Source organism: Pedobacter sp. P26 (assembly GCF_050632135.1).
Classification (GTDB): domain Bacteria; phylum Bacteroidota; class Bacteroidia; order Sphingobacteriales; family Sphingobacteriaceae; genus Pedobacter.
This window is the reverse complement of record NZ_CP192574.1, coordinates 4,902,081-5,132,766: the sequence shown is the minus strand read 5'-3', so window position 1 is coordinate 5,132,766 and position 230,686 is coordinate 4,902,081. Positions and strand designations below refer to the sequence as shown.

The 230,686-nt window shown below is 40.7% G+C and carries 182 protein-coding genes, 2 tRNA genes, 14 pseudogenes and 1 riboswitch (2 of these 199 only partly in view); of the genes and pseudogenes, 106 read left to right on the top strand and 92 right to left on the bottom strand.

What is annotated here, in order from left to right:
• The 3 genes in view from ACQ86H_RS23755 to ACQ86H_RS23745 are tightly spaced (at most 19 nt apart) and all read right to left on the bottom strand, a layout consistent with a single transcriptional unit that may run on beyond the window.
• A protein-coding gene (locus ACQ86H_RS23755) for a molybdate ABC transporter substrate-binding protein (protein WP_056870676.1) crosses the window boundary here: on the bottom strand, positions 1–479 show its 5' portion. The gene continues 442 nt to the left of window position 1, outside the view; 479 of the gene's 921 nt are visible here — the first part of the coding sequence; its start codon is at positions 477–479; its stop codon lies beyond the left edge, outside the window.
• Positions 480–498: 19 nt separating this feature from the next.
• The gene (locus ACQ86H_RS23750; RefSeq protein ID WP_008245470.1) at positions 499–954 is read right to left on the bottom strand and encodes a DsrE family protein; all 456 of its coding nucleotides are present in this window, start codon (positions 952–954) and stop codon (positions 499–501) included.
• Positions 955–973: 19 nt separating this feature from the next.
• Positions 974–2,059 carry a c-type cytochrome gene (locus ACQ86H_RS23745; RefSeq protein ID WP_082491480.1) on the bottom strand — a complete coding sequence of 362 codons (1,086 nt, stop codon included), beginning with the start codon at positions 2,057–2,059 and terminating at the stop codon, positions 974–976.
• 144 nt (positions 2,060–2,203) lie between these two features.
• Between ACQ86H_RS23745 and ACQ86H_RS23740 the strand changes: the two genes are divergently transcribed.
• The 4 genes from ACQ86H_RS23740 to ACQ86H_RS23725 are packed head-to-tail and all read left to right on the top strand — an operon-like array spanning position 2,204 to position 4,031.
• The gene (locus ACQ86H_RS23740) at positions 2,204–3,103 is read left to right on the top strand and encodes a LysR family transcriptional regulator (protein WP_056095397.1); all 900 of its coding nucleotides are present in this window, start codon (positions 2,204–2,206) and stop codon (positions 3,101–3,103) included.
• Entirely contained in the window at positions 3,096–3,380 is a 285-nt protein-coding gene (locus ACQ86H_RS23735; RefSeq protein WP_431292698.1) for a hypothetical protein, read from the top strand. The genes ACQ86H_RS23740 and ACQ86H_RS23735 overlap by 8 nt, the downstream gene beginning before the upstream one ends.
• Positions 3,381–3,433: 53 nt before the next feature.
• Entirely contained in the window at positions 3,434–3,601 is a 168-nt protein-coding gene (locus ACQ86H_RS23730; RefSeq protein WP_246101505.1) for a hypothetical protein, read from the top strand.
• A gap of 40 nt (positions 3,602–3,641) precedes the next feature.
• Complete coding sequence (locus ACQ86H_RS23725; RefSeq protein ID WP_008245456.1) at positions 3,642–4,031, top strand: YidH family protein; 390 nt, start codon at positions 3,642–3,644, stop codon at positions 4,029–4,031.
• 160 nt (positions 4,032–4,191) lie between these two features.
• On the opposite strand, the gene ACQ86H_RS23720 is transcribed toward ACQ86H_RS23725, so the two are convergent.
• From ACQ86H_RS23720 to ACQ86H_RS23705, 4 genes are read right to left on the bottom strand one after another with little or no spacing between them, the layout of a single operon-like run.
• Positions 4,192–5,484 carry a voltage-gated chloride channel family protein gene (locus tag ACQ86H_RS23720; protein WP_008245455.1) on the bottom strand — a complete coding sequence of 431 codons (1,293 nt, stop codon included), beginning with the start codon at positions 5,482–5,484 and terminating at the stop codon, positions 4,192–4,194.
• 18 nt (positions 5,485–5,502) lie between these two features.
• On the bottom strand, positions 5,503–6,783 hold the full coding sequence (gene eno / locus ACQ86H_RS23715) for a phosphopyruvate hydratase (RefSeq protein ID WP_431292697.1): 1,281 nt from the start codon (positions 6,781–6,783) through the stop codon (positions 5,503–5,505).
• A 58-nt stretch (positions 6,784–6,841) separates the two neighbouring features.
• Positions 6,842–7,255, bottom strand: coding sequence for an EamA family transporter (locus ACQ86H_RS23710; RefSeq protein ID WP_008245453.1), 414 nt, complete (start codon positions 7,253–7,255; stop codon positions 6,842–6,844).
• A gap of 4 nt (positions 7,256–7,259) precedes the next feature.
• Positions 7,260–7,814 carry a hypothetical protein gene (locus ACQ86H_RS23705; protein WP_124910972.1) on the bottom strand — a complete coding sequence of 185 codons (555 nt, stop codon included), beginning with the start codon at positions 7,812–7,814 and terminating at the stop codon, positions 7,260–7,262.
• Between the two features lie 42 nt (positions 7,815–7,856).
• Positions 7,857–7,925: riboswitch (Fluoride riboswitch) on the bottom strand.
• Between the two features lie 226 nt (positions 7,926–8,151).
• On the opposite strand from ACQ86H_RS23705, the gene ACQ86H_RS23700 reads away from it, so the two are divergent.
• The 8 genes from ACQ86H_RS23700 to ACQ86H_RS23665 all read left to right on the top strand — a co-directional run bounded on the left by ACQ86H_RS23700 (position 8,152) and on the right by ACQ86H_RS23665 (position 17,265).
• Positions 8,152–8,490: a four-helix bundle copper-binding protein gene (locus tag ACQ86H_RS23700; RefSeq protein ID WP_008245450.1), complete on the top strand. Its 339-nt coding sequence runs from the start codon at positions 8,152–8,154 to the stop codon at positions 8,488–8,490.
• 1,543 nt (positions 8,491–10,033) lie between these two features.
• Entirely contained in the window at positions 10,034–11,425 is a 1,392-nt protein-coding gene (locus ACQ86H_RS23695) for a TolC family protein (RefSeq protein WP_056095310.1), read from the top strand.
• A gap of 13 nt (positions 11,426–11,438) precedes the next feature.
• Positions 11,439–14,654: an efflux RND transporter permease subunit gene (locus ACQ86H_RS23690; protein ID WP_431292696.1), complete on the top strand. Its 3,216-nt coding sequence runs from the start codon at positions 11,439–11,441 to the stop codon at positions 14,652–14,654.
• Positions 14,655–14,666: 12 nt separating this feature from the next.
• Positions 14,667–15,746 (top strand): efflux RND transporter periplasmic adaptor subunit, encoded by a 1,080-nt coding sequence (locus tag ACQ86H_RS23685; protein WP_056095304.1) that lies wholly within the window; start codon positions 14,667–14,669, stop codon positions 15,744–15,746.
• Between the two features lie 68 nt (positions 15,747–15,814).
• A complete protein-coding gene (locus ACQ86H_RS23680; protein WP_056095301.1) occupies positions 15,815–16,045 on the top strand; it encodes a hypothetical protein in 231 nt (76 codons plus the stop codon).
• Complete coding sequence (locus ACQ86H_RS23675; RefSeq protein WP_431292695.1) at positions 16,042–16,623, top strand: hypothetical protein; 582 nt, start codon at positions 16,042–16,044, stop codon at positions 16,621–16,623. The genes ACQ86H_RS23680 and ACQ86H_RS23675 overlap by 4 nt, the downstream gene beginning before the upstream one ends.
• Before the next feature lie 15 nt (positions 16,624–16,638).
• A complete protein-coding gene (locus ACQ86H_RS23670; protein ID WP_056095295.1) occupies positions 16,639–16,821 on the top strand; it encodes a hypothetical protein in 183 nt (60 codons plus the stop codon).
• Positions 16,822–16,908: 87 nt separating this feature from the next.
• Entirely contained in the window at positions 16,909–17,265 is a 357-nt protein-coding gene (locus tag ACQ86H_RS23665; RefSeq protein ID WP_056095291.1) for a response regulator, read from the top strand.
• A gap of 73 nt (positions 17,266–17,338) precedes the next feature.
• Here ACQ86H_RS23665 and ACQ86H_RS23660 read toward each other — a convergent pair whose 3' ends face one another.
• The 13 genes and pseudogenes from ACQ86H_RS23660 to ACQ86H_RS23600 form a co-directional block, all read right to left on the bottom strand.
• A complete protein-coding gene (locus tag ACQ86H_RS23660; protein ID WP_056095288.1) occupies positions 17,339–17,728 on the bottom strand; it encodes a YidH family protein in 390 nt (129 codons plus the stop codon).
• Between the two features lie 340 nt (positions 17,729–18,068).
• Positions 18,069–18,524, bottom strand: coding sequence for a DsrE family protein (locus ACQ86H_RS23655; RefSeq protein ID WP_056095285.1), 456 nt, complete (start codon positions 18,522–18,524; stop codon positions 18,069–18,071).
• Between the two features lie 4 nt (positions 18,525–18,528).
• A complete protein-coding gene (locus ACQ86H_RS23650; RefSeq protein WP_199562757.1) occupies positions 18,529–19,608 on the bottom strand; it encodes a c-type cytochrome in 1,080 nt (359 codons plus the stop codon).
• Positions 19,609–19,620: 12 nt separating this feature from the next.
• The gene (locus ACQ86H_RS23645; protein WP_056095282.1) at positions 19,621–20,961 is read right to left on the bottom strand and encodes an MBL fold metallo-hydrolase; all 1,341 of its coding nucleotides are present in this window, start codon (positions 20,959–20,961) and stop codon (positions 19,621–19,623) included.
• 122 nt (positions 20,962–21,083) lie between these two features.
• Positions 21,084–21,365 (bottom strand): hypothetical protein, encoded by a 282-nt coding sequence (locus tag ACQ86H_RS23640; RefSeq protein ID WP_146202964.1) that lies wholly within the window; start codon positions 21,363–21,365, stop codon positions 21,084–21,086.
• 110 nt (positions 21,366–21,475) lie between these two features.
• Positions 21,476–21,889 carry a DUF6691 family protein gene (locus ACQ86H_RS23635; RefSeq protein WP_056095276.1) on the bottom strand — a complete coding sequence of 138 codons (414 nt, stop codon included), beginning with the start codon at positions 21,887–21,889 and terminating at the stop codon, positions 21,476–21,478.
• Positions 21,890–21,899: 10 nt separating this feature from the next.
• Complete coding sequence (locus tag ACQ86H_RS23630; RefSeq protein WP_431292694.1) at positions 21,900–22,337, bottom strand: YeeE/YedE family protein; 438 nt, start codon at positions 22,335–22,337, stop codon at positions 21,900–21,902.
• 282 nt (positions 22,338–22,619) lie between these two features.
• Positions 22,620–22,808 (bottom strand): annotated as a pseudogene (locus tag ACQ86H_RS23625) (rhodanese-like domain-containing protein); the annotation flags it as partial.
• 165 nt (positions 22,809–22,973) lie between these two features.
• Complete coding sequence (locus tag ACQ86H_RS23620; RefSeq protein ID WP_056095270.1) at positions 22,974–23,594, bottom strand: class I SAM-dependent methyltransferase; 621 nt, start codon at positions 23,592–23,594, stop codon at positions 22,974–22,976.
• 7 nt (positions 23,595–23,601) lie between these two features.
• The gene (locus tag ACQ86H_RS23615; protein WP_056095268.1) at positions 23,602–25,020 is read right to left on the bottom strand and encodes an MBL fold metallo-hydrolase; all 1,419 of its coding nucleotides are present in this window, start codon (positions 25,018–25,020) and stop codon (positions 23,602–23,604) included.
• Positions 25,021–25,105: 85 nt separating this feature from the next.
• Positions 25,106–25,438, bottom strand: a complete 333-nt coding sequence (locus tag ACQ86H_RS23610) for a TSUP family transporter (protein ID WP_431295462.1) — start codon at positions 25,436–25,438, stop codon at positions 25,106–25,108.
• Positions 25,369–25,902 (bottom strand): TSUP family transporter, encoded by a 534-nt coding sequence (locus tag ACQ86H_RS23605; protein WP_431292693.1) that lies wholly within the window; start codon positions 25,900–25,902, stop codon positions 25,369–25,371. The genes ACQ86H_RS23610 and ACQ86H_RS23605 overlap by 70 nt, the downstream gene beginning before the upstream one ends.
• Positions 25,903–26,026: 124 nt before the next feature.
• Positions 26,027–26,668 (bottom strand): Crp/Fnr family transcriptional regulator, encoded by a 642-nt coding sequence (locus tag ACQ86H_RS23600; protein WP_090985886.1) that lies wholly within the window; start codon positions 26,666–26,668, stop codon positions 26,027–26,029.
• 553 nt (positions 26,669–27,221) lie between these two features.
• Here ACQ86H_RS23600 and ACQ86H_RS23595 point away from each other — a divergent pair.
• The 25 genes and pseudogenes from ACQ86H_RS23595 (at position 27,222) to ACQ86H_RS23475 (ending at position 54,376) form a co-directional block, all read left to right on the top strand.
• Entirely contained in the window at positions 27,222–28,154 is a 933-nt protein-coding gene (locus tag ACQ86H_RS23595) for an efflux RND transporter periplasmic adaptor subunit (RefSeq protein ID WP_159435276.1), read from the top strand.
• The gene (locus tag ACQ86H_RS23590) at positions 28,147–29,361 is read left to right on the top strand and encodes an efflux RND transporter periplasmic adaptor subunit (RefSeq protein ID WP_431292692.1); all 1,215 of its coding nucleotides are present in this window, start codon (positions 28,147–28,149) and stop codon (positions 29,359–29,361) included. The genes ACQ86H_RS23595 and ACQ86H_RS23590 overlap by 8 nt, the downstream gene beginning before the upstream one ends.
• A gap of 285 nt (positions 29,362–29,646) precedes the next feature.
• The gene (locus tag ACQ86H_RS23585; RefSeq protein ID WP_056095255.1) at positions 29,647–30,084 is read left to right on the top strand and encodes a hypothetical protein; all 438 of its coding nucleotides are present in this window, start codon (positions 29,647–29,649) and stop codon (positions 30,082–30,084) included.
• A gap of 108 nt (positions 30,085–30,192) precedes the next feature.
• Complete coding sequence (locus tag ACQ86H_RS23580) at positions 30,193–30,681, top strand: DUF3347 domain-containing protein (protein WP_056095252.1); 489 nt, start codon at positions 30,193–30,195, stop codon at positions 30,679–30,681.
• A 117-nt stretch (positions 30,682–30,798) separates the two neighbouring features.
• A complete protein-coding gene (locus ACQ86H_RS23575) occupies positions 30,799–31,371 on the top strand; it encodes a DUF3347 domain-containing protein (protein ID WP_056095249.1) in 573 nt (190 codons plus the stop codon).
• A 51-nt stretch (positions 31,372–31,422) separates the two neighbouring features.
• Positions 31,423–31,854, top strand: coding sequence for a heme-binding domain-containing protein (locus tag ACQ86H_RS23570; protein WP_431292691.1), 432 nt, complete (start codon positions 31,423–31,425; stop codon positions 31,852–31,854).
• 12 nt (positions 31,855–31,866) lie between these two features.
• Positions 31,867–32,982, top strand: coding sequence for a multicopper oxidase domain-containing protein (locus tag ACQ86H_RS23565; protein ID WP_431292690.1), 1,116 nt, complete (start codon positions 31,867–31,869; stop codon positions 32,980–32,982).
• Positions 32,983–32,999: 17 nt separating this feature from the next.
• Positions 33,000–34,649, top strand: a complete 1,650-nt coding sequence (locus ACQ86H_RS23560; protein ID WP_431292689.1) for a multicopper oxidase family protein — start codon at positions 33,000–33,002, stop codon at positions 34,647–34,649.
• 12 nt (positions 34,650–34,661) lie between these two features.
• Positions 34,662–37,199 carry a heavy metal translocating P-type ATPase gene (locus tag ACQ86H_RS23555; protein WP_431292688.1) on the top strand — a complete coding sequence of 846 codons (2,538 nt, stop codon included), beginning with the start codon at positions 34,662–34,664 and terminating at the stop codon, positions 37,197–37,199.
• Positions 37,200–37,269: 70 nt separating this feature from the next.
• A complete protein-coding gene (locus ACQ86H_RS23550; RefSeq protein ID WP_139222307.1) occupies positions 37,270–37,506 on the top strand; it encodes a hypothetical protein in 237 nt (78 codons plus the stop codon).
• A gap of 336 nt (positions 37,507–37,842) precedes the next feature.
• Positions 37,843–38,163, top strand: coding sequence for a DUF6660 family protein (locus ACQ86H_RS23545; RefSeq protein WP_056095236.1), 321 nt, complete (start codon positions 37,843–37,845; stop codon positions 38,161–38,163).
• 59 nt (positions 38,164–38,222) lie between these two features.
• Positions 38,223–40,403, top strand: a complete 2,181-nt coding sequence (locus ACQ86H_RS23540) for a TonB-dependent receptor (RefSeq protein ID WP_056095233.1) — start codon at positions 38,223–38,225, stop codon at positions 40,401–40,403.
• Positions 40,404–40,821: 418 nt separating this feature from the next.
• Positions 40,822–41,142: a DUF6660 family protein gene (locus tag ACQ86H_RS23535; RefSeq protein WP_146202963.1), complete on the top strand. Its 321-nt coding sequence runs from the start codon at positions 40,822–40,824 to the stop codon at positions 41,140–41,142.
• A 104-nt stretch (positions 41,143–41,246) separates the two neighbouring features.
• Positions 41,247–45,627, top strand: a pseudogene (locus tag ACQ86H_RS23530) (CusA/CzcA family heavy metal efflux RND transporter).
• A gap of 10 nt (positions 45,628–45,637) precedes the next feature.
• Entirely contained in the window at positions 45,638–46,465 is an 828-nt protein-coding gene (locus tag ACQ86H_RS23525; RefSeq protein WP_431292687.1) for an efflux RND transporter periplasmic adaptor subunit, read from the top strand.
• The gene (locus tag ACQ86H_RS23520; RefSeq protein ID WP_431292686.1) at positions 46,408–46,734 is read left to right on the top strand and encodes a hypothetical protein; all 327 of its coding nucleotides are present in this window, start codon (positions 46,408–46,410) and stop codon (positions 46,732–46,734) included. Before ACQ86H_RS23525 ends, ACQ86H_RS23520 begins: the two co-directional genes overlap by 58 nt.
• Positions 46,728–46,868 carry a hypothetical protein gene (locus ACQ86H_RS23515; protein WP_431292685.1) on the top strand — a complete coding sequence of 47 codons (141 nt, stop codon included), beginning with the start codon at positions 46,728–46,730 and terminating at the stop codon, positions 46,866–46,868. Before ACQ86H_RS23520 ends, ACQ86H_RS23515 begins: the two co-directional genes overlap by 7 nt.
• Positions 46,869–47,147: 279 nt before the next feature.
• Positions 47,148–49,208, top strand: a pseudogene (locus tag ACQ86H_RS23510) (heavy metal translocating P-type ATPase).
• Positions 49,209–49,211: 3 nt separating this feature from the next.
• Positions 49,212–49,745 (top strand): divalent metal cation transporter, encoded by a 534-nt coding sequence (locus tag ACQ86H_RS23505; protein WP_197413309.1) that lies wholly within the window; start codon positions 49,212–49,214, stop codon positions 49,743–49,745.
• 147 nt (positions 49,746–49,892) lie between these two features.
• Entirely contained in the window at positions 49,893–50,345 is a 453-nt protein-coding gene (locus ACQ86H_RS23500) for a hypothetical protein (RefSeq protein WP_431292684.1), read from the top strand.
• Positions 50,346–50,483: 138 nt separating this feature from the next.
• Positions 50,484–51,170 (top strand): DUF1345 domain-containing protein, encoded by a 687-nt coding sequence (locus ACQ86H_RS23495; protein WP_056095215.1) that lies wholly within the window; start codon positions 50,484–50,486, stop codon positions 51,168–51,170.
• A gap of 22 nt (positions 51,171–51,192) precedes the next feature.
• Entirely contained in the window at positions 51,193–51,369 is a 177-nt protein-coding gene (locus ACQ86H_RS23490) for a hypothetical protein (protein WP_167398035.1), read from the top strand.
• A 349-nt stretch (positions 51,370–51,718) separates the two neighbouring features.
• Positions 51,719–53,341 carry an LTA synthase family protein gene (locus ACQ86H_RS23485; RefSeq protein ID WP_431292683.1) on the top strand — a complete coding sequence of 541 codons (1,623 nt, stop codon included), beginning with the start codon at positions 51,719–51,721 and terminating at the stop codon, positions 53,339–53,341.
• Between the two features lie 83 nt (positions 53,342–53,424).
• A complete protein-coding gene (locus ACQ86H_RS23480; protein ID WP_431292682.1) occupies positions 53,425–53,667 on the top strand; it encodes a hypothetical protein in 243 nt (80 codons plus the stop codon).
• Positions 53,668–53,674: 7 nt separating this feature from the next.
• Complete coding sequence (locus ACQ86H_RS23475; protein WP_146202961.1) at positions 53,675–54,376, top strand: HD domain-containing protein; 702 nt, start codon at positions 53,675–53,677, stop codon at positions 54,374–54,376.
• A 66-nt stretch (positions 54,377–54,442) separates the two neighbouring features.
• On the opposite strand, the gene ACQ86H_RS23470 is transcribed toward ACQ86H_RS23475, so the two are convergent.
• Genes ACQ86H_RS23470 through ACQ86H_RS23455 form a run of 4 tightly spaced genes read right to left on the bottom strand, consistent with a single transcriptional unit; the run spans position 54,443 to position 57,316 of the window.
• Positions 54,443–55,669, bottom strand: a complete 1,227-nt coding sequence (locus tag ACQ86H_RS23470; RefSeq protein WP_056095202.1) for a hypothetical protein — start codon at positions 55,667–55,669, stop codon at positions 54,443–54,445.
• The gene (locus ACQ86H_RS23465; RefSeq protein ID WP_056095200.1) at positions 55,666–56,112 is read right to left on the bottom strand and encodes a ubiquinol-cytochrome c reductase iron-sulfur subunit; all 447 of its coding nucleotides are present in this window, start codon (positions 56,110–56,112) and stop codon (positions 55,666–55,668) included. Before ACQ86H_RS23465 ends, ACQ86H_RS23470 begins: the two co-directional genes overlap by 4 nt.
• A gap of 2 nt (positions 56,113–56,114) precedes the next feature.
• A complete protein-coding gene (locus ACQ86H_RS23460) occupies positions 56,115–56,372 on the bottom strand; it encodes a di-heme oxidoredictase family protein (protein WP_431292681.1) in 258 nt (85 codons plus the stop codon).
• Positions 56,279–57,316, bottom strand: a complete 1,038-nt coding sequence (locus ACQ86H_RS23455) for a di-heme oxidoredictase family protein (protein WP_431292680.1) — start codon at positions 57,314–57,316, stop codon at positions 56,279–56,281. The genes ACQ86H_RS23460 and ACQ86H_RS23455 overlap by 94 nt, the downstream gene beginning before the upstream one ends.
• A gap of 1,035 nt (positions 57,317–58,351) precedes the next feature.
• On the opposite strand from ACQ86H_RS23455, the gene ACQ86H_RS23450 reads away from it, so the two are divergent.
• From ACQ86H_RS23450 to ACQ86H_RS23420, 7 genes and pseudogenes are all read left to right on the top strand, one after another.
• The gene (locus tag ACQ86H_RS23450) at positions 58,352–58,762 is read left to right on the top strand and encodes a response regulator (protein ID WP_056095195.1); all 411 of its coding nucleotides are present in this window, start codon (positions 58,352–58,354) and stop codon (positions 58,760–58,762) included.
• Positions 58,763–59,200: 438 nt separating this feature from the next.
• A pseudogene (locus ACQ86H_RS23445) lies at positions 59,201–61,674 on the top strand (type ISP restriction/modification enzyme).
• Positions 61,675–62,019: 345 nt separating this feature from the next.
• Positions 62,020–62,208, top strand: a pseudogene (locus ACQ86H_RS23440) (DNA adenine methylase); the annotation flags it as partial.
• An 81-nt stretch (positions 62,209–62,289) separates the two neighbouring features.
• Positions 62,290–62,439, top strand: coding sequence for a hypothetical protein (locus ACQ86H_RS23435; RefSeq protein WP_431292679.1), 150 nt, complete (start codon positions 62,290–62,292; stop codon positions 62,437–62,439).
• Positions 62,436–63,110 carry a hypothetical protein gene (locus tag ACQ86H_RS23430; protein ID WP_056095002.1) on the top strand — a complete coding sequence of 225 codons (675 nt, stop codon included), beginning with the start codon at positions 62,436–62,438 and terminating at the stop codon, positions 63,108–63,110. The genes ACQ86H_RS23435 and ACQ86H_RS23430 overlap by 4 nt, the downstream gene beginning before the upstream one ends.
• 184 nt (positions 63,111–63,294) lie before the next feature.
• Positions 63,295–63,477 (top strand): hypothetical protein, encoded by a 183-nt coding sequence (locus ACQ86H_RS23425; protein WP_147273612.1) that lies wholly within the window; start codon positions 63,295–63,297, stop codon positions 63,475–63,477.
• 52 nt (positions 63,478–63,529) lie between these two features.
• The gene (locus ACQ86H_RS23420; protein WP_431292678.1) at positions 63,530–65,104 is read left to right on the top strand and encodes a recombinase family protein; all 1,575 of its coding nucleotides are present in this window, start codon (positions 63,530–63,532) and stop codon (positions 65,102–65,104) included.
• On the opposite strand, the gene ACQ86H_RS23415 is transcribed toward ACQ86H_RS23420, so the two are convergent.
• A tRNA-Met gene (locus ACQ86H_RS23415) sits at positions 65,102–65,175 on the bottom strand. The genes ACQ86H_RS23420 and ACQ86H_RS23415 overlap by 3 nt on opposite strands.
• A gap of 1,080 nt (positions 65,176–66,255) precedes the next feature.
• Here ACQ86H_RS23415 and ACQ86H_RS23410 point away from each other — a divergent pair.
• From ACQ86H_RS23410 to ACQ86H_RS23400, 3 genes and pseudogenes are all read left to right on the top strand, one after another.
• Entirely contained in the window at positions 66,256–66,636 is a 381-nt protein-coding gene (locus tag ACQ86H_RS23410) for an START-like domain-containing protein (RefSeq protein WP_029278206.1), read from the top strand.
• Positions 66,637–66,731: 95 nt separating this feature from the next.
• Positions 66,732–68,088: pseudogene (locus tag ACQ86H_RS23405) on the top strand (LptF/LptG family permease).
• A 139-nt stretch (positions 68,089–68,227) separates the two neighbouring features.
• Positions 68,228–69,439, top strand: coding sequence for a bifunctional 3,4-dihydroxy-2-butanone-4-phosphate synthase/GTP cyclohydrolase II (locus ACQ86H_RS23400; RefSeq protein ID WP_431292677.1), 1,212 nt, complete (start codon positions 68,228–68,230; stop codon positions 69,437–69,439).
• Positions 69,440–70,165: 726 nt separating this feature from the next.
• On the opposite strand, the gene ACQ86H_RS23395 is transcribed toward ACQ86H_RS23400, so the two are convergent.
• The gene (locus ACQ86H_RS23395) at positions 70,166–74,596 is read right to left on the bottom strand and encodes a translocation/assembly module TamB domain-containing protein (protein WP_431292676.1); all 4,431 of its coding nucleotides are present in this window, start codon (positions 74,594–74,596) and stop codon (positions 70,166–70,168) included.
• A 74-nt stretch (positions 74,597–74,670) separates the two neighbouring features.
• Here ACQ86H_RS23395 and tsaD point away from each other — a divergent pair, with 74 nt between their 5' ends.
• From tsaD to ACQ86H_RS23380, 3 genes are all read left to right on the top strand, one after another.
• Positions 74,671–75,672, top strand: coding sequence for a tRNA (adenosine(37)-N6)-threonylcarbamoyltransferase complex transferase subunit TsaD (gene tsaD / locus ACQ86H_RS23390; RefSeq protein ID WP_138820259.1), 1,002 nt, complete (start codon positions 74,671–74,673; stop codon positions 75,670–75,672).
• A 330-nt stretch (positions 75,673–76,002) separates the two neighbouring features.
• Positions 76,003–76,200 (top strand): hypothetical protein, encoded by a 198-nt coding sequence (locus ACQ86H_RS23385; protein WP_138820261.1) that lies wholly within the window; start codon positions 76,003–76,005, stop codon positions 76,198–76,200.
• Positions 76,201–76,276: 76 nt separating this feature from the next.
• Positions 76,277–78,631: a TonB-dependent receptor gene (locus tag ACQ86H_RS23380; protein WP_431292675.1), complete on the top strand. Its 2,355-nt coding sequence runs from the start codon at positions 76,277–76,279 to the stop codon at positions 78,629–78,631.
• Positions 78,632–78,705: 74 nt separating this feature from the next.
• On the opposite strand, the gene recA is transcribed toward ACQ86H_RS23380, so the two are convergent.
• Positions 78,706–79,719: a recombinase RecA gene (recA, locus tag ACQ86H_RS23375; protein WP_057935221.1), complete on the bottom strand. Its 1,014-nt coding sequence runs from the start codon at positions 79,717–79,719 to the stop codon at positions 78,706–78,708.
• Between the two features lie 135 nt (positions 79,720–79,854).
• Positions 79,855–80,520 (bottom strand): endonuclease III, encoded by a 666-nt coding sequence (gene nth, locus ACQ86H_RS23370; protein ID WP_029280284.1) that lies wholly within the window; start codon positions 80,518–80,520, stop codon positions 79,855–79,857.
• 777 nt (positions 80,521–81,297) lie between these two features.
• Between nth and ACQ86H_RS23365 the strand changes: the two genes are divergently transcribed.
• The 3 genes from ACQ86H_RS23365 to ACQ86H_RS23355 all read left to right on the top strand — a co-directional run bounded on the left by ACQ86H_RS23365 (position 81,298) and on the right by ACQ86H_RS23355 (position 84,079).
• Positions 81,298–81,774, top strand: coding sequence for a DUF3347 domain-containing protein (locus ACQ86H_RS23365; RefSeq protein ID WP_431292674.1), 477 nt, complete (start codon positions 81,298–81,300; stop codon positions 81,772–81,774).
• 134 nt (positions 81,775–81,908) lie between these two features.
• Entirely contained in the window at positions 81,909–82,442 is a 534-nt protein-coding gene (locus ACQ86H_RS23360; protein WP_431292673.1) for a multicopper oxidase domain-containing protein, read from the top strand.
• Positions 82,394–84,079 carry a multicopper oxidase family protein gene (locus tag ACQ86H_RS23355; protein WP_431292672.1) on the top strand — a complete coding sequence of 562 codons (1,686 nt, stop codon included), beginning with the start codon at positions 82,394–82,396 and terminating at the stop codon, positions 84,077–84,079. The genes ACQ86H_RS23360 and ACQ86H_RS23355 overlap by 49 nt, the downstream gene beginning before the upstream one ends.
• A gap of 1 nt (position 84,080) precedes the next feature.
• On the opposite strand, the gene ACQ86H_RS23350 is transcribed toward ACQ86H_RS23355, so the two are convergent.
• The gene (locus ACQ86H_RS23350; protein ID WP_431292671.1) at positions 84,081–85,040 is read right to left on the bottom strand and encodes a hypothetical protein; all 960 of its coding nucleotides are present in this window, start codon (positions 85,038–85,040) and stop codon (positions 84,081–84,083) included.
• Positions 85,041–85,250: 210 nt separating this feature from the next.
• Between ACQ86H_RS23350 and ACQ86H_RS23345 the strand changes: the two genes are divergently transcribed.
• The gene (locus tag ACQ86H_RS23345) at positions 85,251–86,348 is read left to right on the top strand and encodes a fatty acid desaturase family protein (protein ID WP_431292670.1); all 1,098 of its coding nucleotides are present in this window, start codon (positions 85,251–85,253) and stop codon (positions 86,346–86,348) included.
• Positions 86,338–87,396, top strand: coding sequence for a fatty acid desaturase family protein (locus ACQ86H_RS23340; protein WP_431292669.1), 1,059 nt, complete (start codon positions 86,338–86,340; stop codon positions 87,394–87,396). Before ACQ86H_RS23345 ends, ACQ86H_RS23340 begins: the two co-directional genes overlap by 11 nt.
• A 629-nt stretch (positions 87,397–88,025) precedes the next feature.
• Here ACQ86H_RS23340 and ACQ86H_RS23335 read toward each other — a convergent pair.
• From ACQ86H_RS23335 to ACQ86H_RS23325, 3 genes are all read right to left on the bottom strand, one after another.
• Positions 88,026–89,210, bottom strand: coding sequence for an MFS transporter (locus tag ACQ86H_RS23335; RefSeq protein ID WP_138820274.1), 1,185 nt, complete (start codon positions 89,208–89,210; stop codon positions 88,026–88,028).
• Between the two features lie 349 nt (positions 89,211–89,559).
• Positions 89,560–89,754 (bottom strand): hypothetical protein, encoded by a 195-nt coding sequence (locus ACQ86H_RS23330; RefSeq protein ID WP_431292668.1) that lies wholly within the window; start codon positions 89,752–89,754, stop codon positions 89,560–89,562.
• An 87-nt stretch (positions 89,755–89,841) separates the two neighbouring features.
• Complete coding sequence (locus ACQ86H_RS23325; RefSeq protein ID WP_029279592.1) at positions 89,842–90,426, bottom strand: RNA polymerase sigma factor; 585 nt, start codon at positions 90,424–90,426, stop codon at positions 89,842–89,844.
• A 260-nt stretch (positions 90,427–90,686) separates the two neighbouring features.
• Between ACQ86H_RS23325 and uvrA the strand changes: the two genes are divergently transcribed.
• Positions 90,687–93,500: an excinuclease ABC subunit UvrA gene (gene uvrA, locus ACQ86H_RS23320; protein WP_431292667.1), complete on the top strand. Its 2,814-nt coding sequence runs from the start codon at positions 90,687–90,689 to the stop codon at positions 93,498–93,500.
• A gap of 8 nt (positions 93,501–93,508) precedes the next feature.
• Positions 93,509–94,162: a LysE family transporter gene (locus ACQ86H_RS23315; protein WP_193424072.1), complete on the top strand. Its 654-nt coding sequence runs from the start codon at positions 93,509–93,511 to the stop codon at positions 94,160–94,162.
• Between the two features lie 301 nt (positions 94,163–94,463).
• On the opposite strand, the gene ACQ86H_RS23310 is transcribed toward ACQ86H_RS23315, so the two are convergent.
• Complete coding sequence (locus ACQ86H_RS23310; RefSeq protein WP_431292666.1) at positions 94,464–95,969, bottom strand: peptidoglycan DD-metalloendopeptidase family protein; 1,506 nt, start codon at positions 95,967–95,969, stop codon at positions 94,464–94,466.
• Positions 95,966–96,289 (bottom strand): hypothetical protein, encoded by a 324-nt coding sequence (locus ACQ86H_RS23305; RefSeq protein ID WP_431292665.1) that lies wholly within the window; start codon positions 96,287–96,289, stop codon positions 95,966–95,968. Before ACQ86H_RS23305 ends, ACQ86H_RS23310 begins: the two co-directional genes overlap by 4 nt.
• Before the next feature lie 137 nt (positions 96,290–96,426).
• On the opposite strand from ACQ86H_RS23305, the gene ACQ86H_RS23300 reads away from it, so the two are divergent.
• Genes ACQ86H_RS23300 through ACQ86H_RS23290 form a run of 3 tightly spaced genes read left to right on the top strand, consistent with a single transcriptional unit; the run spans position 96,427 to position 100,582 of the window.
• On the top strand, positions 96,427–97,272 hold the full coding sequence (locus ACQ86H_RS23300; protein ID WP_431292664.1) for a metallophosphoesterase family protein: 846 nt from the start codon (positions 96,427–96,429) through the stop codon (positions 97,270–97,272).
• Between the two features lie 12 nt (positions 97,273–97,284).
• Positions 97,285–98,124, top strand: coding sequence for a hypothetical protein (locus tag ACQ86H_RS23295; protein ID WP_138820286.1), 840 nt, complete (start codon positions 97,285–97,287; stop codon positions 98,122–98,124).
• 16 nt (positions 98,125–98,140) lie between these two features.
• Entirely contained in the window at positions 98,141–100,582 is a 2,442-nt protein-coding gene (locus ACQ86H_RS23290) for a bifunctional YncE family protein/alkaline phosphatase family protein (protein ID WP_431292663.1), read from the top strand.
• Positions 100,583–100,696: 114 nt separating this feature from the next.
• On the opposite strand, the gene msrA is transcribed toward ACQ86H_RS23290, so the two are convergent.
• Positions 100,697–101,185 carry a peptide-methionine (S)-S-oxide reductase MsrA gene (gene msrA / locus ACQ86H_RS23285; RefSeq protein ID WP_431292662.1) on the bottom strand — a complete coding sequence of 163 codons (489 nt, stop codon included), beginning with the start codon at positions 101,183–101,185 and terminating at the stop codon, positions 100,697–100,699.
• Between the two features lie 1,806 nt (positions 101,186–102,991).
• On the bottom strand, positions 102,992–104,239 hold the full coding sequence (locus tag ACQ86H_RS23280) for a YdcF family protein (protein WP_431292661.1): 1,248 nt from the start codon (positions 104,237–104,239) through the stop codon (positions 102,992–102,994).
• 322 nt (positions 104,240–104,561) lie between these two features.
• Between ACQ86H_RS23280 and ACQ86H_RS23275 the strand changes: the two genes are divergently transcribed.
• Both ACQ86H_RS23275 and ACQ86H_RS23270 read left to right on the top strand, forming a co-directional pair.
• Positions 104,562–107,843: a SusC/RagA family TonB-linked outer membrane protein gene (locus ACQ86H_RS23275; protein ID WP_431292660.1), complete on the top strand. Its 3,282-nt coding sequence runs from the start codon at positions 104,562–104,564 to the stop codon at positions 107,841–107,843.
• Positions 107,844–107,853: 10 nt separating this feature from the next.
• Positions 107,854–109,383 (top strand): RagB/SusD family nutrient uptake outer membrane protein, encoded by a 1,530-nt coding sequence (locus ACQ86H_RS23270; protein ID WP_431292659.1) that lies wholly within the window; start codon positions 107,854–107,856, stop codon positions 109,381–109,383.
• Positions 109,384–110,223: 840 nt separating this feature from the next.
• Here the strand turns inward: ACQ86H_RS23270 and ACQ86H_RS23265 are convergent.
• Positions 110,224–110,871 (bottom strand): LexA family transcriptional regulator, encoded by a 648-nt coding sequence (locus tag ACQ86H_RS23265; RefSeq protein WP_431292658.1) that lies wholly within the window; start codon positions 110,869–110,871, stop codon positions 110,224–110,226.
• Between the two features lie 263 nt (positions 110,872–111,134).
• Here ACQ86H_RS23265 and ACQ86H_RS23260 point away from each other — a divergent pair, with 263 nt between their 5' ends.
• The 14 genes from ACQ86H_RS23260 (at position 111,135) to kduI (ending at position 122,565) form a co-directional block, all read left to right on the top strand.
• Positions 111,135–112,139 carry a hypothetical protein gene (locus tag ACQ86H_RS23260; RefSeq protein WP_431292657.1) on the top strand — a complete coding sequence of 335 codons (1,005 nt, stop codon included), beginning with the start codon at positions 111,135–111,137 and terminating at the stop codon, positions 112,137–112,139.
• Positions 112,105–112,956 (top strand): HEPN domain-containing protein, encoded by an 852-nt coding sequence (locus tag ACQ86H_RS23255; RefSeq protein ID WP_431292656.1) that lies wholly within the window; start codon positions 112,105–112,107, stop codon positions 112,954–112,956. Before ACQ86H_RS23260 ends, ACQ86H_RS23255 begins: the two co-directional genes overlap by 35 nt.
• 133 nt (positions 112,957–113,089) lie before the next feature.
• Positions 113,090–114,535: a hypothetical protein gene (locus ACQ86H_RS23250; RefSeq protein WP_431292655.1), complete on the top strand. Its 1,446-nt coding sequence runs from the start codon at positions 113,090–113,092 to the stop codon at positions 114,533–114,535.
• Positions 114,536–114,541: 6 nt separating this feature from the next.
• Positions 114,542–115,081, top strand: a complete 540-nt coding sequence (locus tag ACQ86H_RS23245) for a hypothetical protein (protein ID WP_431292654.1) — start codon at positions 114,542–114,544, stop codon at positions 115,079–115,081.
• 135 nt (positions 115,082–115,216) lie between these two features.
• Positions 115,217–115,504, top strand: coding sequence for a hypothetical protein (locus tag ACQ86H_RS23240; protein WP_431292653.1), 288 nt, complete (start codon positions 115,217–115,219; stop codon positions 115,502–115,504).
• A 3-nt stretch (positions 115,505–115,507) separates the two neighbouring features.
• The gene (locus ACQ86H_RS23235; protein ID WP_431292652.1) at positions 115,508–116,371 is read left to right on the top strand and encodes a hypothetical protein; all 864 of its coding nucleotides are present in this window, start codon (positions 115,508–115,510) and stop codon (positions 116,369–116,371) included.
• 119 nt (positions 116,372–116,490) lie between these two features.
• Complete coding sequence (locus tag ACQ86H_RS23230) at positions 116,491–117,096, top strand: hypothetical protein (RefSeq protein WP_431292651.1); 606 nt, start codon at positions 116,491–116,493, stop codon at positions 117,094–117,096.
• A 153-nt stretch (positions 117,097–117,249) separates the two neighbouring features.
• Entirely contained in the window at positions 117,250–117,804 is a 555-nt protein-coding gene (locus ACQ86H_RS23225) for a hypothetical protein (RefSeq protein WP_431292650.1), read from the top strand.
• Positions 117,805–117,806: 2 nt separating this feature from the next.
• Positions 117,807–118,712 carry a hypothetical protein gene (locus ACQ86H_RS23220; RefSeq protein WP_431292649.1) on the top strand — a complete coding sequence of 302 codons (906 nt, stop codon included), beginning with the start codon at positions 117,807–117,809 and terminating at the stop codon, positions 118,710–118,712.
• A gap of 10 nt (positions 118,713–118,722) precedes the next feature.
• Positions 118,723–119,118 (top strand): hypothetical protein, encoded by a 396-nt coding sequence (locus tag ACQ86H_RS23215; protein WP_431292648.1) that lies wholly within the window; start codon positions 118,723–118,725, stop codon positions 119,116–119,118.
• Between the two features lie 290 nt (positions 119,119–119,408).
• Positions 119,409–119,882, top strand: coding sequence for a hypothetical protein (locus ACQ86H_RS23210; RefSeq protein WP_138820308.1), 474 nt, complete (start codon positions 119,409–119,411; stop codon positions 119,880–119,882).
• A gap of 1 nt (position 119,883) precedes the next feature.
• Positions 119,884–120,516 (top strand): hypothetical protein, encoded by a 633-nt coding sequence (locus tag ACQ86H_RS23205; RefSeq protein ID WP_431292647.1) that lies wholly within the window; start codon positions 119,884–119,886, stop codon positions 120,514–120,516.
• Between the two features lie 91 nt (positions 120,517–120,607).
• Positions 120,608–121,012 (top strand): hypothetical protein, encoded by a 405-nt coding sequence (locus ACQ86H_RS23200; RefSeq protein ID WP_431292646.1) that lies wholly within the window; start codon positions 120,608–120,610, stop codon positions 121,010–121,012.
• Between the two features lie 713 nt (positions 121,013–121,725).
• Entirely contained in the window at positions 121,726–122,565 is an 840-nt protein-coding gene (gene kduI / locus ACQ86H_RS23195) for a 5-dehydro-4-deoxy-D-glucuronate isomerase (RefSeq protein WP_431292645.1), read from the top strand.
• 268 nt (positions 122,566–122,833) lie between these two features.
• On the opposite strand, the gene ACQ86H_RS23190 is transcribed toward kduI, so the two are convergent.
• On the bottom strand, positions 122,834–124,126 hold the full coding sequence (locus ACQ86H_RS23190) for an IS1380 family transposase (protein ID WP_431292644.1): 1,293 nt from the start codon (positions 124,124–124,126) through the stop codon (positions 122,834–122,836).
• Between the two features lie 162 nt (positions 124,127–124,288).
• On the opposite strand from ACQ86H_RS23190, the gene ACQ86H_RS23185 reads away from it, so the two are divergent.
• A complete protein-coding gene (locus ACQ86H_RS23185) occupies positions 124,289–125,053 on the top strand; it encodes an SDR family NAD(P)-dependent oxidoreductase (RefSeq protein WP_138820316.1) in 765 nt (254 codons plus the stop codon).
• Between the two features lie 157 nt (positions 125,054–125,210).
• Here ACQ86H_RS23185 and ACQ86H_RS23180 read toward each other — a convergent pair whose 3' ends face one another.
• Positions 125,211–125,837, bottom strand: coding sequence for a carbonic anhydrase (locus ACQ86H_RS23180; RefSeq protein ID WP_138820318.1), 627 nt, complete (start codon positions 125,835–125,837; stop codon positions 125,211–125,213).
• Between the two features lie 877 nt (positions 125,838–126,714).
• A complete protein-coding gene (locus ACQ86H_RS23175; RefSeq protein ID WP_138820320.1) occupies positions 126,715–127,356 on the bottom strand; it encodes a Crp/Fnr family transcriptional regulator in 642 nt (213 codons plus the stop codon).
• Between the two features lie 78 nt (positions 127,357–127,434).
• On the opposite strand from ACQ86H_RS23175, the gene ACQ86H_RS23170 reads away from it, so the two are divergent.
• The 7 genes and pseudogenes from ACQ86H_RS23170 to galB all read left to right on the top strand — a co-directional run bounded on the left by ACQ86H_RS23170 (position 127,435) and on the right by galB (position 134,493).
• On the top strand, positions 127,435–128,130 hold the full coding sequence (locus ACQ86H_RS23170; protein WP_138820321.1) for an HAD family hydrolase: 696 nt from the start codon (positions 127,435–127,437) through the stop codon (positions 128,128–128,130).
• Positions 128,127–128,770: pseudogene (locus tag ACQ86H_RS23165) on the top strand (CatA-like O-acetyltransferase). The gene ACQ86H_RS23170 and the pseudogene ACQ86H_RS23165 overlap by 4 nt, the downstream one beginning before the upstream one ends.
• A 71-nt stretch (positions 128,771–128,841) precedes the next feature.
• Positions 128,842–129,048 carry a hypothetical protein gene (locus ACQ86H_RS23160; protein WP_138820325.1) on the top strand — a complete coding sequence of 69 codons (207 nt, stop codon included), beginning with the start codon at positions 128,842–128,844 and terminating at the stop codon, positions 129,046–129,048.
• Positions 129,049–129,172: 124 nt separating this feature from the next.
• Positions 129,173–129,249 (top strand) — tRNA-Ala (locus ACQ86H_RS23155).
• Between the two features lie 333 nt (positions 129,250–129,582).
• Positions 129,583–130,362 carry a hypothetical protein gene (locus ACQ86H_RS23150; RefSeq protein WP_431292643.1) on the top strand — a complete coding sequence of 260 codons (780 nt, stop codon included), beginning with the start codon at positions 129,583–129,585 and terminating at the stop codon, positions 130,360–130,362.
• Between the two features lie 849 nt (positions 130,363–131,211).
• Entirely contained in the window at positions 131,212–131,802 is a 591-nt protein-coding gene (locus ACQ86H_RS23145) for a hypothetical protein (RefSeq protein ID WP_138820329.1), read from the top strand.
• Positions 131,803–132,027: 225 nt separating this feature from the next.
• Positions 132,028–134,493 (top strand): beta-galactosidase GalB, encoded by a 2,466-nt coding sequence (galB, locus tag ACQ86H_RS23140; RefSeq protein WP_138820331.1) that lies wholly within the window; start codon positions 132,028–132,030, stop codon positions 134,491–134,493.
• A gap of 302 nt (positions 134,494–134,795) precedes the next feature.
• On the opposite strand, the gene ACQ86H_RS23135 is transcribed toward galB, so the two are convergent.
• The 10 genes and pseudogenes from ACQ86H_RS23135 to ACQ86H_RS23090 all read right to left on the bottom strand — a co-directional run bounded on the left by ACQ86H_RS23135 (position 134,796) and on the right by ACQ86H_RS23090 (position 150,892).
• Positions 134,796–135,071 (bottom strand): hypothetical protein, encoded by a 276-nt coding sequence (locus tag ACQ86H_RS23135; RefSeq protein WP_431292642.1) that lies wholly within the window; start codon positions 135,069–135,071, stop codon positions 134,796–134,798.
• A 228-nt stretch (positions 135,072–135,299) separates the two neighbouring features.
• Complete coding sequence (locus ACQ86H_RS23130) at positions 135,300–135,902, bottom strand: Crp/Fnr family transcriptional regulator (protein WP_138820334.1); 603 nt, start codon at positions 135,900–135,902, stop codon at positions 135,300–135,302.
• Between the two features lie 982 nt (positions 135,903–136,884).
• On the bottom strand, positions 136,885–137,574 hold the full coding sequence (locus tag ACQ86H_RS23125; protein ID WP_138820336.1) for a DUF4998 domain-containing protein: 690 nt from the start codon (positions 137,572–137,574) through the stop codon (positions 136,885–136,887).
• A 70-nt stretch (positions 137,575–137,644) separates the two neighbouring features.
• On the bottom strand, positions 137,645–138,115 hold the full coding sequence (locus tag ACQ86H_RS23120) for a DUF5000 domain-containing lipoprotein (protein ID WP_431292641.1): 471 nt from the start codon (positions 138,113–138,115) through the stop codon (positions 137,645–137,647).
• Positions 138,046–138,845: pseudogene (locus ACQ86H_RS23115) on the bottom strand (DUF4959 domain-containing protein). The gene ACQ86H_RS23120 and the pseudogene ACQ86H_RS23115 overlap by 70 nt, the downstream one beginning before the upstream one ends.
• Before the next feature lie 30 nt (positions 138,846–138,875).
• Complete coding sequence (locus ACQ86H_RS23110; protein ID WP_431292640.1) at positions 138,876–140,840, bottom strand: RagB/SusD family nutrient uptake outer membrane protein; 1,965 nt, start codon at positions 140,838–140,840, stop codon at positions 138,876–138,878.
• Positions 140,841–140,870: 30 nt separating this feature from the next.
• Positions 140,871–143,285: a SusC/RagA family TonB-linked outer membrane protein gene (locus ACQ86H_RS23105; RefSeq protein WP_431292639.1), complete on the bottom strand. Its 2,415-nt coding sequence runs from the start codon at positions 143,283–143,285 to the stop codon at positions 140,871–140,873.
• A gap of 155 nt (positions 143,286–143,440) precedes the next feature.
• Positions 143,441–143,953 (bottom strand): annotated as a pseudogene (locus tag ACQ86H_RS23100) (carboxypeptidase-like regulatory domain-containing protein); the annotation flags it as partial.
• A gap of 985 nt (positions 143,954–144,938) precedes the next feature.
• A complete protein-coding gene (locus ACQ86H_RS23095; RefSeq protein WP_431292638.1) occupies positions 144,939–148,964 on the bottom strand; it encodes a hybrid sensor histidine kinase/response regulator transcription factor in 4,026 nt (1,341 codons plus the stop codon).
• An 845-nt stretch (positions 148,965–149,809) separates the two neighbouring features.
• Complete coding sequence (locus ACQ86H_RS23090) at positions 149,810–150,892, bottom strand: RICIN domain-containing protein (protein ID WP_138820344.1); 1,083 nt, start codon at positions 150,890–150,892, stop codon at positions 149,810–149,812.
• Positions 150,893–151,636: 744 nt separating this feature from the next.
• Here ACQ86H_RS23090 and ACQ86H_RS23085 point away from each other — a divergent pair.
• Together ACQ86H_RS23085 and ACQ86H_RS23080 are read left to right on the top strand one after the other, a co-directional pair.
• Positions 151,637–152,587, top strand: coding sequence for a glycoside hydrolase family 43 protein (locus ACQ86H_RS23085; RefSeq protein ID WP_431292637.1), 951 nt, complete (start codon positions 151,637–151,639; stop codon positions 152,585–152,587).
• Positions 152,584–153,492 carry a family 43 glycosylhydrolase gene (locus tag ACQ86H_RS23080; protein ID WP_431292636.1) on the top strand — a complete coding sequence of 303 codons (909 nt, stop codon included), beginning with the start codon at positions 152,584–152,586 and terminating at the stop codon, positions 153,490–153,492. The genes ACQ86H_RS23085 and ACQ86H_RS23080 overlap by 4 nt, the downstream gene beginning before the upstream one ends.
• Before the next feature lie 292 nt (positions 153,493–153,784).
• On the opposite strand, the gene ACQ86H_RS23075 is transcribed toward ACQ86H_RS23080, so the two are convergent.
• The 16 genes and pseudogenes from ACQ86H_RS23075 to ACQ86H_RS23000 all read right to left on the bottom strand — a co-directional run bounded on the left by ACQ86H_RS23075 (position 153,785) and on the right by ACQ86H_RS23000 (position 169,721).
• The gene (locus tag ACQ86H_RS23075) at positions 153,785–155,641 is read right to left on the bottom strand and encodes a DUF4859 domain-containing protein (RefSeq protein WP_138820348.1); all 1,857 of its coding nucleotides are present in this window, start codon (positions 155,639–155,641) and stop codon (positions 153,785–153,787) included.
• A 426-nt stretch (positions 155,642–156,067) separates the two neighbouring features.
• Positions 156,068–157,537 (bottom strand): carbamoyltransferase family protein, encoded by a 1,470-nt coding sequence (locus ACQ86H_RS23070; protein WP_431295461.1) that lies wholly within the window; start codon positions 157,535–157,537, stop codon positions 156,068–156,070.
• Between the two features lie 34 nt (positions 157,538–157,571).
• Positions 157,572–157,913 (bottom strand): carbamoyltransferase N-terminal domain-containing protein, encoded by a 342-nt coding sequence (locus ACQ86H_RS23065; RefSeq protein WP_431292635.1) that lies wholly within the window; start codon positions 157,911–157,913, stop codon positions 157,572–157,574.
• A gap of 13 nt (positions 157,914–157,926) precedes the next feature.
• Entirely contained in the window at positions 157,927–158,076 is a 150-nt protein-coding gene (locus ACQ86H_RS23060; protein WP_168202349.1) for a DUF5989 family protein, read from the bottom strand.
• An 11-nt stretch (positions 158,077–158,087) separates the two neighbouring features.
• Positions 158,088–158,471 (bottom strand): SxtJ family membrane protein, encoded by a 384-nt coding sequence (locus ACQ86H_RS23055; RefSeq protein ID WP_431292634.1) that lies wholly within the window; start codon positions 158,469–158,471, stop codon positions 158,088–158,090.
• Between the two features lies 1 nt (position 158,472).
• The gene (locus ACQ86H_RS23050) at positions 158,473–160,035 is read right to left on the bottom strand and encodes a GDSL-type esterase/lipase family protein (protein WP_431292633.1); all 1,563 of its coding nucleotides are present in this window, start codon (positions 160,033–160,035) and stop codon (positions 158,473–158,475) included.
• A 26-nt stretch (positions 160,036–160,061) separates the two neighbouring features.
• Positions 160,062–160,295: a hypothetical protein gene (locus ACQ86H_RS23045; protein ID WP_431292632.1), complete on the bottom strand. Its 234-nt coding sequence runs from the start codon at positions 160,293–160,295 to the stop codon at positions 160,062–160,064.
• A 53-nt stretch (positions 160,296–160,348) separates the two neighbouring features.
• Positions 160,349–160,663: a DUF5110 domain-containing protein gene (locus ACQ86H_RS23040; protein WP_431292631.1), complete on the bottom strand. Its 315-nt coding sequence runs from the start codon at positions 160,661–160,663 to the stop codon at positions 160,349–160,351.
• A complete protein-coding gene (locus ACQ86H_RS23035; protein ID WP_431292630.1) occupies positions 160,638–161,456 on the bottom strand; it encodes a glycoside hydrolase family 31 protein in 819 nt (272 codons plus the stop codon). The genes ACQ86H_RS23040 and ACQ86H_RS23035 overlap by 26 nt, the downstream gene beginning before the upstream one ends.
• On the bottom strand, positions 161,435–162,730 hold the full coding sequence (locus tag ACQ86H_RS23030) for a TIM-barrel domain-containing protein (RefSeq protein WP_431292629.1): 1,296 nt from the start codon (positions 162,728–162,730) through the stop codon (positions 161,435–161,437). The genes ACQ86H_RS23035 and ACQ86H_RS23030 overlap by 22 nt, the downstream gene beginning before the upstream one ends.
• A 100-nt stretch (positions 162,731–162,830) precedes the next feature.
• Positions 162,831–164,284: pseudogene (locus ACQ86H_RS23025) on the bottom strand (RagB/SusD family nutrient uptake outer membrane protein).
• 194 nt (positions 164,285–164,478) lie between these two features.
• Positions 164,479–167,712, bottom strand: coding sequence for a SusC/RagA family TonB-linked outer membrane protein (locus ACQ86H_RS23020; protein ID WP_210419438.1), 3,234 nt, complete (start codon positions 167,710–167,712; stop codon positions 164,479–164,481).
• Between the two features lie 194 nt (positions 167,713–167,906).
• Positions 167,907–168,206, bottom strand: coding sequence for a FecR domain-containing protein (locus ACQ86H_RS23015; RefSeq protein ID WP_431292628.1), 300 nt, complete (start codon positions 168,204–168,206; stop codon positions 167,907–167,909).
• A 2-nt stretch (positions 168,207–168,208) separates the two neighbouring features.
• Positions 168,209–168,973, bottom strand: coding sequence for a FecR family protein (locus ACQ86H_RS23010; RefSeq protein WP_431292627.1), 765 nt, complete (start codon positions 168,971–168,973; stop codon positions 168,209–168,211).
• Positions 168,974–169,134: 161 nt separating this feature from the next.
• Positions 169,135–169,269, bottom strand: coding sequence for a hypothetical protein (locus tag ACQ86H_RS23005; protein ID WP_431295460.1), 135 nt, complete (start codon positions 169,267–169,269; stop codon positions 169,135–169,137).
• A gap of 23 nt (positions 169,270–169,292) precedes the next feature.
• Positions 169,293–169,721, bottom strand: coding sequence for an RNA polymerase sigma factor (locus ACQ86H_RS23000; protein ID WP_431292626.1), 429 nt, complete (start codon positions 169,719–169,721; stop codon positions 169,293–169,295).
• Positions 169,722–170,474: 753 nt separating this feature from the next.
• Between ACQ86H_RS23000 and ACQ86H_RS22995 the strand changes: the two genes are divergently transcribed.
• Complete coding sequence (locus ACQ86H_RS22995) at positions 170,475–170,639, top strand: hypothetical protein (RefSeq protein WP_168202350.1); 165 nt, start codon at positions 170,475–170,477, stop codon at positions 170,637–170,639.
• A 105-nt stretch (positions 170,640–170,744) separates the two neighbouring features.
• On the opposite strand, the gene ACQ86H_RS22990 is transcribed toward ACQ86H_RS22995, so the two are convergent.
• Positions 170,745–173,810, bottom strand: coding sequence for a beta-L-arabinofuranosidase domain-containing protein (locus tag ACQ86H_RS22990; RefSeq protein WP_431292625.1), 3,066 nt, complete (start codon positions 173,808–173,810; stop codon positions 170,745–170,747).
• A 312-nt stretch (positions 173,811–174,122) separates the two neighbouring features.
• Between ACQ86H_RS22990 and ACQ86H_RS22985 the strand changes: the two genes are divergently transcribed.
• Complete coding sequence (locus ACQ86H_RS22985) at positions 174,123–177,656, top strand: family 43 glycosylhydrolase (protein WP_431292624.1); 3,534 nt, start codon at positions 174,123–174,125, stop codon at positions 177,654–177,656.
• Positions 177,657–177,968: 312 nt separating this feature from the next.
• Positions 177,969–178,178, top strand: a complete 210-nt coding sequence (locus tag ACQ86H_RS22980; RefSeq protein ID WP_138820367.1) for a hypothetical protein — start codon at positions 177,969–177,971, stop codon at positions 178,176–178,178.
• Between the two features lie 433 nt (positions 178,179–178,611).
• Here ACQ86H_RS22980 and ACQ86H_RS22975 read toward each other — a convergent pair whose 3' ends face one another.
• The 15 genes and pseudogenes from ACQ86H_RS22975 to ACQ86H_RS22905 all read right to left on the bottom strand — a co-directional run bounded on the left by ACQ86H_RS22975 (position 178,612) and on the right by ACQ86H_RS22905 (position 194,464).
• Positions 178,612–179,211: a hypothetical protein gene (locus ACQ86H_RS22975; RefSeq protein WP_431292623.1), complete on the bottom strand. Its 600-nt coding sequence runs from the start codon at positions 179,209–179,211 to the stop codon at positions 178,612–178,614.
• Entirely contained in the window at positions 179,208–179,564 is a 357-nt protein-coding gene (locus ACQ86H_RS22970) for a hypothetical protein (protein WP_431292622.1), read from the bottom strand. Before ACQ86H_RS22970 ends, ACQ86H_RS22975 begins: the two co-directional genes overlap by 4 nt.
• Positions 179,565–179,589: 25 nt before the next feature.
• Positions 179,590–180,258 (bottom strand): hypothetical protein, encoded by a 669-nt coding sequence (locus tag ACQ86H_RS22965; RefSeq protein ID WP_138820371.1) that lies wholly within the window; start codon positions 180,256–180,258, stop codon positions 179,590–179,592.
• 4 nt (positions 180,259–180,262) lie between these two features.
• Entirely contained in the window at positions 180,263–181,732 is a 1,470-nt protein-coding gene (locus ACQ86H_RS22960) for a RagB/SusD family nutrient uptake outer membrane protein (protein WP_431292621.1), read from the bottom strand.
• 11 nt (positions 181,733–181,743) lie between these two features.
• Positions 181,744–182,247 (bottom strand): hypothetical protein, encoded by a 504-nt coding sequence (locus tag ACQ86H_RS22955; protein WP_431292620.1) that lies wholly within the window; start codon positions 182,245–182,247, stop codon positions 181,744–181,746.
• Positions 182,244–184,502, bottom strand: a complete 2,259-nt coding sequence (locus ACQ86H_RS22950; protein WP_431295459.1) for a SusC/RagA family TonB-linked outer membrane protein — start codon at positions 184,500–184,502, stop codon at positions 182,244–182,246. The genes ACQ86H_RS22955 and ACQ86H_RS22950 overlap by 4 nt, the downstream gene beginning before the upstream one ends.
• The gene (locus ACQ86H_RS22945; RefSeq protein ID WP_431292619.1) at positions 184,490–184,930 is read right to left on the bottom strand and encodes a carboxypeptidase-like regulatory domain-containing protein; all 441 of its coding nucleotides are present in this window, start codon (positions 184,928–184,930) and stop codon (positions 184,490–184,492) included. The genes ACQ86H_RS22950 and ACQ86H_RS22945 overlap by 13 nt, the downstream gene beginning before the upstream one ends.
• Before the next feature lie 205 nt (positions 184,931–185,135).
• Positions 185,136–187,298: a glycoside hydrolase family 127 protein gene (locus tag ACQ86H_RS22940; protein ID WP_431292618.1), complete on the bottom strand. Its 2,163-nt coding sequence runs from the start codon at positions 187,296–187,298 to the stop codon at positions 185,136–185,138.
• On the bottom strand, positions 187,295–187,537 hold the full coding sequence (locus ACQ86H_RS22935) for a hypothetical protein (protein WP_431292617.1): 243 nt from the start codon (positions 187,535–187,537) through the stop codon (positions 187,295–187,297). Before ACQ86H_RS22935 ends, ACQ86H_RS22940 begins: the two co-directional genes overlap by 4 nt.
• A gap of 373 nt (positions 187,538–187,910) precedes the next feature.
• Positions 187,911–188,765 (bottom strand): glycoside hydrolase family 97 catalytic domain-containing protein, encoded by an 855-nt coding sequence (locus tag ACQ86H_RS22930; protein WP_431292616.1) that lies wholly within the window; start codon positions 188,763–188,765, stop codon positions 187,911–187,913.
• Positions 188,705–189,862: a glycoside hydrolase family 97 N-terminal domain-containing protein gene (locus ACQ86H_RS22925; RefSeq protein WP_431292615.1), complete on the bottom strand. Its 1,158-nt coding sequence runs from the start codon at positions 189,860–189,862 to the stop codon at positions 188,705–188,707. The genes ACQ86H_RS22930 and ACQ86H_RS22925 overlap by 61 nt, the downstream gene beginning before the upstream one ends.
• Positions 189,863–190,618: 756 nt before the next feature.
• A complete protein-coding gene (locus tag ACQ86H_RS22920) occupies positions 190,619–191,998 on the bottom strand; it encodes a glycoside hydrolase family 43 protein (protein WP_431292614.1) in 1,380 nt (459 codons plus the stop codon).
• A 142-nt stretch (positions 191,999–192,140) separates the two neighbouring features.
• Positions 192,141–192,839, bottom strand: a pseudogene (locus ACQ86H_RS22915) (carbohydrate-binding protein); the annotation flags it as partial.
• A complete protein-coding gene (locus tag ACQ86H_RS22910) occupies positions 192,833–193,402 on the bottom strand; it encodes a family 43 glycosylhydrolase (RefSeq protein ID WP_431295458.1) in 570 nt (189 codons plus the stop codon). The gene ACQ86H_RS22910 and the pseudogene ACQ86H_RS22915, both read right to left, overlap by 7 nt.
• 120 nt (positions 193,403–193,522) lie before the next feature.
• A complete protein-coding gene (locus ACQ86H_RS22905) occupies positions 193,523–194,464 on the bottom strand; it encodes a sialate O-acetylesterase (RefSeq protein WP_431292613.1) in 942 nt (313 codons plus the stop codon).
• Positions 194,465–194,954: 490 nt separating this feature from the next.
• On the opposite strand from ACQ86H_RS22905, the gene ACQ86H_RS22900 reads away from it, so the two are divergent.
• Positions 194,955–196,055, top strand: coding sequence for a glycoside hydrolase family 43 protein (locus ACQ86H_RS22900; RefSeq protein WP_431292612.1), 1,101 nt, complete (start codon positions 194,955–194,957; stop codon positions 196,053–196,055).
• An 857-nt stretch (positions 196,056–196,912) separates the two neighbouring features.
• Here the strand turns inward: ACQ86H_RS22900 and ACQ86H_RS22895 are convergent.
• The 3 genes from ACQ86H_RS22895 to uxuA all read right to left on the bottom strand — a co-directional run bounded on the left by ACQ86H_RS22895 (position 196,913) and on the right by uxuA (position 199,852).
• Positions 196,913–197,389, bottom strand: coding sequence for a hypothetical protein (locus tag ACQ86H_RS22895; protein ID WP_431292611.1), 477 nt, complete (start codon positions 197,387–197,389; stop codon positions 196,913–196,915).
• Positions 197,316–198,578 carry a family 43 glycosylhydrolase gene (locus tag ACQ86H_RS22890; protein WP_431292610.1) on the bottom strand — a complete coding sequence of 421 codons (1,263 nt, stop codon included), beginning with the start codon at positions 198,576–198,578 and terminating at the stop codon, positions 197,316–197,318. Before ACQ86H_RS22890 ends, ACQ86H_RS22895 begins: the two co-directional genes overlap by 74 nt.
• A gap of 89 nt (positions 198,579–198,667) precedes the next feature.
• A complete protein-coding gene (gene uxuA / locus ACQ86H_RS22885) occupies positions 198,668–199,852 on the bottom strand; it encodes a mannonate dehydratase (RefSeq protein WP_431292609.1) in 1,185 nt (394 codons plus the stop codon).
• Positions 199,853–200,329: 477 nt separating this feature from the next.
• Between uxuA and ACQ86H_RS22880 the strand changes: the two genes are divergently transcribed.
• The 4 genes from ACQ86H_RS22880 (at position 200,330) to ACQ86H_RS22865 (ending at position 208,101) form a co-directional block, all read left to right on the top strand.
• Positions 200,330–201,205, top strand: a complete 876-nt coding sequence (locus ACQ86H_RS22880) for an alpha/beta hydrolase (RefSeq protein WP_431292608.1) — start codon at positions 200,330–200,332, stop codon at positions 201,203–201,205.
• A gap of 22 nt (positions 201,206–201,227) precedes the next feature.
• The gene (locus tag ACQ86H_RS22875; RefSeq protein WP_431292607.1) at positions 201,228–203,588 is read left to right on the top strand and encodes a glycoside hydrolase family 95 protein; all 2,361 of its coding nucleotides are present in this window, start codon (positions 201,228–201,230) and stop codon (positions 203,586–203,588) included.
• Between the two features lie 121 nt (positions 203,589–203,709).
• Positions 203,710–206,133: a beta-L-arabinofuranosidase domain-containing protein gene (locus ACQ86H_RS22870; protein WP_431292606.1), complete on the top strand. Its 2,424-nt coding sequence runs from the start codon at positions 203,710–203,712 to the stop codon at positions 206,131–206,133.
• A gap of 36 nt (positions 206,134–206,169) precedes the next feature.
• Positions 206,170–208,101 (top strand): glycoside hydrolase family 97 catalytic domain-containing protein, encoded by a 1,932-nt coding sequence (locus tag ACQ86H_RS22865; RefSeq protein ID WP_431292605.1) that lies wholly within the window; start codon positions 206,170–206,172, stop codon positions 208,099–208,101.
• 724 nt (positions 208,102–208,825) lie between these two features.
• Here the strand turns inward: ACQ86H_RS22865 and ACQ86H_RS22860 are convergent.
• The 7 genes and pseudogenes from ACQ86H_RS22860 to ACQ86H_RS22830 all read right to left on the bottom strand — a co-directional run bounded on the left by ACQ86H_RS22860 (position 208,826) and on the right by ACQ86H_RS22830 (position 216,410).
• Entirely contained in the window at positions 208,826–209,425 is a 600-nt protein-coding gene (locus tag ACQ86H_RS22860; RefSeq protein WP_431292604.1) for a hypothetical protein, read from the bottom strand.
• Entirely contained in the window at positions 209,422–209,616 is a 195-nt protein-coding gene (locus ACQ86H_RS22855; protein WP_431295457.1) for a hypothetical protein, read from the bottom strand. Before ACQ86H_RS22855 ends, ACQ86H_RS22860 begins: the two co-directional genes overlap by 4 nt.
• 30 nt (positions 209,617–209,646) lie before the next feature.
• A pseudogene (locus tag ACQ86H_RS22850) lies at positions 209,647–210,679 on the bottom strand (alpha-glucuronidase); the annotation flags it as partial.
• A gap of 295 nt (positions 210,680–210,974) precedes the next feature.
• Entirely contained in the window at positions 210,975–212,354 is a 1,380-nt protein-coding gene (locus tag ACQ86H_RS22845; protein WP_431292603.1) for a glycoside hydrolase family 43 protein, read from the bottom strand.
• Positions 212,355–212,402: 48 nt separating this feature from the next.
• Positions 212,403–213,527 (bottom strand): glycoside hydrolase family 3 C-terminal domain-containing protein, encoded by a 1,125-nt coding sequence (locus tag ACQ86H_RS22840; RefSeq protein WP_431295456.1) that lies wholly within the window; start codon positions 213,525–213,527, stop codon positions 212,403–212,405.
• Between the two features lie 24 nt (positions 213,528–213,551).
• Positions 213,552–215,030, bottom strand: a complete 1,479-nt coding sequence (locus ACQ86H_RS22835) for a glycoside hydrolase family 3 N-terminal domain-containing protein (protein ID WP_431292602.1) — start codon at positions 215,028–215,030, stop codon at positions 213,552–213,554.
• Between the two features lie 292 nt (positions 215,031–215,322).
• Positions 215,323–216,410 (bottom strand): annotated as a pseudogene (locus ACQ86H_RS22830) (endo-1,4-beta-xylanase).
• A gap of 294 nt (positions 216,411–216,704) precedes the next feature.
• On the opposite strand from ACQ86H_RS22830, the gene ACQ86H_RS22825 reads away from it, so the two are divergent.
• The 12 genes and pseudogenes from ACQ86H_RS22825 to ACQ86H_RS22770 all read left to right on the top strand — a co-directional run.
• Positions 216,705–217,667 carry an endo-1,4-beta-xylanase gene (locus ACQ86H_RS22825; RefSeq protein ID WP_431292601.1) on the top strand — a complete coding sequence of 321 codons (963 nt, stop codon included), beginning with the start codon at positions 216,705–216,707 and terminating at the stop codon, positions 217,665–217,667.
• Positions 217,631–217,870, top strand: coding sequence for an endo-1,4-beta-xylanase (locus ACQ86H_RS22820; RefSeq protein WP_431295455.1), 240 nt, complete (start codon positions 217,631–217,633; stop codon positions 217,868–217,870). The genes ACQ86H_RS22825 and ACQ86H_RS22820 overlap by 37 nt, the downstream gene beginning before the upstream one ends.
• 138 nt (positions 217,871–218,008) lie before the next feature.
• Positions 218,009–218,671, top strand: a complete 663-nt coding sequence (locus ACQ86H_RS22815; RefSeq protein WP_431292600.1) for a ligand-binding sensor domain-containing protein — start codon at positions 218,009–218,011, stop codon at positions 218,669–218,671.
• Between the two features lie 20 nt (positions 218,672–218,691).
• A complete protein-coding gene (locus tag ACQ86H_RS22810; protein ID WP_431292599.1) occupies positions 218,692–221,070 on the top strand; it encodes a ligand-binding sensor domain-containing protein in 2,379 nt (792 codons plus the stop codon).
• A pseudogene (locus tag ACQ86H_RS22805) lies at positions 221,070–221,228 on the top strand (sensor histidine kinase); the annotation flags it as partial. The gene ACQ86H_RS22810 and the pseudogene ACQ86H_RS22805, both read left to right, overlap by 1 nt.
• A gap of 54 nt (positions 221,229–221,282) precedes the next feature.
• Positions 221,283–222,170: a response regulator transcription factor gene (locus ACQ86H_RS22800; protein WP_431292598.1), complete on the top strand. Its 888-nt coding sequence runs from the start codon at positions 221,283–221,285 to the stop codon at positions 222,168–222,170.
• Between the two features lie 193 nt (positions 222,171–222,363).
• A complete protein-coding gene (locus tag ACQ86H_RS22795; RefSeq protein ID WP_431292597.1) occupies positions 222,364–223,092 on the top strand; it encodes a sialate O-acetylesterase in 729 nt (242 codons plus the stop codon).
• Between the two features lie 2 nt (positions 223,093–223,094).
• Complete coding sequence (locus ACQ86H_RS22790; RefSeq protein WP_431292596.1) at positions 223,095–223,340, top strand: hypothetical protein; 246 nt, start codon at positions 223,095–223,097, stop codon at positions 223,338–223,340.
• A complete protein-coding gene (locus tag ACQ86H_RS22785; protein ID WP_431292595.1) occupies positions 223,303–224,334 on the top strand; it encodes a sialate O-acetylesterase in 1,032 nt (343 codons plus the stop codon). The genes ACQ86H_RS22790 and ACQ86H_RS22785 overlap by 38 nt, the downstream gene beginning before the upstream one ends.
• Positions 224,335–225,000: 666 nt before the next feature.
• Complete coding sequence (locus ACQ86H_RS22780; RefSeq protein WP_431292594.1) at positions 225,001–228,105, top strand: SusC/RagA family TonB-linked outer membrane protein; 3,105 nt, start codon at positions 225,001–225,003, stop codon at positions 228,103–228,105.
• A 9-nt stretch (positions 228,106–228,114) separates the two neighbouring features.
• Positions 228,115–230,109: a RagB/SusD family nutrient uptake outer membrane protein gene (locus ACQ86H_RS22775; RefSeq protein WP_431292593.1), complete on the top strand. Its 1,995-nt coding sequence runs from the start codon at positions 228,115–228,117 to the stop codon at positions 230,107–230,109.
• A 311-nt stretch (positions 230,110–230,420) separates the two neighbouring features.
• On the top strand, positions 230,421–230,686 hold the start of the coding sequence (locus ACQ86H_RS22770) for a glycosyl hydrolase 115 family protein (protein WP_431292592.1). It continues 2,548 nt past the right edge of the window; the window shows 266 of its 2,814 coding nt (coding positions 1–266); the start codon lies at positions 230,421–230,423; the stop codon falls past the right edge of the window.

Below are 230,686 nucleotides of genomic sequence, written 5' to 3'. Positions count from 1 at the left end.
GCCTTCGGATTTCCCTTTTGGACCATGATTGCCAACCTGTTTCTAGCATATAAAGTCGTTTTGCTAAACCATTCAGGGGTCATGTCTATCCGGTTCTTACCAGCTGTATAAACATCCGGCTTTAAGGTAATTCTCATGTTGCCCACCACAATGCTACCGGTTTTTATTTGTTGGGCTAAAATGCCTGGGGGAAGCGTTTCGGCAAATACCCGCTGATAATGTGGATATGACTTTTTAAAGGCTGCAATTAATTCGTCAATGCACATAAACTGGTTACCGGCAAAGAAAACCACCAGTTGGGGATCATTAATGTCTCCAAAAAGATCAGGCACATTGTCTACTCCAGGTACTGTGAACTGAACTTTACTTTCAGGTGGAGTATTCCAGGGCGGATCAAAGCGATGATCCTGGGCCTTAACATTTCCACAAAGCAATAAAAATGCAACTGTGGCTAAAAAGGTGTGATTTATATATTTCATGATTTTCTAATTATTTGGTTTAAGGATGTACAACTGCCCATCCCTGATATTGACGGATGATGATTTCACCATTGCCGCTGGGTACATAACTGATAAAATCAAATAAGGTATTTTTTTCGATTTTCCTTTCTCTGACGGTATTTTCACATTGTGCAAGAATTACTCCTCTGGATTGCAGTTCTAACAATGTTTTTTCAAAAGATCCGTTCTTCTGGTAAACAGCTACGCCATCTCCAAAGGCAATAAGTTCTGCATTGATTTTCCCTTTTAACCTGGGATCGTCGAGTGCATTTTTTAGGTTTCGAAGTGTTCCTGCAATCTTTTTCTCATCACCGTTATTGATTACATACAGTGCCTTATAATTTTTCAGGGTGGCTTTTGCCCCTGTAAAATTAGCAGGTGTAGCTTGGGCAAAAGTGGCCGAGGTTGCTGCGATCAGCAAAAATAATGTACAGATTAAGGTTATTTTTTTCATGATTTTAGATTTTGATGATTTATTTAGTTGTTAGTTTTACTTGTTTTTCGGAGGTTACAATTGGTGCAAATGGACCATACTTATGTTGATTTTCAGAAAATTTGTCGGCATATGGTCCGTATGGCGCATCAAAAGGTTTTTTTAACAAATCAGGGTAATCTTTTCCCTGATCTTTATGTGGTCTTGGCTGTGAGTTCACAAAAGCAGCGAGATCCCAGGCCTCCTCATCACTTAACTGCGCATCTCCATATCTGGCACCATATGGCATATTGTTCTTTACGAACCCCGCAAAGTTACTGAGTCTATACATCCCTGCGCCATCATTGTAGCTGTGTTTGCCCCATAATGGCGGATAAACATAAGTTAGTTTGTCTTCATCGAGTATTCCCTCACCATTTGCACCATGACAACTTTGACATTTACTGGTATATAAAATCGCTCCATGTTTGACATTCGCTGCCCTATCCAGGAATTTTAATTTTTCGGTTCCCGTTCCAAACACTTTCTCCCCTTTTTTTACACCTGTTCCAAGCCATTTCATATAAGCCAGCATTGCCTGTATCTCTTTACTAGATTCGTCTGGTACTTTGCCTGCAAGACTTCGATTGAAGCACTCTGCAATACGTGCCGATGCAGGTTCAACCTTTCCTGATCTGCCACTCATTTTAGGAAAACTGGAAATAAAACCAGCATAATTATTTCCGAACAGTTTGGTTCCACCCTCGAGGTGACAATTCTGACAATTCATACCATTTGTAATACGGGCTATGGATCCATTTGGCCCAAAATATTTGCTCGTATGTGCTATTAATTCTTTGCCATACCTGATCATCTGGCCGTACTTGGTGTCCGCCGGAATCGTATTTTCATCAGGCGCTTTCCAGGCATCAGCAGGTACAACCTGGCTTTTGACGTTAACAGCAGCTATACCGGTTTCCACATCCTGTTTGGTTTTTGCTGTCACTACATCTGGCTGCCCATTAAAAAATAAAGTGCAGATGAAAATGGTTCCACAAGCAACAAATAGAAACGCAATGATAGCCGTTGTCCTGGCTGTATATATAAGTGCTTGTCTGATTTCTTTTTCTGTTGATTCCTTATTCATAACCAATATTTTTCTGTTACAAATGTGCATTTATTCTACTCATCAGAAAAAGCATAAAAAGTTATTGATGATAACGTAAGGTTATGATGTCAGTACCCGTTGAAACAAATTGTTTGTATCTTAGGTTATCTACTAAAACCGTGTATGATAGATTTCCGTTTGCAAGTATTTTATGCTGTCGCTAAAAGGCTGAATTTTACAAAGGCCTCGGCAGAGTTATTTATCAGTCAGCCTGCTGTAACCAAACACATTAAAGAATTAGAGCAGGAGTTCAAAATGTCATTATTTGAACGCAGTGGAAACAAAAAAATCAGCCTCACCCCAGCCGGCGAATTATTGTTGCATTACGCAGAACAGATTTTTGGAACTTACCGGGAACTGGAATATGATATGAATCTACTTACTAAACAGCATAAAGGAATATTGAGGATTGGTGCCAGCAGTACTGTGGCACAATATATCATTCCACCTGTATTGGCACAGTTTCACAATAAGTTTAAGGATATACAAATTCAACTGGTTACCGGAAACACAGAAGATGTAGAGCAGCGTTTGATTGCTAAGGAAATAGATTTTGGAATCATTGAAGGCATCTCCCGGAACCCACAGATTAAATACGAACAATATCTAAAAGACGAGCTGGTGCTGGTGTGTTCTGGTCACAATTATGCCATGAAAAAGGAAATGATCAAACCGAATGAGTTGAAGGATTATGATTTATTACTTCGTGAACCTGGTTCTGGTACACTAGATGTTATTGCATATGCTTTAAAAGCACACCAGATAAAGGTGGGGGACTTAAATATAGAAATGCAGTTAGGTAGTACCGAAAGCATTAAATCCTATTTGATTCACAGCAAATGCCTGGCTTTTTTATCTATCCACTCCATATTGAAAGAGCTCAAGAATAATGAATGCCGCATCATAGATATCAAGGATATGGTTATCGAAAGGCCGTTTCATTTCATTCAGCTTCATGGTCAGCAGGACGCTCTGGCGGAACTATTTATGCGCTTCGCTAAAAGCTACAACTATAATGTATAGTGTTACCGAAATTTCGAGGCAATATCAGCCAGCTAAAGTGCTGCTGCTCTTTGTTTCTGAAGCTCCTGGAGGTGACGATAAACATTTTTACCTGGGAAATACTAATCTGTTTCGAACAATTTATCTTGCATTTAGTGAGGTATTTGGCGATTTTAAATCTGTAGAAGATTTTTTGCAGTTCTTTAAAGGCACGGGATGCTTTTTGGAACATCTAACTTGTACACCTATTGATAAATCGTCAGTTAAAATCAGAAAAAACCAGAGGCAGGGGGAATAGAGCAATTAGCTCATAAAATCAGAACATATCAACCCCGATTAATCATGATCCTAATGAAAAGCATTGAACAAGAGGTTAAAGAATCTATTGACCTATCAGGCTTATCGTTTATCGAAGAAATTGCAGTTACCTGCTATCCTGCCGGCACTGAATCAAACAGGCTTACTTGCATCCGGGATACCAGGGTTATCATCTCCAAACTGGCATCGATATTGACATAACATGCAAATATATTGCTGTAATATACCGATACAGAACAAGATGAAAATTCAAGATCAGGAAAACACCAAACAGCATGCAGGAGACCATTTGGCTAATGAAAGAACATTTTTGGCCTGGATCAGAACCAGTATTGGTATCATGGGATTTGGCTTCGTGGTGATGAAATTCTCGCTATTTATCAAGCAGATCAGTGCCGCACTGGGGAGTAAAGTGCCCCTGCACCAAACCGGAGATTCCCGCATTATCGGGATTTTTCTAGTTGCCCTGGGAGCAATTACTATCATTTGTTCTTACTTAAGATATAATTCAACGAAAGAACAACTGAATCAGGGGGTGTATTACCATTCAACACTTTTTGTTAAAGTTTTAACCGCTTTAGTTTTCATAGCCAGTATACTTTTACTGCTCTACCTTATTAAAACAACATAGGCAGTTAAATCATCTGTACTTGATGCTTTAGAAAAGAGAGGAAGGAAAGCGGTCGATATAGCGTTGTTTTTTGATATAAATTGCTGATTGCATTGGTCAAGGATCTTATAAAAATTTCACCTCTTTATGATAATCCACAGGAACAGGATAAGTCAATATTTTATGTTCCCGTAAATATTTTGGGTACCGCAATACGCTGTGAAGAATATATACCTGAATGGCCACTGAAAAAATAGGCTGTAAAACAGGCTACCGCAAAAAACATGGTGTATTCACTACCAAAAAGTTCTATACCCATAATCGTACAGGCAAGGGGTGTATTCGTTGCACCAGCAAAAACAGCAATAAATCCAAGGGCAGCAAACAAACTAACTGGAGCATTTAATAAGGTCGAAAGTGCATTGCCTAATGTTGCGCCAATATAAAACAAAGGCGTTACCTCACCACCTTTAAATCCAGTTCCTAATGTTAAAGTTGTGTAAATGGTCTTCCATAACCAGCTCCAAGTATCTGCTCCACCAGGCTGAAAAGCAGAGGGAATTGTAACGGCTCCTTGGTATTCGCTATCCACGCCCAAACTTAAGTAATCCGGTTTCCCGATGGCGTAAGTCAAGCCTATAATAATCAGACCACCGATAACAGGAATAAGCCACTGGATCTTACATACTTTAGAAAAAAAGGCCTTGATCTCATGCACCATTACAGCAAACAGGTAGCTGGCCAGACCAAACAATGTGGATGCTAGAATAACCTTACTAAGCAGGAGTAGGTTTACCGGCAGGTATTCAGATAGAAAGTAGGCACTTTTCTCTATGAGATCGATGTGATAAGCGGTATGATGGATGCCCCAGGCAGAGACAGTAAGATCACCAAGCACGCTGGCAATTAATGCGGGAAGTAAAGCCTTGTACTCTATTCTTCCAATGGCCAGAACTTCCATTGCAAATATGGCACCGGTGAGCGGTGTTCCGAACACCGCCCCAAACCCGGCTGCAATTCCCGCGGTAAGGAGCATCTTGGTGTCTACCTCATTTAGCTTAAACCAGCGGCTAAACATTCCTGCGATGCTTCCTCCGATTTGTACCGCGGTTCCCTCTCTTCCAGCCGATCCGCCAAACAAATGGGTAATCACTGTAGTTATTAAGATTACTGGCGCCATCTGCCTGGGCACTCCACCACCCGGCCTATGGATTTCATCCATGATCAGGTTATTTCCTTTTTCTGAGGACCTACCAACTGACTGATAAATCAGGTGGATCACAATACCTGCTAAAGGTAGCAGAAAAATGAGACAGGTATGCTGAAAGCGAAAGTGAATGGCCCAGCCTAGCAGCCAAAGGAACAAGGCAACCATACTTCCTATTGCAATGGCAACAGGAAGTATAAGCAGCGTCCATCGAACCGCATATTTAAAAACCGAAAGGTGTTCAAATAAAAATTTATTATGTTTCATTGTAGGTTAGCGGCTGATTTATAATTTTTTATAAAAAGTATTGATTCCTGCAAATGATGCCCTATCACCAAGTTCTTCTTCTATCCGAAGCAACTGGTTAAATTTAGATACCCTTTCAGAGCGGCAGCCACTTCCTGTTTTGATGTGCCCCGCACCGGTAGCGACAACCAGATCCGCAATTGTCGTGTCTTCAGTTTCACCACTGCGGTGAGAAATAAAGCAATTGTAACCGTTTTTTTGGGCTAGTTCTACGGCCTTTAGCGTTTCGGAAACTGTACCGATCTGGTTCAATTTAATCAGTACGCTGTTTGCAATGCCCTGGTCGATTCCCTGCTGGATAATACTCGGGTTGGTGCAGAATATATCATCTCCAACCAATTCCACTTTGTCTCCCAAAAGGCTGGTCAGCTTTTTCCATCCCTCCCAATCGTTTTCGCCCAACCCGTCTTCCAACAGGATAATTGGGTACTCTTTTAACCATCCTTCCCAAAAGCCAATCATTTCATCTGTTGTGATCCGTTCTTTAGAACTTTTATAAAATTCATATTTTCCATTATTCCACATTTCGCTGGTCGCTGGGTCAAGACAAAGGGAAATATCCTTGCCTGGAGCAAAACCGGCAATATGTATCGCTTTCATGATGATTTGGACGGCTTCCTCATTAGAACTCAGATTTGGCGCAAACCCACCTTCGTCACCAACTCCGGTATAATAGCCTTTCGCTTTTAGCAGACTTCTCAGGGAATGAAAAACAGCTTCGCCCATACGGATACTTTCCTTAAACGAGGGGGCGTTATGAGGGGCAATCATAAATTCCTGAAAATCGATGTTGTTATCAGAATGCCTTCCCCCATTAATGACATTCATGCACGGTACGGGCATTACGTAACCTTCCCTTTCCACTAGCTGCCTATACAAGGGAATCCCTTTTGCAACGGCCGAAGCCCGGGCGAAGGCGATTGAGGCCGCAAGCATCGCATTTGCGCCGAGCCTTGATTTATTCTCGGTTCCATCCAGACCAATTATATGATCATCGAAGGCCTGCTGACCCTCAAAGGATAAGCCGGTGACTGATTTGCCGACTTCGACGTTAATCCCTTTTACTGCTTTTTCCACGCCTTTACCTTTATAGCGCTCTGGATCACCATCTCTAAGCTCTACGGCTTCTTTTTCACCCGTACTTGCCCCGGATGGAGAAATACCCCTTGCTGTTGTTCCGTTAAGAGTGACTTCTACTTCTACTGTCGGATTGCCCCTGGAATCCAAAATTTCACGGGCATGAATTTTAGTTAATTTCATAGTTTTTTGTTTTATATTGATTTTTAGTATTTCGGTTGCTTACAAATAATTGAGTTTCTCAAAAGATCAAAACCAGTGTTCCCCCAATGATCAGCAGGGCACCAAAGAATACTTTCAGGGTAAGAGCTTCTTTCAGGAACACCATTGCAAGTATAATAGTTAGGGCAACACTCAACTTATCAACAGGGGCGACCTGGGACACTTTCCCGATCTGCAAAGCCTTGTAGTAGAATATCCAGGACAAGCCGGTGGCAAGGCCAGATAAAAAAAGAAATAGCAGGTTATGCTTTGACAGTTCCGTAATTCCTTTAAGTTCGCCTCTGGCCATTACGATCCCCCAGGCTACAATCAGTATTACCACCGTTCGTATGGCAGTAGCCAAATCAGAATTGACATTGGTTACGCCGACTTTTGCAAAGATGGCCGTAAGGGAAGCAAAGAAAGCTGATAATAGCGCGTAGATCCACCACATAGTTTTATGTTAATTTTCCGTTATTGAATAATTCCAAAGTAAATGAGTACAAGAACCGTTGCTCCGGCAATGATCCGGTAAATGCCGAACCAGCGGAAAGAATGCTTTTGAAGATAGGTGATGAAAGAGCGGATGGCCATCCATACATCCCACCCGCACCTGCTTTACTTAAATGAATGATCGTAGTTAGATTCGGTTCATGGGAAGGGCGTAGACGCTTAACGGTGTTTTTAATCAGTCCTGAAGCAATCTGATCTGCACTAGCAACTAGTAGCGCAATGGTAATAAGAACCTGCCAAATTTTTTTGCAGAAATTCTGGAAGAGGCAATAAATAATGAAGGCATAAAAAGGAAGCCAAAAACGCTTATCACTGGCCCAGTACATGATCGTATCCCAGAATGCATTATGGTGCTGATTTATCCACAAGAACCATTCAGTTTCAACCGGCAGGACCATTGCTAACACTGATCTCACTTTGGCAGACAGACAAAGTAAGACAAGCGCAATTAAGATAGCTGCCAGCAATAAGAGTTGAGAATTTATTTTTAATTTTTTCACCTACAATACTTTGACCGGCAGATTTTATTACCTGCTGGAATTTCTATTGTAGGCGCCATCAGCTTTTGAAAAAAGCGGTTGAATCGGAAGGACACCATTTCCGTATTGCAAATATAATACTAATAAAATGATGTGCAAAATCTTAAAGTAGGTGTTGAGAATTTAATTTATCACTATTCCTCCTTATTTGAATACGAGAACCAGTTTCTTATTCTTCTACCGTTTAAACAAGCATCATATCACGGGATTAAAGCTTTTCTTAAACAAAATGAAACCGCCTGGAAATAACCATGTTATCTATATAGGAATTTTTTTATAACCCTAAAAAATTAAAGTTATGGGATACCATGAATGGAAAAACTGTATTGATGCATGCTTAAAGTGTGCTTCAATTTGCAATCATTGTGCAAGTTCATGCACTCAGGAAGAAGACGTGAAAATGATGGCGCGGTGTATTGAGCTTGATATGCAATGTGCAGCCATCTGCTACTCTGCCGCTCAATTGATGAGTATGGGTAGCTCTTTTGCTCAAGACATTTGCCGTATTTGCGCAGATATTTGCCAGCAATGCGGAGATGAGTGTAGTAATCATCATACCCAGCATTGTCAGGAATGTGCAGATGCTTGTAAGGCTTGTGCGGAAGAATGCAGAAGAATGACAGGAGTAGCTGCTTAAGATGCCAATCACCGTGAGCATTAATTGATTAAGGGCAGCATTCTAGTTGCCCTTTCATTTTTATAAATAGGCAAATTTATTCCATTCATTTTATTTTCATTATTCCCTCATTATTTGATATTTACCAAGGTTTGAGGTTGTTCTTGGTATGTCCTTTCTCTAGCCTTAAAAAAATGGGTTTTTTAGGATATGATTCTCATAAACTCATTCCATTATTCAAATAAGAATTTCAGTTTTTGATGATGAGTACTTGATAATTCGAATTCTATGAAAATGAAGGCTAGATGCGAGTTGAGGAATGCATTAAATAATGCATGAACTTTCAATTCCCGCTTCATCAAATTATTTCAAAAAACAAAAAATACAAATTTCATTTCAATGGCGGTGTTAAATCAATCACGTTGTTAAACCGAGGGTATGTACCTTCTAAATTAAATGCAAGCTACATGGCATTTGCGCATAATTGTAAAAAAATTTAGACCAAACGGATTTCCCCCGTTTATCCTATAATTGAATAATATTCAAGCTGATCGATGTTCGCAATTGAAACTAATCCACATGCTTATTTGGCTAATTAGATAGCAGTTTATGGAGTTCAACACTGATGTCTAGACAATTGGTGTTTTATAAATAGTTGCGGTATATCTTAATTTTAGGGAAAATTCTAAAAAGTTCGAACCGAAAAATTCAATTTAATCTATTGTAAGTGACTTATTTTCAAGTTCTTAATGTTTAAAAAATAAGAGGCATACTTTTTAGATGCCTCATATTGCCACTTAGTAGGGTCAACCCGCGGAAGTTCGACCCTTTTTGAGCATTGTGAAGCTGTGGTTAATTTTGATAAAGTTTTGAACAACAAGATGGAGGGACAGTATAGGAAAAAGAAATTATTCGATGACAATCGAAAGTAGGGTGAGAAATATCGTAACCTAATATTTGTTGATATTTTGTAACGGTTTTGTTGCGGTTTATCCTCTCATCTTTTTAGATTAATGCAGATTTTAGCGCCTATATATTTAGGTTGTTAAATTTGAAGGGTTTGAAAGTTAAGCAGGTACCAAATTGCTCTATAATTGGAGTCGTCTTGCTGTACCTGATTATCTCTTTGGGCAATATCTTTTTTTTATCCAACCTCTCCCTTTTAGAGTCCGCCCGGGGAATAAAATCAGCTGCGCAGTACAAAGGTAGCTTTTCTCCGCTTGGAAAGGATTCAAAAATTACCAGACAATTTAAGTGTATCCTTGATGAACGCAAGAAAACCGTGCTTCCTGTTTTGGAAGCTTTTCTTATCGGCGTCATCTTATTTTTGGGGCTTTCGCTTTTAGCCTCTAACCTAAACAGGTATTTTCTTGAGATCAGATACAGGATTGCCGGATCAGTCCCAATTTATATTTCCAACCAGGTCTTTCGGATCTGAGATTTATCTCAATTTTCTTTTATTGACAGGTCCTTCAAATGATGAAGTGACGACGGCCGGTTAATCACCGTGTTTCCTGTCCAAGACGTCCGTCAAATCTTTTTCCTTAAATTTTAATTTAAAGACATGATCCGTATTAAACAGATTTTCTGTTTGTTCCCACTTTTATATATGGGGCTGGAAAGCCATGCCCAAACCTCCCCAAAGCCCATCGGGATCGTTGATCTGATCGATCACGTGACCGCTTTTTCACCTTCACTGGCCGCTGATTCAGCAACAGTTGATATACGTGCCGCCCAGTTAAGAGAGACCGCGGCGAATGCCCTTCCAAATCTGAAGCTTAATTATCAGGCAGATCTGGGCTCAAACAATAACGTGGCAGGACCTTATATGGCCTTTGGTATAGTTCCCTCCAATTCCAGAGGTGTTAGGACTGAAAGCACTACCAAGGCTACACTTACTAATCTTGGTATTGTCTCCCTTGATTGGGAGGTCTATAATTTTGGTGCCTATAAAGCTCAGAATGCAGTCGCCAAATCAGAACTTGTCGTTGAACGATCCAAGTTTGCCCAGCGCCGATACCAGACAAGGGCCATCGCTATTGATGATTACCTGAGTCTACTAAAGCTTCAGGACATGCTATCCATTCAAGCAAGCAATATCAGTCGCAATGAGCAGATCAACCGTTCGATTTTATCCCTTGCCAGAAGCGGTGTGCGTCCGGGTGTGGATACCAGTATCGCAGGGGCCGAACTCTCCAAATCAAGATTGAACTATATTGAAATGGACAATACCTACAGACAGGTTCAGCTCGACATTGCAGCAATCAGCGGGCTAAATCCGGAAAGTATTGTCGCTGACAGTACGATCCTGGATCGGCTAAAATCGCTTGAGGTAAACCTATCGGTAAAGTTGACCGACAGTTCAAGCCATCCGCTGCTTGATTTCTACAAAAGCAATTATCTAAGCAGCGTTGAGAAGGAAAACCTGGTCAAAAAAGCCTATAATCCAAAGGTAAGCCTGCAAGCTGCTGCCTGGTCAAGGGGATCAAGCATTGATGCCAATGATAATTTCAACAGTCTCTCGAATGGCTTGGAATGGCAACGGGAAAATTACCTCGTGGGCGTAGGGATCAGTTATAACTTATTTGATCTGCGCAGGCGTCAGTTGAAGCTTAGGACCCAAAAGGCCAGTAGCAATTTTTACTTAAAGGAACTACAGCAGGAAAGGTTAATGTTATCAAATGCCGCCCTTCAAGCAGGACTTGAGATCAGTACCGCGCATAAAAGACTCGATGAAATACCAAACCAGCTAAAGGCAGCGGCCGCAGGGTATCGCCAGAAGCTCTCGCTTTATAAGAACGGGCTGACCGACATCATTGAGCTCAATGCAGCCCTGACCATCCTTTACCGTGCAGAAACCGATTTTGTCAACGCAAAATATCTGTACATCCGGGCGCTTTTTCAAAAGGCTATCGCCACCAACCAAGTAGATTCACTGTTAAACACATTAAAATAATAAAGATATGTCAATGGTTACCTCGGCCCTGAAAAAGCCGATTACAACAGTGGTGATCACCGCGAGTTTACTGCTCTTTGCAGTTCTCAGTGCGCTGAAGATCCCAATAGATATTTTCCCCCAGCTTAATTCGCCGACAATATATGTTATTGAATCCTACGGAGGTATGTCTCCACAACAGATGGAGGGCTTCTTCTCCACTCGTCTACAGGATCAGTTTCTTTATGTTAATGGCGTTAAGAATATTACCGCCAAAAACATTCAGGGTTTGACGATGCTAAAGCTGAGTTTTTATGAAAGCACCAATATGGCAGAGGCTTCTGCCCAAGTTGCCTTGCAGGTTAACCGGGCCATGAAGTTCTTCCCTCCAGGCGCTTTGCCTCCGCAGGTGGTCCGCTTTGATGCCTCTTCACTGCCAGTAGGCCAGCTTGTACTCTCGGCCAAATCCCGCAGTCTGAAAGAAATCTATGATATGGCGGCAACGCGTATCAGGCCCATGTTTTCCTCTGTCGCAGGGCTTTCAGCGCCACCGCCATTCGGTGCCAATTCCCGCTCGATTACCATTAGTGTAGATCCGAGCAAATTAAGGAGTTATAATCTGACTCCGGACGAGGTGGTAGGGGCTTTATCCAAGTTCAATGTCATGTCTCCTTCGGGAAATCTAAGGTTGGACAATACCATGATGGTGACCTCTATGAACTCCCTGGTTAAAACGGTCGATGAATTCAACAACATTCCAATAGCTACAAAAAACGGCGTTTCAATATTGGTAAGGGATGTGGCAAGGGTTGCCGATGCAGCGGATGTTACCGTGGATTATGCATTGATCAACGGGAAACGGTCTGTGTATATTCCTGTGGTCAAAACAGCAGACGCCTCGACTTGGTCAGTGGTAAAGTCCTTAAAGGCCAAAATCCCCGAAATGCAGAGCCTCTTGCCGGACGATGTCCACATCTCTTATGAATTTGACCAGTCTGTTGCCGTTATCAACTCGGTAAAAAGCCTGATCACTGAAGGTGGTCTTGGTGCACTATTAACGGGCCTAATGGTGTTGCTATTCCTGCGTGATCTGCGAAGCAGTCTTATCGTGGTGATCACCATTCCGGTATCGATTTTAATTGGGGTGCTTTTACTAGGCATGTTCGGTCAGACCATAAATATCATGACCTTGAGCGGTCTGGCACTTGCAATAGGGATCCTGGTCGATCAGGCAACGGTGACGATCGAAAATATCCATCAGCACCTGGAAATGGGCAAGCCCAAACGCGAAGCCATTTACGATGCCTGTGAAGAAATCGCATTCCCGCTGCTGCTCATCCTGCTGTGTATTCTGGCCGTATTTGCACCATCTTTTATGATGAACGGTATACCAAAGGCGATGTTTTTGCCACTATCCCTTTCGATTGGCTTCACCATGGTTGTCTCTTTCATCGTGGGCCAGACCTTAGTTCCCATTCTATCCAACTGGATGATAAACGAAGAACGTTACCAGCACTATGACCATGGTAAGATCCATGCTCATGCAGGAGAGGCCCTGGACGAGAGGCAAGGAGAGCAGGTAGAAAAGCATCTGCAAAATGAAAAGGATGAACCGGAAAAAAATGATTTCTTTGAAAGGGTGAAGGTGCGGTTTATGGCAATCATCCAGCGGTGGATGCCGATGAAAAAAGGTATTGTCGGGATTTATTTAGTTCTGGTCATTTCTCTTGCAGGACTGGGATTTGTTTTTATTGGAAAGGATATGATGCCAAAGCTCAACAACGGACAGTTCCAGATACGCATCAAAGCGCCGGACGGTACCAGATTAGAGCGCACCGAGGAGAAATTTAAGCAGGTACTTTCCATTATCAATCAGACAGTAGATAACCATATCGCAGTTAGTTCGGGATACGTTGGGCTTATTCCGAGTAGTTACGGAACAAGTAACTTATATATCTTCAATACCGGTACCCATGAGGCTGTGCTTCAGGTGAACCTTGATGAAGATTATAAGGTAAATATGGATGAGCTGAAAGATGCGCTGAGAAAGAACATCGCTTATAAACTTCCTGACCTACGTATCACCTTTGAGCCGATTGACATGACCGAAAAGATTATGAGCCAAGGCGCTGCAACTCCTATTGAGATCAGAGTAGCAGGAAAAGATATGGACCAGATCGAGTCTTACGCTAATAAGGTGCTCTCTAAACTTAAAAAAATAGATTACCTCCGTGATATCCAGATTGCTCAACCCCTGCACATTCCCGTGGTTTCTATTACCCTTGATAGATTAAAGGCGGCGCAGTTTGGGCTGAACGTGGTTGATATCGCAAGGTCAGTTACTGCAAGTACCTCATCCAGCCGATTTACTGAGAAGAACCAATGGCTCGATGAAAAAACCGCCTATACCTACCAGGTACAGGTACAGGTTCCAGAGTATGTCATGAATACAATGGATGAGCTCAAAGAAATTCCTTTGGTTAAAGGGCAGAGCAGTCCGGTACTGGGCGACATCGCTACTTTCAATACCAGTTACCTTCCAGGAGAATATGACCGCTCCGGGCCAAGACGCTTTCTGACCGTGAGCGCAAACATTTATAAAAAGGATCTTGGAACGGCAACTGCTGATGTAGAAAAGGCACTAAAGTCCGTAGGCACGCCTCCTAAGGGACTAACTGCTGAAGTGAAAGGTATGTCGAGCCTGTTGACTGAAACACTATCTTCTCTTCAGGGCGGACTTGCTTTTGCGATATTGGTGATCTTCCTGCTGCTTGCGGCCAATTACCAGTCTTTCAAGCTTTCGCTGACGGTTCTTTCGACCGTTCCTGCTGTAATCCTTGGGTCGCTTACCGCATTATTGCTTACAGGTTCTACGCTTAACCTGCAGAGCTACATGGGGATGATCATGTCCACCGGGGTGTCAGTGGCCAATGCGATACTTATCGTGACCAACGCCGAAAAACTCAGGCTGGATTACAAGGATTCTACCCGGGCGGCAGTGGTGAGTGCCGGGATTCGTTTAAGGCCGATCCTGATGACCAGTTTTGCGATGATAGCCGGGATGATCCCGATGGCCTCTGGGTTGGGCGAATCCGGTGAACAGACCGCGCCGCTCGGCAGGGCTGTTATTGGTGGGCTATTCTTTTCAACCCTTGCCGCGCTCTTCATCCTTCCGCAGGTTTTCGCTTGGGTACAGAAAAAAAGCAGCTTAAAAGAACCAAACCTAATGCCTAGAAAAACAAGAATTTAAAAGATAAACAACATGAAAACCAGATTCATTCCCATCATAATAATTATAAGTACTCTGGCCGCGTGTGGCGGAAACCAGAAGCCCGTGAACATCAGTCCCGAAAAAAACGGCAAGGAAGCCAAATATGAAACCACAAAGGTCGAAGAAGAGGCCCTTTCCAGTTTTACCCGCATTCCCGGGGTGCTCAAGCCTTTCAACCAGGTGAACATTTTTCCCAAGGCCAATGGTTTTGTGAAAGCAATACTGGTCGATTTGGGTTCTAAGGTGACCAAAGGCCAGCTGCTGATGACCCTGGAAGCACCGGAACTCGAATCACAATTGCAATCGGCAAATTCCCGTTACCTGCAGGCACGGGAGACCGCATCGGCGAGCAGTGAGAAATACAGACGTCTGAAAGAAGCAGCAAAAGAGGAAGGTTCGGTATCTCCGCTAGAACTTGATAATGCGCTTTCCAGGATGAAAGGAGATAAGGCCATAGCTGAGGCTGAGCGGTCAAATGTATCCTCCGTACGTACCATGCAGGACTACTTGAAAGTATATGCGCCTTTTGACGGGGTGATCGTTGACAGGAATGTATCACCGGGAGCACTGGTGTCGGCGGGCAAATCTTCGGACCTACCCATGCTGGTATTGCAGGACCTGACCCACATGAGGCTTGAAGTTTCTATACCTGAGGATTATGTAGACAAAGTGGACCTAAGCCAGATGGTCAAGTTCCGCTTCAATGCGCTGCCGGGGGAACAGCGCCAGGCCAAGATCAGCCGGTCTGCAAATTCACTGGGCAACATGCGCCAGGAAATCGTCGAGGTTGACGTGGCCAATAAAGATAACAGGTTGAAGGCCGGCATGTATGCCGAGGTTGAAATCCCGCTTAAATCCGGTGCGACTTCGCTTCTTGTGCCTAATTCTGCTATCGTGCGTTCTACAGAACGGAAGTACGTAGTGGAAATTGCAAATGGTAAAGCCAAGCTCGTTGACATTAAGGAAGGGATGAAGGGAACAGAGATGACCGAGATTTTTGGTTCCATCAAAGCCGGGACAGAGATTATTTCGCCCGCGAACGATGAGATCAAAAGCGGTCAGACGCTATAAAACATTGCCGGGCGGATATTAGCCGCCCGGCAAATCTTTTTATTAGTCAGATAAGAAAAAAGGAAAATATGAAAGATTTAGAATTTAACCATGAGTTTGAAATCGGGGGAAAACACATTTGCATAGATGTCCCAAAGAAAAGATGCAACCAGGTCTACATCGAGGGAGAGCTGGTTGGGACGGTTTGGGAATGTAAAAAACAAGGGGTAATATCCTTTGTATCAAGAGATTTTAAGCTTGCCCCTTACCTGGAAAGCATTGCGGCCGAGTTAAACATTTTTTACAGGACCTCCCTATGAGTGCCTATGCCGGATGGACATTTCAACCTTTTCTGATCTGTTTCCTGTTATTAATGACTGTAAAGGTAAAGGCGCAAGATCAAACTGCCGTCCCCAAGATATCGGTAGGCTTTGTCATGGGCTTTCCGACCGGTAAGACGGCTAAAACTTATGTCAACGGATATGGGGCATCAACAAAGGTGGAATTCAAGGTTTCGGAGCACCTCAACCTAACCGGATCTGCGGGCTATATGACTTTCCGCTACAGGGATGAGGTAAAAAAACGTCTCGATTATTTAGGAGAGCCAACAAGCATGAATGGTGTTGTTCCAATTAAAGTCGGAGCAAAATATTACTTTGAAGGTATCTATTACGCTGCCCTTGAGCTTGGTGCAGCAAATACTCTTGGAGACCGGCTGAATACCTCTTTTGCCTACGGACCGACTTTGGGTGCCAGCATTCCAATTTCGAAGCATTATAGTGCAGATCTCGGCCTTCGTTATGAGGGTTGGAAAAGCAGCGGAGGGCAGGTTTCCTTTTTGGACTTCGTTTGGCTCTGGCAATTTCAGGAACTAAAAAATAATAGGCAAAATATTTAACCTAAAATTTAAATTATGACAGAGAAAAATATTTCACAACCATTTGAAACTTTTGACCATAATAAATCCTCAGCAAAGGGTGGAGATAACGCATATCACCCCGCAAACCAAGATAGAGAGGTTTTATTGCGTTACCTGCTGGAGCGGTTGAACCTGGAAACCGGCCATCTCAATGAGAAGCGAAAATTGAGGAAGTAGGGGCCTTTTTAGACCTTTAAAAAACATTCGTAGGAATGGCAAATCAGATTTATTATAACCAGGGGCAACCCACAATATGCATGACAAATGGAAAAGATGATATATCTTTTGGAAAATGATGAGGGTATAACCGAAGTATTACAGCTTCTTTTTAACAGTGAGGGGTACGGGGTTTCCGCGTTTTCTTCGGTAAGCTCGTTTATGGCAGGGCTAAGTGATCATGTTGCAGATCTTTTTCTGCTGGATGTTATGCTCCCCGATGGAAACGGCATTGAAGTCTGCAGTTACCTGAAGTCCTTAGAGAAAACCCGGAATGTTCCGATTATCATGATGAGTGCTCATGCGGACCGTTATGACATTAGAAGGGGCTGCGCTGCAGAGAATTTTATTAAAAAGCCTTTCGATATTCACGACCTGCTGCGTTTGGTAGCGAAACATATTTGACCGGTGATAAAGTACGGGTTCTCTCAAGTTTGGTATTCGTGCTCACAATCAGTGTTTCCATGTCAGAGATCCGCTAAGTCGTTCTTACAAGATATATCAACAAAAGCATGCTTGAAATGAAAATAACCACGGTAAGGACTTTGATGAGTGTAGAGGAATGGTAATAACTGCCTTGATTAATAAGTGTATGAGTTTTTTGATAGCGCATAAATGCCAGGATGATGGTCAGTGCGCCTACCCCGACAAGAAGTATTCCTATCCTCTGTGAGTTGCCGGTTTGGTGTACGACGGCTTTGGCCCCAAGAGCGAGAGTGATCTGCTTGATAAAAAGTGAAAACTTTACCACCACAAAACCAAAGCCCATAATTCCTATGCTAGTTCTTATCCAGGCAAGAAAAGTCCGTTCGTTGGCCAGATGGTCACCAGTGTTTGATTTAGGAATGGCTTGTTCTTCTTTTTCCATTATTGATAATATTGGTTGACGGATCACCGCATGCCTGATTAACAAAATTTTATCAATGCTGTTTGGGCGAGTACTGTTTTAATTATGTAGCTTTTCGATAAATTCCCTAGCATTTTTAAATGCGTTACTCCGCACAGCACATACGATGATAGACAATTTTGTCGAACCTTTTGAATTTTAGTGTTGCCGGCATAAGCCATTGATATTTAAACATGACAATAATTTTCGGCGTTTGCGGCCCCGGGTGAAATGGATCCGGCACAACTGATCCTAATCTTTGCATCGTATCGAAATACCAATTTGCACCTTTTAAAGATTCACTGCCGTTTTGGTTTTTACATTAGGGATGAACGATTACCCATCCTTCCGCCGAACGGATGATGATCTCTCCGTTGCCGCTTGGCACATAGCTGATGAAATCGAAGAGATCTGACTTATCGATTTTCCGCTCGCGAACGGTATTCTCGCACTGCGCAAGAATTACGCCCTTTGACTTTAGCAAATTAAGCTGCTCAAGGAACTTTCCATCCTTGCGATAAACCGCCACGCCATCCCCGAAGGCGATAAGCTCAACCTCCAGTTTTCCCTTCAATCTTGGATCCTCCAAAGCATTGTTGATGTTCCTGAGTGTTCCCGAAATATGTTTTTCCTCGGCACTGTTAAGTACATATAGCGCTTTATATGATTTCTTTTTTGCAACAGCACCCGTAAACGGTTTTTTTGTCTCCTGTGCAGATACATTGGTGGTGATGACCATCATGATGACAAGCTGGAGTAAGATCAGTAATTTTTTCATGTTTCTATTTTTTCTGTTTTATAGGTGCGTGCTGTTCAGCCATGTCAATAAAGGGACCATATTTATGCTGCTTTTCGCTAAAGTGATCTGCATATGGCCCGAAGGGATAATCTATTGGCTTTGTGTACAGGTTTTTATAGTCGTTTTTGGAATCCAGGTGCGGTCTGGGCTGCGCATTCACAAATGCAGCTACGTCCCAGGCTTCCGCATCCGTTAAGTTCGGATCTTTGTAGGTGGCGCCATAAGGCATGTTGTTTTTGACAAATCCTGCAAAATTTCCAAGCCTGAACATTCCTGCACCATCGTTATAGCTGTCCCTGCCCCAAAGGGGAGGGTACATATATCCTTTTCCATCAGGTGAGGCAACGCCTTTGCCCGTTTCTCCATGACAGCTGCTGCATTTGGAGGCATATACCATTTTCCCCTTCAGGGGATCTGCAGGCACATCCAGATATGGGATTTTTTTTACCGAATTATCCGCAATGGAATGTGCGGCATCCTGTTTTTTTCCAACCCATTTTAAATAGGCCAACATGGCGACCATTTCCCTGGAATTTCTTCCCGGAGCTTTGCCGTTCATGCTTCGCTCGAAGCACTCATTAATCCGTTCAAAGGCTTCTTCCTTTCTACCGCTTCTTGCGCTCATTTTTGGAAAACCTGCATAAAAGATGGAGAAATTATTCGCAAAGGGCCTGGTTCCTGCATCCAAGTGGCAGTTCTGACAATTCATACCATTAGTCAGCTTTCCTACGATACCCTGCGGCCCTAAATAGTATGCCGTACGGACAATCAAATCCCGGCCATACCTGATCAGATCCGCATCAGCTTTGCCCTGAAGCTGCATCGTATCAGGCGCCTTCCAATATTCGGGTTTAGCAACACGGCGCTCTAAAGGTTTTATTTGATTCTTTTGAATGGATGGATTAGGCTTATCCGCATAGAAACTTTTTGGAAGATGAAATCCGCTGAGTGCTAAAACAAGAGAAAACATGATCACAACGAATAGAAATGACGTCCATACGAGATATTTTCCAAACCGGGCAAATACCTGCAGTTTATCCTCGTTGTTTCTTTCTGTTTTCACACTTTTAAAATATTAATTCTGAAAATCCTTAATGGCCTCACCAATATCAAGCACCTTTTGCTTGCCATCAATAACGGATGCAATCAGTGAGCTTGCAGCCGCACTTCTGTATCCACCGGCGCAGTGTACTGCTACGGGTTGCTCCAGCGGAATTTCGTTTACCCTTTCCCTTAAATTTCCCAGTGGAATATTTATGCTGTTCTCAAAAATACTGTTTTCCATACGCTCTGTCTTGTTCCTCACATCCACAATGGTATATCCATTTTGGTTCTCTTTAAAATTTTGGATATCGATAATCTCATCCGGGACAGTTTCTACTGCGTTTATAAAACCGCCGGCAAGCTGCGTTTCATACCCGATGGATGCGGTCCTCGCGATAAGACTATGCAATGTAGCAAGATTTTCTGCCATAAGATAATAAGGCTCTTCAGGCTTCACAATGCTGCCCAGCCAGGTTTCAAATTTGTTTCCATCCATGATATTTACAGCGCCTTCTATATGTCCCTTCTTAAAAACATCTTCCCTTCGCGTATCGATAATTAGGGCATTTGGTTTTAAGTTTTCACCGGATTCCATGATCTGAACCGCACTTACCGAATCTTCAAACGGTGCTGCGCCTTTCTTGTTCAAGGCCACATCAAAAGGGAAGTAAAATGGAATGAATGGCTGGTTTTCATTTAATGCGCTCACAAAATCGGCCTCAGTCATTTCCTGCAGTGACCAGTTACTTCTTTTTTCAGCACCAATGGTACTGCTATTGGCCTCGCTCAACGCTTTTCCGCAGAGCGTACCTGCCCCGTGTGCCGGATACAGAATCACTTCATCTGAGAGTTTCATCAGTTTGTCCCTTAATGAATGGTACATTTGGGCGGCAAGGAAATTGCGTTCCGCCATTGAATCACCTCCGCTTTCCCTTAAATCCGGCCTTCCGCAGTCACCGATAAAAAGGGTATCTCCGGAAAATAGCGCTTTTTGTTTCCCATCGTGTTCGAGCAAAATACTGATACTATCCGGAGAGTGCCCCGGGGTGTTGATTGCCCTTAAGGTGATCTTTCCCAGGGTTATCGTCTGGTCTTCATCAAATGGGGAAAACAGGTAGGACGGCGTATTGAGTTTGCTGCAATATATTGTTGCGCCGGTCTTATGATGGATTTCAAGATGAGCACTCACAAAATCCGCATGCGGGTGCGTCTCGATAACACCAACTATTTTGGCCTGGTGTTTTTCGGCAAAATGGTAATATGCAGACGGATCCCTGGAGGGATCGATCAATATGATTTCATTCCGGCATTCGCTCAGTACCGCATAGCTGTAATGGGAGAGGTGCTTGTCTTCAAATTGTTCTATTTTCATGTGTTTTTATTTTTGATTAATGTGTTTAACGGTATGATTCCTGCCTTTGCCAGGTTTACATCAAATTTACCCTTTAGCGGTTCTTCGCACTGTAACTTTTGTCACAGCGCCCCAAAATCTTCTCAGCAGTTTCTGCCTGCACTTTCATCATATTTGATCGGAGAGAGGACATGGAGCAAAAGGGTTCTGGCATAGCGGTAGTTGAAGGTGAACAGTAGGATGACCGGCGAAATAGTGGTTGCGATGATTGCCCACTGCTCTTCTTCGCCAAAGATCATGAATGCCGGAATGCCCGCATTGACAAGTTCTGCGACAATGAAAACATAGCTCACATACATCGCTCCGATAAAGAAGCCCGGCTCTATCTCATAGTTCAGGTTGCAGCAGGCAAATTTTTTATTCATCTGATCATATTTCCAATGGAACATGGAATGGGTATATAATTTTCCCTTTCGGCACCTGGGACATCTATGGTCTATTATAGCCCTTAGTTTGCTCATCAGATTCTATTTTATTAATGAGGGAGCTTGCTTTTCATCGCTCCGTATAGATAGGTGCCCAGGAGCGCACCAAGGATGACCACCGCCATACCGGCATATCCGCTCCCAAGGTTGACGAACATGGGGCCGGGACAGGCGCCGGTGAGTGCCCAGCCCAGGCCGAAAATGGTGCCGCCTAGTAGGTATTTTATATAGGCCTTGTCCTTATCGTGGAAGACAATCGGATTTCCGGCCAGATCCTTGGCTTTGAATTTTTTGATCAGCCATACTGCAATTACGCCAAGTACAACGGCCGTACCAATAATTCCATACATATGGAAAGACTGGAAACGGAACATTTCCTGGATCCTGTACCAGGAAACAGCCTCAGACTTGGTCATGATGATTCCGAAAAGTGTTCCTGCAAGAATATATTTTATGAATTTCATTTTTTTAGATTTAAAAGATAAAAGGCATGATGAGGAAAGTCATGATCAGGCCACCAACAAAGAAACCGATTACGGCTACTAGTGATGGTACTTGCAGATTCGAAAGCCCGGATATGGCGTGACCAGAAGTACAACCGCCTGCATAACGAGATCCAAAACCGACTAATAAACCACCGATGAGTAAAATAGCCAGCGTTTTTAAATCTTTCATTGCTTCCAGTGAAAACAGGCCGGTTGGATTTAACCCACCATCGAACTTAATGCCCAATTGATTTAAATCGGAGATTGTGGCGGATGATAATTTTACGGGAGATGGACTGCTAAGGTAATTTGTAGCAACAAATCCACCTATTACCGAGCCGATAAGGAACATGAGGTTCCAGGTCTGGTCTTTCCATTTAAAATCAAAAAATTTTACTTTCCTGCCTGCTCCGGCTATGCTGCACATCGTTCGCAGGTTTGATGAAAAGCCAAAGGACTTTCCGAAAAAAGTAGGATGAGCATAATGAGTACGATCATGCTGCCCGAGAAATACCAAGGCCAGGGTTGTTTAATAAAATCAATCATGTTTTTTTAAATGAAATGTTAATATGGGTGTTTTTGTTGTTGTTAAAAGGTAATGCCTGTGGCGGTTTGAGCAAGTAAGTGCTGAATCATTTTAGCAAACTGCCATCCCGAAGAAATCCGGCCGGCAGCGTTGAATAGATCAATATTTCTTGAATATATTTCTTCATTTTGGCCAGGTACCGATACCTCCAACCAGGTTGAATGCTTCCACCCCAAGTTTTCTCATCTCCGATACCGCTGAGGAGGAACGCTTTCCACTTCTGCAATAGAGGAAATACCGCTTGGCCTTATCCAGCTTTGCAAGTTCTAAAGAAAAGGCAGAACCCAGGAAATCGATATATATGGCTGAAGGAAGCGCGCCTGGGGCATATTCAGGCTTTGTCCTTACATCTAAGAGGACTGCGTCACTGCTTTTTGTAAATTCGTTTTTGAAGTGGTAGCCATCGAGGTTGTACGCACCTTTTGAAAAAAACTGCTGATCATTTGAAGTAGTTTATTCATTGTATTTATTCGTTTCTTATTGCTCTGTATTTTTTTTAAAGCTGCAGAACAGAAAATCCTGCGTGCTTTGCATTGGGGTAGTGTGCTCTTGCGGCCTGCACTCTATTTCGGTAAACCCTTCTCTAAATATCTCGCGCAGCGTTCTTTCACTGTATCTTGAAACGGGCAGGCCACTGCATTTTTCTGGTCCGGTGAGCGAAAAAGTCGCCATGACCAAGTATTCTCCGGTAAACTGACCTGCCGTGTTTGCATAACTATGGATTTCCTCTGATGAATGAAGGAAATGAAAAGTGGCCCGGTCATGCCAGACTGCATAACTTCTTTGCGGCACAAAATCCCTGATGTCTGTCTCGATCCAGTGTATCCTGCCAGACAGTTCTCCAAGCCTTGCCTTTGCCTTTTCCAATGCCCGGGAAGATATATCCACTACGGTAATATCGCTGTAGCCTTCCTGAAGCAAAAAATCCACAAGCAGACTGTCTCCCCCGCCAATATCGATTATCGGAGCAGATTTATCCAGATTGAACCCCGTTATCATCTCCATTGAAACTGTGGGGTAGACCTGCGTCCAGCTGACCTGGTCAGGACTTTTTTCTAAATACACCTTTTCCCAGTGCGATTTTTTCTCATTTTTCATATCCCTTTTATATTAAGGTACTTGGACATACAAATGCTGTAGTCGGAATACATCCGTTTTCCTGTATGGCCTTAAAACCACCAGCCACATCGATGAGGTTGTGGTACCCGCGTGAGCGCATGATGGAATTGAAAATAACAGAACGGTAACCACCTGCACAGTGAACAAAGTAGGTCTTGGTTTTATCGACGGTGCCGAGGTTTTCGTTGATATAATCCAGTGGAAGGTTGACAGCACCCTCGACATGCTCGCTTAAGTATTCCTTTGTTTTTCTGACGTCCAGAATATTTACCTCCGCTTTTTTGCCGATTTCGGCCAGCCGGGCTACACAAACCGATTTTATCTCGTCGGTTTCCTGACCAGCTTTTTTCCAGGCAACGACGCCGCCATCTAGGTAACCTACTGCACCATCAAATCCTACTCTTGATAAACGGGTGAGCACTTCTTCAATTCTACCCTCATCTGTAATAAGTAAAATAGGATGTTTAATGTCCGGGATTAAAGTTCCTACCCAGGGGGCGAAATTTCCATCGATGCCAATATTTACCGAGTTTGGGAGAAAGCCTTTTATAAAATCCTCTGGAGCTCTTGTGTCGAGAATTACCGCTCCTGTTTCATTTGCAACCCGCTCAAAAGCATCGGGGTTAAGGGCTTGCATGCCTCGTTCTATCACTTTGTTAAAACTATCATATCCATGGATGTTCATCATGACGTTTTCAGGAAAATATGCAGGAGGCGGTAAAAGACCATCAGTAACCTCTTTAATGAATTCGTCTTTGGACATGCCTGCCCTTAGCGCATAATTGGTCTTCTTTTGATTTCCCAAAAGATCGGTGGTCTCTTTGCTCATATTTTTTCCGCATGCGCTACCCGCACCATGTGCAGGATAAACCATAATATCATCGCTTAAAGGCATGATCTTATTGCGTAAAGAATCAAAGAGATAACCTGCTAGCATCTCACTTGTAAGCTCACTGACCGGTTTCTGTGCCAGATCGGGTCTTCCCACATCGCCTATAAAAAGCGTATCGCCGGAGAACAGTGCTATTTCCTTTCCTTGCTCATCGCTAACCAGGAAACAGGTGCTTTCCATGGTATGTCCTGGGGTGTGCAACACTTTAATCTTTGCCCCACCAAGTCGCAACACTTCTCCGTCTTTCGCACCGTAAAAATCAAAGTCGGGTTTTGCATTCGGCCCGTAAACGATTTCTGCGCCGCTTTCTTTAGCCAGATCAATGTGTCCGGATACAAAATCGGCATGGAAATGTGTTTCGAGCACGTATTTTATTTTTGCGTTGTTCTTCCGTGCACGTTCCATATACGGACTAACCTCTCGAAGCGGATCGATAATGGCCGCCTCTCCGTTGCTTTCTATATAATAGGCACCTTGTGCCAGACATCCGGTGTAAATTTGTTCTATAATCATGATGATTAAATTAGTATGTCAAAATTAATCCTTAACGATATGGTCGTTGGTGACTTTTGTCACACAAGGAGTTTGTTTCTGAAGGTTACTTAAATATTACCTCTTTTAGAATGATGTAGCAACCCATAACCAGTACAAACCACCCGAAACCTTTCTTCAGTTTTCCTCCATCTATTTTTTTGTTTATCATTCCACCTACCACGATACCGGCAATGGCAACGGTAGTAATTTTGGCGAGAAAGATCCAGTCGATATGGAAATGTCCAAGATCGCCGGTGAAACCGATGAGCGAATTAAGCGCTATGATGAAAAGTGAAGTACCTACGGCCTCTTTCATGGGTAAGCCCACTAAAATAACAAGTGTAGGAATAAGTAGAAAGCCACCACCAGCACCCAAAAAACCAGTAGCGAGGCCGATGGCAATGCCGTATAAAAACAGTTTACCGATGTGAAGTGGGGTTTTTCTATTCGGGTGCTGCTTTCTGCTCTTGCACCTTTAATCATCGCTGTTGCAGCCGCTACCATCAAAACTGCAAAGAGTACCATCATGAGCATGTTTTCTGTTAACTCAAAATCGCCGATTTTTATTATTATCTTGGGTATAAGGGGGATAATGAATTTGCGGGTTAAGAATACAGTTGAGATGGATGCACTACCAAACAGCAAAGCTGTTTTAATATTCACCAGCCCACGCTTAAAATTCCCGACTGTACCTGCTAAACTTGTAGAGCCAACGATGAACAATGAATAAGAAGTAGCCAATAGCGGATTAACCCCAAATAGGTAAACCAGTACCGGCATGGTGAGGATAGAACCGCCACCGCCGATCAATCCAAGCGAAATTCCAATTAAGGCAGATGCAACGTATGCAATGATTTCCATTTCTGTTATTTTTTAACAAAAATCGAGTTATCATCTACCAATGTTGGTGACTTTTGTCACACTCATTATATTTTCAAGAAGTGATGCCTTTCGCAGTAAAAATAACTTTATTCTTTTTATGGGCTTAGGCTAAATATTCGATGTAATTACGGTACATCTTAATTTCTCCTGCCTGCTCCATTTTCTTAAGCAGCCTTGAAATTACTTCCCGGGAGGTGTTCAAATCAGATGCAATTTCACTGTGGGTAAGGTGCAGTTCTTTTGTGTTTAAATCTCCAGCTTGCTTTTTCAGGTAAAAGGCCAGCCGCTCATCCATTGCCTTAAAGGCGATATTATCGATGACAAAGAGGAGTTCTTCAAAGCGCATACGGTATGTTTCAATGACAAAGTAATACCATGTTCTGTAATCCCGCATCAGCTTATCCATCAGGGCAATCGGAATCATGAGTACCTTGGTCTGTTCAATGGCCTTTGCCATTACCTGACTGGTTTCCTGTTTGGTTGCGCATATCATGGAAAGTGCACACGCATTTCCTGGCTGGAGATAATACATAAAGAATTCCTGTCCATCTTCTCCCTCCCTGTAGAGCTTTACCATGCCTTCTACGATAAGCACCGTGGAGCGCATATTCTGCCCAGTTTGCATGAGCATATCACCTCCCTGAAAATCCCTAAGCGTCGCATTCTCGATAAGGATGGTCTTAAGGGCAGGTTCAAACTGGGGAAAAAGTCTTTCGATGTATTCCGCAATGGTCATATCTTTCATTTTAGCTGTTTTGGATTTTAAAGATAACTATACTGCAGGCCTGCGCCAAAATTCTTTAAAATATTGGAATACATTTTTTGGATATAGAATAAAGGGTATAATAAATTTACAAAGAAACTCTCTATGGTTCCCTAATTAAAACATGCAGCGCGTTTTTTCCAAAGTAAACCTAACACTTCGTCCAGGGATAAAGCTGACAAAAATCACATATTGTTTTTTATTTTTTATCCCTTGTTAATCTTTATGTTTTTTGATCGACCCGGAAAGAAATAGCCCGATCAGTGCGACTTTTTAAAGGTACCACCATAACTATGAATCGTAACAATGAGGTCATAATTAGCTTCTGAGGCGTGGCTTACTAGTCTTTGGGCATTTAATTTTATATATTGAATTAAAGTGGCTCAAACGCTTGCTGGCTTAAGACTTATTGTTATCCAAATAGGATCAGTGGGGATCTGCTTTTTAAAGGGTCCCCACTTTATGGACTACTTGGGGCAATTTCCTGATGGCGGCTAATATATTTTTTTACGTTGCGGTTTTTCAGTTTCTGCCTATGTTCCCAACCCTGACCCATCTTATTGAATACCTATTTGGAATATATATTCCGCTTCCCGTTCAGACTTTCGGTTTCTTTGTGGCCCTGGCATTTATTTCTGGTTACCTGCTGTTTTCTGCTGAGCTTAAAAGAAAGGAGGCTGCAGGACATATAGCACCTGTTGAGATTATTATACAGCCTAAGAAGGAGATTTTGTTATGGGAATGGATAACCAATGGATTTTTAGGTTTTCTTATCGGGTATAAACTGGTTTATGCTGCAGGGAACTATGCTGCTTTTGCTGCTGAACCCGGACAAATCATCCTCTCTCCAAGGGGAAGCTTACCGGGAGGGTTGCTGCTTTGCGCAATTCTTCTTTTTACCGTCTACCTTAAAAAACGCAGGCTTTCTCTGTCGGACCATAGGCCGGTTCATATTTTAAGGCACCCTTACCAGATTATGCCTGAGCTGATCACCTGGGCTGCCCTGTTCCAGGCCATTATCAAGATCGACAGAAATTCACTGGCCAGCTTAGAGTTAAATCAACCGGTTAAGATTACCCTGCCGGATCTGCCAGGTAAAACGTTATATGGGAAAGTAGATTTTATTGAACCTACCCTTCAGCAAGGTGACAAAACGGTTAGCGCAAGGGTTTATCTGGACAATATGGAACATCAGCTGAAGGTAAACAGTCTAATCAATGCCTCAATAGAGACGGGAAAATCCAAAGGGCTTTGGATACCGAGGTCTGCTCTGCAGGATCTTGGGCAGACAAAAATAATCTGGCTAAAAAAAGGCAGCTTATACTATGCACATAGTGTAAATATTGGGACTTTCAAAGGGAACGAAATACAGATAACAAGAGGCCTTTCCGCAACCGATACCCTGGCAGTAGATGCAGGGTATTTAACAGACAGTGAGAGTTTCATCAAAACAAAGGGTCATGAATAACATAAAAAGAATTAACCTGAAAAGGATCTGTGCCTTACTGATTATTGTGCTTTCAGTAAGTATATTTAACAGCTGCAAACAAAAAGCAGAGCCGGCGGCAAAAGCAAAAAGCAAATTTTACTATACCTGTTCCATGCATCCACAGATACATGAAGACCATCCCGGCAACTGTCCGATCTGTGGCATGAAACTGATCAAGGTCGAACTTACTGGATCAGGAAATTCTGCCACGGAAAAAATAACATTGACAGCAAGCCAGATTCAGTTGGCAGGCATAACAGTTGATACGGTAAGGGAAGAAAATACAGGGGGCGAAAAACTTCTGACCGGAACAGTTGCCACGGACGAAAGTAAGGCGGAAGAGATCAGTGCAAGAGTGGCCGGACGCATACAGCGTTTATTTGTTAGGTCCGTTGGAGAAAAAATAACAATAGGTCAGGCAGTGTATTCCATTTATAGCGAAGACCTGTTATCAGCCGAAAAAGAATACCTTTTGGCCAGGCAGCAGCAGAAGGTATTAAATAATCCTGCCGTCGATTATGAGGCCATGATCAAGACAGTAGAGCACAAGTTATTGTTATGGGGCCTGAACTCCGCCCAGATCATAAATCTTTCTTCTTTGTCCAAAACTTCGGCCACTGTTACCATATACAGCAAGGTTAACGGAACGGTAAGCGACATAGCCATCCACGAGGGTGATTACGTAACTGAAGGGATGGCTATATTAAAAACGCAAGGGTTAGCCAATCTATGGATAGAGGCGCAGTTATATGCCGGCGAAAGCGGAAACTATAAGGAAAATGACATGGTGAATGTCTCTTTTCCAGATCTGAACGGACAGGTTGTTAAAGGCAAGGTGGAATTTGTAAATCCTGAACTATCAGATGAATCTAAGGTTGTGCTCATCCGGATCGCAGTTCCAAATACGCAGGGGCTGATCAGGCCGGGGATGTTGGCATACATTTCCATTGGTAATGGAAAACAGAATGCTGTTGCTGTGCCCACATCTTCAATACTAGCAGGAGGTAAAGGCAATAAGGTATGGATCAAAAATCGTGATGGAAGTTTTTCTGGAAGAAAGGTCAATACCGGAGCAGGGAACGGGGGCTATGTGCAGGTATTGTCTGGCATTTCACTAGGTGAAATAGTGGTCACCAGTAGAGCCTACCTCTTGGAGAGTGAATCGATATTCAAAAATGGAGGGTAAGGTTATGATTTGGTGCGTCATATCTTATGGATAAATACCCATGGTAAGTAAAATTTGGCATAGTATGTAGCTTGATTGCGCTAATACTGTCTGGACCTTGGTGAAAAGCAAATCCAGCATTTGACAGGTCGGAGTCTGCGAAACGAAATTACTTTTCGAGGGGCCGAAAAATATTGAAACAAGTTCAATGTCAGAAATTTGAGGTGATTTTCTAATATAATTATATAAAAGATATGGGAAATTATATAAATTTAATTTTGCATCTTTATATAGATTTGTAGTCTGATGAAAACCAAAGCCATCTTTCTTTTAGTGATTTTTCTGCTCAACACTGTTGTTGGCCTTGCCTGTGCAGTTGGAATGGAAAGAGATAATCATGGAGAAAGTGATGTACATGTTTCCTCTAAAAAGAATAATCACAAACATGATCATCAGCATAAAGGTGCACATGTGCATAAACACAGTGCTTCAAATGGACCGAATCTTTCAAAAGAAGATCCCTGTTGCAAGACTCTGGTCAACGACCTTGTGGTTCAGGGGAAGCTTGTTCCCCAAAGCGTTAAAAACCAGGTTATCCTACCTGTTCTATTGCTTCCAGATTATAATTACAACTTTTTAATTCCTTCTGTCAAACTGGCTCTCAAAAAGAGCGTTTACGCCGGACAGCGGGAGCGGCCACCCAACAGGGACATCCGGATTTCCATCAATAGCTTTCAGATATAAGATTTCACCAAGAATTACCAATAGAGCCCGTGTTACATTGACATGGTGCCTGGCTTTCGCGCGGCCAAAACTCCTGCGGAAAGAGTGTAAACATTTAATCTTAAAATCATGAAAAAAATATTTTTTCTGGTTGCCCTATTGGCAATCGTTTTCACTGGCCGCGTCCTTGCGCAAAATAGCCAGACACAGTCACTTTTAACTTCTTATTACGATATCAAAAATGCATTGATAAATGCAGATGCGACAGTCGCCGCCTCAAAAGCCACTGAGTTTTCCAGAGCGCTGGGCAGCATGGACATGAAGTCAATGCCAGAAGCCGATATGAATATATTTATAGGTTTACAGGATAAGCTTGCCTTTGATGCCAAGCACATATCGGAGAGTAAGGATATTGCCCATCAGAGAGAATATTTCGCAACTTTTTCTGCCAATCTTTTTAAACTGGCAAAAGCCGTTAAACTCACCAAAGCGCCTGTTTATTATACCTATTGTCCATTGAAAAAGAGCTATTGGCTTTCTGATAACGCTGGTATCAAAAACCCTTATTTCGGTAAGCAGATGCTGACCTGTGGTGCAGTAAAGGAGACTATCAAATAATTCATATTGTTATTGAGCGGACATTTAGCATTGTGATGTTTTGGTCCGTTCAATATAGCTGTATGCATATATTCTACATACAGCTCGAAATAATTTATTCAAGATATATCAAAAACAATGAAAACATTAATATATAGCCTTCTGGGCCCACTATTTTTCCTTGCCGCCTGTACAAATGGCAAAAATGAAAAGCAAGATTCCGCTGTTGCGGATTCCACGACCAAAAATGTTTCTAGGGAAACCAATAATGTAAAAAAATCCCAAACGGCTGCGCTTTTATCCGGCTATCTGAAACTGAAAAATGCCCTGACCACGGACGATGATAAACAAGCTGCCGCCGCAGGCAGTGAAATGGTCGCAGCGTTCGCCAGTTTTGATGAAAAATCATTGACTTCGGAGCAGGCCAGGGCATATAGCGATATTCGGGATGATGCCAAAGAGCACGCAGAGCATATCGGTTCCAATGCAGGCAATATTGCCCATCAACGTGAGCATTTCGATATGCTGAGCAAAGACATGTACGATATGATCAAGCTCCTTGGCACTGACAAGCCCCTGTATGTGGACCGTTGTCCCATGTACAACAATAACAAGGGTGCAATCTGGGTGAGTGAGATAAAGGAGATCAAAAACCCTTACCTTGGAAAAACGATGCCCACCTGTGGCACTGTCAAAGAAGAACTGAAATAGCACAAAAATGACGGGCATAAAAAAACCTTTCTTGGGCTATTAGTTATCTTCATGCTTATGCAGATCTTACAGCCTGCACGCAATAAAAGCGCGCAGGCTATGCCTCAGGATATATCCACACTTGTTCCTATGCCTGATGATGTGCAGGGGATACTTAAAAAATCATGTTATGACTGTCACAGCAACAACACGGAATATCCATGGTATGCCTATGTTCAGCCGCTTCACTGGTACCTTAACAGTCACATACGATCGGGAAAAGAGGAGCTGAACTTTAATGAATTTGCCGGCTATACCTTGCGGAGGCGTCAGAACAAACTGCGGGCCATAGAAAATAGCTTAAAAGATGGTACAATGCCGCTTTCCTCTTATAGCCTGATCCACAGAAATGCAATATTAGATCCAAGGGAAAAGTCGATACTCATAAAGTGGGTACAGAATTCAAGGGATAGTTTGAACAGAAAGAATCTCACTGCTCTTTAAATTAACAAAGAAATGAAAAATATATTAACAGTCTTTTTATTGATAATTTATTCTGTGGTTTCCGCCCAGGATATGAAGGGAATGAAAACGGACAAGAACGGCAGTGCTGGTCAGTCCAGGGTAATCTATACCTGTGTGATGCACCCGGAAATACAATCGGAAAAACCCGGTAACTGTCCAAAGTGCGGAATGAAGCTTATCCTGCAGAAAGGTAAAGTGGATAAGGCAAAGACAGCTGATCCGGGCAAAAAGAAGCAAGGTACAAAAAAGGGAGCTATGGAAGGCATGAAAATGCTGGCAGAAAAATTGGAAAGTAAGCCAAAAGAGGAATCAGTAACCTATACCTGCCCAATGCACCCTGAGATCCATGACTCCAAACCTGGCAACTGTCCCAAATGCGGGATGAAGCTAATCAGGGAAAAGCCCAGGTCAGCGCCTGAACAGAATGGGGGAACAAAGGAAAGTTCCAAAAAGAGTGAGGATATGGGGGATATGGCGGGCATGGCAATGGATGATAACAGTTCTGACATGGAAAATATCAAAACTGCAAAGGCCAATTTGGGCCCGATTAAGACCGTTGCGAATAAATTTCCACCACGTACCGTGCGTTATGATCTTTACATAGCCGATACAACGGTAAATTATGGGAGAAAATCAAAGCGGGCAATTGCGGTAAACGGTCAGATCCCCATGCCCACACTGACCTTTACGCAGGGCGATACCGCCCTGATCTACGTGCACAATAATCTCGACGAGGAAACCGCGCTGCACTGGCACGGACTTTTTCTTCCGAACAAGATGGATGGTGTTCCTTTTCTGACCCAAATGCCGATCAAACCGCACACTACCTACATCTATAAGTTTCCCATCGTCCAACATGGAACGCACTGGTACCACAGCCACAGCGGCCTTCAGGAACAGATAGGTATGTATGGGGCATTTATCATGAACAAACGTACGGAGTGGGATATTCCAACCCTTCCAGTAGTCATTAGCGAATGGACAGATATGAAGCCCGAGGAGGTTCATAGAAGCCTGAAAAATGCCAACGACTGGTTTGCCATCAAAAAGGGACTACCCAGAGTTATGCAGAAGCGATCAGGACCGGACATTTTAAAACAAAGGTAGCCAATGAATGGAAGCGCATGAATGCCATGGATGTGAGCGATGTTTATTATGAAGCCTTTCTCATCAATGGGAAAAATCAGAACGAACAGCCGCAGTTCAAGGCTGGGGACAAGGTAAGGCTGCGTATTGCAAACGGTGGAGCCTCAGATTATTTCTGGCTTAAATATGCAGGGGGCAAGATTACCGTTGTCGCTACCGATGGAAATGATGTGGAGCCTGTAGAGGTCGACAGGCTGATTATAGCGGTTTCCGAAACCTATGATGTAGTGGTCACGATTCCGGAAAATAAGAGCTATGAATTTTTGGTCACTCCTGAAGACCGTACGGGATCAGCATCACTATGGCTGGGCAAGGGAGAAAAGGTCCATGCAGAGAAAATGCCCAAACTGAAGTATTTTGCCGGAATGAAAATGATGAACGATATGATGGATATGAGCGGCAATATGGTACAGATGGAAGGCATGAAGATGCAGAACCAGATCATGGATATGAATACGGTGATGTACCCGGAGGTAACCGGTGAAGAAAATTCAAAAACAGAGAAAAAAATGAAGGGGATGCCTGGTATGCAGATGTCTGGTGACAAGAGCATGGCAGGGATGAATATGGAGGCAGAAACCGCCGATATCGTTACTCTGAACTATAATATGCTTCGAGATCCAAAGAAAACAACCCTGCCAAAAGGCCCATGGAAGGAACTTAAGTTTGACCTTACAGGAAATATGAACCGTTACGTCTGGACGCTGGATAACAAAACCGTTTCTGAAAGCGATAAGATACTGATAAAAAAGGGCGAAAATGTTAGGATAATCCTTTACAACAACAGTATGATGCGCCATCCTATGCACCTTCATGGCCATGACTTCAGGGTAATTAACCGGCAGGGAGAATATGCCCCGATGAAGAACATTATCGACATCATGCCCATGGAGCGGGATACCCTTGAATTTGCAGCAACAGAGCCAGGAGGCGACTGGTTCTTCCACTGCCATATTCTCTATCACATGATGAGCGGTATGGGAAGGGTATTCAGTTATGAGAATTCTCCGCCTAATCCCGAAATCCCGGACCCCAAGCTGGCACAGCGAAAACTTTTCAGTGATGACAGGGCATTTCATCCAATGGCACGCATCGGAATCGAAACCAATGGCAGCGACGGAGAGATTATGCTCGCCAATACCCGTTACCGCTTTACCACTGAATGGCGGATTGGGTTTGACAAGGAAATGGGCTATGAAAGTGAAAGTCATTTTGGAAGATATATCGGGAGAAACCAATGGCTATTGCCCTATATCGGATGGGATTTTAGAAAAAGAACGGTTGATCCCTTGGACAAGAATGTTTTCGGGCAATCACTTTCGCCGGGAAACAACCTTTTCGGGCAGGGAAATACCAAAAATTTCAGGCAGGTATTTCATTTGGGAGTTCAATATACCCTACCACTGCTGATCGTTGCAGATGCTTCCCTCGATCACAAGGGGAATGTCAGGTTTCAGCTGATGAGGGAAGATATCCCCGTTTCCAAAAGACTGCGCTTCCAGTTTATGGTCAATACCGATAAGGAATATATGGCCGGATTCAGGTACATCGTTACTAAGTATTTTGGGCTTTCAACACATTATGACAGTGATATGGGCTATGGCGCCGGATTGACATTAAGCTATTAACAAATCAAAAACATGGAACACACCTATAAAATAACCGGAATGAGCTGTCAGGGCTGCCGGAGCAAAGTCGAAAATGTGCTGAATGCGATTGATGGCGTTTCTGCACAGGTGACCCTTGAACCTGCTGAAGCCGTCATAACTATGCAAGAACATATCCCGACGGAAAAGCTGCAGGAGGCTCTTTCTGCCGCCGGACATTACGGTATTGAAATGGCAGTTCAGGGAAAACATGTTCTAAAATCTTCAGAACATCCTAATCATGATCATTCAACCCATGAGCAAAGTCACAAGGTTGAAAATGATGATAAAAATGAAGCGGGAGGCCTGTTTTATTGTCCTATGCACTGTCAAGGTCAGAAGACTTATGATAAGCCAAGTCATTGCCCTGTATGCGGGATGGACCTGGTAAAACAGCCTGCCAAGAAACAGGCATCTCAATTTACCTGCCCCATGCATCCCGAGATTATCAGGGACAAACCAGGATCATGTCCGCTCTGCGGAATGGACCTGGTACCTACAGGGACAAACCTTGAAGAAGAAGATAAAACTTATGAAACCCTGCTCAAAAAGTTCAAGATTGCAGCAGGTTTTACCATACCCATTTTTGTTATTGCCATGACGGAAATGATTCCCAGCAATCCTTTGTTTGATCTAATGGAACTTAAATACTGGAACTGGGTTCAGTTTTTTCTTTCTATTCCGGTGGTCTTTTATGCAACCTGGATGTTCTTTCAGCGTGCATGGCAATCCATCATTACCTGGAAACTGAACATGTTTACACTGATTGGGATTGGTGCCGGGGTATCCTGGGGCTTCAGTATTGTCGCCCTTCTATTCCCCGGAGTTTTTCCTGATCAGTTTAAAACACATCACGGCACCGTTTTCGTTTATTTTGAGGCGGCAACCGTGATTCTTACGCTGGTACTGCTCGGTCAGCTTTTGGAAGCCCGGGCGCATGGCAAAACCAACAGCGCCATTAAGGAGCTGTTGAAGCTGGCACCTAATTCAGCAACAAAAGTGGTCGGGGATAAGGAAATATCAGTATCTATTGATGATATTCAGAAAGGAGATCTGCTGAGGGTAAAGCCTGGTGAAAAAATTCCGGTGGATGGTAGTATTAAGAACGGGGAAGCTGTAATTGATGAATCCATGATCACAGGAGAACCCCTTCCTGTTGAGAAAAAGATAGGGGATAAAATCAGTTCAGGAACCATCAATGGTAAAAAGACCTTTGTCATGCTTGCCGAAAAGGTAGGCTCAGAAACACTGCTTTCCCAGATCATCGAAATGGTCAATTCCGCCAGCCGCTCAAAAGCGCCCATCCAAAAGATGGCCGATAAAATTTCAGGTTATTTCGTGCCTGTTGTGGTATTGATTTCTATTGTAACGTTCGTGGTATGGGCAGTATACGGCCCCGATCCGGCCTATGTTTATGCTTTTGTAAATGCAATCGCGGTATTGATTATTGCATGCCCATGTGCGCTAGGCCTGGCTACCCCAATGTCGGTAATGGTGGGAGTAGGGAAGGGCGCTCAGTCTGGTATACTGATCAAAAATGCGGAATCTCTTGAGAAAATGAATGCTATTGATGTAGTGGTCATCGATAAAACTGGTACGGTTACAGAGGGGAAGCCCTCGGTTGAAAGTGTGGTTAGCGTAGATAAGGGCTTTACCGAAAAACAGATCCTGGAGAAAATTGTGGCTTTGAACAGCAGCAGCGAACATCCATTGGCACAGGCAACTTTGCGTTATGGGGAGGAAAACGAAATATCCGTTAAGGCTATATCCGACTTTGAGGCCGTTACCGGGAAGGGCGTAACAGGCAGTCTGAATGGGGAAAGACTGGCTTTGGGGAACCAAAAACTGATGGAGCATGTTAAAGCGGCGATTGATCCTAGTCTGTCCGAGCAGGTTAGTGCCGCTCAAAGGCAGGGCAAGACGGTTTCTTATTTGGCCGTTGGAAATAAAGCAGTGGGGTTTGTTGTGATTTCGGATAAGATCAAGCATTCCAGCACAGCTGCTATTCTAAAGCTCCAGCAGGAAGGCATCAAGGTAATCATGTTTACCGGAGACAATGAGGATACAGCGAGGGCAGTAAGCGCAACTTTAAATCTGGATGGGTTCAAAGCTCAGATGTTGCCTGAAGATAAGCTGAATGAAATAAAAAAACTACAGGCCGAAGGCAAAAAGGTAGCCATGGCAGGTGACGGCATCAATGATGCCCCTGCACTTTCCCAGGCTGATATCGGGATTGCCATGGGCACGGGAACAGACGTTGCTATCCAGAGTGCCTCGATTACATTGGTGAAGGGGGATTTAAACGGGATCGCAAAAGCAAGGTTGTTGAGCCATAAAGTAATGGGCAATATCAAAGGAAACCTGTTTTTTGCCCTGGGATACAATGTATTGGGGATTCCGATAGCGGCTGGTATTTTATATCCGTTTTTTGGAGTTTTACTTTCTCCCATGATAGCTGCACTCGCGATGAGTTTTAGCTCGGTTTCCGTTATTTTGAATTCCCTGAGATTGAGAAATGCCAAAATCGACTGATATTTTTTTAGTAGAGGAAAAAGGCAGATGCTGTTACCGATGGCCGTTGCGTGAGGATAACAGGGGATATTTGAAAACGCTTCCGGCGCATATCAGGTTAGAATATAAACTGAGCGGTGAAAAACTAAATCTTGTTTTCGCGCACGGCAGTACCAGTAGTATAGATGAATACATACTGATAGACACAGATGCAGACTATGTTTTGGAAATGCTTAAAGAAGCTGATGCAGATCTGCTTTTTGTGGTGCACTTCCACAAGCCGTATCACAGAATTTGGAAACCCCATATTGAAAGTTCAAACATGTGATCAACCTGGGATCCCTCGGAAAGCCTAACGACGGTGACCCAAGGGGTTGTTACCTTATGTTCACTTAAATGCAGGCTGTTCTACAACCGATGCAAATAGTATTGAAATTGAATTCAAGCGTGTCGAGCACGACGTGGAAGCATCCCCCACAGCTATCATAAACAGTCCCCCTGTCCGGTGAGTTTGCTGATGCCTTGAAGCTTGCGAAATAACCCCAATCAATTGGACAGTCAAATTTGAGGGTGCCAGGCTCTTATTCTTCATTTACAGATCTTGCAATCTATTATATCACATAACAACAACACAGAGTATTAGTAAATTTTATACTTTTACACCGTGAAATTCATTGCCCTGGTTTTATCTCTCATCGTATATACGCTAACCGCGGTACCATGCTGCGCTTTAGCGCGAGAAGATAGCCATGTACTGAAAACCGATAAAGCGGAAAAACATGCTTGCAGTGAACATAACGATAATTGTTGCAAAGGCTGTTCACCGTTTTATGTCTGTGGTACCTGTATCGGCTTTACCATCACTACACGGACAACGATCGTTTTTGCGGCCCAGCTTTTACCTGTACAGCATAATACGGCTTACATCCCACTTCAGCTACAGGCCATTTCAATTTCTATCTGGCAGCCGCCCAAACTTTCGTAGTTTATTTTTCCCTCGTCCTAACCGGACATATTTATCGAAATCATTATTTAAAGATCATTATGAAAAGAACGATTGTGGTTTTGGCTATACTGTTGTTTACAGTTACCGCCTTTGCCCAAAATAGATATAAAGCCGTCATCAAAGACGCAAAGACAAACCAAGTACTTCCAGGAGCTACGTTAAAAGTTCTTGGAACGACCATTGGCGCTAAATCAGATAGTGCAGGTAATGCAAGTATTAATGGTATACCCTCAGGTAAACAGATCATTCAGTTTAGTTATGTAGGCTATCAGACCAAAACTGATACGCTGACCTTTCCCCTTGCTGAAACTAACGTTTTGACTATTTTACTTACTGCAGCTGAAGAAGACCAGGAACTAGAGGATGTAGTGATCTCAGCTACAAGGAGCAGCCGTACCATTGATAATATTCCTACACGGGTTGAGGTCATCGCCGGGGAAGAACTGGACGAAAAAGGTAATATGAAACCTGGCGACATCCGCATGATGCTGGCAGAAAGCACAGGCATCCAGACCCAGCAGACTTCTGCGACCAGCGGAAATTCCAGTATCCGCATACAGGGACTGGACGGAAAATATACCCAGATCATTAGGGACGGTTTTCCATTATACTCTGGTTTCTCGGGTGGATTGGGCCTGCTTCAGATTGCCCCATTGGATTTGCAGCAGGTAGAGGTGATCAAAGGTTCATCGTCCACCCTTTACGGAGGTGGAGCAATTGCTGGACTGGTGAACCTGGTTTCTAAAAAACCGACTGAAGCGCGTCAGCTTAATTTCCTTTTAAACGGTACTTCTGCTTTGGGACTGGATGCCAGTGGTTTTTATGGACAGAAATTTGATAAAATAGGTATCACGGTTTATGGTGCATACAACAAAGGGACTGCCTATGATCCTTCTGATATTGGCTTAACCGCTATCCCCAAGTTTGACCGTTTCACCCTGAACCCCAAACTATATTTTTATTTCAATGATGCGACTACGCTTTTGGCCGGAATCAACGCCACAACTGAAAAACGGATTGGCGGCGACCTGGAATATGTGAAGGGAAATGGCAGTGCTGCCCATTCTTATTTTGAGGAGAATAAAACCGGGCGTTACAGCTCTCAGGTTGAGTTGGATCATAGACTGAGCGAAAAGGAAAAGCTTGTTATCCGCAATTCGGTGAGCTATTACGACCGGAGTATTGGGTTGCCAAATTACCTTTTTTCAGGCGTTCAAGTGTCAACCTACAGTGAGGCCAATTATAGCCGTAACGGAGAAAAAGCAGACTGGGTGTTGGGGGTGAACTTTTTGACCGACAATTTTAAGGAAGACCAGAACAGTGACAATGCACTCAGAAGTTACAATTATAATACCATTGGGGCATTTGCACAGAACACCTGGAACATATCTAAAAAAATTAGTCTTGAATCAGGAGTAAGGGGAGATTACCACAATGAATACGGATTTTTCTTCTTACCAAGAATTTCCGGATTGTGGAAGATCAATGAACATTTTTCTACCCGATTAGGCGGTGGTCTGGGTTATAAGGCACCAACTGTATTTACCGAAGATGCTGAGCGGATCCAGTTCAGAAATGTAGCGCCTTTAGATGTGGCCAATACAAAGGCGGAACGCTCTTATGGCGCCAACTATGATGTTAACTATCGCACCTCATTGTTTGACGGAGCGGTTGGATTCAGCATCAATCAGATGTTTTTTTATACCCGTATCAATAACCCGATATTGCTGACTGCTGCTAATGGAGCCAACCTGACCTATGTTCAGCCTAAAGGTAATTTAGATACCAGGGGAATGGAAACAAATGCCAAAGTAACCTACGGTGATTTTAAACTTTTCATCGGTTATACATTAGCGGATGTGAACCAGCATACAGGAGGCACCAGCACAAATTATCCGCTGGTTTCAAAGCACAGGGTAAATAATGTATTGATGTATGAGCTTGAAGATAAATGGAAGATCGGTGCCGAAGCATACTATTTCAGCAAACAGAAGTTAAACGATGGTGCCACTGGTAAAAGCTATTGGACAGCTGGTCTGATGGCAGAAAAGCTTTGGGAACGGTTTTCAATTTTTGTGAATTTTGAGAATTTAACGGACACCAGGCAGACCAGCTTTGATTCGATCTATACAGGTAGCATTACTAGCCCTGTTTTCAGGGACATCTATGCGCCTGTAGATGGGTTTGTAGTAAACGGAGGGATAAAATTCAAACTTTAAACCTGTAGTAATCGACTTTTCTGGGTAGTGGATTCACATTTTAGCCGGGCCAGGGATTTGATGGCCAAAAAATCCCTGGCTGGCTGAATAATTGAAGCTTTCGGTGCGGTTAAAAGACATTTCCCATCAGAAGAGTCTATGCTGGCCGATAAGGTCTGTTAGTGGAAGATTCAGGCTTACCTCTGGACTTATCTCATCAATAAATGAAAACTTCCTTCCCTTTTTACCCAGATTATATGAAGTTTTTTGATTTGGGCAAAGAAGGTTTCCGTTTGGTTGTTCAAGTGGTGGAACTTTTGAATGATGGGTGAAAACCTATAGGCTATGATTATTTTAATAAAAAAGTATTAAATTTTTTCAAACCAGGACTAAAAAAAATGTTCCTAAATAAATTTATATATTTGGTAAAATTTTGAAAGTGAAAATATCCAGTTTGTTTCTCTGCTTCATTATCGTAATACTCAGCTGCATTCCATGCGCTGACGTATTGGCTATGGGTAAGTTGCATGGTGGACCATTAACTGAAAAAAGCATAACAACCCATTCTACAGAAAAAGAACGCAGTGATTTCTGTTCACCGTTCTGCGTTTGTTCCTGCTGTAATACCACTTCTGAAGTTATTTCTTCAACACCTCTTGTGGTAATCTCAAAACCAATAAGCTCAGAATATAATGAAGCTTACATGGGTGAGGTTATCTCTTTACCATTATCTGTTTGGCAGCCGCCTAAATTAAGTTAAAAATCGATCTTCATTTCGATGCTATGTTTTTGCCCGTATAATCCATACGAGGCTACGCTGTGCATTGATCTGGTTTTTTTATTTTTTACTTAATTAAACAAATAATGCTGAAAAAAATTATTCAGTTTTCAATAGCGAATAAGCTTGTAATAGCCCTGTTCACTTTGGGGCTGATCGCATGGGGCGTATATTCCCTGAGACAACTTCCCATTGATGCCGTTCCTGATATCACCAATAATCAGGTTCAGGTCATAACCCTTAGCCCATCCCTTGCTACCCAGGAGGTAGAAAGGCTTATTTCCTATCCCGTAGAACAGACCATGTCCACCATACCTGAAATAGAGCAGGTACGCTCCATTTCAAGGTTCGGACTTTCGGTTGTAACTATCGTATTCCATGATGATGTTGACATCTACTGGGCCCGGCAACAGGTAAACGAAAAGCTTGCCGAGGCCAAGAATAACATCCCATCAGGACTTGGTAATCCAGAAATATCACCCATATCAACAGGTCTTGGGGAGATATACCAATACGTGATCCATGCAAAGCCTGGATTCGAAAAGAAATTCAACGCGCGCGAGCTGCGCACCATCCAGGACTGGATTGTAAGGAGACAGCTCCTTGGTACGCCGGGCATTGCAGAGGTCAACAGTTTCGGTGGCCTTTTGAAACAGTATGAGATTGCGCTTGATCCCGATAAGCTGCGGAGCCTTAACCTGAGCATCAGCGATGTTTTCGCAGCCCTTGAACAGAACAACCAGAACACGGGGGCGCCTATATAGACAAAAAGCCAAATGCCTATTTTATTAGGAGCGAAGGCCTGGTCGGCAATCTTGATGACATCAATAAGATCGTTGTCAAAAACAATGCGAACGGAATCCCGGTGCTTATCCACGATATCGCCACCGTACAGATCGGTAGTTCCATCCGTTATGGCGCACTTACCCGTGCAACAAAGGATGGTGAAGGTGAGGCTGTTGGCGGTATAGTAATGATGCTGAAAGGCGCAAATGCCAATAACGTGGTAAAACAGGTGAAGGCTAAGATAGACAGAATCAGTAAAACTCTACCGAAGGGGGTAACCATTGAGCCGTTCTTAGATAGAAGTGCGCTTGTTGATCGTGCCATGGGCACAGTAGCCAAAAACCTCATCGAGGGCGCCCTGATTGTTATTTTTGTCCTGGTTCTTTTTCTTGGAAATTTTAGGGCCGGGCTGGTTGTTGCCTCAGTGATTCCGCTTGCCATGCTATTTGCGATTTCCCTGATGAACCTTTTTGGCGTATCGGGAAACCTGATGAGTCTTGGCGCGATAGATTTCGGACTTATCGTCGATGGGGCCGTAATTATTGTGGAAGCCACAATGCACATCCTCTCTGGGAATAAGCTTGGCCGCGCTTATACACAGGCCGAAATGGATGAGCAGGTTGAAAAATCTGCCGTGCGGATGATGAGCGCTGCGGCATTTGGACAGATCATTATTCTGATCGTTTATCTTCCCATCCTTGCCCTTGTAGGTATTGAAGGCAAGATGTTCGGTCCTATGGCACAAACCGTTTCCTTTGCCATATTGGGAGCCTTTATTTTGTCCCTTACCTATGTTCCTATGGTTTCCTCGCTGTTCTTAAGCAAAAAAGTTGCCCACAAAAAGAATTTTTCAGATCGGATGATGGATTTTTTTCAGCGCCGTTACACTCCAATGATCAAGGCTGCACTCAATAAAAGAATAATTGTTGTGGCATCATCGGTTGTTCTTCTGGTCATCAGTATTTTTATCTTTACCCGGATGGGGGGAGAATTCATTCCCACGTTGGAGGAAGGTGATTTTGCGGTAGAAACCAGGCTACTTACCGGCAGTTCCCTTTCCCAGACTATTGATAAAGTAAATCAGGCTTCAAAAATCCTTGTAGAAAAATTTCCAGAGGTGAAAGAAGTAATTGGTAAGGTTGGTGCTGCCGAGATTCCTACCGATCCCATGCCAATGGAAGCATGTGATCTGACCATAATACTCAAAGATAAAAAGACTGGACCACTACCCATGACAGGGAAGAACTGGCAGAGATGATGAGTAAGGCACTTGAAGAAGTTCCCGGCGTGAGCTTCGGTTTTTCACAACCAATCCAATTACGCTCAAATGAACTTATCTCGGGAGTTAGACAGGATATTGGGATCAAAGTTTTCGGAGATGACCTCGAATCCCTCACCAGTATATCCCAAAAGATCGGGAAAATTGTTTCGGGTGTAGAGGGCGCAAAAGATCTCTATCTGGAACAGGCAACCGGTCTGCCGCAGATAGTGGTAAAGATCAACCGTGATAGGATTGCACAATATGGATTGAGCATAGGAACGGTTAACCAGGCACTCAATACTGCTTTTGCAGGACAGTCTGCGGGGCTGGTATACGAGGGAGAGCAGCGTTACGATATCATTGTTCGCCTTTCCCAACAGAACCGCCAGGGTATTGATGATGTTAAAAATGTCTATGTGACTGCCCCGAACGGCAATCAGGTTCCCCTTGACCAACTTGCTGACATAGAGTTTAAGATCGGCCCTAACCAGATTCAACGTGAGGATACCAAACGGCGCATCATAGTGGGGCTGAATGTCCGTGGCCGTGATATCCAGAGTGTGGTAACAGAGATTGAGCAGAAAATAAACGAACAGATCAAAATGCCCGCAGGATATTACATTACCTATGGAGGGCAGTTCGAAAACTTAAAAGAGGCGACACAAAGGCTTTCTATTGCCGTTCCGGTTGCACTTTTACTGATATTGCTATTACTGTATTTCTCATTTGGATCTGTAAAACAGTCGATACTGATTTTTTCTGCTATTCCGATGGCCGCAATCGGGGGAATATTTGCATTAATCCTGAGGGGAATGCCTTTCAGCATTTCCGCCGGTGTTGGATTTATTGCATTATTCGGGGTAGCCGTGCTCAACGGAATCGTACTGATTACCGAATTCAACAGATTGAAAAAAATGGATAAATATAGTATAAGGGACATTGTCCTCAAGGGAACTGCTATCCGTCTGAGACCTGTACTGATGACCGCAACTGTAGCCTCTCTTGGGTTCCTTCCAATGGCAATATCCAGTGCAGCAGGCGCTGAGGTGCAGAAACCGTTAGCAACCGTAGTAATCGGGGGACTGATTACTTCCACCATATTAACCTTAATCGTACTTCCAGTGCTATATACTTATTTTGAAGGTTGGAAAAGCAAAAAAACTGCCCTTCCAACAACTGTAGTTACCCTAGCGGTGTTTTTTGGACTTTTCATTTTATCGGGACAGGCGCAGGCGCAGACGGTTCCCACCAAGGGTATGAGCCTTGAGCAGGCTTTGAGCACAGCATTGAGTAATAACCAGGCTTTGAAATCCTCAACCCTGCAGATTGGCAGGCAACAGGCGCTAAGGGGATCCTCAACAGATCTTGGAAAGACCAGCTTTGAGGTGCAGTACGGACAGATGAATACCATCAAACGCGACAATAACTTTTCGGCCTCTCAGAACATACCCTATCCGGGGCTGTTCAAAAGTCAGCGCAACTTGTATGATGCGCAGATCAGGGGAGCCGAAATCGGCCTTCAGGTAACACAAAGAGAACTTTCCTATCAGGTGAAAAGCGTTTACGCCCAGTTGGGCTATTTCATTGCCCTTCAAAAGCTTTACAAAAGCCAGGACAGTGTTTACAGTAACTTTCTGAAGGCCGCCTCATTGAGGTACCAGGCAGGAGAGACCAATCTGCTTGAAAAAACTACCGCCGAAACTCAGTATAATGAGGTTCGCAACCAGATGAGCAAGAACGAAGCTGATATCCTTGCCTATACCGCCGAACTTAAGCGTTTGCTCAATACCAGGGAACAGATCAGTATCATGAACGCGGACTTTGGCCAGGTAGTCTGGAATGTTAGCCAGGCTGATACCATTACATCAGAAAATCCAATTCTTGCGCTGCAGGCCCAGCAGATAGATATTGCCGACAAGACGGTAAGGCTCGAGCGCTCACGCTCCGGCCCCGATTTCAGTATCGGCTATTTCAACCAGTCCATTATCGGAGCACAGAATGTTGGCGGTCAGGATCTTTATTTTAATGGAGGCAAACGTTTTCAGGGAGTTTCCGCCGGGATCTCCATACCGCTTTTCTTTAAGCCTTTCTCCTCAAGGATAAAAGCCGCAAAGATAGATAAGCAGGTAGCCGAAAGCGATTTTATCCTTTCCCAGACAGATCTTCGTGGAAGGTATGAGCAGGCCTTCCAGGACCTTCAGAAAAATTCCAGAAGTATCGCCTATTATAAGAACAGTGCCCTGCCGAATGCCAACCTGATCCTAAAGCAGTCCCAGATTGCATTTCAGGCAGGGGAGATCGGCTATGTAGAGTATCTGCAGGCCCTGCGTACCTACTCTGATATCCGCTTCAGCTATCTGGAGGCCATCAACCAATACAATCAATCAGTATACACATTACAGTACCTAAAAGGTCAATAACAATATAAAAATGAAAAAAATATTAAAAGCCCTCAGCCGATTATCTTACATTGGGGCACTGGCAGTAGTGCTTTCTTCCTGCGGCAGCAAGGAAAAAGATGGCGCTGGAACAGAAGCCTCTGCAGACAGCACGGCCACCGAGGAAAGCAACTCAGTAGAGCTCAGCCAGTCACAGTTCAAGTCTGTAGGGATAGAGCTGGGAAGTCCCGAGCTCCGTGCACTCAGCGGTATGCTGAAAGTAAATGGCTTTATTGACGTGCCACCACAGAACCTGGTGAGCATTACCACTCAGATGGGCGGTATTGTAAAATCCACTCCGCTTTTACAGGGGACAAAGGTGAGCAAAGGTCAGGTTATTGCCATACTCCAGAATCAGGAATATGTGCAGATGCAACAGGATTACCTGGAGAGCAAAAGCCAGCTTGAACTTTCGGATTCTGAATACAAAAGACAACAGACCCTTGCCCAGCAAAACGTTAATGCTCAAAAAACACTCCAACAGGCCAAAGCAGCTTATCTGGGAAATCTTGCAAGGGAAAATGCATTAAAGCAACGTCTTCAACTGATCAATATCAATCCGTCCTCGCTAAACGCCGGCAATATCCGTAGCCAGATAAATATCTACTCGCCGATCAATGGCTATGTAACCAAGGTTAACGTAAATACGGGCAAATTTGTGGCCCCCAATGATGCAATGTTCGAAATCGTAAACAGTTCGAATCTCCACGTTGAGCTCAACGTTTTCGAGAAAGATGCACAAAAGGTAAAAAAGGACAGAAGGTGCTTTTTTCACTCACCAATGATTCAACCCAGCGTACTGCTGTCGTACAGCTGGTAGGCGGTGAGATCAATGCCGATAAGACCGTGACCGTTCATGCTATTGCCCAGGGAAGCGCCGGGTTTATCCCTGGTACTTACCTTAAGGCTTTCATCGAAACAGGTGCCGTGCAGGTAATGGCTTTGCCTTCTGCAGCGGTTGTAGACTTTGAGGGCAAAAAATACATTTTCGTCCAGAACTCGGCGGAAAAAAGGCAAAGGAACCAGCAAAAAACGAGTCGGGAAACAAAGAAAGCGCCACTGAGGCCGGCCATCATTTCGAAATGGTAGAGGTTACAACGGGTATATCCGATGGCGGTTATATAGAGGTAACTATGCCTTCGGGACGGGATTTTACAGGCAAGGTTGTACTTAAAGGTACATATGATCTGCTGTCAAAAATGAAGAACAGCGAAGAAGAGTAAAGTCCCCACAAAGAATTTTTAGTACACACATTGAATAAAAGGTGCCTCGTTAGGGAGGCATCTTTTTAAAAAAGTGAACCCACACGGGCAGAGAATACAGATAAAGCGGTTGCCCTGAATATTCAACAAAAATCAATTTACCCCGATATGGAAAACAAGAAGAAAAAATCCGACACCAAATCATCTGCCAAAAAGCCTGTAGTCCGGAAGGAAGGCTCAGATTCCAAAGAAACAAAAGCGAAGCCGGTAAAGGAAGAAACCAAAACTTCTTCACAGCCTATTTCTGAAAAACCATCCAGGAAGGGAAAAGAAGCTGAAAAGGAGAAAGAGGCTCATCTTGACCATGCTGAAGAGGAAGGCCATGATCATGAACATGGCGGGATTTTCGGGAAGAACACGGAAATGATCTTCGCCTTTATCTGTGGCGCGGCGCTGGGGATAGGATTTGGAATTTCTTTCATAGACGGTGTTCCCGAATGGGCAAGCCTTGCACTCTACATAACAGCCTATTTCTTTGGCGGTTTCTTTACGGCCAAGGAAGCAGTTGAAACTATATTGAAAGGTGGCTTTGAGATCGACTTTCTGATGCTGGTCGCCGCAATCGGCGCAGCGATCCTGGGCTCCTGGGCCGAAGGCGCATTATTGCTCTTCCTGTTCAGTCTGGGACATGCGATGGAACACTATGCGATGGGCAAGGCAAGAAAATCCATAGCTGCCCTTACCAGTCTGGCTCCCCCGACAGCCCTGGTTGTCCGGGATGGCAAGGAATCTGAAGTGCGCATCGAAGAGCTTCAGCTTGGAGATGTCATTATCATCAAGCCCAACAGCAAGATTCCGGCAGACGGAGTGGTTGTAAAGGGTGAGGGCAGTGTCAATCAGGCCCCTATAACAGGAGAGAGTGTGCCAGTGGACAAATCACCCGTACCGGACGCATCAAAGGACTATTCTGCCGAAAAAACCATCAAGCCCCAGTTCCGTGTATTTGCCGGAACAATCAACGGAGCATCGGTTCTGGAGGTTAAGGTAATCAGGGAAGCCAAGGATTCTACCATCTCACGCCTGATCAAAATGGTAAATGAGGCGGAAAAACAAAAATCCCCAACGCAGCTATTTACCGACAGGTTCGAAAAGTATTTCGTTCCAGTTGTACTGGTTCTTGTGACCGCACTATGTTTTGCATTCCTGGTTATCGATGAGCCTTTTAGCAAAAGTTTCTACCGCGCGATGTCCGTACTGGTTGCTGCCAGCCCGTGCGCTTTGGCGATTTCTACCCCAAGCGCAGTACTTAGCGGTATTGCAAGGGCTGCACGTGGCGGAGTCCTTATAAAGGGAGGGCGGCCCACTGGAAGATCTGGGCGAACTCAACGCCATCGCGTTCGACAAGACCGGAACACTTACCGAAGGCAAGCCCCAGCTCACAAACGTGATTCCACTGAACGACATGTCAGAAGAGGAACTAATGGGTATTGCTGTTGCAGTTGAAAAACTCAGCGACCACCCGCTGGCCGAAGCAATTGTAAAAGGCGCACTCGAAAAGATGAAGAAAAAATCCGTTCCTGAGGCACATAACGTGAAAGGCATTACCGGAAGAGGTGTTCAGGCTGAGGTCAACGGTAAAAAAGTATTCATTGGAAACAAGGCCCTTTTTGAAAAGGATGGAATACCCGAAGATATTCTCAAACAGGTTGAAGAGCTGGAAAAGGGCGGACATACTTCAATGCTTGTCAGGGTCGATAAAGATTTCATCGGCATTCTTTCCCTTATGGATGTTCCCCGTGAAGAGGCAAAACATGTGCTTAAAGAACTCGAAGAGCTGGGGATCAAAAAATGATTATGCTAACCGGGGACAACCAACAGGTTGCAGAAGCGGTAGCTAAACAGATCGGTGTAACCGAGGCATGGGGCAACCTTATGCCGGAAGACAAAGTCAAGGCAGTACAGAAACTCGCCAAATCAGAAAAAATGGTTGCGAAGGTGGGAGACGGCGTGAATGATGCCCCGGCCATGGCCAAAAGTACCGTAGGTATCGCTATGGGCGCTGCGGGATCTGATGTTGCTTTGGAAACAGCAGATATTGCCCTGATGGGCGATAAGCTGGAAAGTCTTCCCTTTGCCATCGGGCTTAGCCGTAAAGCCCGGGGCATCATTAAACAGAACCTCTGGATTTCCCTTGGTGTTGTCGCCGCACTTATTCCACTGACCATACTGGGTGTCGCTTCGATCGGACCGGCAGTAATCGCCCACGAGGGATCGACGTTGGTCGTAGTGTTTAATGCGCTGCGCTTACTTGCTTACGACAACGGACATAATAAAAAAGCACCGAAAAAGAGGAAAAAATAAGGCATGTTCAAAAAGGTTAAAAAATTCCTGAAAGCCCTGGGGCCGGGCATCGTTACCGGTGCGAGTGACGATGACCCATCAGGTATTTCCACCTATTCACGGGGCGGTGCAAAATATGGTCTGGCAACGCTTTGGGCAATGATCAATACATTCCCCCTGATGGCTGCAATCCAGGATTGCGACCGTATCAGGCTGACCAAAACGCTTAGGAAACACTATCCAAAATGGGTATTGTACCTGTTGATCATATTCAGCGTGCCGGCAATCGTCCTGAACATTGGTGCCGATATCGCTGATATGGACGCTGTGGAGCATCTCATATTTCCTGCCGTTCATGCAATTGTTTTTAGTGTGCTCTTTACCGGAGTACCTCTATTCTTCATCATCTATCTGCCTTACTCGACACTTGGCTCAGTGCTGAAATATCTGTTCCTGACCCCCATGGAGATTCTTATCGGCACATGCCTCGACCTCAATCTAGGGTACCTTTCCTTTGGTGCCTATAGATTTTATTTAAGAAAGAATTATGCAGGCTAAACAACTTATTTCATTAAACATACTGCTGTTTGCAGCGTTTCCGGTCGTCTTACTTATAGTCGGTGGAATGATCGTAACCTGGAAAAAGCCCACGGCTGCTGTGCAGAGTACGATCCTCCACTTTGCTGCAGGGTAGTTTTTTCAGTCGTGGCAGTCGAGCTTTTGCCAGATATGATCAGGATCCATGATACAACCGCGATAATTATAGGTTTTACCTTGGGTATTTCGGCCATGCTTCTGATCAAATGGTATACCGCCAGGCTTGAGCTCAAAATGGGCGGAACAAACGACAGCAAGCTGTTGCCTTGGGGAATGCTTATCGCGGTAGGCATTGACCTGCTCTTGGACGGTCTTCTTTTAGGGATAGGATTTGCAGCGGGATCAAAAGAAGGAACCCTGCTTGCACTGGCACTTGCGATGGAATGCCTTTCGCTGGGACTTGCAGTAGGTACCAGGCTGACCAAGCTTGGAAGTTCCAAAAGGAGGCTGATCAGGGTGCTCTCGCTATTTGGCCTGGTTTTTCTATTGGGAACAGGGGAGGTTTTTTATGCTGCATTTTACAGGAGAAAAAGTACTGGAACTTGTGCTCTCATTTGGTAGCGCAGCATTACTGTTTTTAGTTACCGAGGAACTTCTTGTCGAAGCCCATGAAGAAAAGGATTCTCCATTTTTTACCGCGGCTTTTTCTTAGGATTTCTTCTGTTTATGGTTCTGGGGCTCATTATTTAATCTAAACCGATGAATATTATCGCTAAAATCAGTCAGTTCGATGCGCACCATAAACTTTACCTCTCCCTGGGTGTTGCTCTTGCCGTCCTTGGTATTTGCTATGCTACGGAACTGGAAGCCTCTGTCAGGTTGATGGTTGTATGGCTAAGCTATGCAACAACCAGCATAGCGCTTGCATGGACAACCATTAGCTCCTCGCATCCCAGTCAGATAAAACACGATGCCCATGCGCAGGATTCAAGCAGGACGCTCATTTTTCTTTTTGCCATAGCTGCTGCATTCGCCAGTCTTTTTTCCATTATTATCCTTTTGCGTGAAAATTCGGAAAAGACCGATCAGGGCCTTTTTATGACTATCGTTATTCCGTTGCTCTGCGTGGTTAGCTCATGGTGGTTGGTTCATACGGTCTTTACCATGCGATATGCACATTTCTATTACTGTGACATCGAGCATGAGAAGAAAGGAAAAATAGAAAAACCCGGAGGACTGATCTTTCCGGGAGGAGAAGATCCCGATTATATGGATTTTGTCTATTTCGCTTTCGTGGTTGGAATGACTTTTCAGGTATCTGACGTAGAAATCTCCTCCAAACGGATCCGAAGGCTTGCATGGATGCACGGTGTTCTTTCATTTGCCTTTAATACAGTAATAGTTGCCCTGACAATCAATGTGCTCTCGGGCATGATCCAAAAATAATTTAATTTAAAACTAAAAACCTATGGACTGGACACCAGAAAATTTTCCACTTGAGATGAAGGACCTTGACCCAAGGGTAAGGGAAAAAGCGATCGAGATCGCCAACGAGCTTAGAATTACCAAAGAGGTAAGCGAGCTCAATATTGTTGAGGTCGCCATCAACAGGGCCCAGCAATGGTTTATCAGCCTGGAGGGATAATGGCAGTGCAAAGACTATCCCCTGATCACACAAAATATAATCCAAACCGCGGAAAGGTATCCACAAGGCTCCTGACCGATCTTAAAACATTGAATAAAATGCAGATCAAAAGAAACAACAGGCCCAGGCCTGCTGCTGCCAGGGGTGGGGGAACAGCTCCAAAAAGAAAAAGGCCAAGGGGCCAAAGAAATCGGTTTTCCTGATGGTATTTTATTGGATACTGGCGCTGCTGCTGGCACTCGCCATTTATTTTAAAGCCAAACATTTCTATAATTCACATTGGGACAAGGATACCAACGAAAAAAACAACGATTCTGTTATCAACACCCCCGGATCTAAAAAATAAACCATGAAGCAGATTTTTATGAAAAGCCGATATAGTGTACTATATTTCTTTATCTTTTTCTTCATCTGTGTCTCGACCATGCTGAGGATCAGTTTTACTGCGATTTCGCTCGGAAAGGCGGGGCTGGGATTTGGAGAAATCCTCACCGCCTTTGCTAAAGGATTCGTCTTCGATCTTGGGGTGGCCACATATTTCAGTGTAATTTATGCCTTTTATCTGCTCATCCTTCCCCAAAAATGGAACAGGACTGGATTTAACAAGGTGTTTACCCATATCCTTCTTTTTCTGATGGTCTTGATTTCGGTATTTTCTTTTTTCGCAGAATTTACTTTTTGGCGGGAATTTGAGAGCCGTTTTAACTTTATAGCAGTAGATTATCTGGTCTATACTTATGAGGTTGTGCACAACATCAACGAGTCCTATCCGCTGCCGCTTTTGATTTCAGCTGTTGTCATAATCTCCTTTTTATGGAACTATCTTATGAAGGGGGCGTTCAGGAAGAGCTTCGAGTCTGCTACACCTTTTGCCCGTCGATCGGTAAATACAGCCCTGATCATTCTGACAGCAATATTCTATACGATCGAGATAGATAACTCCTGGGGGGATAAAAGCGGTAACCGTTATGCGGCAGAAATTTCCAAAGCAGGGATATATTCTTTCGTAGCGGCCTTCAAGGCGAATGAACTTAGCTACGATCAGTTTTATCCGATGCTCACAAATCAGCTTGCCTTCAATTTGGTAAGAAAAGAACTCTCCTCTTCCTCTAGCAGGTTTATTTTCAAAGGTCCTTCGGTACGTAGATCGGTTCTGGCCGGTAATGGCCAGACGGAACCCAATGTCATCATGGTGGTCATGGAGAGTTTCAGCGCTGATTATATGGGCACTTTTGGCAATACACAAAAACTGACACCTGTTCTGGATTCGCTGGCCAAAGAGAGCATCCTATTTGAGCGCATGTATGCAACAGGCACCCGTACCGTGCGAGGGATGGAGGCGCTTTCCCTCGCCGTTCCGCCAACACCGGGGAATAGTATTGTAAGGAGGAGCAATAATGCAAACCTGAGCACAATAGGCAGTATTTTTTCCAAACGTGGGTATTCCACAGGCTTTTTTTATGGCGGGGACGGTTACTTTGACAATATGAACCAGTTCTTCGGAAGCAATGGCTATGACATAACAGATAGGGGGAGGAAGCTTACAATGGGTGATGCCTATCTGGGAAAGCGGACCATCCTGAGCGATAGCGAAGTGAGCTTTGAAAATGCCTGGGGCGTTTCGGACGGGGATCTTTTCGCTGCGGTAATCCGTGATGCGGATAAAAGGCACTCGTTAAAGAAACCTTTCTACGATTTTGTCATGACCACTTCCAACCATCGGCCCTTTACCTATCCCAAAGGAAAGATAGATATCCCACCAGGCACGGGAAGAGAGGGCGCAGTAAAATATACCGATTATGCCATTGGGGAATTTTTAAGACAGGTCCGGAAAAAGCCATGGTTCAGCAATACCGTGTTTATATTCGTTGCCGATCACTGCGCGGAAAGCGCAGGAAAGAACGAGATTGATATCTCCCGTTACCATATCCCGGCGATGATATACAACCTCAATGGACAGCCCCTTCAATAATTCCCAGCCTTTGCTCACAGATAGATCTCTATCCAACCTTGTTCGGCCTGTTGAAATGGGACTTTGAGAGCAATAACTTCGGTATGGATGTTAGATCAGCCGGGTACCGCCCAAGGATCTTGCTAGGAACCTATCAAAAGCTCGGTTATCTCCGTAGCGACACCCTTGTGGTACTCAGTCCAAGGAAGCCTCCGCAGAGCTATCATTATGATTTCAAAACCAATACACAGACCTCGGCGAAATCTTCTGAAACACTTGGAAGGGAAGCCATTTCTTATTATCAGAGTGCCTATTATCTCTTTAGGACAGGCGGATTAAAAAAATAAGAATATTATGAATTATTATCAGTTATTATTGATCTGTGTGCTAGCGGGGTCTGTGATCCTGCTAACAGGTAAATACTTTTTTAAGCGCAGGCGCAGAAACATCTTCAGTATGCTTATAGGAGATGTTCAAGCTTATGTAAGCTATCTTTTTGAGGAGCACTGGCAGGCTGACCTGGCATACCACGATCTGGATCATACCAGACTTGTGGTCAAAAGGACCCAGGAAATCGCTTCCAATTTTCGCCTGGATGACCTTCAGGAATTCATACTTTTCTCTGCCGCATGGTTTCATGACACCGGGCAGCTAACTGGGCCTCCTGCCGGCCATGAGCATCGAAGCGTGCGGCTGATGGAAGAGTTTCTTTCAGATAAAGGGATTGCACCGGATATCATTTCCGCCATCGGCCGCTGCATACTCTCCACCTCCATTCCACATAGCCCTAGCAATATCCTTGAAGAAATTATCTGTGATGCGGATACCTATAACCTGGGCAATGAGGAATTTCTCATCACCGATGCAAAGGTTGCGCGCGAAATGCAGAAAAGGGCAGATGTGGACCTAAGCCATTGGGATAAAGAAACACTTGCATTTCTATCAGCCCACCGTTTTTTTACGCCTTATTGCAAGTCTATGCTCTCGCAGGGAAAGCAAAATAATATCCATTTGGTGCGGGAACGCATAAAAAATAAATCAGGCCAAACACCCTAAATGGATTTGGACAATGAATGGGATATACTCTTAGGCTTCTTGTCGCTTTTATCCTGGCTGGTATCATTAAAAATAGGTTGACACCCCGAACTGCACCGCTCCGGTTCTGGCAGGCGGGTTTCCAAGGATATCCTTCTGCCACTGTTTTCGGTAGGAAAACCTCAGCACGGTTTGTTGCCTTGGCCTGAAACTGATGCCGGGCATTACGCTGAAAAGTTCATCACCAATATTCCCGCCGGTCTCCCTGAACTTCCCTACATTCCAGTCCACATACTCTACCCTGCAGGCTAAACTTACAACAGAATGCTGCCAGCCCAGAATCGTTTTTTTGATCACAGGTTGAACAATATCTATATATCCGCCCATCTGACGGCTCCCGAACTGCTGGGAATAGGTGTCGGGAACATCTACCCTGATCCATGCCCACTCAGCGGTGATGAAGGTCTTAAGTTTGGGAAGTGTAGTGTTAAAGTCTATGGCGAAAACATTTAACCTGCGTTTGTCATCGATAACAATTCCGTCCGACTGCCATTTATTGTAAACACCTCCCATATAGGATACGCCGAGTTCGCCTATATTGTTCCTGCGTACCGCAACCTTTCCCGTTAGAAGCGGCTGCCCGCTTGCAATTTCTTCAAACCTTTCCGGATTCCTTTTTGAGGCAGCCAGAGAGGTTCTGTTTTCAGGGTTTGCAATAATGGAATCGTCAAAGCTGCTTGTGGCATATAACTCGTAGCCCAGCATCCAGTCACCGCTATAGTTCTTGCCATAAATCCCGAATCCTGCACTGCTCCAGGTTGCAGGCAGCATCTGTGTCATGGCGATCGGACGGTCGGTGAATTCCCATTTAGGACCGTCATGGTTCTGGTTGAATGCACCAATGGGATTTAATATCATTCCACCCCTTAAATTAAGCAAGGGGTGCAGTTCCAGATCCAGCGCAGCAAATTCAACCGCTATTTCTTTTTCAGCAGGTTCAAATTCGATCTCGGAAAGGAACTTGATGCGCTTGGAAATGGTTGAGGCTACAAATAGCGTCATCCTTCTGAACTGGAACTGCTGTCCTTCAGAGATCCCGTCTGTACCCTGATACTGCCAGTTGGCTTCCATATACCCGCCCACTGATACCGGAAGTTTTCCCACGGCAATAAAAGGCCGTTCATAAACTGCATCCATGTTGAGTGAGTTTTTTGCTGTATCACTGGGTTTGGCCCTTAAAAGTTTCGGGTCGATCTGGGCAAAAGCCATCTGACCGATACCAATAGATATGATAAGCGTAAAGAGTTTTTTCATACTGCCTTCAGTGAAATTTTGATCCTGGTTTTTTCTATGGTAATGGGGAAAGTTCTTAAGTTTGCTTCTGCCGGACCATTTGTCATTCTGCCCTTATTGTCAAATTCACTTCCATGGGCCGGACATTGAAGCCTGTCTCCGAAAGCCTGGAGCTCGGTTCCCTGGTGGGTGCACTGCATCCATAGTGCAGAATAATTCAGTTCATCATGCCGGTAGATACAGATGGGATATCGGAGCAGGTCATTGCTGACTACAATGTATCTTTTGAACTGGACATTTTTTTCCTGTCTGATTTCAAAGTCCTTCATTTCTACGACCAGGTTATCCCCTGCAATCTCGCCCGTCGCCGGCACCAGGCTGCTGCATCCACTGATCAACGTGGTGATCCCAAGGCCTCCAAGGCAGGCCATTCCACAGCCTTTTATAAAATCTTTTCTTTTCATTTCTATAGTGATTCTAAAAATCTCAGCATGGCATTTCTTTCTGCCCCAGACAGCTGGTTGAACCTGTTGCGGCTTGCAGATGCCTCTCCTCCATGAAGGGTTACCGCCTCTTCGATGCTTTTTGCCCTTCCGTCATGCAGCAGATGATAAGATCCACCCTGTGAATTCATCGAAAGTCCCAGTCCCCATAGGGGCGGGGTCCTCCATTCGAAGGTCTTAGCCGATCCTTCCGTATAACCATCGTCCAGCCCAGGTCCCATATCGTGAAGCAGCAGGTCGGTATAGGGATGGAATTCTTTGTTGGATAGAGCAACCACTGGGGAAAAACTGTTTTTAGGGTAGGCTTGTGACAGCCTGAACAGTTGATCTTTTCGAACAGTTTCCTGCCGGTTTCAACTTCGGCATTTCCGGCATCGCGCTGTATGGGCGCTTTTAGCGTCTGTAGATAAAACACCACGTTATTCACTGTAAGTGTGGAAATTTCAGGATCAATCACCATCCGCGTATAGGCATCCACAGGATCAAAGCTTGAAGTTATCCCGATATCCTGGTTGTAGGCATTAACAGTCTGGTGGAGCAGGTTATATGCTGCCGCCTTTTTTCCAAAACGATGGATATATTTTCCCTTCAGTGCAATAGCGTTGTTAAAGGCCTGAACATATGACGGAAGCACTGCGTAATTTGGGACACCAGAAATGCCGTCATTATCCAGATCCTGGGGGTCAGCCATAGCTAGTATATCTGCATCAGCTACCAGTTCGAGAAAGCCAAGGCCGGTATTGGCAGGCGGTGTAAATTTTGAAAAGCTGGCGTCTGCTGGGATTTGCTCAGGTTTGTACCCGGGAATAGCCCTGTTCTGCAGTTGTGGGCCTCCCTGGTCCAAAAATTTATTGCCTGTCTCATCGGTCTGCCCGAAACGGACCAGCGTAGTAAAGGGATGGCCTTTGCCGTCTCCAGCATGGCAGCTTCCGCAGCTGGTTGCAACAAAGCCAGGACCAAGGCCATTCGCAGGAGTAAATATCTCATTGTTAAAGGCCGCATCTCCCAAAGCGAAACGTCTGAGCTGGTCATAGCTGAGTCCTTCCACCGGGCCATCAAGAATTTCATCCTCTTTTGGAGAAGAAGGGATTATCTTCTCACAGGACACCATTATAGCAACTAGGCTCATAAGTGAAAGCAGGACAATGGGTAATCTTTTCTGCATGTTATCTGATTTTTTGTAAATCTAATAATAAAAACAGAAAAGACTAAAAATAAATTTAGGTTTATCTAAAATATATTTTAGGGCTGCCGTTTTTTTTGTTTCGTTCTGTAACTGTCCCACGCTTAAGTGTTTAAGCGATGATCATTTCAACCGAACCGGATTAAAGAACATTATATTTTCGCAGTACTTTTACGCCTGGTGCAGAATGCTTCGAATCGTTTCGTTTTGGAAATTAGAAACCGATTTCCATCTGACCGTGTTGGGTGAAAGCGCTATACGAGAAAGGCATTTCTAAAAGATAAAATAGTATTTGTAATTGAAAGCGAAAACGAGGGCTTTTTATTTAATCTGGGAGAAAGGTAACTGGTGCAAAACGGAAAAAAGTTCCAGTCATTTTCTTGTGAACAATTCACGATAGCCGCCATACCGTGGGATTAGCATTTTTCAGAAAAATAGTAATTGAACTAAATGAAACTAGCGTTCACTAAGGCAAGATGTGCAATGAGTTTAGAAATAGACACGGGGACTGAACGGTGTCCATATCCCCGATATCTAAATTAACGCTCTCAAGGCTAAGATAGCATTCCATTATATGGAATCAAAATCCTCATCACCAATGTTATCTCACTTTTTAATTGGTCGACTTCGAAACCTTATCAAAAAGGTGAGACTTACAAACTTTAGAAGCAGGCTTCTTAAAAGTTTCCTTAACTAAAGACTTCTGGTTGAAGATTGGCGTGTAACATCAATATTTTCTTGGCAGGTGGGGGTATTGGAATAGCTATTTTTATCAGAAGTGGTAATAATTTATCCTGATTTTAGTAAAAAGGTTAGACGCAGAGACCGCAGGCGATAATTGTATTTCCTTAACTGCAGAGAACACCAATACTTTTGACGAAAATATTCTGAGAGAAGCTTTGCGCTAGCCAAAATATATTCTTGAGCCAATAAAAGCTTTCTTTTCAACCCTATAATTTTATTTTTGTATATTGAGAAAAGCTTTCCGAGGAAATATAGTGGTAGGAAAATAATGTTATGAGTGCAAATAAAATAACTCTCGCCTATGCGGAAGATGAGCGCTGGTTTCGGGAACCAATGGTAGAAATGTTGGTCGAAAGTGGCTTTGATGTCATTGGCGCTTTTAGTGATGGCAGAGAGCTTCTTACTTTCTCAGAAAATTGCTCGACTTTGCCTGATTTGTTTTTAACGGACCTGCGCATGCCCAAATTGAATGGTCTTGAGTTGACAAAAGAAATTTTGAAGAAATGGCCCCACGCGAAAGTGATTGTCCTAACTTCAGAGATAGAAAACTTTTACATAGAGGAGGCAAAGAAAGCTGGCGCTGTATGCTTTTTACATAAAATTATCGACTACAAGAATATCAAACACGCCCTCTTGGAGGTTCACCAAACTGGAGCGACGACCTTCGGGAAACTGAATTTGTAATACCTGGCCCGATTTCCTGTAAGCAGAGGGTTTTAAGGATGAAGGCTTTCTAAATAAGTTATGCACTCTAATTCGGGTAATTTGCGGTGACATTTGCACAGAAATTGCACAAGTTGTTTTTCGGTTCCCAATGTGCACAACTAATATTTGATACCGTTGCACGAATTTTACTTAGTTTTAAGCGTTTTAATTACAAGGGGTTCGAGAGAAATTCCTATTTTCACGAAAGGGTCTATTAAAAACGGTTTATGTTGATGATGTTATAGGGATATTGAAATATTCTATCATCAGCTTTGAAGCTATAACAAAATAGCGCATTACAATTTAAGTTTAATTTAATACAAAGTGAAACTTAGGGCTGGCAAATGAATTAATATACATACATAAATTGCAAATGCTAGCGACAACAAGTATCTTTCACTCATATTTATAATCTCAATGAGCCTGTTCGCTATTCACAATTATCAAAAAGAAGTAGAAGATATCATTCACTTTGGTGGGACAAAAAAAGAGACTGCTATAAGGAGTGCTTTCCATAATCTATTAAATGAATACGCACAAGGAAAGGGTCTAAAGGTAGTAACGGAAGTGAGTATTCAGGCGAATAATAGCAATAAAAAGGTTACGCCAGATGGTACTTTAAAAGACTCGTTGCGACAAGACTGGGGGTATTGGGAAAGTAAAGATGAAAGTGACGATATAAACGAAGAAGTACAGAAAAAGTTCAGTAAAGGATACCCTACTCAAAATATACTTTTCGAAGATAGCAAGACGGCAATTCTTTTTCATAACGGGCTAGAAACAAGTCGCGTATCAATGAAAGATGCAAATGCTCTTCACAACCTTTTAACTGATTTTATAAATTATGAAAGGCCAGAGGTTAAGCATTTTCGTCAAGCAATTGAACTTTTTAAATTGGATATTCCTAAAGTTACCGCGACAATTAGAGAAATTATTGAGAAAGCAGAAAAATCTAATAAAGAGTTTAAAAAATACAGCAAAAAATTCTTAAAAATATGTCACGATAGTATAAATCCCAATGTGACGTCCGACGATGTGCGAGAGATGATTATCCAGCATATTTTAACTGAGGATGTCTTTAATACAATATTTGATGAGAATCAATTTCATCGAGAAAATAATATTGCCCGTGAATTAGAAAAGGTAATTCATACCTTTTTTATCGGTACCGTCAGAAAAACGGCACTATCAAGCGTTCAACATTATTATCAAGCGATTAATGCTGCCGCGGCTGGAATCGCTGATCATCATGAGAAGCAAAAATTTTTAAAGGTAATTTACGAAACCTTTTATAAAAGCTATAATCCAAAAGCTGCTGATCGCTTAGGGGTAGTATATACTCCAAACGAAATCGTTAATTTTATGATTAAGGGTTCAGATTTTTTATTACATCAGCATTTTAATAAATTTTTATCCGACCAAGGTGTTGAAATTCTGGACCCCGCTACTGGAACAGGAACATTTATTACCGATATAATAGATTATATTCCTAAAGATAAATTAGAGTTTAAATATAAAAATGAGCTACACGCAAATGAAGTCGCAATATTGCCTTATTACATTAGTAATTTAAATATTGAGTTTACCTATAACCAAAAAATGGGTAAATATGAAGAATTTACTAATCTATGCTTTGTAGATACTCTTGATAATTTGGGATTTACTTTTATGGGGAAGCAAACAAATCTATTTGCTCCATTTTCCCAAGAAAATAGCCTTCGTATCATCAAACAAAATACTAGAAAGATTTCGGTGATAATTGGTAATCCTCCATATAATGCAAATCAAGTTAATGAGAATGAGAACAATAAGAATAGGGAATACCCAGAAATCGATAAAAGGATAAAAGATACTTTCATAAAATATAGTAAAGCTCAAAAAACAAAAGTTTATGATATGTATTCCCGCTTTTATAGATGGGCTTTCGATAGAATTCAAGATAAGGGAATTATTGCATTTGTTACAAATCGGAGTTTTATTGATAGTAAAACCTTTGATGGTTTTCGTAAAGTTATTCAAACAGAATTTGACCAGGCTTATATTATAGATACCATAAGTGATGTCAGAGCCAATCCTAAAATCGCTGGTACAACTCACAACGTTTTTGGAATTCAGACTGGTGTTGCAGTTATGTTTTTGATCAAAAAACAAAACCGAGTTAAGGGTGCACAATGCAGTATTTTTTATACCGCACTCGATGATAACTGGAAAAAAGAGCAAAAACTTCAATGGTTTACAGAAAATTCCATTTCCTCGGCCTCATTCACTCATATTCATCCAGATAAAAATAGCAACTGGCTGAACAACACAGATAATGACTTTGATAAATTGCTTCCGATGTACATTAAAGGTGGTAGTAAGTCGATTTTTAATTTGGCTTCCAATGGAATTTCTACTAATAGAGATGAGTGGGTTTATGATTTCAATGAGAAAAATCTAAAATCTAAAATCAAGTATTTTATTAAGATCTATAACAATTGTGTTAACGCAGGCAATTTTGAAAAATATGCAAAAGAAATCAAGTGGAGTCGTGATTTAAAAAATAAATTAACGCGAAAAATATTTGCTGTCGAGAAATCCGTTTCTTTTGTTAAATGTAACTATAGACCTTACACCAAAAAATATTGGCTTTAAATTCGGTTTTGAATGATGTGATAAGCCATAATCAAAATTTCTTTAGTAGTAACAATAATATCGCAATTTGTATTAACGGGAACGGATCTGACTTTCGATTTCTTATAGTTGATACTTATCCCGATCTTCACTACACTGGAGATACAAAATGTTTTCCGCTTTATCGTTATGATGAAAAAGGCCGCATTGTGGGCATTTCGGCAAAAATGGCCAGCCGTTCCGCATTTAAACTGTCACCCCATTTCGCTTTAAAGTGACCACCTGTTTCGGGGCAAACTGGCCGTTCTGATCTTTCGATCAGCTTTTTTCGCAACTGGCTTTCGGGAATAATTTTTCAATTTCTGCATAAAATAAAGGCTCCTGGGAGCATATCTACTATTCGGGATGACTACGGTCACTTCGCTGTTTTGAAGGGGGTATGGCGTTTTTTTACGCGTTCCAGTACCTGCGAATGGATTTTGATCGCTAGAAAGGTCTGAATTGAGGATAAATCCGGCAGTAAGATGGATTAAACCGAAAAGTCCTGAGGAAAATGGATTTGGATCCGAAGTGTATATTTGTTCGGAGGGAAAGGAACTTAGATGTGCATCATCCGGTAATCAATTTGGTGGCCAGTTTGGCCCGAAACAGAGGGGTCACTTTCACCGAAATACACAATCAGGCTCCAGAACTGCCAGATAGAATGCGCAGATGCGCTTTACATCATCGCAAGCCGCGATACCGCAGATAGTTTCTTTTACTGTGATCCGCCCTACTACAACTCTGACTGTGGTCACTATGACGGTTATTCTGAAGGGGATTTTGAAGCCCTTCTTTTTTTACTGGCCGGAATAAAAGGCAAGTTTTTGCTCTCTTCCTACCCATCTCCAATATTGGAAAAATATGCCAAAGAACATGGCTGGCATCAATGGTCGGTAAAGCAACAGGTTTCCGTTAATGCAAAAGGAGGAAAGCAGAAAAGCAAGACGGAGGTGCTAACAGCTAACTACCCGATAGACCTAAAGACGGAATTTGGAGTTTGAAAGTAAAGGAAATAAACCCAGAATTGCTGGCACTTTATCATGGTTCGCTTGGACTGGACGGTGGGAAAATAAACATCCAGTCCGGTAAAGGAGTTGGCTGGAACGCTCTCACTCTCGGAAATGCATTTTATACTTCAATAAGTGAGGACGCCGCCTGCCTTTTTAGCCATCTCGTACTCCAGAAGTCAAGATTGAAAGGTGAATCGGGGTTTGATAATCTTGGATATGCCAAAATCTATAAGATAACACTCAGCAAGGATGCCAGCATTTTGGATGCTGACAAAGCTCTGGACGCATCTCGCGTCCGGAGTATTTTGCTGTGCGCAGGAGTTTCCGAGCGATACCTAAATCACCGGCACGATGACCAGCTCTCTGATTTTTACAAGGTTGCTGATCTGCTCTGCTATGGGATGGACTGGGAAGGTAACCGTAATGAATATCTTACAAGGGTACTGGGTTACGACGGACTTTTAATTAAAGAGAGAGCCTGGGAAAACTGGGATTATTATCCATCAGGCATTGGGATTGACTGGGATAAAACAAACGACCCGAAACTTTGGCCACCAAAAACAGTCGCGATATACAATACAGATAGTGTAGCGGGATTTGAGGTAATCCGCGATGGCGTAATTGAATCTTTGGCAATAGATCATTCAGATTTGCAAAGATAAATTATTAACAGGAGACTCATGTGCTCATCTCAAAATGCGAGTACATTAATGATAGATGCACCCCAGGTTATGCCTATTTGCATCTATTTCTAACAGGAGCGTAATTAAATGTGATTATCCAATCCTGTTATTCTTCAGAATACCGTTCGAAAAATATTTGTTACTCAAAATAAACGTCATGGATATGGAGTTTGATTTAAATATAGAAACTATTGTGCGCCAGCATGATCTAACGATCGAAGAGGTGCTTTCAAAGCAAATGTTTTCACATTTTACCGAGCAGCAGGCTAAGGATGTGATCCTTACTATCAAAAAAATGTCTATAATCATTTTTAATGCAAGTGAAAAAAAGGATCAAAAAACTTGATAAATTAATTGATTATTAGTATCTTATAGTGTAATAAAAAGAAGTATTATTTATGTCAGACATCTTTTTTTTCGACTCATTTGCAAAAGGGAAACAAAATAAAAAAGTTTCCAAAAGCTTGGAATGCGTTATCTATACAAGGGTTAGTAGTAAAGAACAGGCTGATAATTTAAGCCTGGGAACCCAATTGAAGGCATGTATGCTATACGCAGAGAAATTTGGGTTTAATATTGCCGCTCAGTTTGGGGGAACCTACGAAAGCGCTGAGAACGATGAGAGAAAGCAATTTACCGCCATGCTTTCTTTCGTGAAAAAATTCAAAGGAAAAATATCTTCTATCTTAGTGTATAGTCTGGAGAGGTTTTCAAGAAATGACAACTCAATCTGGCTTAGCGGAGAATTGAGGCGCTTAGGTATAGAAATAATTTCCGTAACACAACCTATTGATACCTCGAGTGCTTCGGGTCAGATGCAACAAAAGTTGTTGTTCCTGTTTGGCGAGTTTGACAATCAATTGAGAAAGCAAAAATGTAGTGCTGGTATAAAAGAGATGTTACTGCGTGGTGATTGGCCGACTAATCCTCCTTTAGGATTTGAGATTGACAGATCGAAGAACAAAAGGCAGATTGTTATAAATGGGAAGGGAAGGCTCATTCGTCAGGCCTTTGAATGGAAAGCTTATGAAAATGTGTCAAATGAGGTAATTCGCGATAGGTTGGCGGCTAAAGGACTAAAATTGATTCATCAGCGTATCTCAGAAATCTTTAGAAATCCATTCTATTGTGGCTTGATGGTGCACAATATGTTGGAGGGACAAGTGGTTGTGGGCAATCACGAGAAATTAATTAGCAGGGAACTTTTCTTAAAGGTTAACGGTATGCTAGATAAGATTCCCCATGGTTTTTCACTAAATGAAGAAAATGTGCACATTCCTTTGAAGCGCTTTATGGTATGTGCCGAATGCGGGAAGCCGTTGAGTGGCTACCTCGCACGCAAAAAGAATATACATTATTATAAATGCAAAACCAAAGCTTGCTGTAATAACAAAAATGCTGATTCTCTTAATTCCAGATTTGCAGACATACTTGATTTCTTTAAAATTGACATTGCCAAGGAATATATAGAACTATTGGTTGAGCAGGTTGCTGCAACATTTAACCAGTTGACTCAAAATAAGCAAGCGGATCTTTTAGAGTTGGAGAACAGCCACAGAGAAGTGAAGAAGAAGGTGGAGCGATTAGAGGAAAGATATATTGAAGAAGATATAAGTCAGGAACTTTACACAAAGTACCATGAGAAATATTCGGACGAAAAAAGAGAAATTGAGCGGAATTTGCTCATCCTGTCTAATAAAAGTTCGAACCTTTTAAAATGCGTTAGGTTGGCTATAGAATATGCCACTCAGCTACCTTTAAACTGGCTTTCTGGTGATTACCATACTAAGCAACAACTCCAAACATTACTGTTCCCTAGTGGTATGAGTTATGATAAGAAAAATGATAAAGTTCGAACCACTGAAATAAATTTAGTGTTTTTGTATATAGCTTATTTTCAGCAACTTATCAGTAAAAGAAAAGAGGCATACCAGAATTATCTCTGGATTATGCCTCTTTTGCCGATTCGGTAGCGGGGAGCAGGATCGAACTGCCGACCTCAGGGTTATGAATCCTGCGCTCTAACCATCTGAGCTACCCCGCCGGGCTTAATATTTACTACATAACGTAAATATCGATGTGGTTATTTTTAAGAGTTGCAAATATAGAATAAATATACATTCTATTAAAAAGAAATGTGAAAAATACTTTAAAGCCTTAATGTTCAGTAAATTTTATTGTTTTTAAGCGATTGTAATCGTTATTTTAGCCCTTAAGGGAGCCTGTTTTTAGAAATTAATAACGCAACGAAGCGCAACATTCCGGTATGTGCCGCAAAAAGTAACTGCATTTCTGACCTTATCCTATCTCAAGTTATTGCTTACGGTCAATGCCATTATTTAAACCGTTGATACAGGTGAAAATAATTAACCACAGATAAGAAGGATTAACACAGATATAAAAATCCCAGTTTATCTATGTAAATCTGTGGTTAAAATCATAACTTAATGATATTGTGCTTAGGGTAGGTATGGGAAGATAATCAGCTGACCGTTTGTGCTGATAAAATTTAGTGGTTTCAAAAAGATTGCTTAACCCCCTGGTGGTACCAGGTCATCCCTAAGGTAACCTTATCTATAGCTGATATTCGCCAATCCTTTACCCTTTAGGTAATAAAAGAGGTAACGCCAGGGTAAAGAATAGGTAAGCAAAGGGTAACCCTGGGGTTAACCTGGTATAGAGAAAGGGTAAACAAATGGTACAGGATGGGTAAAGGAATTGGCGCTGCTTTTTTAAAGAAGAAGATGTTTTTTGTCCGGAGTCAATTAATGGGTATGAACAATTAACAACCCCGTTTCTTAACCATATAAGACATATAAAAACCATATAAGCGCAATCAAAACTTAACTGACCTTAAATTCCTGATAGGATGAAAACAGTTAACTGAATACAACAATTAACCGAGTATCCAATAACCATTCCGGAGCATAGCGTAGGAAGTCTTGAGTCGATTACCTGTTTAACCAATTAGCCACAAAAATCAGTAAACCAACAGCAAATGGACCAATGCATCAACGACTTTAACCAATAAAAATTATATTGTTGCAGATATAGAATAAATTACCTTTCTTTAGAAAAATAATATTAAAAAATTGTCCGGAAATTATCCTGGTAGTGTACTAACATGGCAGAAAAGAAAAAATTTACACTAGAGTACGAAGTTAGATCGTCACCAAGAATTTTATATAGTTTTATCAGTGAACCAAACGGTTTATCGCAATGGTTCGCGGACGATGTGAATTTCCGTGATCAGGTATACACTTTTACCTGGGATGATGAGCAGCAAAAAGCAAAACTGGTTTCAATCAAAGAAAATAAGCTGGTTAAATTTAAGTGGCTGGATGATGAACCTCAATGTTATTTTGAGATGGAAATTGTACAGGACGAACTCACCAATGATGTTGCCCTCTCGATTACTGATTTTACGACCGATGAACTTCTGGCAGAGAAAAAATTAATCTGGGATAACCAGATCGATTACCTGATTAGCGTTTTGGGTGCCTAAATTACCTTCGCATTGTTTACCTTTGTAGGGTGAAAAAAATACATCTTCTATTAATAAAAGCATTTGTGAAGCCATTCATAGCAACATTTTTTGTTATGATGTTTATTCTATTGATGTTTTTTCTGTTTAAATGGATTGATGATTTAATCGGAAAAGGTTTCGAATGGTACACCATTCTGGAGCTGATGTATTACGCCTCGGCTGCCAATGTATCAATGGCGCTGCCATTATCTGTATTGCTTTCTTCCATCATGACTTTTGGTACACTAGGCGAAAATTACGAGCTCGTGGCCATCAAATCGGCAGGTATTTCTTTACAGAAAGCCATGCGCCCCCTTTTTGTGGTGATTTTAATGCTCACTGTAGCCTCTTTCTTTTTGCAAATTATATGTTGCCTAAAGCCAATCTCAAATTTGGCTCACTATTGTATGATATCAGGAATAAAAAACTTTCATTTTTAATTAAACCAGGAGTTTTTAATAATGCCATTCCGGGTTATGCCATCCGTGTCGATTCGAAAGAGGAAGACGGTACGCTGCACAATATCATGATTTACGATCACCGTGAAAATAATGGCATTCCGAAAGTAATTCTGGCAAAAGAGGGGAAAATGAATAAAACCGCCGATGGTAAGTTTTTGGTGCTTTCACTTAAAAATGGTGTACAATATGAAGAGCAATCTTCGAAAAACGGCATGTACAACCCAAGGCAGATTTTTACAAGGAACCGTTTTAAAGAAACCTCACCGCGTTTCGATATGTCTTCTTTCGATGGAAATAAGACCGATCCTAATGCTTTCGGAAACAGCACACCCATGTTAAACCTGAAAGGGATTGTAAAAAAACGCGATTCGCTGACGAAGCAATTAGATACGATGAAAATGCGTACTATTGCTAACCTCAGCAGTAACTTTAAGCAGTTTAATGTGACCAGAGGTTACACGAGGATAAAAGCCGTTCCGAAAGAGATTGATGATGTAATATTGAAGAGTATCCCTAACGGATCTCGGAAACTGGCCCTCGATAATGCAAACAGTACCGTTGCGAATATTATGCAGCACGTACCCAACTGGGGTCCACGCCAAACCGATTTAACCGGCGAAATTATTTTTGCCACCGTAGAGTACCAGCGTAAATTTACCCTGGCAGCATCTTGTATCCTGTTGTTTTTTATTGGTGCGCCACTGGGTGCCATTATCCGAAAAGGGGTATGGGTTTGCCTGTAGTGGTGGCCATTTGTTTCTTCCTGGTGTACCACATCATTACCACAGTGGCCGAAAAATCGGCACGTGAAGGGAATTTGAATCCTATATTCGGGATGTGGATTGCGGTAATCGTATTGTCGCCCCTGGCTGCCTTTTTAACTTATAAAGCTACCGTCGATTCAGCCTTGTTTGATGTAAATTACTACAAGCAGCTTTTTCTTAAGTTGTTTAAAAAGAAAGAAAAATAGGCCTCTTTTCCTTTACTTACAGATGATATTTTAATCCAAATATTGCTCAATAAGGTTGTACATTTGTATGGGTTATTGTTTGTGGTATAAATTCATTTAAATACGCCTTACACACCATTTGCCCCATAATGTTTATAAAATGCAAACAAAATTAAACACAATAGAAGAGGCCATCGCAGACATAAAAGCTGGTAAAGTGATTATTGTTGTAGATGATGAGAATAGAGAGAACGAAGGTGATTTTTTAACTGCTGCCGAAAATGCAACGCCCGAGATTATTAATTTTATGGCCACTTATGGCCGTGGTTTAATCTGTGCACCTTTAACAGAAGAACGTTGTAAGGAGTTAAATCTTAATCTGATGGTTGGCAAAAATACGGCAGCTTACGAAACTAATTTTACGGTTTCGGTAGATTTGGTTGGCCATGGCTGTACCACGGGGATTTCGGCGAGCGACCGTTCTAAAACGATGCTGGCTTTGGTTAATCCTAAAACCGACCCTGAAGAGTTAGGCAGGCCGGGACATATTTTTCCGCTGATAGCTAAAGATGGTGGTGTAATCCGCCGTGCAGGTCATACAGAAGCGGCAGTAGATTTAGCGCGTTTAGCCGGCATGAAACCTGCAGGTTTATTGGTAGAGATTTTGAAAGAGGATGGCGAAATGGCCAGGCTTCCAGATTTATTTAAAATTGCCGAGCAGCATCAGTTAAAAATTATATCAATTGAAGATTTAATCGCCTACCGTTTAACCATGGATAGTTTGATTAAGCAGGAGGTTAGCATCGATTTACCTACCGCCTGGGGCGATTTTAAAATGACGGCTTATACACAGCTGGATAATAATGCGACACATTTAGCCATTTCTAAAGGCGAATGGAATACCGACGAACCTATTTTAGCACGTGTACACAGCTCTTGTGTAACGGGCGATATCTTTGGGTCTTGCCGTTGCGATTGCGGTCCGCAGTTGCACAAAGCATTAGAAATGATCGAAAAAGAAGGTAAAGGTATTGTGGTGTATATGAACCAGGAGGGTAGAGGTATCGGGCTGATTAATAAATTACGTTCGTATAATTTACAGGATGCCGGTTTTGATACGGTTGAAGCGAATATTAAGTTAGGCTTTAAAGGTGATGAACGCGATTATGGCGTGGGAGCGCAGATTCTGCGATCGGCAGGGGTGACTAAAATGCGTTTAATGAGTAATAACCCAACCAAAAGGGCTGGTTTAATCGGGTATGGCCTGGAAGTGGTCGAAAACATTCCGATCGAAATTGCCAGTAATGTACATAACGAACGTTATTTAACCACCAAAAGAGATAAAATGGGCCATTCGATTATGAAAGGATAGATTTGAGTTTGGCGTGGGGCGTTTGGAGTCAGTCCATAGTCTTAGTAACAAGCAAAAGCCAGTATTGAACTTACGTTTGGTACTGGCTTTTTTTGTTTAATGTAGAATCAAAAACGCTGATTACCCCAGTATAATTTGTCATCCTGAATGCAGTGAAGGATCTGTCTAGTATGGATCAATGAACCCCAATCAGTCTGCGCTAACTTATCAGTTGTACATAATAAAAGCAAGTGGTTCTTAGGTTAGAGATTCTTCATTTCATTCAGAATGACAGACTTTTCTAGTCCATTCTCCCTGGAATAGATTTTTTTCTAAACGCTGCCTGCAATCGTCCTTTCGACCGGAGTGCAACGGAGTGGAGAAATCTATTTTGCTCGTTTCTGAGTCGGTTAATCCGAAAGCAAATTTTGTCATTCTGCAAGCAGTGAAGGATCTTTATACTTAACCTAAATAGCCACCGATTTTTAACCATATAAGAAATATAAGATCATGTAAGCCCCCTGGTGTCGATTAATCATCATGCGGTTCGTCCTCCTGAACTTGTTTTATTAGTTGCATTGATTGTTTTCAATGGTCTAATAGCTAATCGTGGTCAGAATCTATGTTGCACGGTTGTTTATTAATTCAAAACCAGGATGCAATAGGCATTAAGTTCCGGCCTGTGCGCAAATGACGCTCTCGCCCATACCAATGAACTATTGACCAATGAACAAATGAACAATCGGTCTACCTCCTTTGGTTCCCTTTACTCTGATTGATAATCGCTTCTTTATTAATAGATTTATTCGTTTTAACCGGTGTATCCCCCTGTTTCCTTTTCAGGTTCCGGCGATAAGCACCAGAAATTTTCTGAATAAACTCCTTAAAAGTATCAAACTGCTGGGTATATACCAGACCGAAAGAGGTTACGTTTGCGGTTGAACTAATCCCGCTGTTTAAGAATATACTCTGTTGCGTGGGTGGTTTATTTGCCGCTTTTACCGTCAGGCTTCCATCTTTTTTTATCAGGAAAAGTCCCTCAACCTCTCTGCCTACATTATCTTTAGAGAAATCGATAACGGTAAAATCGTTGGCACTATTCCGGTCTACAATACCGGCATTAATAATTAAACGATCGTTAAAGAATTTAAACGATGCGTTGGCCTCGCTTAACGAACGTACGTTCAAATCGACAAAGTTTAAGTTTAACGAAGAAAGTACGTTGTTAAACTGATTAAAAACCAATTCGGTAGCCGTACTGGTAGCAGTTGAGCTCAACTGGTTCCCAATTGACTGGCCGCCATTTCCGGGAGCGAAACTTCTTCTGATAATTAAACTGAATGCCTGAAGGTTCAGGTTGTTCTGATCGCTAAAATAGGTTTGCAATTCTTCTTTAATTGAAGGTTGTGCAGGGAAATTGATATCGAGCTTAATATCCGGTTTTAGCAGTAAACCTGTTAAGCCCATCTCTACCTCGGTATTTACCCTTTGGTTGGCATTGCTGCTGGCATCGCGGTTTGCCGCCTTATAAAGGTCGTTCAAACTTGCCCTTAACGCGTATACCGCTTTTAAGTTAATCTGTGCGGCAGTAGGATTACCTGTCCAGCGGATGGTTCCACCTTGCCTGATCTCGAATTTTTTGTTGATCACCTCCTGGGCTGTAAAATCAAAACTTCCGGTCTCAATAATATAATCGCCAGACATTTCGAAATCACCAACACTATTGATGTTTAAGGCCAGCTCGGCATTACCCTTGCCACTTAAATTGCCCAGGGTAGTATATATGTTCGCGGTGGTATTTGGATCAATGGTTAATTTGAAACTCAAGGTTAAACCATCAAAGTTTGTTCTTTTCTTAACCAAGACAGTCGAATCGCGGCTCACGAAATTAATGAAATCTTTATCCGATATGGTTTCAGAGCTGTTTAGCGGTAGGTTAAATATAGTTCCTTTTTCCGTTTTCGCCTTAATGTCGATCTTCATTTTGTTGGTCGGCCCCGTAAACGTAAATACACCTGTGCCATAGGCCCGGCCATAGTAGATGGAATTGTCTTTCGCGGTAGTGTTTAAGGCCATTAGGCTGTTGGCATTCACCTTTACATTCAGTGTCGGGTAGTTAATATCATTTAAATCTACGGTTCCGCTTGCTGTGGCTTCGTGGCCCTCCAGGTCGTTAAGTACAAAATCTTCGAGGTTAATTACACTATTGTTTACTTCAACCTTATCGGTAATCACGTAGGTGGTTTTAAGGTAGTTTACCATCAGCTGTCCCTTATCTAACGATAAAGTTCCGTTAATTTCTGGTTTGTCTAACTTACCTTTTACGGTTAAATCAGCTGAGATATTTCCTTTTAAATTGGATACCAGTTGTTTAACAAAAGGCTCCAGTACAGTGAGCTTGCTGTCATCCATTTTAACGCTGAGGTCGATTACTTTTTCTTTTAGATCGAGATTTCCGGTCAGTTTAAAATTCTCCGAATTGTCGGCCACAATGCGGGTAAATACATTAAGCTTTTGGCTTTCATTGCTGTATGATGAGGTATCGGTTAAGGTACCGATATAGATATCGTTAAAGTTTAACGAATCGATTTTTAAGTCGTCTGTTACCCTGAGTGTTTTTAATACGCCATACATATCAGTCTTCCCGTTAACGTTTCCACCCAATTTAACACCAAAACCTTTGGTAAAAGGGTTCAGGGTTTTTAAGCTAAAATCTTTAAAGCCAACGCTGATCAAATCTTTAGGGTCTTCTGAAATTAATCCATCAATAACAACCTGTTGCTTTCCGTTGGTTAAATCGAAATTACTGATCTCGGTTTTACCATTGTTCAGCACAATTCGTACTTTCTCCTGGATGCGCCATTCTTCATTATTGATTTTTAAGATAGATGGCAATACGCTTAACCTTGCCGTAGTATCCTGGTTTTTGGTGAACTCTACCAGTCCGTTTAAATCGAGCTGATTATCTTCGTCGGCGTTCGACATTTTTACGTTGAAGGCCAGACTGTCATTCCGAAGGATGTTGGAAATGTTTACATCTTTAATAAATAAACTGTCGTTAAGCTGCACCCGGTCAGAAGTTACAATCAGTTGAAGCTGTTGTGTGGTGGTATTTTCATCGAGGATGATATTGTTTACGATAATGCCATTGTATTTTAGTTTCTTTACAAAACCATTCAGCGTGGCGGTATTATTCCGCGAATCGAAATCTCCGGTTAATGTAGCGCCCTCTTCTAATTCCAGGCCTGGTACAAATATCTGTGCCAGCGGTTCGAATTTTTTAACCTTCAGGTTAAACTGAAAAATCTGGTTTTTGTATTTTATAATATCAGCCTTTAATGAAGGGATATAGGTTTTTGCGATGGCTTTATAGTAAGAAACAATAGAATTTAAATCATATTCACCTTTAATACTGGCATCTAAAATATCCGACCGGATATCCAGTACGCGGCTGGCACCTGTTCCATTGGCCATTAATTGTACCGAATCTACAGTATAAATGCCTTTGGGATTTTGCAGCCTGATCTCTTCAATCAATAACTTACCCGATATGTTATTCAGGTTGGTGCCCGAAAAATTAGTGGTAAATTTGGCATCCACCATCAACGAATCTTTCAGGAGTTTTAAGGCTTTTAAACGGGCCTTGGAAATGGTTGCGTTAAAATTGAATACCGGGAGTTTAGGGTTCAGGTTAACACCGCCATCAAATACCAGTTTAATGTTTCGGTCGTTAATGCTCAGCTTGCCATCAAAATATTTTTTATCAAAGGTGCCATCAATCTTTACGTTACGGTACCTGTATTTGTTAAAGTCGATATAATCTACATCGCCGTTTATTTTTTCGGTTAAATCTTTTAATTCCGTTCCGCGGCCTTTTACATATAAAGAAGAGCTGATCCGGCCCAGGCTTTTTTCATCAAGCAGGTTACCCAGGTTAAAATCGTAGGTTTTTACGTTCCCGGTATACGACGGAATATCGTTTTTATCGATTTTCATATTCACATCCGAAACGATGCGGCCCAGTTTGGTTTTAAATTCGCCGTAGGCAATAAAGTCGTTTTGGAAACCCGTAAAACTTCCGTTAAAGTTAATGTTGCCAAATTTGTTTACAATTACCGGAACAATTTTCTTTTTGCTGTTGGTAATGCCCGCCAGCACCTCCTCAAGATCGGTTTTATTTGTTCCTGCCATTTCGATGTTCAGGTCCATAAAAGTTTCTTTCCATTTCGGAAGCCCTTTTAAAATAAAGTCGCCTTTAATGTGTGTAGCCTTTCCAGTCCTTAATGATAATTTTTTGGCTTTAAGGTTATTCACTAAACCTGTAATCTGACCATCAACATCGAGGTCGAGTTTCATGGTATTCATTTCAGGTGCAAAAAACGCAACATCTCTGGAGGTGATATGACTATCTTTAAAAATAGCCTTCATCCGTACATTGTCTACGTAATGGTTAAAATCTTTATAGCTTTTAAACCGCATCTGGTAGTAGTTGGTTAAACGGCTCTGATTGGTTTCGAGCAGCAGGTTTTTCAGCTCTATGGCATTACTGTCTATCGTGGTTTGGGCGGTTAAGTTTTTCAGGTAAAATCCGCTACGCTCTTTAAAAGTGAGGTTTTTGATATTGGTTTTAATCAAATGGTTTTTTGTGTCCAATCCTTCAAAAATTCCACTCAGCTGTTTAACGTTTACGTTATCGAAGTTTACACTTTTGCCCTGCAGGGTATCTTTTGCACTGTAGTTGATGTACCTGAACGCAAACTTATTTAAAATAAGGCGGCCTAGATTTACATCAAAAGGCTTACTTTTCTTTTTCTTTACCTTAGGTTTACCAGAATCGAAGTAGTTAATGATAAAATCGAGATTAGAAGACTTATCTTTGAAATCCTTTAGGAAAAACTGGCCATCGTTAATTTGAACGGTACTGATATCAATGATCTTTTTATCGATAGATAATTGATTAATATCGACCATAAACTGAGGCGTGCTCAATAAAGTGTCTTTTTGTAAATCTAAAACCAATAAATCTTCGAGTACAATAGATTTAAAAGGCTTGATATAGAGACTCTTGATTGATATAGTGGTTTTAAGCTCTTTAGATAAGTATGCGGCAGCTTTCTGCGCAAAATAAGTTTGAACAGGCTTAAATTGTAGCGAAAAAATAAGAAGCGCAAGCAGCAAGATGATTGATGCGATTACCCAAAGGAGTATTTTAAATAGTTTTTTAATAATTTTGCAGCTTAAATATTAATAATTTGTCTGTTATACTTGCTATCGAGTCTTCTTGCGATGATACATCCGTTGCTATTTGTAACAATGGCAAAATTACTGCCAATGTTATTGCAAACCAAACAATTCATCAAAATTATGGTGGTGTTATACCTGAATTAGCTTCAAGGGTACATCAACAAAATATTGTGCCTGCCGTGCAACAAGCTTTAATTAATGCTAAAGTTACAAAACAGGACATTAATGCCGTAGCTTTTACACGGGGCCCTGGTCTTTTAGGATCATTATTGGTCGGTGTTTCTTTTGCTAAATCTTTTGCATTAGCTTTAAATATACCTTTAATTTCTGTCAATCACATGCATGCGCATATCTTAGCGCACTTTATTGATGATCCTAAGCCAAGTTTCCCCTTTATCTGTTTAACCGTTTCGGGCGGACACACACAAATTGTGTTGGTAAAAGATTACTTTGATATGGAAATTGTTGGCGAAACATTGGATGATGCTGCTGGCGAAGCTTTTGATAAAACCGCTAAATTACTGGCTTTACCTTATCCGGGAGGACCACTGATTGATAAACATGCACAGCATGGAAATCCTTTGGCGTTTAAATTTGCAGAACCACAAATCGCTGATCTGAACTTTAGTTTTAGTGGTTTTAAAACTTCTATTCTGTATTTTATCAGGAAGCAGGAAAAAGAAAACCCTAATTTTATTGCTGAAAATTTAGATGATATTTGTGCATCGGTTCAATATAGTATTGTGCAGATTTTACTGAACAAATTAAAGAAATCAGCAAAACAGTACGGGATTAAGGAAGTAGCTATTGCAGGAGGTGTTTCGGCAAACTCTGGTTTACGGAACGGGCTGCAACAAGCTGCCAATGAACTGGGCTGGAATGTTTATATACCGGCGTTTCAGTACTGTACGGATAATGCAGGCATGATTGCTATTGCAGGTTACCAGAAGTACCTGAAACAGGATTTTGCAGGGCAGGATGTTTCACCAATGGCGCGGATGGAGTTTTAGTTTTGGTTCATTGGTCATTGGGTCATTGGTCATTGGTTCATTAGTCAATAGTTAGTTGCCTAGAGTAGTTAACTTTTAATGGTAAACTGGTAACTGAAAACTGATTAATTCCCTTGTTCGTCATTATCAGGAACGAAGCAATCGTACTATGGTTGTTAACGCAATGTATCTCCGTGTTTCTGTGCTTCCGTGGCAAAAAACTGTAAACCGCCAACAGAAAACTGGCAACTGGAACGGATGGATTATCAAGAGAAATTCATCTGCTCTTTAAACTTCCGACTTCGGACACCCGACCTCGGACCAATAAAAACTATTAAATTAAATACAAATATGAGCGGAGCATCTTTAATATTTTGGATTGTTTGTGCGGTACCTTTAATCGGCCTGTTATACTGGTTGATCAGAAAAGATAAAAACAAGCTTAAAGGAAGCTGGGGTGTAATTATTCTGGGTGTCCTGGTTATTGCTGCACTTTTGGTTATTGTATATGTAACCAAAGATTTCAGCGCCATTTTTAGCCAGAATTAAAGAAGAAATTCTAATTCTTATTTAGACCTATTCTTATTAGTGTATATTTTCTATCTTTGCCGAAAATTAAAGATAGATGAAAAAAACTATACTCATCGTTACCATCTTCGTATGTAATCTTCTTTTGGTACATGCCCAAAACGTGAAGATTGAAGGACACATAAAGGATAAAAGAAATGAAGTTCCATACACCACCATTTCTTTGCCGGGCCAGAAAATCCAGGCTGATAGCAAAGGTTATTATACCTTGTATATCAAAAGCGGTGTTCCGTTTACTATTCAGGTAAATGCTGTTGGATATAAGTTATTTACACAGCAAATTGCGGCGGTAAGGGCCGATACAATTATTAATTTTGTATTGGAACCGGTAGCCAATACGCTGGATGATGTGATAATTTCTACTTCAAGAAAGCCGGAAAACATTAAAAATATTACCACTTCAGTTAGTATTGTAAATAAGAAAAAACTGGAAAAAGAAATGGCTATCACGCCAGATTTAAGCACAATACTAGCCAACCAGGTGCCAGGTTTTGCGCCTACAGCACAAACCGGGAATAATGTAGGACAAAATCTAAGGGGCCGCCCAATGCTGGTGATGATAGATGGTGTTTCTCAATCTTCGCCATTAAGAAATGCAGAAGTAGATTTGAGGTCGATAGACCCTTCAGTACTTGAGCGTATAGAAGTGGTAAAAGGTGCCACAGCCATTTATGGTAATGGTGCTGCCGGAGGTTTGGTGAATTACATTACCATGGTTCCGGATACAGCAGCCAGGTTTGGTGGTAAAACCCAGCTTAATTTAAACGGATCGTTGGTTAAAGTCAAAAACTCCGAAGGTGGCCGGATTAACCAAATGTTCTACGGAAAACTGGGTAAATTTGATTACGTGGTAAGCGGAATGTATGAACAAACCGGCGAATATAAAGATGCAAAAGGTGATGTGGTAGGGCCAAACTACAGTTTGGGCGAAACCGATAGCTATAATGCTTTTGCTAAGTTAGGTTATGCACCGGCAAAAAATCAACGTATTCAGCTTACCTATAATACCTACAGCAGTTTGCAGAACAGTAATTTTACTTTGGTAAACGGTAATCTGGTAACAGGTCAGAAAGCAACAGGTGTACTTGGAAAACCACTTGGGATTCCGACCGGGGTTGACTATAATCACAATTTAAATCTATCGTATAAGATAGATAGCACCTTTCTGCATTCGAGTTTGAATGCAGATGTTTATTATGAAACCAGAAAGGACGTATTTTATGTTTCGTTAGGGCGTTTTGATGGAGGCGATGGGCAGTCACTTGCTAAAAATGATAAAAGGGGGGCACGTTTGTTTTTGGAAACACCAATATTGAACCTCGACTTTTTGAAAATGAATCTGGCTTATGGTGCAGATTTCATGAAAGATAAAACCGCACAACCGCTGGTTGATGGGAGGGTATGGGTACCAACGATGAATATGACCAACATAGCACCTTTTGCACAGGCAGATTTTAATATTTTAAGCAAGCTTGTATTTAAAACCGGTTTGCGCTACGAAAATGTAAATATAGCAGTTGATGATTACCGGACATTAAGAACTACCGGAGCAAACAATGTTACCATTACGCCATCTTTTGATGTAGCCGGAGGCAATTTAAAATACAGTACTTATCTTTTTAATGCGGGTTTACGGTATAATCAATTTAATGTTTTTAGTCCCTTTGTAAGTTTCTCTCAGGGTTTTTCCGTAATGGATATTGGCCTGGCATTACGCGATGCCAAAGTAAACAGCATTGATAAGATCAATACTGATGCGGTAAAGGTTAATAATTATGAGGCTGGTTTTGAAAGTAAAATTGCCGGATTAACATTTTCTGCATCGGGTTATATCAGTACGTCTAAGTTAGGTATTGAAGTGGTTTATGACCCTGCTACAGGTTTATTTAATACCGCAAGGAACCCTGAAAAAATTTATGGTTTTGAATTGGCAGCCGGTTACCATTTGTTTGATCAGCTGGGTTTAGCTGCAAGTTACAGTTATACAGAAGGCAAGCGTGATATTGACAAAAATGGAAAGTTTAACGATGCTGGCGACTTGTATCTCAATGGCCGCCGTATTTCCGCGCCAAAAGTTACAGCTTCAGTAACCTATAGTCCGTTAAAGGTGTTGGATTTAACACTAAACTATATCGGTATCAACTCACGTAACAGATTTGAAAAAAATGCTAACGGCATATATAATGGAAATGAAGGCGCTGTAAAAGCGTATCATTTATTCAGTTTTGCGGGAATTTATCAGGTGAAAAAGAATACTAAACTTACCTTAGGTATAGATAATATATTTAACCAGGATTATTTCCCGGCAAGGGCACAATGGTTTATGCAACCGGGCTTTTATTCAAAGGGGAGGGGTACCTCGGTAAACTTTGGTATCTCGGTTAGTTATTAATCACATCTAAGATAGAAAAAGCGCCCGGATTTTTAATTGGGGCGCTTTTTTATGTTTAACGGAATTGATCCGGCTTATTTTTCAGCTAATTTATCGCCGGTTACTTCGGCTTTGATTTTAATTTCCAGTTCTTCTGCAAGTTCAGGATTGTCGCTTAACAATTGTTTTACAGCATCTCTACCCTGACCTAGTTTGGTATCTCCGTAAGAGAACCATGATCCTGCTTTCTTGATGATACCAAAATCAACACCTAAGTCGATGATTTCACCATTTTTAGAAATACCTTCACCAAACATCACATCAAATTCTGCGATACGGAAAGGCGGAGCCACTTTATTTTTAACAATTTTTACTTTAACACGGTTACCGGAAACTTCGTCAGAATCCTTGATTTGTGAAATACGACGGATATCTAAACGAACCGATGCATAAAATTTCAAAGCATTACCACCGGTTGTGGTTTCAGGGTTACCAAACATTACCCCAATTTTATCACGTAACTGGTTAATGAAAATACAGCAACACCCGGTTTTAGAAATTGTTCCGGTTAATTTACGTAAAGCCTGACTCATTAAACGGGCATGTAAACCCATTTTACTGTCGCCCATTTCGCCTTCAATTTCACTTTTAGGAACCAAAGCGGCAACAGAGTCAATTACAATTACATCTATAGCACCCGAACGGATTAAGTTATCAGCAATTTCTAATGCCTGCTCACCATTATCTGGTTGAGAGATTAAAAGGTTATCCGTATCTACACCCAGTTTCTTCGCATAAAACTGATCAAAAGCATGCTCTGCATCGATAAAAGCAGCAATACCACCTTTCTTCTGTGCTTCGGCAATAATGTGTGTAGCTAAAGTTGTTTTACCAGAAGATTCCGGACCATAGATTTCAATTACCCGGCCTTTTGGGATACCGCCAATACCTAAAGCAATATCTAAACTGATTGATCCGGTAGAAATAAAATCTATTGGCTCGATGGCAGAATCGCCAAGTTTCATGATGGTACCTTTACCGTAAGATTTTTCTAGCTTATCTAAAGTAAGTTGTAGGGCTTTTAATTTATCTGGATTTGCAGTGCTCATTTCTTTTTTCATTGATTGCGTAAATATAATCGTTTATCGGCTAATATGCTTAAATGTTGATATTTATAATACTAATATATTTAGCTAAGGTAAATGTTTTTTAGCTAATGTCAATAGTAAAATGAAAATAATTTTTTAAGCTTTTAATTTATCTCTTTCGTTTTGGGCAGTTAAACGTTCGAAGTACCTGCACATATAGGTAATTTCGCAAACATCGCATTTGGGGCTTCTGGCTACACAAACGTAACGTCCGTGCAAAATAAGCCAGTGGTGTGCAATGTGGATATCGTGTTCCGGAAGGTTTTTTACTAAATCTTTTTCAACCGCCAGCGGAGTTTTGCCATTGGTTAAACCCAGGCGGTTGGCTACGCGGAAAACATGGGTGTCAACCGCCATTGCCGGTGCATTGTAGATTACAGAGGCAATTACATTGGCTGTTTTGCGGCCAACACCTGGCATTTTCTGTAGATCGTCAATCCCCGAAGGCACCACGTCGTTAAATTCGTTAAGCAGGATATTAGCCATGCCCACCAGGTGTTTTGCCTTATTGTTTGGGTAACTGATGCTTCTGATATAATCGAAAACAATATCGGGAGTAGCTTCGGCCAGGGCTTTAGCATTAGGAAAGCGCTGAAAAAGTGCAGGGGTTACCATATTCACCCTTTTGTCGGTACACTGTGCAGACAGGATTACGGCCACTAAAAGCTGGTAAGGGTTATTATAATGTAACTCGGTTTCTGCATCAGGCTGCTTGGCCGAAAAATGTTCTACAAAAAGTTTGTAGCGTTCTTTTTTAAGCATTTGCAAATATAGGTTAAAGATGGAAAATGTAACTGCTAAATTGGAAGAAGAGCATGTAGAACGGAAGAACCGGAAGATAAACTGTAATTTGTCATGCTTAGTGATAATTCATTTGTCGCTATGAATTATATATGAAGCTTTCAGCCCTGACCGGATTTGACGGGTAAGGTAAAGGCATGAATCAGTTCAGGGTTGGGAGCGCAATTTGGTGCTAAGATTAAGGTTTTTTCCTGTTTTCCGCTTTTACGCTTCGCTGCCTCGTACCTCGTTGCTGCAGGGTAACGCTGCAACCAGGGCTAGGTGGGCAATACAGTATTTCATTTTTAGGGTTTGCAGGCCACATAATCCCTTGTATCTAAACCTAAGGGATCAGATAGATATTGGATGAACGTGGGATATTACTAAGGAGTTTCGCCGTTTTTGCAGTAACCTTTGTTAATAAACCCGGTAGGAGCGTGCATCCCGATTTAAGCACCGGTTTATGTTACATTTTGGTGTGCTTGCTTGTTTCACAGGTTTCTATTGGGATAAAACGGATAACGGGACTGCTGCTCCCGAAGAATTACTGGACATCCGTTTCCAAAAACAAAAAAAGATATCGTAAGTAACTGCTAGTGTAGAAATACCTTTATAATTGTTTTAATCCATTTAACTGCTAATGGCTTAATGCCCAGCCTTTGATCCGATCACGAAACACATAATTATATAAACATTTTCGGTAAAAGTATAACATCATGAAAGGCCATACCGCTAGGTTTGTTTAAAATTAAACACACAATGAAAACCTTATTTAAATTATGTACGATCCAGGTTATTGTACTAATTATAGCTGGCAGTGTATCAGCCCAGGAAAAAGCAACACCGGTTAGCCCTTTACAAGCTTATTACGAAGTTAAGGACGCCTTAATTAGCAGCAACGCAAGCGTGGCTGGCACCAAGGCTACTGCATTAATTAATGCGATAAAAGCCAATGAAAAAACCAATGCTTCGAAAGTATTACGCGATAAAATATTATTTGATGCCGAACACGTTGCCGAAAGTAAAGATATCGAACATCAAAGAGATCATTTTACGTCTTTATCAACCGATTTTTATGCCTTGGTAAAAGCGGTAAAACTAAACGATAAGCCTGTTTATTATGCTTATTGTCCGATGAAGAAAAGCTATTGGCTAAGCGAAGACGAGGCGATAAAAAATCCATATTATGGTAATAAAATGTTAAGCTGTGGTAAAGTTGCCGAAGTACTTAAATAAAATACACGCTACAAAATGAAATTTATTTTAGCTTGTTGCCTTAGTATTTTGCTCCATAGTTTTGCTTTTGGCCAGCATCAGCATAACGAGGTAAAAGCAGCTGAGCCCAAAAAGCTCCCCGGAAAGCAAGTGATGTGGAAACTTTAGGCAACAATAAGCCGCCGAGGCTTGTGCGCTATGATTTATATGTTGCTGATACAACCGTAACTTTTGGCGGGAAAGCTAAAAGAGCCATTGCGGTGAACGGGCAAATACCCATGCCAACGCTCACCTTTACCGAGGGCGATACCGCAGAAATACATGTGCACAACAGGCTAAAAGAGTCAACTTCATTGCATTGGCACGGGCTATTTCTTCCTAATCAATATGATGGCGTTCCTTATTTAACCCAAATGCCCATTGAGCCCAATAAAACCCATGTTTACCGTTTTCCTATTGTACAGAACGGTACCCATTGGTATCATAGCCACTCAGGTCTGCAGGAGCAGATTGGGATGTACGGCGCGATGATCTTAAATAAAAAGAAAGAGCCTGTGATCCCTACGATACCCGTTGTTTTAAGTGAGTGGACCAATATGAAACCTCACGAAGTTGACAGGCGATTACACAATGCCAATGATTGGTTTGCGATAAAAAAGGTACAACACAAAGTTATGCCGAAGCCATAAAGGGTGGACACTTTAAAACAAAGCTCACCAACGAACTGAAAAGGATGACTGCCATGGATGTGAGTGATGTATATTACGAAGCATTTTTAGTAAACGGAAAAAATCATTACCAGGTACCAAACAAGCTCAAAGCAGGCGATAAGGTAAGGTTGCGCATTGCTAACGGAGGAGCATCTACTTATTTTTGGCTCACTTATGCTGGCGGTAAAATAACAGTAGTTGCCAATGATGGTAACGATGTAGTGCCGGTAGAAGTAGACCGGCTGATTATTGCCGTATCTGAAACATACGATGTTATTGTAACCGTCCCTGAAAATAAAAGCTACGAGTTTTTGGTCACACCCGAAGACCGTACTCAATCGGCCTCTTTATGGCTGGGTAGTGGACCAAAAATAGCTGCTCAAAAATTACCCAAATTGAAATATTTCGAAGGTATGAAAATGATGAACGAAATGATGGATATGAATGGTAATCTGGTGCAGATGGGAGGCATGAAAATGCAGAACCAGGTGATGGATATGAATGCCGTCATGTATGCTGAACTGGATGATACGGGGACTGATACTGTTGTTGCTGATGCACACAAGGCCCATAATATGGGGGGCGACAAAGGCGCAAAAGGCCCTATGACAACATTGAATTATGATATGTTGCGCTCGCCGGAAAAAACGGTTTTATCTAAAGCCCCAACCCGTGAAATGGAGTTTCAGTTAACGGGCAACATGAACCGTTATGTTTGGACTTTGGATCATAAAACCATCTCTGAAGAAGATAAAATCCTCATCAAAAAAGGCGAAAACCTGCGGATCATTTTATACAATAATAGTATGATGCGGCACCCTATGCACCTGCATGGGCACGATTTTAGGGTAATTAACGGCCAGGGGGATTATGCCCCTTTAAAAAATGTACTCGATATTATGCCAATGGAACGCGATACCATTGAGTTTAGCGCTTCAGAAAGTGGTGACTGGTTTTTTCACTGCCATATTTTGTATCACATGATGAGTGGAATGGGTAAGATTTTTAGTTATGAAAACTCACCGTTAAACCCCGAAATCCCGAACCCTAAATTGGCACAGCGAAAACTTTTTGCCGATGACAGGATGTTTCATTTTATGGCCGAAAACGATTTTGCCAGCAACGGAAACGACGGTATGGTTATGTTGGCAAATACGCGCTGGAGCATTGGAGCCGAATGGCGATTGGGCTATAATAAAATGCACGGCTTTGAAACCGAAACCCATATTGGCCGGTACGTAGATAGGATGCAGTGGTTAATGCCTTTTGTGGGTTTTGATTGGCGTTACCGGAAGATGGAAGCTGGTGAACCCGAAACCAATATTTTTGGCCAGAAAAGCACAAAGGATAAAAGAAGTATGTTTAGTGTAGGGCTTGCCTACACCTTGCCCATGTTGGTAATCGCGCAGGCAGAAGTTTATCACGATGGTAATGTTCGCTTGCAGTTGATGCGGGAAGATATACCGGTTTCTAAACGATTAAGGGCAAGCTTTATGGTAAACAGCGATAAAGAATTTATGGGCGGACTTAAATTTATTACCACAAAATACATGGGTATTTCTGCCCACTATGATAGCGATATGGGTTTTGGCGCTGGTTTAACACTTAATTATTGAGCTAACCATTAGTCATCTCCCTCAGCAGCTTATCGCATTCGGCAAAGGCATTATACAGATATTTATTGCGGTGTTTTTCGCCCTGACCGCTAAAGGAAACCGATTTCATAATCAGGCCCTGCATCCATTGTTTGGTTTGTTTGCAATAGGCCTGGTCTTCGGTTCTTAAATAATTAAAAGTATTAAACCTGTTGTAGCAGGCCATGCGGTCTTTAAAATCAACCAGATAAGCAATGCTTCCCAGTACATCACAACTGTACCAGTTAAAGGTATGGTTAGGATCGATGGTTTTTTTGCTGCTAATGGCATACATATTCATATCTGTGAGGCAATACCTTACCTGTTCTACTATTTTTATAGCCAGTTCAGTATCTGTAAGATGGCCGGCTTCGAATGCATACCTGATCTGTTCGAGTGTGCCTGTTACAGTATCTTTAGACCATATTTCGGTGCTTGGTATTTCCAGATAAGTGGCATGCAGCTCTTGCGAAATTTTAATAATTTCATCAGATAGGAAGGAGGAGCTAAACGGCGTTTCGACGTTATTGGCGCTATTTGCCCAGAAGAAGAGTTTAAAACTGGTGAGTTCGGGATACTTGAAAAAATGAAATAAAGGAATATCGTCGGTGGTAATGGTGATGTGTTTCTTGTTGCTGTTTTTGATAGCTTTTATATTGTCCAATAAATTTCGGAGATAGCCAATCATATCTAAATCTTCATTAACACTTAAATAGCTAAAAGTAACCGATAACGATTGTTTCGGGCTGTACAGAAAAGGGACGTCGAAAGAATCAGAAAGCTTAATGATCTGTTGAAAAGTAAGGTTGCTGTCACCCCTGATTTTCTTATAGGCCTCATTCGTGCTTATTCCTAATTCTTCAGCTATACTCAGCGCCAGGTTCTGGTATTCTGGCAGGGCTGATTTAATAGCCTGAAAAAATATTGTTTGTTGATTATTCATGAAGATTAATTTGTAGATAGAATAACGCTATTTTTAATAATTAAGTGGATTATTGTTGGCTTTTAATTTATAAAATATAATTTATAATTACTAATTAAGATAAGATATTTCTTTTAGGGATACTTTTTAGTTTTTGCACAATCTTTAAGGTTAATTTTAAAGTGTTTGGTGTTTTAGATTTGATAAAGAAAATTTTAAAACAGCACTACAATGAACAAATTAAGATTTATAAAAGATGAAGGCTCCGAATTCTATAAAGAACTGAACGAGCAGATCGAACAGTATTTTATTGATAATGGGCTACAGAAAACCGGGAACACAAAAATGTTCTTCAAGATTTTCCTTTACTTCGGTTTGGACATCCTGCTTTACACCTTAATGATTACCAGCCATTCGCTATTTGCGTTTTTCGCTTTTTACCTGCTGATGGGACTTTCTGTTTTGTTAACCGCTTTTAATGTTTCGCACGATGCTGCACATGGAGTAGCAGTAAAAAGTAAATTCTGGAACCGGATACTCTTTTCGCTCAGTTTTAACCTACAGGGGAACAACGCTTATGTGTGGGGCAAGAACCATAACGAATCGCACCATTTATATACCAATATAGCGGGCAGTGACATTGATGTGCTGAATAATCCATTATTCAGGATGACCGAATCTCAGCCTTTGTTATGGTTCCATCGGTATCAGTTTATTTATGCGCCCTTTCTTTATCTCTTCTATTCCATTAACTGGTTCTTTTTCAGGGAAATCCTGATGTTGTTCAAACTTTCAAGCCGCACGATTAAAGTGGAGATCCCCCGCATTGAAGTGGTAAAGCTGGTCGTATATAAACTCTTGTATATCGGTTACATGATCATTTTGCCAGTTTATCTGTTGCCTTTCGGTTGGACAGTAGTTTTGATGGCTTTTCTGTTAAATCATTTTATCATATCCCTTTTGTTTGTATCGGTGTTAGGTGTTGCACACTTGTCTGATTATGTAGCTCATCCGGCACCTGATCAGGATCATAAATTGAATATGAGCTGGCCAAAGCTGCAATTACTTACCTCAATAGATTATCATGCAGAAAGCAGGTTTTTAAACTGGACACTGGGCGGCTTTAATGCGCATGCGGTACATCACCTGCTTCCTAACGTGTGCCATGTGCACTACCTTAATATTATGCCAATTTTTAAAGCGCTGGCTAAAAAACACAGGCTCACTTATATGGAAATGTCTTACGGCGAATCACTGGCTTCACATTTCAGGTTTTTGAAAATGATGGGCAGAAGTGAACACTTAATCCCGATGCGATATGAAGGATAAACATATTCATGTAGCGGCTGATAGTCAGTTGCTAAAGGCGATATATAAACGCGTGGAACAGGAATTGGTAATCGATAAATCTACTTTTATGAAGATGGTTGTCGCTAAGTTTATGGTATATTTTTCCCTCACGATATTTGCCTATCTGATCTTGTATAAAATTGCTGACCCGATTGGTTTTATAGGCTGTTTTGCGATATATGGCTTTATCTCGCTGCTCTTTGCTTTTAACTTTTCACACGACTTTTCGCACAATACCATTTTTAAAAGTAAGCAGCTTAACCACATTTGCTTTGTAGCTATTTATACATTGGTTGGGGCGCATGCTGAAGCTTGGAAACTGCGTCATGTTAATTCACATCATTATGCGCCAAATGTAGAAGATTATGATTCAGACCTTAAAATATCTAAATTGATCCGCGTGGTGCCGGGTAGCAAACATTATTGGTTTCATGCGTACCAACACCTGTATGCACCATTAGCTTATACAATCTATTCGCTGTTCTGGATTTTTATTAAAGATTTCGTAATTCTGTTTAGTGACGATGGTTATGGCGCCAAAAAGAACATGAGCTATTACCTGTCATTTGTATTCCAAAAATTTATCTATATCAGTTTGTTGCTTGTTTTGCCTATGATTTTTGCAATCCAACCCTGGTATGTGGTGCTAACTGGTTTTTTAATGATGCATCTAAGTCAGTCGTTATTCTTGTTGTTTACCTTTTTTATGACCCACCATGTAGAGGAAACACAATATCCGAAAGCTGATGCGCGGGGTTATATTAATGCCTCCTGGTTAATGAACCAGATCAGGAGTTCAAACGACATGCATCCGTTCAGTAAAACGGCAAACTTTATTTTAGGCGGTTTTAACAATCATATTGCACATCATTTATTTCCGCACTATCACCATCTGTATTATCCGCAAATCAGTAAAATATTATACGAAATGTTGAATGATAATGGCATAACGCCTAATTGCACCAGTTATTTCGGTGGAATAAAATCTCATTTAAGACTGCTTAAAAAAATGGGGGTGGCAGCGTAATTCTCATTCATTCAAAAATTGCCGCAGGTTTTTAATTAATGGCACAGCCCCTTGATTTTAAACTGATGGGAACGGTCCTGATTTTCCATTCTACCCTTAGGACACAAATATTCAAGAACAGTTTAGGCATTTTGCTAACCAACTTTAATAAAAACGGAATTTACCGAAGGACGCCGTCAATCCCAAGTGGCAGAACGATCAAAAAAACAGTTGCAGAATAGGACAAATGGCAATACCAAACCTGAAACGCAGTGGTTTTGTGAAAATACCCCTCAATTTTTCACTTAGCAGAAACGAGCAAAACAAAGTGCCGCTGTTTTTTTGATGAGCGTGAGTCGGTGAGAAGCCACATTGCTGGATCCGATAGCCATCGGATGACAAAGCGCTTTGGGTACTTTGGCGCTCCAAAGTACCATGCCTCCGCGGCATAGAGCGGCAGAAGAATCTTATAACTAATTGTGTCCACGCGGTAGGATTTTCCATCGGGATGAGTGTATCGCGGGGCTGACTATTTTTAGCTGCACTTACTTTCATTTCTAAAAAGTTAGCTTGCAACTAAATTTGAATAATTGAGTTTTTGAATGAGGGAATGACTTATATTTCTCACTCAATCATTCTGTCATTCGAAATTAGTGAAAAGAAGTAACGGGGACTTTAACCTTTTCGGTTACTCCCTGGTTGCTTTTAATCAACCAAAATGCAAAAAATGCACCAACCAAAGCCATAGCGGCGCCTACATAAGCGGGCGAAGTATAATCGAAACCATACACTAACGGGAGCCCACCGAAGAAGGCGCCTAAAGCATTACCAATGTTAAAACTCGCCTGACTAGCAGAGGCGGCCAGCATTTCGGAGCCTTTGGCACTCTGGATCATCAGCATCTGGATAGGGGCGGCCAATGAAAAAGCGACCGCGCCGGTAACAAAAGTCATAATTAAAGCTAATGGCTGACTTGCAGACACAAAATGCACAATGGTTAAGGTAACCACCATGGTGAGCAACAAAGCTGCAGATGCTTTTGCCGGTGAAAATTTATCAGCCAAACGTCCGCCAATGTAATTGCCGAACATCATGCCTAAACCAGCCAGCATTAATATATAAGTTACAGCATTTGACGAAAAGCCCGCAACATCTGTCATTAACGGAGCGATATAACTGTACCAGGTAAATAGGCCGCCTGTTCCGATAGAGATCATGAAAATGATGATCCATGCTTCTCTTTTTTTGAAAAAACTTAATTCTGCTTTTAAATCGCGGTTTTTTGTCGCTTCTAAAGCGGGCAACCATAATTTTAAACTTAATAGGGTTACCAAACCTACAAATACCACCACGGCAAAAGATATGCGCCAGGAGAAATTGTGTCCAATATAGGTACCCAATGGTACGCCCACAATATTGGCAATGGTTAAACCCATAAACATGAGTGATACGGCCTGTGCAGCTTTCCCTTTCTCTGCAATTCTACTGGCTACTACCGATCCTACACCGAAAAATGCACCATGAGGTAAACCAGAAAGTAATCTGGCAATAAATAAAGTATTAAAAGTTGGGGCAAAAGCAGAGAAGGCGTTAAAAACGGTGAACATGATCATCAAAGCGATCAATATCATTTTTGGTGGATATTTGCCTGCAATCATAATTAATAACGGGGCACCGATTACTACACCCAATGCATAAGCGGAGATTAAATGCCCGGCTTGTGGAATGGTTACTGCTAAATCTTTTGAGATATCAGGCAATAGGCCCATCATCACAAATTCTGTGATCCCGATGCCTAAACCGCCTAAAGTGAGTGGAAGTAAGTTCTTGTTCATTGTGCCCTTAGTGTTAAAATTACACTATGCAAAGGTAGGGCTTTTTATGGAAGGAGATTGTAAAAATTAGGACATTTATAGGGGGATGGAAGAATGGTTGATAGCCAATAGTTCATTGCTAGATTGGTTCATGGTTGAATTGTTGAGGGCTTATAGTCAGATGGTTCATAGTTGATAGCCAAATAGTTTATGTGCTTATCGCTTAGGCCGTTTGCCAATGAACTATTAAACCCTAACCCAGTTTACAGTTGCCAGTGAACTAATGAATCATCACCCATCTCACCTTTTACATTTTACATAAAAAAGGTTGCCCCACCCTGTGGAACAACCTTTTTAACCAGTGTAAATTTTATAATGACCTGCTGTAAGCTAAAATCCTGTTGATGGTTTCATCTTGAGGATCTTGAGCCAGTCTATCTAACTTACCTTTTATTTGATCATAAAATAAGTCGATTTCTGCGTCCGATTCGATATCAGTTCCAGGCTGAAACATGTTGGGTGTAGGTAAATTTACATTGTTTTGTGATGTAGAGGTTTTTGTCATAAGCAACTAAATGTGATAAGTTTTATAAACTTAACGATAGTTAAGATGCTTTATTTCAAGCCCTCAAAAAAATATGTAACATTTTTACTACCCTTTGTAGGTCATTTCTTTTGTTTTAAGCATTTTACGCAAATTGCTAAGCGCATAACGCATACGGCCCAAGGCTGTATTAATGCTGACATCAGTTAAATCTGCTATTTCTTTGAAGCTCAAATCTGCATAATGACGCATGAGGAGCACTTCTTTTTGCTCATCAGGCAATAAATGGATCATCGCTTTTAAATCTTTATGGGTTTGATCGCGAAGCATTTTGTCTTCTGCGCTCTCATCATAAAAGTGTAGCATATTGAATACATCCATTCCATCAGCACTGGTGATAATAGGTGTTCTCTTTTCTTTTCTGAAATAATCTATAACCAGGTTATGTGCAATACGCATTACCCAAGGTAAAAACTTACCTTCTTCATTATATCTTCCCGATCGCAGGGTATTGATTACCTTTATAAAAGCATCCTGAAAAATATCCTCTGCCAGATATTGGTCTTTCACCAATAAGTAGATAGAGGTATAAATTTTACTTTTATGTCTTCTTAAAAGTTCCTGCAATCCATTCTCGTTCCCGGCAATATATACCTTTACCAGGTCCTGATCATTATATGATTGTAAATTCATAGGTTTACCTACACTAAATCCCGTACTATTTGCTAAAAATTAATTTGTAGATGTTTAATTTCTATAGCTTATCTCCTATGTTTTTTGAAATGTGTTAGTTTGGTTTTGAGGTTGTTAATGTTCAAAGAAAGTTATTTTTTTATCAAAAAACAAAAAATAAAATGTTAAAAAATAAATTAACCGTCTCAGTACCCTATTTTTGTATCTTCTTAAAACCCTAACCACATTCTGGGGTTATACATTTATATTCGTTACTATACATGAGCAAAAAAGAGGCCGAAAAAGATCCGCATAAAAATATTATCATAAAAGGTGCCCGGGTGCACAACCTAAAAAACATCGATGTTGCCATTCCAAAAAATAAACTTGTGGTGGTAACGGGCATGTCTGGTTCTGGGAAATCTTCACTAGCATTTGATACTTTATATGCAGAGGGACAACGCCGGTATGTAGAAAGTTTATCATCGTATGCCCGTCAGTTTATGGGCAGGATGAATAAACCCGATGTTGATTATATTAAAGGTATTGCTCCGGCAATTGCCATCGAACAAAAGGTTATTACTTCCAACCCACGTTCTACCGTTGGTACCTCAACTGAAATTTACGATTACCTGAAACTTCTTTTCTCGCGTATAGGGAAAACCATTTCACCTGTTTCAGGCAAAGAAGTAAAAAAAGATTCGGTAAGCACGGTGGTAGATTATGTAAATGCCATGCCTGAAGATACAACGGTAACTATTTTTTGTCCGTTATATCCGCATAACAACCGTACGATTAAGGAAGAACTGGCTATTTTATTACAAAAGGGATTTTTACGTGTGCTGATCAATGATAAAATAGAAAAGATAGAAGCTGTTTTAGACGATGCTGATTTTAAAGATGAAGAACTCACAGATGATAAAACCGTTCAGATCCTGATCGATCGTATTGTAACCAATCAGGAAGAAGAAACGTTAAGCAGACTGGCCGATTCGGCACAGACCGCTTTTTTTGAAGGTAAAGGCGATTGTTATGTAGAAGCCCAGGGTCAAACGAAACATTTTAGCGATCGTTTTGAACTGGATGGAATAAAATTTGAAGAACCTACTCCCAACTTTTTCTCTTTCAACAATCCTTACGGCGCCTGTAAACGCTGCGAAGGTTATGGAAACGTAATCGGCATTGATGAAGATCTGGTAATTCCTGATAAAAGCAAAAGTGTTTATGATAATGCCATTGCCCCATGGCGTGGCGAAAAAATGAACGTCTGGTTGCAAAACTTTATTAAAGCTGCTCCGAAATTCGATTTTCCTATTCACCGTTCCTATAGTGCGCTTACTGAAAAAGAACAGCAATTACTTTGGACCGGCAATAAATATTTTGCTGGATTGCATGCTTTTTTCAAGGAACTGGAAGAGCAGACTTATAAAATCCAGTACCGCGTGATGTTATCACGCTACCGTGGAAAAACCACTTGTCCGGATTGTAAAGGCTCGCGCTTGCGTAAAGATGCCTCATACGTTAAAATAGCAGAAAAATCAATTATCGATGTGGTTTTAATGCCATTATCGAAAGCTTTAGTTTTCTTTAATGAACTGAAATTAAATGCGAACGATACCAAAATTGCCAAACGTTTGCTGGCAGAAATTGATAACCGTTTCCTGTATTTAAACAATGTTGGTTTGGGTTACCTTACCTTAAACCGTTTGTCCAATACTTTATCAGGAGGAGAATCGCAGAGGATCAATTTGGCGACTTCATTGGGAAGTAGTTTAGTGGGTTCTATTTACGTTTTGGACGAACCAAGTATCGGTTTGCATCCACGTGATACCAATAAACTGATTGAAGTATTGATTTCGCTTCGTAATGTTGGTAATACCGTTATAGTGGTAGAGCACGAAGAAGAAATGATGCGTGCAGCCGATCATATTATCGATATAGGTCCGGAGGCAGGTACTCATGGGGGTAATCTGGTTTTCAGTGGTAACTACGAGGAGATTTTAAAAGATAAAAATAGCTTAACAGGCCGCTACCTGTCTGGCGTAGAAAAAATTGCCATTCCGGATAAACGCCGTAAATGGAAAGACCACATCCTGATTAAAGGTGCCAGGGAAAACAACCTGCAGCATATTGATGTGAAATTTCCGCTAGGTGTTTTTACTGCCGTAAGTGGTGTTTCGGGATCGGGTAAAACCAGTTTGGTTAAAAAAATTTTATATCCGGCATTACAGAAAGCTATCGGAAATTATGCTGGTGAACAAACCGGTGCTTACGATGGTATTTTCGGTAACTACGATCTGGTAAGTGCTGTAGAAATGGTTGATCAGAACCCGATTGGCCGTTCCAGCCGTTCAAATCCGGTTACTTATGTCAAAGCCTGGGATGATATCCGAGCACTTTTTTCAGGCTTGCCAGCTGCAAAGGCGGCTGGACTGAAACCTGCTGCTTTCTCGTTTAACGTTGAAGGTGGCCGTTGCGATGTTTGCCAGGGTGAAGGTGAGGTAAAGATCGAAATGCAGTTTATGGCTGATATTTATCTGCCTTGCGAAGCTTGCAACGGCAAACGCTTTAAGCAACAGGTGTTAGATATCACTTATAAAGAAAAAAATGTTTCCGAGATTTTGGATATGACCATTGATGAAGCGGTTGATTTCTTTAAGGATGAACAGAAAATCCTGAATAAGCTAAATCCCCTGGTTGATGTGGGTTTGGGATATGTGCATCTGGGGCAATCATCAAATACTTTATCGGGCGGTGAGGCGCAGCGGATCAAGCTGGCTTCGTTTCTGATTAAGGGCAATAATGCCAATAAAACGGTATTTATTTTTGATGAGCCAACCACTGGTTTGCACTTCCATGATATCAAAAAACTCTTAAAAGCATTAAATACACTTATTGAACAAGGGAATACCATTTTGGTTATCGAACACAATATGGATATGATTAAATGTGCCGATTGGGTTATCGATATTGGCCCTGAAGGAGGTGATGGCGGTGGTAATGTGGTATTTGAAGGAGTGCCTGAAGAATTGGTTAAAGTAAAAAATTCGTACACCGGAAAATATTTAGCATCGCATTTAAATTTAAATCCATAATTTCGGCAATGCTTTTTCTAACGTTTTTCATCGGCATCGCTCTCAATGCCATGGGTTATATTCCCCCGGGCAACATCAATCTTACTGTTGCGCAGCTAGCCATTAACAAGGGTATGCGCCAGGTTTGGTATTTTATTCTATCATTCTCCTGCGTAGAAGTGTTTTTTACTTTCGGGATGATGCGTTTTGCGAGATGGGCCATGAGCGACATCAATCCGAATGAGGCGGTAAGCGAAGTGCGATTGAGTACCCTGGTTGATTGCTTTATGATTGTAATGTTTCTGGTAATGGGCACCATTACCTGGAGAAACCGAAAGAAAGTACCTAAAACGAGCAATAAAAAAGAAGATAAACGCAGCGGAAGTGTTTTGTACGGATTAATTCTGGGCGTTTTAAACCCTGTTCAGATTCCATTCTGGTTGTTTTTTGGAAATTACGTAATTTTACATCAATGGATCCAGACCGATTACCTCTCACTAGTGATATTTAGTTTGGGTTCGGGTGTAGGCTCGTCTCTGGCCCTTTATGTATATGCCCATTTTGCAACGTATATTCAGGAAAAATTTGCACTAAGCAGTTTGATTATCAATAAATCTATAGCGATATTTTTGTTCGCACTGGCAGCCTATCTGGTTGTCAAACAGGTAATTGTTATTCTATAAATCTAATTCAAGGTCTGTGTTTCCACAGGCCTTTTGTTTTGCCATTTTAACGAATTTTTTTCTCACGGACGATTTGTTCGTAGTTCTTTTTTTGCCACGGAGGCACGGAAAGCACGGAATGAGTATGATTGGTTTATGGTGTCGAATAAGGTTGTCAGTTTGAGCTCATCGAAGACTAATCCAAGGTTTTTGTTTCCATAGGTTTTTTGTTTTTAGTCTAGTCTTTATAATGAATTTTTTCATTATAAAGCTGTTTTTTTCATTCTGTGAGGGCACAGACCGGTGAATAAACAGTTGATTGTTATTTTATAATCCAGCCGGTTTCTGTACCAGCGCTGCCGATGAGTTGATAATTGCCAAAAGTACCTAAAAGGCTTACCGTTTGCCCTTCGTTTAAAGTCGTTTTAATCGCCGCTAAACTATCGGGTTTATCGTAAACTTTTTGCTGAAGTAAATTTATTTTAAGCTTTTTTATTGGCTCAGTTACTTGTACAAGTTTGTTGCTTTGAATAAAACCTGTGCTTCCATCTGGCAGTTCTGCCTTATAATAATTTCCTGTTGCAGCATTTGCCTCTACAATTGTACCCGCGTTAAGTGTAGCCAACACAGTTGCTTTACTTTGCGGCGAAGAAAACATTTTAACGGCAGATGTGGTCCTTAAGGTTTTATTTAATTTAGTGCCCGAAGCGGTAACGGCAGCCGGAATTTTGGTTACAGGATCAATAAAAGGCAGTGGATTTACCGCACCATTAAAAGTATAAATGCCAAAGTGTAAATGGGTAGGCGTAGTACGGGCATTGCCGGTATTTCCCATAAGTCCTAAAGTATCGCCAATTTTTACTTCCTGTCCTTCAATAGCAATCTGTTCATCCAAATGGGCATAATATAAGGTGTAATCTTTGTCTTTTGGGCGCATCCATACTACTTTTCCACCCAGGTTATTTTCATTTACCCTTGTTACCTTTCCTTCCGAAATCGCCAGAACAGGTGTTCTGAAATTACCGAAAATGTCTACACCTTCATGTTTCCTTGCATCATTATCCCTGCCATCTCCCCAATAACTTTTTATACTGTTGGTGTTTTTTGATTTTATGGGGAAAGCAAGCGATGGACCAGTGGTAATTTCTAATTCGTAAGCCACATTCTGCAGCAGTTCTGGTTGTAACCTGATCAAATAGGTGCCCGTTTGATCAATATCGAAAACAATTGGATTATTTAAAGTATCGGCCGAGGCAATAAGTTTTTGGGTCTGATCCTTGCTATACCAAACATCCATATAAATCAAAGCACCACCCGAAGGTGTTTTGTTCAGCTTCATGTTTAATTTTTGCCCTTTGGTTGCATTGAATTTATAAGCAGTCGCCGGAACTTTATCCGCGGCAAAATAACCGTTCTCCCTGTATGGGATATTAATATTCAGTGCTTTTTGCGTACTCATAACAGCGGCATTTAACCATGCCGAACCCATTGCCGTTTTATCCAGACCTACATTTATCAGCTTTTTTTGATATTGCTCATGTGGACTAGCGGCCTTAAATAGGTTAACAGATCCTGTTTTGCAGGAAAGTATGGCCATTATAAAAGCAATAGAAAAAAGCCACAGCATGGATCGGAAAGTTTTCATTACGTTAAGCTTTTTTAAGCGGTTAAAAACGGCTGCCGTTACCAGCCCGCCGATTACATACCACGCTACCGTTAATATCTTTGTTTTACCTGTTTTAGTGACAGGAGTATCATCCAATCCAACTTTATCAGGGATGTTTATTGCGCCCAAGCCAGCGGTAATGCCTGCAATTGCACCTTTCACATAGATGTTTTTTTGTCTCCTAAACCAATTGCACTATAATATAAGCCATTGCTTATGATGTCACCGGCTAGGGTGGCCAGATAGAGATTATTTCCTTCAGGAGCTTCCAGGTTTAAAAGGTTCATCGATTTTGACAGCGCCTGTTCGCCCAAAAGATCAATCCTGGGTGCATCAGGATCAAGCCGCTTAACACTTTCATGCAATATATTCAAGGCTGCAGCACCTGCAAAGCCGGCGATTAACGATTTAAGTAGTTTCATAATAGCATAATCCCTGCAAGTGGTAAATTGTTTTATTGGTTTAAATTTTATGCTTTGCATAGCTGTTTCCGATCTTTTTTTGTTATAAAATTGATACACAGATAAGGTTCTGTTAACCTAATGATAACATGAAATTTATGTTTAAGAAGTTTGGTCACGCTAATATTGGGCTTTAATACAAAACATATTTTATCCTTATGTCTAACAGACGGTTTTTTCTGAAAAATAGTCTGGCTGCTGCGGTTGTGGCCAGTATTTCGCCGGTTTTATCCTCATTTGCCGATGAACAACATCCTGTTTCTGCTAAATCTGGTAAAGCGCCCAAATTACGTTTCGCCATCGCATCCGATGGTCACTATGGCCAGCCGGGTACGGAATATAAACTCCATCACGAAAATATTGTAAGATGGCTGAACGAATTGCATGATAAAAACCCGCTGAACTTTGTCATCATCAATGGCGATCTGGTTCATGATCGTCCTGATTTGTTACCTGAAGTGAAAAAAGATTATTACGATAAACTCAAGGTTCCTTTTTACGCTATTCCAGGTAATCACGATCACGCGGACACCAGGATTTGGAAATCGGTTTTTGGTTACGGGGATAATTTTTCTTTAGAAAAAAATGGGGTGGGTTTTGTTTTGGCCAATACTTCTGATACAAAAGGAACTTATTTATGCCCTGACAACGATTTTTTAAAACAGGAACTGGACAAATTTAAAAACCTGAAAACTGTTTTTGTGGTATTGCATATTCCACCACATTTCTGGGTGCCGGAAAGTCCGTTTGTCGATTGTCCGGATACGATTAAACTTTTGCACAGTTATGCAAATGTAAAAGCTGTTTTTCATGGGCACGACCATAGTCTTGATGCTGTTTTTTATACCGATAAATTGCCTCATTTTTTTGATGCACACATTGGTGGCAACTGGGGCACGGCTTATAAAGGTTACCGGATTGTTGAGGTTGATGAAAATGATAAAATCCAGACTTATCAGGTAAATGCCAGTAGCTCGCCATTGTTAAACGAAACAAAGTTCTAAAATATCCATTAAATGAAAAAGACATTTTTGATGCTCATCTTTGCCGGTGCCGTATTAAACTGTGCTGCCCAAAAGCTAAGCGAAACCAAAACAGATGTTAAAGTGGGAACGAATGCGGCTCAGCCTTTTCTGTTTTCTTTAAATACCTTAACTGCAGAGAACCCACGTTGGAATATCCATTATTCAGGTAGTTACGGAGAAAGAACCAGCGGGCAGTTTGGTTATGATGGCCTAGGACAACAGTTTGGTGTTAAAGGGTATTTAGGCAGCAGGTTTACCTTATATGCCACTGCAGCCATCGGTTTTGCCAATTCAGGAGGCATTACCTCTGCCGAACAGGCTGAAGTAATCAGAGATTTGCTGGGAGGTAAGGATATTGCCGGCTTCAGGCTTGGCGCAGGTTTAGGTTTGAGCAGAGACTGGTCTAACACAGGTTCGGCGATAAGCCGGATTACAGCTTCATTTGACCAGACAAACTGGAGAATGGCGGGTAACCTTCGTTTCGAAAAAGCTTTTGATAAAACAAGGGACAAGCTTGATTTTATTACCAGTTTTGGGTATCAGCACCGTGTTTCCAACGTATTGTATCTTGGATTCGAAGCCTTAGGGCAGGATTTAGAAGGATTTTGGGAAAAAGACGAGGCAGAAGGTGGTGCAAAGGTAATGATCGGACCATCAATCAATCTGGAGCCAAACCATTCAAAACTTTCATTCTCTATTTCCGGAGGACCTGTTTTTTACGCCACCCGCAGTCAGGCTATTCCATCAGAGGCCATCCGCGAAATCGGTTCGGTAGCATCGGGCAATGGCTATACCATCAGGGCCCTTGTAAACTTTAATCTTCACCGGTAATTTCAAGATCAACACAATGAAAAAATCACATATCCTTATTCTTCTTACGTTTTTGCTTGTACAGCGGGGCTTTGCACAATGGCCTGGTAAAAATGAAAGCACCCAACATATTTTATTGCCAAATGGATGGAAACTGAGTCCTGCGGGGCACTCCTTACAATTGGGCGATCTGCCTTTAAATATGCAGTTAAGCGCATCGGGCAAGTACCTGGCCATTACTAATAACGGGCAAAGTACGCAGTCGCTTCAATTGATTGATGCCAAAACCGAAAAGATTATCGATGAAAAAGTTTTGAGCAAATCATGGTATGGCATTGCCTTTAGTAAAGATGAAAAACATCTTTATGCCTCCGGCGGCAACGATAACTGGATTCTGGATTTTAATATCCAGAACAATAAACTGGGCAAAAGTGATACCATTAAACTGGGGCAGGTTTGGCCAAAAGGAAAAATCAGTCCGGCAGGCATTGTGGTAAACAAAAACAACAGTAAATTATATACGGTAACCAAAGAGGACAGCAGTTTATACATCATCAACCCTGCTGAAAAGCAGATACTAAAGAAAATTCAGTTGCCTGCAATTGCCTATAGCTGTGTTTTAGCTGCAGATGAAAGTAAGCTATATGTATCACTTTGGGGCGGGAAATCGGTCGCGGTTATCGATCTGGCCGCTGAAAACATCGAAAGGCTTATCCCTGTAGGTGATCATCCAAACGAACTTTTACTCAATAAAAAAGGGAATACTTTGTTTGTGGCCAATGCAAATGATAATACCGTTTCAGTAATCAATACCCTAAATAATAAGGTGATCGAAACCATTGCCACAACACTTTATGCCACGCAGTTAACAGGCTCTACCACCAACGGTTTGGCTTTAAGCGCCAATGAGAGAACCTTGTACATTGCCAATGCCGATAACAACTGTTTAGCAGTTTTTGATGTAAGCAAGCCCGGGGTGAGCCAGAGCCAGGGTTTTATCCCGGTAGGCTGGTACCCAACAAGTGTTAAAGTATTGGGCTCGAAAATTTTGGTTACCAACGGCAAAGGCAATACCTCTATGGCCAATCCTAAGGGGCCGCAACCCATTTCTAAGGTAGATAATAGCGGTTACCAGATGGGAAGTACCGCTAATAGCAGGCTGCAATATATAGCAGGATTGTTTAAAGGAACCTTATCTTTTATAGATGTGCCAAAACCACAGCAATTAAAAATATACACCAAACAGGTGTATGCCAATACCCCCTTTACCGATAAGCGCACAGTTACTGCCGATGGTGAAGCGGGAAACCCAATTCCGCGCAAACAGGAAGAAAAATCGCCTATTAAACATGTTTTTTATATCATTAAAGAAAACAGAACCTACGATCAGGTACTTGGCGATTTACCAAAAGGAAACGGCGATTCTACGTTAACCCTATTTGGAAGAAAAATTACCCCTAACCAGCATGCTTTTGCTGAGAATTATGTGCTGCTTGATAATTTTTATGTGGATGCCGAAGTAAGTGCAGATGGACACAACTGGAGCATGGCCGCTTACGCCACAGATGTAGTGGAAAAAACCTGGCCAACCAGTTATGGCGCACGCGGTGGCAGCACAACTTTTGAAGGAGGTCGTCCGGTTACCTACCCCAAAGGAGGTTTTATCTGGGATTACTGCCAGCGGGCAGGCGTAAGTTACCGCAGCTATGGGGAGTTTGGCGATTATGGCAAAGCAAATATTAAATCGCTGCAAGGCCACATGTGTGCTGCGTCGCCAGGTTTTGATATGGACATTAAAGATCAGGTACGGGTAGATGCCTGGCAGCACGATTTCGATTCTCTATTGGTTGCAGGTATGGTACCGCAGTTTAATACCTTAAGAATATCTAACGACCATACCAGCGGACAAAAGAAAGGGAAGTACTCACCGCAGGCAGCAGTTGCCGATAATGATTTAGCCGTGGGACGTATTTTGGAACATTTATCGCACAGTAAAATCTGGAAAGAGTCAGTTGTTTTTATCTTGGAAGATGACGCACAGAATGGCCCGGATCATGTTGATGCACATCGTTCGCCAGCTTACGTAGTTGGACCTTATGTAAAGAGAAATACACCTGTGCATACCATGTATTCTACCTCTGGTTTTTTGAGAACGATGGAACTTATTTTAGGCCTGCCGCCAATGAGCCAGTACGATGCTGCAGCCATGCCACTATATGAATGTTTTACGGCTACGCCTGATTTTACACCTTACAATGTAATTCAGCCGCTTATCGATTTAGATACCAGAAATGTTGCCCTGAACGAAAGCAGCAAACGCTCTGAACTGTTCAACCTTGCCAAGGAAGATGCTGCACCGGATTTAGATTTAAACGAAGTGGTGTGGAAATCAGTTAAAGGCGAGCAATCGGTAATGCCAGCGCCAAAGCGGAGTGCTTTCGTGATTTTGGAGAAGAAGAAAAAAGATGATGATGATTAGGGCTTAACTATAATCTCATTTTAAACAAAAAAGGCAATTTTCAATTAAGAAAATTGCCTTTTTTGTTTATGTTTTTCCTTTCGCTACACGCCAAACTCCCCGCGCTAAACTGATTTATAATTTCCAGTCCGGTCTTTCGAAATGACAGGTATAACCGTAAGGGTTTTTCTGTAAATAATCCTGATGTTCTTCCTCTGCATTCCAAAAATCAGTTTCCGGTACCACTTCAGTTACAATTTTGCCCGGCCATTTGCCTGAAGCATCCAACTCTGCAATTAATGCATCGGCCGTATTTTTTTGTTCTTCACTAGTATAAAATATGGCTGATCGGTACGATGTACCTACATCATTTCCCTGTCTGTTGCGTGTGCTCGGATCATGGATCTGGAAAAAATATTCCAATAACTTACGGTAGGTTAAAACAGTCGGGTCAAAGGTAACTTCAATGGCTTCGGCATGTGTACCATGGTTCCGGTAGGTGGCATTGGGCACATCTCCACCAGTATAACCTACAACCGTAGAAATTACACCTGGGTAATGACGGATGAGTTCTTCTACTCCCCAAAAGCAGCCGCCTGCAAGAATGGCTTTTTCAGTATTCATATATCTTTCCTCTTTTTTAATTAATTAAAGATACGGCGAAGATGTGTAAAAGGAAAGTAAAGAAGGGTTGCTGTTTAGTTGTACGGTTAGTAGATGATGACAAATGATAAGATAAGCTGTTTTTGTCAATCCTGAGGTATAATTTATAGGATAAAAATCAATATAGTTGACAGCAATTAATCTACGTGTAAAAATCCCCCGAGTTACCGTCATTTCGAGCGGACCCGATAGCCATCGGGTGCAACGCAGTCGAGAACCCGAAGGCTCTGCGAAGCAAAATCTAACTAAACAGATCTCTCCACTTCGCGTTGCTCCGGTCGAGATGACGACCGAACTAGTAGATTCTGTCAATGGTAGTGTAGTAGAAGGATTTTTTACACGTCAAATTTCATAATCATATATTCCTCAGGTGGTTAAATACATCCAGGGTCTTCGACTACGCTCAGACTGACAAATTTAGGCGACCGCAAGCTTATGTTTTGGAGCGCAAGGCCTGTACATAACACTAAATTTCTTCCCGTCTTCCGCTTTTACGCTTCGCTTCCTCGTACCTCGTTGCTGCAGGGTAACGCTTCAGCCGGGGCTAATGAAGTACTGCAGCTTTTCATTTGTGAGTTTGCAGGGCGCATAAGCCCTTATTCCTAAACCCGACAGCAGCGGTTCCGGTCCTTCATCGGAATTAGCGAATGGCGGGACTGGTAGCCGCCAAGAACTACAGATCGCTCATTTCCTAATTCTAACAAATGTTCTATTTCGGTTGGTGAGATACAAACCGATAGGATAATGCATCTAAAAGTCTTCGACAACGCTCAAACTGATAAATTTAGGCAACTGCAAGCTTATGTTTTGGAGCGCAAGGCCTGTACATAACACTGAATTCTTCCCGTCTTCCGCTTTTACGCTTCGCTTCCTCGTACCTCGTTGCTGCAGGGTAAGGCTTCAGCCGGGGCTAATGAGGCAAAACGGCTTTTCATTTTTGAGGTTGCAGGGTGCATGAGCTCTTGTTCCTAAACCCGACAGCAGCGATTCCGATCCTTCATCGGAATTAGCGAATGGCGGGACTGGTAGCCGCCAAGAACTACAGATCGCTCATTTTCTAATTCTAACAAATGTTCTATTTCGGTTGGTGAGACACCAACCGATAGGATAAATTTCTTCCCGTCTTCCGCTTTTACGCTTCGCTTCCTCGTACCTCGTTGCTGCAGGATAACGCTTCAGCCGGGGCTAATGAGGTACTGCAGCTTTTCATTTGTGAGTTTGCGGGAGCACCAACCTTTGTTTATAAACCCGACAGCAGCGGCAGCCTCCGATTAAGCACCGGTTTATATTATATTTTGGTGTGCTTGCTTGTTTCACAGGTCTTCTATCGGAGCTATAGCGAATGGCGGGACTGGTAGCCGGCAAGAACCACAGGTCGCACATTTTCTAATTCTAATAAATGTTCTATTTCGGTCGGTGAGACACCAACCGATAGGATAAAGACACTAAATTTCTTCCCGTCTTCCGCTTTTACGCTTCGCTTCCTCGTACCTCGTCGCTGCAGGGTAACGCTTCAACCGGGGCTAATGAGGTACTGCAGCTTTTCATTTGTGAGTTTGCAGGGTGCACAATCCGTAGCTTATAAACCCGATTGCAATGCAAAGCCCGTAAGCGAGGTACGAGTGCGGACTTGAAATGGAAAGCGGGACCACAATACCCCAAGAACCACAAGTCATTCGTTTCCTAATTTGAAGAATCCGTTTTGCTGTACCTGGCTACAAAAAACATTACTATAAAGACTAAAATGGGATTTAATGTTTTCATAAACTAAGGATCTAGCGGTTCATCAAAATCAATTTGTAATGACGCTGTATTTAAGTAGAATTCTGATTCGGTATCACTTAAACGTTTTCCGTTTTTATAAGGATAATAGCCGAGTTCTTTTTTGCAGCGTTCTAGCAGAACATCGGTGATGTAGTAGCTCTGCGATTTCATGGTACAAACCATTCCAGCTTTATTTACCGGCATACCGTACCTGAACATCAGCCTGGAACAATTGCGCAGGTTGGTGGTGGTGTGGCGGGCATGCGGTTCCATAATAATGGCACTTTCGGGTATCTGAAGGGTTTCCATTAAAAATTTCTTCATTTCATAGGCTTCGCTGAATTTGGTTTTATAAGGATGTACACGTCCGCCCGAAACCACGATAAATGGTGCCATGCCTTTTTGGTACTGCAAGGCTGCTAAGCGGCAACGGATCATTCCGCCCGGGCTGAGCGCAACATCTTTTTCTTCCGGACCAGCACCCGGAACGAGGATTACGCTGTAAGGATATTTTTTCCAGTCTGTTTTTTTGACTTGGTTAACCGCGGCAAGGTTTATGCCTTTAGCCATCGGTTCGTAATCTGCGGCATCATTACGTTCGTTCAATTCTAAAGCTTCCAGTGTAAATAACATAGCCGGTTCAAAAAAGAGCTTATTATTGTCATGCAGGGATAACAATGCGCTGGCTGCGGTTAGTTCTGTATATTCTTTATCCCTTAAACTGAAGCTGATGGAATCTATTTTCGGGTAATTGGGTTTGTTTCCTTCAACATATACGCCAATGGTGTAATTTATTGCCTTGGCATCCTGCTCCCAGGCTTTAACTAAAAGCGTTTTGTGCTGTTCTTTGGCAAACATGGAATAACAACCTGAGGGGATCAGATGATTTTTTACCAAATCTCCCAATGGATTATTTTCTGTATAAAGCAGCGCCAAACGGTTTCCAATATGGGCTATTTCCTCATTGTTGAATTTTAAAGCTTTGGCGTAACAGCTAATATCTGTTTTGCAGGTTTTCACCGCTTCATTTACCTGCGTGGTTTTTGTTTTGTAGATGTTATTCAGTACCGGATCTGTATTTAGCATTTTGCGCAACCCGGGCAATTGCTGAAAGAGGCTAAGCAGGTAATAATTTTTGTATTGCACTTCGTTCCTGGTCTTAATTAATTGATAAGATTGTTGTGGTACATCCTGTGCAGCTAAACCTGTGCAGAACAGGCAGAGCATAAGGAAAGGATAGAGGGATTTCATTGAAAAGTTTTGGTGACAAAATTAAAGACCTGCCATTAAAGAAACATTAAGAGGGTGTTATGCTTTGATTCCATAGTAAACCGATTTAGATGTTATTTAATTTGGCTTAATGTTAATTTAAAGTACGTGTTCAGATTGGTGTGAAGAGTTAACGTGGGGGATACATAGTGTTAAAAATACACTTATAGTTTTGCCGCTGTAGAACGCTCTGTAATTAACCCTGTTAACTTAAAAGGATAAGCCTATGTATATGTGAAATCTACACTTCTACTTAAAACACAAAACCCAATTATATTTCAGAACCATTACTAAGAACAAAAAGATGACATCATTTTTTTTAACCGCAGGTATAAAAAATACCTGCCGGAAATTGCTTTTGCCTTTAGGCTTACTGGCCATCTGTAATTCAGAAGCAATAGCCGTAAACCACGGTATGCTTGCTCCAGGAGTACACCATAAAATATTTGCTTCGGTAAGTGGAACGGTTACCGACCAAAACAACCAACCTTTACCAGGTGTAAGCGTATTTGAAAAAAAGACCAAAAAAACAACGGTTACCGATGCTAATGGTAAATACTCTATTCCGGTTGAGGATGGGGCAATTTTAGTATTCTCTTATATCGGTTACGATAACCAGGAAGTTGCGGTTAACGGACGCCAAAATATTAATGTTATTTTAAAAGAAAGCAGCAATACATTAAATGAGGTTGTGGCTATCGGTTACCAGAAGATCAGAAAATCGGATGTAACGGGAGCCATCAGTAGTGTTAAGGCCAGCGAGATGAACTTAACTTCTCCAACTGTTGGCCAGGCCCTGGTTGGTAAGGTTGCAGGTGTACAGGTATCGCAAACCAGCGGTGCGCCATATTCGGGCACTAAAATCAGGGTGAGGGGTGTCGGTTCGATCAATGCGAGTTCGGATCCCTTATACGTAATTGATGGTTATCCGGCAGGAAACAACGTATCCATCAATCCGGAGGATATCGAAACCATCGACATTTTAAAAGATGCTGCTTCTGCTGCCATTTACGGTTCAAGAGGTTCAGGAGGGGTTGTGTTAATTACCACTAAAAGAGGTGCTGATGGAAAAGGAAAGTTTGAATATGATGTTCAGGGTGGTATTTCTCAGCTGGCTAAAAAAGTAAAACTATTGGATGCCAACCAGTTTATCCAGCTTTTAATTGACGGGCGTAACAATGCCTATAAAGATTTATGGGTAAACTCAGGCAAAACCTGGAATGATGCCATGTTCAGCGATAATAATACCACGCGAATTGCCAATGTAGGTAATGGAAGTAGTGTAAGCATTCCTGCCGATCTTTATAATTTCAGCACACAACAGGCCATTCCGGCAACTTATAATACCGATTGGCAGGATGAGCTTTACCGCAATGCGGCTTTCCAACGCCATAACCTTTCATTTTCGGGCGGTACCAAAGATGTTAAGTATTTTTTAAGCGGTGGTTACCAGAACAATGGTGGTATTGTAACCAACACCAATCAAAAAGTAACCAACTTCAGGGGTAATATTGATGGCAACGTGAGCGAACGTTTACATGTAGGTGCAAATATTTCTTATACCCAGAACGATAACCGGGAGGTGAGGGAAGGTCGTTACGATTTAAGTCCGATGATGTCGGCTCTGATCTACCTGCCTTATCTGCCGGCAAAGGATGCTAATGGAAATCCCATCCAGTTTGGCATGGGGGCTTTATCCTCTCAGTACGGTATCCAAAACCCAGAGAATCCTTTGGCTACTGTTGAACAAGTAAAAATTACCAGAAAAGGGGCTCGAAGTACCTATAATGCCAACGCCACTTATAAAATATTGGAAGGATTAGCTTTTAAAGCCAATTTAGGTACACAGACCTATAATGAGAAATATGATTTTTACCTGCCAACCAGTTTAAGTAATGGTAATAATCCGCCTTATTCTACTGCTGCAATAACGGCGGCGAATGCCATAGCGCAAACCCTTAGCCAGGTCGATCAGCTTGGTGAGTTTACCTTAAACTACAATAAAACCTTTGGTAAACATAAACTGGATGTTTTAGCAGGATATTCTGCGCAAAAAACAACGAGCGATCTGATCCGTATTTCTGCCAGTGGTTTTCAGAATGATAATATTGGTGAAATTACAGATAAAGGTGCTGATGCAGGATTTTTAACTTTAATAACGGATGGATCGAATAAAACAGGTAAAGCCACCAATACCTTACTTTCTTATTTCGGCCGTTTCAGTTATAACTATGCGGGCAAATATTTTTTAACCGGTTCATTTCGCCGCGATGGTTCATCAAGGTTTGGTCCGTTTAATAAATACGGTAATTTCCCTTCGGTAGCTGCAGGATGGAACCTATCGGAAGAAGATTTCTACAACAGTTTTCTTGGTGAACAATCTACTGTTAAGTTAAGGGCGAGCTGGGGATTAAGCGGGAATAACAATATTCCGAATTACAGAACCGAGCAGGAAATGAGTGCAACGGGTGGGGTGGTTTTTGGAAACGCGATTTCTACCGCCATCTGGCCAAATTCCATCCAGGATCCAAAATTGGGGTGGGAATCTACTTCGCAATATAATTTTGGTACTGATATCAGTTTGTTCCGCAACCGTGTATCCATTATCGCCAATTATTACCTGAGTTATTCTTACAACCTGTTGTTCAATCAGCCGGTTTCCGGAATTTCAGGTACCTCATCTATCCTGACCAATCTGACTGATAGCAAAATCCGAAATAAGGGTTTTGACATTCAGGTAGATGGCAGGATTATTCAGCAAGAGGACTTCAATCTTGGTTTTAGCGGTAATATTGCGGTTAACCGTAATAAGGTTTTAAATATGGGTGGCGCAAGTAGCATCTTTACCAATGGTGCGGAGCGTTCATACATTACACACACTACCCAGGAAGGGTATCCGGTAGGCATGTTTTACGGATTTAAGGTTTTAGGTCGTTTGACTGCAGATAATGTTGGGAAGGTTGCGTCTTCTGCTTCAGCAACCAATCCTGCAAAAATCGGAGATTTATATTTCCAGGATACCAATGGTGATGGAATCGTAAACGATGCAGATAAAACGGTAATCGGCACACCATACCCGAAATTTACCTACGGATTTGCCTTAAATACTTCTTATAAAACTTTCGATTTAAGGGCATCTTTCAATGGGTCGTATGGAAACCAGGTGTTGGATGGCCAGGATTATTACCTATATAACTTTGAAGGTTCTGGAAACCAATATGTAGAGGTTGCCGATCGTTATAGAAACGAGTCAAATCCCGGTAGCGGCTTAAATTACCGCGCATCGAGGGCGGGTACGCAGAGCAATAGCACACGTTTATCATCTTTTTACATTCAGGATGGTTCTTATTTCAGGTGTACCAACATCACCATGGGTTACACTTTCCCAAAATCGCTTGCCAGTACGCTTAAAGTGAATAATATCCGCGTTTATGCTAGTGTAGATAATGCATTTACCATTACTAAATACAAAGGTTATAACCCTGAAGTGGATTATAGCGGAGGTGCCAATTTAACGCCTGGTGTGGATTATGGTAACTATCCGCTAGCCAGAACCTATAATCTTGGCATTAAATTAACTTTTTAAAATTCAGAACATGAGAAAAAATATTTATATCGTTTTAGCCCTGGCTGTTGTGGTTGGCCTTGGTGCTTGTAAAAAGGATTTTCTGGATCAAAAGAATCCAAATGCTGTAGCGCCTGAAAATTATTTTAAAACAGAAAATGATGTTTTACTGGCCGTAAATGGTGCTTATCAATCGTTGAGAAGCAGTAACACTATGGGTGAGAACAGTGGTTTATTTACCGATGAACGCTCTGACGATACCGGAAGAAATGATAACCAGAGTAATGCGGGTGAACCTTTTCAGTTTAACGATTTTTCCCTGCTGCCAAGTAACTCCTATCTGAAAGCCCATTGGTTAGCCCTTTACAATGCGATAACCAGAACCAATTTTATTTTATCCAACATTGATAAAGCGAATTTTACCACTCAGGCTAATAAGGCAAATTATGCTGCAGAAGCTAAATTCATAAGGGCAATTATGTATTTCGAACTGGTACGGAAGTGGGGTGCCGTACCGCTGGTAACAAAACAATTATCAACTAATGAAGAGGTACTGCCCTTTGTTTTCCGCGTACCTGAAGCGGATGTTTACAATCAAATTGTAGCCGATTTAAAAGACGGATTAAACAGTACGTTACCCAACTTTGCGGCAACAGCGAATATCGGAAGAACATCTAAAGCCGCCATTAATGCCTATCTGGGTAAGGTTTATTTAACCATGGCAGCCACTCTGCCAAACAATAAGGCCGAAAACCTAAGCAATGCAAACACTTACCTGTTGGCAGCCTACAATATGAAAGCTTTTGGTAACCTTTCTGAAATTCCCTATACTGATGTTTTCGACGTAACGAAAAAAACAACCTGTAAAGAATTGATTTTCCAGATTTCTTACAAACAGGGCGATATTAATTATAGCTCTAGCATCGCCGCCAACAACCAGGCGAAAGGCGAAACCATTAATTCGTTAAAGGTTTCTACCGGTATCGGTGGTAATGTGAAGCTAGACCTTATTAACGAATATGAATCAAGTGATTTAAGGAAAGATTTTTCTGTAAAGTTTGCAAATGATGCTACGGTAAAAGATTGGTTTATTACCAAATTCCGTGATGCGAGTGAATTGGCTACGAAAAACGGTTATGGAGGCAACGACTGGATTTTAATGCGTTATGCTGATGTAATTTTAATGCTTGCGGAAGTTAATATGTTGCAGGGCAATGATGCTGTGGCTATTCAGTATTTAGATATGGTTAGGGCAAGAGCGGGTATGCCACTTTATGCAGTAACTAAAACGGATGCCACTTATGCCGCTAAATTCCCGACTTTAAAACTGGCTATTTTACACGAGCGTAGGGTAGAGTTTGCTTTCGAACACCAAAGATGGTTTGATTTAATCAGGAATTTTACTGCTGCAGAGTTGGTTACTTACCTAAAAGCGAAACCACAGTCGGCGTATGGAATTGCTAAGCTGGCTAACGTAACCACAAAAGACAGGTATTATCCTATTCCTTTTGATGAGGTGAAATTAGATCCGGTTAAAATGTATCAGAATCCGGGTTACTAAAAGAGTTGTAATGTATAAGAAAAGCGGTTCTGATCAATGATTGGGCCGCTTTTTTAGTTTTCATTGACAGATTCTAAAGAAAGTTTTCATTGCAATAAATTATCCCTCAGAATGACAATTTTATAACAGACTCATGGCTTTCTAAGATCCGCGAAAATCTGCTGATCTGCGGGAGCTCTCTTATTCGTTCCCGCCGATTAAAGATGATAAACGCAGATCCGGTTTGCAAATCTCGCTCGTATTTGTAATTCTGTCCGAATTTGTCACTTTGAGCTTAGCCTGTACTCAGCTTAGCGAAGTATCGAAACGCCTTGTAAGATATTTAAACCAGGTCCTTCGACAAGCTTATGATTGACATTTTTATCATACAGACTCCTGCATGGCTTTCTAAGATTCGCGAAAATCTGCTGATCTGCGGGAGCTCTCTTATTCGTTCCCGCCGATTAAAGATGATAAACGCAGATCCGGTTTGCGAATCTCGCTCGTATTTGTAATTCCTTCCGAATTTGTCACAGCCCGTCGAAACGCCTTATGATATTTAAATCAGGTCCTTCGACAAGCTACCATAGACAGAATCTACCAGTACGGTCGTCATTCTCGCGCAGGCGGGAATCTTAATGCAGTATACAAAAAACTGCTAAGGCATTACTTTTACTTTATTCAACGGCATTCATGAGCACTCCGTGGTTCCAAATCAAGTTGGGAATGACGATTCCTCGCAGCTTATATTCCCTAAAAAATCTGTCACTCATACTGATTTTAAGCAATTAATTAACCATCAGGATTGACATTTTTTAATACAAACTTGAAATGAAAACCGTGAACTGAAAACTGCTTTACCTAAATAATATTCCTGGTAATTTTGCCTTTTATAAGGTAAAGGGCCTGGATGTTTTTTTTACTAATTACGGTATCGCCTTTAAAATTTGGATTTGAAGAACGGAGGATGAGTTTATTATCATCAGTGTGCTGAAAAATTAGTTTTATAGTACGCAGACTGTTACTATCTTCATCTGTCATTACCACATAAGCTTCTCCCCACTGTAGAATTTCGTAATTGGTAATTTCTTTTATCGCTATAATTTCGCCTGCGGCATATTTAGGATACATGCTATCGCCATAAACAGGTAAGTAGGCTGTGCAATCGTTAAAAGGCAGGTAATTTACCAGGTATTCTGCGCGTTGTTCTTCTACGATGAGCTCTTTCGCGTCAGACAGGCTCATATCAAAGTAAGGAACGCCCTCTTTGCTTTCGCCAACGGCTGGTTTCTTTTTGAAAAACGGTTCGCCAGTTCCATCCTCCAGCCAGGTTAAATTTACATCGAATTTCATCTCTAACTTATCTTTAATGGCGTTAGAAACATTAATCCTTTCTCTTAAAATGTCGGATAAAGAGCCCTGTTTAATATTCAATGCAGTGGCAAAATCTTTTTGAGTTTTAAAATACAATAAATCCATTAATGACTTTAAGCGCTGATTCTCATTCATAGGTAATATGTTAATAAGTTATATGTATAAAATGTAGTTAAACTTATTTTATTTTGCTAAATTCGTTAGCTAATATAATCATTTAAAAATATACACCATGGAAGGGAACTTAAATTTTAAAAAGAAACTGTGGCATTTATTGATGCGATTGAAAGCTTTTTTCATCAAATGGCGTAAGCTACCATTTAAATTTTTTAAAAAACTGGTTAATCCCTCCACAGAACGAATTCGATTTTTCGCCACAAAAGCACCCGGCACAGCTGTTGGTTTTTTACGAAAAATTAGTGCCGCTTTTCGATTATTCGGATTTAATTTTTAACCACATTGAAACCGATACCGCATTTGTGAAAGCGATTGGGGCTGATGAATGTGGTGTGGAACGCGAAACGGTACTGCTTGATTACTGTCCGAAACTGTTAAGCAGCGGTGAAATGAAAAATCCAAAACTTACCTTTCTTGATATTTTCCTGTTTTTTCAATCAGATACCTATAAGCTGATTTACAAAGAATGGTTGTTGGCCGCACTAGAAAATAACCTTGATCTGGATTGGGATCAGTATGTTGCCGCGTTTTACGAGAATACCAAAAAAATGCTGGAGGCTTGCTGGCTCATCCACGAAAGGATTATTACCAGAAATAGCTTTAAAAATATCGATCGCTACTATCATACGGCTATATTCGAAAGCACATCGCCTTTGGCTTTTGAACAGGAATTATTTGATAATCCATTTAGTGTAATTGAATTTTTCTTTCGTCTGGATAACCTTACCGGGCATAAAGCTTATTTAAAGAGCTGGTATAAAGCTGCTTTAGCTGAAGAGCAATGTGTGAGTGATGTGGCCGATTATTTTTTCTTCTATAACCAATTTACAAAGCTGCTTAACGCGGGTTATTTAATCACAGCTAAAAAACTAACTTATCAGGGCGCCCCTTCCGAAGGTTTGCCCGCTGTTAAAGATCAATTTGTAAACAGCGATACCTATCGCAAAGAACTGTGCGAGGTAAATACGCTGACTGCGGTACACATAGAAAATCCTTACCTGTTTGTGGATTCCTTTTTTATTCCCGAAAAAATTAAACAGCTGCGTTTAGGTCTTTTAGAGTGGTTGTATGCGGCTTTCAGTACCAGGAGCAGCATTAAACTAATGGATAAGGAATTTTTGTTTGAGCAATATGAAGTCATGATGATGATTATGGAAGCTTTTTTTGTAATGATTACCAACCCTGTGTTAGATGAAATTGATGAAAGGGATTATGATGTGGAGTAAGTTTTTGAACCCAGAACATGCTGCGTTAAAGGATGAAAAAACCTTGCATTTGTTAAAAGATATTATAGCTGCGGTACCAGTCCAGTATATTTATCTCCATCACAACTTTTTGGCCGATAAGACTGCGCAGGAAATGTTAATTATGGTTTCGTTTAAACATGTACATATTTTAAATGAATTAACGCCAGTATTAAATATTATATTTAACGGGCAAATGGAATGGAGTTACCGCGTTTTCCATGTACACGAGGTGGAGCAGGCATTACTGCAGGGGAGTTTGTTTTTTTACTATGCCACCACCGCTCAAAATTGTTTATTCAGTATATCCGGAAATTTTCTAAACGGGGGCGCACCGAAGCTTGTGGCCGATCAGGTTAGCACTATGTATCGTCAGGGAATAGATAAGGCTAATAAATTTTTGGTAGGGGCAACCTTCTATTTTAAACAACAAAATTTCGAATACAGTGCCTTTATGCTGCACCAGGTTTTTGATCTGATGTACCGGGCCATTGAAGTTTTGGTAATGGGAAAGGATAAAAAAACACACCGCATTAAAGTTCATCAATTGTATATTAAACCTTATGTAAAGCCACTTTCAGAGCTGTTTAATGATAACGAGGAAGAGGTTAGTCTGTTGCATTTGCTTGATGAGGCTTACCTGGCTGTGAGGTACGAAAACTGCTACACTATCGGTGAGCCAGATGTGTTACGCCTGTTTGAGAAGGCAGATTTATTGTATGTACTCGCAGAACAGGTTTATCAGGGCATTATGAATAAGCATTTCGATCGGCAGGAGAGCAAAATAAGTATGGGTTAAGTGTTGTTGGTACGTCCTCTGGGCGATAGTATTGTCTTTTTTGCTTATTATAATTATTAGTTTGTATTATTTATTTGTATTTCTATATTTGTCTTGAATCATCTCTCACATAATTATTAATCTAAATTAACGCATGAAAAAAGACTTTGTTTTGTTGAAGCAGTGTGCATTGGCTTTAACACTTTTAATTACCGTGTCCATTATTCTCCATTCCTGTAAAAAAGATAACCACAGTCAACCAAAAATAACTGCATTTGATCTGCAGGAGGCTAAAAACTGGGTTAGATTGAATCTCAAAACAACAGAAAATAATCCATTTAAAGCGATGAGCCCTAATTGGGATAATCTTTATACCAGTATTGTAGATAACCAAACCATTATCGAGGTAGGATTAAATAATCCCGATAAAATTTTTGTGGGGGATAGTCCAAATGATGCTACTGAACCAAATTTAGGTTTGTCTAAATGCAACATTAGATTGGTCTTATTCAAAAACGCGGATAACAATACAATTGTTTCTGGTTGTTACATGGCGGTGGTAAACAATACACAGTTCAAAAAATCAGAAATCCATTATAAAAACGTTGGTGATTTAACGGGCAAACTTTACTATTTTAATACTGATGGTAGTTTTAGTAATGGTTCACTTTATGCCAACGGTCAAATTGCCAGGCGTACAGCTAATTTAAATTTGTTAAATGAATCCTTAAGAAATATAAAACTACAGCGCTTGGATATAAAAACATTAAGCCTAAGCATAAAAGATAAAATAATTGCTGTAAAATCGCCCTGTGCTGATGGGATTGACATACCAATATGGGGACAATCTTGTGTAGGTGTAGAAGGATATGAGGTTTGTTCTCCATATATATCTGGTTTTGCCCATTTACCAGGAAGTTGCGATGGTGATTATGGTGATAATGAAGGCTATGCTGGTACGCATGGGGGTTATGCGGGTGGGAGTAATAATAATTCAAATAGAGATATCCATAATAAAACCACTGATCCTTGTATATCTAAAGTTGTAGATTCGTTACTTAAAGGTAAAGACATTGCAGGTAGAATGGATTCCATTTTAAAAAGGTTAAACAGAAATGTAAGTGTACAAATTGACATTTACGATACACCAAGCATTACAGGGAATAAACCGGGCGAAACATACGGTGGGCACTGGGAAAATGGTATATTTTCAATAAATATCAGATTAAATACAGGAATTTTGCTTAATGCAAGCAAAGAATTTATTGTAAGCACAATTATGCACGAAGTACTTCACGCATATTTTAGGGATAAAGAGGGTATGCCTGAAATGATTGAAGAAATGGATCATAATACAATGGCCGAAAAGTATGTTTTACCTATGAGTAATTACCTTGTAAGTTTATTCGGAATCTCACCGTTTGATGCAAATGCAATTGTTTGGGAGGGATTAAAAGAAACAAATGCATATAAAAATTCATCCACTTTCGAAATTGTTGAGGGAGGAAGTAAAACTACAGTAACAAAATCGGATTTATCTTTTAGAGGAACAGAATATTACCTAAGACTTGGAGGGATTGGCAAATCACCGTGTAATTAAAATAATATGAAAAAAAATATAGTTCTGATTGCGTTTTTATTTATAACAAACCTTTGTTATGGTCAGATAAAAGAATTCGAGGCTGAAAAGAAGAAAATTTATGCCTTTCTTTCTGAGTCGGTATCTAAGATAAAGTTCAAAGACACTACTGATTTTTACAGCTTTGCCTTCAAAATAAATGTTAAAGCATTTGGGAAAGATAAGTATGTTGTTTCCATAGAATCAAATGACTCATTGGCAAATGTTTGGTTTCCCAAACAATCATATTTCAAAACTCTAGATTATAGCCCACTATTCGGAAACAATATCAAAGAGATAAATTTGGTTGTTCCTATAGTCTTAGGAACATATGGGAAAAAGGATATCAATCAAAAAAATAACCTTGAAATAATCCAAAAAATAGGACGTCTTTTCTACAGCCAAAAAGATATAAGCATTGAGGCTAACGAAAAACCAGAATGGAAAAAAGTAATTGTTCCAAAATCTGAAACCATGATTTATCTTTTCCCTTTTATATCCGTTTATGATTTAAAAACCTACAATTAAAGATCTAGCTGGAAAATATACTAATTTACCTTTTTAAATATTTCTATAGTGTATGCAGGCAATTAAGGTATAACGATTATGAAGAAGTTAAAGAAACCAATTGTATTTGAAGAATATTAAAAGAATATAATTTTAGTGTTATTAATGTTTTGTTATCCTGATGTTAATGCAGCCTATATTGATGGCCCCCAAGGCAGAATAGATTTAACTAAAGCTGTTTTTGTAGCGGCTCATAGTACGATGGCACAGGCATTTTTAACAGATCTAACAAAAGCCATACTAAGCTTCAATCCAGCATTTACTGAAACAAGAGCAAAGGCTTTAGCAAAAAGAGGAATAGTGAATTTATCGCAATCAGAAAAAGATATTAATGATGCGGAGAGAGACACGAGAAAAAATATTTATCACGGAAAAAAATGTTAAACTATGAAAACAGCTGTCTTATATTTTATAATCTTATTCGTTAATATTTCCATTGCTGTTGCAAGCAAACCAAAAGAAATTACAAAAAAATCAACGGAGAAATATGTTGTAGTTGATCTTGATAACAGCCAGAACGCCGATTTTAAGTTAACGCATGTTGAGTTAAATACCAAAAAACTTTACGGGGTTGATAAAAAAATTGAGTTATTTAATCTTCTTACAAAAAATGGAAATCTCATTTTATTCTCTGTCCTCCCCGGCAAAATTTCAGACAACATTTGGAAAGAAATAGATCCTGCCTCTTTAAAAGATAAAATAATGGACTGGAACCAATTGAAAGCGTTCCGCATTGAAGCTACCCGAGCTTATGGTTCTTCATGTAAAGATTTATACGAGCATGTAAAAAGAAATGATATTAACTTGGTGAAAAAAGAAAACGGTAAATATTTTAGATCAAGCAGTTGCATCACGGAATTTTTCTCAGTGGAAAATAAGCCGAGAATGTTCACTAGCCAAAATGATATTGCTTCCATAAATATCTACTCACCTGCAGTTGCTTTGAAGGACTTCGATAGCAGGTACAAAGAATTATATAATGAGCCATCCCCAAATTACCATGACCTTCCGAATGTTCTAAAATTCCCTATGGACAAACCATTGCTGTTTCTTTCGGGGACATCAACCATTGACAGTAGGAAAGCTTATCATTTTTGGGGCTTTATGGACTGGGGTATCAGTGATTCTCCTAATTATAGACGGGGAATAGACCGATTTATTTTTATACCGGAACTTGGCATTGTAGGCGGTTCATTTGATTTTTTCTTTGATAACTTACTAGATAAAAGTAGAAAAAAGAAAATTATCTAAATGAGAATGTAATGCAGCCTATCAAAATTAATGGCAAGGAAGTAAGGTAGCATTTGATAATTTCGCATTGATATGATTTAGGCTACAAATATTCCCACAATTTGAAGAAGTAAAAAAGCTTGATCACACTGAACTTTTTTAGTGGGGAAATAAGAGGGGCTACCACTTCAACAGAGTTTACTATTGAATTAAACAAAAATACGCTCCCTAACAGTTTTCAGGAATATGTATTGTCTACAGTGTACCATGAAATCTTAAATGTTATCTGGAAGGACATTTTAATAAAGATGGTAATGGAACATATAATACCAGATCTCCATGAAGAAATAGCTAATAAATATGTGTTTTTAATGACGGGTGCATTGAAGGTTGCAACAAAATTTCGAATACAGTGCCTTTATGCTGCACCAGGTTTTCGATCTGATGTACGGAGCCATCGAAACTCTGGTAATGGGAAAGGACAAAAAACGCATCGCATTAAAGTTCATCAATTGTATATTAAACCTTATGTAAAGCAGCTTTCCGAGCTATTTAATGATAGGGAAGAAGAGGTTAGCCTGTTGCATTTGCTTGATGAGGCTTACCTGGCTGTGAGGTACGAAAACAATTACACAATCGGTGAACCAGACGTGTTACGCCTGTTTGAGAAGGCAGATTTATTGTATGTGCTTGCAGAACAGGTTTATCAGCGTATGATGAACAATCATTTCGATCAACCAGCTTAGCAGAATAGGTATGGGTTAAGTGTTGCTGATACGTCCTCTGGGCGATAGTATTGTCTTTTTTTGCTTATTATAACTATTTATTTGTATTATTTATTTGTATTTCTATATTTGTATTGAATCATCTCTCGCATAATTATTAATCTAAATTAACGCATGAAAAAAGACTTTGTTTTGTTGAAGCAGTGTGCATTGGCTTTAACACTTTTAATTACCCTGTCCATTATTCTCCATTCCTGTAAAAAAGATAACCACAGTCAACCAAAAATAACTGCATTTGATCTGCAGGAGGCTAAAAACTGGGTTAGATTGAATCTCAAAACAACAGAAACTAATCCATTTAAAGCGATGAGCCCTAATTGGGATAATCTTTATACCAGTATTGTAGATAACCAAACTATTATCGAGGTAGGATTAAATAATCCCGATAAAATTTTTGTGGGGGATAGTCCAAATGATGCTACTGAACCAAATTTGGGTTTGTCCAAATGCAACATTAGATTGGTCTTATTCAAAAACGCAGATAACAATACAATTGTTTCTGGTTGTTACATGGCGGTGGTAAACAATATACAATTAAAAAAATCAGAAATTCATTATAAAAACGTTGGTGATTTAACGGGCAAACTTTACTATTTTAATACTGATGGTAGTTTTAGTAATGGTTCACTTATGCCAACGGTCAAATTGCCAGGCGTACAGCTAATTTAAATTTGTTAAATGAATCCTTAAGAAATATAAAACTGCAGTACTCGGATATAAAAACATTAAGCCTAAGCATAAAAGATAAAATAATTGCTGTAAAATCGCCCTGTGCTGATGGGATTGACATACCAATTTGGGGCCAATCTTGTGTGGGTGTAGAAGGATATGAGGTTTGTTCTCCTTATATATCTGGTTTTGCTCATTTGCCAGGAAGTTGCGATGGTGATTACGGCGATAATGAAGGATATGCCGGTACGCATGGGGGTTATTCAGGCAGTGGGAGTAATGGAGGAAACCCCATATCCAATAAAGAGATAATAGATAGCTTACAGGGATATCCATGTGCCCAAGCTTTGATAAAGGAAATGAAAACAAATATATGTACTGATATATCCGCATTGATCAAAAATACTTTTGCCAAAAACGACCTAGTTAATATAAAATTTAAGGCGGACAATAGTTTGAAAGGAACAACGGTAGATGGTAAAGAAAAAGGTGGTGGGTTTTCAATATATACTGCTGACATCACTATTGGTTTAAATCCTGATGTATTAAATAATTCAACGCAGGAGTATATCTTAGTTACAATGTATCACGAAGCACTTCATGCATTTTTCGATAGACAGCTTCAAATATTGGGACCAACTGAATTTCAAAGAAAATATGAAGGTGTTCAAGTCAATGGCGGTCGATTATTGGGAGTAGTCAATGATAGCCATCTGCCTATGTCCTATCAGAACTACGTGAAAGGTCTTAAGGATGTGATCATGAAATTCAATACGAGTTTCAGTGAAGACCGTGCTTGGGCGCTTGCTAAGGCTGGTATAATTCTGTCCTTATCAGAAGAGAAGGCAATCAATGATCAGGAGAGAGATACAACTAAATCAGGATTCACAGGAACTAAATGTCCTTAATAACAAAAATATGAAGAATAGCTTTAAAATAATCATTCTTTTATGTACCTGGTATATAATTAATACTGGTGCTATCCATGCTCAAAGTTCTAAAACGATTGCTACCAATACAGAAACACCCAAAATGACGGCTTTAGAAAAGTCTTTTATCAAAATTTTTTCTAAGAGTGATCCAAGCAGAATTCTAAAAGACAGTGTTTCAATGTACGCCATAAATTTCACAATTGATGTTGTAAAAGATAAAAACAATAAAACACTGGTATCAAAAATTACTGCAAACGATAGTCTTGGCTATATTTTATGCCCTCATTATTCAGAATTGAAAAAGCTTGATTACAGAGAGCTGTTTTTATTGGGAGAAAAAAATCAGTATAATTATGCCGATACTGATTTATGGACATACTGAAAAAGAAATAAAATATAAAGATGCAGATGGAAACCCACTGATTAGTTTAAGATCGGCTGTAAATACAGCGTTCCATCTTTATACAGATTTACCCTATAATAATTTAAAAGATGGACCAACTACTTATCCCCGATACCCACCTGAATATAATGAGAGGCATAAAAGCACATTTATTAGAAGAATTATGCTCGAACCATATGTTTTCAATTTAACTACGATTTCTAATTGATTACCGGTTCTATAAGCTTTAGAGGCGCCGCAAACAAACAAGCCCTAGACTTGGCTAGGGTTTGTTTGTTTTTAAAATTCTAATACCGCATCCAGAGCCTCGTCTGCTTTTTCATGGGAGAAATTACTTTGGTAATTCATCTGAATTCACTGTTGGACTAAATCCTGATGTTTTAAATAATGGAACTCAGGAATATATCTTGGTTACAATGTATTACGAAGCACTTCACGCATTTTTTGATAGGCAGCGCCAGTTATTGGGAGCTACTGAATTTCAAAGAAGATATGAGGGAGTTAACGTCAACGGCGGACGATTGTTAGGGGTTCCCAATGACAGTCACATACCTATGGGCTATCAAAATTTTGTGAAGGGCCTGAAAGATGTAATCATGAAATTCAATACAAGTTTCAATGAAGACCGTGCTTGGGCACTCGCTAGGTGCGGTATAATTCAGCTATTACCTGCTGAAAAAACGCTCAATGACCAAGAGAGAGATACGACAAAACCGGGATTTACAGGTACAAAATGCCCTTAAAATGAAAGATATGAAAAGCAAATACAAAATAATCATTTTCTTATGCATATGGTTTATGACCTTTGCCATGCCAATTTATGCTCAACAGTTAAAAACGACCACTGAAAATACTGTTCCCCTAAAAATGACGCCATTGGAAAAGGCTTTTATCAAGATTTTTTTAAAAAGTCGTCCAAGCAAAATTTTAAAAGATAGTGTTTCAATGTATGCCATAAATTTTACAATTGATGTTGTAAAAGATAAAAAGAATAAAACGTCGGTCACAAAAATTACTGCAAATGATAGTTTAGGTTACGTTTTATTCCCGCAATATTTAGAATTAAAAACACTTGACTATAAAGAGCTGTTTTTACTGGGAGAAAAGCAGATCAGCATAATTATGCCGATTTTGATCTATGGGCACACCGAAAAAGAAATAAAATATAGAGATGCAGACGGAAATCCACTGATTAGTTTAAGATCGGCTGCAAATACAGCGTTTCATCTTTATACAGACTTACCGTATAACAATTTGAAAGAGGGTACAACCGATTACCCGAGATATCCGCCTGAATATAATACACGGCATAAAAGTACGTTCATTAGAAGAATTATGCTAGAGCCAATGATTTCTGATTTAACTAAAGTATTTTAGTAAGCGTTAAGGAAATTACCAGCAAATTGTCCCTAATTAAATAGCTATGAAGAAGATTGTTTTATTCAGCTTGTTTTTCCTTTAATTAATAATGTCTACTCTCAAGATTTTAATAAAAAAATATTTCCTTGCAGATACGGTATCTACCTCCAAAGGAAGTAAGTTTTTGCAAATAAAATGGGTTGATGTTTTTGAACAATATTTTATTTTCTTTTGTAAGTGCGCACCTCCATATAAAAGCTATGTTACTTTTTCGTATATAAACAAAAAGGGAGATAAGAAAGCCGAGATTGTTTCTACTAAGCCTGATTATAATTATATCAGCTTTAAGGAGTTGATGGATATGTCGGGCGAATGGTACAATAATTTTGATAACAAATATGATCTATATATTACGGAGATCCTGCCTGGAAATAAGTATCGCACAAATAAAGTGAAGTTTGTGCCTTACAGGCCACCTGTTAATGACGGGGTTATTTTGAACGACAAACAGTAAATGATTAATGGAAATGGAGTGAAGACTTTTTAATCACTAACCATAAACTCACCAGGTGTTTTTCCGAAATGTTTTTTAATTCTAAACTAAAATATTTACGATTTACAATAAAGATAAATCCATTGTTTTATTTGAAAATGAAAGTTTATTATTTCATCGGCAACAGCAGCCCCGTTATTCGCTTTATCCCGATAGAAAAAATCGGGATGCACGCTACTACCGGGTTTATGAACAGGGGTTTGTGCAAAAATATAGCTCGCCCAATTGGGGAAAATAGAAGCAGTTCACTGGCCTTCTAGACCCGATTGGAGTGAGCACGAGCCCGATATTTCATCGGGTGAAGTAAAACGGAAAGCGGGACGAAACCTGAATAATTGTACAGAATTTGCGCTCTAAATAATTGGAAAAAACTCGCCTTAGCTATTATTAGCTATTAAACGTGCATATTAAAGAAAATAAAATATAAACTTTTTTCTGCCTTCATGATCTGTTCGCAGTTCATTTCGCTTTTTAACCCTAGGACTGCCTGCCGATCATAAATTCTGAACAGATGCACCCGCACCCTGAACCAGTTTAAAAGCCTGGAGCGGACAAACCATAAAAAAGGATTATAAAGTTGAGTATTCATACCAATAATAAATATCGTATAAATATATTTGCGATAGGATCTGATCTGAGTTCAGGTCCTGATCTCAAAACTCAATTTTTAACCAATGAATAAATTTGAAAGCCGTTACGCTCAAAGCCCTAAAGAAGTTAAACAAATGGATACCGCAGCTTTGCGGGAAAATTTCTTAATTGAAAATGTATTTGAGGCCGACCAGGTAAACCTGACCTTATCTCATTTTGACAGGTATATTGTTGGTGGTGCAATGCCTGTTGATCAGAAAATAGCACTTCCAAACCATGATGATTTAAAAGCGACCTACTTTTTAGAACGCAGGGAACTGGGGATTATCAATGTTGGCGGAAAAGCCATTGTTACTGCTGATGGCGAAAAATACGAACTGGATTATAAAGAAGCTTTATACATTGGAAAGGGTACAAAAGAAGTTTTTTTTGAATCTGCCACACCAGGTGAGGCGGCTAAATTATACATCAATTCTGCCCCTGCGCACCATACTTATCCTACTAAAAAGGTAAGCAAAGCCGAAGCGGAGATTGTAGAGTTGGGTACACCTGAAACAGCCAATCATAGAATAATCAATAAGTTGTTGGTGAACAGTGTTTTGCCAACCTGCCAGTTACAAATGGGTATGACTGAGTTAAAATCGGGTAGTGTCTGGAATACCATGCCTGCGCATACACATGATAGAAGGATGGAAGCCTATTTCTATTTCGAAGTTCCGGAAGGGCAGAGTGTTTGTCACTTTATGGGCCAGCCACAAGAAACCCGTCATATCTGGATGCAGAGCGATCAGGCGGTAATTTCGCCAAACTGGTCTATCCATTCCGGAGCGGGTACAAGCAACTATACTTTTATTTGGGGGATGGCCGGCGAAAACTTAGATTATGGCGATATGGATCACTGTGCCATTAACGAACTGAAATAATAATTTCTTATCGTCATCTCGATCCGATAGCTCCTAAAATCCGCATGTCTGTCTTAATCTGAATATTACTAAGTTCTAAAAATGAATATCACCTGATTTTATTCCACGATAATTATATTTACAGGCGGAAGTTCATTTTTGATTGGCATTTCTGAACAGATTTGGGATCTAAATTTTATTTTAGGCATAAAAATGAAATAGAGGTCCCCTCCTGGCTGTATTTCAGGTAACAATATTAGCGCTATTATTTCTTTTAGTGATCCTGGCCCTATGGGTAGCTATGATCTATTGAGTAAATTCTTAATTTCAGCTTTCTGCCTTGCCTAACCCATTTGGCTGGCCGGATAATGAATCTAAAAAGAAACTTTTTTAGTCTGAAACATGGCTTCAGCGTTTTTACCTTTTGTGAAAAATAATCAATGATTTTATTATATATGTTTCTGCAGATCGCTGTAAGATAAAGGAAAACCAGGTTTTTGTTTAATGTAGAGAAAGGCATGTTATTCCATCCAAAATCATTTTTAAGGATATCAAATTGCCGCTCCATCCTCCCTCTCTGATTATAAAAATGGACAAGGTCAACAACATCCATTTCAAAGTTGTTGGTTAGAATTCCCCTGTATTCATAGGCATCCTGGGTAATCAAATCTACCTGGCCATCTTTTTTCAATCTTCGTTTAGCAATCAGTCGATATGTCTGTGGCTGTTGATTTTGTTCCCTGGCCTGGTTTATAAAGGGAATGATGTCCGTGTACCCTACTTCCAGCAGGCCATTTTTGTCCTCCATCACTTTCCAGTTGCAAATTTGAGGAAAATATTTCTCGACATAGCTGTTTCTGCATCCTATGTAAAAGTGTTCTACCTTTTGTTGCAGCAAAGTAACTACCTCATACTGGTAGGATGCCGCATCTGCCCGAAAGTTTTTAATCTTTTTTACCTTCTTTGTTTCAAGCAGATTAAAAATTCTTTCCAGCGTATCCCTTTGAAATGACTTTGCGTCAGAATTTCCGTTTCTATTTTCGATATAAAGTACAAACTGCTCATTGACGGTACAAACACCTGGCTGATAGCCATAATCCCTTTTGTAGGTCATTTTACTGTCCTGTTTTTCATTGAAAATGATCGTGTTATCATAATCAAGGGTAAGTTCCTGGGAATCAAGAACCCCGATTTTTTTGAGGACTTCCAGATTAAAGTTCTCAAGGGTCTGGTTGGTACAATATTGATGTGTAACCACACCCCGCTTGGTTACACAGGTTTTTGTTTCTTCGGTAAGCCCGGAGAGTCTTCTCAAAACAGTATCGGGGCTTGCCAGTCTAAGATAAGGATTGTCGAGAAAATGACTTTTTAAGTGGGTATGAAGATCTTCAACACTATCGCCGCCACAGAGAAAAACAGATTTAAGTGAGTAGAAAACATCCTTCCAGGAATACTTGCTTTGGGCAGCAACGCAGGGCAGATGGGCATGGCAAAGTTTATCGATTTCTAATTTGTTTAAGTAGTCAAAAACAAAATTTATGCCTCCGAAAGAGGATATTGGATTTGAATTTCTTATTTTCACAGCAGTAATATTGGTCAACACTAATTTAAGTGAATATTACATTGCTGCAAAACATTATTTATCAAGGTTTTGCAGCATCTTTTTTTAACCTGCGGACATTAGGAGCTATCGGATGAAGCTTAGCGAAATGGAGCAATCTTTAAATAGAACTTTAGAAAAAACATGTCTGACATATTTAATTTAGCAGGTAAAACTGCATTAGTTACGGGTTGTAAACGAGGAATAGGGAAAGCTATGGCTTTAGCTTTGGCCGAAGCAGGTGCTGATATTATCGGTGTTTCTGCAAGTCTCGAACTTCAGGGCAGTACCGTTGAGAAAGAAATTTTAGCGCTGGGTAGAAAATTTTATGCTTACCAATGCGATTTTGGTAAACGCGAAAATACCCTGGCTTTTGCGGCCCAGGTAAAAGCAGACCATCCTGTTATTGATATTTTGGTAAATAACGCCGGAACGATTTTACGGCAACCAATTGCTGAGCATTCAGATGAATACTGGGATGAAGTAATTGCCGTAAACCAAACGGCACCGTTTATTTTAACACGCGAAATTGGCAGAGAAATGATTGCCAGAGGTAGCGGAAAAGTAATTTTCACGGCATCATTGCTGTCATTCCAGGGCGGTATTACCGTTCCTGGTTATGCCGCCAGTAAAGGTGCAATTGCCTCTTTAACCAAGGCTTTTGCAAATGAGTGGGCCTCAAAGGGTGTAAATGTAAATGCGATTGCACCAGGATATATTGCAACCGATAATACTTCTGCTTTACGAGAAGATCAGGATAGAAGCACTTCTATATTATCCCGTATACCTGCCGGAAGATGGGGAACACCAGAAGATTTTAAAGGACCTACATTATTCCTGGCCTCACCGGCCAGCGATTATGTTCACGGCACAATTTTGACCGTTGATGGCGGTTGGATGGGACGTTAGTCAGTCAAGAGTCTTGAGTCCTTAGTCTTGAGTCGACAGTTCGGGATTTATATTTAAAGAAGTCAAGTTTTTTAAAACTTGACTTCTTTTCTTATTTCGAAAGCCTGGATGGTTTCTATGCGTTTCGAACGCCAAACGCTCAACGCCCAAACGCAAACTAATAAAGATTATAAATCTCCTTAATATCCTTCAAAATGGCTTCGAAATCAATTTTAAGGTCGATTAATTTACCTGTATGGATATCGAAAACCCAGCCATGTACCGTTATTCCCCGGTTGGTAATTGCTTCCTGCACTGCTGCGGTTTTTAATAAGTTAACGCATTGTTCCTGAACATTCAGTTCCACCAGTCTGTTGTAACGTGCGCCTTCATCCTCAATGGCATTTAACTCATCTCTATGGATGCGGTAAACGTCACGGATATTTCTTAACCATGGATTGAGTATGCCCATATCTGCAGGTTGCATTGCTGCTTTAACACCCCCGCAGTTGTAGTGGCCGCAAACCACAATATGGTTCACTTTCAAATGACGCACGGCATAGTTTAGCACCGTCATCACGTTTAAATCCACGTTGTTTACCAGGTTGGCCACATTCCGGTGTACAAAAGCCTGACCTGGTTGTATGCCCATTAAATCTTCTGCCGTAACACGGCTATCTGAACATCCGATATATAAAAACTCCGGACTCTGTCCTTTTGATAGTTCAGTAAAGTAATCAGGATTGATAGCCAATTTATCGGCGATCCATTTTTCGTTGTTCTTAAAAACGTCTTCTACATTCATATTTGTGCTTTAAATAGCCTTTTTTGGATATATAAATTATATTAAGCTGTTGTTTATGCGGATATAAAATTAACAAAGATTTTCTGATTCCGGCAGCATTCTTCGTCTGTAATTGTTTATTCAGATTGAAATAAATATGTGCCATGCAGATTTTCTTTTATAGACTGTTTTAACAAATTTTATCCTGAAATGTTTGCTGATTTGTGAGCCATTGAGGAAGGAAATTCAATGTAGGAATTATTGAGTGGTGTGGTTGAGGTTTAATGTTAGCGCCATCACGCTGACCTGTAGCGATAGGAAAGCTGGAATTGAATTAATTTCAGGTTTTATATTGCAGGCAAGAATTATTTCCGGCAAACAGGCCTATTGTGTTTAGCCCCTCTCTAAGGCGATCGTCCTGCTGAATTTATTTTAGCATATTTCCTGGCTAACTCTAACGCAAATATTGAAATTTTCCGCTCTATGCCGCGGTGGCATGGTACTTTGGAGCGCCAAAGTACCCAAAGCTCTTTGTCAATCCAGCAATGGGCCTTTTACACAACCCTATACGCATCAAAAAACGGTGGCACTTCGTTTTGTGTTCAATATTTTTTAAAATTAAATCATCGTTATGAACACAAAACCACTACGTTTTAGGTTTGGCAATGCTATTTGTTCTTTCCTGCAACCGTTTTTTTGATTTCTCCGGCCCTTGGGATTGACGGCGTTCTTCGGTAAAACCTGTGTTGTATTAAAGTTGCTTAGCAAAAGGAATAAAAAGCCCAAACCAGAAGATGTGTGTACACGATAGGCAAAAAGTTGGAAAATTTCAATGACTTAAACGGATCATGAAAACACACGGTTGATTTTAAAATAACTTTTGAGCCATAATAATAGATTATCTTAATCTTTCCAGCAGTTTTTTCATACTTGTTAGCTGCAGGATGTTTTTAAATTCAGGGGTATCAAAACCACCTTTAGCGATTACCTGCTTCAGGCTTCTGTTAAAGCTTCTTACAGAGATACCCAGATAGGCCGCCATGTCTTCTTTAGAGATGGAAATATGTTCATCAGCCTGCAATTTAAGCAATTTTAAAAGGGCATATTCTAAAGTGTATAGCTGTTGAAATGATGCCCGCGTGCTGGTTTGGATAATTCTGGTAGACAATTCCTGGAGTAAGATGGTAGTGAACTCAGTACTTTTATTAATCAACGAAAGGAAAAGATGATCAGGTATAACATAGGCGGTAACCTCACTTATTGCGGCTACATTACACAAACAATTGATCTTTTTTATAGCTTCTAATTCGCCAACGACTTCGCCCTTACCTAAAAATTCTATAATAAAATCTTTACCGTTTTCTTCAGAAATAAAACATTTGCTAATCCCATCTTTAATGATGTAAATGTTGCTGATTTTTTCGCCCTGCTCAATAAATCTATACCCTGCTTTAAAGTTTTTAAGCGTAATGGCCTCTTCTTTATTTTCGGCACAAAAACGTTCAATAAATGACAAGAAAGTAAGGTTGGTACGTAGCATATTTATTTAGTCGAGACAAATGTCCTTTTTTAAAGGTAATGGTTGCTTTACTTTTGTGGTGCTAAAGTAAGCATAACCATGAAAAATCAAATTACTGTAATTGCTTTTGATGCCGACGACACCCTTTGGGTAAATGAACCCTATTTCCGCGAAACCGAAGAGCAGTTTGCAGGCCTTTTAGAAGACTTTATGCCGCGGCACAGCATCCTGGCAGAGCTTTACAAAACAGAAATGGCCAATTTGCCACTTTATGGTTATGGAATTAAAGGTTTTGTATTGAGTATGATCGAAACTGTTTTAAGGATAACAGCAGGTAAAATAGATCCTGTTGTGATTAGCAGAGCAATAGCACTCGGGCAGGAAATGCTCAATAAACCGGTAGAACTGCTTGATGGGGTAGAAGAAGTACTGAAAGCCTTACATGGAAAATATAAACTGGTAGTGGCTACCAAAGGCGATTTGCTTGATCAGCAACGAAAATTGACCAAATCAGGACTGGATCATTATTTTCACCATATCGAAATTATGAGTGATAAACAGGAAAGCGATTATCAAAAACTGCTCAAACACCTGGATTGTAAACCTGAAGCGTTTTTAATGCTGGGTAATTCCTTAAAATCGGATGTTTTACCTGTCCTGAATATTGGCGGACATGCTGTTCACATCCCTTTTCACACTACATGGGTGCATGAGCACATTGACCATACCATTGAGCATGTGAATTTTTACCAGATGGAAAGTCTATCTGAAGTTTTACCAAAATTAATTGAATGAAAGAAAAAATAGATATCAATACCTGGATCAGAAAAGATCATTTTAAATTTTTTAGCGCCTTTGAAGAACCTTTTTTCGGCGTAACCGTAGAGGTAGATTGTACTGCTACCTACGAAGAAGCAAAAGAAAATCATGTTTCTTTTTCCTGCTTTACCTGCACAAATCGCTGGTAGCCGCCAATCAGATAGAGCCTTTTAGCTACCGCATTATAGATGGCGAAGTTTGGAAATACGATACCGTAAATGCTGCGGCTACCATTAACCGGCCAAACGGCACTTTTGGGTTTGGTTATATGGATTTCTATGAGAATTTTGAAGATTTTAGAACATCAGCCAACCAAGAGATTGAAAAAGTACAGGCCAGCACAGGTTTAATCCCTTCCTTATCAGGCGAAAATGTAATTCATTATTCGGCACTGCCCTGGTTAAATTTCACTTCTTTATCACATGCCCGAAATTATGCTTATCAAGATAGCTGTCCTAAAATATCTTTTGGCAAGCTTAGGGATGAAAACGGCAAAAAAATAATGTCGGTTTCTATACATGTAAACCATGCTTTGATGGATGGATTTAATGTTGCGCAGTTTGTAGACCGCTATCAGGCGCTATTAAACAGGAAAGAAGTCAATGCATATAGCTAATCTAGACCTTGAAGAAATAAAATCTAAGAGCGATATAATATTCGGTTAATATTAGAAATTTATTTTCGGTAATGTTTATAATTGCCGTTACTGTTCCGTTTTATCTTTTGGCTATCGTAGCCATCTGTTATATGGATACTGCTTTTAAGGCCGTTATGTTTTTTGTAATGTTACTAATTGCCACATTTGTACTCTTTCTATTCATCAATTATCCTATGCAATCGGCTTTTACGGTAATCTGTTTAATGTCATTGTTTGCAGTTAAAATTAAAGATTAATTAAAAAGATGAATTATCATTTGCATTCGGGAAAGTATTTGCTATTTTTGCTGCTCAAGCCGGAAGCTTGTTTTCAATAATTGATTTGGTCATTCTCATTTTGGTTATTGAATATTCAAATTTTGGGGGATTAGCTCATTTGGCTAGAGCGCTTCGCTGGCAGTGAAGAGGTGATCGGTTCGAATCCGATATTCTCCACCATTAAAAGCCGATTTATTAACTTAGATCGGCTTTTTTGTTTCTAAAAAACGAGCTTTATTGTATAAACTCACAATCTTGTTTTACAAATGTTTTTTCAATAGCAACTGTTAGAGACTAATTTTCGATCATCATAAGAAAAACCATACCTGGAATTTTAAATCAAGGCTATCCACAATAGGATAGTAGGCCGAATAAAAGGCATTTAGGTAACCGTTTTGTAGGATAAGTGACAGTGTTTTTAGTATAATGCAATAAGTAACAAATATTTATTCCTCATTCGGCACATCGTTTGAGGTCTTATTATAAGTCTGGATAAATCACAATTTGAACAATATGAAAAAAAGCATAACTCTTTGTATACTTTTTGCACTGTTTATTTTCTCTTCTTGTCGCTCTCAAAGCGATAAGCTTGTAGATTTAGGTCAAATCTCAAAAGACTTTGATGTGTCAGAGTTTTATCGTAGCCGGATAGAAAAAACGAAGGAAATCATCTCCAAAGATCCTAAAAGTATGGATAAAAAATCTGCCTTGAAGTTGTTAGATAATCCGTTTTTCGTAAAAGATACGCTGGGCTATTACAAGACGGATGGAAGGTTTCCAACCGAATTATCCTTAGAGTCAACTAGTGACTGGATGGTAAGGGCCAAAAAGCCGACAGATATTTTTGGCTATGGCTATAAAACGGTAGCCTACAATTCCGACAAAGATACCCTCGCCATTCTTAATAGAGTGCCTTTCCCAAAAATGGATATGGTTGAAGATCTCAACGGAAACCTGATGTATCTTAAGGTAGATAAAACTTCAAAAAATGAGAGCGATTTGAATAAGATTAAAGATTACATCACTAAGAATTGCAAGAAGCTTACTGTGGAAGACGACGATGGGCAGGCTTCTTATTGGGAAGGTAAATTTTTCTATTATTATCTGTCAGCGAATGAACATAAAGAGGAGGAGATATTATCCTATGATGCAGAGGGGAATAAAAAAACACGGTCTATAAACGTGACTGAAATTAGCCTGGCCCATGTTCGAGAAATCTTACATCAAGAAGATGGAAGAACTGCATATCTACTCGCCTGGAAGGAAATTTTGGAAAAAGTCAGGTTAGAATAATACTTTTGGCGATTAGCTAATCTGTTCGATATAGAATTCCCCAGTATCCGCGCTTGAAAGATCCGTTAAAGAAAGTTCCAGCCTTGTATAATTTTTCGACCTTCAAATCGGTTTTTTTACCTCGTTTATCTTCCAGAACTACGTAAAAGGACCCATGTGTCCGTGATAAACACTTCTATAAGACCAGGTGACCCTTGCGTTCAGAAAAACAGTTTTTGAGCCGAGGTATTCATTACTAATCAGTATCAGTGAATTAAGAAAGAAAGTCAGAAAAATACAGCTGGATAAACTATACATCAAAGTACGACGAATGACTTTCATTGTTTTTTTAATCCAGGTTCAATATAATCTAAATCAGGTAGTACTATAGCACGGTAAAAAATATAACAAATAGGCGTAATGATAACAAAAAGTGGAATAAGACCATATTTTGCTGAATAAATAATCACCTTAGTATCCTCAAATATCTTGTATCTTGAATAGGTGTGATTCATGATGCAGATGCATAAAACTACAAAAACCACAAGTGCGATTTTGATCTTCATTGTTATCCGTTTTAAATTCGCATCACTTTTTTGATTTAACAAAAAAAATAAAAGATTTGTGCTCATAGTGGAAAATTGATTTTATTAGCGCCATCGAATCTAAACTTTGGATATGGAAGGTATAAATAAACCCGAAAAACCCTAAAACGTCGTATAAATAATACGGATATAATGAATATCTGTATTTTTGTTACAATTCTAAAAATGCCAACCAGCCATTTCAGAGCACTTTGTTGATAATTATCAAAGTCTCATTTATCATTAAGTAAACGTTAAGAAATAATTAATCATACCTTCGGTCCCCATGAACAACGCTCTAAAAACCATGGTGTTATCATTGTTAATGATTAGCGCTAAAGCTCAATCTGTTAAGCCATTGTCCGCCGATGTGTTATCAGCTGCCCGTGCAGATTTTAACAAAAAATTATTGAAATTGGATTCGGTTGATATTGATAATCTACCTGCTTCTGTTTATTTGTTCTCCAGAGATGGTAAACACGAAATAAACGTTGACGGAGTTACGGTACTGACTGATCAAAAAGTCATTACTGGTATTAAAGACATGGATCTGTCGGCAGAGTCATTGAAAAATATCAGTGACAGGCTAAAAGTTCTCGATAAACTTCAGAAAGCCTATAGCGAGGCATCCAATGATGAATATAGGTCTAACAAAAGAAATAAGAATAACATCGTTTTCTATGATCGTAGATTTTTTGTAATTCTACGCGCAATGAAAGCAACTTTAAAAGACTTTAAAAAGATGTATGCTGCAAATCAGAATGATAAGACTAAAACGATATCATTGGCAACAATGAGAAGCCCCAATATTGATAGGAGGTTTTACCATCATTTGATAGAAGTTGAGCAAGAAAAGATAATAACACTAACCAAATAATTGTTGTCCAAGTTAAAACCAGCCATCTGTAGCGAAAGTTGTAGGTGGTTTTTGGTTTTACGGGGATGTGTGGCTATGTAATTTATTAGAGTATAGTAACACAATTCGCTCGTTTAATTTTTGTTTTTATAATCGAACCAACTAAAATTAAACCATTTATTTGCTTATTTTAACCTTGTTCTTTCCTGATGTTGGTAAGCACTGTTTTAACATTTAGATTTGAGGATGAGTGCAATTAAAACATCATTATATCGTGGTTTATCCATTTTATTGTTAGCTGTGCTATTTTGTGGAGCAGTACATGGTCAGGGCAGGACAGAATATCTGTTAGAAAAAAACTGGAAGTTTAGCAAAGGTGATTTTCCTGAATCTAAAAACCCTGCTTTTGATGATACAAAATGGGAAACGGTAAGTATACCTCATGATTGGGCAATAAAAGGACCTTTTGACGGGAATAACGATAGCCAAAATGTACAGATTGTACAGAATGGTGAGAAAACAGCATCATTAAAAACAGGAAGAACAGGCGGCTTGCCTTTTGTTGGCAAAGCTTGGTACCGGAATACTTTTGTAGCGCCTGCCTTTACAAAAGGAAAAAAAGCCGTCATATTAATTGATGGCGCCATGAGCTATCCCAAAGTGTTCCTAAATGGAGAGGCTGTTGGCCAATGGGCCTACGGCTACAATGCTTTCTCTATTGACGTAACCGACAAAATGAACGTAGGCAAAAATACACTCGCCATCGGCCTGGAAAATTTACCTGAAGCCTCACGCTGGTATCCTGGAGCTGGTTTGTACAGGAACGTGCATATTATTATTACGGATGAGGTAAGTATTCCGGTTTGGGGCACTTATATTACCACTCCTGTAATCAACAAAGATTTTGCACGGGTAAAGATAAGAACTCAGGTAAACTCACTGAGTGGAAATTATACTTCTTTGAGCCTGCAGACGACCATTGTAAATGCAAAAGGTGAAACGGTAGCTTCAGCAACCAAGACTTTGAATGAGGGTGATTTGAACGAGTTTGAGCAGGATTTATTGGTCAGAAGTCCTGAGCTGTGGTCTCCTGAAACACCAAATTTGTATTCAGCCGTAACAAAGTTATATGCAGGGAACACCTTAAAAGATGAATATACCACTACTTTTGGAATCCGTTCCATTAAATATGAGGCCCAAAAGGGTTTTTCACTAAACGGGGTTTACCGCAAGTTTAAAGGGGTTTGCAACCACCATGATCTGGGACCGCTTGGAGCCGCCATAAATGTTGCCGCCCTGCGCAGGCAACTAACATTATTGAAAGATATGGGTTGTGATGCCATCAGAACCTCGCACAATATGCCTGCACCCGAGCTGGTAAAGCTATGCGATGAAATGGGATTTATGCTCATGGTCGAATCTTTTGATGAATGGAAGGCACCTAAAGTTTCAAACGGCTATAGCCACCTTTTTGATGAGTGGGCAGAAAAAGATATTGTAAATATGATCCGTGCCAACAGGAACAATCCTTCTGTGGTAATGTGGAGTATTGGAAACGAAGTGCCCGATCAATCTACTAAAGAAGGTGGTAAGATTGTAAAGTTTTTGCAGGATATATGCCACCGGGAAGATCCAACCAGGCCGGTAACTGCTGGTATGGACAGGATCAAAGATGCCCTGGACAATAACTTTGCTTCGGTATTGGATATCCCCGGGTTTAATTATAAACCATTTTGGTACGGAAATGCATATAGCCGCCTACCTCAAGGTATGATCCTGGGCTCGGAAACGGCTTCTACCGTTAGCTCAAGAGGTGTGTATAAGTTCCCTGTTGTGCCTCAGAAGATGAAAATGTACGATGACAATCAAAGTTCATCATACGATCTTGAATATTGTAACTGGTCGCAAATTCCGGATGATGAATTTGTAATGCAGGATTCACTGAAATATGTGATCGGGGAATTTGTTTGGACAGGTTTTGATTATCTGGGCGAACCTACACCTTACGATGAAAAATGGCCGTCACATAGCTCTTATTTTGGGATTATTGATCTTGCAGGCATCCCTAAAGATCGTTTTTACCTCTACCGAAGCAAATGGAATTCCGAAAAACCCACCCTGCATATTGTTCCCCACTGGACTTTTCCTGGTCGTGAGGGACAGGTTACGCCAGTATTTGTGTACACCAATTACGCATCGGCTGAGTTGTTTATCAATAACAAAAGCCAGGGCAGACAAAGCAAAAATATAACTGCTAATACAAGCAGGTACCGGCTGATGTGGAACGATGTAAAATACGAACCCGGAGAAATAAAGGTAGTTGCCTATGATGAGAACGGTAAGCCTGTTGCCGAACAAACGGTTAAAACGGCAGGCAAACCTCACCATATCCTGTTAGAATCAGATCGTAAAACATTAATGGCCGACGGGAAAGATCTTGCCTACGTTACTGCGAGCGTGGTAGATGCTAACGGTACCTTATGTCCTGATGCAGAGAATAGCTTATCTTTTAAAGTTACCGGAAATGGAACCTATAAAGTAGTGGCCAATGGTGATGCGACCAGTCTTGAATTGTTTCACCTGCCAAAGATGAAGGCCTTTAATGGCAAACTGGTTATTACTGTGCAATCAACAGAACGGGCAGGTAACTTAAATCTGAGTGTTTCTTCTAAAGGTTTAAAAACCGCTATACTGCCAATTCAGACCCAATAACAATAAGATCGGAAGGTATTATTAGGAATGCTTTATTTTATAAAAATCAATGTGAATGACAGATATGCAAAGAAGGTGAATGATCTCGAAGTATCGAAGATCCCTCCATTTCGCTGCGCTAATGTCGAGATGACGATCATTCTATGGAGTCCGTCATTGATAGCGTAGTCAAAGGGCATTTATTTGCGATTTGTCAATCTCAAGAAGTCTTCGATTACGTTCATACTGACGACTGTGGTACTTAACTTAATGACATTGCTTGCCGGGACTTTTATGCTACATCCATAATTACTAAAGAAAAATTAATCCTTAACTTTCTCGTACTTATAAATTTGTGTTCTTCCACTGGCATTATAGATACTATCTTGTTGTATATTTTTGCGGTGTTCAGTTAAATTAACGTAGCTTGAACTTAAAAAGATGGCATCTTTATTCATTGAAACATTTGGATCTTTTGAATAGAAGACTGCAGGACCTTCGCTTTGAACCCTCGCTCTGTAAAGAGCTCTCTTCCAACGGTAAGTGGTAATATCATCATCACCATTTTTTTTACAGCCCAATGTGATAACTAGTAGCATTACAGCCAAAAAGTTTTTTGCCATATTTTTTTTATTGAAAATGAAGAAAAAAAGGATTTTACAAAATTTTCAGGGTGGTATTCTAGTGAAATCATCAAGTAGGTATGATTATCCTTCATACACTTCCTGTAGCGCCAGCGATTTGTGAAAATATACTGAAAAGTGATCACGTGATTTACCCTGTAAACCATTGAAACGTGATTTTAAAACAATAATTAGGAAATCGTTTTATAAAGTGTATAAACTGCCCCTAACTCTGCTCAATGTTTCATTACGCATTCCTAAGTAGCTGGCGAGATAGTGAAGAGGCATCCGGTTAAAAATCTTTGGATAATTTTTCATGAGTATTTCGTAACGGTCTGAAGCTTTTGGGATTCTGGCCAGATTTGCCCTTTCTGATGCTTTAAAGGATTCTATTGCCATTAATTTCCGCCCAATGATGTTGCTTTCAGGGAATCTATCGTAAAGGCTGTCTAGCAACACATAGGGAATGGCAATCAGGATACAGTTTTCCATAGCCTGAATATATTCTACCGAATATTTTTCCTGTTTAGCCGGATTGCTTATTGCACAAACAAACTCATCCTCAAGACTGATCCGCGTGGTGATATCCTTTCCTCTGTGCCTGATAAAGCTCCTTAATAAGCCTTTAACGATAAAATACATACATTCATTGGCATGAAGAGGTGACAGTACAAACTTAGTTTTTTTGATGGTTAACTCATGCGCTGATCCGATGTAAGCATCCATATATTCTTGTGATATTGGATAGTATTGTTGGAAGTAATTAAAGAGGGGAGTGAGATCTGACTGAGGTTGTATGATGGACATTGACTATTGTTTATTCGACAGAATTATCTGTAGTTCTTATTATCGTCAGCTAACAACATTTTTTTTACAAAAAAATCTATGTCTTTTCTTGATACGCATATCTCCAAAAACCTATAACATTGTGTCGCTGAAAAAATGATGCGTTATAAAAAATAAAAAAATCAACATAAACAAGTACCATTTTTCCCCGTTGGTTTTATAGGAATTGTTACCATATTTTGTAAATTATTTTTGTTTCTTATCTGTAAGAAATTCCGACAAAATTTGTCGATGTTGTATACGAGCACTTACTTATAGAGACTGAATCTAATTTCTGCGAAAGTAACGGGTTATTTACGTTGGCTGAAGTGTTTTTGATAAATATCAAAGCTTTTTGTTTCGAAACGATATAATCTACTAATATTATACGTGAAAGGTAGGGTAAGGTTTTACAAATCTTGATTAAAATATCAAATACAGGTTTTGAAATTGCTTTTTAGCTTCAAAAGATGTTTTACAGTAGCCTGTTACTATTTTTAATAGTGGTATTTTTCAGGTAAGTAGGTAAAGAGCGGAGATGACCAGGTTAATTGTATGCTAAGACAATGTAAATAATAAGGTCATACAGGAAATGTAGTTGAAACCATCTCCTGGCTAAGGATGGTCGTCGAAAATTTCTTTCATTAGGGCTTAGACACAATTAATTGCTGTTGAGGTAGTGGTGGAGAAGGGATATTATACAAGCCTGGCCAGATCGCCAGGCTTGTATATTCAAAAGCAATTTTATCAGTGCGTTGGTTGCCTATCTAGATTTTATGAGCGCATTAACAAAGGATAGGCCGCTGTCATATAAATGCTATCTACCATGCAAATTTGAGTCTATAGTTTTAAAGTTTAATGGAGCCTGTACCGAGTCTGTCGAAGTATCTAAAGACTTACATGTTATTACGTTGCATACTCCGAGAGGCTCAGAATGAAATTCTCTACGCTATAGCTTCAATTCTTACTGGATTAGCCTGCTCTCCTGGGCTGAATATAAGGTGTCAATAACGGTAGGTACCGGCAAATAAATTGTCTTGTAGCTAAAGGTAGTGTTTGGCTTGTAATTTGAAAGCATTGCAGCGCTTTCGCCAATTGCCGAAAATACAGTCGTACGCTTTTCAGTAGTTGTGGTATACGTAATCCATGTTCCCTTTGCGCCTGTTGATGTATCAAAAGTATCCCAATCAATTTTCGCACTGCCATTATCTAATATTTCGGCATTGAGAATTGGGCGATTGAAAAGGTTGCTTTCATATTTTGGCCCATACACCATGCCCGTAGCAGTTACGATTAGTGAAGCATTACCACTCGCATCAAACGTCTGCACATTAAAATTCTTCACACCTTCATCTACGCTGAAAATTTTGTTGATAGTTTCAGGTCTTCCTGTTTTCGATATACCGAAAATTAAAGAGTCTTTTTTATCATTCCAGGTGATCTTGATCTTTTCAATTTTGGCATCTGCTGAGAGCAGGCCTTTTAATTGCACGCGAAGTCTTCCTGGCATTATTTTTAAAGAATCAACCTTGCCACTATAAATCGTTTCTCCATCAGCGGTATATTTTTTAAAATCGTCCCATTTGGAGCAGGAAACCATAGCAAGCATTAACGTTGCCATGGTTGTAATCATTATTAATTTTCTGTGTTCCATTTTATAATATTTTTATTCCCTTTTTACATTCAGCACATGGTTCGGCATGAGTGAGATTTGTTGCTTATTTTTATCGGGTATCACCATATACGGTTAGCTCATCAATATTCAAACCTGTTCCACCTACCCAATTCTCGAGGCAACGCACCCGTAGATACCTTACTTTTGGTGCCGAAAGATCACATGGTAAATCATAACCGGCCTCAGCGGTTTGTTTATCCAGTTCATTTTCTACTCCATAAGGTAAGCCTGATGGCTTGGTAATGGTATAAGAGCCTAAAAGAATCCAACTCTTGTCTAGTGCGCCATTGGGGTTAGGATTATCTGAACCATAAATTTCAAAGCGGCGCATAGCCTGAAGGTAGAAATACCTTAGTGGATTGGACTCGGGATAAGGACGCATCCAAATCCGGCTTAGTTTTGCCGACGTACCCAAACTAAAGGTTACCGTATGAGGCCCGTTACCGCCTGCTATCTGTTGTGTAAAACAGGCTTCCCAGCCATATCTGCCATCCCAGGCTTTACTAACCGCTCCCCACATAGGGGGTCACCAGGGAGTTTATATTCCTGAAATCTGGATTTTTGCAGTTGCACTTCGAAGATTGGCTTGATATCCTGATAGATTGTATCGGTCTTATTGCCCCACCTGTCTTGCACAAAGAAACCAAACCGATGCGTGTTAGTATCTAACCCCTAACTTTAGAGAAGATACTGTCTATATTGGTAAAAACACTTTTATCATAATCTGCAACATATTCGTTATATACATTTTTGCCGATTACAATAATATTTACATTACCTTTTGAGGGATTAAGTGCGCTCAGGTTATAGCCGCCAAAAGCATTTTGTAATTTTAAACTTTTAAATGTTTGCCAGATAGGGGCAATAAGCGGCTTTACCTTTACTATTATTGGTTCTGATAACACTCCAGAACGGCTGACAGAGTAGACTTTTACTTCATGTTCCTCCGTATCGGCAAAGCCAATAACTTCCAGCGAGTTGTTGTAGTAGGACGTCTGCGCTTCATATTGTTTGCCCGATGACAAATTATATACTGCTTTTACAATCAGTAACCGGGGATCTTTAGGTACTGTATAGGTAATTGTCGCTTTTCCATTTTGATTAACCACACTTATATTACTCACCTGAGCGGGAGCGCTTGGATCATTGTCGACTGGTTCATTGGTGCTTATTTCTTCACCTTTTTTGCATGAAGCCAAAAGAATGATGGAATAAGCTATTATCGCCAGTATTTTTAGTTTACTTTTCATAAAAATATATTTACATATTTATTTTTTATTCTACCATCCCGGGTTCTCTACCAGATTGGTGTTGCGTCGGGTATCATAATTACCAATTGGCCAGAAATAGTCTCTGGGAGCGATAAAACGCTGGCTGAAGATGAAGCGTTCCTGATAATATGTAGCATCGGTTTTACCAATAATGTTCCAGCCGGTGATGTCTTTTTGAAGTTCCTCTGATGCTTCTTTCCAACGGCGCAGATCCCAGAAACGTTGTCCTTCAAACATCATCTCTATAGCACGTTCCCGGTGGATGATGGCGCGCAGGCCTTCTTTTGTTGTATACTTTGTCGGATTATTGGAGTATGCGCTCCAGGATTCTACAATGCCTTTAAGTCCCGCACGCGATCTTATTTTGTCGAGATATTGAATGGCCAGGGTTGAACCGCCATTAACTTCATTTTCCGCTTCTGCGTAGAGTAAATAGAGATCAGCTGTTCTTACTTCAGGCCAGGGGAATTGGCGCCAAACAACTGAATTGTTATTGGTGGTAGATTCCCAGTTAACCAGTTTTTTGATAAAATATCCGGTTTCACTCCAATTCCTGAAATCGTTACCAAAACCTGCTTTGTCTCCATTTTTTGCTTTTACATAAAAGTTATCTTCGTCACTTCCTCTGTTATTACCGTCTTTCATGTACCAGATGGATCCGTCAAATCCCAGATCAGCATAGAAACGTGGTTCTCTGTCGAAATTGAGCCTGGCGGTTGTAAAACCATTTTTAATGTAGAAACGTTCCTTGTCTGTGGCCGTTCTTAATTGACTATATCTACTGAAATCTAATGTTTTGTCTTCTTCTATGGGTATGCCGTTTGAAGTGTAGAATAGTTTTACCACCTTGATTGGTGGCGCCCATACACCCGCTCCCGGTCCCCGGCCGTTTACACCATTATCTTCAGTAGGTGGCATACATAAATTTTCATTCACAAAATACGATTGTGCATTTCCCCAGATACACTCTACACCATATTTTTTGGTAATGGCATTGCGGATGCTAAGTTGTGTTCTCGTGGTATCGCTTAATCCCAACCCATCATTAGTATAGTTATAAAGTCCAAAGCCGTTATTGGTTGCAGCATCAATAGCGGCTTTTACCGCATCGCGTGCTATTATCCATTTCTGGGGATTATAACTTGGATTAAATAAACTAGTGCCCTCTTTATCTCTGAAGTTTGCAAAGTCACTGTTTCCGTTAAACAGCGGACTCGCAGCCATCATTAATAACTTTGCTTTCATCGCCAATGCTATAGGTTTGGTAACCCTTCCCATTTGTGTATTTTCATCCTGTATACGTTCTGGCAACAGCTTTGCAGCCTCATCAAACCAGTTAGATATGGTGCTTACACATTCATCAATAGGTTTGCGCTTTACATAAGCCCCGGCAAGGTCGGCATCTACAGGTACATTCGTGTTTATTAGCGGTATAGGGCCATACATGCGTAACATGTAATAATGATAAAAAGCTTTGAGGAACAATGCTTCTCCAATCCAGCGTGAACGTTCGGCTGCAGTAATGTCTGGCACTTTGCTTTGATCTGAAAGGTTCTCCAGAAAAACGTTACAGTTTCTTATTCCACCCCAAATTGGCTTGGTTGTTATATTCTGACCTTTATTAGCGCCAGTCCAATCGTTAAAATAAGGTTCTGCTTTGTTTTGTTGCCCTTCCGCAATTCTAAAAGCAGCATGCCATTGTGCCTGGTCATCCTGAGGATACCAGATCTCATCCGCAGCCGTCATGCCAGGATTGTACCAGCCGTCTCCACTTTTAGGCAGATAGGAATAAAGTGTAAATAAATATTTCTCTGCCTCTAATCTTAGTTTAAAAGCATTATCGATAGTAGAAACATTATCAGGTACTACATCCAGATACTTTTTGCATGATGTAATGCCAATGGTAATGCTCATGAGCAATGTAGCCCAGCAGATTTTGCTGATATACCTGTTTTGGTTTAACGGTTTCTTCATTTTATAAATATGAAAGTGTCTTGTTATTACTTAAAAGTTGAATTGTGCGCCGATACTATAGACAGACTGAACAGGATAGCCAAGTCCATTGCCACCCATTTCCACGTCCCACATTTTAAAGTTGCTGAACACGAACAGGTTGGTTGCAGAAAAGTACAATCTCGTACTCCTTAACCTTAGTGCCTTTATTTCGGGGATATTATATCCAATGTCAACACTTTTCAGACGCAGAAAATTACCATTACGCATCCACCATGTTGAGGGCCTGTTATTGGAATAAATTCGATTGGTACTTAGTCTTGGCCAAAAAGCATACATATTTTGTTTATCTTCCGACCAATGGTTATCTGCTATAGCTTGTAACAAATTGTTTTGAAAACCACCATTCATAAAAAATGGCTGTGTACTATCCGGACTGATAAAAAATGAAGACCTGGCCGACCCCTGGAAAAAGAAACTCAGATCAAACCTTTTGAATCCGCTGGATATTCCAAATCCATAAATGATTTCTGGCTGTTGCGGGTAACCGATAGGTACCATGTCATCATCGTTTATGATACCATCTTTATTCACATCCTTATATTTGATATCTCCTCCACGTAGTGTATTATCACCATATTGTACCGGAGAATTGGATACCTCTTTCTCGTCTGCAAACAATCTTTCCGCAATTAAACCCCAGCTTTGAGAAAGCGAGTGGTTAACTCTTGATAAGTAAGCAATGTCTGGAGCATACTGGATTTCATCACTTACTTTTAATTTACTGGTTGCGTAAGTAAAGTTTCCACGTACATTTAACCAGGCACCACCGCTAAAAGAGCGCTGATAGGCCAATGTGAAGTCTACACCCTGGGTTTCGGCCTTCCCAAAATTGGCAAAAGGTAAAGCTTCAAAGCCAGCGGCAGATTCTACACTGGATTTTGGTTGCAATATTTGTGAGCGAAACTGTTTGTACACTTCTACGGTAAGGTTGAGATCTTTAAATGCGGTTAAATCCATACCAATATTTAAAGATCTGCTTACCTCCCAGGTAATGTTGTTATTGGCATATCTGGAAATCGAAATACCCGGACGATTATAAAACGGAATTCCATCTCCTGTTCCAAATGATGCGCCATAGCCGCCATCATTTAGGTTAACATTAGAGAGGTAGAAAAAACGGTCACCAATATTACCGATCTGATCATTTCCTACTAATCCGTAGGTTGCCCTGAACTTAAGCTGATCGATCACACTTTTTAATGGCTTAAAAAACTTTTCATTAGAAATGCGGTAACCTATGCCCGCAGAAGGGAAAAAGCCAAACCGGTTATTTTTTGCAAAACGTTCTGAGCCATTATAGCCAAAGTTAAATTCAGCCAGATACCGGTCATCAAAGCCGTAAGAGAAGCGGCCAGAAATACCTTGATTACGTTGCGGTAAAGATGCCGTTAGGTCATTGGCGTCAGCTGCTTCATAGTTGGACATAAAAGATATTAAAGAGCCACTTACCGCATGTTTTTTAAAGGTTCGATTGTAAGTTAGTGCACCTTCAAGCCAAAAACGCGAATCGAGCTTTTTCCCCGTCTGCTGAAAGCCAAGATACTCTGTACCCGGTGTTCCTGCAGTTACGCCAGTTCCGCTGTTCAGTACATTTAAACTGTAATCAAGCGTTGTCGGGTCAACAATTGCTTCATAGTAAAAAGGATTATAACTCCGGTCTGCCGAATAGAATGAATATCTTCTTAAATAAGCCATTGTTCGGAAATTTAACCCCGGAGTGATGGCGTTTAAATTTTGCTGAAGTTCAAGCTGTGGTTGTATATTAGATGTTTTGTATACGCTATAACCTTTCACCATTTCTGCGTATGGATTTACATAAAGTGATGTAGTCATTCCTCCTGCATCTACAATACGGCCGGATCCAAATAAGGGGTGATCGGAATAGGGTAACTTTGATTTGGGATAAACAGCAGGGAACATTACCGGATTAGCCCAAAGAACATTATTAAATGATAATCCGCCACCGCCTATTGGCCCGTTATAGTCGTCAAATTGTCCATACATCCGAATATTAAATTGTGTAGTGCTGGTAAGGTTGAGGCTGATATTGGAACGAATGGAGTAGTTGGCCAGTTTAATATTACTGTTGAAGTTATTTATAGGGTCTACCTTTAAAACTCCATTGTCCTGGTTATAAGTACCCGAGATATAATATTTTGTACGTGCATTACCGCCACTGATATTAAGATTATAGCTTTGATTTAGCGTTCGCTTTTTAATCATTTGATCCATCCAATTGTTATTAGGGTAGAGGTTAGGATCATCTCCCGCAATGGTGTGGTTGATTTTGCTTTCACTATACGTAGGTTTAGCCAGTGGCGACCGGGTAAGCAATGCCTCGTTAGCCAAACGCATATAATTAATATTATCTGCCAGCTTGAAGTTTTCTGTATTGCTTGACATGCGGTTTTCAGCACGGAAAAAAATGCGTCGCACCTTCTTTTCCCATTTTTGTATTTACGAGTACAACTCCGTTTGCGCCCCGTGCCCCGTATACTGCTCGCCGCAGCTGCGTCTTTTAATACCGAAAAGTCTGAAATATCATCAGGTTGCAGACGGGCAAGGTCGGTAGTTGATGATTCAACTCCATCAATCAAAATCAATGGATCCTGTTTACCTGAACCAAATGTAGAAAGGCCACGGATAAAAAATGAAGAGTTGTCTGTTCCCAAGCCGGGCTCGCCACTGCGTTGAAAGGAAATCATTCCTGGTATTCTGCCAGCAAGGGTATTCGTTAGGTTTCCGGTCGGACCTTTTAGATCTTTCACATTCACTGTTGTGATCGAACTAATGGCACTTGCCTTTTTTTGTGAACCACCAAAACCTGTAATTACGACCTGGTTTAATGTATTTTCACTCGATTTTAGCATGACGTTAACAACAGGACGGCCGTTGATGGCAACTTCCTGCTTTTCAAATCCGGTATAACTAAATACCAGAATACCATCAGAGGGTACTTTTATGGCGTATTTTCCTTCGGCATCTGTAGAAACTGTTGTTTTTGAGTTTTTTAATTGTACCGTAACGCCTACAATTGTTGTGGTATCAGAACTGACCTTGCCTTTAACCATAATTTCGTTGTTTTGCGCGAGGCTGATGCCTGGAGCAATTAGTAGAAATAGTAAAAGGATTTTAGGAATAATTTTTTTTGTAAAATTTGGTTAGTCATATATTGTGTTGTTTGGAGTTTTAATAATTATGATTGGAGATCATTTAAGACTAAGGATATATTATCTTTTCATACATAAGCTTTAAAGGGTTCATAATCGGTTTATAGAATTCAAAACCGGTTTCTCTTAATACCCGGTTTGTTTGGTTAGTGTTGTTACATTTTATATCTGATAAGGGCTAGCTTGTATAAAGATTTTATGTACAGAGTACCGCCTTTTGATACAACAATAGGTAAGGCATTACTATATTTCCTGTTGTTGTATCTGCTCATAAAGGATTCAGTTAAGTTTGGTTGATGATCATTTTATGAGCCCTAATCTAGCGCGAGATGATGTTAGCCGGGGGAATAAATCGGTCAAATAAGAGGGGATAAATCGCCAATTTTCGCGCCTGCGCCTATTTAAAGTGGTTTTAATCATCACTTTTATAATAAACTACATTTTTGGTGCAGATTTTAATTATTTATGGTTTTTTGAGTCCCTGAAATAATGATAATTGTGAGTGTAAATACATCATGAAAAAATGTACTTTAATCTTGTAAGTTTTTAAAATTGGTTGTTAAAATGAAACGCTTATGGCGCATGAGTGAAATTAAAATCAAGCTGATTTGCAGCATCACTTATTCATGTATGAGGGGGAAGTCCTAAATGCTTTCGCATATCTGCAATGATTGAGATCAGTTAAGATGTGGGATAGATAAGGGGGAAGGAATAGATATGGTAGTCACCCAGGTGAAGTGTCACGGTCGTCAGTCTGAGCCTAGTCTTAGATTTCTTGAAATTGATAAAATGCAAATAAATGCCCTCAGACTCCACTGCCATTAACGGAATCCACTGGTGTAGTTGTCATGACGAGGGAAAGAAGCAGTTTTACGGGGAGATAAATTTATTTGTTAGGTGTATTTCGATAGTTTTTTATATAGTCAGATGGGTTCATGCCGAATAATGTACTGAATTGTTTACGGAAATATTTGATGTCATTGATACCAACTTCCCAGGCGATTTCTTTAATACTATAGTTGGTTTCAACCATGAGTTCAGCAGATTTTCTAAGTCGGATAAAGCGAATGAAGCCGGCAATTGATTGACCGGAAATAGATTTTACCTTTCGGTACAGGCCTGAATGGCTCATGCCAATCTCCTGCGAAAATTTTTTAATATTAAAAGATTCATCTGCAATATTTCGCTCTATAATATTGATGCAGTTTGATAAAAACTCACGGTACTCTGGTGAGATTTTGAAGTTTTGTTTTTTGAAAGTGATCTCATTATAGAAATATTGCTGGAGTTTGGTTCGGTTTTCAATCAGTGCCTTAACCCTTGCCATTAACAGTTCCTTTTCAAAAGGTTTGGTAATATAATCATCTGCACCACATTGGGTACCTTTTAACCTGTTTTCGGCATCGGATAATGCCGTTAATAAAATTACAGGAATGTGTCCAAGTGAGGGGTTATTTTTGATGGCTGTACATAATTCTAACCCAGTTCCATCTTCCATAAGAACATCGCTGATGATGATATCGGGCAAATGTTGCATGGCCTGCTCTAGCCCCTCTTTTCCACTTGAAGCGGTAATAACCAGGTGATCATCCTTAAATATGTGCTGGATATATTCCCGGATACTTTGGTTATCCTCTACAATTAAGATGAGGTCCTGTGCATTCAGGAGGAGATTTGGATCCGTTTTTAATGTTGGTGGGATCAGTTTGTCTGGATTTTCGGCTTGGTAGATCTCTGATGGCAGATCTTCGGAAATAGGGAAGTTTCCAAAATGGCTTTTCCCCTTTTTGAAAAGTAGAAAAAATGTAGTTCCATTTCCAGTCAGGCTTTCATAAAAAATCTGTCCGCAATGCTGATCCATAAATTGCTTTACCAGGTATAGGCCAATCCCGAATCCCGAAGCAGCGCTGTTTTCCCGGACCTGATAAAACCGATCGAACAATTTTTCTTTAACATCGCCATCAATGCCAATTCCATTGTCTTTTAAGCTTAATTCTACTATATGTTCCTTTTCCCATAGCTGCATTATAATTTGGCCATCAGGTTTAGTAAATTTTATTGCATTAGAAATTAAGTTGTAAAGGATTGCCTGGATCTTTTCCCTGTCGCCATATAACTCAACGGTAGTATCTGGGCAAATAAATTGATAGTCTAAGTTTTTTAAAGCTGCCTGTCCCGCAAAACTATTGTGAACCTCTTTGCAGATTTCAGAAAAAGGGAGTTTCGAAATTCTTAAATCTTCGCTCTCACCTCCAACCTTTCGAAAGAGGAGTAGTTGATCGACCAGCTTTAACAATCGTTTTGCATTTTGGTAAACAAGATCAAGGCCTCCTTTACTGCCAGAACCGGGATGATGACGCATATAATCTTTTAACGGATTAATGATCAGGGTTAATGGTGTGCGAAACTCGTGTGAAACATTGGTGAAGAAAGCAAATTTTTTCTCGTTTAGCTCTTTTTCTTTCTGTGCATTTAGGTGGGCCGTTTTGATTTCGTAATTTAGATTGGCCTGACGTACTCTGTAACCATTGTAGGCATATATCAAAGCAGAACCCACAATAACGTAGCAAAGGTAAGCCAGCCAGCTGCGGTACCAGGGTGGAAGTACATTTATAATAAGCAGGCGGTTATCTGTTCCCCATTCACCAATATAATTATTGCGTTTAACGTGTAGGATATATTTACCATCTGTTAACCGAAGAAAGGTGACCGGGTTAGCCGCCTTAGTTTCCATCCATCCATTATTGCCTCCTTCCAGGTGGTATGCAAATTTTATTGTTCCTCTGTCTGCAAAATCTATAGCAGAAAAAGCAAATGAGAATACTGCATCATTATAGGGTACGGTTATTTCGGAAATCCTTTCTTGACTGGTATGGTTTACAAATTCATCAGTTGCGCTAATCATTCGATTGTTCACATACACAGATGACAGATAGGGGGCGGGGAGTTTTGTCGTATTTGCCTGAAAGTTTTTTGGATTAAAAAGCGTAAAACCTTTAACGCTACCGAATGCCATTTCTCCGGATTTTAGTCGCAAAGCGGCATTGTAAGAAAATTGATTGCTAGACAAACCATTCTCATTATAATAATTGTTAAAGGTTTTACGCACCGGATCGAACCGGGATAAACCATTGTAAGTACTGAGCCAAAGATACCCCTTGTCATCCTGAAGAATGTTAAGTACCGAATTATTACACAGACCTTCTGCATCAGAAAACTGTGCCTTTATTTTTCCATTTACCTTGTCAAAAAGTATCAAGCCACCGCCTTCAGTGCCGAGCCAGAGGTTTTTGTCCCTATCTTCGAATATTGCCCTAACCGGTTTGCCCACGGGATAATAAATATGTTTTTTTGCCCGGGTATCGATCTTTATCAAATAGTATGAAGTGCCCGCCCAGAGCTGATGGAAAGAATCCTCTTTAATTGCATTAAGGTCAGAAAGGCTGGCATCAAAGAGTTCGAACTGATCATTTTGAGCATTTAATCTGTATATTCCGCCATCAACAACTGCAGTTGCCCAAATCATACCTTTATGATCCTGGTAAATAAGCCAGATATAATTACTCTCCGGGCCTTCGTTGTTCATACAATGATATCTCTTAAAGGATCGGGTCCTTTCATTGTACCTGTTAATGCCGCCACCAAAAGTACTTATCCAGGTATTTCCTTTTCTGTCTGTTAATATGCTTGTAACCAGGTTGCTGCTTAACGAATTTGATTTGGCTGGATCATGACTGAAATGGGTAAAGCTATTTGTTTTTGTGGAGTACAAGCTCATGCCGCCTCCATCAGTTCCAACCCAAATGTCGCCGCTAACTTTCTCATCCAGGCAGGATACATAATCGTGGATCAGGCTGTTTTGGATAAGTGGGTTGTTACTGAATGTTTGAAAATACTTTTTTGTACTATCAATAATAACAACACCTCCATTTAATCTGGCTATCCATTTACGGTTATCTTTATCACTATACATATACGGTATGGTTTCTCCGCCGGTATAGGTAGCGCTATGTGGTGTAAGTTTAGTTTGGCTGATGCGTAATGTCTTTAAATCCAAAATGGACAAACCACGGCCTTCAGTTCCTATCCAGAGCTTATATCCCGGATCTGATAGGAGTGACAATATGTTTCCATTGGAAAGCTTTTTCCCTGACGAGACCTTTGGCCTTTTGTTGCCGTACATAACCGAAAATTGGTATAGGCCATCTCTGGTTCCAGCCCATAAATAATTTTCCTTCGCCAGCATACAATTGGTAAGTTTCGGCTCGGCATTTACCAAAACCAGTTTTTTTCGCTGAAGATCAAAATAATATAGTCCCATCCCGCCTACGGTAATCCATATGTGGGTTTGATTCCCTTCTGCTATACTGGTGATATTCGCATTGGTAAGTGGCTGGTTTTTATCACTATTGTATATCTGGTAAGGATATTTGTCTTGTTTGCCTTTGTAAAACATACCGGCCCCATTTGTCCCAATAAATAAATTATCCTTTGAGTCGCGCACTATGGTATTCACTGCAACCGTTAATTTGAAAGGTTTGTCTCCTCGCTGAGATGAGTAATATGCCGGCGAAAATTTTCCACTCAACGCATTATATATGGCCACACCTTGCCCCGTGCCAACCCAGATGTTATTTTCTGCATCTTCGGCAATACAATAAATATAATTATGAGGAAGTGAATAATCATCTTTAAGGCGATTACGAAACACCTTAACAACACTCCCGTCATAGCGGTTCAGTCCATCGTAAGTACCAAACCACATGTAACCATAATGATCCTGAAACATGTACCTCACCGAATTATTGGATAGTCCTTCATTTATGCTAAACAGGCGCTCATCATATTGATCGGCTTTAATACCCGCAGTGATAAATAATAAAGAGCATAATAACGACAGGTATTTTGGCATAATTTGTCAGTTTTTTTGAAAGCGGATCTGACTTTTAGTATTCAGTAAGATTTCATGCATATTAAACATAAATGCAGTTATTAAACTTTAGCATCAATGAAGAATTCCATGATTCTTTATTAGTTTTAAATTTGGTTAGCAACAATGATTAACTTTAGCCGTACATTGTTTACTCCTAAGTTAGTTATTTTAAATTAAATGTTACGATAACGTTTAATTTTTTAGTGATTAGTTTTGAAAAGCTCATGTGCTTTGATTACGGGTTATCTTTTTCAGGAAATGTATTAAAATTTTTTTTAACGCACAGTGTTTAATTGAATATTTCCCTTCCAATTTAATTAAGCAGGAGCTCAGGGGAGTGCAAGGGGCTTAAAACAATCTAGAAGCTAAAACGGGCAATCAATTATATTTTCCAGTGTTGTAAACCTGATGGGAGGATAGAAAATTGCTTATGCCGGTAATTTTGTTGGATGCATATCGGAAAAGTGAGCTGACGATTTGGTATTAGGTTATATTAAATGATGGGGCAAAAGGAAAATGAGGACCTATTATGTGATAGTATTCCTCCGGTAGGCTACTATTGACACATATCAACGTAAAATCGTCATTACGATGAGGAATCCCGAAGTTTCTGGAAAGCAATCTTGTTTCTACCAATCCTTAATATGAAAATTGTGCCAGAAAAAGTTTGGGGCACGCCAACGGCTTAAAAAGCCTTCCTAGATTCGATGGCTATAGGATGAAGATTTTATAAAGATAGAATTCTTAATGAAAATAGCCTGGGAGCATCAATCGACAACAGAAGTCAATCAATTAACACTCCCGTAAGCTAACTATCTAACTAACTAATAAACGCCGTCTAAATCCATGGCACGTACAACTTTTACGTGTCTGAATGCATTTGTTTCGGACCATTCTGAATCATAATTCAGACCGTAAGGCCAAAAGTGGCCACCTCCGCCACTGATATTACTGGTAGGGGTTTCTAACGCCCTGATAGTAGCAATACCATTCGTACCAGAGTATGTTCCTCCGTTGGTTAGGTCATACCAACCCCCGGTTTGCCCTACACCATAGCAATGCCCCATTTCATGCATAGCCGTACGTACATTCTGATAACTTGTATTTGCACCGAAACTGATACTGCCATTTACATTTGCTTCAGCGGTTGGCACACCAGTATTATACGAAACACTAAGGGTTCTTGCAGCCCAATCGGCACCGGCATTATAGCGTGCACAGGCGTCATTCATGGCATTTGTTATTCTGGTAATCACATCAGCAGGAACGCCATTAGTTGAGGTCCATGTCCAGCCAACCTGTCCGTTATATTTTATTTTCACCAAAACCCATTGCTGGTTCTCGCCACCGTGTGAATCGTACTGGTTTATATCGCCGCCATCATCCAGTGAAGAACCCCATAAATCCAATACCTTTCCGCTTGCCCTGTTTACAATACGGTAGTAGTTGCTTCCTAATGCTACAAACTGCCATTGCTGGTTATTGGCACCGGTATAGTCATTTATCTGGATATTGCCACCGTTTGTATTATCGGCAGCAGTTAACGCCCTATTGCTTTCTACTCCAATTATGCTATAGTATCCACCCGATAGGGCTGTCAGTTTCCACTGTTGGTTAGTACCACCTGTTCCGCCCCACTGCCATACACTTGTATTATTCCCAGTTTGGCCTCCGGGCACATCTATAACCTTGCTGCTGGTTTTACTCATGATATAAAAGGTTCCATTTGCAAGTGCCTGTGGGATTTCAATAGCCTGTATAGCCTGGATTTTCTTTTTGGTTATTGCCGAATTAAATGTTTCTGGATCATTAGGAGTTACCTCGGCAGCTTTCTTACAGCTGATAGTGCAAACGGCAGCTATTAAAATCGCACCCGCGTACTTTAAAAAAAGCATTTTGTTTTTCATATTTAAGTTAAGGTTTTTGAATGGCAGTTTACGCAACAACCAAGGTTTTATATTTCCCAAAGGCGTAAAATTTTTGAATTATAAAAATCTCCGGGCGTTAGCAATGAAATTTTAATTTTTGTTGAGATTGATTAGGTTAGTTTTAACAACAGGAAATTTTTAGTCGGAATACCCTTTGCTACTCATACTGGACTTTTTCGGTTTTACTGCTGATCTTGGTAGACATTTTCGATTCATATCATATTTGGTTAGGTGATTACAGGGAAGTATTAGTAATTACGTCTGTAGTTCAAAAATAATATACAATCAGCCACGGGTGGGGTTGTAAATCAATCGATTTTGGGGGGTAAATCAATCATTTTATGTTATTTTAAATAACAAAGTATGCAAAGTGATTATATTCACATCGGCATTGGCCAGCTCCGAATTCATAATATTTATTTATTATTAAGAAATCAGCTTTTGTATCATTAGCTATTTGATACATAACGGGAGTTTAATTAACCAACATATTATAAATCTTCAGCGATGTATTAAAATATTTGAGTGTGTTTATTTAAATTTGAAGATAAATGTTATTTGTACGTTTATTTGTTTTTGATATAAATTATTAATATTCAATTAGATATATTAATATTTTTCTAGCCAATTATTATTAGTCTATTAAAAAATCAGAATATAAATCATAGGGTAATTTTGTAAAAGCCTTATTGATCACACTCCAATTTAATTATGAATTATTATATGAGATCTATTGTATTAATTATCGCTTTGATATTTGTTTTTTTTAAAGCTTTTTCACAAAAGGTAAAAAATCCAAATAAATTTGAAGGGTATCTTTTTGCCTATTTTGAAGGATCAGGGCCAGGCAATGGGCAGGAGCAACTTCGGTTTGCAGCCAGTGCCGATGGCTTAAACTGGTCTGCACTGAACCAAAATGATCCGGTAATAAAATCTGATACCATTTCTCATTCTGGTGGCATCCGCGATCCGCACATCGTGAGAAAAGAAGATGCAAGTGGATTTTATATCACGGCAACGGATATGAACACCCATAAAAATGGCTGGGCCAGGAATACAGGAATAGTTATGTTGAAATCTTCAGATTTAGGTCGCTGGACCCATAGTGCTGTTGACCTGGCAAAGGAATATCCTGCAACTTTTGCGAAAGTGAAATGGGTGTGGGCTCCTCAAACGATTTATGATCCGATAGCAAAAAAATACCTGGTGTATTTTACCATCAGGTTTGAGGATGATGAAAAGCTTGATTTTTATTGCGCTTATGCTAACAAAGACTTTACAGGTTTTGAAAACAAGCCAACTTTAATGTTTAGCCCAAAATTTGGTGGCATTGATGGTGATATTATTTTTAAAGATGGGATATACCACTTTTTTTATAAAGGAAATACTAAGGTAGGCGGAAAGGAAGTGAAAAATGGAATCCAGCAGGCCACTTCCCGATCATTAAAAGGGCCATGGTTAGAAGATTTTAAATACCTGGATGTTTATGCCGGAACAAGTACTCCAGTAGAAGGATCAAGTATTTTTAAACTAAATGATTCTCCGGATTATGTACTGATGTATGACCTGTATACAAAAGGCAGATATGAATACCAGAAGAGTACCGATCTGTTTAATTTTAGCGATGCTCCATTGTCATTTACCAAGAATTTTTTCCTAGACATGGAAGTGTGATTGGGTTAACCGCCCAGGAAGCCTGCCAGTTGAATAGTATTTGGAAAGGTATTCCTGGTGAATTGCTTATTCCTAAACTTCCTGGCGATCGGTTTCAATTCGTTGCTGATGGAAACCCGATTATCACGCACCAATATACAGCAGATCCGGCAGCGATTGTAGATGAAGGAAAATTATGGCTATTTACCGGGCATGATGCAGGTGGAAAACAAAAAACTTTTAAAATGGAAGATTGGTCGGTTTTTTCAACAACTGATCTGAAAAACTGGACACAATACGCTGTTCCGCTTAAGCTCTCCGACTTTACGTGGGCAAAGGGCGGAGATGCTTATGCGGGACAGGTGATTAAGCGCAATGGCAAATACTATTGGTATATCAGCACCAATGCGCTAGGCATAGGTGTTGCGGTTTCAGATCAAGCTGAAGGTCCGTATATAGATGCGCTTGGAAAGCCTTTGCTAACCAATAAGGATTGTTATGACTCCAAAAACTATTGGGCGTGTATTGATCCAACAGTTTTTGTGGATAAGAAAGGGCAGGGCTGGATATTTTGGGGAAATAGTGAGTGTTACTATGCAAAATTAAAGGAAAATATGATCGAAATTGATGGTGCTGTAAAAAGGATCAATTTTGAAGGTTTTAATTTTACCGAAGCGCCATGGATACATGAGGAAAAGGGACTTTATTATCTGTCTTATGCTACTGGTTTCCCTGAAAAAATAGCCTATGCAACGAGTAAGTCTCTTGAAGGTCCATGGAAATATCAGGGTATTTTGAATGAAATTGCCGGAAATAGCGATACCAATCATCAAGCTATCGTTGAGTTTAAAAACAAATGGTATTTCTTTTATCACAATGGGGCCATACAGCCGGGGGTGGAAGCAATAACAGATCGGTTTGTGTAGATGAAATTTTTTACAATAAAGATGGAACGCTTAAAAGAATAATGATGACGAGTGAGGGAGTAGGGAAGAGATAGTTTAAAAATTAACGCAGAATATCACTTTAATGGCACTTGTAGCCAGTGTGACATCACTAGGAAAAGAGTAATTTATTAGTGGTCTGTGTTACACCAACTCCTGGGAAGAAGTGATGGTGCGGGTCAGACTAAGGTACTTCGAAATAAATATCAAAACGATATAAGAAATGCCTGGATTATGAAGACGATCCAGGCACTTTTTTGTTAGGTCGAAACCACTATTTTATGGTCAAATTAACAGTGAAGGTAGCGGTCACTTTACTGCCGGAAGCTAACGTGTATACCAATGCCTGTTTCATGATATACTTATCGCTTATATTGACACGGTTGGGATACTGACCAGCGCTCAGCTTAAAATTTTGTGCATCAAATTCGCAAAACACACGTGAATTAGCTGAACTGTAGCCAACTACATAACCATTGGCATCAAACCACTGGCCGTAGCCATTAGCTGTTAGGGTAGCGTTCAGGTTGTTATTAGGTTCAAGTGCATAAAATTTAATGTCGGTGCCTATTTTGTTGATAATATCTTGCTTAGGTAATTGAAAGGCAGAAACCAGTTTAGTAATATCAATTTCGGCTGTGGCATAATCGTAAGAAGTGGTACTCCGGTTTACTTCAAGATCGTAAGCAAAGGCAATATCTTTAGGTGCCTGATTATTGTACCCTGGTAAACTGGTGTTCTGAAATTTTACTTTGTATGGCCATTGTTCATCATTGGTATTGTTATCATCCCAGGCATGCGGATTGTATTGAGTAGGGGCACCAGTAACTACAAACCAAAGGCGGCTGCAATTGACCGGAATAGTAAAGGTTGCATTTCCAGAGGCACTTGTGAACATGGTGCTGTAGCTTCGGGTACCATTTGTTGACAAGGCAACGAAACCATACCTCCATCCGGCTTTGCTGGCATCTACCTGGTTATAGCCCGAAGCATTTGGTAAGCCTTGAAACGCAGCTGTAACAATTGTGCCTGCAGCAGGCACCTCTAGGGGCACAACATTGTAACCGGTTGTTTGCGGGCAAAAGCTTGGGTCAGGCTGAAAAGAACCATCGTTCATCAGGTTCATTTTATAATGATGCGCACCAATTTTGCTTGCCCCCAGCGTGCGGATGTTATCAATATCCCAGGTTACAAATTTAGTTGCAGCATCATATAATTCATCGTTTAGCTGGCTCACTGAAAGACCGTATAAACGTTGATAAACCTGAATAGGGTCTTCGTAGCTCTGCGCCGCCCGCCATATTTTGCCGATAACGGTAATGCCTCTTTTTTGCGCCCAGTATTGATGGATCATATAGTTGGAGTACCGGTAATCTTCGTGGATAAGGTGTTTTTGGTAATTATCCAGGTAAGCATCAAACCAGCCACCAAAAATTTCATTAGGGTAAGAGGTAAAAGCTTGCCATTGTGCCGTTTGTTCCCAAAAGGCATTTCCCCCTGCTCCATTGCCTCCAAAACCCCACCTGAAGCCATGAGACGTACCTAAATCACCGGATACCTGGTATTGAAAACTGTGGCCAATCTCATGCGCTATTGTACCACCTACCGGCTGGCAGGTTTGCGGACTTATCCATAATGCACCAATGGTATCGTCGTATCCTGAACCAGTTGCACGCCAGCCATCCTCATAATATAAAAAGATGATCAATTTGTATTTGTCCAATTTTGAAGTTCCGTTTCCAACAGTGACAAATTTCAACGTATTCACATTCAGGTTGTAAAATGATTCGGCCTTGGCCAGCAGATCATCAATATCTACGCGGTATTTTGAATCTACATTTGAGGCGGATGGATTGTTACTGCCATATCCTTTTCCCCAGAACAGTATAAAGTGATCGGATTGCTTAGAACGGGCATAACACCATTCGCTTTCGGTAGCGTTCCAATCCATATTCTGCATGGATTGTGGTTTATAAATCTGCAGGTTGGTTGCCGTTAGCGTACTTGTTTCGTTTGATAGCGGATCCTGTGCTATCTCAGCCTTCTTACAGGCGGTAAAGTTTAATAATAAGAGTAAAGAAAATACGGCACTGATTCGCCAATGCAGCATTAATTTTGATAAGTAGTTCATTGTTTTAGGATTAGTTGATGTATTCAGCAAATTAACCAGAAAACCAACATTATAAATTCCAGGTTTTTATCCGGAAACAACTGATATTTAACCTGATATCATCAGCATGATGACTTATTTATGTTTGTCCGGTCAGATCACTTGAGGGCAGTAAATTTGAAATACGGTTTATTTGCACGGCAGAATGCCTCAAAAGGAATAAGTAAAATGTTTAAGCAAAGCCGGATTAATAAGAAAATCCCCGGAATCTTCGAAAAACATCATTTACTCGCATTGCCCCCCGGCTTTCCTACAGATTCTATTAAAAACAGAAAGGACTATAACAGGAAGCATACATCTTATTTTTTGGTTTACCGTGTTGTGGACGGGTTATGCAGCGAACTAAAGATCGAATAAAGATGGCTTAAAGAAAATGGGCCACATCATTTATGCTAATCTATTTTCATATTTGAGTTTTCTATGCTTTCTGAGTTTTAGCATAGCTATTAATAAAAGCCAAGTATTGCTTAACTCATTAAAGCCCAATCTTTTTTTATCGATCAGTAAACCTTCGATTGCCAGAATATCAATTTCTGTATTTAAAAAGCAGCATATTGCATCTTCAGGACTAGAGGCTATGGGTTCGTTCATTACATTTAAGGAGGTGTTAATCACTGCAGGGCATCCCGTAAGGTTGTAAAAAGCGGTGATTACCTGATGAAAATCAGGATGATGCACCTGGTTGACAATCTGAACCCGGGCCGTTCCATCAACATGTACCGCTCCTGGAATTAAAACTGCATGGGATGCCTGATGGCCATTGCTATTATCTGAATAGTTTTCTGTAAATAGCATATAGCGGTTTTTTGAGCCTTCACCAAAATATAAATCTGCGAATTCATCCAAAATAGCCGGGGCAAACGGACGGAAGGACTCCCTTAACTTAATTTTTGCATTAAGTATGGCTTTCATCTCACTGTTTCTAGGGTCTGCGAGAATGCTGCGGCAACCCAGTGCTCTTGGCCCAAACTCTGTTCTTCCTCTGAAATAGGCGATTACTTTGCCTTCGGCTAAGTAACCTGCTATTTTACGATAATAAAGTTCATGCTCAACTTTTTCATAATTCAGGCCATAGGCAGAGAGTGCTTTGATCACTTCGTTCAGGGTATAGCTTGGACCTAAAAGTGATTGTTTCATTCCATCTGCCTGCGGATCAACATTTCTAACTCCAGATAAATGCGTATAGTATACGCTGTAAGCGGCACCTATCGCGCCACCAGCATCTCCTGCTGCAGGCTGTACCCAAACCTGTTTGAAACCAGAATGTTTTCTGATGGCTGAATTTACGATGCAGTTCAGCGCAACTCCTCCTGCAATACAGAGATTATCTATAGCAAATTCCCTGTAAAGACTTTGAGTCAGTTTAATCATGATCTCTTCAGTCACTTTTTGTATGGAGCTGGCAATATCTTTGTGAAATGTCAAAAGCGCTTCGCCTTTCGCTCTGGGTGGATGGCCAAAAAGCTTGTCGAATTTTTTACTGGTCATTTTCAGTCCCGTACAGTAATCAAAATAATCCATGTTCAGGAGAAAAGATCCATCTGCTTTAATATCAATCAAATGGTCATAAATCAGCTGTTTATATACAGTTGTACCGTACGAAGCTAAACCCATCACTTTATATTCGTCAGAATTGACTTTGAAACCTAAATAATAGGTGAAGGCAGAATATAACAGTCCGATGGAGTTAGGAAAATTTATTTCTTTTTTTAAAGTTAGTTGTGCCGAACTGCCTAATGAAACCGTAGTTGTGGCCCATTCGCCCACGCCATCTACAGTTAATACCACAGCCTGTTCAAATGGACTGGGGTAAAAGGCGGAGGCCGCATGGGCATGGTGGTGATCGGCAAATAGGATGGTGCGCGATTTTTCCCAGTTGGGATCTATAGTATTAAGCGCCCTGGCTATATTTTTTTATGAATAGTTTATCCTTTAACCATATCGGCATCGATTTTAGGAAAGATTTTAATCCCCTTGGGGCAAAATTGACGTAAGTTTCGAGCAAACGCTCAAATTTCAAAAATGGCTTTTCGTAAAATACAACATGATCTACTTCTGCCAGAGAGATGTTGGCAAATTTAAGGCAGAATTTTATCGCTTCTGCAGGGAATGACTCATCATTTTTAATCCTGGAGAAACGTTCCTCCTGCGCCGCAGCAATAATTTCTGCATTCTTCAAGAGGCATGCTGCGCTGTCATGATAATAAGCAGAAATACCAAGAATATAGCCCATGCTGCTTACCTGATTAGAATAAACTGTAAATAAATGGGGCCAATACCGAGCCATGCGCTGCTACCAGAACTAAACCCAATGCAATCAGGATGATAAATAAGGGCCATAACCAGTATTTTTTGCGCTGGGTTAAGAAATGGAAAAATTCGAGCAGTGTATTCATGTATTTATAATTTAGAACTGTTGATTAAATGAGCCCATTGCCCGGCCTGATACTTCTTCCCAATAAGAAGCTAACTGCTTATTCTTTTTTGTTTTTAAACTGTGCTTTTTAAACAGGCGTAGTAAAAGGGCAATAGGGGTTAGGATAAAGATAAATACCAGGGATAATAAAATTGTGCCATTAACCATTCCCAGAAAATTACCAACTTTTAACCATATTGTTCTTATGGGGTCAAGGCATCGAGGAGCGAAGATAGCCGTTATGATTAACCCTACAGATAGTAACAGTATGATGTACTGTGGGTAGGTTTCTTTCCAAAAAATAAGGCAAAGTAAAATACCTGTGGCGCCTACAATAAATCCGAATTTCCTGTTTTCTAATTTTTTGTTGCTCATGTTACCTGTTTTTTTTCTTCCTATATTTTGCTGCTGCTTCATCGGCCCTGAGTTGATGATAATAGCTTGCAATCAATTCATTGATGTTATCAGATGGCTTATCTTTTTTGAGTTTGATGATGTTTTTCACTATTTCTGCTGTTTGTGCATCCAGGTAGGATTGCTGACCGGAGTGCTTTAGTATATCATCATATTGCAATGCTTTCTCAGGGAGATCTGATTTAAAATAAAACAAGAAAAGATTATTTGCATTCCCGCTTGTTGGTTCAAGGTCATAAGCTTTTTTGAAATAAAATTCAGCGGTTTCCAGGTCTGCCAGTTCAAAACCTAAACGGCCTGCGTAAGTGTAATAACTGGTTTGGTAAGGATTTTCCAGCAGCACAGCTTCGGTAACCTTTAAGGCTTTTTGTTTGTCGCCATTGGCCATAGCAGCTTTATACAGTTCGTCCATTGCTGTTCTCCAGGTAATCCTGTCTACAGCCAGTGCTCCTGCAAGTTGTTCATCTATCGAATTTCCACGGTTGTAAGTAGCTGTTATGGGCTCATTAAAGGGCCAACCCGAACGGAGCATCATAATCTGATATGCACCATATAACGAATCTACTTTGGTAACGGGCATATTAACCAACAATTGTGCGAACGACATTTCACCCTGTTTTTTTGCCGGTATTAAATTTCTGTTGTTAATCTGTTGATAAAAAGCTTCGCTCATGATTGCGTAACCCAATAAATTTGGATGAACGTGCTCTAAAATGGTTTCTTTACCAATTATTCCATCAACCTCATTTTTCTCAAACAAGGCACGGGTATCTGCCAGATAAATACCAGGGTACTGCTTGCACAGCTTTCTAATGATTTGGTTGAAGACTTCCGGCGCCCTGAAGCGCAGCTGATCATACTCTTTAGCCAAAACAAAATTTATTTTTGCGGCTTTAAAATCACCATTTACATATAGTTTTTTGCCATTCGTGTATTGCTTTTGAGCTGAAAATTTGCCTGCACTTATAAATGGTTTAAGATCTTTTTCGTTACTTACCAGCGTACTGATTACTGTTGTGATATGTTTTTTTGATAATAACTGGCACAATTCGTTCATACTACTGTTAAACTGAGCTATACCACGGTTAAAATCGGCAGATTGATAAGGTATCTGCTGGTTGGTTACCATACGTTTCATCAGGTTTTCCCGCTTATCAATTCTTTTTCCAAAAAGTTTTGCAATAGCCTCAATAATGCGGTCTGACAACTGTACCAACTTCAGTTCACGCAGTTTAATCACCAGTTTTATCCAGGTGCTATTGCCCTTGATCTGGCTGGTAGAGCCAATACCCAGAGCGCCGTAATACTCATTATGCCCGGTATATACCAACACCAGATCTGGTTCATAACTAACAATTTGTTTTGCAAAATCTAATACCGTGTACGAATTTACCGCGGTAAGTGAAACATTAATCACTTCAAAGTTCAGGCTGGGATATTGGTGCATCAGCCGGTATTGCAACCACCTGTGAAATGATCCATTATGCATGTATGGGTAGCCGGCAGTAGTCGATTCGCCTATCACAAATATTCTAAAGGTATTTTTGGATTTTACGATGCCAAATCGTTCGCGGTTACCCTGGGTTGCATTGGCACTGGTAGAAAAAACTTATAAGAGGCGGTAGGGTTCATCATCATGTACCCCTCCTGATCTGGATCTTTAATAAACAATGATGGATCAAAACCATAATTGAAAAATCTCAAAAGGATTTCGATGAAGCATAAAAATACCAATGGCAGCGACAATGCCGCTGCCTTAAAGTATATTTCTTTTCCCTTGCTCATGTTTTATTTAGCGGACAAGTGTTTTTACAACATTCATTGCATCAATTTCTGGCTTAGAATTTAACGGAAAGTCTACGGCCATTATAATTAACTGATTTGTTAATGGTTTGATTATCAATGCTTATTCCATTCTGTTTGCTTACCATCACAATGTTAAATTTACGTTTGGCTAACATGCCTTTAAACTGTCCTTTTCTATCCTCAACGGTAAGTGTTTTTGAGGCATCGTTCCAATTGAAGTGTATTTCTGAAAATTCTCCCTTCTCGTAGTTATAACTGTCATTTTCATCCTCATATAAAACGAAATCACCGTTATCGCCAGGATATATGCGGATATCCAGATCATTCCATCTCTTTTTCAGTTGCATATTGCACTTTTGGCCCCCAAGGCACAATTGAGCCTGCTTTTACGTAAAGTGGTATAATCTCCATCGGCGTTTCACGTTTAACCGTTTGGCCGCCTTTAAATACTTCACCCGTCCAGAAATCGAACCATTTGCTGGCTGCCGGGAGGTATATTTCCTGATCTGTAACACCTTTAGCGGTAACTGGTGCTACGAGAAACGAGCTTCCGAACATATATTCTGAACTGTTTTCAAAACCGGCAGGATCGTTGGGAAATTGTGAATATAATGGTCGCATGATGGATCCTGCATGATGAGTTACCGCCCAGGCAGTTGCATAAGTGTATGGAAGTAACCGATAGCGCAGGTTGATAAACTTCTCCTGGATATCAAATACCTGATCTCCTTTTTTACCGAACTGGTATATTTCTCTGGGTATATCGGTGCCGTGGGAGCGCATCATAGGCGTAAAGGTTGCAAACTGCATCCACCGGTTATATAATTCCTGAAAGTCGGGATTTTTTGCGCCACCACCTTTCACAAAGTCACCCGCGAAAAAACCACCAATATCTCCATTCCAGTAAGGTAAACCAGTTAAGGAGAAATTTAGTGCTGCTGGTATCTGTTTTTTTAACGTAGACCAATTCGACCCAACATCTCCGCTCCAGGTGTTTGTTCCGTATCGTTGCTGACCTGCAAATGCTGAACGGGTTAACAGGAGTACGCGTTTAGTATTACTTACTGCTCTCTGGTGATCATAAACACCGCCGGTGTGTTGAAGCGGGAAAGCGTTCTCTACGCTTCGGTAACTCCCCAAAAAGTAGGCTGATCGAAATCTTTTTCCTTAATGTTAATGTGGTCTGGTTCGGTAGAATCAAGCCACCAGGCATCTATACCCAATGAGAATATGCCTTTGTTCAGGTAATCCCAGTAAATGTTTCGGGCAGTAGGGTTATAAACATCATAAGGTTTGGTATTTGCGCCCGGCGGCCATGTATCAAAGTTAATAAGCATATTTTTTGATTTAAACTCCTGGTATTGTGGTGTTTTTGGTGCGAAACCTGGCCATGAAACAATAAAAAGATGGGCGTTAAGCTGGTGCACACTATCTACCATTGCCTGTGGCTTTGGAAAAGTGCTAGGCTCAAAACTCATGGCATTCCAGTTATCGTCTTTTCCCCAATATTGCCAGTCTTGTACAATACCATCAAGTGGTATTTTTAAAGCTCTGTATTTTTTCACCACATCAACAAGCTCAAACTGGGTCTTGTAGCGCTCGCGCGATTGGCTGAAACCAAATGACCATAAAGGCATCATAGGAGATTGCCCGGTAAGCTCACGCATCTGGGCAACCACGCCATCGCCACCTCCGCCAAACATAAAATAATAATCAGCGCAGTTTCCAACTTCTGAATCAAATGAAGTTTCCTGAACATTATCTGTAAAAGTAGTTGGTGAATAGTTATCCCAGAAAATTCCATAACCTTTTACCGATTGGAAGAAAGGAATACATACGCTTGTATTTCCCTGTTTAAGGAGTAATTTTTGCCCCCTTTGGTTCAGTTTTCCATTCTGCTGCTGGCCAAGCCCATAAATAATTTCGTTCTTGTCTAATAAATAGGCCTGTCTAACCGTATAAGTTGGATTTCCGGCATCGTTTATCGCGGTAAACTGGGTGCCATAATCTTTTTCAGTAAATAACTTTTTTCCGTTCGCAGCCTCAAATAAAACTTTTCCGGTTTGTAGGTTAACTGTTGCAGATATGAGTTTACTGCTGATGGTTACACTTTGCCCGTCGGTTTTAATATCAGGTGTTAATTGTTCAGGAAGTTTTATAACAGAAAGGCTTTCTTTTTTTGGCTGGCTTCCTTCCGGCTTTTTAAAAACCCGGACAATAGATGGTGAATAAAAACTTACCTCTACATCCATTGATTGGATAACGGCATGGATACCCTGTGGAGTTTTTGAAAAGACTGGGCCCGTACGGAAATGTGGTAGCCTAAAAATAATGTAATTACGGCAATAAAGTTTCTTTTCATATTTAATACAATTTGAGGCTGTATCATAAGGTAGTTTTTCTGAATTTGTCATGCTGAGCTTGTCGAAACGCCTTACACAGGCCTATTAAAGATCCTTCGACAGGCTCAGGATGACAGTTCTCTATGTTACAATACAGCCTCAGTAATGAGGACTAGTATCCCTGGTTTTGTTTTATGTTCGGGTTTTTAGCAAGTTCGGCACGTGGAATGGGTAATAATGTACGGTAATCTCCATTTGGCGAATGTGATAACCACGATTTTTGGTGAAAACACCAAATCTGATCATATCCTGTCTACGTCGTCCTTCGGTATTGAATTCCCAGCCCAGTTCATCAAGAAACCTTCCATATTGAATGTCACTTCCACCTTCTACAGTAGAAGTTAAGTGATTGCGGAGGCCATAGTTATACACGCTGCCTAACAGAAGCTGGCTACCGGTTACGGTTGCTTTTGAAGGATTGCTTAAGAATGACCGTTGACGAACCTGTGTTACCAATGCAGCGGCACCGGCAGCATCGCCTGTTCTTAACAGGCATTCGGCCTTCATCATTAAAACATCAGCATACCTAAGCAAGGGGAAATCGTTGTTCATCCCAACCAGGGCACCTGGTTTGAATTCAAATTTTCCTAACCTGAAACCATGTACTTCATCCGATTGATCAACACCGGGAAGCTCATTGATATAAATCAGCGGTTTACCATTACTTGCGCCAATGGTTCCCAATAAAACAGCACCTGCAGCGGTATATTGCTGCCCCTGTACATAATTGTCCTTTAGGCGGTTGTCCTCAGGATCGAAAGTGCTTACAAACTGTGGTGTGGCACAGATTCCGCCCCATGGCGAGTTTTTAAAGTTATAAGTAGCCTGGTTTTCTGGCTGAAGTGTTTCCATGTGCAGGGTGAAAGCATCACCACCGTCTGTAGTAAACTTTTCATCAAAGGGTATAGCAAAAATGGTTTCTCTGCTTCCTTCATTTGCATCAAGAAAAATGGTTTTCTGATTGGCTTCAAGCGTATATACGTTCGATGCAATGATCTCATTACATGCTGCAATGCATTGAGCATAGGCTGGAGTGCCAGTATATACGTTAGCATTCAGGTAAACTTTAGCCAGCAGGGCAGAGGCAGCCCAGTAATTAAATTTGCCATAAGTAGCCTGGGTATTGGCCTTGCTCAGGTTTGGAAGGCTTTCGGTAAGTTCTTTAACAATAAAAGCATAAACCTGGGCACGGGTGCTCTGTTGTGGAAGAAATCCGGAGGGCACGTCAAATTTATCGACTATAGGTACCCCGGCAAAGAAGTCGCAGAGTGCATAATAGTAAGATGCTCTTAAGGCACGCAACTCGGCTATGGTAGCATCTTTACCTGTAGGAATTGGAATCAGGTTGGATTGAATTTGATAGAGTACGCGGTTACAGGAGGTAATACCTCCATAAGCATTGTTCCAGATCTGGTAGCTGTTGTCCTCATCTGATGTCCATCTATGTTCATGCATCCGGCGATAGATCCCATTGTCAACCCAGCCGTTCGGGCGGGCAGGTATTACGGCTTCATCACTGGAAATCTCATTGGTACGAAAGATCGAGTTGTTACTTCGTCCGAGCATTAAGGGCCTCCAATAGGTGTAACCTGCGCCAACCAGGGCCGCCACATCAGAGGTATTAGGGGTAAACTTATTTTGAATAAATGCAGCATAGTTTTCGTCCTTTAACTTCGTGCAGGATGCTAAACTAATAACCAGGACCACAAGTGCCATGATGCCGGTGCTCAATATAAATCTTGTTTTCATGATGTAAAGGATTAAAGATTAAGAGAAAAACCTAATGTAAAAGTACGGGCGGTAGGGTATTTATCCCTGTTATCATTACCAGGTGCCAAACCGCTCCAGTCTACTTCGGGGTCTAATCCTTTATAGCCTGTGATGGTAAAAGTGTTTAACGAAGAAACATAAACTCTTGCGCCCTTAAGGTATTTGGTTTTTAGCTTGTTAAAGGTATAACCCAATACAATGTTGTCAATTTTCCAGAAATCGCCGTTTTCTACATAATAGCTGTTAAATTCTACCGGCATATTCTTATTAAGAACAGCTGTGCCAAAAACAGGGTCATAAGCTGATACCAGGCGGTTATAGTTCTGAATGCCCGTGTTCTCATAATACATTCTTTGGAAATTGAGAATCTGAAAACCAAATGCGCCACGCATCGTAATGCTTAAATCAAGGTCTTTATACCTGAAGTTGTTGTTCCATCCGCCTGTAAATTTAGGAATACCGTTTCCAAGCACTTTTTTATCTTCAAAAGCATGATTAAACTGGCTGTAGGAAACATCTTCACCATTTTTACCTTCATAAATCCACTGACCATCAGCCGTTACACCTTTAACTTTAAAGCCATAAAAATCTCCAATGTTATCACCAACACGCACAATATTGGTAAAGGTGGTTGCTGGCGGGCCTGTTCCCCCTGTAGTGAAAAAGTCGTTTGTGGCCTGGTATAAATCGTTAGATAAACTAACCAGTTTATTTCTGTTGGTTGAAAAGTTGAAGCTTGTTGTCCATTCAAAAACTTTGCTCTGTATCGGTACAATGTTTAATAAAACCTCAATACCTTTATTTTGCATGGTACCCACATTTGCTCTTGTACTTGGATAAAGGTTTGGTGGGCTGGGCACCTGATAATCAAATAATAATCCATTGTAATTTCTGTTGTAAACATCAACAGTACCCGTAACTCTTCCTTTATACATGCTGAAATCAAGACCAATATTAGTCTCTCTTTTTTCTTCCCAGCGCAAAGCCGGATTAGGGTTCTGCGTAGGAACGAGTGTCTGGATCCAGTTGCCATTAGATAGCACGTTAGCGCCATAGCCTAATAATGCAACAGCGCGGAAACCATCGCTAGGCTGGTTACCGGTTACACCATATCCTGCACGAAGCTTTAAGTCATCAAAAATTGTTTGATCTTTCATAAATGCTTCGTTGGTGATTTTCCATCCAACAGATACGGACGGAAAATTACCATAAGGTTTTGCAGCACCATAAAGCTGGCTGGCACCTTCTCTTCTTAAAGAGGCCATCAACAGGTATCTGTCTTTGTAGCTATAGGTTAACCTGCTAAAAAATCCAATCAGGTTGGTTTCTGAATAGCCACTTCCTAATAGTGCATCTAAAGCGCGGTTTGCACCACGACCCTGCTGAATGTTATAATAACCAAAAGCATCTGTAGGGAAATCATAATTTCGCTCATAGAAATTCAGGTACGAATTATCCTGATAACTGTATCCGCCCAATAATGTGAAACTATGGTCGCCCAGTTTTTTTGAGTATTGAGCTGTAAGCTCAAGCAATCGGTCTATACTTTGAGTAGAACCCAGGGAGGCATAGCCATTAAGTTTATCTCTGATGTTGGAAATGTGGAACTTTGATTCTGAATAACCACCATTTGACACATATTTGGTGTATGAACCTAAGGCACTTAACTTAAGATCAGCGATGGGGTTATAAGTAATCTGCGAATTTAAACGCTGAGTGGTGTTCTGGTTAAGTCCTGTGCTTTCGAAAAGGCGCGCAACAGGGTTATCATATTCAAAATTATTCGGCTCTTCGAAGTAATGTCCGTCACTACCGAAAAGGGGAGAGGTTGGATTACGGATCAGGGCCTGACGGTAAACCACGCCATTGAAACTGCCACCATCCTGTGTTTGGGTATATTTATTGTTCTGTACCAAAACGCCCATGTTAACTTTTACCTTATTATCAAACATGGAGTGGTTAATGTCTGCCCTGGCAGTAAGCGTAGCGTTGTCAGATTTTTTAAATATCCCGTTAAAATAGCGGTAGTTTACGGTAGCCAGGTAATTGGTTTGTCCGTTACCTCCACGGAAAGTAATATTGTGGATGTTGGTAATAGGTGTTTTATTAGAAATCTCTTTTAGCCAATCCGTGCTCGCACCAAGATCGTATGAGGCAAGACGTGTTCCCTCGGCAATCTGCCTGCGGTAATCATCGGCAGTGAGCATATTGAGTTTTCGGGCAATAGTTTGGGTACTCACAGAACCATTGTATTCCACTACATTATTATTCTTTCCCGAAGATCTTTTAGTGGTAACGATAATTACACCATTGGTACCGCGTACACCGTAAATGGCAGCGGCTGAACCATCTTTTAATACATCTATTGATTCAATATCTTCTGGTGCAACCAGCTTAAGGCTACTTGGTACACCATCTACAATAACAAGCGGATCGGCATTGGCACCAAAGAGTGTGTTGTTTCCACGAAGCCTGATTTTACTACCTGAGGTAGGGTCGCCACTTGGCGTGCTAACGGTTAGTCCGGCTACTTTACCCTGAATTAACTGGCCTGCATCTAATACTGGCGATTTTACAAAATTCTCGGCTTTAACACTCGCTACAGAACTTGTTACATCACCCTTACGTTGCAATCCATATCCGATTACAACTACATCGGTTAAATTATTAAGTTCGGCCTTTAGCTGAACATTGATTTCAGTTCTGTTATTGACTGCGATTTCCTGGGAAGCGAAGCCTACCGAGCTAAAAATCAGAGTTTCGGTACCAGTGGCAACCTTAAGGCTGTAGGTTCCGTTCGGTGCGGTTTGAACACCTGTATTGGTGCCTTTAATTTTAATGCTAACAGACGGAATCGGAAGACCTGCCTCATCAGTAACTCTACCTGTAATGCCAATTTCAGCTACTTTATTTATTGTGGGTTCAGTTATTGCTCTCCGCTGGATAATGATAATATGATCTTCGAGCTTGTAGCTGATGGGTTGTGATCTCAGCGAGAGATCCAATGCCTCTGCCAAACTCATTTTGTTAATTTCGATACTCACCGGGTGAGTTCCGCTAAGCATTTGCCTGGTGTACAAAAACTGATAACCGGTTTGGCGCTCAATTTCCTTGAAAATTTTTTCAACAGCAGCATTCTTTTTTGAAAGCGTTACCGTTTGTCCGCTGCTGGCTAACGAGAGCTGTAACATTAAGGAAACTAAAAGTAAGCATGTTAATTTCATAACCAGTAGCGGTTTACGCAGATAGGCCAGAAGCCTATTTACGCGTGATGCATAATAATTCATATATTTGAATGTTTGGGTTTATACTTGGTTGTCTATTGTCTGGAATACTTGGTGGCGATCCAAACATCAGGTCAGAGTGTTACAGCACTCTGGCTTTTGTTTCATGGATGGGCCAACCTATTTCTGTAAGGTTATGGCATAATGGTCACGCTCCTTCCTCTGATTTTAAAATGCAACAATCCGGTCAACTCCAGCCTGTGGAGTACTTCTTCCAAGTTTTTGGATTTTGGAATCGAACCGACAAATTCTTCCTGCGTTATTTCACGCTGATATTTTACATCAACATCATACCATCGGGATATTTTCCCCATCACCGTGCCGATGCGTTCATGTTCAAATGAAAAATTTCCGTTTTTCCATCCCATCACGTGGTTCGTATCAACATTAACAATACCGATGTTATGACCTGAAATGGCCTGCTGACCAGGCAAAATTATTTTTTTCTATCACCTTTACTTACCTCTACCGAACCCTGAAGTAAGGTTGTTCTAGGAATTTCACCATCTCCGTATGCGCAGATATTAAAATGAGTGCCCAGCACTTTTACATTTGAGCCATCAAAATCAACTATGAAAGGTTTGTTCGGATTATGGACCACCTCAAAATAAGCTTCGCCTTGCAGGGCAATTTTCCTGGTATTGCCCGAAAAAGCTACCGGGTAAGTTATTTTGCTCTCTGCATTCAGCCAAACCTTACTTCCATCAGGAAGATTAACGCAGTATTGTCCGCCGCGTGGCGTTACAATGGTGTTCGAATTACCTGTTGCTAAAGCGGCAGCTGTATTGATTTTTCTGTATTTTAAAAGGCCGTTGCTTTGTTTTTCGATAGAATAGCCATTTTCTACGGCGAGCTGTCCATTTGTAAAATTATTTACTTCAATGCGCTTACCGTTTGAGAGAATAAGCAGTACTTTGTCACTTCCTCCATAAATAGCTTTTGCATGTGGGATGCTTGTGTTTTTGGACAATGCGGTGTGTTTGTTCCCATCTACACTAGCATAATAGAAAAATATAGATGAGCAGGCCAGAACCAATACTGCAGCGGCAGCCATGAATTTGAAAGCTGAACGTTTCCAGGATGGTGTGTCGGCAGCCTCCAAATCATCTAGGCGCATTTCAATTTTTTTCGCTAAATCTCCGTTCTGTTCTGCTGCTAAGCTGTCTGTTTGCTGTTCGAATGATGCGCTGTATTCTTGCATGAATGCGTTTAGCTCAGGCTGATCTAATTGCTTTAACCAATTAAAAAGTCCTGCTGTTCAGGCTCAGTCAATTCACCCTGAATCAATTTTTGCTTGAGTTGCTCAACATCCTTTTGTTCCATATCTGCTAAGACGGATGTGGAAAGAAAAAGGCCCCCTCGTTAAAGAAAAAAATATAGAAAAGAAATAAAAGGTGCAATCCTGTAAAAATGTTTCAGGTGATTTCTCAGAAAAGCCATTCCGGTATAGAGCTGTTTTTTGACTACCGATTTGGATATTTTTAACTGTAGTGCAATTTCATCAAGAGAAAGGTCATCGTTTATTTTGAGCTCAACAATTTTTTTCTCTTTTCAGGAAGCAGGTTAAGACCACTGTATAGCTGGCTCAGGGTCTGTGAATAAATTAAATTATCGTCAGTACTGGCAGAACAGTTCTCTTCAAGGGTTTTTGAAACCTCTTTTATCCTGATCTGCGTTTTCGATTTTCGTATATAATCGATTAAAAGGTTGCGTGCACAACGATAAAGGTAAGGTTTGAAAGATCCGATAAGGGGCAGGTTTTTTCTGTTAAGCCATATTTTAACAAAGATGTCCTGCACAAGCTCATCTGCCAGATCGGTATTGCCAGAAATCGAAGCGACAAATTTCCGTAAATTTTGGAGATATTTTTTATACAACAAATTAAACGCGAGACGATCACCATCAGCTATGCGCAACAAAAGTTCTATTTCCTCTGAAACATCTTTCATCTGTTTAAAAATTTGGTTAGAATAAAACCCCTTAATTGCTAAATTGAGGCAGTTATCGCTCAAAGAAGTTACGCTAAAAGTTAGGTTTAATTAACTTACCAGCGTCTGATTTCATAAGACGTCTGCACGAATGTAGTAACACTTATTAAATAAAAAAATAAAGTAGCTGTATTTTTAGCGTATTTATAACGTTTATTTTTTGTAAGCTTTTCAGGAACTTGTAAAATTGGCTTTTACACCGGTTAACAAGGCCTTTTTTTGCCAGCATGGATATTGTAGATTTACTGGTGTTTAATGATTTGTCAATAAGTTTTTCGATACAAGAGGATGGCGGCATTGTAACCCGATCGGATTGTATGCTTGGACTTTTGTCAAGGGCGTCATTTCGACCGTAGTGGAGAAATCTTTTCATATCGTTCAAAGATTTCTCCATTTCGCTGCGCTTCATCCGATAGTTATCGGATCGAAATGACGGCGATTTTTTAAATCTGTCATTGATAACCTAGTGTATTGCTTTTATTAATGCGTTGAAATGGTCTTCAACTACGCTACCATTGACATTATTTGCAAATCATTATTAATCAGCACTTTATTTGCTTTAGTATTTCCGTCCAGCTAGACCATAGCACGATATCCCCGTTCTGCTTAAATCCGGCCTAACAAATTTTTCGGGCTGCACTGTCCAAGCCAACCTACTAGCTTCGAAAGAAAACGGCGAAGCCCTCATGAATGCAGCTGAAAGCTATAATACAAATGGATAAATTTTCAGCCGGCAGTTTTTGTTTTTTCATTTGTCTTTATGTTTTCAATGGCATTCAAGCTAGCTTCGCTGGTCTTTTTGATGCCAAAAAGAAAGAGCCTTTCGGCGGCGGAGAGCCGAGGCAAGACCGAGCAGTAGGAAAAGGGAAACGATTGTAAGTCACTCATATTGATTTTTATACAATAAATTACCCCTCAGACTGACGTACGAATTAATTTTTAAACAAGTTTTTATCACTTCAATTTGAGCATTTCCCCAATTGCTTATTTTAAGGTCACATCCAGGTAAACAGAATGCCTTCCGTAGCTATCATAAAATGGTTTAAACAAAACTCCGTCTATAGTAAATTCCAGTTTGGCTGGATTGCCTTTGATGGTTTTCCCCAAATCATCAGCATTAAGGACAACATTACGCCAGTCTTTCCTTGCCTCTGGCTCCTGGGCGGCAAGCAGTATGGGACCATAAAATAAACTTGCAATATTCTGCTGATCCATTACCGGATCTAAATGAAACTGAAAAGGCATTGTTAAATCAACCTGATCTCCAGATTTCCAGTTTCTCGAAATTTTAAGGTAAGTTCCCGGTACTGCATTTAACTTTTGTTGCTGGCCATTAATTTTGACAAAGAAACCCTTTGTTGCCCATCCTGGAACCCGCACGTAAAGGTCAAATTGACCATTACCGTTGATGGTTAAACTGGTTTGATCTGATTTTGGATAGCTGGTAGTTTGTTCAATCTTAATTTTTCGCTCGGACCAGTTTAATACAGATGGAATGAAAAGGTTAACATATAAAGATTGATTATTCTGATCTTTAAAATAAATAGAATTCTGTAATTTGGTACTACTTTCCAATGCGGTACCATTGCAACAGGTAAAACCGGTCATGTCATCATTGCTGAATTGTTTTGCAGAACCTGGCCTAAGCGATATATGGTAAGTATTTCCGGGATTATCTTTTGCTACGGAAGCTAAGATGTCATTATATAAAGCCCGTTCGTAGTAGTCCATTAATTCTGCTTTTTGTTCGAAGAGAAACAGATCTCCTGTAAGTTTAAGCATATTGTAGGTGGCGCAGGTTTCATTTTGCCCACCTTCAGAAAATCCATTTTCGTATAAGGTTCCCGGCTGTGCAATAAAACATTCTGCATTGGCCGGATTTCTTGCACCAGCAACGCCGCCTATACTATACATATAATTATTTACGACTTTATGCCAGAAGTTATCAGCAATTTTAAAGTAATCTGACTGGTTTGATACACGATAAAGTTCCATACTACCAACAATCTGAGGAATATGCTGATTAGCGTGAAGGCCACGCAAAAGATCCACATTTTTAACTAAGCCACTGCTATGTGCGGCATCGCCATAAAACAAACGGATGTTGTCAAAAAGCTGTGCTGTTTTCAGATAATTTTCTTTTCCGGTGATTCTGTAGAGATGCGCCATTGATTCATTCATGCCACCAAACTCACCAGCAATATAGGTACTCCACATTTTGGTTAAGGTTTGTTGTGGTAAATGGCTTAATCGGGTATATACCCAGTCACTCATATTGGTTGCAATTTCAAGTGCTTTTTTATTACCGCTAACCTCGTAAATATCAATCAGTCCGGCTAAGATTTTATGTAAAGTATAATAAGGTGCCCAAATCTGATTGTTTTGTCCACCATATTTAGCGCCATTTTCAAGCATGATAAACTGATCTGGCGGATAGGCACTGATGAATCCTTTTCCCCAATTCCAATAATCCCTTCTGATTCCCTTTTCGCTAATATCAGAATTATAGGCTGTTTTTCCAGGACCAAAAGGAATAGCTAACGGATCTGCAACAGCAGCGCCGCCCGCTTTTTGAGGTTTTCCGGATAATTGAGATATCGTATAGAGTGTATTAACCATATACTCCATTTTATCGGCGAAAATTTTCTGCAATGCTTTATCATTACCTGCGCCTGCATAAGCTTGTGCAATAGCACTTAAATAATGTCCGGTAGCATGACCTCGTAATTTAGTATCTTCGCTATCCCATACTCCAAGTGGTTTCGCACTGGCCGGCTGTTTCTGGCCAAAAGCGTGGCGAAACATATACAGGAACGAATTAGGATCTGTTTTAGCCAATGTTCGGATAAATTTATCCCTGTTTTCAATAAATTTCGTATCATGCCCTTCATGATCAGCCTTTAGCATCACCTGGTTCAAGGCAAAAGGTTGTAGCTTAATAGCAGGTGTCGCCTCGTTGTCGGTCGGAGTCACCTTTACCTGTGCTTTCGGCTTAAAGTTTGTTCCTGGTACATAACCGGTAATGGTATAATTTCCCGGTTGGGCAACTGTCAAATTATCTGTTGGGTTTGGCCAGATTACCTTTACCATTGGGCCAGTTTTACCTGCTTGATAAGTTCCGGCAACAGCACCTGGTAATCGGGGAAGATTACCTACACTCGTTGTTACGTCAATATCATTTACCTGAGTTAGATATTTGGTATATAATTGGGATGCATCTGCGGGAAAATGTTGCAGGTTATCATCTGTTTTAGCCGAAGTGTTTACTGTCGTTTCGTTGGCCTCATATTGTTCGTGGCGATAAATGGAAACAATTTGCTTTGCATTTAAAGGTACCCGATAAATTCTGAAATCATGGATTAAAGCATTCAGTTCAGTGTTTTTAACTGATATGGCTTTGCCAAGGTTTAGCAATTTCTTATCCGATTTGTTCTGACCGAAAATAGCAGTAAGATCAAAGTTGATATCTTTTGCTTCAGCAACTTTTTTTCCATTAAGGTAACTTGTCAGAGATTTTGAGGGAATGTCAACAACAATAGCCAGATGCGCCCATTGGTTGAGAGCAGGAGTCGGCCCCTTTGTGATTATACTTGATTGCTTTCCATTTTGGATCATAGCAAGAAAACCCTGATCATTCTGTTTACTGTTGAGTTGTGAGGAAAAATGTTTATCGTCGCTTTGACCAAAGTCAAAAAAACTTTGTTCCGATCGTTCGCTTTTAAGTAAAACCCAACTGGTTATGCTGATGGATTCAATATCTGTTAATGCTCCCGCAGGGATGCTTACATAAGTTCCTGTAATTCCCGGCAAAGAAAGTACTTTTCCGAAGCGACTGTCTTGTGCAAATTGCGGTTGACCTCCAATAAAATTTGCATTAAATCGATTTCTGGACCAGTCCTTTAAATCACCTTTAAGTTCATATCTGGCACTCATGGCCGTTTCGCCAATGCCATCGAGGATTTGATCACCATTTTGTGCCAGAACCGTGTTGCCTGTTATTATAAAAACAGCAAGGTATGACATGGAGCGGAAGACTTTGTAAATTTTCATAATTGATAAAATTAAACAAAAAGAGCAATAGACGAAGCCCTGGAAATTGCAGGTATTGTGCATATTTTAACCTTATTTTATGTTGACAATGCAAAGTAATGCCCAATTGTGGTGTGAATTGATTCTCTTGAGTCGTTTTTGTTTTCCCTCCGGGTAAGGGAATATTTTAAAGATTGGAGTATTAAAAATGGGAAAGGTTAAAATATTGATACTATGGATTAATATACAACGGTAATCTGGATTATACTTCGTTTATATTTACGTGCTGACCTATAACAGCTGTTTCCAAAATTCCTGACGTAACACTTAACCATGAAGAAAAAATATCTAAAGCCATTCATTTTATTTCTACTGTGTTCTACTTTTCAAATGGTACTGGCGCAATCTGCAAAGGAGGCTGTGGTACATGGAAATCCAATTATACCGGGTTATTTTGCAGATCCAACGGTAAAGAAGTTTGGAGATACTTATTACATATATGCTACAACAGATGGTAACGGTGGTGGTTTCGGTCCTTCCCAGGTATGGACATCTAAAGATTTTGTGAATTGGGTCATGCAGGATATGAACTGGCCAACCACGCACTACTACTGGGCGCCAGATGTAACCCAGGGTGCCGATAGTAAGTATTATCTGTATTACTGCCAGCCTGTTGAGATTTTTGGAGCTTCATCTGATACCCCTGTTGGTCCCTGGACATCGCTATTACCTAAAGGTAAACCGATTGTTTCTAATTTTATGGTGCCAAATGTAATTACGCTTGATGGACAGACTTTTAAGGATGATGATGGCAAATATTATATGTACTGGGGCACCTGGGGCATTTATCCCAACCATGGCTGTGGTGTTGGTCTTTTAAATAAAGATATGAAATCCTTTTCCAGGCTGGCACAGATTCCCAATACTGATGCAAAAGAGTTTTTCGAAGCACCCTTTGTATTTAAAAGAAAAGGAATTTACTATTTGACCTATTCTTCAGGTTATTGTGAGGATGGCACTTACAGGGTTCAATATGCAACTGCAACCAACCCGATGGGACCTTTTAAATATGCCGCTAATAATCCCATTTTATCTACAAATAAAGACGGAACGGTGCACGGGCCGGGACATCAATCTGTATTGCAACAGGGTGATGATTTTTACCTGGTTTATCACCGGCATAATAATCCGCATAATGATGGCGGTTACCACAGGCAGATTGCAGTAGACAAAATGGTATTCGATGATGAAGGGAATATACTTAAGATTTTACCAACACATACCGGAATCGGTTATCTGGCGAAAAATGCCAACCCACATCCAAATTTAGCGCAAGGTAAAAAAGTGTCCGCATCCTCCAGCTATGATGAAAATTTTAAAGCGGAATTTGCCTTTGATGATAATAATGGAACATTATGGAAAAGCAAAAGCAATATAGGGCCTGCCTGGGTGCAGGTAGATTTGGGAAAAATAGAGCATGTTAAAAGTATCCATACGCAGTTTGAATATGCCACCTGGTACTATCAATATAAGATCATGTATTCGGTTAACGGAAAAACATGGAAAATATATGCCGATCGCAGTAAAAATACACAACATGGAAGCCCGATGATTGATTTCGGAAATATTAAGGCGAGGTACCTCCGTACCATGGTTTTACAGACTGAATATCCGGGATTGAATAAAGCGATATGGAATATTAAAGTTTTCGATAATGCAGAATATCATCCGGTAATGAATACCAAAATTAAAAAATGGCAACCTTTAAAAGCTTTTGAACCAAAAGGTTTATTGCTAGACCTGGCATTAGATAATCTCCGGACAGGCACCGTTGTAGCAAACCTTCAAAATAAAGGTAAGTTGGGTGGGCATTTTTTGGCTAGTGGAACAACTAGACCCACTACCTCAATGATCGCAGGCAAAAAAGCATTGGTTTTTACTGGTCAGGAGCGCTTATCTTCATCAGTTCCTGCGCCGCAGTCTCTACTTGGAAACAGCAGCTATAGCGTAAGTATGTGGGTTTTAAATCCAGAGATTGATAAAGAAGAAACCATTATTTCGTGGACAGGGCGGGGAGGGGTTAATTTAAGTAACGCTGCAGTCGGTTATGGGAATAGTAAAACTGCAGGCGCAATAACCCATCTGGGATGGGCAGATTTAGGATACAAGCATTTACCAAAAGCAAATGAATGGCATCTGATCAGCATTGTTTTTGATGGTACAATGGAACATATTTATGTTGATGGAGAATTGGACAGGAGAGAAAGAAGGATGCTCTTTATCAATAACCTCAGGCATTTTCTCATCGGCGGAAATGAAGATGGAAGTGCAGGGTTTTCCGGTGCATTGGCTTCATTAAAAATTTATGATGTGCCACTAAGCCATGAAGAAATTAAAGCAGCTTATAAAAAAGGGCTGCCTAATAATATCGTGCTACATGTAGAGGCAAAAAATCTCGACTATGGCAATTTGAATAAGTGGACTAACAACGGTGCTGCTTTGGGGGTACTTGGAAGTAAGGGAAAAGCAGAAGTTGCCGATGTAAATGGGAAAATAGCAGTGGTATTGTACAATAAGGGTAAATTGCTTCTTAGCAATGAAATGACCGAAGCACCAGATTTTTCAAAACCTTTTAGCGCCATTTTTTCATTGTATTCGCAAGCCGGATCAAAAACAGATTTATTTTTTGGCAAAGGAAATAAAACGGCCAGGATAGCAGGAACCGGAAAGTGGCAACAGGTGATCTGTACTTATTACAGAGGTAGATTCAAGATTTTTGTAAATGGTAAATTAGCTGGAAATGATAATCCCCCTAACAGACAAAAAGATCAGCGTATTTTAATTGGATCTGCAACGGAAGGGACTTCAGTAGCCATATCATCAATTTATGTGTTTAATTATGGTCTTGATGATAGCCGTTGTATGCTGGAATTTAATTTTTGGAAACAGACACTAAATAACAACCTCTCACACGCGTCATTCGCCTTAAAACCATCAGCTGTTACGCCAAATATGGTTTCTATGGCTGCGGATAAACCAGTGTTGCCTGGTACCAATTTTGAATACCTTTTTAAAAGTGATGGAGATAAAAGCACCCTAAAATGGTTAAAATCTCCAGATTATACTGACTTTTCAGTTGCGTCAGAAAAGCGCTATACTTACACTGTAAAGGTTAGAGATAACTTTGGCAATGTTACCCCAACCTCGTTACCCTGTGCCGTTACAACAGATTCTATACTTTTTGTAATCAGAAAGCAAAATGGAGCAGCGTTATCGGTTCCGGCAAGAGCAGATGGTTTGAAAGGTACTTCCTGGGACGGTTTGATAGGAAATGCGGACACCGTTGCCCAGCATTCCGGTGTATTGAAGCTGGTGTCGCACAATACATTCTGGGATGGATCAATGGCAACAGGACCATTTGCTTACAACCAGGTAGAAGGTAATTTTACTGCCGAGGTGTTGCTATCCGATATGTTAGGGCTGAACCAAAAGAAAGCTTATGGTGCAAATGAGGCAGGTATAATGGTTAAAGAACCATCAAGTGGGGCAAAGCTCATACAAAATGGTGTGATGCCAGGCTGGGGTGTCGGAAACATCATAACTGATTTTAACCAGGGGGAACGCAAACAGTTGAACAACCTATCGGGATGGGCTTTTTATCGTCATTTACAAATACAAAGGCAGGGAAATCTATTTTTTATGCGTGGCAGCCATGATGGAAAGGATTGGGTAAATCTTCCCGGCAGTCCGGTAAAAAGAGATGATATGAGTAGCGGAGTTTTAGAGGTGGGCGTGTATCATGCTACTTATGGTGATATTTCTGGTTATGCATCGTTTAGTGATTTTAAGATCATCCAGAAGAAATAAAAGAGAAAAATTAATATTTGTTATTGAAATTGGTTGACCAATTTTGTTATTAACTAAGCACCGCGGTTGGTTAGAGCGTAGTCTAAGACTTCATGAGATTTGATAAATTGCAAATAAATGCCCTTCAATTACGTTACCATTAACGTTATTTTGCAATTATTTATTAATGAGCGACTTGCGGAGTCTATGGATTTCCTTATAGCTAGGCCGTAGCACGGTATCTCCGTTCTGCTTAAATCCGGCCTAACAAATTTTTCGGGCTCCACTGACAAAGCCATCCCACTGGCTTCGAAAGAAAACGGCGAAGCCCTCATGAATGCAGCTGAAAGTTATAAACAACAAATGAATAAATTTTCAGCCGGTGTTTTTTGTTTTTTCATGTGTTTTTATGTTTTCAATGGCATTCAAGCTAGCTTCGCTGGTCTTTTTGACACCAAAAAGAAAGAGCCCTTCGGCGGCGGCGAGCCGAGGCAAGATCGTGGCGTATGGCAAAAGACATTAATTGTACATCACTCATATTGATTTTTAAACCATAAATTACCCCTCAAGGCGGCATCTTTTGAGATTTATCCCTTAACTTAATGAGATTGCCTGAAGGCTCTGCGAAGCAAATCTTTTAATATAGTCCAAAGATCTCTCCGCTCCGCGTTGCTCCGGTCGAGATGACGACCATTCTATTGGAGGTTGACATCCGAAATTTTATTTAATTTTAAACAGGTTCGAAGATAATTGTCCTTTCGGCTGTAATGGAGAACCCGAAGGCTCTGCGGAGCAAAATTTTTTAAATTTGATTTCAATAACTTAGTTCAAAGATCTCTCCATTCCCCTGCGCTTCAGTCAAGATGACGACCACTCTATTGGAATCTGTCAATGAAGCCTTAAGATGGCCATGTTGCAAACAAAAAACCCAGGACCGCTTTTACACGACCTGGGCATCATCATCATTATTAACTAACTAAGGTTTTTTCGTAATTGTAGGTATTTGAATAGATACGGTATAGCTGCCTGCTGACAAAGCCTTGAAGCCAAAAAAAACAGGGTTAGCATTTCTATTTTCTACAGTAAATCTTGCGGGGATACGGTAATAATTTCCGGTTCCGTTGGCGCCATCTTTAATGGGGAAGCCGTTAGGAAGATCAATAAACTCCCATTCTAGTGCTGAAGATGTTTTTACAAGTGGAAAATAGGGGTTCATCTGAGAAAAGTTACCTCTATCGCCTCTGGTGATTACCTGTCCGGCAGAAGGATCAAAAGCTGCACCATTTTTATCCAAAAAGACAAACCTGATCTTATTAGGACCTTTATTGTCGTACGTAACGGTAATGGGTAGGTTTATCCTGTCACTGAAGCCTGTTTCAGCATCCGGATCAGAGGTAGTCACAAACGGTCCAGCGTCGAGAGCAAAATAAGTCTTTGGCAATAGCTGTATCCTGCATGCATTTAAAATCTGGCGGGTACCTTTAACGTTGCTTACCTCTACATCTATTACATAATTGCCGGTAGCAACAAATGCTGTAGCCTGGGAGAGAGATATTCTTCCTCCAATCTCACTCACCTCCAGGGGTAAAGCCGGTTTAAGTACAATTTTTTGTTTACTAAAGCAACGGTTGAATCGGCACTGGTAATCTGACCAAGAAACTGTTTAATCGTAAACTCTTTTGTCATTTCGGGCGCCGGCTGCCCGGTGTCTGCATTTCTAACGGCAAGAAGTTTAACCTTTACTGGTCCGGTGGTTCCATCTAATTCAATCGCGTTTGAATTTGTTACATTTCCCTGGGTAGCAATTAAAGGGTTTGGACTGTAAAACATATAGTCACTGATGAAACCCTTTTCTACCTTTTTACAGCCGAAAAAAATGCCGGTCAAAGCTAGCGCAGATATGGATGAAATTAATAATATTTTCTTCATGATTTTTACCTGTTATGATTCCACGTTAGAATCTGATGAATGTATGGTTGTTGCTCAGCACATGCAGCATTCCGCCAGATGATGGTTCTATATCGGTGGTCTGGCATTGTGCTTTAAGGTCTACGTTTGGATCATTGGGTTGTGCAGTTACATTAGGAGGATCCAGACCACCCCTAACTTTTATATAATAGAGATAATATATCGGTGCAGATGACCAGGATTCGGCTGGCTTGGGCTGCAAAATCCTTTGGATTGCTGTTTGCGTATTTGCTGCGTTACCCACAATGGTCGCCTGTAAGGGTGTTGTCATCAATGCAATCCTTGATTTGGAGATGTACATCCTGAGCGAATCTGCGCTGATATCCTTATACATATCGGCAAGGCCATAGTTATTGTTTTCATTAATAAGTCTGACCGAATCTCTTTTTATTTTCAGGTAGCTGTTAATGGAATAGTTGGTGGGGGCAAAAAAAGTTGCTGCACCATTTACTTCCTGCTTCATGTTGTAATGATCAATCACCATAATCAGCGTATCAAACAAGTGGTACTTATGCTGTTTAAGGTAATCGTATGTTGTTAATGGGGTTTTGGCGGTACTTAATCCGCCATCTGTCAGGTATTCACTTTTCTTGCAGCTTGTAAAATAGGCAAGCCCCATACAGCATATTATGGAATAGAATATTTTATTTTTCATTATTTTACATCTTTGAGCTCCAGAACGGAGTTTGGGTTAACTTTTTGTTTATAATCATTAACGCCGGGTCTATCGGCCAATAATATTTGCCTGCATCGAAGTCGCCTTTGTTCATCTTGTCATCGCCGAATTTAATAGTGCCGGTTTTTCTGCCAAGCCTAACCAAGTCGTAAAAACGATGTCCTTCCAGAAATAGTTCTCTTCCACGCTCGTTTATAATGGCGTCAAACAAGTTGGCATTATCGCCATTCCAGGCACCCGCACCTGCTATGCCCCTTACTTCATTGAGTATGGCCCTGGATTGATCAAACTGGTTTAATGCTGCAAGTGCTTCTGCCTTTAAAAGCTTTATATCTGCAAGCCTGAAAATGATGATGTTATTATGGGCTACCGGAATAATTACGTTTTGTCCGTTAACATAGGTGATATTCGAATACTTGATACAGATCGGGTCTGTTGAATTGGTCAGCGCAAAGGCTTTGGAATACCGTTTATCGTTAAGATCATCGAAAAGATTCTTTAACGTAGTGGTATTGAGTGAAAAAACAGCATTTCCGGTATTAGTTGTTAAATAAGGGCTTTTTAACGTGTAATTTGCTATGTTAGCTACATTGCCTTCATTTTCACCACTTTGGGCAATCTCAAAAATGCCCTCATTAGATTTACCTTTGTATATGTCAAGGTAACTATCCCTGTTTACATACTGATAAAAGTTTTGGTCGATAATCTTGCTGGTTGTCAAATTACAGTTTTGGTAATCGCCCTGCCAGGCATAAATATGTGCCAGAAGGGCGTAAGCTGAACCTTTATTTGCTCTTACGGCTCTATTTGCCGGGTTCGCATAATCCCAGTTCAAAAGGCTTATTGCCATGTTAACATCACTTAAGCATTGTGCTAAAACTTCAGCTGCCTTATTGCGTGGAATATCTACGGCATCTGCAATCGCTCCGGTTTGTGTAACCAGGGGAACATCTCCCCAAATTCTGGTCATGTAGAAATAATTGAATGCCCTTAAAAAATAGGCTTCGCCCAAGAGATTATTTTTTGATGTAGGAGAAGAAAATTTATCATCTGGTATTGTCGGGATAAATTTGAGACATCTATTGGCTTGGTCTATGGCGCTATAGAAGCTGTCATATCTTCTCATTTGCATCATTGGATCTCCTGTTTCTGCAGTAGCAACAGCTATGGACCAATTGATCGCAGCAATGTTGTCGAAACGATAAGAATTCGCAGAAGAGAATTCATCAGTAGGCAGGTCTCCGTAGGCATAAAAAGCAAGTCCATTTGCCTTATTCAAGGTTTTTCTCAATAGTGCGTAACCTCCTGCTATACCCTTGTCTGCATCGTTCTCATTTTTCCAAAAGGTAATATCTGTAGAGGTGCTAATGGGTTTTTCATCAAGAAACTTTTTGCATGAAGTGGCCATGCTCAATCCGATTGCACAGCATATATATATTGCTAATCTTTTCATCGTAGTAATGTTTAAAATGTTAAATCAATGCCAAATGTGTACTTTTTGGGAATGGGATAGTCGTTTCCGCCAGAATACCCATCTACTCCAACCGCTTCCGGATCAGGTACAGTGGATTTGGACCATACTTTTACATTATCCATTACACCGTAAAATCTAATCATGCTCATGCCTAGTTTTTTGGTGAGTTTTTGAGGCAAGGCATAGCCCAAGCGGATATTTTTGATGCGTAAGAAACTTGCGTCCTCTACGTACATGCTCTGGCCTATATGCCATTTGTCTACTGTATTGGTAATCAGTCCTGGGTATTTGGCAATATCTCCCGGTTTGGACCAGAAATCCGAAACATTAAAGTTTGATGCAGGTCCTGATCTTGGCCCCCAGTAGAAGTATGGATTAGAAGTTCCTGCATCCTGAAACTTATCTGAGAGGTAGCCATTACGCAGGCTTCGGCCAGAAATGAAAGTAACCAGCACATCAAGAGAAAAGCCTTTGTATGAAAATGAATTGTTCATACCGCCTGTAATGTCTGGATTTGGATTTCCATAAGATACATAATCATTATAATCGATATTGTAATCCCCGTTCTGATCTGCCCTTGCCGGATCACCTGCACTGTATTGTGCCCCCCGAAGTGCGTAATCCGTTTGCCTGTTTTCGGGTCTACAGGAACATCTGCGTCCGTTGAATAAATTCCTTTCACGTCCCAGACCTTATAGGTGAACAATGGTTCGCCAACGCTCAGGGTCTGTTGTAGCCAAGGCGGTCCGAAAGTGAAATCTCTTCCCCCGTTTGGCAGTTTGGTAATATAATTATCGTTATAAGCGATATTGAAATTGGTTGTCCACTGAAACTTTGACTTTGGCCCAAAATTTCTCGTGGTTAAAGTTAACTCAATACCCGAATTACGGAGATCAACAAAATTGTTTGAGATCTGAGAATAACCAGTAGTAAGTGGTACGGCAACCTGAAATACCTTACTTTTAGAATCCCTTACGTAGTAATCGGCTGTTAAGGTTATTCTGTCCTTAAGCAGTCCCATGTCGATTCCCGCGTTGAACTGCGGACTTCTTTCCCAGCTGATCGAACTTGCTGATGCTGCTCCATAATAATCCGGGTATAATACTGGTGTCCCATTATAGGTATTCTGAAAGCCACCTACACCATTTGCCAATACTGATGTTGGATAACCTGCATCTCCTATTAACGATTGGTACTGGGCATAATAAGCGCCGGGATCATTTCCGGTTACGCCATAACTGGCCCTAAACTTTAAGTAGGAAACAATATTCTTCAGTGGTGAGAAGAAATGCTCTTCAGATGCATTCCAGCCTGCTGAAACTGAAGGGAAGGAGCCCCAACGGCTGTCAGCACTATACCTTGAAGAGGCATCGGCACGGTATACTGCCTGAAAAAGATATTTTCCTTTGTAATCATAAACAAAACTTCCCATCCAAGATAAGCGCGAGCGCTCCTGGATATCGTTACTTACATACAAATTTGGACCAGCAGCAATTCCCGTAACGGTTTTTACCGCATCCGAATTTCCTATACTTGAGCTATAAGTATTGTTGAGTATGTTTTTTTCCATTCCCTGTAGCAGGACGATGTTAAAATTATGTCCGCTTTTCAATGACTTATAGTAGTTTAATGTGTTCTCCAATTCCCAACGGTTGGTTTGGTAGATATATCCGTAAGCTTCATTCTGGCCGCTGGAACTTAAAAGATTTGGTTTAAAATAGCTTCTGGTATTATTGTTTATATTGTACGATATCGTGCTTTTTAAGTTTAAACCAGGTATAATAGTATATTGGGCCATTGTGTTACCATTCAAACTGGTGGTTTTGTCATCGTCTCTAAGTTCATCATATCTGCCGGTATATAACGCCTGTTCAGTTGGGCCAATGCTCCAAAAAGATGATGGGAAACCCCAGGTTGTGAAGGGGTATTTGTTTTGGTCGCCTTGACCGTGCTTGGCTTTGGTCAGGCCGACAAATAGATTGGTCTGGATCAGCAATTTTTCAGTAGGAGATACCTGGAAGAACAGGCTAGGGGTAATCCTGTTGATATCATAACCTTTCATTACCCCTTCCTCAAAGTAACGGTTGAAAGAGAATCTATAAGAATATTTATCCGTTGCCCCCGATATGCTTGCATCAATATTGCTGATATTTCCCGTTTGGAGAAATAACCCCTGCCAGTCTGTATTGTTGTTGAAAGCAGTATTTAAACTGTCGGTTAACATCATATTCAGATTTTTGAGCAGGTCGTATGATGCATTGCCCCCATAGAGTAAATCCATTTTCAGTCTTCTCTCCGCAGTACCGGTTTGGATTGGTTTCAGTGCCGGTTTGTTCGCAATACCGAAATAGCTTGATATCCTGATCTGTGGTGGAGCGCCAATAACTGCACGCTTTGTTTTTACAATAATAACGCCGTTTGCCGCCCTGGCACCATAAACTGCTGAAGCAGATGCATCCTTAAGTACATCGACAGATTCGATGTCGTTGGGGTTTATTGCCTGTAATGGACTGCTTCCATAGGCCGACCCAATATCATTGACATCATAAATCACACCATCGATAACGTATAAGGGCGAACTGCTTTGGCCTAAGTTTACATTACTTGCACCACGGATGTTGACGATGTTGTTCCCTCCGGGTTCGCCCGAAGTACTCAAGACTGTCAGGCCTGCAACCCTTCCCTGCAGCATGGCATCAAATGTAGAGTAAGGCGTATTTTCAAAATCTTTTCCTTTTACAGAAGATATAGCACCAGCTGTTTTTTTCTCTGGATATTCTGATAGCCTATGGCAACCACCTCATCCAAAGAGTTGTTATCTTCCGCAAGCTCAATATTAATGCTTGTCTGGCCTGCAGCAGAAACTTCTTTTGACTTATAGCCAACAATGCTTACCGTCAACATTGATGAGCCTTCTTTTAAGGTCAGCGAGAAGTTTCCCTTTGTATCCGAAGAGGTACCGTTTGTTGTGCCCTTTTGTTTAATAGATGCCCCGGGTAAAGGCTGGTTTTTTCCATCAGTTACTGTTCCGGTAACTTTGGTTTGTGCGAAGCTAAGAAAGGGTACCATGAGGAATATGATGATGCCCAGGAACTTACTCCGCCCTAAAGTAAGGTTTGATTTCATTAGTTTATTGGTTAGTTTAAACGTTGTGGTAACGTTTATAAATTTACCCATTAATGATTTGATTGTAATGAATATTTTACCCTATTCGAATCATTTTTTAACCAGTTTAAAGTAGAATAAATCTTCTCTCGTTGTTACCTTATCATCTGATTTAAGCTTTTCTATTATTTATGGATACCAGATATTATTGAATGTATTTCTAATAAAAAAACTCCTTATTTCTTTAAAGGAATAAGGAGTTTTTTGTCTTTAGTGATTATTCTACCGTCCATTCATGTACGCCAGTTGCTTGTTCTGGCGGAAGCCTTATTTCCATCCTTAAAGCAGAGGTACTTACCTGTTTGAATTTTACAACATTCCATTTATCCTTACTGATCTCATAAGGAGATATTGATTCTACAGGGATCCACAGTTCGCCTTTCTTGTAAAGTAACCTGTAAGAGGCTGGAATTCGACAGCCACCCCAGGGACCATCATCATACCAGTAAACTTTAGATTCGCTGACAGTCTGCTCCGATTCAAAATTATATTGCAGAAATTCGTCGGTGTTTTTTGCGGGCCACCAGTGCAGGTAGGGGAAATTTGTATCTTTTGAATTGGCAGGTTCGTACTGATCTTTGATTGCCGAGAACATTCTCTTGTTTTTTAACGAGCCTGATACCTGACTTCTGCTTGCTATGGTTGGTGCAGGCTTTGGCATGGCCGCTGATTGCTCATAAGGTATCCATACTGTCATTTCGCTTGGCCCCCTGTTTGCCCAGGCATAATACGGTATGGCCTTAACATCCTGAGCGGTTACCAAAAGGCTGTCGCTCTTTATTTGCCGTTTTGTGCTTTGGCCTTTAATATCGATTACTCCTACACCATCAAGAAGGTTTTGCTCATAATGAGAAGAGGCAATTGCATTCTTACCGATCATAATATTCTGTACCAGGCTGTCTTTATTGTCTGGGCCTTCAAGGCAGTAAACAACAGGTCCGCGTTGTAATACAAAACGTGAAGCATCGTCTTTAACGTTTTTGTTAGCGATCACTTTGTCGGTTTCCATGGGTAGGTTTAAGAAAATTTTATCGCCTTTTTCCCATTTTCTGGTTAAAACAGCATAGCCTTTTTCTGTAATAAATGATGTGACCTCCCCATTGATTGAAATCTTTACAGGAGTTGTTTTTTTATCCATAAATGAATAAAGATTTCCTGGCGAGGCCTCTTGGGCTGCCCAGCCCGGAATCCGGATTCTTAGGGTAAAAACAGCAGTTTTTTCCGGGTTGATATTGATGGTTACCTCTCCTTTCCAGGGATAGTCTGTAGTCTGTGTGATTTCTACCCCCGTGGTGGCAAGGGAAATTTTACTGGTGTTGCTCATAAACAGGTTTATATACAGGTCGTTTTTATCCTGTGCATACACATAACCTGGCAGAGAAGGTAAAAAGCGGGCCATATTACTAATGCAACATGCGCAACTGATCCACGCGCTCCGCTGATGTTGAAACATGGATGCCAATGGGTTTGGATAAAAGAAACGATCGCCACTTAACGAAACGCCAGATAATAATCCATTATATAATGTTCTTTCCAATACGTCAACGTATTTAGAATCCCCATGCAGCAGGAACATTCTTTCATTCCAGTAAACATTTCCAATAGCGGCACAGGTTTCGGCATATGCAGACATATTTGGTAATTGGTAAGCTTCTCCGAAAGCTTCACCAGCTCCTGTAGCACCAATACCTCCGGTAATATATAATTTTTTATTTACTACGTCTCCCCAAATATCATCAATAGCAGACAGGTATTTTGTATCTCCGGTAAGCGCAGCAATATCTGCCATTCCTGTATACATATAGGCTGCCCTCACGGCATGGCCAACAGCTGTATGCTGATCGGTAACTTTTTCATGTGCCTGATTATATTCATCTCCTTTCGGACCCCTCACGTCCAGGAAGAACTTTGCGAGGTCCAGATATTTTTGATTACCGGTAACACGGTACATTTTGGATAGCCCGATCTCTACAATCTGGTGGCCCGGGTATTCTTCTGTTTTTCCGGGACCAAAGGTTTTTACCAAAAGGTTTGCATTTCTAATGGCAATGTTTAATAGTGTCTTTTTACCGGTTGCCTGATAATGGGCCACTGCGGCCTCATAAAGATGTCCAGCATTATAAAGCTCATGACTTAATATCTCTTCCTTCTCCCAACGTTTAGCTCCGATCCATTCATGCGGTTTTTTTGCATTCACCGTCCTGAAAGTGAATAAATATCCATCGGGTTCTTGTGCCCCGCCGATTATGCTGATAAGCGTATCAATATAAGCTTCAAGTTTTGGATTTGCTTTATTCTGAATGGAATAAGATGCGCCCTCAATTGCTTTATATACATCGGTATCATCAAACGGAAATTCACTCATCTTATCTCCACTCATTTTTTTCCTGCCCTTAGAAAATTATCCATTCTGCCATTTGCTTTACATTGTGCAATTACATAGGGGATAGTTACTTTTGCATTGATCTCCATTTTTGGCTGCCAAAAGTTATCCTCTACATGAACCTTTGTAAACGCTACGGGCTTGATCGGATAATCTTTCTTTTGCGCAAACGTATTGAATGCCAATGAGATTAATAATGTGCAAAATAGGATTAGCTGATTTATTTTATTCTTCATACTTATCTGGTTATTTAAGGATTTTGTGTTCATTATATAAACCTGACTATTCAAAATAGTATATAAGCTGATTAGCTTTTCGGTTATATTTAGAATCACACGAAGCTAGCGCATTTGAAAATAAAAGTCTAAGTGTTTTTTTGCAGGTCGTAGCAAGATTTTACCTCAATCTTGGGTGTATGAGAACATTCTATTGCTCTGATATACCAATATATGACCCTGAATCTTTGTGGTAATAAGAGCTAGTTTCTGTATAGAATAATTTGAAATTTTTTGTTTATTACAGGCCTGCCAGATTCCAAGATCTCTCCATTTAGCTGCGCTACAGTCGAGATGACAACCATTCTATTACATACTCTCCTGTGGAGCTATTTTATTTTGCCACGATTACATTCGCTCCGCCTGGTAAAAGTTTTAGTTTTAATTGTTTTGTCTTATTTAATTTCAGCTGTTTTATTTGAGGTGAACGGTCGCCGGCATCTGAGTATAAGGTAACTTCAGTACCTGATAACATTGGAAGCGAAATGTCGATTGTTTTCTCCGTAGTTTCAGCATTTATAGCGGCAATATACCAGGCATCGCCATGGCGACGTGCCAATACACAATATTTTCCAGGATATCCATCAAGGAAAACAGTATTGTCCCAGGTTGTTGGCACATTTTTCATAAAATCGATCACGTGAGGCGCAACATCGCTGAGGTTATTTGGGGTGATGCCAAAATTCTGCACTGGATTCTGGAAAAGAATAGCGGTTGCCAATTGGAAAGTTTCTGTTGTTTTTCTGATTGTTCCTCCGTCATTTTTCTTGTTATGGCGCTTATTTAAAAGAACGGGGCCGAAATCCATTGAGCCGATAGCATTTCGGATAAAGGGGTGAAGGCTGGCATTGAAAGCTTCGTTATCATTGGCATGTTGCCCAAATATCAGGTTCTCGGATGCCAATACCGCCTCGCTTCCAGCATAATTAGGGTACATTCTTTCCCAACCTCTGGGTATTGTACAGCCATGGAAGATTACCGTTAAACCAAAAGTGTTGGCATCAGCTAAAATATCTTCATACAGTTTCATGGTTTCCTGTTTGTCGCCACCAAAGAAATCTACCTTAATTCCTTTCACCCCAATCTGCTGCATCCACGCCATTTCCTGTTTTCTTGCAGAGGCGGTATTCATTTTATATTTAGGACTTTGTGGCGCATCGTTCCAAAAACCATTGGAGTTATACCACAAGGCAATGCCAACCTTTTTGTCTTTGCCATAGGCAACCAGTTCCTCGATTTTTTCCGTCCGATCTTTGTGTCCCACCAGTTATCAATCAGTACAAACTCATAACCCATGGCCGCAGAAAGATCAATAAACTTTTTCTGATCCTCGAAATTAATACTTTCATCTTGCCATAACAGCCAGCTCCAGGTAGACCGGCCAAAGGTATAGTTTTTCGATGCGGCATACTGCGGCGCTACAACATCGAATGGAACAGTAGTTTCAACAATCGGTTTAAGTGTACGTCCGACAGTAATGGTACGCCAGGGTGTATTGCCTGGTAATGATATCGTTGGATTTGCACTACCGATGCCATTGTTTTCTCCCTTCTCCGGGAAAGCAATTTTGTAATGACCATCTTTAGTGCCTTCGCTTAGCCTGGAACCACAGTATAGCGAATTTACGCCCGTTTCTGAAAGTAATACCCAGCCTTCATTCCCTAAATGGAAAAGGGCGGGAAAAGTATAACCTATGCCATATTTTGAAGGGACGCCCATGGCCTGATCAGGATTATATTCTTCTTCGTAGCTAGGCTTGGTTTTCATCCAGCCTATCATGGGGGTAGCCTGCGGGGTTAAAAACGTAGTGGTATTTGCCGGGAATTTGTATCCGCTCAATTCTTCTTCAATTACAAAGGTTGCGGCTTCACCGGTCTGAGGAACCTGATATCTAAAGGCAATATCGTTATTGCTCACGCGAAATACTACTTCAATCTGGTTCTTTTTGGTATTCTCAAATTTGCAGATGAGCTCATTTGCCTGGTAGCTTACACTACTGATCTTGATTTTTGGTTCATTGTAACGCTCATCGATTCGTCGTAATTGCTTACCGGTTAGCTTGAGACCGGAAGATAAGTCCATCTGGCTTCCGCGAAGTCCCAGAGGAGATCGCTCAATCATTTCTTTTCCCCGTAGTACTACATTGTAATAAAGTTTACCCTCGTTTAAATATAATTTAACCATTAATTTCTGATCTGGACTTGTAACGTTCAGGTCTTGGGCAAAAGATAAAACGTGGCTGGTAACCAATGCCATTACCAGTAAAATGCCTTTAAAATAATTCATAGCTAAAGATTTGTGGAGTAATTTTGGGATATTCATCACAACGGAATAAGCTTATTTGGTATAGATTTATCTGATCAGTTTCGAAAGCGAAAATTAGGCAATATTTTTAAATGTTATGGTAACGTTTATTATTTTTTTCCCATTTTCTTTTTCTTCTGTACCAGTAGTTGAACAAAACTGTTGCTGCCACTAAGCTCCGGTAGTTTTTTATTCTCAAAATCCTCAAAGTTATTTTGCTTAACTAAGATCCTGTTTAAATTTTTACAGCAAATATTACCTAGCCTTTGGCTATCATCCTGAACGATAATTTATATATAAAATACAGATGGATAAAGAAGGTGAATGGTCTAGAAGTATCATTCGACCGCAGTGGAGAACCCGAAGGTTCTGCGAAGCAAAATCTTTTAAATTTGATTTCAATAAATAGTACAAAGATCTCTCCACTTCGCGTTGCTCCGGTCGAGATGACGACCATCCTATTGGTGTCTGTTGATGGTAGCGTAATGGATTGCTTTCATTAATTTGTTGAAATGGTCTTCGACTACGCTCAGACTGACATGCGAATTAATTTTATTTAATTTTTAAACACGTTCTAAAATAAATAACTGAATAGGATTAGATTAACCAATTTTCCGTTTTATAACTTTAAAACAATTTTTGTAGTCAATCCTTAGAACGATTAAAAATAGAATAAAACAATTCGAAATTAGCAATTAACTCAAAGGCCCCACGACCAACAGTTTTATCAATCCGGATTTACTTTTTTATCATCTTCCACCAGTCTAAACTGAATATTCCCTCTTTAAATACCAGGAATAGGTCGTGCTTGCCCTTTACCTCATTAAGCGTACAGGAGATTGTTTCCCATTTGGTATCTTTACTTTTTATGGGAAGTGTTCCGATTAACCTGCCATTTTGATCATCAATTCTGATTTCCAGCTTTCCTCCGCCAGTAATGGAAGTTAAACTGGCTTCAAACTTTTTAGCACCACTTTTAAAGTCCACACCTTTAATTTTGATGAAAGCACCTGGCTGTTTATTGGTGGTGAAAATACGCCCGTTTACAGCGTCTTTTTCTGCTTTAATACCTTCAGACCAGCTTATGGTTTCAGCTTCGGTACGTTTGAAAGGACTTAAATTACCGATTTGTTTCACTCCGGTTTCCGACCACCATGGCATCTCCTGGATTGTACCATCCTGGTTGTAGCTGAGTTCTTCCACACAAACCGAGCGTCTTTCATGATGTTTATCGGTGATCATAAAATTTAACCGGAAATTAAAACCAAACAAATATGATTTACCCTTGTAATCAATAATTCCAGGGTGATTTCCTGAAGATTTTTCATTTGGTTTCATCAGGTAACCCTTATAGTCCCAGGGGCCGGTTGCATTTTTGCTCATTGCGTAAGCAATCCCTTCGGGGCAACAAGTAGAGGCATAGGCGAGATAGTAGTGGTCGTGACGTTTATAAGTCCACGGACCTTCCTGGTAGTGGTAAGCATCAGCTTTGGTTTGCCCTTTTTCTTTACCTACATCTTTTACTTTAACGATTTCCCCTGAATAGGAGATCATGTCTTTATTTAACTTTACATACCAGAGGTTTGGATTACCCCAATACAGATAGGCTTGTCCGTTATCATCAATAAACACAGAGGGATCAATGTCATTCCACAGATGGTCATCATCAATAAGCCTTTTTCCTATAGGATCTTTGAATGGGCCATAAGGACTGTCTGCTACCAAGACCCCAATGCCACTTCCCTGTACCGGACAATACAGGTAGAATTTTCCATTACGCTCAATACATTGAGGTGCCCAGGCTCCGTTATCCTGCTTTCCCCAGGTGAAGTTTTTCAGAGATGCAATAGCGCCGTGGTCTGTCCAGTTTACCATATCTGTTGAAGTATAAAGAAGCCAATCCTTCATCAGGAATTTACCCATTCCAGGACCCGCATTATCTTCATCATGGGAGGTGTACAGGTATACGGTATCTTTATATACCATTGGTGCCGGATCGGCCGTAAATTTAGTCTGTATGATAGGATTTTGGGCTAAAGTGCCCAGCGTTACGAAACTTAAAAGTAAGCTTGCGCCTATTCTGAATTTCTTTACCATTTTTATATGTGTTATTTTCATTTAGTTTTATTTTAAGGGCTGATGTGGATTTTCCTATCCATAATTCCATTTAATTTGCTTAGTTCCTGATAAAGAAACCGCAGTTAAACATCTTAATGTGAGCGCCACAGCGCTGGAACCTGAGGTGATTAATAACCTGCCATTAGCGGATCAAACGCCAGGAGTCAAAATTAAACAGCTCATTGCCCTCACCTTTGAATACCAAATACAGGTCATGTACACCAGTGATCCGGTCTGTTTTACACAGCTGGGCTTTCCAATCCTGAGTATTTTTGGTTGATTTTACTTCCAGTTTTCCCAGTAGCTTACCGCTTAAGCTATCTGCCCGAAGTTCTATATTTCCTTTTGAGGATAGGGAGGCTACTGTTGCTTCAAACTTCGTAGCGCCTTTGCCAAAATCTACACTGCGGATTTTGATGTAATCCCCATTGTCAATATTGGATACATAAATAGCCCCTGTTAAGCTGTCCTTGGCGGTTTTTACACCTTCTGACCATGCTATGGTTTCGGCTTCAACACGGGTAAAAGGATCTAAGTTTGAGGCGCTTTTCAGTACGCCTGTTTTTGTGCGGTTAATTCTCGGAATAGATCCATCAGGGTTAAAACTGAATGGTTCGATACAAACCGAACGTTTGAAGCCCCCACCCCCAGGTAAAGCCCCGTCATGATAAAATAAATAAGACTGGCCTTTGAAATCGATATAGCCGGGGTGATTGGTGAATGCACCACGATCTTCGATCACTTTCATAATCGTATCCCCATATATCCAAGGGCCTGTTGGGCCTTTGCTGGTAGAATAAGCCAAATGTTCAGGAACGCCTCCAGCCGGATAAATCAGGTAATATTTGCTTTTCCGCTTAAAGAACCATGGTCCTTCCTCATATTCCGATGGTCTTTTTTCCGAATCTTTTTCCTCGCACTAAAGCTCTGCTTGTTTAGCGGCACTTTCACGATTCCGATTTTTTCATCATAAGAGACCATATCTTTATTCAGTTTTACATAATATAATTGAGGATTGCCCCAATAGAGATAAGCCTGCCCGTCATCATCGATAAAAACAGTTGGATCAATGTAACCAAAGCCTGAAAGCAATGGCTTGCCTATTGCATCTTTAAAGCCTGCTGTAGGCGTGTCTGAAATGGCAACACCAATGGCGTTCCCGCCATTTTTTTGGTTAACGGGTAAGTAATAGTAAAATTTCCCATCCCTGAATATGCACTGGCCTGCCCATGCATCACCGCGCGACCAGCTAAAATCTTTATAGGATAAAATTGCTCCATGATCAGTCCAGTTAACCATATCCTTTGAAGAATAACACCGCCAATCGTTCATGGTGAAAAAGTTTTTCACCGTAACATCTTCATCATGCGAAGTATATAGATAAACGGTTCCATTGTGTACCATTGGTGCCGGGTCAGCTGTATAATAGGTCTGAACGATTGGGTTCTGGGCAAAACTTGCCAATACTGACAGCAGGCCCGTAAAAAGTGATATCCCAAATATTTTTTTTTGCATTTTTTGATGTTATTTTAATAGGGAAAGCATTGTTTTAGCATAACGCTCGCCAAGCATGCGGTAGCCTTGTGCATTGAAATGTAGATTATCTGCAGCATCGGTACAGCCAGCTGATGATATGATGTGTGCATTAGGAATTGTTTCTGGCAAGCTTGCAATAATTTTATTCATCGAAGCGCATATCCCTCCTTGATCCGCATTAACTACCTCGCCGGCGAGGAGGGGTGTGGATGCCGGATTTAAATTCAAATCCCTGATTAGGTTCTCATAAACTGCCTTCACTTTTTTTGGCCATTCCTGATCGCCGGTGTTGGATTCACCTTGGTGCATCAGAATACCTTTGATAACGCCGGATTGCTGGGCAACTTTGGCTAACTCCACTAAACGGCCATACGGATTTCCGCCGTATTCGTTTAAGGCTGTCTTCATCCATTCTGGCGCAGTGGCCGTATAGGTTTGATAATTATCTTTATCAAATAACTCAATTTTGCAACCTCCAACTGCTACATTGATGATACCAATTCTTACATCTTTGGGAAGTGAATCCAGAAGGGTTCTTCCGAAATAGTCCATTGGCGTTAAGCCGGTTTTGCATCGACACAAAGGTGGTTTAGCCGTGTACCAATTTCCTTTCTTTCTACCTAACTCCGGGCAGTCAACTGCCTGCAGAACGCTGAATCTGTTATTTACTGTTGTATCCTGAGGTTCGAAAGGAGCATTTCCTTCCATATTAGATTGACCGAAGCTCAGGAAAACATATAATTTAGGTTTCTGAGCGTATGATTTTTCGCTATTGCACAACAAGGATGCAAGCAACAAGGCAATTCCGAAGCATTTGCTGTAGGTTTTAGGTTTGGTAAATTTTAGCGCAACGTTATTCAGGTTGGTGCCTATCGTTTTCATCGAATACGCTATCGAATGTTTTAGTCCTTTTGTAATGATTTGTTTCATATTAATTTCCATCGTTTAACCTGAAGCTAAAATATTAAATGCTTCAGATTGGAACTAGCATTTTTCATCATAAAAAAAGCTCATTTGGGCAAAATTTATCGGCCAGCCTGATACCTGCGATAAACTAATTTTGGCAATTGAATAACAGATTATAAGCAGAAGCATTAAAAAAAGCGGGCGTTATACCTGTTTTATAATTTTATAATCAACATTTCTGCTATCATATTATTCAAAGTTTCTATCCTAAATTCTTCTTTTAACATAGTTTTATCTTTTGCCTCACCTATATTTTTCGAATCTGTTTATCCGAAAAATTGCGGCAAAATTTTAACCAAATAAATCTATGCTTGGAGCACTCTTCTTATGTAACTGGTGTTGTATTGCCTGTAGATGGAGGCAATTCGATAGGATTTTAAACCTATCTAAATCATGGTGCTTCCTGAATAGGATAAATTTTTCTGTAATCGTATTTAACTAAAAATGAATAATAATGAATCCAAAAATTAAAAGCCAATCTATTTTGGCCGTTGCGCTAATTGCTGCTTTAGGTAGCTCGTGTCAGGAAAGAAGCAAGAACTCAGAAAAAACTGAAGCTGCAAAAACTGAAGCAAAACACTACCTTTCTGAACCGCTGGTGAAGGAAATTTATACTGCAGACCCTTCTGCACATGTGTTTAACGGGAAAATTTACATCTATCCATCTCATGATATTGAATCGGGTATAAAGGAAAATGATAACGGTGATCATTTTGATATGAAGGATTATCGGATTCTTAGTATGGACAGTATAGGAGGTAAGGTTACTATTCATGATACCGCACTCTCTGTAAGTGATATTCCATGGGCGGGCAGGCAATTATGGGCACCGGATGCGGCCTATAAAAATGGCACCTACTATCTCTATTTTCCTGTGAAGGATAAAAATGATGTCTTCAGGATTGGAGTGGCAACATCTAAAGATCCAGCCGGACCATTCAAAGCAGCTAAAGAGCCAATTGAAGGTAGTTTTAGTATCGATCCGGCGGTTTTTACGGATACTGACGGCAGCAGTTACATGTATTTTGGTGGAATCTGGGGCGGACAGCTTCAACGCTGGAAAGACGGAAAATATGATCCGAATGGTTCTAAAACCGATTCCGAAAAGGAAAATGAACCTGCTTTAACTGCAAAAGTTGTAAAACTAAGTAAGGATATGACCACTTTTGACGGGAAAGTAAAAGATGTTGTAATCTTAGATCAGCAAGGCAAACCGCTTCTTACCAAGGATCATGACCGTAGATTCTTTGAAGGCGCCTGGATGCACAAATATAACGGGAAGTATTATTTTACTTATTCAACAGGCGACACTCATTTTCTCGCATCTGCAATATCGGATAATCCGTGGGGTCCCTTTAAATATCAGGGCACTTTCATGACTCCTGTTGAGGGCTGGACTACTCATCATTCCATTGTTGAAATCAAAGGTAAGTGGTATATCTTTTATCATGATACACAACTCTCGGGAAAAACACATTTAAGAAACGTGAAAGTAACTGAACTTAATCACCTTAAAGATGGTACAATTGAGCTGATAAAACCCAATAAAGATTAAGTTAGCAAGTAAGAATTAGGTTAAACCTTTCTAAAAAGAAAGCACTGGTATTACAAAACCAGGTTTTTTTGAATTTTTATCTTCCGAGGCTGTATCATAACTTGTAATTCATTTTGAATTTGTCACGTTGAGCCTGTCGAAACGCCTTGTAAGGCATTTAAAACAGGTCCTTCGACAGGCTCAGGATGACAATTCTATGTTTATGAGACAGTCTCTAAAGATTATCAAAATGTTCATTGTATTATCAAAGGTATTTCAACAGACTATCTTAAAAGATTCCAATAAAAAAATCGTCATTGCTGAGAAACGAAGCAATCTTAATGCTCACGCTAGTAGCGATCGTTGTAAGATTGCTTCGTCGGCTGAAAAAGCCTTTTCGCAATGACGATTTATTGGGGAGATCTACAATATTAAATTCTCCTGTTTCTCCTATTAATTTTATTCCATAAATTACCTCTATCATTGATGTTATTTTACAAATAATTATTAATCAGCATTTTAACTGCTTTCGCATTTCCATCCAGCTAGGCCATAGCACGATATCCCCGTTCTACTTAAATCCGGCCTAACAAATTTTTCGGCCTGTACTGTCCAAGCCAACCTACCAGCTTCGAAAGAAAAATTTTCAGCCGGCAGTTTTTGTTTCTTTTTGATGCCAAAAAGAAAGAGCCCTTCGGCGGCGGCGAGCCGAGGCAAGACCGCGCCCTTGGACAAGAGAAGACAATTATACGTCACATATTGATTTTAAACAATAAGTTAACCCGCAGGATGACAATTAGAAAGGCCCTCCTCTCGATCCGATAACTACCGGATGGAGAGGAGGACCTTAAACTGATTATACGACTTAGTGTCGTCTGTTATTTTGAGTGATAGATTTTATCATTACCACTATAATCCAGCCACTTAAAACTAGCTGTATTATCGCTCTGTTGGCCGGAAGACGTTGCGTACAATGCGAACAGCGATCCGATAAATCCGCCTGCAGCCTGTGTGCTTAAATATTTACCGTCAACATCGTTTTTTAAAGTAAGCCAGCCTTCGTTCCCTTGTTTATATTTAAAATCGTATAAACCTCCCTTAGCTTCAATTTCCAGCTGTATCGCTGCCGATGGATTTGAAAGTGGTAATTCAGTAATCAATACCATATTTCCGGCCTTTTTATCACCTTTAAAAAGCTGAATAACTGTTTTGTTTTCTTTGATGGATTTGCACATAAAGTAAAAATTAAATTCTCCCTGGAAAATCATTAGTCCTGCTTTCTCATTTTCGGATTTCGGGGTGAATTGAAGCGCTGTGCTTGGCCGTACAGAATGTATGCTGCTGACGTTTTCCAAGAAATGCCGGATTGGCTTTCTCCATACAGGTTTCAGGCTTAAGTTTCATCGTGAACCCATTTTTCTTGCTTAAGCTATACCATGAACTGTCGTTTTTCCTTAAGAAAAGTAAAGATTGGTCTAGTTTGTTATCAAATGTAGTCCTGTACGAAAAGTTCCCGTTTTGTGGTGGCGCGTCTGCTTGCTTGATTTCCTTGTAATCCGCTGCATACTGATATTGAACTTCCTTCAAATTGGGGTTAATTACAGGCCATCCATTTGTCCATTTAACCGGTGCAATAAAGGTTTCTCTTCCGGTGTTGTAAAAATTTCCTTCGTATGGACGCACGGCAAGAAAAATAGCGTAAGTTTTTCCATCAGGTCCTTCCACCAGTTCTGCGTGACCAGTTGAGGTTATCGGATTCGGACGGTTTGGATCCAAGTCACGTTGGGTTAGGATTGGATTGTTTTCATAAGGAACATAAGGGCCGGTAGCTGACCGGCTTCTAAGAATAACCTGGGAATGATTTACACTTGTTCCACCCTCAGCAGCACATATATAATACCAATCTTCGCGTTTAAAAATGTGTGGTCCCTCAATCCATACCGGTTTTTTAGAAATATCCACTCCGCCATTTACAAGTAAATGTTCTTCTCCGCTAACTTTGAGTGTTACAGGATCGAATTCATACGTCCGGATGGTACGGTGGCCACTGTAAAGTGGTTTATTGTCCAGGGCATCACTATTGTAAACGATATAGGCTTTATCCTTATCGAAAAATAAAGATGGATCGATTCCTTTTACTTCGCGAAGCCATACAGGGTCGCTCCATGGGCCTGCAGGATTTTTAGCAGTCATGACAAAATTTCCACCCTTATCTATATTAGTACAAGTCATATAAAAGGTTCCTTTATGGTAATTAATAGATGGTGCGAACAAACCACGTGAGGTTCCATCGCCCAGAAAAGTCATCTGCGTATTTCGCTCAATTACATTTCCAATCTGTTTCCAGTTTTTTAAATCCTTGCTGTGAAAGACAGGGATGCCCGGAAAATAGGAAAAAGTAGAATTAACAAGGTAATAGTCAGTACCTACTTTAGTGATACTTGGATCTGGATAAAAACCTGCAAGAATTGGATTTGTAAATTTTATTTGTGCAAATGCTTGAGAGGTGAGGCATAGCAAGAATAAATAAAGGATTTTTTTCATAATTGTATATTTGGCTATTGAAGAAAATATGCTCAGGCTTTTTGTTGATTTTTTATGCTTAATATCAAACTAAAAGTTGCGGCATGTATTTAATGATGTAAGTTTTCTGTTTTTAAGGTTTCGCTGATCCCCAATTCGAGTCCCCGCAGTTCGGCAAGTCCTTTCAGTCTTCCTATAGCAGAATAGCCAGGGTAAGGGCTTTTATCCAGATCATCAAGCATTTGGTGGCCATGATCAGGGCGCATATAGATAGATCTGTCCCCGGCGCGCATAAGTTTTACGATTGCAGTAACCAAAACACTCATATCTGCATTTCCTTCCAGGTGGTTGGCCTCATAAAAATTGCCATTATCCTCCCGTTGAACGCTTCGCAGATGTAGAAAATATATTTTGTTTCCCAACCGTTCAATCATTCCCTTTAAGTCATTATCTGGCCTGGCACCAAAAGAACCACTACAAAAACAGATTCCGTTGGAGGGCGCAGGCACAGCTTTTAATATTTTATGCGCATGCTCTTCTGTACTCATAATTCTTGGCAAACCTAAAATCGGGTAGGGAGGATCATCCGGATGAATGGCCAACTGTAGCCCGCTTTGATCAGCTGTGGGGGTGATTTCCTGCAAAAAACTGATTAAATTATTGCTCAGTATCTCTGCAGAAATGTTTTTATATCCTTCCAGTAAAGTAAGCACCTGATCTTTAGTGAAATGGTCTTTACTTCCCGGCAGGCCCTGCAGGCAATTACTCATTAAAGTGCGCTGTTCTTGTGAACTGAGTTTAATAAAGTAGCTTTTGGCATCTTCCAATTCCTGTGGCGTATAGTCATTGGCTGCTCCGGGTCGGTTTAACAAATAAAGGTCAAAAGCAATGAATGCGGTTTTCTCAAATCTTAAAGCAAGTGCGCCGGTGTGGGTTTTAAATTTCAAATCGGTGCGCATCCAGTCTAACACCGGCATGAAATTATAGGTAATTACTTTGATTCCGCAATTTGCCAGATTTTTCAGACTGATTTTATAATTTTCAATCCATAGCTGATAACTGCCCTGCCTCTTTTTTATATCTTCATGTACGGGCAGACTTTCGACCACTTCCCAGGTCAGTCCACTAGATTCAATAATCGCCTTACGGGCCAATATTTCTTCCTCCGGCCATATTTCTCCGACGGCGATGTGGTGTAAAGCAGTTACCACTCCTGTACAGCCTGCCTGCAGAATATGGGCTAGTGTAACAATATCATCGGGCCCGTACCAGCGCATTGTTTGGGTCATTTTCATAGCAGATGGGTATTGTTTTGAAGTATCTTTTGATCGCTTATCGTCATATTTTTAATTTGCTTTTGTAATTTGAGCGGCAATATTTTTCCACTTCTGTAATGGTGTGTTTCATATTTTGTTTTTAGGCTTGGTTCCATAATAAAATTGCCTGCATTAATCTAAACTTTTCAATGCAATCGATTGCTAAAAATGCTGTATAACTTTTAATTTTTTCTTAGCTTAGTGAAGTTTAAGGTCAATTATTTTTTGAAATATGCTCTGGTTAGGTTTCTTTTTGAAAAGAATCTATAACCTAAGTTCATTAAAGATTTTTAAATAAATGATGATTTGTCCCGCTCAATGGTGTTTTTGAACATTTTTTGCATCAATATAATCAATGGTTCCATCATCTTGCGGTGCGATGCACTTAAGTTTGTAGTGATAATTAATTCTGGCGGGTAGTCAATTAATCCTGCCAATCAACTCTAACCAACTAAAATGAAACGATTAATCTCCATTCTGACAACACTGATTTTTATTCAAACTGTAGTTTTCGCGCAAAAGCAGATTCCTGCGGCTCCTGCAGGTTTCGATCTTAGTCAGGCAGAAATCCCCCACGGAAAAATAGATACGATACAATATGCATCAAAAACGGTCGGAACAACCAGGAAAGCCACCATTTATTTTCCGCCAGGTTATCTGAAAACTAAAAAATACCCGGTTTTATACCTGCTCCATGGCATTGGTGGGGATGAAAAGGAATGGCTGAATGGAGGGAAACCTCAGGTCATTTTCGACAACCTGTACGCTTCGGGCAAGCTTGAACCCATGTTGGTTGTGATGCCAAACGGCAGGGCGATGAAGGATGACCGTGCCACAGGAAATATTATGGCTCCGGAAAAAGTTGCTGCCTTTGCAAACTTTGAAAAGGACTTACTTCTTGATCTGATTCCATACGTGGAAAAAAATTATCACGTTTTTAAAGACAGGGAGCATCGTGCCATTGCCGGATTGTCTATGGGTGGGGGACAGTCTTTGAATTTTGGATTGGGCAATCTGGATACATTTGCCTGGGTTGGTGGCTTTTCTTCTGCTCCAAATACCAAGGTGCCTGCAGAATTGTTACCAGATCCGGCAAAAGCTAAAGCTACGCTTAAATTGCTTTGGATTTCTTGCGGTGATAATGATAGATTGCTAAATTTCTCTCAGCGTACCCACGAGTATCTCGCAGATAAAAATGTGCCACATATTTATTATATCGAACCAGGTGTGCATGATTTTAAAGTATGGAAGAATGATTTGTACCTGTTTAGTCAGCTGTTATTTAAACCTGTTGATCAGGCTTCTTTCCAAAATTATAGTCTCAACCCTTAATACCTGATTATTATTCTTCTCCATGAAAAATTTTGCGATACTGCTGCTATTAATCCATGTTGTTCTCTCAGGTATTGCCCAGCAAAAACCAAAATTAAAATTATGGTATAATAGCCCGTCCGGAAAAATTTGGGAGAACGCATTACCTGTTGGTAATGGGCGGCTTGGTGCAATGGTTTATGGAAATGTTGTTAATGAAATTATTCAGTTAAATGAGCATACCCTGTGGAGCGGTAGCCCAAACAGGAATGATAATCCTTTAGCCTTAGACTCTCTGGCCCGCATTAGGACGCTTATTTTTCAGGGTAAACAAAAGCAGGCAGAATTGCTCTCCAACAAAGTTATTATCAGCAAAAAGTCTCAGGGGCAGATTTTTCAACCCGTTGCAGATTTACACCTGGATTTTGCCGGCCATGAAGCTTATACAAACTTTTATCGCGAGCTGGATATCAGTAATGCGGTAACCACCACCAGTTATAAGGTAAAAGACGTGGTTTATACCAGACGTGTTCTGGCCTCAATGGCCGATGGTGTGATTGCGATAGCGCTTCGCTCAAGTAAACCAGGTGCGTTAAGCTTTACATCTTCATTATCTTCCCTGCATCCTGGTGCGAAAATCAACACGCAAGTGCCAGGGCAAATTGAAATTACCGGGACCTCAAGTACACATGAAGGTGTACCGGGCCTTGTCCGTTTCAATGGGATCGCTGCATTTAAAAACATTGGTGGGAAAATCTCCCGCACGGAGGGTACAATTGTTGTCGAAAATGCCGACGCGGTAACTATCTATTTATCTATTGCCACAAACTTTATCAGTTACAAAGATATTAGTGGGAATGAAAAGTTAAAGGCCAGGGAAATGTTAAACCGTGCATTCCCGAAAAAATTTGAGGCGATTTTAAAAGCTCATCAATTACAATATCACAAATATTTTAATCGGGTAGATTTATCCCTAGACGCTGCGGATTTTGAAAATGTGCCTACTGATGTCAGACTTAAGAATTTCAATTCCGTTAACGACCCGCAGTTTGCAGCCCTGTATTTTCAATATGGACGCTACCTGCTCATTTCAAGCTCTCAGCCTGGTGGTCAGCCTGCTAACCTGCAGGGTATCTGGAATAATAAATTATATCCGGCCTGGGACAGTAAGTATACTATTAATATTAACGCAGAGATGAACTACTGGCCTGCGGAGAAAACAAATCTGGCCGAATTGCATGAGCCTTTTTTGAAAATGGTTCAGGAAATGGGAGAAACCGGAAAGCAGACAGCCCACGATATGTATGGTGCCAGGGGATGGATGGCGCATCATAATACCGACATCTGGAGAACTACCGGCGCTGTTGATGGTGCGTTCTGGGGAGCATGGAGCCATGGCGGAGGTTGGGCCAGTCAGCATCTGTGGGAGCATTATCTTTATAGCGGAGATCAGGCATTTCTTAAATTAGCCTATCCAACCTTAAAAGGAGCGGCAATGTTTTATGTTGATTTCCTGGTTAAAGACCCTAAAAGAGGCTATCTGGTCATTAATCCGGATATGTCTCCGGAAAATGCTCCTGCAGCACATCAGGGCTCCTCGCTTGATGCAGGTACCACAATGAGTAATCAAATTGTATATGATGTTTTCAGCACCGTCATCCGTGCAGGAGAAATTTTAGGCGAAGATAAAGCGTTTGCAGATACCCTGAAAAAAATGCGCAGCCAGCTCCCGCCAATGCAGGTTGGGCAATATGGCCAGTTGCAGGAATGGATTGATGATATTGACGATCCAAACGATAACCACCGGCATATATCTCATTTATATGGCCTATTCCCCTCCGCTCAAATATCGCCATACCAAACACCTGAATTGTATTTGGCAGCCAAAAAGACGCTAATCCAGCGTGGCGATGTTTCTACAGGTTGGAGTATGGGATGGAAAGTGAACTGGTGGGCAAGACTATTGGATGGAAATCATGCCTACAAACTTATTCAGAACCAGTTAACGCCCGTGGGTGGAAACCGGGCGGGTGGCGGCACTTACAATAATCTTTTTGATGCGCATCCGCCTTTTCAGATTGATGGCAATTTCGGATGCACTTCTGGTATCGCAGAGATGCTTATGCAATCAGATAATGGCGCCATTCAACTTTTGCCTGCACTTCCCGATGTGTGGAAATCAAATGGATATGTTAGTGGTTTACGGGCAAAGGGAGGATTTGAGATTGTTAAACTGGAATGGGTAAATGGCATGATTACTAAACTGGTGATTAAATCGAACCTGGGTGGAAATTTACGGATCAGGGTGCCTAATGAGTTAAATTTATCGAAACTTGAAGCCAGAAATGCCACTGGTGAGAATCAAAATCCTTTTTTTTCACGACAAAAACGCCAAAACCGATAGTTTCCAAACTGGCATCTGGGGGATCTCTTGATTTGCCAGAAACTCAATTATATGATATTAAAACAGATGTAGGAAAAGTCTACACCCTGTTAAAAAAATAAAATGATTATAACACACTAATATGATTCGTAAACCAAATCTGAGAACCTTAGCGAGAAAGCATATTTTTTACATCTTAGGTTTTATGATCAGCTGGACTGCCAATGCAAATGGCCAGGATAGATTATATGCCAATGAATTCCCTCTTCAGTCAGTTCGTCTTTTAGATGGACCCTTTAAACATGCCCAGGACCTGAACTTAAAAACACTGCTCGAATATGATGTTGACAGATTGTTGGCGCCTTACCTGAAACAGGCTGGCCTGACGCCTAAAAAGAGCTCGTATAAAAACTGGGACGGTTTGGATGGCCACATAGGAGGCCATTACCTTTCTGCCCTGTCAATGACTTATGCCGCAACCGGAAATGTAGAATGTAAGAAAAGATTGGATTATATGATCAAAGAGCTCAAAGCCTGTCAGCTTGCTAATGCCGTAAATCATCCCGGCTGGGCTACTGGATATGTTGGAGGCGTACCTAACAGTGCTGAGATCTGGTCAACTTTCAAAACAGGTGATTTTAAAGCCTTCAGTAAAGCCTGGGTTCCCTGGTATAACGTTCATAAAATGTTCGCAGGTCTTCGCGATGCCTGGTTATATACAGTAAATGAAGATGCCAAAAAAATATTTATAAACTTTTGTAACTGGAGCCTGGATATAACTGCCAAACTATCGGATGAACAAATGCAAAGTATGCTTGGTTCCGAACAAGGTGGAATGAATGAGGTTATTGCAGATGCTTACGAGATTACCGGAAATAAAAAGTATTTAAATGCTGCTATGCGTTTTTCTCATCATCAGCTACTAGAGCCAATGTCGCGCAGAGAAGATAATCTCAATAATAAACATGCCAATACCCAGGTACCAAAGGCTATTGGCTTCCAGCGCATCGGAGAGTTGTCAAATACGGATGTTTATAAACGTGCAGGTCTCTTTTTTTGGGAAACCGTTTCCCATAACCGCACACTCGCTTTAGGAGGAAACAGTAGAAGAGAGTTCTTTCCAAGCCCGGCTTCTGCGCCTGATTTCATCAATGATGTAGAAGGGCCGGAAAGCTGTAATACCTATAACATGCTCAAGCTTTCTGAAGGACTTTTCCGTGATCAGCCGCTAGGGAAATATATGGACTTTTATGAAAAAGCTTTGTTTAACCACATTTTGTCTGCCCAACATCCCGTTCATGGTGGCTATGTTTATTTTACGCCCGCCCGCCCGAGGCATTATCGTGTATATTCTGCTCCAAACAAAGCCATGTGGTGTTGTGTGGGGAGTGGAATGGAAAACTATGGTAAGCTGGGGCAGGTAATTTATACCCACAGTAAAGATTCACTGTTTTTGAACTTGTTTATAGCTTCGCAGCTTGACTGGCAAAAAAAAGGCATTAAAATCGTACAAAAAACTAATTTTCCTGATGCTGAAAAAACCAGAATCGAGATTGAAAATGGGGATGCAGACTTTACTTTTATGGTAAGATATCCGGCATGGGTAAAACCAGGACAGCTAAAAATATGTGTCAATGATAAAGAAGTTAAAAGCGATGCAGATGCCTCATCTTATGTTGGAATAAAAAGACGCTGGAAGAAAGGAGATGTTGTGGAGATTGAACTGCCTATGCATACCAGCCTGGAGCAATTGCCGAACCTGCCGATTTATAGCGCAATCCTTCACGGGCCGATATTGCTTGCTGCGAAAACCGGGACACAGGATTTGAAAGGACTTGTAGCTGATCAGAGTAGATGGGGGCATATTGCCAGTGGCGAAAAACTACCCGTTGATCAGGCACCAATATTGATCGCGAGCGGGGCCGGTCAGGTGATCTCCAGCGTAGTGCCTGAGAAAGACAGAGCAATGCAATTCAACTTTGCCAACCTCAAAATCATTAATCCTGCCAAGTTAGCGCTTGAGCCATTTTATAAAATCCACGATTCCAGGTATATGATGTATTGGATGACCCTGAACGAGGACCAGTACAAGAATTATTTAGATTCCCTGCAAGCTTTGGAAAAAGGAAAACTTTTACTTGAAAAAAGAACGGTTGATTTTGTGGCACCAGGAGAACAACAGCCGGAGGTGGACCACCAGTTGCTTCAAACTGGTTCCCAAACGGGAACTTTCTCAGACCAGTTCTGGCGTTCGGCCAATAATGGTGGATATTTTAGCTATCTGCTTGAAACAACAGGGGAAACCGAGCTTAAAATTTCGCTTAAATACTGGGGCGCAGAATGGGGAAAGAAAGTTTTTGATATTTACATTGACGATAAAAAACTGCTGACCTTAGATAATTCAGAAAAATGGAATACTTCTGAATTCAAGACTGAGGAATATGCAATACCTCGCGAGTTGCTTTCGGGAAAGAAAAATATCAGGCTTCGGATTCAGACTTCGCAGGGAAATACATCGAGTGCAATTTATTATATACGCCTGCTTAAGAGTGTTGATAATAAATAACGAACTCTAAATAGAACATTTAATCAAAATTAAAACATGAAAATATTAATTGGGCTCATCGGCCTGGTTATGTGCTGCAAAGCCGGCATAGCACAAACCGAAAATTATAAATTGCTTAGCCCCAACAAAAACCTGGAGCTGGTGTGTAGCCCGAAAAAATTAAATTACACTATTTCATATAAGGGCAAGCTGGTGCTTGCTGATTCAAAGCTGGGCCTCGTGCGTGAGGATGAGGATTTCTCTAAAGGACTTGTATTAACCAAAGTATCTAAGCCCACCACGGTGAGCCAAAATTATACGATGGTGAATGCAAAGAAAAGTTCCATCATTTATAAAGCCACCCAGACAACTTTTGAATTTAAAACCCTTAAAGGGAGCCGGATGAACATTATTTTCAATATTTCTGATGACGGGATAGCATTCAGGTACGAGTTTCCTGAAAAGAATAAAGACTTAAAACGAATAACAAAAGAGTCGACCAGTTTCCGTTTTTTAGATGGAACCATGGCCTGGATGCAACCTAAAGCCGATGCACAAACGGGGTTTGAACACACTAATCCATCCTATGAGGCTCATTATAATATGGATATACCGGTGGGAACGCCATCAAGCAGTTCAAATGGCTGGGTGTATCCGGCTTTATTTAAATCAGGTCAGGTTTGGATGCTCCTCACCGAAGCAGATCTGGGACGGGGCTACTGCGGAACCTCGCTTGCCCAAAAATCGGTTAATAATGAGTATTTGGTTAACTTCCCTCAGCCAGCCGAAGGTATTCCTGATGCTGCTATACTTCCTGAATCGGTTTTGCCCTGGAAATCGCCATGGAGAATTATTGCCATTGGTGATTTAAAGGCAATTTCGGAATCTACCCTGGGAACTGATCTTGCCCAGCCAGCTATAGCAATGGATAAAGCATTTATTCAGCCTGGAAAGGCCGCATGGAGTTGGGTGCTGGAAAAAGATGCCGCAACGATCTATCCCGTGCAGAAAAAATATGTTGATTATGCGGCCAGCATGAACTGGCAATACAGTTTAATCGATGCTAACTGGGATAAAACCATTGGGTATGATTCTATTGCTGTGCTTGCCAAATATGCAAAAGAAAAGCATGTTGGCCTGCTCCTTTGGTACAATTCTGCCGGAAACTGGAATACCGTAAAATTTACGCCCAGAGATCAACTGTTAACTCATCAAAGCAGGGTTCAGGAATTTGCCCGTTTAAAAGAAATGGGGATAAAAGGCGTAAAAATAGATTTTTTTGCGGGAGATGGACAGTCGATGATAAATTATTATCGGGATATTTTGGAAGACGCCGCCAGTTATCAATTACTGGTCAATTTTCACGGCGCCACCCTGCCAAGGGGACTACAGAGGACCTATCCTAATTTGATGACCGCCGAAGCAGTATTTGGATACGAAATGATTTCCTTCAGCCAGGATGCAGCAAATAAAGCCCCTTCTCATGCTGTGATGAGTGCGATGGTGCGTAATGTATTCGATCCGATGGATTTTACGCCAATGGTGTTGTATAAAATCCCAGGGATAAAAAGGATAACTACGCCGGCTTTTGAACTGGCTACCTCCGTTATTTTTCTCTCAGGTATACAGCATTTTGCAGAAACACCTTCCGGTATGTCTCATGTTCCTGATTTTGTTAAAACCTTCCTTATGGAATTGCCAACCAACTGGGATGATACCCGGTTTATTGACGGTTACCCAGGACAATTTTATATCGTAGCCAGAAGAAGCGGCAAAAAATGGTATGTCTCTGGTATTAATGGCGAAAATAAACAAAGAGACTTATCGCTTAATTTAGCCTTCCTGGCAAATAAAAAAGCGAAGTTGATTTTTTCAGAAGGATCTGCTGAAGTTAATTTAAAATCTAAGGAAATAACAGTGGGCTCTGATGGGAAATTGGGTTTAAGCTTAAAAGGGAATGATGGTTTTACACTGGTTTTTGAAGATTAATTAGCGACTGGAAACTTATTGTCGTCCTATTGAGATTGCTTCGTTTATTATAATATCATTCCTGTAAATAATTGATTATCAGTGTTCTTTAAGGCCTCATTCATATTTTTTTAGGAATAAGGCCTGATGGTTACTCGCAAAGACGATGCAGTGGAGAAAAGATTAAGCACCAAGACACAAAGAGCAACAAAATATTAGGCGCAATACCTTATATGCTCTTACATTTCTTATATGGTGAAAAACTATAATAAAAGTAAGGCCCTGAAACAAGTTCAGGGTGACGGACCGAAAGAATAATCGTCCTGGCGAGAAGGCTTTTTCAGCCGACAGCCTGCCCCGATTTTCGGGGAAGCAATCTTTATCGTAAGGATCGCTGGCATAAAAGATTGCTTCGCAATGACGACATTTCTATTTGAATCTGTTAATGGTAGAGGTTAGAATTTTTCAAATACGTCGGACGGTTGATGACAGATATACAAGGGCGTCATTTCGACCGGAGCATAGCGAAGTGGAGAGATCTATCAGAACAGATTTTGCTTCGCAGAGCCTTCGGGTTCTCGACTGCGTTACCGATGTAAAATCGGTACAGGTAGCACTCCGCTCGAAATGACGGTAACACGAGAGAATTTTTACTTGTAGATTAATTACTGTCATTTATATTGATTTATACCATAAATTATCCTTCAGGATTACATTCTTTATAATGGTACAGTCGCTATATTCTCTAATTATAATCCCGGCTTTTAGTTAATTCTTTCAGCGATTGAAGATCATGTACCGGGCGCTCAATTTCAAATGGAATCTCCCTTTTACTAAACTGCTGGAAATACAGCAGACAGGCATCCTTCCAAATTTGAGCGTCTCTACACTGTGTTCGGAGTTTAGATTGTACCGCTGAGAAACGTTCGCTGTCTATTGCGCCGTCCATTCTATCCCAGTCTTTTTGAAAGGACCTTACCTTATTAACACCCCGGTCATAACGCATACAGAGTTCAGTCCACAAATCATTTCCACTTTTCAGGCGGTAAGACCATGGTACGTGATGAAACCAGAGCAGATACATTTCCGGACAGCTGGAGAGGTTATTGAAGGTTGAACTTAATGGCTCATGATATTGGTCAACCGCATCACTTCCGCTACGGGTTCTGTCAAAACCTATGCCGCCGGCGTCTGCCTTATGGTAATAAACAGAAGTCCAGTCTGCACGGATTTTATCATTAGAAAACCATGGCGCAGGACCATAATGATGACCCTCGGCAAAAATATGGTGAAGTCCCAGTGGCATCATATAATCAACGGCTGCATCTCTGCTCTCCATCATCATCCTTTGAGTGGTTTTGACAAAGTTGGCGTCGGTTTTTTTGCTTTATTATCAAGGAAAGTCTGTTTTATCCATTCCGCTGCTATCACTTTGCTCTCTAGTTTGTTATTCCAGGCCAGGCGTCCGAATGCATACCAGTTGGCCTGGGCAAAAATATGTCCGGTCCAATTTGCGTCATTACCGATGTTAGCCACTCCTGCAATGGCGGTAAAATCAGTTTTGCTTAATGAGCCATCGGTACAGGCGGCAACTGTGCTGCCCTTCCCATTTTTATAAGTGTCACTATTTAAACACTCTTCCCATAAGGTAGAGAGGAAAACAAGTTGTTTTGAGCCACCCAGGTACTCCTGGGTAATTTGAAATTCAGGCATTACCGGTGTCTTCGACATTCCTCCGAATAACGGGCTGAAAGGTTCTCTCGGCTGAAAATCAAGTGGGCCATTTTTTACCTGTAAAATTACATTTTTCCTGAACGCTCCATCCAGCGGTAAAAATTCTTTATAAGCTTGTTTGGTTCTGTCCTCGGGAGATGGATTGTAAACAAAAGCGCGCCACATCACGATTCCATCGAAAGGAGCCAGGGCATCGGCCAGCATATTTGCCCCATCAACATGGGTTCTGCCATAATCCTGTGGTCCGGGTTGTCCTTCACTGTTTGCCTTTACCAGAAATCCTCCGAAGTCAGGGATGAGTTTATAAATTTCTTTCACTTTATCCTTCCACCATTGCTGAACCTGGGGATCTAATGGGTCGGCTTTTTAATCCTCCAATAAGTACAGGCGAAGAAAAATTAACTGATAAATAGGTTTTTATACCGTAAGGGCGTAAACGCTCAGCGATCGCCATTACTTTCTCCAAATAAGGTTTAGAGAGAATTTTGGCAGATGCATTGACATTATTTAACACCGAACCATTGATGCCGATAGACGCATTTGCTCTTGCATAGGCTGTCCATTTCGCTTTATCCTGCTCCGTAATACCCAGTCCATTTTCTTTTTCTCCCCAGAATATTGAATGACCAGCATAACCTCTTTCAACGCTGCCATCCAGGTTATCCCAATGATTGAGGATTCTTCTGGAGTAGGATGGGTTTGAAATAAAATTGCGCTGCGGGAGGTTTAGGTATTGTCGCCTCAGTAATTCGTAGGCACCGTATAATAAACCCAGTTCTGTACGGGCATTGATTGCTGATTCTTCCAGTTGGAATCCATCGCCTTTGATAGCCGGATTTTTGCTTAGGTTAAGTTTCAAAACCATATTCTCCTTGCCAAGCCAGCCTTTTGTGAGTTCATCTGTTGCAAGGTCTACAATAGAAGAGTGGACCGGGCTGGAAATACTAACTTTGATTCCAGAACCATTTCGAAGCCATAGTGCGTGGCCATCCTCAGCTTTTAATATTGTTGCTTGTGTTAGCATCAGCAATGCAACAATAATTATCCTTTTAATATATGCCATTTTTCTTTCTATATTTGCTTTAAAGTATTTGATCCAATTTTCCGGGTTGTTTCCCGAGTCTTCATGTGATCATATCAGGCTTAAAATGCCTGGATGTTTAACGCTGCTGAAAACGCCACCAGTCTACATCAATTGCAGTAGAGGTGTCACCCCCGGATACCAAAAGATACAAATCTTGTTTACCTTGAATAAGTTCGGCTTTTGTAGAGCATAGTTGTAAGCCGGCTGACTTATCGCCGGAAGAAACCAGTTTTGCAATTTGTTTTCCACCTAAACTGCCTATACGAACTTCCAGGCTCGTGCCCGGTGAGAGACCACTTACCCTTGCGCTAAAATCTTTTGGACCTTTTTTTCCAAAGTCTACCCCTTGAATTTTGATCCAGTTGTTATTTTTCATAGCCGAAATCTGCATCCCACCATCATCTGTATTTTTGGTCATAATCCCGTTTTGATCCTGCAAGGTTTCTGCCTCGTTTCGTTGATAAGGATTTACTGCGCCAATTTGTGTCACACCGTTTTCGGTATAAATCACCTGGGCGATTGTACCGTCAGCATTATAATTTAATTCTTCTATGGCCAGGTTTCGTTTGTAAACCGGAGGGATGCCTTTTTTAATAGCGACAACCCTGTTATGATAGGCATGGTACCACTTTCCTTTAAATTCAAATATCCCGTGGTGATTATTGTTGTTATTATTAGGCGGTTGTGCGCCTATAACGCCTTTGTAAACAAATCCAGTGGTTGGACTTTTACTCATCATATAATCGATCCTCATTTCTGCTTTCGGATTTGAGGAATAGGAGAAATAATAGTTTCCATTTCGTTTATGCATCCATGAAGCTTCAAAAAAGGAAGGTACATGAAAAGAAGTTGCCTGGCCGTTTACGCTGATCATATCTTCATTAAGTTTAATTACCCGCATATTATCTTCACCATTCCCCCCAAAATATAAATAAGCCTGTCCGTCATCATCTAAAAAGGCCATTGGATCGAATAACCACATGTTTTTTGCAGGCTGTACGCCAGGGGTTTCATTGTCAATTAACTTTTTGCCCAATGGATCTTTGAATGGACCAATTGGAGAGGAGGATGTGGCTACGCCAATCCCAGATCCGCCATTACCAAAATAAAGATAAATTTTACCATTTCTGGCAATAACTGAGGGTGCCCAGGTTCTATTGGCCCAGGATACATCACGGGGTGCCTCAAAAACGACACCGTGATCTGTCCAGTTTTTCATGTCACTGCTTGAAATACAAACAATCGATTTCATTTTATATCCACTATCCTTATCATCTGAATTGTCATCATCATTGGATGCATATAAGTAAACTCTTCCGTTATACACCAGTGTAGCGGGATCTGCCAGGTGCCGGTGGCTGGCAATATGATCATCGGCAAAGGAATTTTTTGCCAACGTGGATAACAAACAAAACAGGAGCGCGAGTTTAAAGTATTTTTGGTTTAATTCTTTCATAATAGTTGTTTTAACGTATTGTCGATTATTTTATCGCGGCAATTAAGTTTAGTTTACCCGGATAACTTTTTTTATAATATTTCCGCTTTTTGGAGATAGCTCATCGGGCTGACTGCCGCCAACAGCTAATGTAATACTGCCTTTGTAAAATTGTCTTGAGCCATTCTGACCGATATAAGCCAGATCATTTGCTTTTAAGCTGAATTTAACCAGTTTACTTTCTCCTGGTTCAAGGCTAATGCGCTTAAAACCTTTCAGGGCCTTTGCCGCTGATTTGATGGATTCTTGGTTGTTAAGTTGATACAACTGAACCACCTCATCACTTCTAAACTTTCCTTTATTGCTCACCCAGACCGATACCTCTGTGCCTTTGCCAGCTTTTAATGCCGCAGGAGCAACAAATTTTTCATATAAAAAAGAAGAATAGCTAAGCCCGTAACCAAATCCATAAAGTGGTTTGCCTTTAAAATACCGGTAAGTCCTGTTATTCATGCTATAATCGCTAAAATCCCCAAGGTCCTTATCACTTGCATAAAAGGTTACAGGCAATCTCCCGGAAGGGCTGTAGTCTCCAAAAAGAATATCAGCCACTGCTTCACCTGTAGCCTGCCCGCCATACCATGCATTCAGAATAGCCGGAATGTTTTCGGCTTCCCATGGTATCGCAATGGCGCTACCAGTCATCATCACAAAAACGACCGGTTTTCCACTTTCTTTCAGGGATTTCATTAATGCGGTCTGAGCTGCAGGCAACATAATTGATGTTCTGTCCCCACCGCTGAATCCCGGATAATCCACCCTCATTTCCTCGCCTTCTAGCTGCGGAGAAATCCCGCCAACAAATACGAAAGCGTCAGCTTCTGCATGGGTTTTAACAAGCGCTTTGAAATCAGTTCTGACATAAGTGCCCGCCCTTAAACGGACGTTTGCACTTCCCTCGCCCTGCCAGTATTCTATAACCAGATTGTAAACTGAATCTTTTGATGTTTCTAACTTATAAGTTTTAGCGCCCCAACGGTTTCTTGACCATGCGTCAATTACATTTTTGCCGTTAATGATAAAACGGTACCCATCATCAGCATTCAATTCGAAGGTGATGGAGCCAGTGGATGTGGGCTTGAATGTGGTGCTGTATCTGGCAGAAAAATTATTAGCTGTTAATTTATCGGCAATTTTTTCGCCTTCCTGCCAGCTGTTTTAAAGTTTGGGCTCCGTCCTGGTTAGCACCGGGCTCCCTTCCAATGAAATGTTGCTAAAATATTCTGACTTAAAGCCCTGAACACCGTCAATTTTGTATTCGCTATTTAAATCCAGGTAACTTAACAGCGTATCATTGGTGAAAGAAACAGCCTGCTGATAAACAACCTCGGTCTGCTGACCAACTTTATCCCGGATGCCTTGTAAAACAGTGGTGATTTTTGAAGGAATGCCATTATAATTTCCCAGTACAGAAATTGAGTTATCTGCATTAGGACCCAATACAACGATTTTTTTGAGATTCTTTTTTAAAGGCAGCGTATGTGATTCATTTCTGAGTAATACCATCGATTCTCGCGCCATTTTAAGTGCATGTGCCTTATGCTCGCTATTTTCCAGCACACTGCTCGGGGTATTGGCGTATTTAACCATCGAGGATGGATCGAACATACCCAGTCTGAAACGGATCATAAATAACCTTTTCACCGAAACATCAATGTCTTTTTCTTTAATTATTCCTGTTTTTACAGCAGTAATCAAAGCTTTATAGGCCTCTGTACCACAGTCCAGGTCAGTTCCGTGAAAAACTGCATCCGCGGCAGCCGATGCCGCATTTGGATGTGTTTTATGGTTTTTGTAAAAGTCATCTATGGCCCAGCAGTCGGAGGTTACATAGCCCTTAAAGTTCCATTTCCTGCGCAGAATGTCAGTCATTAGAAGATCATTTGCGCAACAAGGCTGGCCTTGAAAAGCGTTATATGCACACATTACACCCGCAACTTTAGATTGTGTAACCAGCTTTTCAAATGCCGGTAAATAGGTATCCCAGAGATCAAAATCGCTTACCGTAGTATTAAACACGTGTCGAAGTGGTTCCGGACCGCTATGTACCGCATAATGCTTCGCACAAGCGGCAGCCTTAAGGTACTTTGGGTCATCACCTTGCAAACCCCTTACAAAAGCATCTCCCAGGGTACCTGTCAGGTAAGGGTCTTCACCGTAGGTTTCCTGGCCTCTTCCCCAGCGTGGATCCCGAAAGATATTGATGTTTGGCGTCCAGTAGGTTAAGCCCAGATAGCGTTCATTTGTTCTTCCCTGCGCTAGTGCCTTATTGTAAATAGCCCTTCCTTCTAAAGCCGAATAATCTGCCATTTTATAAAGCGCAGAAGGATCGAAGGTTGCAGCCATGGCAATTGCCTGAGGATAAACGGTCACTTTAAAAGGTGTTCTCGCCACTCCGTGTAACGTTTCATTCCACCAATCGTAGGCAGGAATCTTAAAGCGCGGAATCGCCGGTGCAGCATTAAGCATTTGCATCACCTTTTCTTCCAGGCTAAGCCTTGAAACCAAATCATCTACTCTTTTTTCAAATGGAAGTTTGTAGTCTTGAAAAGGATACTCCTGAGCCTTAACCAAGCTGCATAAATTGCATAAAAGGATAGCAAGAAATAATTTTTTAAAGTAGTTGTGTTTTCTCATAATTTGGCTTCTAAAAAATTCATTGATAAGAATTTTCTTTATATCTGTTCGCTTTACAGATAAGGAAGATTTCAATGATTTGGATAGATTTATTTGGTTAATATTATTGTGAATAGACTGGGGGCCTGTTTAAAATTAAATAAAATTTATTTCGTATGTCAGTCTGAGCGTAGTAGAAGACCATTTCGACGCATAAATAAAGGCGCTAAAAGCTTTTTAACGGGTTCGATGCTAATTTTAAAACGAGGTTTTAGTGAATACTTATTCTGTGAATGTAAGGTAAATGTATTCATTAGAATTTTATCACCTCAAAAAATGCTTTTTTAGGCATTAGATTTTTATCAAATAACAGGGGGTAGTTCTTAGGTCCGCGATTGTCCAGCCAGCTGTACCGATCTGATAAATTCCAGAAAGTGACCCCCGTAATGTTGGCTTTGTATTTGCGCAACACTTCAAAAATCATTTTATACTGGCTAAGTTGCTTTTCTTCCATTTCCGGAGTGAATGGTTCAACCTCGCTGCTTGCGTTGCCCTTGATTAACCGTCCGCCCTGGTTACCACTATAAACCGATACATCAAGCTCGGTGATTTGAACTTTAAGTCCAAGCGACGAAAATAGTGCAATGGATTTTTCAAGTTCAGAACGACTTGGATTATTTACAGACCAGTGTCCCTGGAGGCCAACGCCATGTATTGGCACACCCTTAGCCAGCAGGCCTTTAAGCATCCTGTAAATTTTATCCCGTTTTGATGGTTGTTCGGTATTGTAATCGTTGTAAAAAGTTGTGCCTTCGGATCTGCCTGGTGGGCATACCTGAAAGACATTTCTACAAAATCTTCACCTGCGATCTGGTATAGCGGTGACTTTCTGAAGTAAGCGGAATCATCTGCAATGACTTCATTTACTACGTCCCAGGCGTAAATATCTTTCTTATACCGGTTTACTACTGTATTGATATGCTCCTGGAGCCTTTTTAATAAAATTTCCTTCGAAACCATATTTCCATCTTCGCCTTTAAATAACCAGTTTGGTGTTTGCTTGTGCCACACCAGGCAATGGCCACGTAACTTTAAACCATTAATCCTGGCGAAAGCGGCCACAGAATCTGCAATTTTCCAGTTATAGGTATTTTCCATGGGATGAATAGGACCCATTTTCATTGCATTTTCAGATGTGATGCTGTTGAAATGGTTGAGAATCAAATTCCGTTTATCTCCACTAAGATCCCATGGCGTAACGGCTACACCTATAGGAAAATATTTTCGGTAGTGGTCTTTCAATCCTTTGGCATTAGTTTCCTGGCTTTTATAGGCGCTAAAAACTATTCCGCTAATAAGAAGTAACACGGCCAGGCGGGGGATGATATTCGGTTTTCTCATATTTGATCAGGCAAGACTATAAGGTTGCAAAATCGTATGTTTTTTATGCTGATCAGGCTTCTTATCGTCAATTTTATGAAACAAATGTCATGTAATGGATTTATGACAAACCTTTGCAAGGCTTTGTTGGCCATTTATGCAGATGTTCTTTGTCGCAATGTTGCTTTTTTGAACATCTGTAGTTATTGTTTTAACAAATATGACAGCTGGTCTATATACTTAGGTCTAAATTTACCCGGTTTTTTTCTGCAACGTTGCAGGGACGAAATCGATTTGCCATTCAACCAAATATAAATGCATACAACTAAATTTCATATTGCCATCTTTACTACTGCTGTTTTAGCAGCTTTTTCCAGTTGTGGAAGTTACAACAAGGCTAAGAGAAATAACCCCGGCTTGAAAGATTATTATCAGTCTTACTTCAATATTGGAGTTGCGGTTTCGGCCCAAACCATAAAAGGAGAGCAGGGGGCGCTGCTTTTAAAAGAATTTAACAGTGTAACGCCCGAGAACGCGATGAAAATGCAACCCATTCATCCTCGCGAGGATGTTTATAATTGGGCCGAGGCCGATGCACTGGTTAATTTTGCGCTTAGTAACCGGCTCAAAATAAGGGGACATACTTTGTGCTGGCATGAGCAGGCGCCAGCCTGGATTTTTAAGAATAGTTCAGGAGGACGGGTTGATAAAGCATTGTTGCTTAAACGGCTTAAAGACCATATCACAAACGTTGTGGGAAGGTACAAGGGACGGGTGTACGCCTGGGATGTGGTTAATGAAGTTATTGGTGATGAAGATGATCAATATTTGAGACCTTCATTATGGACAGAGATCTGTGGGGATGAGTTTATAGCCAAGGCGTTCGAATATGCACATGAGGCTGATCCTGATGCATTGCTTTTTTATAATGACTATAACTCGGAACGACCTGCAAAAAGAGCAAAAATCTATAAAATGCTAAAAAAACTGGTTGATAATAAGGTGCCTATTGATGGGGTAGGCTTACAGGGGCATTGGTCTATTTTTGAGCCTGGCGACACCGAGTTAAGGGAATCTTTAAAATTATATGCTTCTCTTGGCTTGCAAATTCAGATTACAGAACTGGATATGTCTATCTATAAATGGGAGAAAAATTTAAGAGCCAAGAAACCCGGTGAGTCCGACAGCCTGACAGCATCGCTTGAAAAAAGCAAAGTGATAGGTACGCAAAGGTTTTTTCTATTTTCAGGGAATTTAAAAAGGACATCAGCAGTGTAACTTTCTGGAATCTTTCAGATCGCTCTACATGGCTTGATCAATATCCCGTACCCGGAAGGAAAAACTATCCACTGCTCTTTGATAAAAATCTGCAAAGAAAAAAGCTTACCGTGGTGTCGTTAATTTTAGTAAATAATCGGTTTTATCTAAAAAATGAAGAAAATACGCCGTTCAAGCAGTTAGGTTGCGCTGAACTAGATTAGTTTTTTTATCTTACCACCATTAAACCAAATAGACCATGTATCCAAACAATTTTGAATCTTCCTCAGATTGTAGCTCATTTTGTGGCCATCCGGCGCCTTTGAAGTTAAAATTTTATTAATACAGCAAAATATTAAGTGATGCTCAAAGGGTCTGCATATCTATCGTTAGTTCTATTCATTTACGTGCTTTTTAGTGCTGTAAATGCTGTGGCACAACCGAAACCGCAACAGCCTGAATTGCGTTTCACCGCGCTCACCTCTAAAAATGGATTATCTTCTAATAATGTAACCGTAATTTTCAAAGACAGATATGGCTTGATGTGGTTTGGCACTGAAGACGGATTAAATAAATTTGATGGTACTAACTTCACAACCTACAAACGCCAGGCAAACGATTCTGCGAGTATACAGGCAAATGAGGTTAAGGCAATTTACGAAGATCGACGGGGAAATCTTTGGATTGGTACCAGCGGAGGTTCGCTTGCACTTTTTGATAGGAGAAAAAATGCGTTCATCAACTATCCTGCTTCAAATACCCCAACAGGATTCAGTCACAGCCTGATCAGATATATCACCAGTGATTATTTAGGTAAGATATGGGTGGCAACCTTTACCGGGCTTGATGTTTTTGATCCGGATACCAAAAAGGTTTCCAAGTTTCCAATAGCCGCCGGTCAATTCGGTAAACTTCCGCCGGCAATGATCAACATCCTGATGGAAGACAGCAAACACAGGATGTGGGTAGGAACGGACGATGGATTATTTCTTTTTAACCGAAAAAAACTTCTTTTACCAGAATAGGGTCTGCAGCAGATAAACCCGTGCACCTGGCAGGAACTATGGTGAAGTCTTTAGCTGAAGATGATAACGGAAATATCTGGATCGGCACCACTTCTGGCCTGAGTATGCTCAAACCGGATGGTATGGGTTTTGAGAATTATAAGCATATTCCGGGTGATCTCAACTCACTCAGCAACAATATTGTTCAAAGCATCGCCTTATCAAAAAATGGTCAATTATGGCTCGGCACTGAAGATGGTCTTAATGTTTTTGATCTCCGTACCAAAAAAGTAATGGTATACCGGCCAAATCCCCGAAACCCTTACAGCCTGCGGGGAACCAGTGTAAAATATGTGTATATAGACAGACAGGGAATATATTGGCTGGGGTTATACCGTGAGGGCATTAATAAGTTTGATAGTAACCTCAACCTTTTCAATCTGATCCGAAGTAATGTTTTCGATGTATATGGTTTAAATGCACCTGTGGTTACTGCATTTGCACATAAAGACAACACCAATATATATGTAGCTACTGAAGGGGGCGGATTGAGTATCTTCAACAGAAATACTGCCCTTTTTCATAAAGTAGACCTGAAAAAACTTGGTTTACAATCACCTGTACCCCTGATGTCGCTATTTGTCAGTTCAGCTAATAAACTTTATGTGGGTACCTTTGGCTATGGCCTGATTGTAATGGATTCAACTTTGACAAAAGCGACATCTTTTAGAAAAACAAACAACGATTCCGGCCTTAATTCAGATGAGATTTTTTGCACAACCCAGGATAAAAACGGCTTGATATGGGTGGGTACCAATGGAGGCGGGATCAATGTGATGGATTCAAATCACAAGGTAGTTTTTAGGTATACAAGCAAAGTTCAGTCACCCATAGACCGCAAACTGCCGCTTAATAATTACATCCGTTTTATTAAAGAAGACCGGTTCGCAAATATATGGGTTGGTTCTCATGGCTCAGGAGTGGCCATGATTAGTGCCAATAAGACCATTATCAAACATTATAACGAACTTAATTCCGGCCTCCAGGGTGATGTTACGCAGGCTTTTCTTGAGGATTCCAAGGGGCGGATCTGGATCGGAACGGCAGGTGGGGGCTTAAATTTGCTGGACCAAAAGTCAGGTAAATTTATAAATTTTAGTGAACGGAATGGCCTGGCTAATGCTGTTGTCGACGCCATCGTGGAAGATGACAACCATAATCTTTGGTTAAGTACCAATAAAGGGATTAGCCGTTTTGATCCTAAAACTCAAAAATTCAGCAACTATGGCATATACAATGGGGTTCAGAACAATAACTTTATCAGGGGAGCAGCCCTGAAGTGTAAAGACGGTGAAATATTCTTTGGTGGAGCAGAAGGGATGAATTATTTCAATCCTGCCGGATTCAGAAAAAATAAAAATGTTCCTTCAGTGCTTTTTACCGAGCTAAAGATTTCCAATAATTTAATTGAGGCGAGTGAAGACGGACCTATAACCGACCATATTTCTGTTGCAAAAAGAATTGATCTGGACTATAAGCAAAATTTTTCCCTGAGTTTTGTGAGTGTAAACTACACTGCGCCCGAACAAAACCGTTATAGTTATAAACTCGAAGGTTTTAATAAAGAATGGATTGATGCAGGTACGGCCAAAACCGTTTCCTATACCAATCTCGATCCCGGGGAATATGTTTTCCATGTGCGGGCGAGCAACAATGACGGTATCGGAAACACGGCAGAGTCTTCGATAAAAATAATTGTTCATCCACCGTGGTGGAGAACAATATATGCTTATGCTTTTTACCTGCTCGCTATTGCCGGTACTTTGCTTTACATTCGTCACCGGGGAATCAAAAACCTGGAGAGAAAGTTTGCGCTGGTTCAGGAGAAAACAAAAATTGAGCAGCAAATTTTGCAGGATAGAAAAGAGGCAGAGCGGCTGCATGAACTGGATTCATTAAAGATTAAATTTCTGACCAACCTTAGCCATGAGTTTCGTACGCCGCTTTCACTAATCCTGGGGCCGGTTGAGAAGCTACTTTCACAAGAGGAAGGAGATGGTAAAAATGCTTCTCTTAAAATAGTGAAGCGAAATGCCCGCCGCTTACTTAACCTGGTAAACCAAATCCTTGATTTTCGTAAAATTGAAGAAAATGAGCTCAAGATCAATAATGCGAAAGGTGAACTGGTTTCCTTTATAGCTGATGTAATAGAATCTTTCAATGATTTAAGCGAACGTAAATCCATATGTCTTTCTTTTCAAACCCAGTTTGATAGCTATCCGACTGAATTTGACCACGACAAACTGGAACGCGTTTTATTTAACCTGCTTTCTAATGCCTTCAAATTTACCCCGTCAGGCGGTACTATTACCGTTGATTTGAAAAAAATCAGCACACTAAGCAGAAAGAAGCTGTTTTAATAAGCGTTAGCGATACCGGGATTGGCATTAGCGAGGAAGAACAGCAAAAAGTATTTGAAAGATTTTTTCAGGCAGACACCGAAGTTTCTATTCTCAACCAGGGAAGTGGGATTGGACTCTCCATCATTAAAGAATTTGTCAAAATCCAGGGAGGTACTATTGATTTACAAAGCGAGGTTGGGAAAGGTACACGTTTCACGATCGCCCTGCCTTTGCCGCTACTGGACCATATTGAAAAGCTTAATCTGGATTTTTCCAGTCCGGAAATACCATTTGAAGCTCAGGAGGAGGCTTTAGAGAAAGCACTGAGCGAAACAGATGCGGAAATCCATACCATCCTTCTGGTAGAAGATAACCAGGACCTCAGAGAATATCTTCGGGATAATTTGAAGTCCAATTATCGTATTGTGGAAGCAGCTGACGGTAAGGAGGGTTGGCAAAAAACATTGGCAAACCACCCGGAAATCATCGTAAGCGATATTAGTATGCCAAATATGACGGGTATTGAATTGTGCAAAAAAATAAAAGAAGATAAAAGGACAAAACATATTCCGGTTATTTTACTAACCGCGCTCACCGGCGAACAGGAACAATTAACGGGGCTCGAAATCGGGGCTAATGACTACCTCACCAAGCCATTTAATATTGATATCCTCAATGTTAAAATCAAAAACCTTTTAGTTCTCAACCGGACCCTTAAAAATACTTATACCAAACAGATCAAGATGGAGGCAGCAGAAATTTTAGTTGAATCCCACGGTGATAAGTTACTCAAGAATATTCTGAAGTATATTGAAGACAATATCAATAATTCACAATTATCTGTTGAGGATTTAAGTAAAAATGTAGGGATGAGCCGGGGCTCGCTTTATCACAAAGTGCTGGAATTAACAGGGCTTTCGCCTGTTGAATATATACGCTCGGTAAAACTCGATAAAGCAGCTGCCTTATTGGTTAAAAGTGATTTAAATATTTCTCAGATTGCCTATCTGGTAGGTTTTGCGACACCAAACTATTTTGCCAAATCATTTAAGTTAAAATTCGGAATGCAACCTTCAGAATATTTAAATCTGCACCGTAAGCCGGACAATTCTGCTTGAAGGTAAATCCCGGAACACATTATAGGGAAACTAAAGATTTCTTATACCTTACCGCATTTTATGGGGTATCGTTTCAGTCTTTTTAATTTGCTACATATCTATTGGTGGCTAATTGAACATTAATCGCAGCATTATATTCAAACGATAAGGTAAAGTTCAGCGCTGTTGGATAGTTTTGATAATTGATAAGAATATGAGAACAAAATTAATTTTATGCTGCTTCACCTGGCTACTGGTTTTCAGTTTTTCGGTTTCTGGCAAGGTTACCTTACCACAGTTGGTATCCAGCCACATGGTGCTTCAACGCGAAACTCCCCTAACGATATGGGGCTGGGCGACGGCAAAAGAAAAAATAACGATCAGTTTTAACGGAAAAACGTATAAGGCAACCACTGATGAACAAGGCTCATGGTCAGTAAAAATGAACAAGATGAAAGCCGGCGGCCCTTTTAAGATGATTGTTAAGGGTGAGAATACGATTACGCTTGATGATATTATGCTGGGAGATGTATGGTTTTGTTCAGGGCAATCCAATATGGCCCTGCCAATGGAGCGGTTAAAAGAAGCTTATCCGCAGGTGATTGAAAAGGATCATTTTCCTTTGATCAGAAACTTTTTTGTTCCAACCAAATCAAATCTGTCTGGAGAATCGATCGATCTTCCTCCCGGCAAATGGGTTCCGGCTACTGGTGCAGGGATATTAAGTTTCGGAGGAACAAGTTATTTTTTCGCAAAAACACTCTTTCAAAAATATAACATTCCAATAGGCATCATCAATTCAAGCGTTGGAGGTACCCCGATTGAGGCCTGGATGAGTCGCGATGCATTTTTGACGAATCCCGTGCAGACGAAAAAAATAAACAATTTCAGAGATTCGGCATTTATGGCCAATTATCAAAAAGGCTTAAAGAGAAGAACTTAGCAATGCCTACAACAGTTCCTGTAGTTGATGAAGGACTTTCAGGTCCGGTAAAATGGATCGACCCGGATTTTAATGCCAGCGGCTGGCGAAAATTTTGGATGCCGGGCTACTGGGCTGATCAGGGTCTCCGGAACTTCAACGGGATTTTTTATTTCAGAAAAGAATTACAAATCCCCGCAGAAATGAGCGGACAGCAGGCTAAGCTTTACCTTGGGCCGCATCATCGATGCAGATTCCGTGTTCCTTAATGGTAAATTTATTGGCAACACTACCTATCAATATCCTCCACGCAGGTATGTTATTCCTGCCGGGCTGTTGAAAAGCGGAAAAAACATCCTGATCGTTAAAGTTGTGAGCAGCAGTGGTAAAGGCGGCTTTGTTCCAGATAAAAACTATTCCTTGCTCACTCCGGAAAAAAAGATAGACTTACGTGGGGAATGGAGTTTCGAAGTAGGTTATGCTCAGCCAAGGCAAAACCAGGGTTTCCGTGCCGGGGCCGAAATGCCATTAGTTGCGCAGAATGAACCAACCGGATTATTCAATACCATGGTTTCGCCCGCGGTACGGTTTGCAATAAAAGGTTTTCTCTGGTACCAGGGTGAATCGAATACCGGAGATCCGAAAGCATACGGACAATTGTTGCCGGCGCTTATAAAAGACTGGCGCAATAAATGGAAGCAGGGAGATTTACCGTTTATCTATGCACAGTTGCCTAATTTTATGGAAGCCAGCTATCTGCCCGAAGAAAGTAGCTGGGCAGAGTTCAGGCAAAGCCAGCTGCAGGCGCTTTCAGTACCAAACACAGGAATGGCTGTGGCCATTGATGCTGGCGAATGGAATGATATTCATCCGCTGGATAAAAAAGACGTCGGTGAACGTTTGGCACTATGGGCCTCACATTTAGCTTACCATGACCAGGAGATTATTTATTCGGGACCTATTTATAAATCAAATCATCCAAAAGGATCTGAACTGACTATAAACTTTGACCATGTAGAACCTGGGTTGATGATTAAAGGATCAGATAAACTGACCGGTTTCGCACTTGCAGGTGAGGATAAGGTTTTCTATTGGGGCCAGGCCAGGATAGTGGGAGATGCTGTTGTGCTCTCAAGTCCTTTGGTTGTAAAACCGGCCTTTGTCCGTTATGCATGGGCAGATAATCCCGATCGGGCTAATTTATACAACAAGGCAAATTTACCGGCTTCCCCTTTTGAAGCAGAAGTTGATCATTCGAGATAATCAAATGTGTACCTGAAAACTTATGCATCGAAACCTTGGACAAGCTTGCCTTTGATTGTAAATTACTGCTCTTTTTAGCCATAAAAGAACAGTGAAATTGGAGACTTCTCCCTATTTTTTTGTTTAACTGGATCTACAATATGGACAGCTTGTGTTAAATAAAATAAAAAAATTCAACCGATTGCATAAATTGAAATTCTGGCTCTTTTTACATATTTATTACCTCTTAATAAGTCAATTTCACAGGTCTTATTTGCAAAAATTTGGAGAAGTATAACTGTTCTTTTAATATCGGTTTTTTCATTCGAATGGCTGTTAATTGGTGTTTAGAAGCCGTTTCTTAGTTTGATTTTAAATTTTTAGTCTCACTGATTGTTATTTTTTACCGCACGGTTGGTCACTTAATTGCCTTGTTTTTTAGGCTGATTTTCCTGTCCCTGAAGATCAACCTAAACATTCTGGTTTGAACATTTATACTAGTAATATGCACAATTAAATCAGGAGCCGTTTATCAATGTAAATACCTTTATCACAACAATAATGAATTGGACTTAGAATTTACAGTCAGTTTTTTTGCTTGTGATTTAAATATTCGGTGGCTGATTTTCTAATTAATACTGTAAGTTTTTTCCCTGTTCATTTTTAACCATTTATAAACTATTTTATATGAGAAGTGAAATTTTACAAACTTATGTAACATCGCGCTTGAAATTTTTCAGGTGCCTACCCAAGGTTATGCTGCTAACAGCGTTGATATTTTCAGCGTTTATTGCACAGGCACAAACTGTGGTAAAAGGTAAAGTTGTTGACGAAAAAGGTATTGCAATGCCCGGTGTGGGTGTCCTTTTAAAGGGAACCAATACCAGTACGTCATCCCAGGATAATGGAAGTTTTTCTATTACCACAACGGGCGCAAACCCGGTTTTAATATTCTCTTACGTTGGTTATACCAACAAAGAAATCCCGGTGAAAGGTCAGAGCACGATAAATGTCACCCTTCAGCCAAGCGCCGCAGAACTTGAACAGGTGGTGGTTGTGGGTTACGGTACCCAACGCAAAGAGGCTGTAACGGGTTCTGTGGCATCAATTGCGGGAGAGAAAATTCGTGAAGTACCGGCTCCTAACATCGCCCAGGCCCTACAGGGCAGGTTAGCGGGTGTTGATATTTCCCAGACCTCAACCAAACCTGGTGCAACCATGCAAATCCTCATCCGCGGTCAGCGTTCGCTTTCGGCAAGTAATGAACCACTTGTGGTATTGGATGGAATTCCATTTCCCGGCTCTATTGGTGATATCAACCCTAACGATATTAAAAGCGTCGATATTTTAAAGGACGCCTCAGCAACTGCTATCTATGGCTCGAGGGGCGCCAACGGCGTAATTTTATTAACGACCAACAGGGGCCAGGTTGGAGCGCCTGCTAAAATCTCCTACAATACCTATACAGGTTTGCAAACCTTGTTTGCTAAATATCCGATGATGAACGGACCGGAATTCGTTGCACTGAGAAACGCATCAGGAAAATTCACCACCCTTGGTGCTGATGAGTCTAATGATGTGAATACCGATTGGCAGGATTTGTTTTATAACAAAAGTGCTATTATGACCAGTCATGATTTGGGTGTAACCGGAGGTTCAGCAACCAGTAACTATAGTTTTGGTGGTGGTTATTATAAAAACCAGAGTTTAATTCCTACCCAGCAGTATACCAGGTATTCGATGAAAGCATCGCTCGATCAGCAAATCGGAAAGCTTTTCCGCGTTGGATTTACCACCAATAACAATTACAATTTAAGTGAGGGCAACCAGGTTGGAGTGGGGGCTGTGCTAAGTAATAGCCCTATTTCAAATCCTTATAATGCAGATGGAAGTTTAAAACGGACCATCAGAATGCCACAGGATGAATCTTTTGTTTACACCAATGGTATTGTAAAAGATTTACATGACCAATGGCTAAATGAAACCCGTGGCTTTGCCACTTATAATTCATTTTATGGTGAGGTTAAAATTCCCGGAGTTGAAGGCTTGAAATACCGTGCGAACCTTGGTCTGGATTTTATCCAAAGCAATAACGGTAACTTCACCGGTGTTGGGATAGGCAATACCACAGCCACAACAGTTTCAACAGCAGGAGTAGGTAATTCCCAAACCTATCACTGGACGCTTGAGAATTTAATTACCTATGACCGCAGTTTTGGAAAACATAGTTTTAATGCCGTTGCTTTATATTCGGCAGAACAAAATAAATTCAATTCTTCCAACATGACTGCCAAAGATATCCCTTCTGATGCCTTCCAGTTTTATAATCTTGGACAGGCAAATGGTGAGATAGCAATTGGCAGTGGTACTCCTCAAAATCCGCTCTATACCCTAACCGGGCTGGTTTCCTACATGGGAAGGATTATGTATGCCTACGACAACAGGTTTCTGTTAAGCGCAACAATCCGCTCAGATGGATCCTCGCGTTTGGCGCCTGGACACAAATGGCATACTTACCCAGCCGTTTCTGTGGGATGGAACCTGATGAATGAATCTTTCATGAAAGGCATTACCGCTGTCGATAAATTAAAAATCCGTGTAGGTTATGGTCAGACTTCCAATCAGGCGGTTGCCCCGTATCAAACACTGGGTCTGCTCAATTCCCGTCCATATAATTTCGGTAACAGCACATACGCAACCGGTTATTATGTATCCCAGCTTCCAAGCCCGGGATTGGGTTGGGAATACTCGGAGACCTGGAATTATGGTTTAGATTTTTCAATTTTGAAAAACCGCATCTCAGGTACTTTTGAATACTATGATACCAAAACTAAAGACATCTTACTTAATGTTGCATTACCTTCAACAGCCGGAGTAGGTAGTTATACTGCAAATATCGGTCAAACCCAAAATAAAGGATGGGAATTGAGTGTTAATGGCGTAATCCTCGAAAATCAGGGTGGCTGGACATGGGATTTAGGTTTCAATATTTCTGCAAACCGAAATAAACTTACGGCATTGGCTTCAGGGCAGGACCGTGATGAAGGAAATGCATGGTTTGTGGGACATAATATCAATGCGATATATGACTACGAGAAAATTGGGCTATGGCAGGCGGGAGACCCATATTTAAATGTGCTGGAACCTGGTGGCAATGTGGGTATGATCAAAGTTAAATATACCGGAGACTACGATGCAAATGGCGTTCCGACAAGGCCTATCGGAGCTGCAGACAGACAAATTATTGATATTGATCCTAAATTTACAGGTGGATTCAATAGCAGGGTTGCTTACAAGGGATTTGATTTAAATGTTGTTGGTGTTTTCAAAAGCGGCGGGACATTAGTGAGCACATTATATAGTTCGGCGGGTTACCTTAATTTGTTAACAGGCCGTAGAAACAATGTTAAGGTAGATTACTGGACGCCTGAAAATACGGATGCAAAATATCCTAAGCCAGGTGGTATTGCCAGCGGTGATAATCCTAAGTACGGAAGTACACTGGGCTTTTTTGATGCTTCATTCCTGAAAATAAGAACCATTTCTCTGGGTTATGACTTTAACAGGGATTTGATTAAAAATTCCAACGTAAGGCTGCGTATGTATCTAACGGTGCAAAATCCGTTTGTCATGTTCTCTCCTTACCACAGAGAGTCTGGTATGGATCCGGAAACCAATTCGTATGGAGATGAAAACCAGGCGGTGAACTCTTACCAGAGACGAATCTTAACTATTGGAACTAACACACCTTCAACGCGAAATTATGTTGCAGGTCTAAATTTAACATTTTAGAATACTATTATGAAAAATATACAATTAAAAGCCGTCGTAGCGATTTGGTTACTGATGGTCATCTTTTCAGGCTGTTCCAAAATTCTGGAAGAAGAACCGCGCAGCATCTTTACGCCTGATTATTTTAAAACAGTAGCTGGCGTAAACGGTGGACTAACTTCTATGTATGCACACTTGCGAAACATGTATGGTCAGTCATATTTCTATAATTCTTTGATCACCGGTACCGATGAGGCCACCTGGGGTAAGGATGCAGATGGAAACTTTAAAGATATGGACTGCTCAGGAGTAGGATCTATTTTATCAACCAGTTATCCGAGCAGTGTATTGTGGAGTGAGGCATTCCCAAATATTAACAATGCCAGTGGTATTATCGAAAATGCCAGTGGTGCAGGTATATCAAATGCCCTTGTGGCCGAGGCCAGGTTCTTCCGTGCTTTTGATTATTTTCTTTTGGTGCAAACTTTCGGTGGGGTTCCGCTCGACCTGGGCGCCGGGGAATTAAAATTTAATACCAATCCGGTTAGAACTTCAGTAAGAAATACGGTGCCTGTGGTTTATACGAAAGGCGTATTTCCAGATCTTATTAAAGCGGTAGCAGACCTTCCTGCAGCAGGAAGAGTTACCGGCGGCGTAACCAAGGTAGCTGCACAGCTATTTTTATCAAAAGCCTATTTAACATACGCCTGGTGGTTACAAAACCCTAATAATATTCCAACTTATCCGGCGTCTGCAAGGACTGACCCGGATGGACACGATGCGAACTGGTATTTTCAGCAGGCTTACGATATTGCAACTGCTGCAATTGAAAACCCTAGCACATTTGGGTTGATGGATACCTATTATGATGTGAACTGGGCAGTAAATGACCGTAATAAGGAAATGCTTTTATATGCTGATCATACGCAGACAAGCGAGAAATACAATGGCTCGAGCTTAACATTTGGAAGCGGCGGTGCACCTGATAATTTCGCTGGCTGGATGATGACCTGGAACTATACGAATATTCGTAGCGGAGGCATCAGCTCTGTTCAACGTGAAGCCGAGCAGCATTTAGGTCGTCCGTGGAACCGTATGGCACCAACCATTGAAGTGTTGAAAAACACCTTCGCTGATAAAACCCTGGATTCGAGGTATGATGGTACTTTCACTACGGTTTACAGAGGCAACTGGCCTAAGGGATATAACCCACCTTCAAGTGCGCCAGCATCATTGGTGAATGCCAATAACCTGTCCATTGTGCCAGGAGATGCAGCGTTAACCTTCCTGGATTCTGATAATCCGGCAGTTGTTTATCCTACCGGAGCTGGAATAAGTAATGTTGGAGCTGGCACTCTTCCTGGAAGAGCTGACTATGTAATCTCACCGGGAGGAATCAGCAGGATCGTTTATCCGGGTCTTTGGAAACTGGGTCCTTATCGTACCGATAATGGCACAGGACTGGGACAACCGAATGCGGGTAGTACACGTCCTTTTCCGGTAGCTAAATTTTCTGAGCTTTACTTCGTTGCAGCAGAAGCAGCGGTAAAAGGAGCAACAATAAAAGCCGGTAAAAGCGCCCGCGAACTCATCAATGTGATTCGAGCAAGAGCTGGTAAATGGCGCTTTGATAACAATGGAAATGTGGCTAAAGTTGCAGATAATAGTGCGGCAATGGTTGCGGCTACTCCGGCTACAATAGATATTAATTATATTTTGGCAGAACGCTCAAGAGAATATTATGCTGAAGGCTACCGTAGGTATGACCTGATCCGTACCCAAAAATGGGCTGAGCTTTCTTCTACCTATACCATTGCCGGAATCAACTATGGCGATCACACGCCAACAACGGTAACGCGTACCATCACACCAGCGTTATATCTACGTCCTATACCTCAGGCACAAATAGATGGAATGCAGATGAGTGCAGATGAAAAAAGGCTTACCAGAATCCTGGTTATTAAAAAATACTTTGGTTTAGTTGGGTGGGCGGCGTCAATTGATGCCGCTCATTCTTTTTTATAAAAACGCCTGGCTTTTCTCGCAGCCAAAAGATTTTCGGGTGAATGAAATCATTATAATTTGATTCCTGTACTTAACTGATCTTTTCATTCAGGCATTCAGCCTTACGGGCTTTCGCTATCCAGAAATAAAAAAACAATAACCGACACTGCTTCCATATCTATAATACCCTTTCCCAAGCAAATAGCTATAAATCAAAACTTAATTTATTCCCTAATGCAAGTTAATTCTTTAAAAAAAGCCAGATTTTCTTATCGCTCCTTATCCTTTTCACTTTTTGGGTTGATTATACTAAAGCGCAGACAAGTTTGGGGTTGGAAAAACAATTTATTCGTGATACCAGAAGTAATAAAGAAGATGTTGCACTGATAGAAAAAGGAAGAGCGGCGAATATTTTTTATGATACGAATGATTATAAAGGCGTTATAAGGGCAATTGGCGATTTAGGTCATGACTTTTTCAGTGTGTCGGGTATAAAGCCTGAATTGAAAAGCGTTGAGCCTTCGGAGAAAGATGTTATTCTCATCGGAACCCTGGGTAAAAACAAACTTATCGATCAGCTCATCAACACAGGAAAGCT

Coding starts and splice junctions, on each gene's coding strand:
- ACQ86H_RS23750 (WP_008245470.1), bottom strand. CDS start 954: ATGAAAAAAATAACCTTAATCTGTACATTATTTTTGCTGATCGCAGCA.
- ACQ86H_RS23745 (WP_082491480.1), bottom strand. CDS start 2,059: ATGAATAAGGAATCAACAGAAAAAGAAATCAGACAAGCACTTATATAT.
- ACQ86H_RS23740 (WP_056095397.1), top strand. CDS start 2,204: ATGATAGATTTCCGTTTGCAAGTATTTTATGCTGTCGCTAAAAGGCTG.
- ACQ86H_RS23735 (WP_431292698.1), top strand. CDS start 3,096: ATGTATAGTGTTACCGAAATTTCGAGGCAATATCAGCCAGCTAAAGTG.
- ACQ86H_RS23730 (WP_246101505.1), top strand. CDS start 3,434: ATGAAAAGCATTGAACAAGAGGTTAAAGAATCTATTGACCTATCAGGC.
- ACQ86H_RS23725 (WP_008245456.1), top strand. CDS start 3,642: ATGAAAATTCAAGATCAGGAAAACACCAAACAGCATGCAGGAGACCAT.
- ACQ86H_RS23720 (WP_008245455.1), bottom strand. CDS start 5,484: ATGAAACATAATAAATTTTTATTTGAACACCTTTCGGTTTTTAAATAT.
- eno (WP_431292697.1), bottom strand. CDS start 6,783: ATGAAATTAACTAAAATTCATGCCCGTGAAATTTTGGATTCCAGGGGC.
- ACQ86H_RS23710 (WP_008245453.1), bottom strand. CDS start 7,255: ATGTGGTGGATCTACGCGCTATTATCAGCTTTCTTTGCTTCCCTTACG.
- ACQ86H_RS23700 (WP_008245450.1), top strand. CDS start 8,152: ATGGGATACCATGAATGGAAAAACTGTATTGATGCATGCTTAAAGTGT.
- ACQ86H_RS23695 (WP_056095310.1), top strand. CDS start 10,034: ATGATCCGTATTAAACAGATTTTCTGTTTGTTCCCACTTTTATATATG.
- ACQ86H_RS23690 (WP_431292696.1), top strand. CDS start 11,439: ATGGTTACCTCGGCCCTGAAAAAGCCGATTACAACAGTGGTGATCACC.
- ACQ86H_RS23685 (WP_056095304.1), top strand. CDS start 14,667: ATGAAAACCAGATTCATTCCCATCATAATAATTATAAGTACTCTGGCC.
- ACQ86H_RS23680 (WP_056095301.1), top strand. CDS start 15,815: ATGAAAGATTTAGAATTTAACCATGAGTTTGAAATCGGGGGAAAACAC.
- ACQ86H_RS23675 (WP_431292695.1), top strand. CDS start 16,042: ATGAGTGCCTATGCCGGATGGACATTTCAACCTTTTCTGATCTGTTTC.
- ACQ86H_RS23670 (WP_056095295.1), top strand. CDS start 16,639: ATGACAGAGAAAAATATTTCACAACCATTTGAAACTTTTGACCATAAT.
- ACQ86H_RS23665 (WP_056095291.1), top strand. CDS start 16,909: ATGGAAAAGATGATATATCTTTTGGAAAATGATGAGGGTATAACCGAA.
- ACQ86H_RS23660 (WP_056095288.1), bottom strand. CDS start 17,728: ATGGAAAAAGAAGAACAAGCCATTCCTAAATCAAACACTGGTGACCAT.
- ACQ86H_RS23655 (WP_056095285.1), bottom strand. CDS start 18,524: ATGAAAAAATTACTGATCTTACTCCAGCTTGTCATCATGATGGTCATC.
- ACQ86H_RS23645 (WP_056095282.1), bottom strand. CDS start 20,961: ATGAAAATAGAACAATTTGAAGACAAGCACCTCTCCCATTACAGCTAT.
- ACQ86H_RS23640 (WP_146202964.1), bottom strand. CDS start 21,365: ATGAATAAAAAATTTGCCTGCTGCAACCTGAACTATGAGATAGAGCCG.
- ACQ86H_RS23635 (WP_056095276.1), bottom strand. CDS start 21,889: ATGAAATTCATAAAATATATTCTTGCAGGAACACTTTTCGGAATCATC.
- ACQ86H_RS23630 (WP_431292694.1), bottom strand. CDS start 22,337: ATGTGCAGCATAGCCGGAGCAGGCAGGAAAGTAAAATTTTTTGATTTT.
- ACQ86H_RS23620 (WP_056095270.1), bottom strand. CDS start 23,594: ATGAAAAATGAGAAAAAATCGCACTGGGAAAAGGTGTATTTAGAAAAA.
- ACQ86H_RS23615 (WP_056095268.1), bottom strand. CDS start 25,020: ATGATTATAGAACAAATTTACACCGGATGTCTGGCACAAGGTGCCTAT.
- ACQ86H_RS23605 (WP_431292693.1), bottom strand. CDS start 25,902: ATGGAAATCATTGCATACGTTGCATCTGCCTTAATTGGAATTTCGCTT.
- ACQ86H_RS23600 (WP_090985886.1), bottom strand. CDS start 26,668: ATGAAAGATATGACCATTGCGGAATACATCGAAAGACTTTTTCCCCAG.
- ACQ86H_RS23595 (WP_159435276.1), top strand. CDS start 27,222: ATGTTCCCAACCCTGACCCATCTTATTGAATACCTATTTGGAATATAT.
- ACQ86H_RS23590 (WP_431292692.1), top strand. CDS start 28,147: ATGAATAACATAAAAAGAATTAACCTGAAAAGGATCTGTGCCTTACTG.
- ACQ86H_RS23585 (WP_056095255.1), top strand. CDS start 29,647: ATGAAAACCAAAGCCATCTTTCTTTTAGTGATTTTTCTGCTCAACACT.
- ACQ86H_RS23580 (WP_056095252.1), top strand. CDS start 30,193: ATGAAAAAAATATTTTTTCTGGTTGCCCTATTGGCAATCGTTTTCACT.
- ACQ86H_RS23575 (WP_056095249.1), top strand. CDS start 30,799: ATGAAAACATTAATATATAGCCTTCTGGGCCCACTATTTTTCCTTGCC.
- ACQ86H_RS23570 (WP_431292691.1), top strand. CDS start 31,423: ATGCTTATGCAGATCTTACAGCCTGCACGCAATAAAAGCGCGCAGGCT.
- ACQ86H_RS23565 (WP_431292690.1), top strand. CDS start 31,867: ATGAAAAATATATTAACAGTCTTTTTATTGATAATTTATTCTGTGGTT.
- ACQ86H_RS23560 (WP_431292689.1), top strand. CDS start 33,000: ATGAATGCCATGGATGTGAGCGATGTTTATTATGAAGCCTTTCTCATC.
- ACQ86H_RS23555 (WP_431292688.1), top strand. CDS start 34,662: ATGGAACACACCTATAAAATAACCGGAATGAGCTGTCAGGGCTGCCGG.
- ACQ86H_RS23540 (WP_056095233.1), top strand. CDS start 38,223: ATGAAAAGAACGATTGTGGTTTTGGCTATACTGTTGTTTACAGTTACC.
- ACQ86H_RS23525 (WP_431292687.1), top strand. CDS start 45,638: ATGAAAAAAATATTAAAAGCCCTCAGCCGATTATCTTACATTGGGGCA.
- ACQ86H_RS23515 (WP_431292685.1), top strand. CDS start 46,728: ATGGTAGAGGTTACAACGGGTATATCCGATGGCGGTTATATAGAGGTA.
- ACQ86H_RS23505 (WP_197413309.1), top strand. CDS start 49,212: ATGTTCAAAAAGGTTAAAAAATTCCTGAAAGCCCTGGGGCCGGGCATC.
- ACQ86H_RS23495 (WP_056095215.1), top strand. CDS start 50,484: ATGAATATTATCGCTAAAATCAGTCAGTTCGATGCGCACCATAAACTT.
- ACQ86H_RS23490 (WP_167398035.1), top strand. CDS start 51,193: ATGGACTGGACACCAGAAAATTTTCCACTTGAGATGAAGGACCTTGAC.
- ACQ86H_RS23485 (WP_431292683.1), top strand. CDS start 51,719: ATGAAGCAGATTTTTATGAAAAGCCGATATAGTGTACTATATTTCTTT.
- ACQ86H_RS23480 (WP_431292682.1), top strand. CDS start 53,425: ATGGATGTTAGATCAGCCGGGTACCGCCCAAGGATCTTGCTAGGAACC.
- ACQ86H_RS23475 (WP_146202961.1), top strand. CDS start 53,675: ATGAATTATTATCAGTTATTATTGATCTGTGTGCTAGCGGGGTCTGTG.
- ACQ86H_RS23470 (WP_056095202.1), bottom strand. CDS start 55,669: ATGAAAAAACTCTTTACGCTTATCATATCTATTGGTATCGGTCAGATG.
- ACQ86H_RS23465 (WP_056095200.1), bottom strand. CDS start 56,112: ATGAAAAGAAAAGATTTTATAAAAGGCTGTGGAATGGCCTGCCTTGGA.
- ACQ86H_RS23460 (WP_431292681.1), bottom strand. CDS start 56,372: ATGGGACCTGGGCTGGACGATGGTTATACGGAAGGATCGGCTAAGACC.
- ACQ86H_RS23455 (WP_431292680.1), bottom strand. CDS start 57,316: ATGCAGAAAAGATTACCCATTGTCCTGCTTTCACTTATGAGCCTAGTT.
- ACQ86H_RS23450 (WP_056095195.1), top strand. CDS start 58,352: ATGAGTGCAAATAAAATAACTCTCGCCTATGCGGAAGATGAGCGCTGG.
- ACQ86H_RS23425 (WP_147273612.1), top strand. CDS start 63,295: ATGGAGTTTGATTTAAATATAGAAACTATTGTGCGCCAGCATGATCTA.
- ACQ86H_RS23420 (WP_431292678.1), top strand. CDS start 63,530: ATGTCAGACATCTTTTTTTTCGACTCATTTGCAAAAGGGAAACAAAAT.
- ACQ86H_RS23410 (WP_029278206.1), top strand. CDS start 66,256: ATGGCAGAAAAGAAAAAATTTACACTAGAGTACGAAGTTAGATCGTCA.
- ACQ86H_RS23400 (WP_431292677.1), top strand. CDS start 68,228: ATGCAAACAAAATTAAACACAATAGAAGAGGCCATCGCAGACATAAAA.
- ACQ86H_RS23385 (WP_138820261.1), top strand. CDS start 76,003: ATGAGCGGAGCATCTTTAATATTTTGGATTGTTTGTGCGGTACCTTTA.
- ACQ86H_RS23380 (WP_431292675.1), top strand. CDS start 76,277: ATGAAAAAAACTATACTCATCGTTACCATCTTCGTATGTAATCTTCTT.
- recA (WP_057935221.1), bottom strand. CDS start 79,719: ATGAGCACTGCAAATCCAGATAAATTAAAAGCCCTACAACTTACTTTA.
- nth (WP_029280284.1), bottom strand. CDS start 80,520: ATGCTTAAAAAAGAACGCTACAAACTTTTTGTAGAACATTTTTCGGCC.
- ACQ86H_RS23365 (WP_431292674.1), top strand. CDS start 81,298: ATGAAAACCTTATTTAAATTATGTACGATCCAGGTTATTGTACTAATT.
- ACQ86H_RS23350 (WP_431292671.1), bottom strand. CDS start 85,040: ATGAATAATCAACAAACAATATTTTTTCAGGCTATTAAATCAGCCCTG.
- ACQ86H_RS23345 (WP_431292670.1), top strand. CDS start 85,251: ATGAACAAATTAAGATTTATAAAAGATGAAGGCTCCGAATTCTATAAA.
- ACQ86H_RS23340 (WP_431292669.1), top strand. CDS start 86,338: ATGAAGGATAAACATATTCATGTAGCGGCTGATAGTCAGTTGCTAAAG.
- ACQ86H_RS23335 (WP_138820274.1), bottom strand. CDS start 89,210: ATGAACAAGAACTTACTTCCACTCACTTTAGGCGGTTTAGGCATCGGG.
- ACQ86H_RS23330 (WP_431292668.1), bottom strand. CDS start 89,754: ATGACAAAAACCTCTACATCACAAAACAATGTAAATTTACCTACACCC.
- ACQ86H_RS23325 (WP_029279592.1), bottom strand. CDS start 90,426: ATGAATTTACAATCATATAATGATCAGGACCTGGTAAAGGTATATATT.
- uvrA (WP_431292667.1), top strand. CDS start 90,687: ATGAGCAAAAAAGAGGCCGAAAAAGATCCGCATAAAAATATTATCATA.
- ACQ86H_RS23315 (WP_193424072.1), top strand. CDS start 93,509: ATGCTTTTTCTAACGTTTTTCATCGGCATCGCTCTCAATGCCATGGGT.
- ACQ86H_RS23305 (WP_431292665.1), bottom strand. CDS start 96,289: ATGCAAAGCATAAAATTTAAACCAATAAAACAATTTACCACTTGCAGG.
- ACQ86H_RS23300 (WP_431292664.1), top strand. CDS start 96,427: ATGTCTAACAGACGGTTTTTTCTGAAAAATAGTCTGGCTGCTGCGGTT.
- ACQ86H_RS23295 (WP_138820286.1), top strand. CDS start 97,285: ATGAAAAAGACATTTTTGATGCTCATCTTTGCCGGTGCCGTATTAAAC.
- ACQ86H_RS23290 (WP_431292663.1), top strand. CDS start 98,141: ATGAAAAAATCACATATCCTTATTCTTCTTACGTTTTTGCTTGTACAG.
- msrA (WP_431292662.1), bottom strand. CDS start 101,185: ATGAATACTGAAAAAGCCATTCTTGCAGGCGGCTGCTTTTGGGGAGTA.
- ACQ86H_RS23280 (WP_431292661.1), bottom strand. CDS start 104,239: ATGAAATCCCTCTATCCTTTCCTTATGCTCTGCCTGTTCTGCACAGGT.
- ACQ86H_RS23275 (WP_431292660.1), top strand. CDS start 104,562: ATGACATCATTTTTTTTAACCGCAGGTATAAAAAATACCTGCCGGAAA.
- ACQ86H_RS23270 (WP_431292659.1), top strand. CDS start 107,854: ATGAGAAAAAATATTTATATCGTTTTAGCCCTGGCTGTTGTGGTTGGC.
- ACQ86H_RS23265 (WP_431292658.1), bottom strand. CDS start 110,871: ATGAATGAGAATCAGCGCTTAAAGTCATTAATGGATTTATTGTATTTT.
- ACQ86H_RS23255 (WP_431292656.1), top strand. CDS start 112,105: ATGAAATTGATGAAAGGGATTATGATGTGGAGTAAGTTTTTGAACCCA.
- ACQ86H_RS23250 (WP_431292655.1), top strand. CDS start 113,090: ATGAAAAAAGACTTTGTTTTGTTGAAGCAGTGTGCATTGGCTTTAACA.
- ACQ86H_RS23245 (WP_431292654.1), top strand. CDS start 114,542: ATGAAAAAAAATATAGTTCTGATTGCGTTTTTATTTATAACAAACCTT.
- ACQ86H_RS23235 (WP_431292652.1), top strand. CDS start 115,508: ATGAAAACAGCTGTCTTATATTTTATAATCTTATTCGTTAATATTTCC.
- ACQ86H_RS23225 (WP_431292650.1), top strand. CDS start 117,250: ATGAAAAAAGACTTTGTTTTGTTGAAGCAGTGTGCATTGGCTTTAACA.
- ACQ86H_RS23215 (WP_431292648.1), top strand. CDS start 118,723: ATGAAGAATAGCTTTAAAATAATCATTCTTTTATGTACCTGGTATATA.
- ACQ86H_RS23205 (WP_431292647.1), top strand. CDS start 119,884: ATGAAAGATATGAAAAGCAAATACAAAATAATCATTTTCTTATGCATA.
- ACQ86H_RS23200 (WP_431292646.1), top strand. CDS start 120,608: ATGTCTACTCTCAAGATTTTAATAAAAAAATATTTCCTTGCAGATACG.
- kduI (WP_431292645.1), top strand. CDS start 121,726: ATGAATAAATTTGAAAGCCGTTACGCTCAAAGCCCTAAAGAAGTTAAA.
- ACQ86H_RS23185 (WP_138820316.1), top strand. CDS start 124,289: ATGTCTGACATATTTAATTTAGCAGGTAAAACTGCATTAGTTACGGGT.
- ACQ86H_RS23180 (WP_138820318.1), bottom strand. CDS start 125,837: ATGAATGTAGAAGACGTTTTTAAGAACAACGAAAAATGGATCGCCGAT.
- ACQ86H_RS23175 (WP_138820320.1), bottom strand. CDS start 127,356: ATGCTACGTACCAACCTTACTTTCTTGTCATTTATTGAACGTTTTTGT.
- ACQ86H_RS23170 (WP_138820321.1), top strand. CDS start 127,435: ATGAAAAATCAAATTACTGTAATTGCTTTTGATGCCGACGACACCCTT.
- ACQ86H_RS23160 (WP_138820325.1), top strand. CDS start 128,842: ATGTTTATAATTGCCGTTACTGTTCCGTTTTATCTTTTGGCTATCGTA.
- ACQ86H_RS23150 (WP_431292643.1), top strand. CDS start 129,583: ATGAAAAAAAGCATAACTCTTTGTATACTTTTTGCACTGTTTATTTTC.
- ACQ86H_RS23145 (WP_138820329.1), top strand. CDS start 131,212: ATGAACAACGCTCTAAAAACCATGGTGTTATCATTGTTAATGATTAGC.
- galB (WP_138820331.1), top strand. CDS start 132,028: ATGAGTGCAATTAAAACATCATTATATCGTGGTTTATCCATTTTATTG.
- ACQ86H_RS23135 (WP_431292642.1), bottom strand. CDS start 135,071: ATGCTACTAGTTATCACATTGGGCTGTAAAAAAAATGGTGATGATGAT.
- ACQ86H_RS23130 (WP_138820334.1), bottom strand. CDS start 135,902: ATGTCCATCATACAACCTCAGTCAGATCTCACTCCCCTCTTTAATTAC.
- ACQ86H_RS23125 (WP_138820336.1), bottom strand. CDS start 137,574: ATGGAACACAGAAAATTAATAATGATTACAACCATGGCAACGTTAATG.
- ACQ86H_RS23120 (WP_431292641.1), bottom strand. CDS start 138,115: ATGTGGGGAGCGGTTAGTAAAGCCTGGGATGGCAGATATGGCTGGGAA.
- ACQ86H_RS23110 (WP_431292640.1), bottom strand. CDS start 140,840: ATGAAGAAACCGTTAAACCAAAACAGGTATATCAGCAAAATCTGCTGG.
- ACQ86H_RS23105 (WP_431292639.1), bottom strand. CDS start 143,285: ATGTCAAGCAATACAGAAAACTTCAAGCTGGCAGATAATATTAATTAT.
- ACQ86H_RS23095 (WP_431292638.1), bottom strand. CDS start 148,964: ATGCCAAAATACCTGTCGTTATTATGCTCTTTATTATTTATCACTGCG.
- ACQ86H_RS23090 (WP_138820344.1), bottom strand. CDS start 150,892: ATGAAAAACAAAATGCTTTTTTTAAAGTACGCGGGTGCGATTTTAATA.
- ACQ86H_RS23085 (WP_431292637.1), top strand. CDS start 151,637: ATGAGATCTATTGTATTAATTATCGCTTTGATATTTGTTTTTTTTAAA.
- ACQ86H_RS23075 (WP_138820348.1), bottom strand. CDS start 155,641: ATGAACTACTTATCAAAATTAATGCTGCATTGGCGAATCAGTGCCGTA.
- ACQ86H_RS23065 (WP_431292635.1), bottom strand. CDS start 157,913: ATGGGCTATATTCTTGGTATTTCTGCTTATTATCATGACAGCGCAGCA.
- ACQ86H_RS23060 (WP_168202349.1), bottom strand. CDS start 158,076: ATGAATACACTGCTCGAATTTTTCCATTTCTTAACCCAGCGCAAAAAA.
- ACQ86H_RS23055 (WP_431292634.1), bottom strand. CDS start 158,471: ATGAGCAACAAAAAATTAGAAAACAGGAAATTCGGATTTATTGTAGGC.
- ACQ86H_RS23045 (WP_431292632.1), bottom strand. CDS start 160,295: ATGAGCAAGGGAAAAGAAATATACTTTAAGGCAGCGGCATTGTCGCTG.
- ACQ86H_RS23040 (WP_431292631.1), bottom strand. CDS start 160,663: ATGCAACTGAAAAAGAGATGGAATGATCTGGATATCCGCATATATCCT.
- ACQ86H_RS23030 (WP_431292629.1), bottom strand. CDS start 162,730: ATGACAAATTCAGAAAAACTACCTTATGATACAGCCTCAAATTGTATT.
- ACQ86H_RS23020 (WP_210419438.1), bottom strand. CDS start 167,712: ATGAAATTAACATGCTTACTTTTAGTTTCCTTAATGTTACAGCTCTCG.
- ACQ86H_RS23010 (WP_431292627.1), bottom strand. CDS start 168,973: ATGCAAGAATACAGCGCATCATTCGAACAGCAAACAGACAGCTTAGCA.
- ACQ86H_RS23000 (WP_431292626.1), bottom strand. CDS start 169,721: ATGAAAGATGTTTCAGAGGAAATAGAACTTTTGTTGCGCATAGCTGAT.
- ACQ86H_RS22995 (WP_168202350.1), top strand. CDS start 170,475: ATGGATAAATTTTCAGCCGGCAGTTTTTGTTTTTTCATTTGTCTTTAT.
- ACQ86H_RS22990 (WP_431292625.1), bottom strand. CDS start 173,810: ATGAAAATTTACAAAGTCTTCCGCTCCATGTCATACCTTGCTGTTTTT.
- ACQ86H_RS22985 (WP_431292624.1), top strand. CDS start 174,123: ATGAAGAAAAAATATCTAAAGCCATTCATTTTATTTCTACTGTGTTCT.
- ACQ86H_RS22980 (WP_138820367.1), top strand. CDS start 177,969: ATGAATGCAGCTGAAAGTTATAAACAACAAATGAATAAATTTTCAGCC.
- ACQ86H_RS22970 (WP_431292622.1), bottom strand. CDS start 179,564: ATGAAGAAAATATTATTAATTTCATCCATATCTGCGCTAGCTTTGACC.
- ACQ86H_RS22965 (WP_138820371.1), bottom strand. CDS start 180,258: ATGAAAAATAAAATATTCTATTCCATAATATGCTGTATGGGGCTTGCC.
- ACQ86H_RS22960 (WP_431292621.1), bottom strand. CDS start 181,732: ATGAAAAGATTAGCAATATATATATGCTGTGCAATCGGATTGAGCATG.
- ACQ86H_RS22955 (WP_431292620.1), bottom strand. CDS start 182,247: ATGAACAATTCATTTTCATACAAAGGCTTTTCTCTTGATGTGCTGGTT.
- ACQ86H_RS22945 (WP_431292619.1), bottom strand. CDS start 184,930: ATGGGTAAATTTATAAACGTTACCACAACGTTTAAACTAACCAATAAA.
- ACQ86H_RS22940 (WP_431292618.1), bottom strand. CDS start 187,298: ATGAGTGGAGATAAGATGAGTGAATTTCCGTTTGATGATACCGATGTA.
- ACQ86H_RS22935 (WP_431292617.1), bottom strand. CDS start 187,537: ATGAAGAATAAAATAAATCAGCTAATCCTATTTTGCACATTATTAATC.
- ACQ86H_RS22925 (WP_431292615.1), bottom strand. CDS start 189,862: ATGAATTATTTTAAAGGCATTTTACTGGTAATGGCATTGGTTACCAGC.
- ACQ86H_RS22920 (WP_431292614.1), bottom strand. CDS start 191,998: ATGAAAATAACACATATAAAAATGGTAAAGAAATTCAGAATAGGCGCA.
- ACQ86H_RS22910 (WP_431295458.1), bottom strand. CDS start 193,402: ATGGTACACAATGGAACCGTTTATCTATATACTTCGCATGATGAAGAT.
- ACQ86H_RS22905 (WP_431292613.1), bottom strand. CDS start 194,464: ATGAAACAAATCATTACAAAAGGACTAAAACATTCGATAGCGTATTCG.
- ACQ86H_RS22900 (WP_431292612.1), top strand. CDS start 194,955: ATGAATCCAAAAATTAAAAGCCAATCTATTTTGGCCGTTGCGCTAATT.
- ACQ86H_RS22890 (WP_431292610.1), bottom strand. CDS start 198,578: ATGAAAAAAATCCTTTATTTATTCTTGCTATGCCTCACCTCTCAAGCA.
- uxuA (WP_431292609.1), bottom strand. CDS start 199,852: ATGAAAATGACCCAAACAATGCGCTGGTACGGGCCCGATGATATTGTT.
- ACQ86H_RS22880 (WP_431292608.1), top strand. CDS start 200,330: ATGAAACGATTAATCTCCATTCTGACAACACTGATTTTTATTCAAACT.
- ACQ86H_RS22875 (WP_431292607.1), top strand. CDS start 201,228: ATGAAAAATTTTGCGATACTGCTGCTATTAATCCATGTTGTTCTCTCA.
- ACQ86H_RS22870 (WP_431292606.1), top strand. CDS start 203,710: ATGATTCGTAAACCAAATCTGAGAACCTTAGCGAGAAAGCATATTTTT.
- ACQ86H_RS22865 (WP_431292605.1), top strand. CDS start 206,170: ATGAAAATATTAATTGGGCTCATCGGCCTGGTTATGTGCTGCAAAGCC.
- ACQ86H_RS22860 (WP_431292604.1), bottom strand. CDS start 209,425: ATGATGATGGAGAGCAGAGATGCAGCCGTTGATTATATGATGCCACTG.
- ACQ86H_RS22845 (WP_431292603.1), bottom strand. CDS start 212,354: ATGAAAGAATTAAACCAAAAATACTTTAAACTCGCGCTCCTGTTTTGT.
- ACQ86H_RS22835 (WP_431292602.1), bottom strand. CDS start 215,030: ATGAGAAAACACAACTACTTTAAAAAATTATTTCTTGCTATCCTTTTA.
- ACQ86H_RS22825 (WP_431292601.1), top strand. CDS start 216,705: ATGCATACAACTAAATTTCATATTGCCATCTTTACTACTGCTGTTTTA.
- ACQ86H_RS22815 (WP_431292600.1), top strand. CDS start 218,009: ATGCTCAAAGGGTCTGCATATCTATCGTTAGTTCTATTCATTTACGTG.
- ACQ86H_RS22795 (WP_431292597.1), top strand. CDS start 222,364: ATGAGAACAAAATTAATTTTATGCTGCTTCACCTGGCTACTGGTTTTC.
- ACQ86H_RS22790 (WP_431292596.1), top strand. CDS start 223,095: ATGCCTACAACAGTTCCTGTAGTTGATGAAGGACTTTCAGGTCCGGTA.
- ACQ86H_RS22780 (WP_431292594.1), top strand. CDS start 225,001: ATGAGAAGTGAAATTTTACAAACTTATGTAACATCGCGCTTGAAATTT.
- ACQ86H_RS22775 (WP_431292593.1), top strand. CDS start 228,115: ATGAAAAATATACAATTAAAAGCCGTCGTAGCGATTTGGTTACTGATG.